Here is a 227,478-nt window from a genome sequence, read left to right on the forward strand (position 1 = left end):
GCTCGCCGGCGTCGGCGAGGGCCTTGTTGACCGCGCTGAACGGCTTGGTGCCGAAGAACTTCTTGGCGCTCAGCGGGCTCGGGTGCGCCGACTCGATCACGGTGTGCTGGACCCCGGTGATCAGCCGGGCCTTCTTGCGCGCGTAGGCGCCCCACAGCACGAACACCACCCGGTCGGACTTGTCGTTCAGCGCCCGGATCGCGGCGTCGGTGAAGTCCTCCCAGCCCTTGTTCGCGTGCGACCCGGCGTCGCCGGCGCGGACCGTCAGCACCGCGTTCAGCAGCAGCACGCCCTGGTCGGCCCACGGGGTGAGGTCGCCGCTCGGGTTGACCGGCGTCTCCAGGTCGGCCGCCATCTCCTTGTAGATGTTGCGCAGCGACGGCGGGATGCGCACGCCCTCGCGCACGCTGAAGCTCAGCCCGTGCGCCTGCCCCGGCCCGTGGTAGGGGTCCTGGCCGAGGATCAGCACCCGGGCCTTGTCGTACGGGCAGTGCCGGAAGGCGTTGAACAGATCCTCCTGCGGCGGGTACACCGTCTGCTCCGCGTACTCCCGGGCGACGAAGTCGCCGAGAGCGGCGGTGGCGGACGGGTCGAGAAGAGGTTCGAGCCGTTCCCGCCAGTCGGCGGGGAGCAGCTCCATCAGGTCGAGGGCCATGCGGGAAACCCTAGTCAATGGCACTGACACGCCAGGCCCGAATCACCGGTCCGAAAAGGTCCCGACCCTAAGATGACGTCATATGCCCGACTCCCCCCGGTGGCGGCGCGGCGTCGCGTCCGCCGTGCTCGTCCTGCTCGGCCTCGGCGCGTCCGCGCAGGGCTGCGGCGGCTCCCCCGCGCCCGTGACGCTGACCGTGCTGGCCGCCTCGTCGCTGACCGAGGCGATGGGCGAGCTCGGCGCCGCCTACGGCCGGTCCCATCCGCGGGTGCGGGTGCGCGCCGAGTTCGGCGGCTCGCAGGAGATGGCGGACCGGCTCGCCGACCGGCAGCGCGCCGACGTGCTGGTGACCGCCGACGACGCGGCCATGGACAAGGCCGCCGACTACCTGACCGGGCGCCGCCGGGTCGTCGCGCACAACTCGCTGACGATCGCGGTGCAGCCCGGCAACCCGCAGCGGATCCGGGGCCTGGCGAGCCTGGCCCGCCCCGGCCTGCGGATCGCGGTCGGCGCGGCGGCCGTCCCGGTCGGCCGCTACACCCGGCAGGTCTTCGCCAAGGCGGGGCTCGGGGTGCACTGGTCGTCGGAGGAGATCAGCGCCCGCGCGGTGCTGGACCGGGTCCGCGCGGGCGAGGCCGACGCCGGCCTGGTCTACATCACCGACCTGCGCTCGGCGGGCGCGGCGGCGGCCAGCGTCGCGATCCCGGCCGAGCAGAACGTCACCGCGACCTATCCGGCGTCGGTGGTGAAGGACACCGCGCACGAGGACGAGGCCAAGGCGTTCGTGGCGTGGCTGGCCTCCCCCGAGGCGGCCCGGCTGTTCAACCGGTGCGGGTTCGCCACGCCGGTCGCACCGCAGCGGTGAGCCCTCAGGCCAGACGGGGCAGGCCGATCGGGTTGGGGAAGGGCAGGTCGCCGGAGTCGGCGACGGCCTGCGCCAGCGGCTTCAGCGCCGCGTACAGGCCCGCGGGGTCGTCCAGGACCCGGTAGGGCGGGGCGGCCAGGCGGTCGGTGCGCTCCTCGATCTCGTCGCGCAGGGCGCGTCCCTGCTCGGTGGCCTCGCCTTCGGCGTCCAGCAGGCCGCGCTCGACGAGGGCGTCCTTGGCCGCGTCCCACTCCTCGCCGGACCAGCCACGGCTCTCCTGCAGCCACTGCGCGGGCGTGCCCTTGACCGCGGCGGCGAGCAGGTTGGCCTGCGGGCCGTCCAGCCCCTCGGCGGTCAGGACGGCGACGTGCCCGTCGCCCCGGTGCTCGCGCAGGGACGTGGTCGCCTGCCAGAGCGCGGCGACCGGGTCGGCGGGCGCCGCCACCTCCCGGTTGGCGGCGAACAGCGGCCGGCCGGTCGCGTCGGCGGCCTCCACCACCCGCGCCAGCTGCGGCGTCGCCCGCTCGGCCACCTGCTCGGCGGCATCCGTCATCCGGCGCAGCGCCATCGCGGCGCCCTCGGCGCGGGCCTCCAGGATGGACTCGGGGGCGGCGAACGCCCACGCGTCCGGGATCGCGCGCCGGACCCGGCCGGGGTGGAAGCCGTGGAACGTCGCGGTGATCACGCCGGGCGCCACCGCGCCCATCGGGGCGCCGCGGCTGCCGAAGTAGCCCATCCAGTACCCGCGCAGGCCGACGGCCTTGTTGGCGGCGATCGACTCGGGCGAGAAGTAGGTGACGACGTGGATCGGCTCGATCGCCGTCCACAGGGTCCGGGCATAGGAAGCGTCCATGCCCGCATCCTCTCAGGCGACCGGCCTACAGGGCCGAGGGGAGTTGTCCCTTTTCGACCATCGCCAGGGCATCGGTGTGGGTCTGCAGGGCCTCCAGGACGGCCGGGTGCGGGAACGCGTGCACCGTCGGGTAGTCGACCTCCCCCGCCGCCGGGTCGGGCACGTAGGCCAGCCGGTCCTCGTCGGCCGAGAAGTGCACGTCGATGCCGGGCTTGTTGCCGCGCGGGTCGAGCCGGACCCAGCGGTCATCGATCAGGGCCGCGACCAGGCCGTGCACGAAGAAGCCGTCGCCCGAGCGGAGCCGCTGGTAGCACAGGCCCGCCTGGACGCCGCCCGCGCGCAGCAGGGCGGTGTAGGCGTGGGACTTGGCGTAGCAGAAGCCCGTCTTCTGCTCCAGGACGTCCGAGGCCCGCCAGGTGACGCGGCGGTCGCACACGTCCATGCAGTGCCCCACCTCGTCGCGGACGTACTCGAAGGCCGCGCGGGCGTAGGCGACGTCGTCGCCCTCGCGCAGCGCGGCGGCGACCGACTGGACGAGCGGGTGCTCGACGTCGATCGCCTCGTCGGCGGCGAGGTAGTCCCAGGGCTCGGCGTCGAACTCCAGCACGAGCCGCGGCGCGCTCACAGGCCGAGCAGCGACTCGATGCCGACCGTGAGCCGGTCGGGCAGATCGGCGACCTTGCGGACGCCGAGCAGCACGCCCGGCATGAACGACTCGCGGTTCATCGAGTCGTGCCGGAGCGTGAAGATCTCGCCGTGCCCGCCGAGGATGACCTCCTGGTGCGCGATCGCGCCCGCCATCCGGATCGCGTGCACCCGCACGCCCCCGACGTCGGTGCCGCGGGCGCCGTCCAGCTCGGTGGTGGTCGCGTCCGGGGACGGCCCGGTGCCCGCCTCGGCGCGGGCGGCCGCGATCAGCTCGGCGGTGCGGTAGGCGGTGCCGCTCGGCGCGTCCAGCTTGTTCGGGTGGTGGGTCTCCACCACCTCGACCGAGTCGAAGAACGGCGCGGCCTTCTGCGCGAAGTGCATCATCAGCACCGCGCCGACGCCGAAGTTCGGCGCGATCAGCACGTTGCCGCCGGGGTTCGCCGCCTGCCAGCCGCGCACGGTGTCCAGCCGGGCCGGGTCGAAGCCGCTGGTGCCGACGACGGCGTGCAGGCCGTGCTCGACGCACCAGCGCAGGTTGTCCATGACCACGCCGGGGTTGGTGAAGTCGACCACGGCCTCGGCGCCGGTCAGCGCCGCCAGGTCGTCGCCCTGGTCGACGGCCGCGACCAGCTCCATGTCCGCGGCGCCCTCGACGGCCCGGCACACCTCGGCGCCCATCCGGCCCCGCGCGCCCAGCACCCCGACTTTGATCACGTTCTCCTCCAGGTTCGGCTCGCGGACGAGCCTATCGCGGGGGTGATCGCCGCCCGTGCCTCAGTCCTCGTCGCCGACGAACAGGTTGAGCAGCCAGCTCACCACCCCGATGATGATCGCGCCCCAGAAGGCCGGCCAGAACCACTCCACGTGGAACGGCAGGTTCATCTTGTCCGCCAGCCAGCTGGTCAGCATCAGCAGCGCGGCGTTGACGACCAGGGCGAACAGGCCGAGGGTCAGCACGTAGAACGCGCACCCGAAGACCTTGATGATCGGTTTGAGCACCGCGTTGACGATGCCGAAGATGACCGCCACGGCGAGCAGGGTCAGCGCGCGCTTCCCCCAGCTGCCGGCGGTCACGGAGATGCCGTCGACGAGCGCGGTCGCCGCCCACAGGGCGACCGCGGAGATGACGACCCGGATGAGGATCTTCATGCCCGGCCTCTACCCGAGCCGTCACCTCGTGTAACGGATCAGGCGCCTAGAGCGAGAAGTCGCGGTCGCCGAACGGGCCGATGACCGTGAGCGCCTGCGGCTGCGTCAGCACGTCCTGCGCGACCGCCAGGACGTCGTCCAGGGTGACGGCCTCGATCCGGGCGAGCAGGTCGTCCACCGCCAGCAGCGACTCGTAGACGAGCTCGCTCTTGCCGATGCGGCTCATCCGCGAGCCGGTGTCCTCCAGGCCGAGCACCATGCCGCCGCGCAGCTGGCCCTTGCCGCGCTCCAGCTCCTCGGCGGTGAGGCCGTCCTCGGCGGCGCGGGCGATCTCCTCGCGGCAGATCTGCAGCACCTCGTCGGCCTTGCCGGGCTGGCAGCCCGCGTAGACGCCGAACGTGCCGGTGTCGGCGTACTGGGCGGTGTAGCTGTACACCGAGTACGCCAGGCCGCGCTTCTCCCGGATCTCCTGGAACAGCCGCGACGACATGCCCCCGCCGAGCGCGGCGTTCAGCACCCCGAGCGCGAAGCGGCGGTCGTCGGTGCGCGCCACGCCGAGGCCGCCGAGCACGATGTGCGCCTGCTCGGTGTCCTTGTCCAGCACCCGCACCGTCGGCGTGCCCGGCCAGGTCTCGCCGCCGAGCCGGGGCGCGGCGGGCCGGTCGTCGCCGGTCAGGTGCGCCGCGAACGCCTGCTGCGTCAGCCGGACGACCTCGTCGTGGTCGACGTTGCCGGCGGCCGACACCACCAGGTTCGGCGGCCGGTAGTGCTCGCGGTAGTAGCCGTGCACCCGGTCCCGGGTCAGCGCGTTGATCGACTCGATCGTGCCCAGGATCGGGCGGCCGATCGGGACGTCGCCGTACAGCGCGAGGGAGAACTCGTCGTGCACCAGGTCGCTCGGGTCGTCGTCGCGCATGTGGATCTCTTCGAGGATCACCCCGCGCTCGGCCTCGACGTCCTCGGGCAGGTTCAGCGAGTCGGCCACCATGTCCGACACCACGTCCACCGCGAGCGGCAGGTCCGAGTCCAGCACCCGCGCGTAGTAGCAGGTGTACTCCTTGGCGGTGAAGGCGTTCAGGTCGCCGCCGACCGCGTCCATCGCCGCCGAGATCTGCAGCGCGGTGCGCCGCTCGGTGCCCTTGAACAGCACGTGCTCCAGGTAGTGGCTGGCGCCCGCGTCGGCCGGCGACTCGTCGCGCGACCCGACGCCCGCCCAGATGCCGAACGCCGCCGAGCGCACCGTCGGCATCGTCTCGGTGATCACCCGGAGCCCGCCCGGCAGCACGGTGCGGCGGACGACGCCGGCGCCGTCGGTGCCGGGGTGGATGGTGTGCGTGGTACCGGGCTCCTGCGCCCGGGCGGGGAGGGTCACGGAGGACTCGCAATCACGGTCGGTGGAAGAGACGGGCCGGCCGGCCCGCCCGGGAAGGGCGGGCCGGCCGGTGTCGAACGCCAGTTTTGAAACTGCGGGGCGGCGGTCAGGAGTTGCGGCCGCTGTCCTCGCCGGGACGGCGGGTCCGGCGGCGGCGCGGCGCGCGCCGCTCCTCGCCGTCGCCCTCGGCGGCCGGGGCCTCGGCGGCGGCGGTGTCGTCGCCGCCGGCCTCGCCCTTGTCCGCCTTCTCCGCGGCCTCGCGGTCCACGACCTCGACCGGGACCAGCGACAGCTTGCCGCGCTGGTCGATCTCGGTGACCTCGACCTGGATCTTGGAGCCGACGCTGATGACGTCCTCGACGTTCTCGATCCGGGCGCCGCCGTGCAGCTTGCGGATCTGCGAGACGTGCAGCAGGCCGTCCTTGCCGGGCAGCAGCGACACGAACGCGCCGAACGTGGTCGTCTTGACCACGGTGCCGAGGTAGCGCTCGCCGATCTCGGGCATGTGCGGGTTGGCGATCGCGTTGATCGCCTGCCGCGCGGCCTCGGCGGACGTGCCGTCGGTGGCGCCGACGTAGATGGTGCCGTCGTCCTCGATGGTGATGTCGGCGCCGGTCTCGTCCTGGATCGAGTTGATCATCTTGCCCTTCGGGCCGATGACCTCGCCGATCTTGTCGACCGGGACCTTGATGGTGATGATCCGCGGCGCGAGCAGGCTCATCTCGGCCGGGGCCTCGATCGCCTCGCCCATCACGTCCAGGATCGCCAGCCGGGCGCCCTTGGCCTGCCGCAGCGCGGCGGCCAGCACCGAGGCGGGGATGCCGTCGAGCTTGGTGTCCAGCTGCAGCGCGGTGATGACGTCGCGGGTGCCGGCGACCTTGAAGTCCATGTCGCCGAACGCGTCCTCGGCGCCCAGGATGTCGGTCAGCGTGACGTACTCGCCGCCCTCGTGGATGAGGCCCATGGCGATGCCGGCCACCATCTGCTTCAGCGGCACGCCCGCGTCCAGCAGCGACATGGTGGACGCGCAGACCGAGCCCATCGAGGTGGAGCCGTTGGAGCCGAGCGCCTCCGACACCTGCCGGATCGCGTAGGGGAACTCCTCGCGGGTCGGCAGCACCGGGATCAGGGCGCGCTCGGCGAGCGCGCCGTGGCCGATCTCGCGGCGCTTCGGCGAACCGACGCGGCCGGTCTCACCGGTGGAGTAGGGCGGGAAGTTGTAGTTGTGCATGTAGCGCTTGGTGCGCTCGGGGTTCAGCGTGTCGATCATCTGCTCCATGCGGAGCATGTTCAGCGTGGTCACGCCGAGGATCTGGGTCTCGCCCCGCTCGAACAGCGCCGAGCCGTGCACCCGCGGCACCACGTGCGCCTCGGCGGTCAGCTGGCGGATGTCCTTCGGGCCGCGGCCGTCGATGCGCACGCCGTCGCGGATGACCCGCTCGCGGATGAGCTTCTTGGTGACGGCCTTGAAGGCGCCGGAGATCTCCTTCTCGCGGCCCTCGAAGTCGGCGCCGAGCTTGTCCAGCACGCCGGCCTTCAGCTCGTCCAGCCGGCCCTCGCGCTCCTGCTTGCCGGCGATGGTCAGCGCCTCGGCCAGCTCGGTGGAGACGGCGGCGGTGACGGCCTCCAGCACGTCGTCCTGGTAGTCCAGGAAGACCGGGTACTCGGCGGTCGGCTTGGCCGCGACGGCGGCCAGGTCCGACTGCGCCTTGCACAGGACCTTGATGAACGGCTTGGCCGCCTCCAGGCCCTCGGCGATGGTCTCCTCGGTCGGCGCGACCGCGCCCTCGGCGACCAGCCGCAGGGTGTCGCGGGTCGACTCGGCCTCGACCATCATGATCGCGACGTCGCCGTCGGCCAGCACCCGGCCGGCCACCACCATGTCGAAGGTGGCGCGCTCGAGCTCGGGGTGGGTCGGGAAGCCGATCCACTGGCCGTCGATCAGCGCCACGCGCACGCCGCCGATCGGGCCCGAGAAGGGCAGCCCGGCCAGCTGGGTGGACATCGAGGCGGCGTTGATGGCGACCACGTCGTACAGGTGGTCGGGGTGCAGCGCCATGATCGTCTCGACGACCTGGATCTCGTTGCGCAGGCCCTTGGTGAAGGACGGGCGCAGCGGGCGGTCGATCAGGCGGCAGGTGAGGATGGCGTCCTCGGAGGGACGGCCCTCGCGGCGGAAGAACGAGCCGGGGATGCGCCCGGCGGCGTACATCCGCTCCTCGACGTCCACGGTGAGGGGGAAGAAGTCCAGGTTGTCCTTGGGCTTCTTGGAGGCGGTGGTGGCCGACAGCACCATCGTCTCGTCGTCGAGGTAGGCGACGGCCGAGCCGGCCGCCTGGCGGGCCAGCCGGCCCGTCTCGAAGCGGATCGTCCGGGTGCCGAACGAGCCGTTGTCGATCACTGCTTCGGTGCTGTGCGCACCGTCGATGCGCGGGGCATCAGTCACGGGAACCTCCAGGTTCGGGTGTGTCCCCCGCGGCCGTTTCCCGTGGCTTTCTCGCAGTGCCGGTCTTCGATCGAAGCAGCCGGATCCGCCCGGATCCGGGAGCCACTACCGAGGACCGGCCGCACCAACGGTGTCCGCGGGGGTCGGTCGGGTTCTTCAGTTGACCGGCCGCGCGCGGTCAGGGGTGACCGGGGGCCGGAGAACGCAGCGGGGAGCGGCCCCGATGGGCCGCTCCCCCGCGTACTAGCGCCGCAGCCCGAGGCGCTCGATGAGCGCGCGGTAGCGGTTGATGTCCTTGTTGGACAGGTACTTCAGGAGCCGGCGACGACGGCCGACCAGCAGCAGCAGGCCGCGGCGGCTGTGGTGGTCGTGCTTGTGCTCCTTGAGGTGCTCGGTCAGATCGTTGATCCGCCGGGTCAGGAGCGCGACCTGGACCTCCGGCGAACCGGTGTCACCCTCAGTGGTCGCGTACTCAGCGATGATCTTGTTCTTGGTGGCGGTGTCGAGCGACACGTGGCTCCTTCAGCAGGGTCGTCACCCGCAGATCCCGGCCCGCAGGCTCTGGGTCCGCATGGTGCGTAGGCAAATACGGCGGGCCGCATGAGGGTGCAGCCTGCCAGACCGGGCGTTTGCCCGGCGACTATTCACCGTACCATGCCCGAAAGTCCCGCGGTCACGGAGCGGCACGCACCGTGATCATGGGGTGGGGGCGTCAGCCGAGCAGCTCGCGGGCCCGGGCCACGTCCCGGTGCATCTCCTCGATGAGCGCCTCGATCGAGTCGAACTTCAGCGTGTCGCGGATGCGGTCCGTGAAGTCGACCGCCATGTGCTCGCCGTACAGGTCCAGATCGTCACGGTCCAGCGCGTACGCCTCGACGGTCCGCTCCCCCGGACCCTCGAAGGTCGGGTTGGTGCCGATGGAGATCGCGGCGGGCCAGCTGAAGCCGGGGTAGCGGTCGGAGTCGCAGACCAGTCGGCCCGCGTACACCCCGTCGGCCGGGATCGCGGTGTGCGGCAGCGTCTCCAGGTTCGCGGTCGGGAAGCCGAGCGCGCGGCCGCGCTGGTGCCCGCGCACCACCACGCCCTCCACCCGGTGCGGGCGGCCGAGCGCCGTGGCGGCGTCCTCGACCGCGCCGGCGTCGAGCCGGCCGCGGATGTAGGTGGAGGAGATGGTGTCGCCGTCGGCGACCAGCGGCATGCCCTCGGCGGTGAAGTCGTACTTGCCGCCGAGCTCCTTCAGCAGCGCCACGTCGCCCTTGGCCTTGTGGCCGAACCGGAAGTCCTCGCCGACGATCACGTGCGCCGCGTGCAGCCGGTCGGCCAGCACCGAGCGGACGAACTCGTCCGGCGGCACCTTGGACAGCTCCAGCGTGAACGGCACCACCACGACGGCGTCGGTGCCGAGGCCCTCCAGCAGCTCGATGCGGCGGCGGGTGCTGGTCAGCAGCGGCGGGTGGGTGCCGGGGCGGACCACCTCGTCGGGATGCGGGTCGAAGGTGATGACGACCGAGCGCAGCCCACGTTCGGCCGCCTGGTCCGCGGCGGCGCGCACGATGCGCTGGTGGCCGCGGTGCACGCCGTCGAACACGCCGATGGTGACGACCGATCTGCCCCAGTCCGCGGGGACCTCTTCAAGGCCGTGCCAGCGCCGCACCATGCTCTCCCTGCGTCGGACCTTGCCGGTGTGTGTCGTCCTAGGGTGCCATGCGCGGCGATGTGCGCCGACCGAGGGGTCGGCCCGCGCGCGCCGCGCCCGGCCACCCGGAGTCTACTCGCCGGTAGCCCGCCGGCGGCGGACGCCCGGGAGCGGGCACCGCCCGGGCACCGGTAGCGTCGGGCCGATGACCGCACAGACCGAGGTCCGCACGGGGCGGGGCCGCCCGGGCGCCGGCCCCGGCCGCGCCCGGCCCCGGGGCGTGGCCGTCGCCCTGCTCGCCCTGCCGGTCGCGGCGCTGCTGGCCGGGCACCGGCTCGTGCCCGGCGAGGCGGGGACCCTGCTGGACACCGCGCTCCCCTGGCTCGGCCTGCCGCTGCTCCCGCTCGCCCTGATCGCCCTGGTGCGCCGCGCCTGGACGGGCCTCGGCGCCACGGCCGCGGCCGCCGCCGTCTGGGCCGCGCTGTTCGGCACCGCGTTCGTGCCGTCGGGGAGCGGCCCCTACGACCTGCGCGCGATGAGCCAGAACATGTACGCGGGCAACACCGAACCGGCGGCCACCACGGCGCGGCTGCTCGCCGACCGGCCCGACGTGCTCGCCCTGGAGGAGATGCGCCAGGGCGCCGCCACGCGGAAGCTGGACGCCGCCTACCCGCACCACGTGGTGAAGGGGACGGTCGGGCTGTGGAGCCGCTTCCCCGTCTCCGGCGCCCGGATCGTGGACCTGGACATCGGCTGGCCGCGCGCGCTCCGCGCCACCCTCACCACCCCGCGCGGGCCGCTCACCGTGTACGTGGCGCACCTCGGCTCGGCCCGCCCCGGCCAGACCCGCAAGCGCGACATCACGATGGACCACCTCGCCGCGGCCGTGCGCGCCGACCGGTCCGGGCGCGTCCTGCTGCTCGGCGACCTCAACACCGCGGCCACCGACCGCAAGCTCGGCGCGCTCGTGCCCGGCCTGCGCGAGGCGCAGCGGGCCGCCGGGACCGGCCTCGGGTTCACCTGGCCGGCCTCGTTCCCGGTGACGCGGCCCGACCACATCCTGTACCGGGGCCTGCGGCCGGTGCACGCCGCGGCCGTCCGCACGCCCGGCAGCGACCACCGGGCCGTACGCGCCGACTTCCGGTTCTGAGGGTCTCCGGGCCGGGTCAGGACACGAAGACCGCGAGCGGCTTGGCGACCTTGCCCTGCTCCTCCACCAGCGACAGCAGGGTCCCGTCGGGCGCGAACACCCCGATGGGGCCCGGCCCGAGGCCGGCCGCGGGCAGCCGCCCGCCGTGCATGACCTTGCGGGCGTCCTCCTCGGTCACGTCGCGGCGCGGGAACGCCGCCGCGACCGCGTCGCCGATCGGCAGGATCGCCATCTCCTCGGCGAGCTGCTCCAGCGTGCGCGCCATGGTGAGGTCGTAGGGGCCGACGCGGGTGCGGCGCAGGTACGTCAGGTGCCCGCCGCAGCCGAGATCGGCGCCGAGGTCGCGGGCGAGCGCGCGGATGTAGGTGCCCGACGAGCAGGCGATCGAGGCGTCCACGTCGACCAGGTCGCCGTGCCGGCGCACCGCGGTGACGGTGAACTCCGGCACCGTGACCGGGCGCTCCTTCAGCTCGACCTGCTCGCCCTTGCGGGCCGACTTGTAGGCCCGCTCCCCGTTCACCTTGATCGCGCTGACCTGCGGCGGCGTCTGCATGATCGGGCCGGTCAGCTTCGCGATCCCGGCGGCCAGCGCCTCGTCGGTCACCCCGGCGGCGGACGCGGACGCGGTGATCTCGCCCTCGGCGTCGTCGGTGTTGGTGGACTGCCCGAGCCGGATCGTGGCGTCGTACCCCTTCTCGGTCAGCGCCAGATGGCCGAGCAGCCGGGTCGCCTTCTCCACCCCGATCACCAGCACGCCGGTCGCCATCGGGTCGAGCGTGCCCGCGTGCCCGACGCGGCGCGTCCCGGCGAGGCGCCGCATCTTCGCCACCACGTCGTGGGACGTCCAGTCGGCGGGCTTGTCCACGATGACGAGTCCTGAGTTCACAGATCCTGCTCCGGGTGTCGGGTGTTCGGCTCGCGGCCGGCCTGCCGCAGCGCGGCGCGCAGCCGGTCGATGATGTCGTCCGGCTCGCCGCCGGTGGTGAACGCGGCGGCGCCGGCGTGCCCGCCGCCGCCGAGCCCGGCGCAGGCGCGGCCGACGTCCACCTCGCCCTTGGACCGGGTGGACACGTACCACTCGCCCTCGTCGGTCTCCTTCAGCACGACGGCGACCTCGGCCTCGTCGGTGCGGCGCAGCTGGTCGATGACGCCCTCCAGCTGGTCGTAGGGGACGTCGCGGGCGACCCGGTCGGCGCGGCCGATCGTCGTCCACACCAGGCCGTGGCCGCCCGCCGCGTCGCGCTCCAGCCGGGCCCGCGACAGCGCCCCGGCCAGCACCTGCAGGTAGCCGAACGGCGCGCGGTCCCACAGCTCGCGGCTGACCGCCTCGGGCCGCACCCCGACCTCCAGCAGCCGCCCCGCCAGGTCGTGCACCTGCGGGGTGGTGCAGGGGTACTTGAACGAGCCGGTGTCGCTGGCCAGCCCGGCGTACAGGCCCTGCGCAATGGTGCCGGTGAGCGGCACGCCGAGGCGGCGGATCAGCTCGTCCACCAGCACCGCCGTCGCCGCCGCCTGCCCGTCGACCAGGCGCACCGTGCCGAACTCGGCGCCGGACGCGTGGTGGTCCACCACGATCAGCGCGGCCGCCGCGGCGGCCGGCCCGGCCAGCGAGCCGAGCCGGTCCGGGCCCGCGCAGTCCAGCACGATCATCAGCCCCGGCGCGGCGGGCAGCCGGCCCGGCTCGACCAGCATCTCCTGGCCGGGCAGGAAGCGCAGGCTCGCCGGGACGGTGAACGGCTCGCCGAACGAGGCCAGGCAGCGCTTGCCGAGGCCGCGCAGGGCCTCGGCGAGCGCCAGCATCGAGCCGAGCGCGTCGCCGTCGGGGACGACGTGGCAGGCCAGGCAGACCTCGTCGGCCGCGCCGATCAGGCGCACCGCCCGGTCCCAGTCCAGGCCGGTCCAGCGCGCCTCCCCGCCGGCGGGGTCACCGGCGGGGACGGGGCCCGGGGCACGGCCGGCGCCGCGGGGCGGGGCGCCGGCCGGGTACCGCCCCGTCACGAGGACCGGGACCCGGCGGCGTCCTCGTCGTCGTCGCCGTCGTCGGCCGCGTCGTCGTCCTCGTCGTCGACGCGGTAGGGGTTGGCGTCCCCGGCGGGCGCGGCGCCCTGCGCCGCCTTGGCGACCGCGGCGTCCTGCGCGCGGGCCTTGGCGAGCAGGTCGTCGATGTGCGCCACGTTCTCCATCACCTCGTCCAGCACGAAGGTCAGCGAGGGGGTGTGCCGCACCCCGGTCTTACGCCCGACCTCCGAGCGGATCACGCCCTTGGCGCTCTCCAGCGCCGCGGCGCTCTCCACACGCTCGGCCTCCGACCCGTACACCGTGTAGTAGACGGTGGCGTCCCGCAGGTCGTTGGTGATGCGGGTGTCGGTCACGGTCACGAAGCCGAGCCTGGGGTCCTTGATCCGGCGCTCCAGCATCTCGGCGACGATCTGCTGGATGCGGTCGGCGAGCTTGCGAGCCCGGGCAGCGTCCACCATGACGCACTCCTTCTCTATCGTTCTCGCGAGGCGCTAGTCCTCGTCGTTGAAGAGCCGCTGCCGCGCGGACAGCAGCTCGATCTCCGGTCGACCGGCCACCAGCCGCTCGCACCGCTCCAGCACGTGGGTGCAGTTGGCGGCGGTCGCCGACACCACCGCCACGCCGATCTGCGCCCTGCGGTGCAGATCGTTGTCCCCGGTCTCGGCCACCGCGACCGCCGGGAAGTGCTTCTGCACCTCGGCGATGACGGGGCGGACCACGGCCCGCTTCTGCTTGAGCGAGTGCACGTCGCCCAGCAGCAGGTCCAGTGTCAGCGCGCCGACGAACAGGTCGATCACCTCGGTCTTCGTTTAGGGGTTGAACGGCCCCGGGGCGACAGGGTGTTCCCCCGGCGGGGGGGCCAAGGCGCGCGGGGCCTGCGACACGCCTTGGCGTTGGGGTGTTCCCCCGGGAACGGGACATGACGCCAGGTTAGAAGATCAACCTGGCGTCATGTCACTGCTTTACCGTGCGGCTACGCGCGTCAGGCGCGGGGCTTCTCCCGCATCTCGAAGCACTCCACGACATCGCCGATCTTGATGTCGTTGTAGCCGACGCCGATACCGCACTCGAAGCCCTCGCGGACCTCGGTCGCGTCGTCCTTGAAGCGGCGCAGCGACGACACCGTGAGGTTGTCGGCGATGACCACACCGTCGCGGACCAGGCGGGCCTTGGCGTTGCGCTGGATGATCCCGGAGGTGACCATCGAACCGGCGACGTTGCCGATCTTGGGCACCTTGAAGAGCTCCCGGACCTCGGCGGTGCCGAGCTGGGCCTCTTCGAACTCGGGCTTCAGCATGCCCTTGAGGGCCGCCTCGACCTCCTCGATCGCCTGGTAGATGACCGAGTAGTAGCGGATGTCGACGCCCTCGCGGTCGGCGACCGCCTGGGCGTTGCGCTCGGGCCGGACGTTGAAGCCGATGATGACCGCGCCCTCGGACGCCACCGCGAGGTTGACGTCGTTCTGCGTGATCGCACCGACACCGCGGCGGATGACCCGCAGGCTGACCTCGTCGCCCACGTCGATCTTGAGGAGCGAGTCCTCCAGCGCCTCCACCGAACCGGACACGTCGCCCTTGAGGATGAGCAGCAGCTCGTCCCGCTCGCCCCGCTCCAGGTCCTTGAACAGCTCTTCCAGCGAGCTGGACTTGCGGCTCTTGAGCAGGTCGGCGTTGCGCTTGCGCGCGGTCCGCTTGTCGGCGATCTGGCGGGCGATCCGGTCGTCCTCGACGACCAGGAAGTTGTCGCCGGCGCCGGGCACGGCCGTGAGGCCGAGCACCTGGACCGGACGCGACGGTCCCGCCTCCTCGACGAGGTTGCCGTTCTCGTCGTGCATCGCCCGGACGCGGCCGTGGGCCACGCCGCACACGATGGAGTCGCCGACCCGCAGCGTGCCGCGCTGCACCAGCACGGTCGCCACGGCGCCCCGGCCCTTGTCCAGGTGCGCCTCGATGGCGGAACCCTGGGCGGGCATGTCGGGGTTGGCCACCAGCTCCAGCTCGGCGTCGGCGGTCAGCACGATCGACTCCAGCAGGCCGTCGATGTTGATGCCCTGGCGGGCCGACACGTCGACGAACTGGGTGGTGCCACCGAACTCCTCGGCCACCAGGCCGTACTCGGTGAGCTGGGCGCGCACCCGCTGCGGGTCCGCCCCCTCCTTGTCGATCTTGTTGACCGCGACCACGATCGGCACGCCGGCCGCGGTCGCGTGGTCGATCGCCTCGGTCGTCTGCGGCTTGACGCCGTCGTCGGCCGCGACCACCAGCACCACCAGGTCGGTGGTGTCGGCGCCACGGGCACGCATGGCGGAGAACGCCTCGTGACCCGGGGTGTCGATGAAGGTGATCTTGCGGTCCTCGCCGTCGACGACGGTCTCGACCTGGTAGGCACCGATGTGCTGGGTGATGCCGCCGGCCTCGCCGGCCACCACGTTGGCGTTGCGGATGGCGTCCAGCAGCCGGGTCTTACCGTGGTCGACGTGACCCATGACGGTCACCACCGGCGGACGGGGCTGGAGGTTCTCCTCGTCGCCGTCGTCCTCGCCGTACTCGATGTCGAACTGCTCGAGCAGCGCGCGGTCCTCGTCCTCGGGGCTGACGACCTGGACGTCGAAGTCCAGCTCGGCGCCGAGGAGCTGCAGGTCGTCGGTGTCGACCGACTGCGTCGCGGTGACCATCTTGCCGAGGTGCATCATGATCGCGACGAGCGACGCCGGGTTGGCGCCGATCTTCTCGGCGAAGTCGGTCAGCGTGGCGCCCTGCGGCAGGCGGATCATCCTGCCGTTGCCGCGCGGGGCGCTGACGCCACCGGCGGCGGGAGCCTGCATGTTCTCGAACTCTTGACGACGCGCCCGCTTGGACTTGCGGGCACGCCCCGGACGACCGCCGGGACGGCCGAAGGCGCCCTGCGTGCCGCCACGGCCGCGCGGGCCGCCGCCACCGGGACGGGGGCCGAAGCCACCGCCGGGACGACCGCCGCCACCGCCGGGACCGCCGCCCGCGCGGGGGCCGCCGAAGCCGCCACCGCCGCCGGGACGACCGCCGCCACCGGGACGACCGCCACCGCCGCCGCCACCCGGACGGCCACCGCCGCCGCCGGGACGGCCGCCGGGGCCGCCGCCACGCGCGGGAGAGCTGGCCGGCCGCGAGGACGGCATGCTCATCGGGCTCGGACGGGGACCGCCGGCACCGCCGCCGCCACCGGGACGGGGCGGCATCGAGCCGCCGCCCGGACGCGGGCCGCCGGGACGCGGGCCACCGGGACCGGCGGGCGCGCCGGGACGCGGACCGCCCGGACGCTCGCCGCCACGGGGACGGTCGTCACGCGCGGGACGCTCGTCGCCCGGACGCGGGCCGGGACGCGGGCCCGGCTTGGGCGCCTGGCCCATGCCGGTGTTGGTCGAGCTGAACGGGTTGTTGCCCGGGCGCGGCGCGCCGGGACGACCGCCGCCACCGCCGCCGCCCTGACGGGGCGTCGGACGCGGGCCGGGCTTCGGCGCGCGCGGGCCCGGCTTCGGGCCTGCGGGCGCGCCGGGGCCGCCGGCGGCCGGGGCACTCGGCGCGCTCGGGGCACTCGGCGCGCGGGTCTGCGCGGCGGGCGCCGCCGGGGTCACCGGCTGGCTCGGCGCGGGCGGCACGGGGCCGGGACGCGGTCCCGGACGCGGGCCGGACGCGGGGGCCGGCTGGCTCGGCGCGGGCGCCACCGGAGCGGCGGGCGCGGCCGGAGCCGCGGGCTTGCTCGGCGCCGGCGGGCGCGGGCCGGGCTTCGGGCCCGGGCCGGCCGGACCGGGGCGGGCGCCCTCGGTGCCGGACGAGGCCGGAGCCGGACGCGGCCCCGGACGCGGGCCGGGGCCCGGCTTCTTCGATGCACCCGGCTTGGCGCCGGGCTTACCTGACGAACTGTTGAAGGCTTCTGTGAGCCGGCGGACGACCGGAGCCTCGATCGTCGAGGACGCCGACCGTACGAACTCGCCCATTTCGGTGAGCTTGGCCATGACGACCTTGCTCTCTACCCCGAACTCCTTGGCGAGCTCATATACGCGGACCTTGGCCACTGCACTCCCTACTCGGTCCGGGGGTGCGGCCACCGGACCGTCGTTAACTTGCCGTACTCATCGCGGCGTGCTCATCGAGCGCTCATAGCAATCTCGACCTGCTTCCGACTAGACGTCGCTACCGTTATGCATCCTGCTGCTGCGCGGCCTGTCCCGCAAGCCGGTCCCGAAGCGCACCGGAGTCGAGCGGTCCCGCCAGGCGAAAGGCCCGTGGGAACGCCCGGCGTCGCTCGGCGAGCTCGAGACATCCCAGGTCGGGGTGCACATGGGCCCCCCTTCCCGGCAGCCGCCCGCGGTCGTCGGGGACGATGACGCCCTCGACCACCACAAGGCGCAGCAGGTCGGACTTGGCCGTGCGGACCCGGCAACCCACACAAGTGCGCAGCGGGGCCACGAGGCCACGTGAATCGAGTCTACCGCGCCGAAGCGTCGGCGTGACCTGTCGCATGCTCTCCTGACGTTCTTGCTCGGGTTCGGGCGGCCTCGTACCGGTCAGGCGGGGGTGCCCTGACCCGTGTTCGGACGGGCCGCGTTCTGCTGACCGCGGTTCCGCTCGCCCGTGCCCGGCCGGCCCGTGCCCGGCTGACCCGTGCTCTCCTCGCCCTGCTGCTCGGTGTCGGCGCGGATGTCGATCCGCCAGCCGGTGAGCCGGGCGGCGAGCCGGGCGTTCTGCCCCTCCTTGCCGATGGCCAGGGAGAGCTGGTAGTCCGGCACGATCACCCGGGCGACGCGCGCGTCGGCGTCGACCACCTCGACCGCGGTGACCCGGGCCGGCGACAGCGCGTTGCCGACGAACTCGGCCGGGTCCTCGGAGAAGTCGACGATGTCGATCTTCTCGCCGTGCAACTCGGCCATCACGTTGCGCACCCGGCTGCCGAGCGGGCCGATGCAGGCGCCCTTGGCGTTCACGCCGGGCTTGCGCGAGCGCACCGCGATCTTGGTGCGGTGGCCGGCCTCGCGGGCGATCGCGGAGATCTCCACGGTGCCGTCGGCGATCTCGGGCACCTCCAGCGCGAACAGCTTGCGGACCAGGTTGGGGTGGGTGCGCGACAGCTGCACCGACGGGCCGCGGTGACCCTTGCGGACCTGCACCACGTAGGCGCGCAGCCGCTCGCCGTGCTCGTAGCGCTCGCCCGGCACCTGCTCCTGCGGCTGCAGGACGGCCTCGATCTTGCCGAGGTCGACCAGCACGTTCCGCGGGTCGTTGCCCTGCTGGATGATGCCGGAGACGATGTCGCCCTCGCGGCCGGCGTACTCGCCGAAGGTCAGCTCGTCCTCGGCGTCGCGCAGCTTCTGCAGGATGACCTGCTTGGCGGTGGTCGCGGCGATACGGCTGAACCCCTCGGGGGTGTCGTCGTATTCCCGGAGGGGGTTGCCCTCCTCGTCGGTCTCGGTCGCCAGCACCGTGACGTGGCCGCTCTTGCGGTCCAGCTCGACGCGCGCCCGGCCGGCCGCGCCCTCGGTCCGGTGGTAGGCGATCAGCAGTGCGTCTTCGATGGCCTTGATCGCAACCTCGAGCGAGATGTCCTTCTCGCTCTCCAGCGTGCGCAGGGCCGTCATGTCGATGTCCACGAGGCTCCCCCCTCTATTCCGGCTCGGCCGGAGAACGCGTTACGTCGGGCCGTCCGGCGGAGCCGCCGGCGCCGCCGGCCCCGGGGCCCGCGGGCCCGGCCGGCTCGTCCGCGTCGTCGTCGCTCACGTCGTCGTCCATGTCATCGGGCCGGCGGAACTCCACCTGCACCCGGCCGCGCAGCAGCTCGCCGGGCGCGAAACGGCGCCGGGCGGTGGTGGCGGCCTTGGCCGACCCCTTGCCCTTCGGCTTGGTGACGACGTCCAGCTCGACCCCTTCGTCGTCGGCCGCGAGGATGCGGCCCTCGACCTGCCCGCCTTCGGCCAGCTCGGCCACCACCAGGCGGCCGGCGGCGCGGCGCCAGTGCCGCGGTTCGGTGAGGGGGCGGTCCACGCCCGGCGAGGTCACTTCCAGCACGTACGGCGCCGTTCCCATCACCGCCGAGGCGTCCAGGAGCTCCGAGGCCGTCTGGCTGAGCTCGGCGACGTCGTCGAGGCTGACCCCGCCGTCGCCGTCCACCACGATCTTGACCAGGCGGCGGCGGCCGGCCGGCCGGACGTCGACCTCTTCCAGGTCGAAGCCGGCCGCGGCGACCGCGGGCTCCAGCAGCCGGGTCAGCTCGGCGAGCGCGTCGTCCCGGGTGGGCCGGGACGCGCCGCCGTCGCGGCCCCGCTGAGCGTGGCCACCGTCGGACTCGACGCTCATGGGACCTCCTCATGTTGTGCTGTGGCCATCGTGTGCCGGTTGGCCCTTCAAGACTATCGACAGCCGGACACCTCAGCGGTCTTTCGGACAGCTCACCGGCGTGCCGGGTATGGAATGCTTGGACGGGCCCGCCGCGCGGACCGCCGCCGGGGCGCTCACACCACCGTTCGGCGAGGAGAACACGCGTGCTTCAGGCCCGGACCGAGGTCCCGCGCCGGCCGGTGCTCGGCGCCGCGCTGCTCGGGGCGGGCGCGCTCGCCCTGCCGCTGCTCGGCGGCTGCCGGGCCGCGGCCGCCCGCCCGGCCGGGGACCGCGCCGAGCTGCGGGTGCTGGCCGGCGCGATCGCCGCCGAGCAGGACCTGATCGCGTTGTACGAGGCGGTGCGCGGCGCGCACGCGCCGCTGGCCCGGCGCCTGGATCCGGCGCTCGCGCACCATCGGGAGCATCTGGCGGTGCTGCGCCGCCACTACCTGCCCGGCACGGGCCATCGCGCGTACGAGGGCGGCGAGATCCCGCCGCCGCGCGGGCGGCCGGCCCCGGCGACGGCCGCGCAGGCGCTGGCCGCGCTCCGCCGGGCCGAGAGCGGCGCGGCGGCCGCGCGAGTGGCCGACGTCACCACGGCCGGGCCCGGGCTGGCCCAGCTGCTGGCGAGCATCGGCGCCTGCGAGGCCGGGCACGCCGCGGCGCTGGAGGGGGCGTCGTGAGTTCCCTGGCGGAGGCGCTGCAGGAGGCGCTGCAGGCCGAGCACGCGGCGGTGTACGGGTACGGGGTGCTCGGCGCCCGCCTGCGCGACCCGCTGCGCACGACGGCGCGGACGCTGTGGGACGCCCACCGGACGGCGCGGGACGAGCTGGCCGCCCGCGTCGGCGCGCTCGGGGCCCGTCCCGAGGCCGCCGCGCCCGCCTACCGGCTGCCGGTGCGGGTCGACTCGGCGCGCTCGGCCGCGCAGCTCGCCGCCGCGCTGGAGGACGCCCTCGTCACCGCGTACGCGGGCCTGGCGGGCGTGCCCGATCCCCGGACGCGGCAGGCGGCCGCGCAGAAGATGCAGCAGGCGATCGCGCGGGCGGTGGCCTGGCGCGGGCACGCGGGCGCGCCCGCCGCGGGCCCCGCCTTCCCCGGCCTGCCGGCCGCGGCGCTGGCCCCCCGGCCGCGGCCGGGCGAGTGACCCCTGGGAACTTTGTACGCTTTTGGGGCGTAATTTACGGGGTAGGGAACTGGATTCACTCGGGGGAGGAAACCAGCGATGACCGTCGATCAGAGCATGGGCCGGACCAGCCTGGACGAACTGCGCGCGGCCTACCAGGCCCGCCTCGACCAGATCGCCGCCGAGCGCGACGAGGCGCTGCGGCAGGCCCGGCGGGCCCGCGCGGAGGCCGTCACGGCACGCGCGGACCTGGCGACCATCAACACCAAGCTGCAGGAGCTGCTGAAGGTCGCCGGAATGCGCCCGGCCTGACGCACCGGCCCGGCGCGGGTCCCCCGCGCCGGGCCGGACGTCAGGACGCCGACCAGCGGTCGATGTGCGGCAGCAGCTCGCCCAGGTCCTCGATGACCGCGTCGGGGACCGCCGTCTCCCACGCCGGGACGCTGGCGTTCGGCACCAGCACCGCGCGCAGCCCGGCGGACTTGGCGCCGTGGATGTCGTCGTAGGGGCGGTCGCCGACGAACACGCAGGAGGCGGGGTCGTCCGCGCCGACGGCGTCCATCGCGGCGCGGAACGCCTCGGCGTGCGGCTTGGTCCAGGGGATCTCGCTGGAGTAGACGGCGCCGTCCAGCAGGTCCAGCACGCCGTCCCGGTCGAAGATCCGCTCATGCCACTCGCGGGGCCAGGTGGTGTTGGACAGCACGCCGACCTTGATGCCGCGCTCGCGCAGGCCGCGCAGCAGCGGCGGCGCGGCCGGGTCGATGATGGTGTGCGGGGTCCACGCCTCGTACCAGGCGGCCAGCAGGGTCTGCGACGCCTCCACCCCGGCGATCTCGAAGATCTCGTCCAGGGTGGCGCTGCGGTGCTCGCGGTGCGCCCGCCGCCACGTCTCCTCCTCGGCCGCGTGCAGCGCCCGCGCCGCCTGTTCCACCTTTTCTGATGGCAGGTGGGCGCTGCAGAGCGCCTGCCACATCTCGCCCAGTTCAACGTCGTGCCATGGGGTCAGCGTGCCGCCCCAGTCGAAGATCACCGCATTGATGGCCACGTCCGGATGGTAACCGCGGACGGCCCGGAGGCGATGTGCGGACGTGTGGCGGATCACTCCGGAGGGCGCGACCGGGGGCACTACGCTCGCTGCATATATTCCCGACCTGTTTACTAGGTTTAGGAGCCCGCATGCCCACCCCCCGGGCCCTCGCGACGGCGTTCGTCACGGGCGCCGCCACGTTCGGCCTCGCCCTGCCGGCCGCCGCCTCCCCCGTGCCCGACGGCCCCGGCCGCGGCCTCCTGCCCGCCTACATCGGCGCCCCGGCCGTCCCGCGCCCCCTGCCGGGCCGACCGGTGCCGGCCAACCCCCACCAGGGCCCGCCCGGCTGGTCCTCGATGCACGCCGACAGCTACGCCTCCGACACCTACCCCTTCAACGGCCCGCTCGGCCGCCGTCCCGAGGTGCGGTCCGAGGCCAAGGACGGCGGCCTGCCCGGCCTCTGCTCGACGGTCACCTTCGCCCGCCGGACCGGGCTGATCGTGGCGCAGTGCACCCGCGGCCAGGACTTCACGCTCCGGCTCATCGACCCGAAGACCCTGAAGGACCTGGCGGCGTTCCCGCTGCCGCCGCGCCCCTCGACCGTGCGGGCGGTGGTGACCGGCGACCTGGACAAGGTGCTCACCGACACCTCCGGCGGCGCCTACTACTACCTGGACCCGCAGGACCGCGCCATCGTCGCCGACTCGGCCTTCCACGTCCGCCGGTTCGCGCACGAGAAGGGCCCGGACGGCGCCTGGCGCTTCAAGGTCACCGACGACTGGGACCTCGGCGGCCGCCTCCCGCACGACTGCGCCACCTGGGCGGACCCGTGGCCGAAGGGCGAGTGCGACCCGATCACCGCGGTCGGCCCCGACTGGGGCGGGCGGATCTGGTGGATCACCCGCAACGGCCGGATCGGCACCATCGACCCGAGAACGGGGGGTGTGCGAGGCGTCCGGCTGAAGGGCGAGGGCATCCAGAACTCCTTCGCCACCGCCGAGGACGGCGTCTCGATCGTGTCCGACCACGCGCTGTACCGGATGCGGGCCGGCAAGGACGGCACGCCGCAGACCGTGTGGCGCCGGGCCTACGACCGGGGCACCGCCCGCAAACCCGGCCAGATCGACCAGGGCTCGGGCACCACGCCGACCTTCTTCGGCGACGGCTACGTGGCCATCACCGACAACGCCGACGACCGGATGCACGTGCTGGTGCTGCGGCGCGGCGACGGGCGCCCGGTCTGCAAGGTGCCGGTGTTCGGGCACGGGAAGAGCGCCAGCGACAACTCGCTGATCGGGTACGGCGACAGCCTGTTCGTGGAGAACAACTACGGCTACCGGAACTTCTTCGCGCTGCCGCCCGGCGGGTCGGTCGTGGGCGGCGTCAGCCGGGTGGACGTGACGGCCAAGGGCTGCCGGACCGCCTGGACGAGCAAGGAGCGCTCGCCGTCCACGGTCGCCAAGGCGTCGGTGACCGCCGGGCTGCTCTACCTCTACACCAAGGAGCCCCGCAAGGACCTCGTCGACGCCTGGTACCTGACCGCCGTCGACGCCCACAGCGGGCGCACCGTCTTCAAGGTGCTGACCGGTACCGGCAAGTGGTTCGACAACAACTGGGCCCCGATCACCCTCGGCCCGGACGGCACCGCCTACGTCGGCGTCGTGGGCGGGCTGGTCGCGGTGCGCGACCGCCCCTGACGCTCCCCGGGGGAGCCCGCGCGGTGTGACTGCCGTCACCCCGCGCTTTCCCTCGCTGAAAAAGGGAATGGTCAAGACCGGGCATTGGTTGCCCCATGCAAGCGAGCTTGCGAGGTGACCGGAACATGACCGAGGTGATCCAGGCACCCGCGCACATCCCGGCCCCGCCGGCGGAGCGGCCGCGCCGCTCCCGGCGGGGCCTGATCGTCCAGTGGGCGCTGCTGGCCGGCGTCATCGCGACGATCCCGCTGCTGCGCGACCAGCTCCCCGACCTCGGCACCGTCTGGACCGCCGCGCGCTCGGCCGACCCGACCTGGCTGCTGCTCGTGGTGCTCGCCGAGGCGGCCTCGATGGCCGCGTTCGCCCGGCTGCAGCGGCGGCTGCTGCGCGCCGGCGGGCTGCGCGTCTCGCGCCGCCGCGCGTTCGCGATCACCTACGCGGGCAACGCGCTGTCCACCTCACTGCCGGCCGGCCCGGCGGTGAGCGTGGTGTTCACCTTCCAGCAGTTCCGGCGCAGCGGCGCGACCGCCAGGCTCGCCACCGCCGTGATCATCGTCGGCGGGATCGTCACCAGCACCGCCTACACCGCGATCGGGCTGCTGGCGCTGCTGGCCGACCCCTACGCGCGCGGCCCCGCGCTGACCGCGCTGGCCGGCCCCGCCGTCGCCGCCGCCGTGCTGCTGCTCGCGCTGCGCCGGCCCGCCCTGCGCGCCCGGATCACCCGGCCGCTGCGCCGGCTCGCCCGCGCGATCACCGCGCACCCCAAGGTCGCGCCCTGGGCGCAGCGGCTGCGCGAGGGCATGGAGGTGCTGCGGCCGACCCGCCGCGACTGGGCGATGCTGGCGATCCTCGCCTCGCTGAACTGGCTGTTCGACATCCTCGCGCTGTTCGCGGCGGCGAGCGCGGTCGGCATCGACGTCGCGCCGACCGGGGTGACGCTCGCCTACTTCGCCGCCCAGGCCGCGGGCAGCCTGCTGCCGCTGCTGCCCGGCGGCATCGGCGCCATCGAGAGCAGCATGGCCGCCGGGCTGGTCGCCTTCGGCGCGACGCTCGCCCCGGCGGGCGCCGCCGTCGGCCTGTACCGGCTGTTCTCCTACTGGATGGTCGTCGCCGTCGGCTGGCTCGCCTGGCTCACGCTGCAGGAGGGCCCGCGCCTGTCCACCCGCACCCGCCGCTGGCTGACGGCGACCGGGCAGGGCGTGGTGGCCGGCTTCGGCTCGCTGGCGTTCCTCACGCCCTACAACGCCGTCCAGGCCCCCGCGCCCGCCGAGCCGCGCCACTCCTGACCCGCCCCACCCGCCGCACCGCGACTTGTTGCCGTCATCGGCTGCTGCTAATCTCCCAAGCGAGCGCTTGGTCATAATCGGCACAGCAGAGCACCACCGGAGGCTCGATGACGTCCCTACGGGTCAGCCTTGGCTATGAACTCGAGGTCCGCGGGCGGTCCCGCGACGTGGAACGGCGCGCGTTCGAGAACGTCATGGACCAGGTCGTGCTGGCCGACGAGCTCGGCTTCGACACCGCCTGGTTCGTCGAGCACCACTTCACCCGGGGCTTCTCCCACTCCTCGGCGCCCGACCTGGTGCTGGCCGGCATCTCGCAGCGCACGTCGCGCATCCACCTCGGCCTCGGCGTGGTGCTGCTGCCGTTCCAGTCGCCGATCCGCACCGCCGAGCGCGTCGCCACACTGGACGTGATCAGCGGCGGCCGGGTCGAGTTCGGCACCGGGCGCGGCGCGTCCCCGCTGGAGTACCAGGCGTTCCAGCGGCCCTTCGAGCAGTCGCGCAAGCTGTGGGAGGAGTCGCTGGAGGCCGTCCTGGCGATCTGGAACGCCGACGGGCAGCCGGTCAGCCGGTCCGGCGAGTTCTTCGAGATCCCCGACGTGTCGGTCTACCCGCGGCCGGTGCAGGAGCCGCACCCGCCGGTGTGGGTCGCCTCCACCTCGCTGGACGGCTACCTCGCCGCCGCCAAGCAGGGCTACAACCTGCTCGGCATGACGATGCTGAAGGGCCTGGACGAGGTCGCCGAGGACATCGCCCAGTACAAGCAGTGCCTGGCCGACAACGGGTTCGACCCCGACAGCAGGCGGATCGCGCTGATGATCCCCTGGCATGTCGCGCCGACCCAGCAGGAGGCCGTCGACACCGCCGCCGACGCGGTGCTGTGGTACCTGCGGCGGCAGATCAACCTGGTCGCGCCGCCCGACTACACCGACGCCCGGCACGCCACCCACCGCGTCCTCGGCCAGCAGGCCGTCGGGATGCCGCCGGAGGAGGCGATGGCGGTCCTGCGCGACCAGACCATGGTCGTCATCGACGACGTGGAGGGCTCGCGCAAGGCCGTCGAGCGCATCGCCGCCGCGGGCGCCACCGACCTCATCCTGCAGGCGCAGGTGGGCGGCCTGGCCCACGAGCACGTCTGCGAGTCGATGAAGCTGTTCATGCGGGAGGTCGCGCAGTGAGCTGGCCGACCCGCGCCGCCTACCCCGGCGGCCGTTCCGCCGCCGGGCTGCTGGCGGTCTCCCCCGAAGGCGAACTGGTCGCGCCGCTGGCCCCGGCGGCGCGCGAACTGACCGCCGAGACGCTGCGCGCCGCCGGGATCGGCGAGCGCGACCGCGTGGTGGTCGCGCTGAACGACGACGGCGAGCCCGCCGGGTCGCTGATCGCGCAGGCCGCCGCGGACGTCGCGCAGGCCGCCGCATCGGTCGGCCCGCGCGGCCGGATGCGGCTGCACACCGCGCTGGAGGCGGTCGGCGCCACCGCCCTCGTCACCACCCCGACCGGGGCGATGGACCTCCTCGCGCGGCTGCACCTGGAGTTCCTGCTCGACCCGCTGGACCTGGAGCTGCGGCACATCCTGCTCGTCGGCGAGATCGCCTCGTCGAACAGCGCCCGCCAGCTCGCCACCGAGTTCGAGGCGTCGGTGCGCGAGGTGTACGCCGACCCGTTCACCGGGGCGCTGCTCGCGCAGCGCGGCCCGTCCGACGCGGCGCTGACCCCGGCGCGCGAGGGCCTGCTCGGGCTCGCGCCCGTCGGCAAGGACGCGCTGCTGGAGGCGCCCTACGACGCGGGCCTGGCCGAACTGGTCGTCACCGCGCCCTGGCACGGCGAGCCGCTGCGCACCGGGCACGCGGTCCGGCTCGCGGGCGGCGAGACGGGCGTGCCCGCGCCCGCGCACACCGTCGGCGAGCACGTGCTGGTCCGGGGCCGCTGGGTGTCGGTGCCCAAGATCTCCGCCGCGCTGGCCCGGATCGACGGCGTGGCCCGCTGGGACCTGCGGATCAGGCGCGAGGGCACCCTGGACGCCGCCGCGCTGCACGTGTCGTTCAACCGCGGCACCCTCGTCAAGAACCCCATGTGGAAGGCGCGGATCGCGCAGGCGCTGTACGCGCTCACCCCGGTGGCGATCGAGGTGGTCGTCGAGCCCGAGGTCGCCGAGGAGCGCCGTCCCGGCACGGTGACCGACCAGCGCGGCCACCACCTCGGCCGCGACCGCGCCCAGCTGTCCTGACGGAGGCGACGCGATGGAGGTGCAGCCGGTCCCCGCATGGGGGACGATCCCGCGGATGCTGCGGGACCAGGCGTCCGGGCACCCGGACGTGGAGGTGGTCGTCGCCGGGCCGGTCCGGCTGACGCTCGCCGAGCTGGCGGCCCGGGCCGGGGAGGTGGCGCGGGCGCTGATCGCGCTCGGCGTCTCCCCCGGCGACCGGGTCGCGGTGTGGGGGCCGAACGACCCGGACTGGGTCGTCGCGGCCTACGGGATCTGGGACGCCGGCGCCGTCATCGCGCCGCTGTCCACCCGGTTCAAGGGGCTGGAGGCCGCCGGGCTGCTCCGCAAGACCGGCGCGAAGGTGCTGCTGGCCGCCGAGGGCTTCATGGGCGCCTCCTACCTGGAGATGATCGAGGACGCGGAGCTGCCCGATTTGCAGCACCGCGTCGTCCTCGGCGGCGGACCCGCCCCGTCCGGCGCGCTGGGCTGGGCGGACTTCCTGGCGGGCGGGGCGGCGGTCTCCGCCGGGGCGGCCGAGGAGCGCGCGCTCGGCGTCGGACGGGACGACCTCGCCTCGATCATGGCGACGTCCGGCACCACCGGCGCGCCGAAGGGCGTCATGCTGCACCACTCCCAGCTGCTGCGCGGCTACTGGGACTGGGCCGAGCTGGTCACGCTGCGCGAGGGCGACCGCTATCCGATCATCGCGCCGTTCTCGCACGGCTTCGGGATCAACGCGGGGCTGCTGGCGTGCGTGCTGCGCCGCGCCACGATGATGCCGGTCGCGCTGTTCCGGCCCGAGGAGCTGATGGACCTCATCGAGCGCGACCGGATCAGCGTCCTGGCGGGCGCGCCGCCGATGTTCTTCAAGATCCTGGACGAGCTCGAAGGACGGGACGTCTCCTCGCTGCGGGTGGCGATCTGCGGCGCCGCCGCGGTGCCGCCCGAGCTGATCCGCCGGCTGGTGGACCGGGTCGGCCTGGACCGGATGATCAACGCGTACGGGCTGATGGAGGGCACCGTGGTGTCGATGACCCGGGCCGGCGACCCGGTCGAGGTGATCGCCTCCTCCACCGGCCGCGCGGTGCCGGGGGTGTCGGTGCGGGTCGTCGGCGAGGACGGCAAGGACCTGCCGCCGGGCGAGCCGGGCGAGATCCTGGTCGGCGGGTACGGGGTGATGCGCGGCTACTGGCGCGACCCCGAGCGCACCGCCGAGGCCGTGGACCCCGGCGGCTGGCTGCACACCGGCGACATCGGCACGCTCGACGACGCCGGGAACCTGGCCATCGTGGACCGCAAGAAGGAGATGTTCATCGTCTCGGGGTTCAACGCCTACCCGGCCGAGATCGAGGGGCTGCTGCTGCGCTGCCCGCTGGTCGGCCAGGTCGCGGTGATCGGCGTCCCCGACGCCGAGGTGGGCGAGGTCGGCCGGGCCTACGTGGTGCCGCCGCCGGGAACCGCCGTGGACGCCGAGGGGATCATCGCCTGGGCCCGCGCGAACATGTCCAACTACAAGGTGCCGCGCCGGGTGGTCGCGCTGGACGCGCTGCCGGTGAACGCCAACGGGAAGATCGACAAGCCGGCCCTGCACGCCCTGGCGGCGGAGGAGGGCTGATCAGCGGCGGGGGCGCCACTGCACGACGGTGGCGCCCTCGTCATCATCCGCGAAGACCGCCTCGACGGGCAGCCCTTCGCGCAGCTCGGCGGCGTCGCCGTCCACCAGGTTCCCGTACATCAGCAGGTCGTCGCCGTCGTCCAGGCGCACCAGCAGCACCGGGAAGGGCACCAGCTCCGCCATCGGCCGCGCGAACACCTGGTGGTTGACGATCCAGCTGTAGACGCGCCCGGTCCCGCGGGCGGGCACCCAGGTGTACTCCAGCGAGCGGCAGCGGTTGCAGACCGCCCGCGCCGGGAAGCGCGGCGTCCCGCAGCCCTCGCACCTCTGCACGGTCAGCTCGTGCCGCCGCACCGCCTCCCACCAGGGCGCGGAGTCGCGGTCTTCTTCGGGCTTGATGCTCATCGGCGAAGCCTCCTTGGCACGGCCGGGGGGCGTGGGGGGTCGTCCCCCCTCGGAAGACACGATCATCGGTCGCTCCGCAGGACGAGGGCCGAGGTGCCGGCGAGGACGTAGCCGGGCTGGGCGGTGGACAGCGCGACCTCGGCGCCGGGCACCTGCCGGTCCCCCGCCGTGCCGCGCAGCTGGGACACGGCCTCGGCGACGTGGTTGATGCCGTGCACGTACCCCTCCGACAGGAAGCCGCCGTGGGTGTTGACCGGCAGCGCGCCGTCCAGGGCGGTGGCGCCGGACTCCACGAACGGGCCGCCCTCCCCCTTGGCGCAGAAGCCGTAGTCCTCCAGCTGCACCAGCACCGAGTAGGTGAAGCAGTCGTACAGCTCGGCGACGTCGATGTCCTCCGGCCCGACGCCCGCCATGGCGTACAGGCGCGGCGCGATCCGGGCCGCCTCGGTGACGGTGAAGTCGGTGCCGGACGGGCCGCTCCCCGCGCCGGAGAAGAAGCTGTCGCCGCCGCCCCAGGCAGCCCCCGACACCAGCACGGGCGTGTGCCTCAGGTCGCGCGCGCGCTCGCGGGAGGTGACGACGACCGCGCACGCCCCGTCGGTCTCCAGGCAGCAGTCCAGTAGCCGCAGCGGCTCGGCTATCCAGCGGGACGCCAGGTAGTCGTCCAGGGTGATGGGGTCGCGCTTGAGCGCGCGCGCGTTCTTGACGGCGTTGGCGCGCTGGGTCACCGCGATGCGCCCGAGCTGCTCGTGCGTCGTGCCGTAGGCGTTCATGTGCGCGCGCGCGAACATGGCGAACTGCTGCGGCGGCGCGAAGTAGCCGTAGGGCGCCTGGTACTGCATGTCGAAGACGGGCGCCGGCGCGCGGCCGGTGCCGCCCATCCGGAACTCCGAGCGGGCGTTGATGGCGCGGTAGCAGACGACGGTCTCGGCGACGCCGGACGCGACCGCCATGGCCGCCTGCGCGATCACCGAGTGCGAGACGCTGCCGCCGCCGAACTGGTCCAGGTACCAGCGCACCTCGGGGACGCCGAGCGCGGGCGCGACCACCCAGGGCGGGGTGGAGTCGCCGACCCGGTGGGTGGCCAGGGCGTCCACGTCGTCCACGGTGAGGCCGGCGTCGTCCAGCGCGGCCAGGATCGCGCGCGCCGCGAGGGTGAGCGTGGAGACCCCCGAGTCCTTGCTGAAGCCGGTGTAGCCGACGCCGGCGATGGCCGTCCGGTCGCGGAACCCGCGCACGCACCCTCCCCTGTCCACAGCGAACGCTACCGAAGCAAGCGCTTGGCCAAGAGCTTATCCGCCTCCGGACCGACCCGCTACCGGGACTTTGGACTGAAATAGGGCGATCCGCGCCACATCCGGCAATAACCGGGCGACCGGCGGGTTTAGATGACAGGCAGGGGCGCACGACCCGAACGCGGCTTGACACCCGGTTCGGGGCCGCCCTATCGTCCAAGCAAGCGCTTGGCTAAGAGAAGGGATCGGGTCCATGGCCGACGGTGCCACCGCAGCAGCAGCCGCCATCGCGGGCGACCCGGCGGACCGACCCTCGGGCGGGCACGTGAGAACAGGACGCCGCATGTACCGATCGCCGAACGGCCCGGCCGCGGCCCCCGAGGCCGACGCCCGGGTGACCGACATCGACGGCGCCCGCTTCCGCTCGGTGCTCGGCCGCTTCGCGACCGGCGTGGTCGCGATCACCGGCATCGACGCCGCCACCGGCCGCCCGACCGGGCTGGCCGCCAACTCCTTCACCTCGGTCTCGCTGGAGCCGCCGCTGGTGGCGTTCTGCGTGGCGCACACCAGCAGCACCTGGCCGCTGCTGCGCGACGCCGGCCGCCTGTGCATCAACATCCTCAGCGAGCCCCAGCTGGCCGTCTGCAAGCAGCTGGCCATCAAGGGCGGCGACAAGTTCGCCGACATCTCCTGGTCGGGCTCGCCGGGCGGCAGCCCCGTCATCGAGGGCGCGCTCGCCTGGATCGAGGTCTCGGTCGAGCAGGAGCACGTCGCGGGCGACCACGTCATCGTGGTGGCGCGGGTGCACGACCTGGACAAGCACCACGAGGGCGAGCCGCTGCTGTTCTACAAGGGCGGCTACGGCCGCTTCGACGGCTAGCGCAGCGCGGTCTCGGCCGGGCCGCGCAGCCGCGCGAGCACCTGCACCGGGTCGGCCAGCACCTCGGCGAAGGCGTACTCGGCGGCGCCGACGAGGGTGACGTCGTCGCCGAGCTCGGCGGTGCGCAGCCGGACCCGCTCGCGGGGCGCGGCGAGCGCGCCGGTGGCGAGGACGCTGCGCACCTGCGCGGCCGACCCGAGGTAGATGTCGCGCAGCGTACCGCCGAACACCACCATGCCGGGGTTGAAGATGTTGACCAGGTTGGCCACCCCGAAACCGAGCCAGGTGCCGACCCGGTGCAGCGCGTCGCGGGCGACGATGTCGCCGCGGTCGGCGGCGTCGACGACGGCGCGCACCGCGTCGCGGCCGACCGGGCGGCCCGGCCCGTCGCGCTCGGCGTGCGCCAGCAGCGTCCGCTCCCCCACCTCGGTCTCCAGGCAGCCGCGCGACCCGCAGGCGCACGGGCGGCCGCCGGGGTTGACGACCATGTGGCCGATCTCGCCGCCGTAGCCCTCCTGGCCGCCGAGCAGCCGGCCGCCGACGATGATGCCGCCGCCGACGCCGACGTCGCCGTGCAGGTAGATCAGGTCGTCGCAGCCGACGCCCGCGCCGCGCTCGTGCTCGGCCAGCGCGCCGAGGTTGGCGTCGTTGCGGACCGCGACCGGGACGCCGAGGCCGAGCCGGCGGGCCAGCGCGTCGCCGAGCGAGAGCCCGTCCACGTCCAGGTTCGGCCCGAACATGATCATGTCGTCGGCGCGCCGGACGATGCCGGGGAAGGCCAGGGCCGCGCCGACGCACACCGCGTCGCGGCCGGCCTTGCGCACCAGCGCGCGGGCCGCGCCGGCCAGGGCGCCGACCAGGTCGCCGGTGTCGAGCTCGCCGCGCGGCCGCTCGGTCTCGCGGCGGTCCAGGACCGTGCCGCCGAGGCCGACGCGGGCGACCGCGAGCCGGTCCACCGCGACGTCGAAGGCGAGCACGTACACCCGGGTCGACTCGGGCTGCACCACCAGCGAGGGCCGCCCGGCGCGGCGGCCGGGGCGGCGCGGCAGCTCCTCGCGGACCAGGCCGGCCGCGGTGAGGTCGCTGGTCAGCGCCATGATGGTGCTGCGGTTCAGGCCGAGGGTCTCGGCGAGCGTGGCGCGCGAGGCCGGGCCGCGCAGGTGCACGAACCGCAGCAGCGTGCCGAGGTTGTGCCGGCGGATCTCCTCCTGCGACGGCCCGGCCTTCATGCGCGCAGCCCGAGGTCGCCGCTGCGGCCGGAGGTGATCAGCTCGACGACCTGGCGGTGGGTGACGTCGGCGGTGCGCACCTGGGCCGCCATCCGGCCGAGGTACAGGGCCGCGATCTGGTCCGAGACCGCGAACACGTCGTTCATGTTGTGCGAGATCAGCACGACGGCCAGGCCCTTGTCGGCCAGCCGCCGCACCAGCTCCAGCACCTGCTGGGTCTGCGCGACGCCGAGCGCGGCGGCGGGCTCGTCCAGCACCACCACCCGGCTGTCCCACAGCACCGCGCGGGCGATCGCGACGGTCTGCCGCTGCCCGCCCGACAGGTCGCTGACCCGGCGCCGCACCGAGCCCATCGTGCGCACCGACAGCGCGGCGAGCGTGCGGGCGGCCTGCTCCTCCATCGCGGCCTCGTCGAGCGCCAGGCCGTTGCTGCGCTCGCGGCCGAGGAACATGTTCTCGACGATGTCGAGGTTCTCGCAGAGCGCCAGGTCCTGGTGGACGACCTCGATGCCGAGCCCGGCGGCGTCGCGGGGGCTGCCGAGGCGCACCGGGGTGCCCTCGAAGCGGTACTCGCCGGCGTCGGGCTGGTGCACGCCGCCGATGCACTTCACCAGCGTGGTCTTGCCGGCGCCGTTGTCGCCGACCAGCGCGGTCACCTCGCCGGGGCGGGCGGTGAAGTCGACGTCGTGCAGGACCTGGACCGGGCCGAAGCTCTTGTCGATGCCACGCAGGTCCAACAGGGGGGTCACGGGGCTGACGTTAGCAGCCCGCGGCGGGTGCGCAGGCGCCGGAACCGGGGGGCCGCAGACGCGGCCCCCCGGCCCGGCGGGGCGGTTCACCTGCCCGTCGCCGACCGCCGGCGGCTGGCGATGGCGTCGATGCTGGCGGCGAGCAGCAGCACGCCGCCGGTGATCAGGTAGTTGGCGTAGGCCTTGGTGCCGAGCAGGCCGAGGCCGTTGTCGATGACGGCGATGACCAGGCCGCCCAGCACCGCGTCGCGGGCCCGGCCGCGCCCGCCGAACAGGCTGGTGCCGCCGATGACCGCGGCGCCGACGCCGAGCAGCAGCGTGTTGCCGCCGCCCGACTCGGTGGCGACCGAGTTCAGCCGGGACGCCGCCACCACGCCGCTGATCGCGGCGAGCGACGAGCCGATCATGAAGACCGACACCCGGATCCGGGTGACGTTGATGCCGGCCCGGCGGGCCGCCTCGGCGTTGCCGCCGACGGCGTACACGTGCCGGCCGTAGGCGGTGCGGCCGAGCAGGAAGGTGGCGGCGATGAGCAGCACCGCGACCAGCGGCACGCCCCACGGCACGCCCGCCAGGGTGATCAGCGGGCTCGGCGCCCGGTCCAGGCTGAGCAGGTAGGTGCCGACCAGCAGCACCAGCGCGACGACGGCGACGCGGGCGGCCACGATCTGGACCGGCTTGGCGGCCAGGCCGCGGGTGCGCTGGCGGCGCCAGCGCAGGAACTGGGACGCGCCGTACCCGGCGGCGCAGACCACCGCGGCCGTCCAGCCGAGCCAGATCGGCATGTTCTTGTTGGCCAGCGCGACGATCACGTTGTCGTGCACCGGGACGGTGCCGCCCTCGCCGATCAGCTTCAGCGTCACGCCCTGCAGGCCGAGGAACAGCGCGAGGGTCACCACGAAGGAGGGGATCCGCAGCACCGCGACCAGCCAGCCGATGCTGGTGCCGATGACCAGGCCGGTGCCGATCGCCACCAGCACCGCCACGTACCAGGGCTGGCCCGCGTCCACGATCAGCTTGGCCATCACCGCGCCGCACACGCCGCTGGTGACGCCGGCCGACAGGTCGATCTCGCCGAGCAGCAGCACGAACACCAGGCCCATGGCCAGGATCGTGTAGGGCAGCGCCTGGGTGAACAGGTTGGCGACGTTGCCGGTGCTGAGGAAGGTGTCCGGGCGCAGCGCCGCGAACAGCGCGATCAGCCCGGCCAGGCCGAGGATCGCCGGGATCGCGCCGAGGTCGCCGGCGCGGACGCGGGCCCAGTAGTCGGCGACCGAGGAGCGCACGTCGTGCTCGCGCCGGTCGCTGGCGAAGTCGGAGTCCGCCAGTTTCACGGCGGGCTGCTTTCCCTTGGGGATGTCGGTGGACATCGAGGCCCCCATCAGATGTTCTCGGCGGCGGTCGCCGGTGCCAGGCCGAGGTCGCCCGAGCGCCCGGCGGTGATGAGCTCCACGACCTGGCCGTGGGTGACGTCGGTGCGCCGCACCTGCGCGGCGACCCGGCCGAGGTACAGCGCGGTGATCTCGTCGGCGACCTCGAACACGTCGTTCATGTTGTGCGAGATGAGCACCACCGCGTGCCCGGTGTCGGCCAGACGGCGGACCAGGTCCAGGACCTGGCGGGTCTGCGCGACGCCGAGCGCGGCGGTCGGCTCGTCCAGGATGACGACCTTGGACTCCCACAGGGCCGCCTTGGCGATCGCGACGGTCTGCCGCTGCCCGCCCGACAGGCTGGCCACCTGCTGGCGCACCGACTTCACGGTGCGCACCGACAGCCGCGCGAGGGTCTCCCGCGCGGCCTCCTCCATGGAGTCCTCGTCCAGCACCAGGCCGCGGCGGCGCTCGCGGCCGAGGAACATGTTCTGCACGATGTCGAGATTGTCGGCCAGCGCGAGGTCCTGGTAAACCACCTCGATGCCGAGGGCCGCGGCGTCCCGGGGACTGCCGATCTGCACCTGGCGGCCGTCGAACTCGATCGTGCCCGAGTCGATCGGGTGGATGCCGGCGATGCACTTGATGAGGGTGGACTTGCCCGCGCCGTTGTCGCCGACGAGGGCGGTCACCTCCCCCAGGCGCAGGGTGAGGTCCACGTCGTGCAGGACGTGGACGGGGCCGAAGCTCTTGTTGAGCCCGGTCAGGCGCAGCACGGGTTCGCCGGTGCCTGCGGTGCCTGGATCTGCCACGGTGGTTTCCTTCCGGAGGGCCGCGCGGCCCGTGGCGGGTCCCCCAGCGGTGGGGACCCGCCACGAGGGGTCAGCGGTGGGACGTCACTTGATGCCGGCGGCGGAGCACTTGGCCGCGTAGGCGCCCTTGCACAGGTCGTCCTTCTTCACGAACCCGTCGTCCACGACCTGCTTGACGCCGTCCTTGAAGACCGGGATCGGGCTGAGCAGCACCGAGGGGACGTCGCGGTTGCCGGTGGCGTCCTTGGTGGTGCCGTTGGTCGCGCCCTTCTCGCCCTTCAGCAGGCCGACGGCGAGCTTGGCGGCGGCGTCGGCCTCCTGCTTGACCGGCTTGTAGACCGTCATGCACTGGGTGCCGTCGAGGATGTTCTGCAGGCCCTGCAGGCTGGCGTCCTGACCGGTGACCGGGACCTTGCCGGCGAGGGAGTTCTTCTTCAGGATCGACACCGCCGAGTTGCCGACGCCGTCGTTGGCGGCGAGCACGCCGTCGATCTTGCCGCCCTGCTGGGTCAGCATCTGCTCGAAGATGGTGGCGGCCTTCTGGTTGTCCCAGTCGGGCACGGCCTGCTCGGCGACCTTCTTGTAGGTGGAGACCTTGTCCAGCACGCTGTGCGCGCCCTGGGCGAACAGGGTCGCGTTGTTGTCGGTCGGCGCGCCGTTCAGGTAGACGATGTTGGCGGCCTTGTCGCCCAGGCACTTCTGCAGGCCCTTGCCGAGCTCCTCGCCGACCTTGGTGTTGTCGAAGGAGACGTAGTAGTCCGACACGCCGCCGAGGGTGAGGCGGTCGTAGTCGATGGTCTTGACGCCCTGCGCCTGCGCCTTGCGCTGCACGGCGGCGGCGGAGTTGGAGTCCAGGCCGTCCACGATCAGCACGGTGACGCCGCCGGTGATCATCTGGTCGGCGATGGTCTGGAAGCGCTGGGTCGAGCCCTCGGCGTTCTGGATGTCGTACTGCACACCCGCCGCCTTGAAGGACTGCTCCAGGTAGGGGCGGTCGAAGCTCTCGTAGCGGACCGAGGACTTGGTGTCGGGCAGGATCACGCCGACCTTGCCCTTGATCGCGCCGCCCGAGGCCGAGCCGCCCTTGTCCTTGCCGGAGTCGTCGCCGCCACAGGCGGTGAGCGACAGGGCGGCGGCGGCCGCCACGGCGGTGAGACCGAGGATCCCCTTGCGCATGGCCGGGTCCTTTCTGGGATGACGATCGCCGTGACCGGGGTCACACGTTCAACGGCGTGAATGTTGTGCCCCGCAACTTATGTCGCCTCCACCTCGGTCGCCAACCCCTCTGCCCCACCTATTTGTTGTTAGCCGTAACAATCCAGTAACACGCTCTTCACCTGCGGGAAGATCAAAAGTCATGGACCGGGCGGGCGACGGCCGCGCGGACGTGCCCGAACGCACGGCGGGCTCATATGTTCACGGCCTCAACATTCACCGGCGCGCGGGGCGGGAGATCGCCCGGCGCGGGGCGCGGCGGCGGGCGCGGGCGGGGCCGGGCCCGCCGTGATCATGCAGTCGGGGGCCGGGATGTCCGGTCCGGCTGCATGACCACGCCGCTCAGTGGACGGCGAGCACCCGCACGACCAGGTCGGCCGCGCCGGCGACGTCCGCCGCGGGCGCGACGCGCTCGGCCCACGACCACCAGTACCACCACCCGTCCGCGCCCTCCTCCGCGAGGATGTTCTCCGCGAGGGCGGACGCGTCCGGGTTCGTCACGTGCAGGCTGGGCGCCTGGCCGCGGGGCTGGGTGACGCGCACCCGCATGCCCCGCCGCGCCAGCTCGGCGCCGAGCTCCTCCAGATATTCGATCCGCGACTTCACCAGCGCGGCCGTTCCCGTATCGTCAGGCGTCATCCTTGTCGCTCCAGTGGATTCCGCGTGGCCCGACGAGGACACACCTTCCTCTGTCGCATCCCCGCGCGCAAGCACTTCGGGCAGGTCAGCGCGGCGCGGGCCGGGCGCCCGGCCGGACCGGGACGCCCGTCCGTGATCTCTGGGACGGCATCCGGGATATCTTGCACCCCAGACGTAGGAGCGGGACGGATGGGGACGTTGATGATCATGAACTCGGGAGCGACCCCGGAGTGGACCCGGCCCGACATGCCGCTGCCCGCCCGGCCCGCGCAGCCCGCCGCGCCCCCGCCCGCGACGCTGGCCATGCCCGCGCCGCTGCCCGAGCGCGAGCCCGAGCCCGCGCCCGCGCCGGTCTCGGGGAACTGGCACCGCTTCCACTACCCCGTCGCGGTCTTCCTGGTCGCCTTCGCGGTGACCGCGCTCGCCGTCACCGCCGCCCGCTGGTCCGGCCACCGGGCCGACATGGCCGGGTACGCCGGCGCGGGCCTGGCGCTGCCGGCGCTCGGCGCCGTCAAGGCCGTGCAGCTGCTGCTCCTGCTCACCGGCCTGTGCGCGCTGCTGAGCCGCCGCGACGTGTGGCTGCTGCCGACGCTGTTCGGCTGGCTGGCGGGCTTCGGCGTGTTCGCCGTGCTCGACGTCGTCAAGGGCAGGATGCTGCCGCTGGCCGAGCACGGCGTCTACGCGGCGGTGTTCGCGGCGCTGCTCGCGGTGTCCTACACGCTCAGCGTCAAGGCGCGGGTCGGCGGCCCGGCGGGCGGCCAGGGCGGGCAGGGCCCGCGCCCGTCCGGCCTCAGCCGCACGCAGGAGTTCGCGCTGTCGGCGGCGAACCGCTGGCAGCGCGCGCCCCAGGGCTGAGCGGCGGGCCGGGCGGGGACGCGGGTCAGGGCAGCACGACTATCTTGGCGTCGGCGTCGGGGCGGGACAGGTCGGCGAACGCGCCCGCGACGCCGTCCAGCCCGACCGTCCGGGTGATGATCGACCCGGCGTCGATGCGGCCCTCGGCGATGTCGTGCAGCGTCGCCCCGTATTCGGCCGGGTAGGCGCCGAAGCTGCCGCGCAGGGTGAGCTCCTTGCTGACCGCGACGCCCGGCTCGATCCGGTCGGCCTGCATGCACACGCCGACGACCATGACGGTCGCGCCCGCCGGCGCGCCCTCGATGACCTGGCCGAGGATGCCGGGCACGCCGACGCACTCGAAGATGACCGCGCCGCGCACCCCGACGCCGAGCACCTCGGCGGCGATCCGCTCGACGGTGCTGGCCGCGATGCCGAGGTCGGCCCACCGGTCGTAGGGGGAGGCGACGGCCGGGTCGATCAGCTCGTCCGCGCCGAGCCCCTCGGCGAGCGCGCGCCGCGCGGGCGAGAAGTCCACCGCCAGCACCGGCCCGTGCCCGCGCGCCTTCAGCGCCGCCACGACGCCGAGCCCGATCGGGCCGAGGCCGAGCACGACGGCGACGTCGCCGGGGTCGATCCCGCTGCGGTTCACCGCCCGGGTGGCCACCGAGAACGGCTCGGTGATCGCGGCGATCTTGGGGTCCAGCCCGTTCGGCACCGCCATCACCAGGCCCTCGTTCAAGATCATGTATTCGCCGTAGCCGCCGGGGAACATCGGCGCGTAGCCGATGATGCCGGCGCCCTGCGGGCCGATCCCGATCGGCGGGCCGCACACCGCGGTGCCGATCGGCAGGGTGCGCTGGGTGTTCGGGCCGTAGTCGACGATCTCGCCGCAGAACTCGTGGCCGAACACCAGCCCGTCGCGCGGGTCGTAGGGGGTGCCGCCCGAGCGCCGGGTGGTCTCCATGAAGGCGTCGGGGTCCGACAGCGCGTGCAGGTCCGAGCCGCAGATGCCGCAGGCCAGCGTGCGCACCAGGATCTGGCCGTCCAGCGGCACCGGGTCGGGCACCTCGGTCACGATCATCGTGGCGTCCTTGGTCAACGCGGCGCGCATGGGGGTCTCCAACCGTCAGGTGATGCTGCTCACCCGAACCGAACCACGTCGCGCGGCCGAATACCACCGTCCGATGGCGTCAACGCGCCGAAAAGATCAATTTCTACGGGCTTATTGTTAAATGTTGCCGTTGGTGAGTGTTTTCGCCGGTGCGAGTTTTGTGGATCATGAGAGCCCGGAATCTGGCGTGGTCACTGGTGCTGGCCACGTCGCTGACGGCTCCGGTGTCCCTGGCCACCGCCGCCGTCGCCGCACCGCCCGCCACCTGCGATCCGACGCAGACGACCCCCGTCTACCGGGGCAAGGTCCCCTCCCCGAAGCAGACCCTCGGCATCGAGCTCGGCGACCGGCAGGTCACCGCCGCCGAATCCGACAAGTACCTGGAGGCGGTCGCGGCCGCCAGCGAGCGCGTCGTCTCCGGCACGCTCGCCACGACCGCGCAGGGCCGCCCGCTCAAGTACGCCATCGCGGGCCGCCCCGGACTGCTCACCCGCGCCGGGCTGGCCAAGGTGCGCGGCGAGGCCGCGCTGCTGCGCGACCCGCGCACCCCCGCCAAGCTCGCCGAAGCCCTCGCCGCGAAGGGCGTGCCGATCCTGTGGGTCAGCGGGAACGTGCACGGCGACGAGCCGAGCGGCACCGACGCGGCGCTGAAGGTGCTGCGCGACCTCGGCGACCGGTCCGACTGCGCGGCGACGCGGATCCTGGACAACGCCCTGGTGGTGGTCCTGCCGACGCAGAACCCCGACGGCCGCGAGGCCGAGACCCGGCAGAACGCCTACGGGTTCGACATGAACCGCGACTGGTTCGCCCGCACCCAGCCCGAGACCGACGGCAAGCTGGCGATGCTGAACCAGTACCCGCCGGCGCTGTACATCGACGCGCACGAGATGGGCGGGACGTCGTACTTCTTCCCGCCGAACGCCGACCCGATCTACCACGAGACGCCCGAGCAGGCCGTCGGCTGGATCAACGACATCTACGGCGCCTCGATGGCGGCCGAGTTCAACCGGCAGGGCATCGACTTCTTCAACCGCGACACCTACGACCTGTTCTACCAGGGGTACGGCGACACGGTCCCGACCACCGCGTTCTTCGCGGCCGGGATGACCTACGAGAAGGGCGGCGACAGCCCCTACCCCGAGCGGGTCAAGGAGCAGTACCTCACCCAGTGGGTGTCGCTGTCGGCGGCCGCGTCCAACCGGCACAAGATCCTGACGCAGTGGCACCGGATGGCCGTGGACGCCTACGCGCAGGGCAAGGCCGGGAAGCTGGAGCCCAACCAGATCTACAACCCGCCGAACCAGATCGACCGGCAGGTCCCCGACCGCGCGGTGCGGCACTACTTCCTGCGCGACGAGCCCGCCAAGCGCGCCGAGGTCCGCGTCGTCGTGCGGCGGCTGCAGCGCATGGGCGTCAAGGTCGAGCGGCTGACCCGGCCGCTCGCCGTGCCCGACTACAAGGAGTACGGCCGCCCCGAGGGCAGGGCGACGCTGCCCGCCGGGACGTACTGGATCACCATGGCCCAGCAGCAGAAGCACTGGATCCAGGCCATGCTGAACGAGGACTCCTACACCCCGTTCCCCTACTTCTACGACGTGACGGCGTGGAGCATGCCGCTCCTGCAGAACGTGGCGGGCGGGTCGTCCGGCGCCGAGCTGCGGCCGCACGCGCAGCCGGTCCGGGCGCTGCCCGCGCCGCGCCCGGGGCACCACGGCAAGGCCCCCAAGATCGCCGTGCTGCAGTTGTCGGCGACCTCGTCGGCCGCGCGCCAGTCGACCGGCTGGCTGCGGCACCGCCTGGACCGCGAATGGAAGCTGCCGTTCACGCTGCTGTCCCCGGCGGACGTCGCGGCGGGCAGGCTCGCGGGCGCGCAGGTGCTACTCGCCCCGGACGGCCCGGCGGCGGGCGCCTACACCGCGCTCGGTGACGCCGGCCGCGCCGCGCTGCAGAAATGGGCCAACGACGGCGGCCGCTACGTCGGCTGGCAGGGCGGCACCGAGCTCGCGGCGCGGCTCGGCCTCACCACCACGACGCTGAGCGACCCGACGTCCGACGTGCCCGGCACGATGTTCCGCGTCAAGGTCGACGGCCGCAGCCCCCTCGCGCGGGGCGTCGGCCCGGCCGCGTGGCAGTTCTACTCCTACGACGTGGTCATGAGGCAGGCCGACCCGGCCAAGGTCGCGGTCGCCTATCCGGCGGCGGGCTCGCCGGACTGGTTCGTGTCCGGGTTCGAGCGCGGCTCGGCCGAGCTCGGCGGGACGGCGGCGGTCACCGACGAGGCCGTCGGCAAGGGCCGCACGGTGCTGTTCGGCGGCGAGCCGAACTTCCGGGCGTTCAGCGACGGCACCGCCAAGCTGCTGTACAACGCCGTCCTCGGCCCGGACCCGCAGGCGCGCGCGTCGGCGATGGCGGCGCCCGCGCCGGCGGCCGCCGCCGCCAGGCAGGCGGCGGCGCTGCCGCAGTTCGAGTCGCCGATCCGGGTGTCGGTGAAGGCCGCCGACGCCGCGAAGGCCGCCGCGGTGCTGCGATCGGTGGGCGCGAAGTTCGCCGAGCGCCGCACCGGCGACGTCGTCCACTACGTGGTCGACAACCCGGCGGGCCTGCCGGTGGACCACCACCCGTTCGCGGGCCGGCTGCCGTCGCTGATCCGCAAGGCCGGGATCACCCCCGTCGCGGTGGTCCTGCCCTAGTGCCGTCCCGTCGCCTGGATCGTCCTACCGGACGATCCAGGCGATGGCCGTCATCGTGCCCGGCGGCACCTCGGTGAAGCCGCCGTCGCGGACGGCGACCGTCGCCTTCGGCACGCAGTCCCGCCACGGGACGTCGCGGGTGAGGTGCACGCGCAGGCCGCCCGCGATCCACGCGTGGACGTCGGGCGCGGCGGCCTGGCGGAGCAGCAGCTGCGCCGCGTGCCCGCACTGCGCGGCGGCCTTGCCGGTGGTGATGGTGATGCCGGGGTTCAGCGCGATCGCCGCGTACGGCGGCTCCGGCGCGGGCTTCGGCTCGTCGTCGGCCAGCTCCAGCCCGGCGACCTGGAGCTTGGCGATCTGCGGCGGAACGTCCCCCACCGGTCCCGGCACGAACGCGCGGACCTGCGCGCCGTCGTGCTCGACCGTCACGCCCGGCAGTTCCTGCACCTCGGGCCAGCGCACACCCCGCGCACGGCGGGCGACCTTGCGGATGCGCCGCGCCTCCCACTCCGCGACGGCCCCGTGCCACTCCCCCTCGGGGTCGGCGGCGGCGCGCGGGTCGGTCAGCAGCCGCACCACCGCCGTCGCGGCGGCCTCGCAGACCGCGCCGTGACCGGGCGGATCGGCCTTCTCGGCCCGTACCACCAGTTGCATCGCCCAGGGCGGATCGTCGAGAGGGTCGTATTCGGGACGCACCCGAGGAGTATTCCATCCCCGATCGGCAGGCCCGCGCGCGACTTCCCTACGGTCGATCTGGGTACGGCAACTCTTATCGCACCCTCGGGCGTTGAAAGGTCGAACGCCGGAGGGTGCGAGGGACACGACGGGAGAGGTCGGGTCGGAGGTCGCCTGTGACCAGTGGTACCTGGAGCGATTCCATACCGGGGGTCGGCACGTTCTTCGTCGGCATCGACGTGGCGCCGGGGCGGTACCGGTGCGAGGAGGGCAGAGGCGGCTGGTGGGTCCGCTTCACCGGGCCCGGCGGCGGCGACCCGGTCGGCTCGTGGCCGCTGCCGGCCGGGCCCACCGAGGTCGAGATCTCCCCCGGCGACTTCGCGTTCGAGACCCACATCCGCTCGGTCTGGCAGCGCGTCGCGCCCGCCCGCGCGTCCGCCGGGGAGGCGTTCGAGCCGCGGCCGGTCGCCGACCCGGCGCTGAAGCCCGAACTGGACACCCTCGTCGCGCGCCGCCGCCCGCTGGTGTGGCTGGCGCCGCTCACCGTCCTCGGCATCGGGCTGGCCGGCTCGCCCGCGCTCGGCTCCCTCTGGCTGATCGGCCTGGCGATGATGGCGGTGATGGTCGCGCTCGGCACCCCGTCGATGTCGCTGGACCTGCAGCGCGCCCGCGAGCTGGACCGCCGCCGCGACCGCTACCTGATGCCCCAGGACCTGGACGGGCCGGGCCTGGAGCTGCTGGGCCGGGTGCAGCGGGCCATCGACGCCGTCCGCGACTCCGAGGTCAACCGCGAGGGCCTGCTCGACCACGTCGACAACGCCGTCACGCTGCCCCGCCAGGAGTGGGAGATCGCGCAGGTGCTCGCCCGCCAGTCCCGGCTGCGCGCCGAGCAGGAGGAGCCGGGCGAGGACGACCCGCCCGAGGTGCGGGCGGCGCTGCGGCCGCTCCTGGACAAGCTGGACCAGTCGGTGCGGGCGGTGACCCGCCGCGTCGAGGCGCTGGAACGTTACGCCGAGCGGGCCCGCGCGGCCGACGACGCGCTGCGCGCGCACCGCCGCCTGGAGGCCATCGCCGCGCGGGCGCACGAGTACGACGAGCTGCTCGCCGACACCGTCCGCGACGACCTGGCGGTGCCGGCGATCGAGCGGCTCACCGCGCAGGGCGACGAGCTGGTGCGCACGCTGCGGCACCGCCTCGCCGAGGCGGCCGAGGCGGGCGGCGAGCTGCCGCCCTAGAGCACGCCCGCGTAGGCGAGCGCGAACACCGCGCACGGCACCAGGAACGCCCAGCTCACCACGGTGATGCCGCGGACCACCTCGCCGGGCCCGCGGGCCCGGCCGAGCCGGCGGTGGTAGAGCACGACGAGCACCGGCGCGCTCGCCGCCTGCGCCCACCAGGTCCGCTGCGGGAACACCTGGCCGGTCGCGGCGAGGGCCGCCGCGAGCGCGCAGGCCGCCGTCCACGCGGCCAGCCCGGCGCGCAGGGCGCCGCGCGGGCCGAACCGCACCGCGACGGTGGTGTAGCCGCTCGCCACGTCGGCGCCGTGGTCGGCGACGGCGGTCGGGACGTAGAGCGCCACCGCGACCAGCACGCCGAGGACGGCCATGACCCACGGGAACCCGGCGAGCGGCCGCACGGCGGCCCAGCCCGCCATCGGCGCGAGCGCGCCGACCGCCACGGCGTTGGTGGCCACGTCCAGGCCGGGCCGGTCCTTCAGCCGGACCGGCGGGAGGCTGTAGAGCCAGCCGAGGATCAGGAATCCCGCGGTGACCAGTGCGAACGCCGGCCGGAGGGTCAGCGCGACCGCCATCGCGGCGGCGGCGGACAGGTGGGCGGCCACGAGCGCGGCGCGCACCGACAGCCGCCCGCCGGCGAGCGGGGCGCCCGCCTTGCGCGGATTGCGGCGGTCGCCGGCCACGTCGGCGGCGTCGTTGACGGCGAGCACCGCGAGCCAGCCGAGCGGCCCCCACACCGCCGCGCCCGCGAGGGCGGGCGCGGCGGGCACGGGCAGGAGCGACCGGGTGGCGAGCAGGTGCCCGACGTAGCAGGGGACGAGGGAGACCGGCCAGAGCGCGGGCCGGGCGACGCGCCACAGCTCCGCCGCCGTGCGCGGGACCGCGGCGGCGTGCATCGTCGGCCACCCCCGGGAGGGTCGGGGACCGGACCTCTATGAGACACCATTCTCATACGGGCGGCGGCGGGCGGGCGGGCGGCACGAGCGCGCCCGCGGCCTTGACGGTGCGCAGCACGGGCGCCGTCTCGATGGCGCCGATCTCGGCGAACGCCCCGAGCCGCCGGGTCAGGTACCGGTGCAGGGCGGCGGGGTCGGCGCACAGGGCGTTGGCGAGCAGGTTGGTCGGCCCGGTGGTGGCGCCGACGAACGCCAGCTCCTCGTGGCGCGCCAGCTCCGCCGCGACGCGGTCCAGGTGCGCCGGGGGCACCGACATCCACAGCAGCGCCTGGGCGCCGGCGCCGAACAGCTCGGGCCGGATCTCCACGTCGTAGAACAGCGCGCCGTCCGCCCGCAGGTCCGCCAGGCGGCGGGCGACGGTCGCCGGGGACCGGCCGGTCGCGGCGGCCAGGTCGGCGTGCGCCGCGCGGCCGTCCCGGGCGAGGGCGGCCAGCAGCGCGCGGTCGTCCTCGCCCGGCGGGCGGCCCGGCGCCCCGCCCGGATCCGGTTCCAGCAGCCGGCGCTGCCGCTCGTCCAGGACGGTCAGGCGCCCGCTCCACGCGGTGGGCCCGCCGAGGTAGGTGTGCAGCAGGTAGTGGGCGGACACCGCGACGACGCCCGCGGTGCGCGGGATGTCGTGCAGGAGCAGGGCGCGGCCGCCCGCCCCGCCCGCCGGGGTGTGCACGACCGTGAAGAGCTCGGTGCCGCCGGAGGTGAGCCGGATCCAGGCGGTGTCGTCCCGGCGCGCCAGCGCGCGGGCCAGGTCCGCGGCCGCGTGCGGGGCGACGGTGAGCCGGACCACCCACTGCGCCAGCCCCGCCCGCGCGGGGTCGGCGAGCCCGACCACGCGCAGCCCCGCCTCGGCGCGCAGCCGCCGGTAGCGGCGGGCGACCGTCTGGGTGGAGACGCCGAGGACCTCGCCGATCCGGGCGAAGGGCGCGCGGCCGTCGATGTGCAGCGCGTGGATCAGACCGCGGTCGACCTCGTCGAGGGTGAGCACATCTGCCATCAAAGCCGGTCTCGATGGAACAGATCAACCGATCCCGCGCCGTGGATGGAAGGACGGCCGGGCCCGGCGGCACGCTCGGCACATGCTCCTCGACACCGCTTCTCCCGCCCGCGTCCCCCACCGCCGGCGCCGGCTCGCGCTCGCCGCGCTGCTGGCCGCCGAGGCGATGAACCTGCTCGACTCCACGATCGTGCAGGTCGCCGCGCCGGTGATCCACGCCGGCCTCGGCGGGCCCGCCGCCGTCGTGCCGTGGTTCAGCGCCGCCTACACGCTGCCGTTCGCGGGACTGCTGATCACCGGCGGGCGACTCGGCGACATCGCGGGCCGCCGGCGCGTCTTCCGGCTCGGCGTCGCCGCGTTCCTGCTCGCCTCGCTCTGCTGCGCGCTGGCGCCGTCGGCCGGGCCGCTCATCGCCGCGCGGGCGGTGCAGGGCGCCGCCGCCGCGCTGATCATCCCGCAGACGTTCGGCCTGATCCGGGCCATGTTCCCGGACGGCCCACAGCTGGCGCGGGCGCTCGGCTGCATCGGCCCGGTGATGGGACTGTCGGCGGTCTGCGGGCCGGTGCTCGGCGGGGTGCTCACGCACGCCGACCTGCTCGGCTCGTCCTGGCGGTCGGCGTTCCTGGTCAACCTGCCGATCGCGGCCGCGGTCCTCGCGCTCGCCCCGCTGCTGGCCGAGGACCGGGCCGCGGCGCCGCCGCGCCTGGACCTGCCCGGCACCGCGCTCGTCGTCGCCGGCTCGGCCCTGGTCGCCTACCCGCTGATCGAGAGCGGCCGGTGGCTGCTGTTCGGGGCGGGCGCGCTCGTCCTCGCGCTGTTCGGGCTGCGGCAGCGCCGGACGGCCCGGCGCGGCGGCAGCCCCCTCATCGAGCCGAGCCTGCTGCGCGGCGCCGGCTTCCCGGCCGCGCTGGCCACCTCGGTGCTGTTCTTCGCGGTGACGACCGGCCTGCTGCCGGTCTTCGTGCTGCACCTCCAGCTCGGCGGCGCGCACGCCGACGTGCGGACCGCCGGGCTGACGCTGCTGCCGTGGTCGGGCGGCCTCGCGGTCGCGTCCCTGGTCGCCGGCGCCCGTCTGGTGCCCCGGTACGGCGCGCGCGTCATGTTCGCCGGGCTCGCGCTGCTCGGCGCGGGCGTCCTCGCCGCCATCGCGGTCTACGCCACCACCGCGGCGGACGCCTACCCGTGGCCGCTGCTCGGCGCGCTCGCGCTCGGCGGGTTCGGGCTCGGCCTGTTCACCGTGCCGTTCTTCACCCTCGCGCTCGGCCGGGTCCGCCCGCACGAGACCGGTTCGGCCGCCGGGCTGCTGAACGCCGCGCAGCAGTTCGGCGGCACCCTCGGCGTCGCGCTGCTCGGCGGGATGTTCCTGCGCCTCCTCGGCCCGGCGGGGGCCGCGGCGGCGGCCCGTTACGCCTGCTGGACCGCCGCCGGGCTGCTCGTCGCGACGGCCGTCACCGCCGCGCTGATGGCGCGCCCCTCCGCGCGGTAGCGGCTAGCCGAGCGCGCGGTGCGCGATCTCGCGGCGCAGGTGCACGGCCGACTTGCGGATCGGGCCGGGCGCGGCGCCGCGCAGCAGGACGTCCCCCATCAGCGCGGCCGTGCGGCGCAGGTCGTCGGGGCCGAAGCCGCGCCGGACGACCTCCTGGGTGCCGATGCGCAGCCCCCGGTCCGGCTCGCCGGGCGCCTGCCAGGGCAGCCCGATCGCGCTCAGGTAGATCCCCGCCGCGGCGAGCCGGTCCATCGCGGCCCGCCCGCCGCCGAGGGCGGCCGCGTCCACCGCCAGATGGTGGGACTCGGTGAAGCCGCGGCCGGCCCCGGCGAGGGTGAAGCCCTCGGCGGCCAGCGCGGCGGCGAGGGTGCGGGCGGCCGCCACGCAGCGGTCGGCGTAGCCGCCGCCGTCCGCCATGACCTCGGCCGCGGTGATCGCCAGCGGCGCCAGCCGGGACGCGTCGTAGTTGGCGGTGAGACCGGGGAAGACCGCGGTGGACAGCCGCTCGGCGAGCGCCGCGTCGTCGGTGGCGATCACCCCGCCGGGCGGGCCGCCGAACGACTTGTAGGTGGAGAAGGTCAGCACGTCCGCGCCCTCGGCGAGCGGCCGCTGGAACCGGCCCGCCGCGACCAGCCCGGCCATGTGCGAGGCGTCGTAGAGCAGCAGCGCCCCGGCGGCGTGCACCGCCGCGGCGATCGCCGCCACGTCGTGCGGGAACAGCAGCAGGCTCGCGCCGATCACCACCAGGCGGGGCCGCTCGCGCTCCAGGAACGGCCCGAGCGCGGCCAGGTCGACGTCGTGGGCGGCGGCGTCGTAGGGCAGGTCCACCACGCGCAGGCCCCGCACGCCGGGCGCGCCCACCGCGTGGTGGCTGGTGTGGCCCCCCGCGCGCTCGGGCAGCACCGCGATGGTGTCGCCGGGTTCGGTGAGCGCGGTGTAGACGGCCAGGTTCGCCATCGTCGCGCTGTGGCAGCGCACCTCGGCGAACCGGCAGCCGAGCATCCGGGCGACCAGCGTGGGCGCCAGCACCTCCAGCGTGTCCAGGTGGTCCAGGCCGGACTGGTACTTCTCGCCGGGCCAGCCCATGCTCGGCCGCCCGCCGACCACCGGGTCCACCACGGCGCGCGCGGCCGTGCTCATCACGTTGGTGCCCGCGTAGAGCACGATGCCCTCGGTGTCGAACTGCCGGGCGTGCGCGCGCAGTGCCCGCCGCACGGTTTCGGCCACGCCCTCAGGGGACAGGTTCTGGATCTCCGAAGCCACCAGCGCCATGCGGTCGCGGGCGGTCGGGGACGCCCACGGTGCCGTTTCGTCACTCATCGCCCCTCCTTCTCCTACTTTGCGCCTCGAACGTACGGAACCCGCCGCCCGCCGCGCCAGGGAAGAAGTTGCCAAGTCGGATGGCCTGCGGGAACGTGGAAACGGACGCTTGGTCCGGAGCACGGGCTGGCGCCGCCGCGCCGAATCGAGCAAGCGGTTGGGCGCACACGGCATAATGAGGGGGTGACGAGCACGAGCACGAATTCCGGACGCCCCAAAGCCAGCGCCACCGGTGAGGGCGCGCCGCGCCGTCGCGGCCGGGGCTCGACCGCGCTCGCGTCGGAGCGGCGCGAGCACCTGGTGAAGCTGGCGGCCGACCTGTTCGCCGAGAAGGGCTTCCAGGCCACCACGGTGCGCGACATCGCCAAGGAGGCCGGCATCCTGTCCGGCAGCCTCTACCACCACTTCGACTCCAAGGAGTCGATCGTGGACGAGATCCTCTCGGGCTTCTTCGAGGAGATCATGTCCGCCTACCGCGGCGTCATCGAGCGCGGCGAGGACCCGCGCGCCACGATCGCCGGCCTGGTCCGCATCGCGTTCGGCACGCTGGAGCCGCACCGCGCCGCGATCACGGTGATGCAGAACGACTGGAGCTACCTGCAGTCGATGCCGCGCTTCGGCTACCTCACCAAGTCCGAGGACGAGGTCGAGAAGATGTGGGTCGACACCATCAAGGCCGGCCAGGACGACGGCCTGTTCCGCGCCGACATCGACCCCAAGCTGACCTACCGGATGATCCGCGACACCGTCTGGGTCGCGGTGCGCTGGTTCAAGCCGGGTGGCCGGCTGAACGCCCAGGGACTGGCCGAGCACTACCTGAAGGTCATGTTCGACGGCATCAACACGCACTGACCTGGCGGCTCTCCCGCGACGGGGCCGCACCCTCCAGATCACCACATAGTGTCCTTCGTCACACTTCGCCCGATAGGGGTGACGTTTTGGGCCTCGGGGACGCTGTTACCGGAGAGGGATTTCGGGGGGAGGCGACATGATGGCCCAACCGGGCGCAGCGGACCGCGAGGAGGACCCGCCGGCGGCGGTCCAGGCGGCGACCGCCCAGGGGCTGCAGGAGCTGTTCCCCGGCGTGCGCGTCTGGTACGGCAAGGCCACCCGTTCCTGGTGGGCGCTCGTCCCGCTGAACGCCGGCCCGCGCCTCATCGAGGCGCCGACTCCGCAGCGCCTCCGCGACTCCATCATGAGCGCCCGCACCCACGGCTGAGCGGCTCGCGGCGCCGGGCGGCTCAGCCGCCGTTCGCGCGACGGGTCGCGAAGTACTCCCTGATCTGACGTTCGTCCAGGTCGCGGTAGGAACGCACGGAGTGGGTGACCAGCCTTCCCTCGGCCACGAGCTGCTCGGGCGCGGCGGGCAGCCCGCGCCAGCGCAGCGCCATCGGGTCGCCGGGACCGCTGAAGTCGCCGATGCGGTATCCCGCCGCCAACGTCAGCAGGCCGAAGAGATGGTCCTCGCCGGCGCGGCTGGCGGCCAGGTCCGGCAGGTCCAGCCGGCCGCGCCGGTACAGCGCGTGCAGAAGGTCCGCGCGATAGATGCAGGCGGCGCCGAGCGCATGCTCGCCGGGCGTGTAGCCGGCCGTGCGCGCCTCGGCCATCACCGCGCGCAGGGTGCGGCGCATCCGCGGCCGGGTCAGTCCCCGCCATCCGCATTCGCGGCGCAGCACCCGGGCCGCGTAGCTCCAGTCCCGGCCGCCGCCGTCCGGGCCGACCCGGTACGAGCCGAGCATGCCGACCGCGGGGTCGGCGGCGAACCGCTCGCCGGCCGCCCGCTCGATGCCGGGCCCGAGCAGCAGCGCATCGGCGTCCAGCCGCAACAGCATGTCGAACTCGGCGCGCTCGACCGCGTGCCGGAGCGCCGCGGCCAGCTTGAGCCACAGGCCGCCGTAGGTGCCCTTCGGGGCGGGCGGCGGGTCCATCACGCGGACGGGCGCGCCGAGCCCGCGCAGGCGCGCCATCTCAGGCCGCCGGCCGCGGGTGTCGTCGATGACCAGGACGAGGACCGGGTCCTCGAGATAGGTCAGCACGCTGGCCACGGTGTCGACCGCGTCGTCCGCGGGACCGGCGGGGACGACGACCGCCATCCGGCGTCGCTGCGTCACCGCGCGGTCTCATAGCGTCGAGTGGTCACGGCGGCAGAGACTATCAGTCACTTTCCCGGCAAAAGCCTCTGAACGCAGCAGATGCGCCATTGAGCAGCACGCATCACATAAACCACATATGATCTTTTACCGCTGGGACAGGATTCCCGGCCGTACCCGCCGTTGATCATTGTGTCGCGCCGCCCTAAGGACCCCCATGCCACAGACCGTCCGGCCGCCCGCGTCAGCGCGGCGCCGCAACTGGATCGCCGCCGCCTCGGTCGGCGGCATCGTCGTCACGACGACGGCGCTCGGCGCCTTCGCGCTGGGCGATGAGGCGCCCGAGCCGGCGCGCAGCACGGGCAGCGCGCAGGAGGCCGCCGCGGCGCAGGCCAAGATCACCTTGCCGAAGGTGAAGTGGAAGCGGAGCTGGTCCGACGAGTTCAACGGGCGCGGCAAGCCGTCCAAGGCGTGGACGCCCGTCCTCGGCAACGGCACCAACGGCTGGTCCCACAAGGCGCTGCACTACTACCAGGCCGGCAACTCCTACCAGGACGGCCGGGGGAACCTGGTCATCACCGCGGCCAAAACGAGCTCGTCGGCCAAGCTGAACTGCTGGTACGGCCGGTGCCGCTACGTCTCGGGGCGGGTCCAGACCAAGGGGAAGTTCCACCAGACGTACGGGCGCTTCGCCGTCCGGGCGAAGCTGCCCACCGGCAAGGGCATCTGGCCGGCCTTCTGGATGCAGCGCGAGGGCGGGGCCTACGGAGAGATCGACGTCGTGGAGACGGTCGGCAGCAAGCCGCGCCTCGTCCAGGGCTTCGCGCACGCCCAGCGCCGGGTGGGCGGCGGCGGTGTCACCCTCGCCAAGCCACTGTCGGCCGGCTACCACGTGTACGGCGTCGACTGGACGCCGCACCGCGTCGTGTGGTGGGTCGACGGCCGTCCCTACGCGCAGATGAAGGCGTACCGGAACTGGCCGTTCAACAAGCCGTTCTATCTCATTCTCAACATCCAGGTCGGCGGCACCTGGCCGGGTTCTCCCGACAAGACGACCCGTTTCCCGGCCCGCATGCAGATCGACTGGGTGCGCACTTACCGCGGCTAGCCCACGCACCCGTTTTAGCAATTAGTGATGCATCTCACTTTCGCCTTCAGGGTGGGGCCGGGCTCGTAGACGCCTGGCCCCATCTGCCGGTTTACCGGGCTCCGCCATGCTTGACCAATTTTTCACTATGCGGCGGGGCCGCGCGCCGGAAGCCGTCGCGGCCCGCCGCGCCCGCGCGTCTGACCGACCTCCGTCATTGGAGAAAGGTCGCAATTCATGATAGAAATCCCACTCCTCCCATAACGGATACGTCGGCTTATTGCGCTCCCGCACGTTCTGCGCCGACTCACCTCAGGACGGGATCGGGGCATGACCTCTTCCTTCTTCGGCGCGCAACCACCGCCGGCTCCACCGGCTCCGGCCGACGATCCGGGATCGTCCGGCCGGCCCTCCGGGCGCCGCCGGTCGTACTTCCTCCTGCTGATCGCGGTCGTGCTGATCGGCGGCCTGGCGCAGACCCCTCCCGGGCAGGCGGCGCTCCGTGCCGCCGGCGTCGCCGGCGGCCCCGGCCCCTACAGCGAACTCGCCTTCCCCGCGCCGGAGCAGCTGCCACGGGAGCTGGTCAGCGGCGCCGAGGGCGCCTCCGTCGCCTTCTCCATCCGCAACGTCACCGGCGCCACGCACACCTACCGCTGGACGGTCTCGCTGGACTCGGCGGGCCGCAGCCGGCCGGTGGCGCAGGGGACGACACCGCTGGTCGACCGCGCCACCACCGTCGTCACGCCGAAGGTCACCGTCGCGTGCGCGCCGGGACCGGTGTCGGTGACGGTCCGCCTGGACGGCGGCCAGCGCATCGCCTACCGGGCCGACTGCGTCCCGGTGACGACCGGGAGGCTCGGATGACGCGCCGCCCGATCGTCGCCCTTGTCACCGACGCGATCCACCCCTACAGCTTCGGCGGCCGTGAGATCCGCTACCACGAGCTGTCCCGGCTGCTCGCCCTGCAGGCCGACGTGCACATGTACACGATGCGCTGGTGGGACGGCCCCCGGGTGATGCGCGACGGGCCGGTCACGCTGCACGGCATCACCCCCCGTCTGAGGCTCTACCGGGGCCGCCGGCGCTCCTTCCGGCAGGCGACCCTCTTCGCGCTGGCCTGCCTGGTGCTGCTGGTCCGCCCCTTCGACGTGCTCAAGGTGGACCACATCCCGCAGTTCCAGCTCTTCACCCTGCGGCTGGTGGCCATGGTGCGGCGCAAGCCGCTGATCGCCACCTGGCACGAGGTGTGGGGCCCGAAGTACTGGCAGGACTACCTCGGCTGGGGCGGCCGGCTGGCCTGGTGGGTCGAGCTGTGGTCGATGCGCATGCCCCACCAGATCATCGCCGCGTCGCCGCAGACCGCCGAGCGGCTGACCCGGCACCTGGGCGACCGGACCCCCATCATGGTCGCGCCCAACGGCATCGACCTGCAGGCGGTCCGCAACGCCGTGCCCGACCCCGACACCACCGACCTGGTGGTGGTGACCCGGCTGATGGTGCACAAGCGGCTGGACATGCTGCTGGACGCCGTCGCCCTGCTGCACGCCGAAGGCCGCCCGGTGACCTGCCGCGTCATCGGCACCGGGCCGGAGGAGGAGGAACTGCACGCGCAGGCCGGCCGGCTGGGCATCGCGCACGCCGTCGACTTCCGGCACGACGTGCGCGAGCAGAAGGACGTCTACTCCCTCATCAAGGCGGGCCGCGTCTTCGCGTTCCCCTCCGAGCGCGAGGGGTTCGGCATCGCGGTGCTGGAGGCGCTGGCCTGTGGCGTCCCGGTGGTGACCACCTCGGCGCCCGACAACCTGGCCCAGCACCTGGTGGTGCGCTCCCAGCGCGGCCTGGTCAGCGAGCACACCCCCGCCGCGCTGGCCCTGGCGATCGGCACCGCGCTCGCCGCGCAGGACGCCCTGGACGGCGAGGACCCCTGGCTCGGCGACCCGTGGATCGGCGACTACAGCTGGGACGCCATCGCCTCCCGCATCTCCCGGCGGTTCTGGGCATGAGGATCTTGTTCGTGAGCCCCTATCCGCCGGCCCGGGACGGGATCGGGACCTACACCGAGACGCTGGGCGGCGCCCTGCGCGCGGCCGGGCACGAGGTGGCGGTCGTGGCGGCCCGCGCCGAGCCGGGCGCGCCGCCGGAGGTGCTCGGCGCCCTCGGGCCGGGCGGCGCCGGCCCGGCCCTGCGCGCGGCCGTGGCCGAGTTCAAGCCCGACGTGGTGCACGCCCAGTTCGCGGTGCCGGCCTTCGGCACGCGGACGCCCGCGCTGGCCCGCTGGCTCGGCGAGCTGGCGCGCGCCCCGGTCCCGGTCGTCACCACCCTGCACGAGGCGTCCCGCGACACCGCGCTGCTGCGCGGTCCCGGCCGGGCGCTCTACCGGCGCATCGCCGCGCACAGCGACCGGCTGGTGGTGCACACCAGGGGGGCGCTGGAGACGGTGACCGGGCCGCTCGGCGTGCCGGCCGGGCGCGTCCAGGTGATCCCCCACTTCAGCACCCCGCCGCCCGCCGCGGCCACGACCGCCGCCGAGCTGCGCGACCGGTTCGGCCTGGGCGCCGACCGGCTGCTGCTCGCCTTCGGTTTCGTGCACGTGGACAAGGGCCTGGACGATCTGGTGCGGGCGCTGTCGGTGCTGCGCCGCGACGACCCGGCGGTGCCGGCCGGCCTGCGGGTCGTAGTGGCCGGGACGGTGCGCCCGCGCAGCGGGCCGTTCAAGTACTTCGAGCTGCGCGACCGCGCGCATCTGGCCCGGGTGCGGCGGCTGGCGGCGCGCGGTGGCGTGGCGGACCGGCTGGCCTTCACCGGTTTCGTGCCGGACGGCGACATCGCCGCCTGGTTCGAGGCCGCCGAGGCCGTCGTGCTCCCGTACCGCAAGGCCGAGCAGAGCGGGGTGGCCAACCTCGCGCGGGCCTACGGGGTACCGGTGATCGCGACCACGGCGGGCGGGCTGGCCGAGCTCTTCGCGGGTTCGCCGTGGACGGCGCCGCCCCGATCGCCCGCCGAGCTGGCCGCCGTGATCAGGCGCTTCTTGGCTAAAAAGGGCGATATTTCAGCCTATTCTTGGTCAGTCGACGATCAGGGGACGGGACTCGACGAGGTCGCCGCCGCCACCGCGGACGTGTACCGGGCCGTCCACCGGCACGACCAGGAGAGGACGCCGGATGACCATTAGCCTCACCGTCGTCGTCTGCTCGCTGAACGGCTCCGGCCGGATCGGCCGCCCGCTGGAGGCGCTGGAGCGCCAGACCGCGCGGGCCGCGCTGGAGATCCTCGTCGTGGACGACGGCTCCACCGACGGCACCGGCGACGTGGCCCGGGCGCGTGGGCTGCGGGTCGTCGCCCATCCGCACAACAAGGGCCTGTCGGCCGCCCGCAACACCGGGATGCAGCATGCCTCGGCTCCCGTGGTCGCCTTCATCGACGACGACTGCGAACCCGCGCCGCGCTGGGCCGAACTGCTCCTGACCGGGTACGCCGGCGACGTGACCGGCGTCGGCGGACCGGTCGTCCCCATCACCGGCACCGGATTCATGTCGCGTTACGTGGAACGCAACAACCGGCACGAGCCGCTGGAGCTCGAGCTCACCACGAGCCAGGCACTGCCCTACCGCCTCTACCTGTACCTGCGCCGCCAGTGGACGACCCCGCCGCCGAAGCCCCGGCGCGACGTCTACTCCTTCACCGGCGGCAACATGTCGTTCCGCCGGGACGCGCTGCTGGAGGTCGGCGGGTTCGACGAGCGGTTCCGGTTCGGCTCCGAAGAGGAGGACCTGTCCCGGCGCCTGCGCCGTGCCGGCCGGACCCGGCTGGTGTTCGAGCCGGAGGCGTGGCTGTCGCACCGTTTCGAACCGACCCTCCGCAACGTGCTGCGCCGCAACATCGCCTACGGGAAGGGCAACGCCCTGCAGTACCGCAAGTGGCCCGGAGTGCGTCCGACGCTGTTCCCCTGGCCGGTGCTCACCGCCCTGCTCTTGGCGGCCTCGCCGTGGTTCTGGCCGTCGGCCGTTGCCGCGCTGCTGCTGCCGCAGGTGCTCTACCCGCGGGGCCTGAAGAACGTCTTCCGGCACGGCACCGTGGAGGCGCTGATCGATCCCTACCTGCAGCTCCTGCAGGAAACCTGCGAGAACGTGGGTTTCGTGCGCGGCGCCCTGGTCTTCCGCGGCATCGTCCCCGAACCGGCGCCCGCCGCGGTCGCGACGGCCCGGCAGAGCGACGGGGAGCCGGAGCCGACCGCGTGATCAACGTCCGCCCTTCGCTGGACGGCGCGCACCCCGGCGGGACGGGCCCGCCCGCGGCGCGGCACACCCCGGGCACCATCGAATGGCTGATCTTCCGGCGCGTGGTGTACTACGGCGCCGCCCTCGTCCTGATGACGGTGCTGTCGCTGCTGCGCGACCTCGTGGTGGCGCAGCTGGCGCTCGTCCCGCTGCTGCTGACGGTGCCCGGCCTGCTGCTGCTGAACGCGCTGCGCGTGCCCGGCACGGCGGTGGCCCTGTTCCCGCTGTACGTGCCGGCCTGCTCGCTGGTCGTGCTGATGGGATCGGGGCTGGCCGTCGATCTCATCGGCGGACAGCTCGGAGTGGAACACCCCCTGTACCCGGCGCCGATGCTCATCGGCCTGCAGGCGGTCTGCCTGATCCTCCTGCTGGCGGGGACGACGGCCCCGCTCAGCACCGCGATCCCCCGGCCGGCGCTGCCCTCGGCGCGCTGGCTGGCGCTGGCGATGCTCCTGCCGCTGCTGGCGGCGGCCGGCGCACTGCGGCTGAACCACGGCCACGGCCCGGTGCTGGCCGTGGCGGTGCTGGCCGCCTGCGGCGTGGTGGTCGCCTGGGCGGCGCTGGCCGCGGGGCGGCTGGACGTCACGCGCATCTCCCTGCTGCTGTTCGCGGTGTCGCTGGCGATGATGTGGGCCTACTCGCTGCGCAGCGACCTGGTGTACGGCTTCGACATCTCCACCGAGTACGCGGTCGCGACCCAGACCGTCCGGGCCGGGGTGTGGCAGATGCACCCCCATCCGGACGCCTACGGCGCGATGCTGAGCATCACCGTGCTGCCCGCGCAGCTGCACGCGCTGACCGGCATCGACATCGCGATGATCTTCAAACTGGCGTATCCGGCCACGTTCGCGATGTTCGTCGTGGGGATCTTCAACATCGCCGGGCGCTTCCTGCCGCCCCGCTGGGCCACGCTCACCGCCGCCTACGTCCTGGTGCAGGGGGGCGTCTCCCAGCAGCTTCCGGCGCTGGCCCGGCAGGAGATCGCGCTGCTGTTCTTCCTGGCGCTGTGCGCGGCCCTGCTGGAGATCAGCATGCCCCGGGTCCCGCGGCTGGTCCTGGTGGCCCTGTTCGGCCCGGCGCTGGTGGTGGCGCACTACTCTTCGGCCTACTTCGCGCTGATGATGCTGTTCGGGGCCGTCGTCATCCAGATCCTGCTCGGCCTGCTGCGCCGCACCGCCGCGATCCGCTGGACGGTCGCGATGGCGCTGGCCACCGGCGTGGCGAGCGCCGCGCTCTGGTACGGGCCGATCACCCAGTCGGCGTCCAACCTGGGCCAGCTGCGCACCGCGCTCAGCTCCGACGGCCTGCAACTGCTGCCGCACGACAAGGGCAAGGGGATCATCGCCGCGTACCTGTCCGGCGGCGAAGGCGCGACGATCTCCGCCGCCGAGTACGACAAGCAGGTCCGCGAGCTGTACGCCGGCCGCAAGTACGTCTCCCCGCCGCCGGGCGCCACCGACCCCCGCAACGCGCTGCGCGACCGGTCGCTGCCCAAGGAGGAGTCGCTGCTGCCGCCGGTCAGCGCGCTGCTCGACCTGGCGGTCCTGGTGTTCGCCCAGCTCGGCAACCTGCTGGCGCTGGTCGCGGCGACGCTGATGGCCTTCCAGCGCCGCTCCCCCGGGCTGACCCGCCAGGTCGGGCTGCTCGCGCTGCCCGCGCTCGGGGCGCTGGTGCTGTTCCGGCTGTCGGGCACCCTCGCCATCACCTACAACCAGGGCCGCGCGCAGATCCAGGCGCTCACCCTCGTCTCGGTCGCGCTGTTCTGGATGCTGCACCAGGTCGCGCCCCGGCTCGGCCGGGCCGCGCGCACGGTGCCGGCTCCCCGCCTGGACCTGCTGGTCTGGGGGGCCGTCGCCACGGCCGTACTGACGATCTTCCTGAAGACCAGCGGGCTGTCCACGCTCGCCCTCGGCGGCACCCCGGGCACCCAGCTCGCGGCGCGCGGAGAGGACTACGAGCGCTTCTACGAGCACGACGCCGAACTCGCCGCCGCCCACTGGCTCGGCCTGCGGATCGCGGGCACCGACGACATGGTCTACTCCGACCGCTACGGCCAGATCCGGCTGTACACCCAGATCGGCGCCGGCCGGCCGGGCATGATGACCGACCTCGCGCCCGCCGCCCTGAACCGGGAGGCGTGGATCTACGCGACCCGGGTCAACGTCGTGCAGGGCCGGGCCCGCTCCTCGGTGAACGGCTCCCTGGCCACCTATGCCTTCCCCGCCGCCTTCATCAGGGACAACTACGACCTGGTGTACACGAACGGAGCCTCCGAGGTGTACCACCGATGATCTCGATCGTCGTCATCAGCAAGGACGAGCCGGAGCTGGCCGCGACGCTCACCGGCGCCGCGGCGTCGGCGGCGGCCACCGGCGAGCCGTACGAGCTGGTCGTGGTGGACGCCTCCGACGGCCGCCTCGACCGCATCGCCGCCGCCCATCCGGCGGTGCGCTGGCTGCGCTTCGACCGCCCGGCGGGGGTGCGGGTGTCCATCCCGCACCAGCGCAACGCGGGGGTCCGGGCGGCGCGCGGCGACGTCATCGTGTTCACCGACGCCGGCTGCCGTCCGCTGGACGGCTGGCTGCGGGAGCTGCTGGAACCGCTGCGCAAGGACGGCGAGCGGATCGTGGCCGGGGTCGCGGTCGGGCCGGCCGGCCACGACGGCCTGTACGACCAGGGGGCGCTGCGCGCGGCCGCCTACCTGGACGAGTGCCCCACCATCAACCTGGCCTTCCGGCGTGAGGTCTTCGACGCCGTCGGCGGGTTCGACGAGTCCTTCGAGTACGGCTCGGACGTGGACTTCGCCTGGCGGGTCATCGCGGCGGGGCACCGCATCCGCAGCGCGCCGAAGGCCGTGGTCACCCATGACTGGGGCGACCGGCGGCGGCAGGCACGCCGTTCCTACGCCTACGGCAAGGCCCGCGCCCGCCTGTACCTCAAGCACCGCGACCGGCTGCCCCGGCTGCCGCGCACCGAGCCGATGGTGGTGGCCTACCCGCTGTACCTGCTGGGCCTGCCGGTCGCGCTCGCGGCGACGGCCGTCGCGTGGCCGTGGTCCGCGGCGGCGTTCCCCGCCTATCTGGCGCTGCTGGCGGTCCCGGCCTGGCGCAACCGGCGCAACGGTGCGCTCCGGGTGATCGTGGACCATCTGGTCTACGGCGCCGGCGTGCTCGCCGAGGTGGCCGGCCGGATCCGCCGATGAAGATCATCGCCATTCCCCGGGACGGCAACCCCTACCAGGAGCTGCTCTACGGGGAGCTGCGCAGGCGCGGGGCGCGGATCCGGTACGCCGGTGAACTCACGCCGTCGCACACCCTGAACCTGCTGCTGCTCCCGCTGGAGCTGCTGGCCTGGCGGCTGGCCGGGGCGCGCCTGGTGCACCTGCACTGGGTGTTCAAGTTCGGGCTGCCCGGCGGCGGCCCCGGCCGCCGGGCCGCGCAGCTGTGGTTCCGGATCGTGCTCGGCGTGCTCCGGCCGCTCGGGCTGCGGCTGGTGTGGACGGCGCACAACGTCCTGCCGCACTCGCGGGTGTTCGCCGACGACGCGGCGGCGCGGCGGCGCCTGGTGCGGGCCAGCGACCTGGTGATCGTGCACGCCCTGTCCGCGCTGGACGGGCTGGCCGCGCTCGGCGCGCATCCCCGCCGGGCCGAGGTCGTCCCGCATGGCCCCTTCCCCGCGCCGGAACTGCCGGCCCCGGCGGGCCGCGGCCGGTTCCTGTTCCTCGGCATGATCGCGGAGTACAAGGGGGTGGAGGACCTGCTGGCCGCCTTCGCGGCGCTGCCGGCCGGCCACGAGGCGACCCTCACCGTCGCGGGCTCCTGCCCCGACCCGGCGCTCGCGGCCCGGCTGAAGGAGCTGGCCGCGCCCGTCGCCGACCGGGTGACGCTGCGGCTGGAGCGGATCCCCGACGCGGAGCTGGCCGGCCTGTACGCGGACGCCGACGTGGTGGTCCTGCCGTTCCGGCAGATCACCACCAGCGGCAGCGCGCTGCTGGCCCTCGCACACGGGCGGCCGCTGCTCGTGCCCGACCTGCCGGGGCTGGCCGAGCTGCCGGAGGCGGCCGTGCGGCGCTACGACGGCGGCGTCCCCGCCCTCACCCGGGCGCTGGCCGAGCTGGCCGAGGCGGATACCGCGCGGCTGGAGGCGATGTCGCGGGCGGCGCTGGACCACGTGCGCGATCACGGCTGGGACCGGATCGGCGAGCAGACCCTGCGCCTTTTCGGGGAGGTGACCGCGCGGACGGCGCCCGCCGCGGGCCTCCTGCCCGCGCCGCTGCGGTCATGGCTGCAGCGGATCTCCAAGGACGCGCTCTACCGGGGCTCGCTGCTGCTGCTGGCCAACACGATGTCCCTGGCGGGACTCGGTTTCGTGTTCTGGGCGCTGGCCGCGCACAGCTACCCCCCGGCCGCCGTCGGCTGGCTGGCCGGCGTCACGGCCGGGGTGAACCTGCTGGCCACGGTCGCCTCCCTCGGCCTCGCCAACACCGTCATCCGGCATCTGCCGAAGGCGCAGGACCCGCGCTCCCTGGTCCGCGCGACGGTGGGGGCGGTCGCGGTGGTCGGCGGCTCCCTGGCGCTGGCGTGCCTGCTGCTCCTGACGCCCCTGCTGCCCGGCGGCGGCCCGGATCTCGGCGGCGATCTGCGCTCGGTGCTGCTGGTCATCCTGCTGGTGGTCAGCACCTCGGCGGGCGGCACCCTGGACGCCGGGCTCATCGCGCTGCGGGCCACCGGCGCGCTGTTCGCCAAGAACCTGGTGGGCGGTGTCATCAAGGTGGGGGCGCTGCTGGCGCTGATCCCGTTCGGGCTGCCGGGGCTGATCGTCGCCTACGGCAGCGGCGCCGTCCTCGCCGCCGCACTGGGCGGGGCGGCCCTGCTCCGGCGGCTGCCCCGCGTGCCCGGCGGGCCGGGCCCGGTCACGGTGCTGCGGCGGCACCTGTCGTTCTCCGGCGGCAGCTATCTCGGCACCGTCCTCGGCATCCTGCCCAGCACCGTCGTCCCCCTGCAGGTCCTGACGATCAGCGGCAGCCGGCAGACCGCGTGGTTCGCGGTCGCCTTCCAGATCGCCGGATTCCTCAACTTCATCCCGTCCACCGCGGCGCAGGTGACCTTCGCCGAGGCGCAGCGCGGGGCGCTGCGGCGGCAGTTGCTCAAGGCGGTCAAGGCGGTCTACGTGCTGCTGCTGCCGGCCGTGCTGGCCGCGGTCGTCGCGGCGCCGTACCTGCTGCGCATGTTCGGCGCCGAGTACGCGCGGTCGGCCACCGGCTGCCTGCGGCTGCTGGCCCTGGCCGCGCTCCTGACCGGCGGCACCTACCTGGTCGACGCGGCGCTGATCGCCCGGGACCGCACCGGGGCCTACATCTTCATGAACGGGGTGAACGCCGCCCTCGTGGTGACCTGCTGCGGCCTGCTGCTCCCGCACGGGCTGAACGCCGGGGCGCTCGGCTGGGTGATCGCGCAGGCGCTGTCGCTGCTGATCGGCCTCGTGGTGATCGCCACCAGCTTCGGCATGCGGCGCCGGCCGCCCGCCGATCAGGCGGCGGTGAGGACGGCGGCGCTGCCGTAGCCGCCGCCGAACCCGGTGCACAGGGCCACGCCCGCGCCCGGAACCTGGTTGGTGCCGGTCCCGCGCAATTGCCGGACGGCCTCGGCCACGTTGTTGAGGCCGTGCACGTACCCCTCCGACAGCAGCCCGCCGTGCGGGTTGACCGGCATCCGCCCGTTCCAGGCCATCTCCTGCGCGCGCAGGAAGACGCCGAGGTCGGCGCGCGGCACCAGGCCGAAGTCCTCCAACTGCCGCGGCACCAGCCAGCTGTAGGCGTCGTAGAGCAGGGCCACGTCGATGTCGGCCGGTCTCATCCCGGCGGCCTCGTAGAGCGGGCCCGCCACGTACGCCGAGAAGATCCGGGTGACGTCGCCGGCGCGGTCCATCGCGGACGCGCCCGGCCCGCCGCCGCGCACGACCGCGTGGATGCGCGGCGCGTCCGGCGCGCGGTCGGCGCGGGTGACGACGAGTGCGCAGGCCCCGTCGGTCTCCTGGCAGCAGTCCAGGCGGCGGAGCGGCGAGGCCACCATGGGGCTGTCCAGGTAGCCGGGCAGGTCGAGCCGTTCGCGCCGGAGCGCCCGGGGGTTGCGCAGGGCGTGCGAGCGGGACTGCCCGACGACGGCGTAGGTGTGCCGCTCGGTCAGGCCGGTGTCGTGCAGGTAGCGCTGCCCGGCGAGGGCGAACTGGTGCACCGGCCCCGCCATCCCGTACGGGTGGGTGAACTGCTCCTCGGTGCCCTCCCCCAGCTTCAGGCCGAGGGCGTTCATCCGCTTGCCGGAGCGGCCGTTCAGCGCCCGGTAGACGAGCACGTTCTCGGCGAGGCCCGCGTCCACGAGCATCGCGGCGTCGGCGAGGATCGAGGCGCTCTGCGTCCCGCCGCCGTAGATCTCGTTGTGCCAGCCGATCTCGGACAGCCCCAGCTCGCGCGCCAGGTACAGCACCGGCGCCGAGTCGTTCAGGTGGTAGGACAGGACCGCGTCGGGGCGTTCGATCCCGGCGTCGGCGAGGGCCGCCCGCGACGCCTCGGCGGCGAGGCTCAGCTCGCTGCGGCCCGACGCGCGCGACAGCGCGGTCATCCCGACCCCCGCGACCGCCGCCCTGCCCGAGAAACCCTGCCGGCCCACGCGCCCCCCTCGTCCGGTGCCGCCCGCCGGTGATGGGGCGCGATCCATCCCCGGCGGACGGCGTCTGGCCGGGCCGGGGGATCACCCGGCCGCGCAGCCGACGCTAACGCGAACCACCTCTATACACAAGCGCTTGCTCGGTATCAGTCGGCCAGCCTGATCAGGCGGCGCTCGGCGGCGACCGTCACCGCGGCGGTGCGGGTCTCCACGCCCAGCTTGGCGAACACGTGCACCAGGTGGGTCTTCACCGTCGCCTCGCTGATGAACAGCTCCTTCGCGATCGCCCGGTTCGACAGGCCGCGGGCCACCAGCTCCAGGATCTCGATCTCGCGCGGGCTGAGCGCCGGGGCGGGGTCGCGCACCCGGTTCAGCAGCCGGGTCGCCACCTCGGGCGACAGGGCGGTCTCGCCGCGCGCGGCCGTCCGCACGCCCCGGAACAGCTCCTCGGGCGGGCCGGCCTTCAGCAGGTACCCGGCCGCGCCGACGGCGACGGCGCGGGCGATGTCGGCGTCGGAGTCGTAGGTGGTCAGCACCAGCACGCGCGGCGGGTCGGGCAGGGCGAGGATGCGCCGGGTCGCCTCGACGCCGTCCATGCCGGGGCCGAGCCGCAGGTCCATCAGGACCAGGTCGGGCCGCAGCAGGCCCGCCTGCCGGACGGCCGCGGCGCCGTCGGCCGCCTCGCCGACCACCTCGATGCCCGGCTCGGCGCCGAGCAGCGCGCACAGCCCGGCGCGCACCACCGGGTGGTCGTCGGCGATCAGCACGCCGATGGGGTTCATGGGCCGCTCCTTGGGATCGTGGCCGCGACGACGGTGCCCTCGCCGGGCGCGCTCTCCACCACCAGCCTCCCGCCGGCCTCGGCGAGCCGGTCGCGCATGGCGCGCAGCCCGTAGCCGCGGCCGGCGCCGGGGCGCGGCGCGGCCGGGTCGAAGCCCGCGCCGTCGTCGGCGATGTCGAGCGTCACCGCGTCGTCCAGGTAGGACAGCGTGAGCACGACGCGGGCCGCGCCCGCGTGCTCGCGGGCGTTGGCGAGGGCGCCCTGCGCGACGCGCAGCAGCGCCTCCTCGGCGCGGGCGCCGGTCGGGTACTCGGCGCCGTCCACCCGCAGGTCCGCGCCGGCCCCTTCGGCGACGGCGCGCAGCGCCGCGGGCAGCGACCCGGCGGCCAGCCCCGGCGGGGCGAGGGCGCGCACGAACCGGCGCGCCTCCTCCAGGTTCTCCGCGGCGGTCCCGGCCGCCCGCCGGACGTGCCCGCGCGCCGCAGCCGGGTCGCTTCCCCACTCGCGGTCGGCGGCCTGCAGCAGCATGCCCATGCTGGTCAGCCCCTGCGCGAGGGTGTCGTGGATCTCCCGGGCGAGCCGCTCGCGCTCGGCCAGCACCCCGGCCTCGTGCTGCGCGGCGGCGAGCCCGTCCATCAGCCGCCGCAGCTCCAGGAAGATCACGGTGGTCATGCCGGCGACCGCGACCGGCGCGAGCACCAGGCTCGGGTCGATCCGGTCGGCCAGCCGCAGCTGCGCGACGACGTAGGTCGCGGTCAGCACGGTCACCAGCGCGATCGCGGCGCGGGTGCCGAGCAGCCGGAGGGCGATGAAGAACAGCGGGATCGCGCACCAGCCGAAGCTCGGCGCCATCAGCACCAGCGCGGCCCAGCAGGCGGTGACGGCCGCCAGCCACGCCGGGCGCCACCGGCCGAGCACGTCCCAGGCGACGATCCCCGCCGCGTAGCCGACGGCGAGGACGCCGCTCAGCACCAGCGGGACGGCGCTCTCGCGGCCGATCCCGTGCCGGACGACGAACCGCGACGCCGACGCGGCGAGCAGCAGGAAGAAACCCGCGTGCATCGCCTGGTAGATCCGCTGCTCGGCCGCCGTCATGCCCGTCCCTCCCCCTGGAATCACGCTACTTCAGCCTGGAGAAGGGGCCGGCCGGGGGCATCAACCGATCGGTTGATAGCAGGATCGTCCACCGCCCCGATGGCGGGCGGGCCTGGCGCGGCGAGGCTGGAACACGTCGAACCGACCCCTGACGAAGGACACACCATGACCCGCATCAAGACCATCGCCACCATGACCGCCGGCCTCGCCATCGTCGGCGGCGCCGTCGGCGTCTCGGCCGCCCAGGCCGCCGCGCCCGCCGCCGCCAAGGCCGCCCCCGGCCCGGCCGTCCAGCAGGTCCGGGTGCTCAGCGCCGACGCCGCCCTGCAGATCGCGACGGCCGGCCAGCAGGAGGCCGCCAAGCAGCACCAGCGGGTCGCGATCGCGATCGTGGACCGCTCCGGCGACCTGCGCATGGTGATCAAGGGCGACGGCGCGGGCCCGCAGACCGTCGAGTCGGCCAAGCGCAAGGCGTTCACCGCCGTCTCGTTCGGCCAGCCGACGTCCAAGCTGGCCGGGAACGCCACCGGCACCGGCCCGACCGTCAAGGACATCCCGGGCACGCTGTTCCTGGCCGGCGGCGTCCCGGTCGCCTCGGGCGGCTCCCCGATCGCCGGCATCGGCGTCGGCGGCGCGCCGCAGGGCTCGATCGACGAGGCCATCGCGCAGGCGGCCCTGAAGGCCGTCGCCGGCCGGCTCGGCTAGAGCTCGTACTGGATGGCGGCCCGCCGCGCCAGGAACGGCCTGATGTACTCGCCGACCACGGCGCGGTGGGCCGGGTGGTCCCGGTAGGTCTCGTAGGCGGCCTGGTCGGCGAACTCGCCGACGATCACGAAGTCGGCGTTGCCCTCGTCGATGCCGGCGTCGCCGCCGACGCTGTAGGACCGGATCTCGGGGATCAGGCCGGGCAGCTCGGCGAGCCGCGCCGCGGCCTCCTCCTGCTGGGACGTGGTCGTCCCCTCGGCCCACTCGATCAACACCACATGCCGGAAGCCGCTCATGACCCCAGCGTATCGGCCGCCTCGGCGGCGGCCAGCGCGCCCAGTTCCCAGCAGGCCGCCAGGTCGGCGCGGCCCGGCTCGCCGGTCACCACGACCGGCGGCCGGACGGCCCGCCACCGCAGCCCGGTGGTGATCGACTCCAGGGCGCGCAGGGCGCCGGTGGCGTCGTTGTTGCCGTGCAGGTAGGCCCCGAACGGCCGGCGGACGGTCGTTTCGAGGCAGGGGTAGTAGATCTGGTCGAAGAAGTGCTTGAGCGCGCCGGACAGGTAGCCGAGGTTCACCGGCGTGCCGAGCAGGTAGCCGTCGGCCTCCAGCACCTCGACCGGGGAGGCGGTGAGCGCCGGGCGGCACACCACCTCGACGCCCTGGACCTCGTCGGTGCCGGCGCCCGACCGCACGGCCTCGAACATGGCCTGTAGCGAGGGCGATGGGGTGTGGTGGACCAGCAGCAAGCGCCTCATCACCCGTAGGCTACAGGGGTGGCCGGATCCGGCCGGATCTTCGGCCGGGGGCGCCGCGGCGTCGTCGCATGGAGGAGTTCTGGCCGGCGGACCGACGCGCCGGCGACCGGATACGGCCGGGGTTAACGTGCTAAATGGGGAATTCGTTCCACAAGATCATGGTTGCCGCTCAGCGGAGGTGCTCTTCGTGGACGCAGCGAAACAGCACGGATCGGTCTGGCCCTTCACCTTCGTGACCGCGGCCGTGGCCTCACTGCTCGCGGTGCCGGCGCTCGGGGACGCGCCGGGCTGGCTGCGCGGCCTCGCGGAGCTGGTCACCGGCAGCCCGCTCGCCCCCGCGCACGCCGTCATGCTCGGCCTCGCCCTGGCGTTCGTGGCGCGCGGCGCCCGGCTGCGCCGCCGGGCCGCCTGGTACGGGCTGGTGGTCCTGGTCGTGATGGGCCTGCTCGCGGTCGCGGCGGGCGACGACGCGCTGTGGCGGCTGCCGCTGCTGGCGGCGGCGCTGCTGGCCCTGTGGATCCGCCGCGCCGCCTTCGACGTGCGCCCGCATCCCGAGCGGATCCGCACCGCGATCCGTACCGGCGCCGTCCTGGTGCTCTCCACCGCCGTGCTGTCGGTGCTGGTCGGCGGCATGTCGATCGAGTCGGTCGGCCCCGGCGTGGCGAGCGGCCTGAGCGGCGGGGGCGGCTCGATCGAGGGCGCGGCGTGGCTGCCGGGGGTCCTCGGGGTGATCGGCGTCGTCGGCCTGCTGGTGCTGGTGGTGACGCTGCTGGCGTCCGATCCCCCGCCGCCGCCGGGTGACGAGAACGAGCGGCGCCGGGTGGCCCGCCTGGTCGCGCACCCCGGTTCGGACACCCTCGCCCCGTTCGCGCTGCGCCGCGACAAGTCGTACGTGTTCAGCCCGGACGGGCGCGCCGCGATCGGCTACCGGGTGCTGTTCGGCATCGCGGCGGCGGGCGGCGACCCGGTCGGCGACCCCGGGTCCCACGCGGCCGCGATCAACGCGTTCCTGGAGCGCTGCCGCCGCGCGGGCTGGCGGCCCGCCGTGCTCGGCGCGAGCGCCGGGCTGCTGCCGGCCTGGGGCGGGCTCCGCTCGATCGGGTTCGGCGACGAGGTCGTGGTACGGCCCGGGGAGTTCTCACTGTCGGGACGGCAGATGCGCAACGTCCGCCAGGCGGTGCGGCGCACCTACAACGCGGGCGTCACCTCCGAGATCGTCGCCGAGCGGGACCTGACCGACGACCTGCGCGAGCGGCTGCTGGCGGTGGCCGCGAGCTCGCTCGGCGGCGCGGCCGAGCGCGGCTTCTCGATGAACCTGGACGAGCTGCTCACCGGCTACCACCCCGGCACGATCGTCGCGATCGCCTACGGCGCCGACGGCGCGCCGATCGCCTTCCAGCGGTACGTGATCGCCGGCGAGGGCGTCAGCCTGGACGCGATGCGCCGCTCCCCCGACGGCCCGAACGGCGTCAACGAGCGGCTGATCGTGGAGGTCGTGGAGTACGCGGCCGAGCACGGGCACGGCGTGGTGTCGCTGAACTTCGCCGCGTTCCGCGAGCTGCTGGACTCCGACGAGCGCGGCGTCCTGGAGAAGACCGGCTACCAGGCGCTGCACCTGCTGGACCCGTGGATCGCGGTGGAGTCGCTGTACCTGTTCGACAAGAAGTTCCGGCCCGGCTACCGGCCGCGCAGCGTGGTGTTCCGCTCCTGGGCCGACATCGTCCGGCTGGCGGCGGCGCTGCTCACGCTGGAGTTCGGCCGGACCCGGCCGCCGCACGCCGCCGGCGACCCGGTGGCCGAGCCCGCGGGGCATCTGGAACGCCCCTGATCCCGCCTTTCGCGAAGCGCCCCGATCCGCCGGACGGGGCGCTTCGCCGTACCCGGGCTGTTAGGCTTCCCAAGCGAGCGCTTGGTACGTAATGATGGGTCAGGCGTTGCGACACGGCGCGCACCCCGCCGGGCCCGCTTGGAGAAGGAGCCGTACACGTGGCTGACCGCCCGATGAAGTTCTCGACCTTCCACCTGTTCCACCAGTTCGCGGGCCAGACCGCGCGGGAGGTGTACGACTACCAGATCGAGATCGCCGAGCTGCTGGAGGAGCTCGGCTTCGACGGGGTGTGGATCGCCGAGCACCACTTCCGCGACTACGGGGTCGTCCCGAACATCTTCACGCTGCTGGCGAACCTGGCCGCGCGCACCGAGCGGCTGCGGCTCGGCACCGGCATCGTGGTGCTGCCGCTGCACAACCCGATCCACGTGGCCGAGGAGGCCGCGATGGTCGACCTGCTGTCGGACGGGCGGCTGGAGGTCGGCATCGGCCGCGGCTACCAGAGCGTGGAGTTCGAGAACTTCGGCCTGGACCTGGCCGAGGCGCGGGACCGGTTCAACGAGTGCCTGGACATGATCATCGGTCTGTGGACCCAGGACTCCTTCGAGTACAAGGGCCGCTTCCACGAGACCCGGCACCCGCTCACGCTGATGCCGAAACCGGTGCAGCGCCCGCACCCGCCGCTGCACGTGGCCGCGGTCAGCCCCGAGACCGTCGAGCTGTACGCCAGGCGGGGGCTGCCGATCCTGGCCGACCCGGCCGCCCCGTTCAAGAAGATCGCCAAGGCGGCCGAGACCTGGCACGCCACCGCCGCCGCGCACGGCGTCGACACCACCGGCGTGGAGCTGGTCGCCAGCCGCTCGGTGTACGTCGCGCCGACGGTGGAGCAGGCCCGCGCGGACCAGGCCCGGTTCGAGGCCGGCTTCGACCGCTCGCGGATCTTCAACGTGCAGAGCGCGCCGATCGACCCGAGCACCGGCAAGGCCGCCAAGGGCTTCGAGTACTACCAGGACCGCTACCTCAAGGGCGGCTCGGTCGACAACGAGTTCCGCTGGAACCAGCTGGAGGTCATCGGCGACCCCGAGCGCGTGATCGAGCAGATCAGGGCGATCCAGGAGATGGGCTACGGCAACCTCATGTGCGACTTCGGCTCCACCCGGCCGATGCCCCTCGAGGACATGAAGAAGGTCCTGCGGTTCTTCGCCGCGGAGGTCATGCCGGCCTTCCGGTGACCCCACCCCCACACCTGCCAGGAGGCGCGATGTCCGTACACCGGCTCACTCTCGGGGACGTGCTCGGCGAGCACCGGCGCGGCCGCCCGCTCGGCACCGCCGTCGTGGACGGCGACGTCCGGCTGACCTACCCGGAGCTGGACGCCCGGGTGAACCGCCTGGCGGCCGCCCTCGCCGCCGACGGCGTCGGGCCGGGCGAGCGGGTGCTCTGGCTCGGGCAGAACTCGTTCCGGGTGCTGGAGCTGCTGCTCGCCGCCGCCCGCCTCGGCGCGGTCTGCTGCCCGGCCAACTGGCGGCAGAGCGCCGACGAGCTCGCCCACGTCCTCACCGACCTGACGCCGAAGGTCGTGGTGTGGGAGGAGTCGGAGGCGGTCGAGAAAGCACGCGGCCAGGTGTCCCTGGACGCCCGCTGGGTGCGGTCGGGCGAGGAGTACGAGGCGTACCTGCCCGCCGAGGCCGATGAGCCGGCCGCCGAGGTCGGCGACGACGCGCCCGTCCTCGCGCTCTACACCGCGGCGTTCGACGGGCGCCCGAACGCGGCGCTGCTCAGCCACTCGGCGCTGATCGCGCACAGCATGGCGCTGCTGCACATCCGGCAGATGGAGGACGGCTTCGCCTTCCTGGCCTGCGGGCCGCTGTTCCACGTCGGCACGATGATGTTCACGCTCGCCACCTTCCAGCTCGGCGGCAAGATCGTGTTCACCCCGGCGTACGAGCCGGCCGAGGTGTGCCGGCTGATCGACGCCGAGAAGTGCACCCAGGCGTTCCTGTTCGGCCCGATGATCGACGGCCTGGTGGAGGCGAACAAGGACGGGTCCTACGACCTGTCGTCGCTGCGCTTCGTCTCGCACTCCCCCGAGTGGGACGCGATGATCACCGTGGACGACAGCCCGTGGTGCGCGTCCAAGATGGGCGGCTACGGGCAGACCGAGGTCGGCGGCATGCTGACCTTCCTCGGCCTCGGCATGGGCGGCGCGGGCTACGCGGGCCGCCCCTCCCCCCTCGTGCACGTGCGCATCCTGGACGCCGACGGCGCCGAGGTCGCGCCAGGCGAGGTCGGCGAGATCTGCGCGCGCGGCCACAGCGTCTTCTCCGGGTACTGGAACCGGCCCGAGCTGAACGCGGCCAAGTCCGCCGGGGGCTGGCACCACACCGGCGACCTCGGCCGCCGCGAGGCCGACGGCACGCTCACCTTCATCGGCCCGAAGCTGCGCATGATCAAGTCGGCGAACGAGAACATCTACCCGGCCGAGGTCGAGCGGGCGCTGAAGACGCACCCGGCCGTCGCCGACGCCGCCGTCATCGGCGTCCCCGACGAGCGGTTCGGCCAGTCCCCGAAGGCGGTCGTGGTCCTGAAGGACGGGACGACGGCGACCGCCGAGGAGATCATCGAGCACGTCCGCGCGGAGATCGCCTCCTACAAGAAGCCGCGCGAGGTGGAGTTCACCGACGCCATCCCCAAGCGCGGCTACACCCCCGACTACGACGCCCTCGACGAGCGCTTCGGCGGCGGCGCCTACCCCGGTTCCTGACGCGCGGAAGGGGGCGGGGCGGCCCGCCCCCTTCCGGCTACAGCACCGCGACGGGGGTGACGGGGCTGGCGGTGCCGCCCTCGATGCGCAGCGGCGCGACGACGAACAGGAAGTCGGTCCGCCCGCTTTCGGCGAGTTCCTCCAGCCAGAGCATCTCGACCAGGTGGATGCCGTGCCGCCACAGCAGGATCATGTGCAGGTCGTCGGCGAGGCCCTCGTCGGCGAGCTGGCGGTCGTTGAGGCCGCCGATCGCGGCGTTGTCGCTCGCCACCACGCACACGTCGCGCTCGGCGAGCCAGCGGCCGGCGTCGGCCGACAGGCCCGGCTGGCCGGCCCAGTAGGCGTCCGGGCCGTCCTGCCAGGCGAGCGGCCAGCCGGTGCGGACGACGGCGACGTCGCCGGGCCGCACCTGCACTCCGCAGCCCTCCAGGTCGGCGGGCCCGATCCGGTCGGTGGCGGCCAGGTGCGGGACGCCGCGCAGCCTGGGGATGTCGAACAGCACCCCGCGCGCGACGACCGGCCCCGCCTTGTCGATGCCGCAGCGGCCCGCGCCATAGGAGCGGACGCGGTCGGCGGGATGGCCGTTGTACAGCTCGTCGCCGGACCACATGTGGCAGAGCGCGTCCATGTGGGTGGTGGTGCCGTGCGGCGTCACCACCAGGGCGTCGTCGGCCATCTTCAGGCCCGCGCCGATCGCCCGCGTCCCGGCCGCGTAGTCGCCGCCGTCCACCGACATGAAGTGCTGCGGCAGCGGGCGCCCGCGCAGGTGCGGGACGGTCGTCGGGGCGGGCGAGGACGTGGCGCCCCGGATCGGCAGCGACAGGCCGAGGACGCGGCCCTCGCGCACGCACCCGGCGGCGGCGAGCACCGTCTCGGGGGTGAGCAGGTTGAGGGCGCCGCGTTCGTCGCCGGCACCCCAGCGTCCCCAGTTGTTCGATTCGTCGAGCATGATTCGGTTTGTACCCTTCAGTGGAGAGGATCCCGCCCATGAGTACCGTCCAGGGACACTGCGACCCCGCGTTCACGGCCGTCAGGGACGTCTTCGAGCAGAACTTCGCCGAGGGCCGCGAGGTGGGCGCCGCCGTCGCCGTCTACGCCGGGGACCGCAAGGTCGTGGACCTGTGGGGCGGCGTCGCCGACCGCCGCACCGGCCGCGAGTGGGCCGCGGGCACCCCCTGCTTCGGGTTCTCCTGCACCAAGGCGGTCACCGCGACCGCCGCGCTGCTGCTCGCCGAGCGCGGCGTCTACGAGGTCGACGGCCCGGTCACCGACTGGTGGCCCGAGTACGGGCAGAACGGCAAGGAGGGCACGACGGCGGCGCACCTGCTGTCGCACCAGTCCGGCCTGCCGGCGTTCGCGCGGCCGGTGACCGCCGAGGAGGCCGCCGACACCGCCGCCCGCGCGGACGAGCTCGCCGCGCAGGCCCCCGAGTGGGAGCCCGGCACCGCGCACGGCTACCAGGCGCTGACCTACGGCTGGCTCGCCGGGGAGATCGTCCGCCGGAACACGGGACTGCCGGTCGGCGAGTTCGTCAAGCGCGAGTTCACCGGCGACCTGGACCTGTGGATCGGCGCGCCGGACGAGGTGATCGAGCGCGCCGCCAAGCTCACCGCCGGCCGGAAGGCCGAGGGCGGCGGCGACGCGCCCCGCGCGGTGCCCGACGACAACGTCCTGGAGCGCCTGGCGAACGCCTACCTCGACCCGCAGAGCCCGCTGAACCGGGCGGTGAACAACCCGCACCCGGGCAAGGGCGGCTACAACAACCCGGTGGTGCTGCGGGCCGGCTGGCCGTCCGCCGGGATGATGACGACGGCGTCCGCGTTCGGCGCGTTCTACCGGGACCTGATCGCGGGCCGCATCCTGCGCCCCGAGACTTTGCAGGCGGGCATCGCGACGCGGGTGAGCGGCCCGGACCGCACGATGCTGATCGACACCGCCTTCGGCCTCGGCTACATGCGCCCGTCGATGACGTTCTTCACCCCGAAGGCGGCCCGGGAGACGGCGTTCGGGCACACCGGCGCGGGCGGCTCGATCGGTCTCGGCGACGCCGAGGCGGGCCTGGCGGTCGCCTACCTGCCGAACCGGATGGGCGACCAGCTCTCGGGCGACCTGCGCGCCTACCGGCTGACCGAGGCGGCGTACGCGTCCCTGTGATCTCCCCGTGTTCGGCTTCACTGCATCGTGATGCCGCCGCTGACCGAGACCGTCTGCCCGGTGATGTACCCGGCGCGGTCGGTGCAGAGGAAGGCGACGAGCCCGGCGATGTCGTCCGGGCGGCCGATGCGGCGCAGCGGGATCTGTTTGGCGAGCTTGTCCAGCAGTCCCGGATGCCGCTCGGCGACCGCCCGGACCATCGGGGTGTCGGTCGGCCCGGGGCACACCACGTTGCTGGTGACGCCGCCCCGGGCGGCCTCGCGGGCGAGGGTCTTGGCGAGGCCGAACAGCCCCGCCTTGGTGGCGGCGTAAGCGCCCTCGCCGCCCGACCCGGCGCGCGCGCCGTCGGAGGAGACGAAGACCAGCCGGCCCCAGCCGCGTTCGGTCATGCCGGGCAGCAGGCCCCTGGTGAGCTGCATCGGCGCGCGCAGGTTGACCTTCCACATCAGGTCCCAGTGCGCCGGGTCGCTCTCGGTGAACGGCTCGACGATGCTGACGCCCGCGTTGTGCACGAGCACGTCCACCGGCCCGACCTCGGCGACGAACCGGTCGATGTCGCCGGGATCGGTGAGGTCGACCCGGTAGGCGGCGTCGCCCGCCTCCTTGGCGGCGTCCAGGTCGAGGTCGGCGACGACGACGCGGGCGCCGAGCGCGGCCAGGTCGGCGCAGATCGCGCGGCCGATGCCGCCCGCGCCGCCGGTGACGACGGCGGTGCGGCCCGCCAGGCTCGTTCCGTCCACGGTCATGACCTCCAGGCTTCGGCGAGGGCGGTGCTCGTCGTGCGGGCGGCGAGCAGGCCGATGGTGTTGGCCATCACGGCGTCGCCGTACTCGGCGGGCGTCCCGGCGACGGCGTCGGTGAGCACCACGGCCCGGTAGCCGAGGTTCACCGCCTCCAGGCAGAGGCCCGGGATGCCGAGGTTCAGCGACAGGCCCACCGCGACGACGGTGCGGACGCCGAGCGAGCGCAGCGTCTGGTCCAGGGACGTCCCGGTGAACGGCGAGAACCCGTGGTAGCGGCGGGACTCCAGGTCGGAGGGGTCCGACAGTTCGGGCAGCACCTCCACCGCCCCGGTCCCCTCCAGCATGTGCCCGGGGTCCTTCAGCAGGACCTTGATGAACGCGCAGTTGCCGGTGTGCGAGCCGGCGCGGTCGGCGCGGAACGCGGCCGTGCACTGCACGACCGGCACCCCGGCGGCGCGGGCGGCGTCCGCCGCGCGGGCCGCGTTCGCCACCACGCCGCGCTCGGCGCAGGTCTGCACCAGGTCGGGGAATCTGGCGAGATCGCCCGCCACGCCCCGCTGCATCTCCATGACCAGCAGCGCGGTGTGCCCGGGGGCCGCCAGCTCGGCGAGATCGATAGCCACCCGCCCACAGTATCGACCTAGCGATTGCTTGGGTAGTTGTACCGGTAGCGTCCCGGTGCATGGAGGTACCCGATCTGCACCCGTGGCCGGCCACGCCCGCCGAGGCCGCGGCGATCCAGGACGAACTGCGCCCGCTGCTCGACCTGGCCGGCCCCGGCCCGCAGGACCCGGGCACCGTCGCCGGGCTGGACGTCTCCTACGCGGGCGACGGCGCCGGCACCGGCGCCCGGCTCGCCGCGGCCGTCGTGGTGCTGGACGCCCGCACGCTGGACGTCGTCGAGGAGTCGGTCGTCACCGGCACCACCGCGTTCCCCTACGTGCCGGGCCTGTTCGCGTTCCGCGAGCTGCCCGCGCTCGTCGAGGCGCTGCGCGCGCTGACCGTCACGCCCGACCTGCTGGTCTGCGACGGCTACGGCGTCGCGCACCCGCGCCGCTTCGGCCTGGCCTGCCACCTCGGCGTCCTCACCGGGCTGCCGACGTTCGGGGTGGGCAAGACCGCGTTCGTCGGCTCCTGCGAGCCGCCCGGCGACCGGCGCGGCGACACGAGCCCGCTCGTCCACGACGGCGAGACGGTCGGCCGCGCGCTGCGCACGCGGGACGGCGTGAAGCCGGTGTTCGTCTCGGCCGGGCACCGGATCGACCTGGACACCGCCTGCCGGCACACCCTCGCGCTCGCCCCGGCGTACCGGCTGCCCGAGACGACGCGCCGCGCCGACCGGCTCTCGCGGGACGCGCTCGCCCGCCCGTAGGGACCCTTGTCCGCCAACCAAGCGTGCGCTAGGTTGGCTCGCGATGGACCACCCGCGCCCCGTCCCCGTGCCGAACCCGCTGACCGCGCCCTACTGGGCCGCCTGCGGGCGCGGTGAACTGGCACTCCAGCGGTGCGGCGACTGCGGGCGGTTCGTGCACTTCCCCGCCCCTGCCTGCCCTTTCTGTGGTTCTGCCGAGCTGCCATACGAAAGGGTCGGCGGGGACGGGGTGGTCCACACCTTCAGCGTCGTGCACCGCGCGTTCCTGCCCGGGTTCACGCCCCCCTACGTCGTCGCCTGGGTCGACCTGCCCGAGGGCGCGCGCGTGTTCGGGGACGTGACCGGCTGCCCGCCCGAGCAGGTGCGGATCGGCATGCCGGTCCGGGTGCACTTCACCGAACTCGACGGCTTCGGCCCGCTGCCCCACTGGAGGCCCGCACCATGACGCGAATCGGCAACGTCCTCTACGGCGCCAAGGACGTGGGCGAGGCCGTCCGCTTCTACCGCGACGCCCTCGGCCTCACCGTCAAGTTCGAGGACGGCGACCGGTTCGCCGCGCTGGACGGCGGCGGCACCACCCTCGCCATCGCCGGGCCCGCCGAGGACGTCACCGGCGGCGTCCCCGCCGCGTCGTTCAAGGTCGACGACGTCGCCGCCATGATCGGCCCGCTCACCGCGGCGGGCGCCGAGGTCGTGCGCGCTCCCGAGGAAGGCCCGCACGAGGTCCGCGCCGTCCTGCGCGACCCGGCGGGGAACGTCTTTGTGTTGTACTCCGGTAAATAAGGAGCCCGTGGTGGCGCGAGAGAACTCCCCCTTCAGCAACTACGCCTACGCCATCCTCACCGCGAACGCGCTGCGCACCCCCGGCAAGGTGGCGCTGACCTACTGCGGCGACCAGAGCTTCACCTACGACGAACTGAACCGGAAGGTCAACCGGGTCGCGCACGCGCTGCTGGCGGCCGGGGTCGCGCCCGGCGCCCGGGTCGCGTCGCTGATGAACGAGACGCTGCACGTCGCCGAGGTCTACCTCGCCCAGATGAAGATCGGCTCGACGGTCGCCGCGCTCAACCCCTACTGGCCGGCCGACACGCTGCGCCAGGTGGTCGAGCAGTCCCGCTGCACCGCGTTCGTCTACGACGCGACGGTGGAGAAGCTGGTCGAGGAGATCCGCCCGGCGCTGCCGGAGGTCGAGCTGTGGCTGCGCGTCGGCGGCGCCGCCCCGGACACCGTCGACCTGGACGCGCTCGCCGCGGACGCGAGCGAGGACGAGCCGCCGCTCGGCGGGTTCGGCGACGACCTGCTCGCGCTGTACTACACCTCCGGCACGACCGGCCTGCCGAAGGCCGTCATGCACACCCACGCCAGCTCGCTCGCGGTCGCGCAGATCTGGCTGGACGTCGACCGCGACCAGGACTCGGTGATGGGCACCGGCGCGATCATCTGGGGCATCGGCTTCCCCGCCCTGGTCGGCCCGGCCTTCTACGCCGGGATGACGCTGGTGCTGGAGCAGGACTGGGGCCCGGCCAACTTCCTGACGGTCGTCCCGCGCGAGAAGGTCACCCACGTCAGCCTGATCCCGAGCTTCTTCGCCGCGCTGCTCGGCTCCGACGACCACGAGAACGCCGACCTGTCGTCGCTGAAGGTGATCGTGCTCGGCGGCGAGCCGCTGCTGCCCGGTCTGCGCGAGCGCATCATGAAGCGGCTGCCCGGCGCGGCGATCTACAGCTACTACGGGCAGACCGAGGCGCCCTACACCTGCTTCGGCCGCCAGGACGACGGCAGCCAGGAGATCTCCTCGGTCGGCCGGGCCCGGATGTCGTGCGCGGTGCGGATCACCGACCCGGACGGCGCGCGGGTCGTCGGCGAGGTCGGCGAGATCAACCTGACCGGCCCGAACGTGATGGCCGGCTACGACGGGCTGCCGGACAAGACCGCCGACGTGCTGCGCGACGGGTGGTACGTCGGCGGCGACCTCGGCCGGATGGACGCGGACGGCTTCCTGTACGTGCTCGGCCGCCGCGAGGACGCCATCCTCAAGGGCGGCCAGTGGACGCAGCCGGTCCAGGTCGAGGAGGCCGCGATCGAGGTCGAGGGCGTGGCGGAGGCGGGCGCGGTCGGCGTCCCCGCGCACCCCGAGGGCCAGGACGCGGTGGAGCAGAGGATCCTGCTCGCGGTCGTCGCCCGGTCCGGCGCGGACCTGGACCCCGAGCGGGTCAGGGCCGCGCTCGCGGCCCGGCTGCCCGGCCACCAGGTGCCCGACGCGGTCGTCGTCGCGGACGCGCTGCCGCACACCGAGGACGCCTCCGGCGGCCCCGGCAAGCTGCTGCGGCGCGGCATCCGCGACCGGTACGCCGACCGCGTCTGAGCGGGGAGCCGATGAACGCGATTCCCGAACACGAGGCCAAGGCGTGGATCGGCGGCTTCGGCGTCGCCGTGCCGCGCGGCGCGACCGCCCGCACGCCCGCCGAACTCGAGGCCGCCGCCGGCGGGCTGACCCCGCCGCTGGTGGTCAAGGCGTACGGGCCGGGGCTCGTCCACAAGAGCGACGCGGGGGCGGTGCGCCTGAACGTCGGCTCACCGGGCGCGGCCGCCGCCGAGATGCTGGGCGCCCTCGCCGCGCAGGGCATCGAGCCGGCCGGGTTCCTGGTGGAGGAGCAGGCCGAGCCGGGCGTGGAGATGATCGTCGGCGCGGTCCGCGACCCGGTGTTCGGGCCGGTGCTGCTCGCCGGGCTCGGCGGCGTGTGGACCGAGGCGCTGCACGACACCGCGCTGCGGCTGCTGCCGGTCACCGAGGCCGACGCCCGCGCCATGCTGGACGAGCTGCGCGGCAAGGCGCTGCTGGACGGCTTGCGCGGGCGGCCTCCCGTCGACAAGGACGCCCTGGTCAAGCTGCTCCTCGCGGTCGGCTCGGCGGTGGAGTCCCTCGGCGAGGGGTTCGGCGAGTTCGAGCTGAACCCGGTGATCTGCGGGCCGTCCGGGGTGATCGCGGTGGACGCCCGCCGCATCGACGCGGACGCCCCCGCCGCTGTTTCCGCGGCCCCGCCCGCGACGGACTTCGGTCCGCTGTTCGCGCCGCGCGGCGTCGCGGTCGTCGGCGCGTCCGCCAAGAAGCCGAACTTCGGCAACATGTTCCTCGGCTTCTACAAGGCGGCGGGCTTCGCCGGGCGGCTCGTCGCAGTGCACCCCACCGCGGCCGAGATCGACGGCGTCCCCTGCGTGCCCTCGCTCGCCGAGGCCGGCGTCGACTACGCGCTCGTCGCGGTGCCCGCGGCGCAGTGCCCGGACGTGGTCCGGCAGGCACGCGGCGTCCCGTTCGTCCAGGTGATGAGCGGCGGCTTCCGCGAGATGGGGAACCCCGATCTGGAAGAGGAGCTGCTCGCCGCCGCCGCCGAGGCGGGCGTGCGGCTGCTCGGCCCCAACTGCATGGGCGTCTACTCCCCCGCCGGCGGCCAGACGTTCATCGGCGGCGCCCCGGGCCGGCCCGGCCGGATCTCGGTGGTCTCGCAGAGCGGCGGCCTGGCCGGCGAGGTGATCAAGGTCGGTGAGCGGCGCGGCCTGGCGTTCGCCAAGGTCGCCACGGTCGGCAACAGCGCCGACGTGACGCCCGCCGAGCTGCTGCGGTACCTCGCCGGCGACCCCGGCACCAGCGCGATCGGCCTCTACCTGGAGGATCCGCGCGACGGGCGCGGCCTGTTCGAGGCGCTGCGGGAGACCGCCAAGCCCGTCGTCGCGCTCGTCGGCGGGCGCAGCGGGCAGGGCCGCAAGGCGGCGGCCTCGCACACCGGCGGCATGGTCGGCGACGCCCGGATCTGGCCCGCGCTCGCCGCGCAGACCGGCGTCGCGCTCGTGCGCGGCCAGGACGACCTCATCGGCGTGCTGGACCTGTTCGACCTGCACGGCGCCCGTCCCGCCCCCGGCACCCCGGAGGTGCTGGTCATCGGCCCGTCCGGCGGCGCCAGCGTGCTCGCCGCCGACGTGTTCGACGGCGCCGGCCTCGCGCTCGCGCCGCTGCCGGACGCCGCCCGCGACGCGCTGCGCGGCCTCGGGCTCGGCGCGGGCAGCTCGCTGGCCAACCCGCTGGAGATCCCGGTCGGGCCGCGCGGCAATCCCGACCTCGTCCGGCACGCGGTGACGGCGATCCTCGCCGAACGCCCCTTCCCGGACGTCATCGCGCACGTCAACGTGCAGAGCTTCTTCACCTTCGGCGACAGCGCCGAGCCGCTGCTGGCCTACGCCCGCAGCGTCGGCGCGCTGCAGGCGGAACTGCCCGGCACTCGGATCACCCTCGTGGTCCGCAACGCCGAGTGCGCGCCGCCGGGGGTGGAGGACGCCGTCCGGGCCGTGGCCCGCGAGGCCGGCGTGCCGGTCTACCGGGGCATGGAGGCCGCCGCGGTCGCGGTGGCGGCGGGCAAACGGCACGCATCGCACATCTCAGGGAGCGTTGATGGGACAGCTTGACGGCAAAGTGGCGCTGATCACCGGCGGCGCGCGGGGCATGGGCAAGGCGCACGTGCGGCGGTTCGTGGCCGAGGGCGCCAAGGTCGTCTTCGGCGACGTGCTGGAGGAGGAGGGCGGCAAGCTCGCCGCCGACCTCGGGGACGACGTCCGGTTCGTCCGGATGGACGTCACCGACCCCGCCGACTGGCAGCGCGCCGTGGACACCGCCGTGGAGGCGTTCGGCGCGCTGCACGTCCTGGTCAACAACGCCGGGATCATCCGGCACAAGACCATCGAGGAGATGACGCTGGACGAGTGCCGCCGGGTCATCGAGGTGAACCTGATCGGCCAGTGGCTCGGCGTGAAGACCGTCACCCCCGCCCTGCGCGCGGCGGGCGGGGGCTCGATCGTCAACGTGTCGTCCACCGAGGGGTTCATCGGCGCGTCCGGCCTCGCCGCCTACAGCGCCAGCAAGTTCGGCGTGCGGGGGCTGACCAAGGCCGCCGCGCGCGAGCTCGGCCCCTACGGCATCCGGGTCAACTCGATCCACCCGGGCGGCGTGCTGACCTCGATGTCGCTGCAGGAGGACGTCGTGGCGGCCACCGCCGACAGCGCCGACGCGTTCATGAAGGCGCTGCCCCTCGGCCGGATGGGCAAGACCCGCGAGGTGACGGGCCTGGTCGCGTTCCTGGCCTCGGACGACTCCAGCTACTGCACCGGCAGCGAGGTCCTGGTCGACGGCGGCATGCTCACCGGCGCCGGTTACTGAGGCGGCCGCCGCCCGGTCCAGCCCTCGGCCTTCTCCAGCTGCGCGGCCAGCGAGATCAGCGTGGCCTCGTCGGAGTCGTGGCCGAGCAGCTGGGCGCCGATCGGCAGGCCCGACTCGCTGAACCCGGCGGGCACGTTGACGCCGGGCCAGCCGAGGACGTTCCACGTCCACGCGTAGGGGCAGGCGGCGGCGGAGCCGGACTGGGTCCTCTGGTAGCCGGCGCCGTCGAACGCGCCCACCTTCAGCGGGAGCCGCGCGGTCGTCGGCGTCAGCACCACGTCGGCGACCTGGAAGATCCGGCCGACCCGGTGCCGCAGGTAGGGGTCCATCCGCCGGGCGAGCGGCAGCAGGCGCCTGCCGACGGTCCGCCCGATCTTCGCCTCGACCGCGGTCCGCGCCTCGGGCCGCGGGTTCGGCATCGCGTCCAGCCGCTCGGCCGCGCCCGCCGTGCCGCGCGGGACGAGCCCGAGACCGACCAGGCCGTAGTCGGGGTCGGCGGGGAAGACCTTGTGGCCGAGGCTCGTCAGCCGCCGCGCCAGCCGCTCCACCGCGCGCCGGATCTCGGGGTCGAGCCTCCCGCTCACCCCGAACGCGGTCTTGTAGGAGACCGCGACGCGCAGCCGGCCGGGCTCGGTGCGGGCGGCCTCCACGAACGGCGTGGCGGGCGGGTCCAGCTGGTAGGCGTCCTCGGGATGGCTACCGCTCAGCACGTCCAGCAGAAGCGCGGCGTCCTCGACGCTGCGCGCGAGCGGCCCCCACACCGTGATCCCGTGGAACGGGTCGGTGATCGGGTAGCCGGAGACGCGGCCGCGCTGCGGCTTGATGCCGACCAGGCCCGTCCAGGCGGCGGGGATGCGGATGGAGCCCGCGCCGTCCGAGCCGACGGCCGCCGCGACCATCCCGGCGGCGACCGCCGCCGCCGACCCGCCGCTCGACCCGCCCGGGGTGTGGTCGGGGTTCCACGGGTTGCGCGCGATCCCGAACCCGGGCGACTCGCTGAACGGCCAGAGCCCCACCTCGCACGTGGTGGTCTTGCCCACGATCACCGCGCCCGCCGCCCGCAGCCGGCGCACCTGCTCGGCGTCGGCGGCCGCGGGCTCGTGGTCGCCCGGCACCGCGAACGGGGTGGTCTCGCCGGCGATGTCGGTGTCGTCCTTGATGGCCACCGGGACGCCGAGCAGCGGCAGCCGCTCGCCCGCCGCCAGCCGCCGGTCGGCCTCCTGCGCCTCGGCGCGCGCGGCGTCGGCGCGCACCACGCGGAACGCGCCGAGCGACTCCCGCTCGGCGATGCGGGCCAGCGACCGCTCCACCAGCTCCTTCGACGTGAGCTCGCCCGCGGCCAGCGCGCGCGCCTGCTCCACCAAGCCCAGTTCGTCCACCATGCCCGCCTCATCCCGTATCGTTCGTTCGAACGAACGATAACCACTCGGCGTGATCTAGGGAAGACTGCCCTTCGTGACACCCCGCGACCGCATCCTGCAGGCCGCCCTGCGCCTGATCGGCGAGCAGGGGCTCGGCGCCGTGACCAACCGCGCGGTGGCCCGGGCCGCCGGCGTCTCGCTCGGCTCGCTGACCTACCACTTCCCGAGCCAGACCGACCTGCTGCGCGAGGCGCTGCAGACCTTCGTCGACGCCGAGATCGACCGGATCACCGCCCGCGTCGCCCGGCTGGCCGAGGCCGGCATCGACCCGGCGCAGGCCGCCGACGAGGTCGAGAAGGCCATCGTCGAGTTCGCCTACGGCCCCGAGCAGATCGCCAACCTGGAACTGCACCTGCACGCCGCCCGCGACCCGGGCGTCCGCGACGCCTCGGTCCGCTCGGTCGCCGCCTACGACCGCCTCGCCACCTCCATCCTCACCGCCATGGAGATCCCCGACCCCGAGCGGCACGCCCCGGCCGTCGTCGCGATGCTCTACGGCCTGGCCGTGCGGCGCCTGGCCACCGGTGACACCTCCGCCACCGGCACCGCCGACGCCTTCCGCCTCCTCCTGCACGGCGCCGTCGAGCGCCCCTGACGCGAAACGACGACCGGCCCGCACGGCTCCAGAGCGGGGTTGCGGAGCCGTACGGGCCGGTCGTCGGTCTCATGGGAACCTCATCGACCTTCGCTCAACTCTCCAGCCGGTTACCTCCGCCGTCGTGTCCAAGTGCTGACACCGAAAACGTTAGGGCCGCCCCGCCCTGCCGGGAATCCCTTTAACCCTCGCTTATGGAACGGCTGAGGAAGAGTTATTCCTTCCCCGCTCCACCTGTGGTGACGCGGGAGGCCCCGACCCCAGGCCGGGCGCGCCTCCAACGGGATGCCCGGTCGAAAACAAAATAGGCAACGAAAAGGAGGCCGCCGATCCTTGGCGGCCTCCTCGTTTTCATCCTGCCCTTGATTCAGCGGGCCGGGCGTGTCAGAAACGCACCAGGCGCGACTGGTGGACGAACTTGTAGCGGAGCCGGTGCCGCACCTTGCCGAACAACTGGTTCCAGCCGTGGCTCCCGTGGCACCTGGCGTACACGACCTTGCCGCGATGCAGATGGCCGACGACCCGCCCGCCGGGCCAGCGGTAGACCCGGGCGCCGTGGCGGCCCCGCACCTTGTAGCGGCAGATCCGGCCGGCCTCGGTCGCACCGGCCGCGGCGGTCGTCGTGGCCGCGGAGGCCGTGGCGGTCCGGGCGGCGGACGCCTCGGCCGGGCCGCCCAGCAGGGCGAAGCCGCTCACGGCCAGCCCCGAGACGGAAAGGGCGACCCCGGTGCGAACACTCGTACGCATGCTTTCTCCTTCAAAAGACCGCGCAATGCTCTGCGCAACGCCGGGAGATCTTCTACGACTCCCGCTTTTCCGAATTTCCCAGCGCCTCGGCAGTAAATTCCCCCCGAACGGCAAATGGGGCGTAGATCCTTACGCTTCGGTGATCGACGGGGAAAGGTTTCTGCGGCCGGCCGAAGAGGGGACAAGGGAGGGCTCTTCCGTGCCGGCATCGTCGCATGCCCTGTTTGTGTGCATATAGGAGGGTTTGTGCGACCCTGGAGGGAGGCGATGCGGACGACGACGGTGCCGGCACCACCGCCGCACCGGAGGAGGCGACATGGCGCTGACCATCCCGCCCCCGCTGACGGTCATACCGCCGGGCGAGGGGCGCACGGGCGATCTCGGCTCGATCGGCGTGGAGTTCAAGCTGTGGGGGCACGACACCGGCGGCGCGGTGGCCGTGGTCGAGCACCCGTTCCCGGTCGGGGCGCTGGTGCCGCCGCACCTGCACACCCGCGAGGACGAGTACTCCGTCGTCACCGAGGGGGAGATCGGCTTCCGCTCCGGCGACCGGGAGGTCGTCCTCGGCGCCGGCGGGTACATCACCAAGCCGCGCGGCGAGCTGCACACCATGTGGAACGCCGGCGACCGGCCGGCCCGGATGATCGAGATCATCAGCCCGGCCGGCTTCGAGGAGTTCTTCCGCGAGGTGGCCGACCTGCTGGCCGCCGGGGAGCCGCCCCCGCCGGAGGTGCTGCCCGCCCTCGCCGAGCGTTACGGGCTCCGGCTCGGCCGGCCGGACTGGCTGCCCGGCCTCATCGAGCGGTACGGGCTGACGCCGCCCCCGGGGAGCTGACGGGCCCTTATGATCATGCTGCGATGAGCCTGGAGCTGACCGAGATCCCTGCGGGGAAAATTGTCCTGCGTGGCGAGACCGTCCGGGTCGACGCCTTTCTGCTGGCGCCGCATCCGGTGACCCGCGAGTTGTACGAGGCCGTCGCGGGCGAGGCGCCCGGCGCACCGGCCGGGCCGCGGACGCCGGTGACCGACGTCTCCTGGAAGGACGCCGTCCGGTTCTGCAACCTGCTCTCGCAGGCGGCGGGGCTCACCCCCTGTTACACGTTGGGCGACGATCCCGACGCACTGGATGTGGCCTGCGATGGGGATGCCGACGGCTACCGGCTGCCGACCGAGGCCGAGTGGGAGCACGCCTGCCGGGCCGGGGACGACGGCGTCCGCTACGGGGAGCTCGCCGAGATCGCCTGGTACCGCGGGAACTCCGGCGGCGCGGTGCAGCCCGTCGCGACCCGGGAGCCGAACGCGTGGGGCCTCCACGACATGATCGGCAACGTGTGGGAGTGGTGCTGGGACCTGTACGACCCCCGCGTCTACGGCCCCTACCGGGTGTTCCGGGGCGGCGGCGCGCACGACCGCTCCTGGGGGTGCCAGGCGTCGGCCCGCCGCAAGAGCCACCCGGCCTTCCACATCGACGACCTCGGCTTCCGGCCGGCCCGCGGGGTTTCACCCCCGCCCGGGAATGGGATGTGATCGGCTAGGACATCACGGAAGGCGGTCGGCTTGTCGGTCAGGTTGCTGTACGGATGCATGGGCCTCGGCGGGACCTGGGACACCGAGCCCTACGGGGCGGCCGACGTCGCGCGGGCCGAGGCGGCGGTCGAGGCGGCGCTGGACAGCGGGATCACCGTGTTCGACCACGCCGACATCTACCGGCACGGCAAGGCCGAGGCCGTCTTCGGCGAGGTCCTGTCCCGGGCGCGGGGGCTGCGCGAGCGCATCGTGCTGCAGACCAAGTGCGGCATCCGCCTGGCCGACGGCGACCGTCCCGGCACCTACGACCTGCGGGGCGCGAGCATCCTGCGCCGTGTCCAGGAGAGCCTGGACCGGCTCGGCACCGACGTGATCGACGTGCTGCTGCTGCACCGGCCCGACCCGCTCGCCGACCCCGAGGACATCGCCGGGGCCCTCACCTCGCTGTACCGGCAGGGCCTGGTGCGGCGGTTCGGCGTCTCGAACATGAGCGCCGAGCAGATCGCGCACCTGCAGGAGCGGCTGTCCCTCCCGCTCACGGTCGACCAGCTGGAGATGAGCCTGCACCGGCGGGGCTGGGTCGAGGCCGGCGTCCTGGTGAACACCCCCGAGGCGGCGGCGACCGGCTTCCCGCTCGGGACGGTCGAGTACTGCCAGGCCAACGGGATCACCCTGCAGGCCTGGGGCGCGCTGGCCCAGGGCCGGTTCACCGGCCGCCAGGAGACCCAGGCCGAGCACGCCACCGCCCGGCTCGTCGCGGCCCTGGCCGCGCAGAAGGACACCACGCCCGAGACGATCGTGCTGTGGTGGCTGCAGCGCCACCCGGCCCGGATCGCCCCCATCGTCGGCAGCACCCGCCCCGAGCTCATCCGCGCCTGCCGCGACGCCGTCCGCCGCGAGCCCGACCTGTCCCACCAGGAGTGGTACGACCTGTGGATCACCGCCCGCGGCGCCCCGCTCCCCTGAGGCCTCTCATGAACCGGATCCAGGACGACTGGGCGCGCGTCGCCGCGTGGCTGAGCAGCAACGCTCCCCTGTCGTATGCGCGCCTTCGTCCCGGTGCCGACCCCGGCCGCATCGGTAGGTTGGAGGAGCATCTGGGAGGGCCGCTGCATCCCGATCACCGGGCGCTTCTGGAAGTCTGCGACGGCACCGTCGAGGAATGGCACGCCGAGGAATACCTGGAGGAAAACGACCCTGGGTTGATCCTGGCCGGGCTGCATCTGCTGTCGGTCGACGGCGTCCGCGCCGTCCGCGGGTCCGGCGGTCTCGGTGCGGAATGGTGGCGGGGCTGGGTGCCGGTCGCCGTCAACGACTACTCCGCCAAGCCCGAAAGCGGCCTGGCCGCCGACCCCGGCGGCATGCTCGACGATTTCGCCCTGTACGACGGCACCGCGCCCGGTACGGTGCCGCCGCCGCAGGGCCGGACCCTGGCCGGACATATAGCCGCTCTCGCCGAAGCGCTCGAGTCCGGGACAGGGCCGCTGACCAAAGAGTGGGTCGTCCCCGGAGTGGCGATGGACCGGCTGATGTGGGGGCACCCCGCTATGGACACGATCCAGGTCACCGGCGAGGAAGGCCCCAGGACGGTGCCGTGGCGGCCGGTGCGGCGGTGAGGTCAGAGGAGCAGGTCGTCGTCGGGGTCGTCCAGGAAGTCGGCCAGGCGGGTGCGGTCGTTGACGCCCAGTTTGGCGAAGATGTGCTCGATGTGCGCGTCCACCGTGCGTTTGGCTATGCCGAGCCGCATGGCGACGGCGCGGTTGGTGAGGCCGCTCGCGACGAGGCGGGCGACCTCCTGTTCGCGGCGGGTGAGGGTCTCGGGGTGGGCGGTGCGGTCGCCGCAGATGTCGCCGAGGGTGACGGCGGCGGCCGCTGCGGCCTCCCGGGCGAATTCCGTTTCGCCGAGGGCGGCGCGGGCCGCTTCGAGGGCCGGGCCGCGTAGATCGAGGCCGCAGGGGTCGCCGAGGTCGCGCCACAGCGGTTCGGTGACGGTCAGCAGCCGCACCGCGTCCGCCGGTTCGCCGAGGGCGAGGGCGCACGCGGCGAGCAGGTCGGCGCTCAACACGATGCCGAGCCGGTCGCCGAGGCGGCGCTTGGCGGCCAGGCACGCGCGGGCGTCCTCGGCCGCGCCGTCGGCGTCGCCCCAGGTGTAGCGGGCGAAGCCGCGCATCCAGACCGCGTACGACCCCAGCCACTCGTCGCCGTGTTCGGCGCACAGCCGGCGGCACTCCTCGGCGTGCTCGTAACCGGTGTCGGGGTCGCCGGTGAGGGTCCGGGCCGCCGACAGCTGGAGGAGGCAGAGCAGGCCGAGGGCCTCGTCCTGGCCCTGGTGCAGTTTGACGGCCTTCTCAAGGTGCGGGAGCGCGCCGGCCGGGTCGTCGGTGAAGAAGCGGATCTGCCCGGCGGCTTGATGGGCGTGGGCCAGGACGACGTCGTCCGGCAGGCGTTCGGCCATTTCCCACAGCTCTGTCTCCTGCGCGCGCGCTATGGCCGGCTCATTCTGTAGCAGCGCCAGTAGGCAGCGGGTGCCTAGCGCGCGCGCTCGTGCCAGTGACGGTTCGCCGCCCGGCGGCAGTACGCGGTTCAGCCAGTGCAGGCCCTCGCGCAGCAGTCCCTGCGATGTCCAGTGCATCCACAGTGAGGCGGCCATGTCGAGCGCGGTGTCCGGGTCGGTGTCCACGGCGTACTCCAGTGCGGCGCGCAGGTCGTCGTGCGCGTCCACCAGGCCGGTGGCCAGGCCGCGGAACCAGGCCAGGTGGCGTGGCCGCAGGTCCTCGGTGAGCAGTTCGGCGCCGTAGTCGCGCAGGGTGCCCAGCATCCGGTAGCGGACGCCGCCCTCCCCCTGCTCGGCCAGCACGACGGACTTGTCGACCAGGCGGGCGAGGGTGTCGAACACCTCCAGGCCCTCCCCGCACACCGCCTCGGCGGCGGCGAGGTCGAACGATCCGGCGAACACCGACAGCCGCGCCCACAGCAGCCGCTCGTCCGGCCCGCACAGGCGGTGGCTCCACGCGACGGCCGCCCGCATCGTCTCGTGCCGGCCGCCCCGGTCGCGCGGCAGGCCGAGCAGCGCGAACCGGTCGTCCAGGCCCGCCAGGAGGTTCTCCAGCGACATCGTGCGCAGCCGCACCGCGGCCAGCTCGATCGCCAGCGGGACGCCGTCCAGCCGCCGCACCAGGCGGGCGGCGAGGCGGCGCCCGGCGTCGTCCATGGCGAAGCCGGGCCGGGCGGCGGCGGCACGGTCGGCGAACAGCGCCAGCGCGTCGGGCCCGGCCTCCGATCCGGACACCGGCAGCGGGCCGACCGGCAGGACGTGCTCGCCGGGCATGTTCAGCGGCTCGCGGCTGGTGACGACCACGCGCAGCGCGGGCGCGGCGCGCAGCAGCGTCCCGGTGAGCTCGGCGCACGCGTCCAGCAGGTGCTCGGCGTTGTCCAGCACCAGCAGCGGGCCGCGCGACGCCAGGTGCGCGGTGAGCGCCGCCGCGTCGCCGCCGGGCAGCCGCAGCGCGGCGGCGACGGCGTGCGGCAGCAGCGCGGGGTCGTGCAGCGCCGCCAGCTCCACCAGCCACGCCCCGTCGGGCTCGGTGAGCTCGGCGGCGAGGCGCAGCGCGAGCCGGGTCTTGCCGACGCCGCCCGGCCCGGTCAGCGTGAGCAGCCGGCCGCGGCCGAGGATGCGGCGCGCCTCGGCCAGCTCGGCGCGGCGGCCGACGAACCGGCTGATCTCGGCGGGCAGGTTGCCGCGGGGGGCCGCGGGACGGGGGGTCACCCGGCAGTCATACCCGAGAATCACGGCGGCGGACCAGCCTGCGTGAACGCCGCCGTGTCGGCGGCAGGTACCGGGTACGGAACCACATCTGGATCTGCGCGCCGCCGAGCACCGACCGGTGGATGCGCAGGTACCCGCCGGTGGCCTCGGCGGCGCGGCGGGCGATGTCCAGGCCGAGGCCGGTGGAGCCGCCGCCGCTGCGGCCGCGCTGCAGCGCCGCGTCCGGGTCGTCGATGCCGGGCCCGCCGTCGGCGACGAGGATGCCGGTCACGCCCTGCCCCTGGTGCAGGGTGACGGCGAAGCCGGTGCCCTCGGCGGTGTGCCGGAACACGTTGCCGAGCAGCGCGTCGACGGCGGCGGCGAGCTCGCCGGCGGGCAGCGGCAGCGGCGCGGGGCGGCCGGCGCCGATGAGCTCGCAGGAGCGGCCCTCGTCCTCGGCCAGCACCCTCCAGAACCCGACCCGCTCGCGCAGCACCTTGGCGGCGTCGCAGCCGCCGCGCCCGGCCGGCTTGCGGACGGCCCGGATGATCTGGTCGATCTCGCGTTCCAGCCGGTCCACCGCCGCGCGGGTCTGCTCGGCCTCGGGGCCCTCGCCGAGCGCCTCGGCGTTCAGCCGCAGCGCGGCGAGCGGGGTGCGCAGCCGGTGCGACAGGTCGGCGGCCATCTCCCGCTCGGCCGCGAGGAGCTGCACGACGTGGTCGGCCATCGCGTTGAACGCCAGGCCCGCCTCGATCAGCTCGGGCGGCCCGTCGGGTTCCAGCCGGACGCCGAGGTCGCCGTCGCCGAACGCCGCCGAGGCGGCGGCGAGCCGGCGGGTGGAGCGGATCATCCGGGCGCCGAGCCGGTCGGCGACCGCGACCGACCCGGCCACCAGGGCGGCGGCGACGGCCGTCATCACCAGCCACGCCTTCCACACCCCGTGCGTCAGCTCCGCGCCGGGCAGGCCGACCTCCACCACCGCGGTCCGGCCCGCGTCCAGCGCGACCGGCTGGAGCAGCGCGTACCCGCCGGCGACGGGGACGGTGAGGGACCGGCCGCGCCGCACCGCCTCGGTGAGCCGTCCCGGTCCGGCGCGGGACGCCTCCCCGGCGACCGTCGAGCCGTCCGGCAGGTGCACCGCCATCCGGTGCGCGGCGCCCGCCGGGGTGCCGGCGACGGCGCGTTCCAGCGTGGCCGGGTCCTCGGTGACCGCCAGCAGCGGGCCGAGCGCGCTCGCCTGCCGCTCGGCGGCGGTGAGCGCGCGGTCGCGGGCGATCTCGCGGACGGTGAGGCCGAGCGGGATGAGGAAGGCGAGCGCGACCATCGAGGTGACGGCCAGCGACACCAGCACGAAGGTGCGCCGCACGTCCGCGCCTCAGGTCCGGGGCTCGGCGCGCGGGTCGGCCAGCCGCACCCCCACCCCGCGCACGGTGTGCAGGTAGCGGGGGGACGCGGCGGTCTCGCCGAGCTTGCGGCGCAGCCACGACAGGTGCACGTCGATGGTCTGGTCGTCGCCGTAGGCCTGCCGCCACACCTCGGCCAGCAGCTCGCGGCGCGCCACCACCCGCCCCGGCCGCGCGGCCAGGTAGGCCAGCAGGTCGAACTCGCGGCGGGTGAGCTCCAGCGCGGCGCCGTCGAGCGCGGCCTCGCGCCGGTCCAGGTCGATGTGCAGGCCGCCGACGCGCAGCTCGGCGGCGGGCCCCGAGCGGGCGGCGCGGCGCAGTACCGCCGCCATCCGGGCGCTCAGGTGCTCGGCCGAGAACGGCTTGACCAGGTAGTCGTCGGCGCCGGCGTTGAGCAGCCGGACGATCTCGGGCTCGTCGTCGCGGGCGGTGGCGATGATGACCGGCACGTCGGACACCCCGCGCAGCATCTTCAGCACCGCGCCGCCGTCCAGGTCGGGCAGCCCGAGGTCGAGGATCACCACGTCGGGGGCGGCCTGGGCGACCTCGCGCAGCGCGTCCATCGCGGTGCCGACGCTGCGGACCACGTGGGAGCGGGCGGTCAGCCCGCGGATGAGGGCGGTGCGCAGGTGCGCGTCGTCCTCCACCACCAGAACACTCGCCATGAGCGCACCGTATGCCACCTTGTGCCGACGCGTCGCGTGATGTCGCGTGTTGCTCTGGCGCCGCTCACCCGAGCCGGTGCTCGGCGGCGAACGCGGCGAGCCGGCCGGCGGCCTCGCGGGTGCGCCGCCACGGCCGGACGATCAGCCGGTGCACGCCGAGCGCCTCCCATTCGGCGACCTCGTCCGGGCCGGTCAGCCCGTAGGCGTGCACCGTGATCTCGAACGGGTCGTCCGCGCGGCCCGCCTCCTCGCGGTACTCCTGGAGCCGCTTCAGCTGCGGGCGGACGCCGTCCAGGGTCTGCGGCATGCTGATCCAGCCGTCGCAGAGGGTCGCGGCGCGGCGGAGCGCGGCCTTGGACTCGCCGCCCGCGACGATCGGCAGGCGCGGCTGCACGGGCTTCGGCTCGAACGCGACCTCGGGGAAGTCGAAGAAGTCGCCGTGGTGCTCGACGGCCGGTTCGCTCCACAGGCGCCGGGTGACCGCGATGGCCTCGTCCAGGCGCCGTCCCCGGGTGGCGAAGTCGACGCCGGCGGCCAGCCACTCCCCCTCGTACCAGCCCGCGCCGACGCCGGCGATGGCGCGGCCGCCGGAGATCTGGTCGAGGGTGGCGAACGCGCGCGCCGCGATGAAGGGGTGCCGCAGCCCGTACAGGTAGACGGCGGTGCCGAGGCGGACCCGTTCGGTGACGGCGGCGAGCGCGCACAGGTAGGCGGGCGCGTCGAACAGCGGCGTCGCGGGCTTGATGCCGGGTTCGTCGGTGCCGGGGTATCTGGCGGTGGACAGGTCGGTCGCGAAGACCAGGTGCTCGGGCAGCCACACCGAGTCGAAGCCGAGCCGGTCGGCCTGGACCGCCAGGTCGCGCCAGACGCCGGGATGGACGAGCCCGAGCGGCACACCGAACCTCATGCGGTCCTCCCCTCGGCGGCGTCGCGCCGCACGGCCTCGGGACCGCGTCCGGCCGGGTCGCCGTGGCCGCCGCCTCCCGAGGTCTCCACGATGAGCGCCTCGCCGGCGGCGAGGGGCTGGCGGGTGGCCTTGGTGCCGAGCGGCTCGCGGGTGCCGTCGGCGCGTTCGCGGTAGTAGCCGCCGGGACGTCCCGGTTCGCCGCCCGCCGCGCCGGGCGGGGGCCGCAGCAGGCGGTCGCCGCGGGTGTCGACGCGGGCGTCCTCCAGCATCCGGATCACGGTGCGGGTGCCGCGCCCGCCGCGGTGCCGGCCGGCGCCGCCCGAGCCGGGGACGAGCTCGACCCGCTCGACGCGGACCGGCAATCGCGCCTCGATCGGCTCGGCCTGCGGGACGATGTTGCGGCCGCCGCCGAACAGCGCGCCGGTCGCGTCGGCGCCGTCGTGGTCGGCGCGGGCGCCCGCGCCGCCGAGGTCGAACGACATGTGCAGCCAGGGCCGGGTGACGCCGCTGATGCTGAACGCCTGCAGGATGCCCGACGCCGCCGGTCCGCTGCCCGCCTCGGAGAGCGCGGCGAAGATCGCCTCTTCGGCCGCCGCGACCGCGCCGAACCGGCCGCCGCCGGGGAAGGGGCGGGTGCAGTGCACCAGGCTGCCGAGCGGCATCGTCACCTTCACCGGCGCGAAGCAGCCCTCGTTCATCGGCAGCGCCGGGTCGACGAAGCAGCGGATCGCGTACATGACGCCGCCGTGCGTCTGGGAGAAGCCGGAGTTGACCGGCAGCGGGACCTGCTCGTCGGTGCCGGTGAAGTCGACCTCGACGCCGCCGCGCCCGTCGGCGGTGACCGCGACCTGGATCCGGTGGCCGTCGTCGAGCCGGTACTCGCCGTGCGTGGTGCCCGCCGGAAGCGCGGCGAGGCCTTCGCGCATGCGGCGCTCGGTGTGGGCGAGGTAGTCCGCGACGCCGCGGGCGAGGCCGTCCGGGGTGTGCGTCTCGATGATCTCTTCGAGGCGGCGGGCGGCGACGTTGGCGCCGGCGATCAGCGCGCGCAGGTCGCCGACGAGCTTGTCCGGGGTGCGGCTGTTGGCGGCGAGGACGCGGACGAGGTCATCGACCAGGCCGTCCGCCGTCGCGATGCGGACCGGCGGGAGCTGCAGCCCCTCCAGGTAGACGTCGGTGGCGTCGGAGGCCATGCCGCCCGCCGACAGCCCGGACAGATCGGCGACGTGGATGAGGGTGCCGGTGAAGTACGCCGGGGCGCCGTCCACGAACACGGGCCGGAACACCAGCAGGTCGTTGGCGTGGATGCCGCCCTGGTAGACGTCGTTGAGGACGAACACGTCGCCGGGCGCCATCGTCTCGGCCGGGTGCGCCTTCAGCACGTACGGCAGGGCGCTGCGCAGGCTGGCGCACTGGATCAGCGCGGTGGACAGCGAGTGCGCGACGAGCCGCCCGCGCGCGTCCAGGATCGCGGCGGCGGCGTCGGCGCCCTCGACGATGAAGGTCGAGTAGGCCGAGCGGACGACCACGATGCTCGCCTCTTCGGCGGCGACGCAGAGGGCGTTGCGCAGGATCTCGGCGGTCAGGTCGTCGGTCATGGGCCCGCCTCCAGCAGGATCGCGCCGCCGTCGTCCACGGTGCCGCGCCAGCCGGGCGGGACCAGCAGCGACGACTGGGGTTCGGTGATGACGCAGGGCCCGGTGATCTCACCGGTCAGCCCGGCGCGGGTGAGGACGGGCACTTCGCGGAACGCGCCGTCCAGCCAGATCGGGCGCGTGCCCGGTGCGGCCCGCGGTCCGGGGGCGGGCGCCGGAAGGTCGCGGGCCCCGGCGGGCAGCACGGCGCGGACGCGCGCGGTGGTCACCTCGGCCGGGTCGCGCAGGTCGATCCCGTAGGACTCGTGGTAGCGCTTGTAGAACTCCTCGGCGGCGCGCTGCACCGTCCCCGGGGTGATCGGGCCGGGCGGGAGGTCGACGGTGAACGCGTGCGCCTGCCCGGCGAAGCGCATCCCGACCGAGCGGGTCACCGCCGCGCCGCCGCCGCCGGCCGCCAGGTCGGCGAGCGCGGCGCGCTCCAGCCCGGCGAAGGCCTCCGCCAGCGCGCCGAGCAGGCCCGCGCCGGCCGAGCAGGAGGTGAGCGCCCCGACCGGGGCGAGGAAGGTGCGGGCCCGCTCGATGGCGAGGTCGGCGTGCAGCAGCCCGAGCGCGGACCCGACGCCGGCCAGGGCGGGGACCAGCACCCGGCCGATGCCGAACCGCTCGGCGAGGCGGGCCGCGTGCGTCGGCGCGGCGCCGCCGAGCGCGACCAGGGTGTGGCCGCGCGGGTCGATGCCGCGCCGCACCGTCACCACATGCACGGCCGCGCCCATCTGCGCGTTGGCGATGTCGTGGATCGCGGCGGCGGCCTCGGTGACGCCGACGCCGAGCGGCCCGGCGACGTGCTCGGCGATCGCGGCGCGGGCCAGGTCGGCCGAGAGCGCGAAGCCGCCGAAGCCGTCGAGGTAGCCGAGGACGAGGTTCGCGTCGGTGACGGTCGGCAGCGTCCCGCCGCGCCCGTAGCAGGCGGGCCCGGGGTCGGCGCCCGCCGAGCGCGGCCCGACGCGCAGCGTCCCGGCGTCCGCCCAGGCGATCGAGCCGCCGCCGGAGCCGACCTCGGCCAGGTCGATCGCGGGCACCTTGATCGGCACGCCGGTGCCGGGGCGGCGCCCGCCGAAGCTGCCCTTGCCGCCCACCTGGAACTCGTGCGTGATGCCGGGACGGCCGCCGCGCACCAGCCCGGCCTTGGCGGTGGTGCCGCCCATGTCGAAGGAGACCAGGTCGGCCAGGCCGCGGCGGGCGCCGAGCCGGGCGGCCGCGACGACGCCCGCCGCCGGGCCCGACTCGATCGTGTAGACGGCGCGGGACGCGGCGAGCGCGGCGGGCAGCACGCCCCCGGCCGACTCCATCACGTGCACCGGCGCGTCGATGCCGAGGGCGCGCAGCCGCCCGCCGAGCCGGTCCAGGTAGGACGCCATGACCGGACCGACATAGGCCGACATCAGGGTGGTGGTGGCCCGCTCGTACTCCCCGATCTCGGGCCAGACCGCCGAGGAGGCCACGACCGGCGTCCCGGCGGGCAGCCGGGCCGCGACGATCTCGGCGAGGCGCTCCTCGTGCGCGGGGTTGGCGTAGGAGTGCAGCAGGCAGATCGCGACGGCCGCCACACCCTCCCGCGCGATCCGCTCGGCCACCTCCTGCGCGGCCTCCTCGTCCAGGGGATGCAGCACCTCGCCGGCGGCGGTGATCCGTTCGGGCACGGTGAAGGTCCGGGAGAGCGGGACGGGCGGCTCGGGCTGCACGTACGCCAGGTCGTAGCGGTCCTCCTCCACCCGCGCCTGGCGGCCGAGCGCGAGCATCGACCCGAAGCCCTCGGTGGTGACGAACGCGACCGGCACCCCCGTCCGCTCCAGGATCACGTTGGTGGCGAGGGTGGTGGCGTGCACGAACCGCCCGACGTCGCCGGGCGCGACGCCCGCGTCCCCGAGGACCTGCTCGACCCCGTGCAGCAGGCCCTCGGCCGGATCGCCGGGAGTGGTGAGGGTCTTGGCGACGTGCACCCGGCCGTCGCCGCCGATGAGGACGACGTCGGTGAAGGTGCCGCCGACGTCGCTGGCGAGGGTGACGCTCATGGCAGCCGCGCGGTCGCGGGGCTCTCCAGCAGGGCGGCGCGCAGCCGGGCGCGGTGCAGGCCGTCGTCGCCCCAGGCCGGGCGGAGCGCCCAGACGCGGTTCAGCCACAGCCGCAGGTCGAGCTCGTCGGTGTAGCCGATCGCGCCGTGCACCTGCAGCGCGGTGCGGGCCGCGCGGTGCGCGGCGCGGGAGGCGGCGAGCTTGGCGGCCGACACGTCGCGGGCCGCACCCGGCGCGTCGTGCGCGAGCGCGTAGGCGGCGCGGTAGACGAGCGGCGCGGCGAACTCCAGCGCGACCGCCACGTCGGCGAGCTGGTGCTTGACCGCCTGGAACGAGCCGATGACCTTGCCGAACTGGCGGCGCTGCCCGGCGTACCCGACGGCCTCCTCCTGCAGCCGGCGGCCGAGGCCGAGCAGCTGCGCGGCGGTGGCGAGCGCGGCGTGGTCGAGCGCGGGCGACGTCCAGTCGCCGGGCGCGGCCGTCAGCGGCCGGGTGGCGTCGACGGACGGGTGCGGGGTGAGGTCCAGCTCACCGTGCGGTGCGACCAGTGCGCCGACCACGTGCAGGTCGGCCAGGTCGGCGTCGGGCAGGTACGGGCTCGCGACCGAGACGACCAGCGTCCCGGCGGCGATCTCGGCGAGCCGCGCGGCCGGGACCAGCAGCGGCGCGGCGACGGCCGTCTCCACCAGCGGGCCCGGCACCGCGCACCGGCCGGTCTCCTCGAACGCCAGCACGGTGTCCAGCGGGGTGAGGCCGAGGCCGCCGTACTGCTCGGGGACGTGCGCGCCGAGCAGCCCGACCTCGGCGAGCGCCCGCCAGCCGGGGCCGGGCCGGGGGCCCGAGCGCACCGCCTCGGGCGGGCAGGTCTTCTCCAGCACCTCGCGGACGGCCCCGGCGAGCGCGCGCTGGTCTTCGGTGAACGAGAACCTCATCGTGGCAGCCCCAGGACGCGTTCGGCGATGATGTTGCGCTGGATCTCATTGGTGCCGGCGTAGATGGGGCCGGCGAGCGCGAACAGGAAGCCGTCCAGCCAGCGGCCGGCGAGCGGCGCGTCCGGGCCGAGCAGGTCCAGCGCCAGCTCGTGCATCCGCAGGTCCAGCTCGGACCAGAACACCTTCATCAGGCTGGAGGCCGCGCCGAGCTCCGCCCCCTCGGCGAGGCGCGCGGCGGCCTGGAAGGTGTGCAGCCGGTAGGCCTCGCTGTCGGACCACGCCTGGACGGCGGCGTCGCGCAGGGCCTGGTCGGCGCTGTCGCGGGCGAGCTCCAGCAGCCGGTCGGCGGTGGCCATGAAGCGGCCGGGGCTGCGCAGCGTCAGGCCGCGCTCGGAGCTGGTGGTGGCCATCGCGACCTTCCAGCCCTGCCCGATCCCGCCGAGGACGCCGTCCGCGGGGACGAACACGTCGTCGAAGAAGATCTCGGCGAATCCGGCCTCGCCGTCCAGCTGCGCGATCGGCCGGACGGTCACCCCGTCGCTGTCCAGCGGCAGCATGAAGTAGGTGAGGCCGCGGTGCCGCTCGGATCCGGGATCGCTGCGGAACAGCCCGAAGCACCAGTCGGCGTGGACCGCGCGCGAGCTCCAGGTCTTCTGGCCGTTCAGCCGCCAGCCGTCGCCGTCGGGGGCGGCGGTCGCGCGCAGCGCGGCCAGGTCGCTGCCGGCCTCCGGCTCGGACCAGGCCTGCGCCCAGACGTCGTCGGCGCGGACCATGCGCGGCAGGTGCCGCCGCTTCTGCTCCTCGGTGCCGTAGGCGAGCAGCGTCGGGGCCAGGAGGAAGATCCCGTTCTGGGTGACCCGGCCCGGCGCGCCGGCCGCCCAGTACTCCTCCTCGAAGATCAGCCAGTCGATGAGATCGGCGCCGCGCCCGCCGTACTCCCGCGGCCAGGAGACCGCCGCCAGCCCGGCCCCGGCGAGCGTGCGCTCCCACTCCCGGTGCCGGGCGAAGCCCGCGGCGGTGTCCATCGAGGGCAGCGGGTCCGCGGGCACGTGCTCGGCGAGCCATGCCCGGACCTCGGCGCGGAACGCGCGCTGCCGTGGGGTGAAGGTGAGATCCACACGACCTCCGCAGAGAACCAACCTAGCGACCGCTTGGTACGCTAGCGCCCATGATGCTCCAGGGCAAGGTCGCCGTCATCACCGGCGCCGGTCCCGGCCTCGGCCGGACCCTCGCGGTGCTGGCGGCGCGCGAGGGCGCGGACGTGGTCGTCGCCGCGCGCGGCAAGGACGGCCTCGACGCGATCGCGGACGCGGTGCGGCGCGAAGGACGCGAGGCGCTCGCCGTGCCGACGGACGTGGCCGTCCCCGATCAGGTGCGCCGGCTGGCCGCCGCGACGATCGACCGGTTCGGCCGGGTCGACGTCCTGGTGAACGCGGCCTTCCCCGGCACCCACCGCAAGAACGTGCTGGACATGGACGACGCCTACCTGGAGCAGTGGCGCGCGGCCGTCGAGACCGCCGCCTACGGGACGCTGCTCGCCTGCCGCCACTTCGCCCCGCACATGGTGGCCGCCGGCGCGGGCTCGATCGTCAACATCACCTCGATGTCCAGCCGCACCGGATACGCCGGGCGCTCGGACTACGCCGCCGGGAAGGCCGCCGTCCACCTGCTGTCGCACTGCCTGGCGGGCGAGCTCGGGCCGGCGGGCGTCCGGGTGAACTGCGTGGCGCCGGGCTGGATCGCCGGCGACGTCCTGGACGACTGGATGCGCGCCCGCGCCGAGGCCGAGGGCGCCACCTTCGAAGAGGTCCGGACCCGCGACGTGGCGGCCATGGCGCTGCGCCGCATCGCGACCGAGGAGGACGTCGCCCGCGCGGTCCTCTTCCTCGCCTCCGACCAGGCCAGGGCCACGACCGGCGCGACCATCGACGTCAACGGCGGCCAGCTGTTCACCTGAGTTCGAAACCGGGCGTGCGCGGGTAGTCACCCTCTGCCGGGACGCGGGGGCGGCTCACGAGAGGTTCCCGCATGCCCCTGGACGAACGGCGGCGGGCCGCGCTGGCGAGCGTGGTCGGCACGTCGATCGAGTGGTACGACTTCTTCCTCTACAACACCGCCGCGGCCGTCGTCTTCAAGGACGTCTTCTTCCCCGGCGCCGGGCGGTACGCCGGCACCCTGTCGGCGCTCGGCACCTACGCGGCCGGGTTCGCGGCCCGCCCGGTCGGCGCGGTCATCTTCGGGCACTGGGGCGACCGGCTCGGCCGCAAGGCCACGCTCATCGTCACCCTGGTGCTGATGGGCGTGTCCAGCGCGCTGATCGGGGTGCTGCCGGGCACTCGGACGATCGGCGTGGCGGCGCCGGTGCTGCTCGTCGTGCTGCGCCTCGTGCAGGGCGTCGCGGTCGGCGGCGAATGGAGCGGCTCGGTGCTGCTGTCCATGGAGTGGGGCGACCGGCGGCGCGCCGGGCTGATGGCGAGCCTGCCCCAGATCGGCGTGCCGATCGGGCTGATCCTCGGCACCGGCGCGATGACCGCGCTCGCCCTCACCGCGCACGACGCGTTCACCGCGTGGGCCTGGCGGCTGCCGTTCCTGTTCAGCCTGGTGCTCGTCGGCATCGGGCTGTGGGTCCGGCTGCGGGTCGCCGAGACGCCGCAGTTCGCCGAGGTGGTGCGGCGCGGCGAGGTGGCGCGGGCGCCGGTGCTGGAGGTCCTCCGGCGCTACCCCGGGCGGATCGTGCTGTGCGCGCTGCTGCGCTGCTCGGAGCAGATGCCGTTCTACATCTTCACCTCGTTCGCGCTCGTCTACCTGGAGGACTCGCTCGGCGTCGCGCTCGGCGCGGTGACGGCGGCGGCCGCGGTGGAGCTGGTCGCGGTCCCCTACTTCGGGCATCTCGGCGACCGGCTCGGGCGGCGCCGCGTCTACGCGACGGGCTCGGTGCTGCTGGCGCTGGCCGCGTTCCCCTACTTCGCCCTGCTCGGCAGCGGGGTGCCGCAGGTCGTGTTCGCGACGGCGATCGTCGCGCAGCTCACCCACTCGGTGCAGTGCGGGCCGATGCCCGCGATCATCGCCGAGGTCTTCCCGGCCCGGCTGCGCTACGCCGGGTCGGGCGTCGGGTTCCAGCTCACCTCGCTCATCGCGGGCGGGCCGGCGCCCCTGCTGGCGACCTGGCTGCTGCACGACTACGGCGCATGGGCGATCTCGGCGATGATGGTCGCCGCCGCCGCGATCAGCCTCACCGCCCTCGCGCTGCTGCCGGGCCTCAGCCCTGTGGCATCACGAACATCGCGGTGGCCTGTACCGTGGCCTTCCCGTCCGGGCCCGTGATGGCGGCGTCCACGTAGGTCTTGCGGCCGTCCACCCGGGACACCTTCGCCTCGGCCGTCAGCGGGACGCCGTGCGGCGTCGGCCGCCGGTAGCGCAGCTCCAGCGTCGCGGTCATGCCGGGCGTGCCGTTGACGGCGGCGGCCGCGCCGAGCAGCTGGTCCAGGATCAGCGCCGAGACGCCGCCGTGCACGAACGACGGCGGCCCCTCGTAGACGTCGCTCAAGGTGAACTCGGCGCGGACGCCGCCGCCGTCCGGCACGATCTCCAGCAGCACCGGCGGCGCGATCGGGTTCAGCTCGCCGCTGACGGGGTTGGCGAGATGGCGGAGCCTCCCGTCGGCGCCGAGCGCGGCGACCGGCGGGTGCTCCCGGCGGGCCGCGGTGAGCCGCGCGGTGAGCGCCGCGATCTCGGCGGCGACCGCGTCCGCCTCGGCCGGGTCGACGTCCGTGTGCACGACGGCCTCGGTCAGCTCGCGCACCCGGGCGGCCAGCCCGGTGAGCGCCGCCACCTGCGCCTCGTCGGGCGCGTGCCGCTCCCGCGCGGCGAAGTCCCGCCGCATGACCGCCTCGGCCCCGCTCATCCCGCCTCCAGGTTTCTAGCCGAACTGGATTCTAGAACGTGTTCTCCCGGTAGGGGCGCCCTTCCCGGTCACGGGATCGGGGCCGCCGGCCAGGCGACGGTCTCCAGCTCGCCGAGATCGGCCAGCGTCACCCGGTCCTCCTCGGCGAGGACACGGATGACCTCGGCGGCCTCGTCGAGCGTGACGTGGCGGCCGTACGAGCACTCGGCCTCCTGGTCCAGGGTCTCCATCCAGAACCGCGCCGGGCCGCTCTCCCAGGCGCCCTGGACGACCGCGCCGGAACGGCTTTCGCAGACGATGAAGTTGCCGTCCGCGGGAACCAGGTCGTAGAGCAGGCCGCGGCAGGTCTCGAAGTCCATGGGGAGGTCTTCGTCCGGGGTGTTCCTGGTCCGGTCGTAGTGCCGCACGCGCAGAGGCGCGCCCTCCGCCTCCGCGGCGGGAAGACGACGCCGCCAGGTGAGCGGGACGTGGATGCGCTTGTTCACATTGCCGTACCACTTGGCCGCCAGTCCCCGCCGGTGCAGGGCCACGATCACCTGCTCGGCGATTGCGACGACGTCCCCGTCCTCCTGGAAGGTGCCGAAGGCCAGGTACACGCCGTGCCCCTCGATCGCGCCGTCCACGTCCTGGCCGTGGCAGAAGACGAACCCGCGCGGCTCCTCCCCCGCGGGCCGCTCGGCGCCGATCTCGGTGAAGCCGCAGGTCTGGCAGCAGGTGAAGTCCGCGCGGGCCACGATGCCGGCCGCGTCCAGGTCGCGGAACGCCGCGAGGAGCCGCTCGGCGTCCAGCATCCCCGTCCAGCCGCGCTGCTCGACGCGATAGGACGCGAGCCCGGCGGCGGCCACCTCGCGGACGAGGTTCTCGGACAGCTCCTCGTCATCGAAGTACTCGACCGCCTCCTCGACGATCTGGTCGATGTCGGACTCACCACGGGCGAGCGCGCTGCGGACGTTCTCCTCGAGCTGCTCGCGCAGCTCTGCTTCCTCTTCGGTCACGCTGGGATTATCGCCATCCGCGGTGACATTCCGGGGCCGTATCGGGCACTCAGCCGAGGTAGGCCGCGCGGACGGCGGGGTCGGCGCGGACGGCGGCGGGCGGCCCGTCGGCGATGACGCGGCCGAGGTCCAGCACGACGATGCGCTCGCAGGCGGCCATGACGAAGCCGACGTCGTGCTCGACCAGCAGCACGGTGGCGTCCAGCCCGGCGACGACCGACGCGAACCGTTCGGCCTGCGCCGCGTCCAGCCCGGAGGTCGGCTCGTCCAGCAGCAGCACGGCCGGGTCGTCGGCGATGGCGCGGGCCAGCTCGACCATGCGCCGCTGCCCGATCGGCAGGTCGGCGGCGTAGGAGTCGCGCAGGCCGCCGATCCCGCAGCGGTCCAGGGCCTCGGCGGCGCGGTCGCGGCGCGCGTGCTCCAGGCGGCGGCGCCCGCGCCAGCCGACGAGGTCGGCGGCGAGGCCGCCCCCGCCGCCGCGCCACTCCATCGCGGCGAGCACGTTGTCGAGCACGGTGAGCCGCCCGAACACCTGCGGGCGCTGGAAGGTGCGGCGCACGCCGAGCCGCGCGCGCCGCACCGCGCCGGCCGCCGTCACGTCCTCGCCGCGCAGCCGGACGGTCCCGGAGGTGGGGCGGCGCAGCCCGGTGACGACGTCGAACAGGGTGGTCTTGCCGGCGCCGTTCGGGCCGATCACCCCGCAGGTCTGCCCCTCCGGCACGGCGAAGCCGACGCCCGCCAGCGCGTGCACGCCGCCGAACCGCACCTGGACGTCCGCGACCTCGATCACCGGTCCCCCGATCTGTCGTTCGCGGGGGGATGTCCCCCCGCGCCCCCCGTGGCAAGAGGGCGGCTTCGCCGGTCGGCGCCTTTGTCCGCCAGTCCGAGATAAGCCGAGGTCAGCGTGTCCTGGTCGACCTCGGCGCGGGCGCCGGACCAGGTGATGCGGCCGAGGCTCATGAACGCGACGGTGTCGGCGAGGGCGAGCACCTCGCTCGCCTTCTCCTCCACCACCAGCAGCGCGACGCCGCGGTCGCGCAGCTCGCCGAACAGCTCGAAGACCTGCGCGACGACGCGCGGCGCGAGGCCGAGCGACGGCTCGTCGGCGATCAGCACCCGCGGCGGCCGCACCAGGGCCGGGGCGAGCGCGAGGATCTGCTGCTCGCCGCCCGACAGCGCCCCGGCGGCGACGGCGCGGCGTTCGGCGAGGCGCGGCAGCCGCCGGTAGACCTGCGCGCGGTCGGCGGCGGACGGCAGCCAGAGCGTGAGGTTCTCCTCGACGGTGAGGGCGGGGAACACCCCGCGTCCCTCGGGCGCGAGATAGAGGCCGTCGCGGGCGCGGCGGTGCGGGGGCAGGGCGGTGACGTCGGCGCCGTCCAGCAGGACGCGCCCGGCGGCGGGCCGCAGCACGCCGGCGGCGACGGCGCAGGCGGTGGACTTGCCCGCCCCGTTGGCGCCGAGCAGCGCGACGACCGTGCCCGCCGGGACGGCGAGGTCCACGCCGCGCAGCACGGTGGCGTCGCCGTAGCCCGCGACCACGCCTTCGAGGCGCAGCACGCCCTCGCCCGCCTCGGCGGCGGGGGCGATCGGCTCGGGCCGGGCGCGGCGGCGCCGGTGCTGAAGGTGGTGGCGCAGCCCGGCGAACTGGGCGAGGACGCCGTCGGGGTGGCGGGCCAGCACCATGCCGCCGAGCCCGAACAGGATCATCCCGACGTACTGGGAGTCGGTGACGTAGCCGAGGACCTCGGGGAACAGCGCCATGACCAGGCCGCCGAGCACCGCGCCGCCGATCCGCCGCACGCCCTGCAGCACCACCACGGCGAGCCACACGAAGCCGGTGAGGGCGGGCAGGTCGGTCGCGGTGATCTGGCCGTTGAAGGTCGCGTACAGCACGCCGCCGAGCCCGGCGATGCCGGACGCCAGCGCGAACAGGGTGATCTTGGCGCGGGTGGCGGAGATGCCGGCCGCCTGCGCGGCGGCGGGCGCGGAGCGCACGGCGAGCACGGCGCGGCCGGAGGCGGAGCGTTCCAGGTTGCGCACCAGCAGCGCGACGAGCCCGATGAGCGCGAGCAGCAGCACGATCCGCACCCGCGCGTCGGTGGTGTCGGCGAACCCGAGCGAGAACGCGGGCAGTTTCCAGCCGACCGTCCCGTTGGAGAACGCGTCGATCTGGAACAGCACCTGGTCGGCCAGCAGCGCGAGCGCGAGGGTGGCGAGGGCGAGGACGCGCCCGCCGAGGCGCAGCGCGGGCAGCGCGACGAGCACCCCGGCGGCGACGGCGGCGAGCACGCCGATGAGCAGCGCGAGCGGGAACGGCAGGCCCTTGCTGAAGGCGAGGCCCGCCGCGAGCGCGGCGAGGGCGGCGAAGGTGGCCTGCGCCAGGTTGACCATTCCGCCGAGGCCGGTGACCACGACGAACGAGCAGAAGACCAGGGCGAGGACCAGGCCCTGCGCGACGAGGCCGGCCCAGTAGTCGTCCGGGCCGCGGGTGCACGTCCACGCCAGCAGCGCGGCGAGCGCCACGCCCCAGGGCAGCGCGCGCCGCCAGCGGGGCAGGCCGGCCAGGTGGTCGGGCGGCGGCGCGTCCTCGGCGATGGACCCGGCGGCGCGGCCCCGCGCCCGGCCGAGGACGAGCAGCCCGCCGAACAGCAGGATCGCCGGGACGGCGGTGCGGAACCCGGTGACCTTCTCGGCGAAGTCGGCGTATCCGGCGACCAGGTTCTGCACGACGCCGAGCGCGAGCCCGGCGGCGAAGCTGACCGGGATGGAGCGCAGCCGCCCGAAGACGGCGGCGGTCGCCGAGGCGAACAGCAGCACGGTGAACGCGTTGGCGTCCAGGCCGAGCGCGGGCACGGCGAGGACGCCGGCGAGCCCGGCGAGCGCGGCGCTCAGCATCCACGCCTGCGCCGAGGCCGCGTCCGCGTCGACGCCGCGCAGGCACGCCAGGTCGCGGCCGTCAACGGTGGCGCGCATCCGCAGCCCGAGCGGGGTGTGCCGCAGCAGCGCCCACAGGGCGGCGGCGGCGAGCACCGCCAGCACGAACGTGGTGACCTGGTCGGAGTCCAGGGTGACGCCGGACAGCGGGTGCCAGGTGTGCACCGGGCGGGGGCCGAGGCCGCGCGCCGCCGCGCCCTCGGTGACCTTCGGCAGGTCCGCGCCGAACGTCTCCACCAGCACGTCCACCGTCCACAGGCCGAGCGCGGGCAGCGCGATCGTCAGCCCGATGGTGGCGACGATCTGCGCCGTCTCGCCGGACCGCGCGAGGCCGCGGAACATCAGCCGGTGCAGCGCGTAGCCGAGCAGCGGCGCGAGCACCCCGGCCGCGACGGGTCCGGCGAGCCACACCGGCCAGCCGGCGCCGGCGGTCAGCTCGAAGAACACCAGCGCGACCAGGAACCCGATGGCGCCGTGCGCGAAGTTGAACACACCGGTCGCCGAGTAGGACAGCGTGAGCCCGGCGGCCAGCAGCGCGAAGATCGCGCCGGTGACCAGGCCGCTCAGGACGTAGCCGAGGAGCTCCACGGGCTCAGAGGGTGGTGTTGTCGAAGCACTTGAGGTGCTGGGCGACGGTGAACCCGCCGTTCTGCAGCCGCACCAGCGCGCCGCAGCCGTTGGAGGCGGTCTTGGCGGCGGGGTAGCTGATCCGGCCGAAGCCCTTGTTCTCGTAGCTGAAGGCGTCGGCCGCCTTCAGGAAGGAGTCGCGGGTGAGGTCCTTGCCGGTCTTCTCCAGCATCTTCAGGAACACGTCGGCCGACCAGTAGCCGGTCGCGGCGTGCTGGTCCAGGGACGCGCCGACCTTCTGCAGGTCGGTCTTCATCTGGGCGATCTCCGGCAGATCGGACTCGTACGGCTCGAACTGCGGCGCGGCGTAGACGCCGTCCAGGGCCTTGCGGGCCTGCGGGTCGGCGACGGCCTTCGGGTCGTAGGACGTCGCGTCGGTGATGAGGCCCGTGAACCCGGCCTGCTTCAGCGCGGCGTAGAGGCCGGAGTTGAACTTGCCGCCCGCCATCACCGACACCAGCACGTCGGGGGCCTTCCCGCCCGCGCTCTTCATGATCTTGTTGACGTAGGGGGACCAGTCCTGCGGCGGGGCCTGCGCGGGCAGCGCGGCCGAGGTGCCGGCGAGGGTGAACCCGGCGGCGGTGAACGACCTGCCGATCGTGGTGAGGCCGTACTTGCTGGCGGTCGAGTCGGTCGCCTGGATCCAGGCCGTCTTCCCCTTGCCGCCGCCGAGCTGCGCGGCGACCTGGTTGCCCCACCAGGTCTGCGTCTGCTGGCCGGGCTTCGGCGCGAGGCAGCCGTTGAAGCCGAACGCGGTCGCCTTGCCGCACCAGAACGGCCCGGTCGCCCAGCCGAACCAGGGCACCTTCTGCTGCTCCAGGAACTCCGCGCCGCCGAACTGCGGCGCGCTGACCGGCAGCAGCGCGAACACCTTCTCCTTCTGCACCAGCTTGCGGGCGGCGGCCGCGCCCTTGTCGGGGGACATGCCGTCGTCCTCGGCGCCGACGAAGTCGATCCTGCGGCCGTGCACGCCGCCCTCGGCGTTGGCGCGGGCGAACCGGGCCTTGGCGCCGAGCTCGGCGCCGCCGGTGGAGTAGCCGGTCGGGCTGGTCACGGTGAGCACCCCGCCGACCTTGATCGAGGAGGCGGTGACCCCGGCCGAGCCGCCGCCCGCCGCCCCCTTGCCGGTGGCGCAGGACGCCGCCAGGGCGGCCGTGAGGCCGAGGGCGAGGACGCGGAAGGGGGTGGACGTCGTCATGCCGCCTCCAGGCGATACAAACCTAGCGCTCGTTTGGGCTGGAGCGTAGGTTCGGTGGCGCGGGACTGTCAACGGCCTGATCTGGCGACTCTCCCCCTCGACCAAGCAAGTGCTTGCTGTTAGCGTGATCCCGTTCCGGACGCGTGCACCACGGAGGGCTGACGACGTGACGACCACGACGATGCGGGCGGCGCTGCTGCGGGAGTTCGGCGCTCCCCTGCAGGTCACCGAGGTGGCGGTCGCCGCCCCGGCGGCCGGCGAGGTGCTGGTGCGGATCGCCGCCTCCGGCGTGTGCGGCTCGGACCTGAAGGCCATCGACGGCAAGAGCCCCGTCGTGACGCACCTGCCGTGCGTCCTCGGCCACGAGAGCGCCGGCGTGGTCGAGGCGGTCGGCCCCGGGGTGGCCTCGGTGAAGCCGGGCGACCACGTCGTCATCGCGATGAACGGGCCGTGCGGGCGCTGCCGCAACTGCGTGCGCGGCCGGGTGCACCTGTGCAGCGGCAAGGCCCGGATGACCGCGATCATGGGCCTGATGGCCGACGGCTCGACCCGGCTGTCGGCCGGCGGCGAGGTCGTCCGCCCCTACATCGGCATCGGCTCGTTCGCCGAGAAGACCGTCGTGAACGAGGCGATGTGCGTCAAGGTCGGCCCGGACGCGCCGCTGGACCTGCTCGCGCTCACCGCCTGCGGCGTCGTCACCGGCGTCGGCGCGGTGCTGAACACCGCCCGGGTCGAGCCGGGCGCGAGCGTGCTGGTCGTCGGCTGCGGCGGCGTCGGGCTGAACGTGATCCAGGGCGCGGTGCTGGCCGGCGCCACCACGATCATCGCCGCCGACGTCAACGAGGCCAAGCTGGAGCTCGCCGAGCGGTTCGGCGCCACGCACACCGTGCTCGCCGACGACCTGCCGAAGCAGGTCGGCGCGATCGTGCGCGGCGGCGCCGACTACGCCTTCGACGTCACCGGCGTCCCCGAGGTGCTGACCAAGGCGTTCGCGGCGACGCAGCCGGGCGGCACGACGGTCATGGTCGGCAGCCCCGCCGCCGGCCAGGACCTGCAGATCCCGCCGGGGCAGCTGTTCGGGTCGCGGCGCCTCATGGGCACCCAGGGCGGCGACGCCAACCCCGCGCGCGACCTGCCGCTGCTGGCCGACCTGTACCGGCGCGGCCGGCTGGACCTGGCCGGGCTGGTCAGCGAGCGCGTCCCGCTGGACCAGATCAACGAGGCCGTCGCGCACGTGCGCTCCGGCGCGGTCGCCCGCTCGGTCGTCATCTTCGGCTGAGCGTCCCGGCGACCGCCCACGTCCTGCCGTTCTCGCGGCCGAAGTAGCTGAACCCCATCCGGCCGGCCGCCTGCCGGGACAGCAGGATGGTCCCGGAGTCGACGCACCGGTCGGCCCTGACGGTGATCTCCTCGTGCAACGTCAGGGCCTCCGGGCCCTGTTTGACCAGCGTCGCCACGCCCGAGCAGCGCTGCTTGGCGTAGCTGACCCGGCCGCGCGCCTCCCCGGCGGGCAGGACGAGCGACACCGTCAGCTTCGTGCCGTTGCTCTGCTCCAACGTCCCCTTCCACTTCCCCGCGAACTTCTCGGGGAAGCGCAGCGGCGCCGGGGAGTGCACCGCTGGCCGGGGCTTGGGAGGCGCGGCGTCGTCCTGGTCCATCAGGACGACGCCCGCCGCGGCGGCGACCACGGCGATCGTTCCCGCCGCCGCCACGGCCACGCGCTTCCCGCGCCGCCGCCGCGCGGGCGGAGCCGGCGCCGGCGCGACGAGCGCGGGCGGCGCCTCCTCGCCGAGCAGGGCGCGCAGCACCTCGGCGGCCTTCGGACGCCGCGCCGGGTCCTTGTCCAGGCAGCGCGCCACCAGCGCGCCGAGCGCACCGGTCAACCCGCCGAGATCGGGTTCGCCGTCGCGGATGCGCAGCAGCACCGCGTGCAGCGCGTCGCTGCCGAACGGCGGCCGCCCGCAGGCGGCGAAGACCACGGTCGAGCCCCAGGCGAACACGTCGGCGGGCGGTCCCGCGCGCTCCCCCGCCACCTGCTCGGGCGCCATGTAGGCGGGCGTGCCGATCATCCCGTCGGCGGTGATGGTGGCGCCGTCCAGCGCGCGGGCGATGCCGAAGTCGATGACCCGGGGGCCGTCCGGCCCGAGCAGCACGTTGTGCGGTTTGAAGTCGCGGTGCACGATGCCCGCCTGGTGGATGGCCGCGAGCGCGGTGGCGGTGCCGACCGCGAGCCGCTCCAGCGCGCCGCCGCTGCGCGGCCCCTCGGCGCGCACGACCTGGCTGAGCGACGGCCCGTCCACGAACTCGCTGACGATGAACGGCTGGGCACCGTCGACGTCGGCGTCCAGGACGGCCGCCGTGCAGAACCGCGCGACGCGCTTGGCGGCGTCCAGCTCCCGCAGGAACCGCGCCCGCGCCTCCGAGCCCGGCTCCAGGCCGGTGCGCAGCAGCTTGACCGCCACCGGGCCGCCACCCGGTGCTTCGGCCCGGTACACCACGCCCTGGCCGCCCTCGCCGAGCCGGCCGGTCAGCCGGTAGGACCCGAGCCGGACCGGATCGTCCGGGCGCAGCGCTTCACCGACCGACATGTCCGCCCCCGCCCGCCTCACCCTGGATCGTGAAGAATGCTAGCGGCGGGTGAGCGGGCCGATCACCGCCCAGGTGCGGCCCTTGGACGTCGCGGAGTAGTTGAAGGTGACGGCGCCCGCCCCCGCCGGGGTCAGCGTGATCAGCCCGACCGGCACGCAGCGGCCGGTGGTGATGTTCTCGCGCACCGTCAGTGCCCCGGCGGCGTCGTTGATCAGGGTCAGCGTCCCCGTGCAGCCGAACGTCGGATAGGTGACCGCGCCCTGCCGCGCCCCGGCGGGCAGGGTCAGGTCGACGGGGAAGACCTTCCCGTCGTTCTGCTTGACCTGCCCGCCCCACCGGCCCGCGTAGGCCGCCGAGAAGCCCGGCGGCGCGGCGGGGTCCGACGTGGCCTCGGACGGCGTCGAAGCCGGGGGCGCGGAGGCCGGCGCCGGCGAGGACGCGGGCGGGGACGACGGTGGGGCCGCGGCCGCCTTGGGCTCGTCCTTCGCCTGCGACCCCTTCAGCGCGAGCACCGCCACCACGACGGCCGCCGCGACCGCGATCACGGCGGCCGACACCGCGACGACGGTGCCGGTGTTGCGCCGCGCCGGTTCCCGCCGCGCCGGCTCGGCGGGCGGGTACGCGTGCTGCCGCACCGTCGGCTGCGCGAACGGCGGGGCGGTCGGGGGCTGCTCGGCGACGGCCGCGCCGGCCAGCAGCGTGGCGGGCGGCAGGGTGCCGTCCCCCTGCGGCGCCTGCTCGCCGAGCAGGGCGCGCAGCACCTCGGACGCGGCCGGGCGCCGCGCAGGGTCCTTGTCCAGGCAGCGCGCGGCGAGGTCGCGCAGGGGCCCGGCCAGCCCGCCGAGCTCGGGCGTGCCGTGCAGGATGCGGCCGATCACCGCGGGCATGTTGTCGTCGCCGAACGGCGGCCGCCCGCAGGAGGCGAACACCATCGTGCCCGCCCAGGCGAACACGTCGGCGGGCGGCCCCGCGCGCTCCCCCGACAGCTGCTCGGGCGCCATGTAGGCGGGCGTGCCGACGACGCCGCTGGCGGTGAGCGTCACCCCGTCCAGGGCGCGGGCGATGCCGAAGTCGATGACGCGGGGGCCGTCGGAGCCCAGCAGCACGTTGTGCGGCTTGAGGTCGCGGTGCACCACCCCGGCCTGGTGGATGGTGACGAGCGCGGTGGCGGTGCCGACCGCGAGCCGCTCCAGCGCGCCGCCGCCGCGCGGGCCCTGGTCGCGGACGACCGCCTGCAGTGACGGCCCGTCCACGTACTCGCTGACGATGTAGGGCCGGTCGCCCGCCACGTCGGCGTCCAGCACCGCCGCCGTGCAGAACCGCGCGACCCGCTTGGCGGTCTCCAGCTCGCGCAGGAACCGCGCCCGCGCGTCCCGGTCGTCGCCGAACCCGCTGCGCAGCAGCTTGACCGCGACGGTCTCCCCGGCCGGGCCGCGGGCGGCGTAGACGATGCCCTGCCCGCCCGCGCCGAGCCTGCCGAGCAGAGTGTAGGAACCGATCCGCTCGGGATCGTCCGGGTGCAACGCCTCGCCTGCGGCCATCGGCCCTCCAGCCCGGTACGCGGTAGATTCCTGCGAGATCTTCCACAGGCTCGAGGAGCACGATAGTGACGAACTGGGTCCCGCCGACACAAGATGGCGATGATCGGCCTCCTCCCTACGACCAGCCCTACGGGCAGGCCCCCGGCTACGGGCCGCCGCCCGGTTATGGGCCGCCGCCCGGGTACGGCCCGCCGCCCGGATACGGGCCCTTCGGCGAGCAGGGGCCCGAGGGGCAGCCGCCGCCGCGGCAGGGAAGCGACGAGATCACCTGGGCCCTGTTCGCCTACCTCGGCACGCTGCTGGTCGGCTTCCTGGCGCCCCTGGTCATCTACTTCGTGAAGAAGAACGAGTCGCCGTTCACGCGCTTCCACGCCGCGCAGTCGCTGAACTACCAGATCACGCTGTTCATCCAGATGTTCGTGCCGCTCATCGTGCTGGTCCCGATCGCCATCGCCATCGACAACCCCGTGCCCATACTGCTGGTCGTGCCGGTCTTCCTCTTCCACATGGTCGTCCAGTACGTGGTCCTCATCATGGGCGCGGTGAAGTCGGGCAAGGGGCTCTACTACCGGTTCCCGGCCTTCATGTGCTTCCGGATGGTCCGCTGAGCCGGCACAGGCCGCGCCGTCACAGGAAGGCGCGCGCGTACCCGTCCAGGACGGGCAGCACCTCATCGCGGGTCCCCGGCGGGACGCGCAGCACGACCTCCTCGATGCCGAGCGAGGCGTAGTAGTCCAGCTTGCGCGCGGTGGGCAGCGTCCCGAACGGGACGACCGGCACCATGGCGCGCCCGGCCGCCGCGCAGGCGGCGCGCAGCGCGGGCAGCGCCTCGCGGATGCCGGCGCCGCCGATCGGGATCCAGCCGTCGCCGTACTCGGCGATGTGCGCGAACAGGGTCGGCCCGGCCGCGCCGCCGACCAGCACCGGAATGCGCGCGGTCGGCTTCGGCCAGGACCAGCACGCCGCGAAGTCCACGAACTCGCCCTTGAACGAGGCCTGCTCGGCCGTCCACAGCTCGCGCATGGCGAGCACGTGCTCGCGCGTCATCGCGCGCCGCCGCTTCCAGGGCACGCCGTGGTCGGCGGCCTCCTCCACGTTCCAGCCGTAGCCGACGCCGAGCCTGAACCGGCCGGGGGCGAGCCGCTCCAGCGTCGCGACGGCCTTGGCGGTGACGATCGGGTCGCGCTGCGCGGGCAGGCACACGCCGGTGCCGAGGACGATCCGCCCGGTCACCGCCGCCGCCGCGGCGAGCGCGACCAGCGGGTCGGGCATCCGCCCGTACTCCTCCGGCAGGGTGTCCACCCCGGTCGGCGGCGGGGTCTCGCGGGAGACCGGGATATGGGTGTGCTCGGGCACGTACAGCGAGGCGAAGCCGCGCGCCTCGGCCTCCCGCGCCAGGTCATGGGCCTGGACGGTCCGGTCGGTCATGAACATCGTGATTCCCAGCCGCATCCCGGTGGCTCCTCTCGACGGGCGACACGCGTCACACCCTAATGAGTTAACCAAGCGATTGCTCGGTCCTGCTCATTTGATGTAGCGTGCGCTTGTTCGGCAAGCCCGGCGGGGAGGAGGCCCATGGCGTTCGCAGACCTTGCACAGGTGCGTCTGTTCTATACCGACGACGCCCCCGCGAGCCCCGCCGGCGACCCCCTGCTGCTCGTGCACGGCTACGGCGCCGACTCCGCCGACTGGTCGTTCCACATCCCCGACCTGGCGTCCCGGCGCCGCGTCATCGCCCCCGACCTGCGCGGCCACGGCTACTCCTCGGCCCCCGAGACCGGCTACCGCCCCCAGGACATGGCCGATGACCTCGTCCGGCTGCTGGACCGCCTCGGCGTCGAGCGGGTCGTGGCGTTCGGCCACTCGCTCGGCGCGCTGGTGGTGAGCGCGCTCGCCGTCGAGCACCCCGGCCGGGTGCGGGCCCTGGTCTGCGTCGACCCCGGCTACGGGCAGCCCGTCGAGGTCGCCGCGCTGTTCCCGGCGATGTACGAGGGCCTGCGGACCGACCCCTACGCCACCGCGCTCGCCAACGACGCCTGGTGCTACACCCCGGCCTCCCCCGCGTGGCTGCGCGAGTGGCACCGCCGCAAGATCCTCGGAACCGCGCCCCAGGCGCTCGCCCAGGCGTTCCCGGGCATGTACGAGGGCGAGGGCCAGTTCGGCGTCCGCCCCGCCTCCGAGGCCTACCTGGCCCGCCGCGACCGCCCCGTGCTGTCGTGCTGGTCGGCCGCCCAGGCCGGCTCCGCCGCCTGGGAGAACGGCCTGTTCAAACATCCCGCCTCTCAGGCCGAGGTCTGGCCGGGCGGCGGGCACCGGCTGCACGCAGAGCGGCCGGCCGAGTTCCTGCTCGTCGTCAACGCATGGCTGGGCGAAATCGACAAGGAGATGTCCGCGTGAAGTTTTCCATCTTCCTCAACCCGCAGATCCCCGGGTCAGGCTGGGCGGCCGAGGAGAACGCCAAGGCCAAGCGGCCGATCGGGCGGGACGTCGAGTCGTACCAGAAGCTGCTGCACGAGGTCCGCGAGATCGCGGTGCACGCCGACCAGGTCGGCTTCGACGCGCTGATGATGACCGAGCACCACTTCCACTCCGAGGGCTTCGAGTTCTCGGTGAACCCGCTGATGTTCCTCACCGACCTGGCCGCCCGCACCGAGCGCATCCTGCTCGCCCCGCTCGGCCTGGTGCTGCCCGCCTGGGACCCGATCCGCGCCGCCGAGGACGTGGCGCTGCTGGACCACTTCTGCAAGGGCCGGCTCCGCCTCGGCGTCGCGCGCGGCTACCAGAACCGGTGGATGAACGTGCTCGGCCAGCGCTGGCACGCGGCGGCGGCCCGCTCGGACGGCTCCAAGTCCGACGACCGCAACTTCGACGTCTTCGGCGAAGTACTGAAGATCATGAAGATGGCGTGGGAGCAGGACTCGCTGCGCTACAAGAGCGAGGTGCTGGACTACGAGATCCCGGCGCCGTTCAGCGGCATCGAGGGCTGGCCCGCGCAGGAGTGGACCAAGACCTTCGGCGCCCCGGGCGAGATCGACGACGACGGCGTCATCCAGTCGATCTCGGTGTGCCCCAAGCCGTACCAGAACCCCCACCCCGAGCTGTGGCAGCCGTTCACGGTGTCGGACCGGTCGGTCATCCGGGCCGCGCAGGAGGGCATCCTGCCGTGGATGTTCACCCCCAACCCCGACGACCACGCCGCCAAGGCCAAGCTCTACCAGGACGAGTGCGCCAAGCTCGGCCTGGACTACAAGCTCGGCGAGCACACCGGCATCCTGAAGATCGTCGGGATGGCGGACACCCGCGAGGAGGCCATCGCCACCTACGGCAAGGGCATGCAGAAGGACTTCGCGTCGTTCTTCGGCCCGTTCGGCTACCTGGAGGTCCTGCGCAAGAAGGAGGACGACAGCCACAAGCCGATCTCGCCGGAGAAGGGCGACTTCAAGCGGATGAACGAGGTCGAGATGGCGCTGCTCGGCACCCCCGACGACGTCAAGCGCGGCATCCAGCGGATGCTGGACCGGATGCCCGACCTGGAGTGGTTCGGCCTGTTCATGCAGGGCCAGCAGGGCGTGCTGCCGCTGGACACCGTCAAGCGGAACCTGGAGATGTTCGCCACCAAGGTCATCCCCGAGTTCCAGGACTGAGGGGCGCGGCGTGCGGTTCTGGCTCGGCGCGGCGTTCGTGGACGCCGGCGAGTTCCTCGGGCTCGCCCGGGCGGCCGACCGGCTCGGCTACGACACGGTCGCGATCTCCGACCACATCTTCTACACCGACTACGACGCGCCCTACCCCTACAGCGACACCGGCGCGCCGCCGTACCGGCCCGACACCCACTGGCCGGACGTGTGGGTGACGATCGGCGCGATGGCGGCGGTCACCGAGCGGGTGCGGTTCGCGCCGAACGTGTACATCGCGCCCGCCCGCGACCTGTTCACCGTCGCCAAGTCGGTGTCGACGGCGGCCGCCCTGTCGGGCGACCGGGTGACCCTCGGCGTCGGCGTCGGCTGGTGCAAGGACGAGTTCCTGCAGACCGGCCAGGACTTCCACACCCGCGGCAAGCGCCTGGACGAGATGATCCCGGCGCTCCGCGAGCTGTGGAAGGGCGGCATGGTCGAGCACCACGGCGTCCACTACGACTACGGGCCGCTCAGCATCGCGCCCGTCCCGGAGAAGCCGGTGCCGGTCTACATCGGCGGCGACAGCGACGCGGCGCTCCGCCGCGCCGCGCGGATCGGCGACGGCTGGATCGGCAACCGCATCTACTCCGAGGAGCAGCTCGGCGCGCTGCTGGAACGCCTCGCCGGGTTCCTGGCCGAGCAGGGCCGGACCCTGGACGACCTGGACGTCGTCGCCCCGATCGGGGCGATGCCGAGCGCCGACCTGTACAAGAGGTGGGCCGACCGGGGCGTCACCGCGACGATGGCCGCGCCGTGGTGGCTGGCGTCCCCCGAGGACAAGGCCAGGCACGGCACCGGCCTGGAGCTGAAGGTCCGCACGATGGAGCGGTTCGCCGCCGAGGTCATCGCGCGGATGTGAGCCGGGCGACGGCCCGGATCGGCGCGCCGTCGCCGGCGAGGCGGATCGGGAACAGCGACACCTCGATCCGCGCGCCGGCGGCCTGCGCCTCCAGCAGCCGGTCGAGGCCGGTCAGGTTCTCGGCGATGACGGCGTGCGCGGCGCACAGCACCCGGTGCGCGGCGAGCGAGAACGAGTGGTCGCCGGGCGGCGGCGTGCGGTCCACGCTCGGCGCGTCGATGCCGACCGTGCGGACCCCCGCCGCCACGATCGCCTCGGCCGTCTCCGGCGACGGGTAGGGGTGCGCCAGGTACTCCTCGGTCCCCCAGTGCGCCGCCCAGCCGGTGGCGATCAGCAGCACCACGCCCGGCCGCAGCCCGGGCGGCAGCAGCCGGGGCCCGATCAGCGCGCGCGGGGGCAGGCCGCGCACGTCCATGACGACGGCGGGCCCGGTGAACTGCTCGAGCGGCATCTCCTCCAGGCCCGGCAGCGCGTCGTCGATGTGGAAGGGCGCGTCCACGTGCGTGCCCGACTGCGAGCCGAGGTGCAGGCGCTGCAGGTTCACGCCGTCGGCCGCCGTCGTCAGCGCCGGGGCGATCCTCACCTGCGGGTCGCCGGGGTAGACGGGCATGCCGGTGCCGAGCGGGATCGTCAGATCGACCAGTTCCATGGATCCATCATCGCGTCCGATAGCGTGATCCGCGTGTTGCCCCATGTGACCGCGATTCGCTATGTGACGCCCTTGCGCGAGGGCGGTTCGCTGCCGGGTGTCGTCGAAGCCGACGACCTCGGCACCTACGTGATGAAGTTCCACGGCGCCGGGCAGGGCCGCAAGGCCCTGATCGCCGAGGTGATCGCGGGTGAGCTGGCGCGCCGGCTCGGGCTGCGGGTGCCCGCGCAGGTCGTGCTGGACCTGGACCCGGTGATCGGCCGGCACGAGCCCGACCCCGACGTGCAGGACCTGCTGAAGGCCAGCACCGGCTGGAACCTCGGGGTCGACTTCCTGCCCGGCTCGCTCGGCTTCGACCCGCTCGGCTGGCGGCCCGACGCCGGCTTCGCCTCGCGGGTGCTGTGGTTCGACGCGTTCATCGGCAACGTCGACCGCAGCTGGCGCAATCCCAACATGCTGGTGTGGCACGGCGACGTGTGGCTGATCGACCACGGCGCCAGCCTGATCTTCCACCACGCCTGGGCCAACGCCGCCCGGCTGTTCGCCGGCCCCTACGACGTCGACGACCACGTGCTCACCCCGTTCGCGACGGAGCTGGCCGCGGCCGAGACCGAGCTGCTGCCGCAGCTCACCGAGGGGCTGCTGCGCGAGGTCACCGGCCTGGTCCCCGACCGCTGGCTGGAGGGCGAGCCCGGCTTCGGCACGCCGCAGGACGTCCGCGACGCCTACGTGGACATCCTGCTGGAGCGCGCCGGCCAGCCCCGCGACTGGCTGCCGGAGCTGCGGGTCAGCGACCACCGCCCCGACACCGTCTCCCGGCGCGGCCAGAACCGCCCCGACTGGCTCGGAGGCCCGGCGTGAGCACGCAGAACGTGGGCGGGCGGGGCGAGCGGACCGTCTTCGAGTACGCCGCGCTGCGCGTCGTGCCGCGGCTGGAGCGCGGCGAGGCCATGAACGTCGGCGTCGTGGTCTACTGCCGCGCCCTGGACTACCTCGCCTGCCGCACCCACCTGGACGAGGCGCGGCTGCGCGCGCTGGACGCCGCGCTCGACCTGGCGGGCGTGCGGACCGCGCTCACCGGCGTGGACGCGATCTGCTGCGGCGGCGAGCGGGCCGGCCAGGCCGCGGCCGAACCGCCCGGCGCCCGGTTCCGCTGGCTGACCGCGCCGCGCAGCACCATCGTGCAGCCCGGCCCGGTGCACGCGGGCCTCACCGCCGACCCGGCCGCCGAGCTGGACCGGCTGCTGGACCTGCTGGTGCGCTAGTCCCACTCCCAGCGGATGCCGTGGTACCCCGCGGCCATGCCGAACTCGATGAAGTGCACGCTGTGGTAGCTGGACATGCGCAGGTCCGCCGCGTCCTTCAGCGCGGTCTGCGCGTCCGGCCGCCACGTCCGGTAGCAGCGGGCGGGCAGCGCCGCCGGGTGGAACCGCACTTCGAGCAGGTACTCGTGCTGCGGGGTGTGGAAGCCGCGGCCCTCCTCGGTCACCGGGGGGCCGGTCTGGTCGAAGCCGAACCCGTACTCCAGCAGGTAGGTCTCGCCGCGGCCGAGGGCCCGGTCGAACAGCAGCTCGGCCGCGATGAGGCCGCTCGCCTCGTCCACCCGGACCCGGCCGAACCGGCAGCCGCGCGCCGACCGCGACGACGGCAGGACCCGGTGCGGGTGGTGGTACACCGCGATCCAGCGGTCCACGCCGCGCTGCTGCGCCTGGAACACCGCGCGGGTGCGCACCTCGCTCAGCTCCCGGCGGGCGCCGACGACGAGCTGGTCGTGCAGGGTCAGGCCGGTCAGCAGCCGCTCGCCGCGGTCGCCGATCTCGTCCAGCAGGTCGCGCACGCCCGGCTCGGGGCACAGCTCCTCGACCGGCCGCCACGGCCCGGCGGCGCGCTCGGCCGACGGCCGCAGCAGCGTCAGCAGCGAGTGCCGGGGCAGCTCCAGGATGACCTCCAGGCCGCGCACCGCGCGCAGCGAGTCGGCGCGCTCGGGCCGGGTCCGGCCGCGCTGCCAGTAGCTGAGGGTGGACAGGGAGACGGCGATGCCCTGCTCCTCCAGGCGCCGCCGCAGGGATTCCAGGCTGAGGCCGCGGGCCTGGATCGCCGCCTGCAGGGCGGCGTCGAAGGGCCCGTGCCGCAGCGTCTGGGAGAGGTCTTCCTCAGTGTCGCTCTGCACCGCGATCGGCCTCCGGATCAGGTCCGGCCGGCCCCCGTGTACGGCCCTGACAACATCACTTGCAGCTTCCGCGCACACTGTAAGACGCGGTGACCGCAAAGCCAACCCCCTACCTGGGCGGCCGCCCGCCTAGTCCCACTCCCACTCGACCCCGACCACGCCGCGCCGGACGTCGCCGAGCGCCAGGTGCGCGCTGCCGGAGGTGCCGATCCACAGCTCCCGCCCGACCCCGCCGTACCGGCCGTAGCAGCGGGCGGGCAGCGTCTGCGGGTCGAACCGGACGACGGTGAGGTAGTCGCGGACCGGCCGGGGGAAGCGCCGCAGGTACCGGTGCGCGGGCGGCGCGCCCGGCGCGAACGCGATCCCGTACTCCACCACGACGGTGTCGCCGACCGCGGGCACCCGGTCGAAGACCAGCTCGAAGCCGAGCAGCCCGCCGACGGTGCGCACCCGGCCCGCCCGGCAGTAGCGCAGCCAGCCGATCTCGGCGCCGTCCTCGGCGGCGGGGTGCACGCACACGACGCGGTCCACGTCGTCGCCGGTGGCGCGCAGCACCTCGCGGACCGTCAGCCCGGCGGGGCGCCGGTCCGGGCCGAGCCGGAACACGTCGTGCACGCTGAGGCGCTCCAGCTGGTGGTCGCCGGAGCGGTCCAGCTGCGCGACGACGCCCGCGTAGGCGGCCGGATCGGGCCACAGCTCGGCGGCGCCGGGGCCCGGGTCGTCCAGCAGCCCGGTGAACGTGCCCGGGGGCACCTGCAGGATCTCCTCCAGCGCCGTCACGACCACGCGGGAGCGCGGGCGGCTGCGGCCGCGCTGCCAGTAGCTCAGCGTCGCCACGCTGACGGTGAGGCCGCGCTGCCCGAGCCGGTGCCGGACGCGCTCCAGCGTCAGGCCGCTCGACTGGACGGCGTCACGCAGCGCACCGGCGAAGTCCACGGCCGGATGGTACCGAGCCCCAGGGCCCGCAAACCGTCACCAACATCTCATTAATCCAGAACCGGCCCAGATCCGCCCACTACTGGCCATTCACCACAGTGCCGCCGCGACACCACGGGCCGGCACCACGGGCGGCACCACGGGCCGGCACCACGGGCGGCACGGCCACGGCTCGGAACGGCCCGGCTCAGAACAGCACGGACATGAACGTGCCGGTCTCGGCGAAGCCGACCCGGCGGTAGACCGCGCGGGCCCGGGTGTTGTAGTCGTTGACGTACAGCGACACCCGCGGCGCGATCGACCGGAGCGACTCGCGGACCACCGCCGCCATCCCGGCCGCCGCCAGGCCCTGCCCGCGCAGGTCGGGCGGCACCCACACGCCCTGCACCTGGCACGCCTGCGGGGTGACCGCGCCGATCTCGGCCTTGAACATCACCCGGCCGTCCTCGATCCGGGCGAACGCGCGGCCCAGCCGGATCAGCTCGGCGACCCGGGCCCGGTACAGCACACCGCCGTCGCCGCCGTTCGGCGACACCCCGACCTCCTCGGTGAACATCGCCACGCAGGCCGGGTAGACCACCTCGAAGTCGGCCATCTCCACCCGGCGGACGCCCGGGTCGGCCGGCACCGGCGGGTCCGCCGACGTCGCCATCACCGGCTGCGCGGCGCGCACGGCGCGCGGCGGGCCCCAGTAGGGCGCGAGGAACTCCCACAGCTCGCGGGTGGCCTCCAGCGGCCCGACGATCGACGAGCAGCGCCGGCCCTGCGCCTGCGCGCGCTCGCCGAACGCGCGGACCGCCTCGGGGCCGGCCCCGACCGGGATCAGGTTGGCGCCGGCGTAGCAGAGCGCGCTCAGCCGCCCGTCGCGCGGGTAGCCCCACATCTGCGCGCCGAGGCGGCGCGGGTCGAGCCCGGCGGCGTGCACGCGCGAGGCGACGAAGACGTTGGCGACCGGGTCGGCGTCCAGGATGGACAGCGCCTCGTCCCGGTGGCGGTCGTCCAGGACCCGCACCGGCAGCGACCCGAGCATCCGCATCGTCAACGGCTCCGCAACGGGGTCAGGGGCCGCGCGGGCCACAACGCTGTCACCACGGTGTCCAGCCTATGACGTTCACGCCCCCGATGCGCTCACCGGCTCCCGTACCGGCCGGTCACCGGCACGCGCGCCCGGGTCCGCGAGGCGCTTGGCGGGCGGCGGCGGCCCGGCCTGGCAGGTCGCGTCCGGGCCGGGCCGGTCCGCCGGGAGCCGGCCCTGGCCGAAGTAGGCGGCCACGGTTCGGTCGACGCAGGCGTCCCCGCCCAGGGTGACGCCGTGGTTCCCGCCGCCCGCCTGGACCAGCAGCCGCGAGGAGGGGAACCGGCGGTGCATCTCCACCCCGCCGGAGTAGGGCGTGGCGGCGTCCCGCGTCGCCTGGACCAGCAGCAGGCCGGGCAGGCCGGGGCGGCCCTGCACCCGCGGCGGCGGGCCGCCGGGCACCGACCAGAACGCGCACGGCGCGTTGTACCAGGCGTTGCTCCAGGTCTCGAAACGGTAGCCCCGGCGGTAGAGCAGGGTGTTGTCGGCGTGCCAGGTCTTCCAGTCGCGGGGCCAGGCGGCGTCTCGGCACTGCACCGCCTCGTAGACGGCGTAGTTGTTCTGGTCGAGCCACCCGGGAGGCTGCCAGGCCTTGGCCAGCCCGCGCCCGTCGTTCGTGCGGACGTAGGCCGACAGGGCGCGGGCGTGCGCGGCCCAGGAGTAGTCGCCGTAGCCGTCGGCGAGGAAGACGTCGTCCAGCTCGGTCGCCCCGATGCGCCCGTTCACCGGCTTGGCGGCGAGCCGCCCGCGCGCCCTGGCGTAGGCGGCGGCGACGGCCTTGCCGCTCTTCCCGAGCCGGTAGACCTTGTGGTGCTTGGCGATCCAGCCGAAGTAGACGCGGATGCGCTTCTCGAACGCCACGTTCTGGTCAAGGTTGTCGTCGTACCAGACGCCGCTCGGCCGGACGACGCTGTCCAGCACCATCCGCCGGACCCGGCCGGGGTACATGGTGGCGTAGACCGCGCCGAGGTAGGTGCCGTAGGAGTACCCAAAGAAGTTGATCTTGCGCTGACCGAGCGCGGCGCGGATCGCGTCCATGTCGCGCGCCCAGTCGGCCGTGCCCATGTGCGGCAGCAGGCGGGGGTACCGGCGGCCGCAGTCGGCCGCGTAGCGCTGGGCGCGGCGCACCCAGGCGGCCTCGGCGGCGGGCGAGCGCGGCACGGTGTCGGCGCGCGGGCGGCCGGGGTTCTGGTAGCCCTCGTCGCAGACGATCGCGGGCCGGCTGGCGCCGACGCCGCGCGGGTCGAACCCGATCCAGTCGTAGCCCGCCGCGACCGCGCGGGGCAGCCCGGCGGTGAAGGCGCGCGGCAGGTCGCGGCCGTGCGCGCCGGGCCCGCCGCGGTTGAGCAGCACCGCGCCCTGGAACCGCGCGGCGGTGTGCCGGGCCCGGGAGAGCGCGAGGGTGATCTTCTCGCCGTGCGGGCGGGCGTGGTCGAGCGGCACCGCCAGGGTGCCGCACTCCAGCCCCTTCAGCGCCCCCTTCTCCACGGGGTCGTCGGCGGGGCAGGGCTTCCAGGCGATCCCGGGCTGGTCGGCGGAGGCCGGCACGGGGCCGAGGAGGTACCCGAGGGTGACGGCGGCGACCGCGCTCGCCAGGGCGCTCTTTCCTGCAGCGTTCAGCACACTGAAGTTTGTACCGGCGGCGGCGCGGACGTCCGCGTAGCCGCGAGTTCCGCGATTCCCGGCGAAACGGGAATCGCGGAACCCGTACTGCTCCGAAACGCGAAGTACGGCCCGCCGGCTACAGGCGGACTATAGATCGCGGACTACGAGCCGCTGACTACGGGCGGCCGACCTGGATGTCCTTGCCCGACGGCGCCGCGGCGGCCTTCATGGCGTAGGGGTCCGGGTCGTTCAGCCGCGGCAGCGCCTTGCAGGACGCGTCGGCGACGCGGCCGGGCTTGCGCGCCCACAGCTTGCCGCCGTCGAGGTAGGCGGCGACCTTGTCGTCCAGGCAGGTGTTGCCGTTCAGCGTGTTGGCGTGGGTCTTGCCGCCGATCTCGGCGAGCAGGCGCGCCGACGGGAACAGCGAGCGCATCTGCGGGCCGCCCGACCACGGCGTGGCGGCGTCCAGCGTGCCCTGCACCAGCAGGATGGGCGGCAGGTTCTTGCCCTTGCCGGAGATGGCGAGCGGGCGCCCGGCCTTGGCGTGCCAGTAGTGGATCGGGGCGTTGAACCAGACGTTGCCCCAGGTGTTGAAGCGGATGCCGTCGCGGTACTGGCGGGCGGCGTCGCGGTGCCAGGTCTTCCACTTGGCGGGCCACGGGGCGTCCACGGCCTGCACCGCGTTGTAGACGGCGAAGCCGTTGTCGCCGCCGCCCTCGCTCACCTCGTCCACCAGCGGCTTGGCGTCGCCCTTGGTGGCCCAGGCCGACAGCGCCTGCGCGAAGGGGATGTAGTAGCCGGTGTTGTACCCGGCGTTGAGGATGATGTCGGTCAGCTCGGCCGGGCCGACCTTCCCGCCGATCGGCTTCTTGCGGGCCTGCGCGAGGATCTTGTAGTAGCGCGCCTCCACCGCCTTGCCGGTCGTGCCGAGGTGGTAGAGCTTGTCGTACTTGGCGACCCAGGCGAACCAGAGCTTGATGTTGCGCTCGAACGCGACGTTCTGGTTGAGCTGCCCCTGGTACCAGACCTCGCGGGTGTCGACGTTGCCGTCCAGCACCATCCGCTTCACGCGCTTGGGGAACATCGAGGCGTAGGCGGAACCGAGGTAGGTGCCGTAGGAGAAGCCGTAGTAGCTGATCTGCGGGGCGCCGAGCGCGGCGCGGATCGCGTCCACGTCACGCGCGACGTTCTCGGTCCGCATGTGCGGCAGCAGCCAGCCGAACTTCTTCGCGCACGCGTCGGCGTAGGCCTTGGACTTGGCCAGCCAGCGCTTCTCGTCCTTGGCGGTGCGCGGCACGTAGTCGGGCCGGACCGGGTCGGAGTACTTGGGGACGCAGGTCAGCGCGGGCTTGCTGGACTCCACGCCGCGCGGGTCGAACCCGATGACGTCGTACTTGGCGGCGACCTTCTCCGGCAGCCACGAGGACAGGCCGCCCGACAGGTAGAGGCCGGCGCCGCCCGGGCCGCCGGGGTTGGCGAGCAGGACGCCCCGGTAGTGCGCCCGGTCGGTGGCCTTCACCCGCGACACCGCGACCGAGATCTTGCGGCCGGTCGGGTGCCGGTAGTCCAGCGGGACCTGCACCTGCGCGCACTCGGCGTTCTTCAGGTAGCCGGCGCCGGAGACGTCGGTCGGGCACTTGCCCCACGCGATGCCGGAGGCCGCCACCGGGCTCGCGGTGGCGGCGGTGCCGCCCGTGAGGGCGACGACGGAGCCGCCGACGCCGACCGCGGCGGCCGCGGTGAGGAGAACGATCCGCTTCACAGAATCTCCCGTTCTGGGATCGAGACAGAGGGGGCGAGGATGCGCGATCGTGATGCGATCCTCGGAACTTCGTGATCTGGCCGTCCGTACCGCGACGGCCCCCGCCTCCGGGAGAGACGGGGGCCGCGCGCGATGGAGCCGGTGCTACTTCTTGATGACGTCGAGCAGGTCGACGCCGCCGGCGGTGCGCACGCTCTTGGCCTGGGCGCCCGCGGGCGGGACCGGGTCGCCGAGCTGCGGCACGTGCACGGTGTCCTTCTTCGGCCGCGTCCCGTTCAGGAAGTAGGCGTCGAAGTAGGCGTCCACGGCGGCCGAGCCGCGGTGCACGATGCAGTGCGTGCGGTCACCGTCCTGGACGACCAGGCGCGAGCCGCGCAGGCGCTTGTGCAGCTCCAGCGCGCCCGCGTACGGGGTGGCCGCGTCCGCGGTCGACTGGAACATCAGGATGTTCTTCGGCAGGTGCTTGGTGTGGCCGACGTTGACCGGCTTGCCGGCCTTGGCGGGCCAGTACAGGCACGGCGCGTTGAACCACACGTTGCCCCAGGTGAGGAACGGGTGCTTGCGGTCGATGCGCTTGTTGTCGCGCTCCCACTTGGACCAGCGCTGCGGCCACTGCACGTCGGTGCACTGCACCGCGCTGTAGACGGCCCAGCTGTTGTCGTCCGAGCCGCCGGCGGTCTGCGCGCCGAAGGTGCCCGCGAAGGTCTCCGCGTCGCCCTTCTTGTAGGCGGCCAGGCCGGTCGCGTAGCCGTGCCAGAGACCGACGTTGCGGCGGTAGGCCGCGTTCTGGATGGTGTCGGTCAGCTCGTCCGGCCCGACGGCCAGGGAGGTGCCGTCGACGGTGGCGTAGACGGCCTTCTTGGCCAGCGTGGCGCGCAGCTTGTAGAAGAAGCTCCGCACCTCGCGCTGGGTCTTGCCGAGGTGGTAGATGCCGTCGTAGCGCGCGATCCACCCGAAGTAGTAGTCCATGTTCTTGTCGAACTGGACGTCCTGGTTCAGGTTGGCGTCGTACCACACGTCCTTCGGCCCGACGTTGCCGTCCAGCGCCATGCGCCCCACGTGCTTGGGGAACAGGGTGGCGTAGACCGAGCCGAGGTAGGTGCCGTAGGAGGCGCCGTAGTAGTCGAGCTTCTTGTTGCCGAGCGCCCGGCGGATCGACTCCAGGTCCTTGGCGGAGTCGGTGGTCTTGATGTGCTTGAGCAGCCCGATCTTGTCGGCCTTGCGGCACGCGTCCGCGTAGGCCTTCGAGCGCTTCAGCCAGATGGCGACCGACTTCTTGTCGCCGCGGCCGTAGTCGGGACGCGGCGCGTTGCTCTGCTGCGGGTCGCAGCTGAGCGCCGGCTTGCTGAAGCCCACACCGCGCGGGTCGAACCCGATGACGTTGTAGGCGGCCTTCATGGCGGCCGAGTTCTGGGCGAACACGCGCGCGCCGAAGGGCGCGCCGCTGCCGCCGGGACCACCGGGGTTGACGACCAGGTCGCCCTTGGCCGGCCCGGAGCCGGTGTGCTGCAGCCGGGTCAGCTGCAGGGTGATCTTCTTGCCCCACGGCTTGCTGTAGTCCAGCGGGACCTGGAGCTCGGCGCAGCGGATGGCCTCGGAGACCTTCACGTCACTGAGGGCGTCGTAGGCCTTGACGCTGGCGACGATCGGCGCGGCGCACTGGTGCCACGTGAGCCCGGGGGCGGGGTTGGCGCCCGGGGACTCGGCGGACGCGGCCGAGCCGACCGCGCCGAGGCCGGTGAGCCCGAGGCCGGTCGTCGCGGCGACGATGACGAGTTTCTTCACGAACCACTCCTCCTGTGCGGCCCCCTGGGAGGCGGGAGCCACATAACGGGAGGAGTGTTCCTATTCGGGCATACGGGGCGGCAGTGGTTGACCGTAAAAGTTGCTCGATCGTGACGAATCGGATGAATATTCGTAAGCTATCGACGGTTCCGGACAACAAAAAAGCCCCTGGGGACTCACCCAGGGGCCTTGCGCGGGAGACTCAGCTCACGGTGACCTCGGCGCCGGGGCCGCTCACCGAGCCGTCCTCGCCGACCTGCACGCCCATCTCCTCGGCGATGCGCATCGCCTCCTCGATGAGGGTCTCCACGATCTGCGACTCCGGCACGGTCTTGATGACCTCGCCCTTGACGAAGATCTGGCCCTTGCCGTTGCCCGAGGCGACGCCGAGGTCGGCCTCGCGGGCCTCGCCCGGGCCGTTGACGACGCAGCCCATCACCGCGACGCGCAGCGGCACCGGGAAGTCCTTCAGGCCGGCGGTGACCTGCTCGGCCAGGGTGTACACGTCCACCTGGGCGCGGCCGCAGGACGGGCACGACACGATCTCCAGGCCGCGCTCCTTCAGGCCGAGCGACTCCAGGATCTGGGTGCCGACCTTGACCTCCTCCACCGGCGGCGCCGACAGCGAGACCCGGATGGTGTCGCCGATGCCCTGCGACAGCAGCGCGCCGAACGCGACGGCCGACTTGATGGTGCCCTGGAAGGCGGGCCCGGCCTCGGTGACGCCCAGGTGCAGCGGGTAGTCGCAGGCGGCCGCGAGCTGCCGGTAGGCCTCGATCATCACGACCGGGTCGTTGTGCTTGACCGAGATCTTGATGTCGCGGAAGCCGTGCTCCTCGAACAGCGAGCACTCCCACAGCGCCGACTCCACCAGCGCCTCGGGGGTGGCCCGGCCGTACTTCTCCAGCAGCCGCTTGTCCAGCGACCCGGCGTTGACGCCGATCCGGATCGGCACGCCCGCGTCCTTGGCGGCCCGCGCGATCTCGCCGACCTTGTCGTCGAACTTCTTGATGTTGCCCGGGTTGACGCGCACCGCGGCGCAGCCGGCGTCGATCGCGGCGAACACGTACTTGGGCTGGAAGTGGATGTCGGCGATCACCGGGATCGGGGACTTGCGCGCGATCGCCGGCAGCGCGTCGGCGTCGTCCTGCGACGGGCAGGCGACGCGCACGATCTGGCAGCCGGACGCGGTCAGCTCCGCGATCTGCTGCAGCGTGGCGTTGACGTCGGAGGTCAGCGTGGTGGTCATCGACTGCACCGAGACCGGGGCGTCACCGCCCACCGGAACGTTCCCGACCATGATCTGGCGGGACTTGCGCCGGGGCGTCGCCAGCCGTGGCGCGCCCTGCCCGGCCGCCCCCTGACCGCCTTCGCCGCGGACCATCGGAATACCCAGTGAAACGCTCATCCCTCTCCCTCTATCGCCCCTACAACCCTAAGCGCCTCAAGGGAATGACATGGCGCCTACCGGCCGATAAATCGGTGACGCTCCGCTCACCTTGCGTGACGGCAATGGGGCTAGGGTGATATGCGCAACGGATTGAGGATGTCGGCGAGGATCAGCAGCACCCCGTAGCCCACCAGCAGCACCACGACCAGATAGGTGATCGGGAGCAGGCGCGTCATGTCCACCGGCCCCGGGTCGGGCCGTCCGCGCAGCCGCGCGAGGCGCGCCCGCGCGCGCTCGTAGCCCACCACCGCCAGGTGGCCGCCGTCCAGCGGCAGCAGCGGCAGCACGTTGAGCGCCCCCAGGAAGATGTTCACCGAGACGACCAGTGACAGATACAGGGCGGCCTTGTCCCGCCACGTCCCGGCCGAGGAGAAGATCTGCCCCGACATCTCGGTCGCGCCGACCACGCTGCCGACCTGGCCGCCGGGGCTCGCGGCCCGGTCCGGCGAGAACAGCCGGGGCAGCGCGCCCGGCAGGTCCACCACGACCTTCCCGATGCCGGCCACGGTCAGGCCGACGCCGCGCGCGGCGAACCAGCCCGCGCGGACGGGCCCGGCCCGCTCGTACCCGGCCCCGGTGATCTTGGCGGACACGCCGAGGAACGGCGCGCCGTCCACCCGCGCGGGCGTCACCCGAAGGGTCTCCCGGCGCCCGGCGCGCTCCACCACGACCGGGACCGGCCGCCCGGCCGGGCCGTCCTCGATCGCCTTGCGCAACTGCTTCCAGTCCCCCACCGCGACGCCGCCGTACTCCACGACGCGGTCCCCGGCGCGCAGCCCCGCGGCGGCGGCCGGGGACGGCGGCCGGTCCTTGCCGCAGCCGTCCTGCAGCCGCGCCGGCACGCAGGCCCCGACCTCGCCGACGGTGGTGGTCGCGGTGCCGGGATGGCGGATGCCGAGCGTCATCGCCATCGCCATGAGCAGCAGGAACGCGAAGACGAGGTTGACCACGACGCCCGCGGTGATCACCACGGCGCGGCGGCCGGCCGGCTGCCGGTAGAAGGCGCGGTCACGGTCGGCCGGGTCGATCTCCTCCAGCGGCGTGTACCCGACGATCTTCACGAAGCCGCCGAGCGGCAGCGCCTTCACCCCGTACTCGGTCTCGCCGCGCCGCCGCGACCACAGCGTCGGCCCGAAGCCGACGAAGTACTGGGTGGCCTTCATGCCGAACCGCTTGGCGGTCAGCAGGTGGCCGCCCTCGTGCAGCATCACCGACGCCAGCAGCGCGACGACGAAGGCCACCGCCCCGAGCAGAAAGGCCATGACGGCTCCCTGGAGATGTTCCAGGGAGGCCCCTGGACTAATTCGCGGTCGCGGCCTTGGCCCTGGTGCGCGCCCAGGCGTCGGCTGCGAGGACCTCCTCCAGCGTCGGCGTGGTCGTCGCGGACTCGGGCCGGGCCGCGTGCTCGTCCACTACCCGCGCGATCGTGTCGACTATCCCCGTGAAGGGGAGCCGGCCGGCCCGGAACGCCTCGACGCACTCCTCGTTGGCCGCGTTGTAGACGGCGGGGAAGGTGCCGCCGGCCGTGCCCACCCGGCGGGCGAGGGCGACGGCCGGGAACGCCTCGTCGTCCAGCGGGAACAGCTCCCAGGTGTGCGCGCGGGTCCAGTCGAGGCCGGGTGCGGCGTCCGGGACGCGGTCCGGCCAGCCGAGGCCGAGCGCGATCGGCAGCCGCATGTCGGGCGGGCTGGTCTGCGCCAGGGTGGAGCCGTCGGCGAACTCCACCATCGAGTGGATCACCGACTGCGGGTGCACCATCACCTCGATGCGGTCCATCGGCACGTCGAACAGCAGGTGCGCCTCGATGACCTCCAGCCCCTTGTTGACCAGGGTGGCCGAGTTGATCGTGACGACCGGGCCCATGTCCCAGGTCGGGTGGTCCAGCGCCTGCTCGGGCGTGACCCCGGCCAGCTCGGCGCGGGTGCGGCCGCGGAACGGGCCGCCGCTGGCGGTCAGCACCAGCCGCCGCACCTCCGCGGCGGCGCCGCCGCGCAGGCACTGGGCGAGCGCGGAGTGCTCGGAGTCGACCGGCACGATCTGCCCGGGCCGGGCCCGCTCCTTCACCAGCGGGCCGCCGACGATCAGCGACTCCTTGTTGGCGAGGGCGAGGGTGCGCCCGGCGTCCAGGGCGGCGAGGGTGGAGGCGAGGCCGAGCGCGCCGGTGACGCCGTTCAGCACGACGTCGCAGGGCCAGGCGGCGGCCTCGGCGACCGCGTCCGGGCCCGCCACGATCTTGGGGATGGCGTAGTCGCCGGCGGCGTAGCCGCGCCGCTTGGCCTCGGCGTAGAAGGCCAGCTGCAGGTCCTGGGCGGCGGACGCGCGGGCCACCGCGACGATCTCGGGCCGGAACTCCAGGGCCTGCTCGGCCAGCAGGTCGACCCGGCCGCCGCCGGCGGCCAGGCCGGTGACCCGGAACCGGCCGGGGTTGCGGCGGATCACGTCGAGCGCCTGGGTGCCGATGGAGCCCGTCGAGCCGAGGACGACCACGTCGCGGGGGGTGCTTGAAGGAGACGTCACGCGTCCATTGTCGGCCATCGGGGCGGCGCGGTCCGCACCTGGGCCGACGCTCGGAAAGCGAAAAGATTTCGCCCCCTTTGTTCTTTCTGCCACTAGGCGCGCACTACAGGGTGAAAGTACCGTCCGCTCATGAAACGCTCCCCCCAGCCCGGCCGGGCGGCCCTCGTCCTGCTCGGCGGCACCGCACTGGCCGTCTCGCTCGCCGCCCCGGCCCACGCGGCCGCCGGGCCGCCGTCCCCCGGTGCGCGCGCACAGGCCACGACCGACGCCCTGCGGCAGAGCGTGCTGCGCTTCTGGACGCCCGCCCGGATGCGCTCGGCCGTCCCGATGGAACGGATCTTCAAGCCGCGCCACGTGTCCCGCGCGACCGTCCAGCGGGGCGTGGCGGCCTCGGTCGCCCCCACCACGGCGGCCTCCCTGTTCTCGCTGCCGAACGGCGGCAGCGCCTGGACCGGCGGCGGCGCCGTCACCCGCACCGCCGGACGGGTCTTCTTCACCTACCAGGGGCGCACCGCCTCCTGCTCGGGCGACGCGGTGACCAGCGGGAACAAGAGCACCGTCATCACCGCCGGGCACTGCGTGAAGCTCGACGGCGCCTGGCACACCAACTGGGTGTTCGTGCCGGGTTACAACAACGGCAACCGCCCCTACGGCACCTGGACCGCCGCACGGACGCTGTCCACCCCGCAGTGGACGGCCACCGAGGACATGAACTACGACGTCGGCGCCGCCGTCGTCAACCAGCTGAACGGGCAGCGGCTCACCGACGTCGTCGGCGGCCAGGGCATCGCGTTCAACCAGGCGCGCGGGCAGAAGCTGTACACCTTCGGCTACCCCGCCGCCGCGCCCTACGACGGCTCCAAGCTGATCTACTGCAGCGACCGCACCTTCAACGACTTCCTGGGGACCACCGACATCGGGCTGCGCTGCAACATGACCGGCGGCTCCAGCGGCGGCCCCTGGTACCTGAACTTCAACGAGACGACCGGGCTCGGCACGCAGAACTCGGTGAACAGCTTCAAGTACGGCCTGCCGTTCCTGTCGGACTACATGTTCGGCCCGTACTTCGGCACCGACGCGCAGAACCTGTACAACCAGGCCCAGTCTTCGTAGCGGACCCGGGCGGCCGGCCGGTGCCCGCGCACCGGCCGGCCGTGCGCGCCCGGTCAGAGCAGCCGGGGCAGGGTCAGCACCAGCCGGGCACCCGGCTCGCCGTCGGCGACCCGCAGCTCGCCGCCGTGCCGGTCCACGATCTCCCGGGCGACGGGCAGGCCGAGGCCGCTGCCGCCCGCGTCCCGGCTGCGCGCCGCGTCCAGCCGGGTGAACCGCTCGAACACCCGCTCCCGGTCGGCCGGCGCGATGCCCGGCCCGTCGTCGCGGACCTCCAGCACTGCCAGGGCGCCCTCCGCGCGGACCGTCACCTCCACCCGGGACGCCGCGTGCCGGTCGGCGTTGGCCAGCAGGCTCGCCAGCGCGCGGGCGAGCCGCCGCCGGTCCGCCACCACCCGCACCCCCGCCTGGATCTTGGCGGTGACCGGGATCCGCGGGGACCGTGCGGCCAGGCCCTCCTCCACCAGCTCCCCGAGGTCCAGCCGGACGCGGGCCGGCTCCTGCCCCGCGTCCAGCCGGGCGAGGTCGAGCAGGTCCTCCACGATGCGCTGCAGCCGCTCCACGTCGCGCAGGGCCGCGCTCAGGGTGTCGTGCGTCTCGGCGGCGTCGCCCGGCTCGGCCAGCGCCAGCTCGATCCGGGTGCGCAGCCCGGTGAGCGGGGTGCGCAGCTCGTGCGAGGCGTCGGCGGCCATGTCGCGCTGCCGCGCCATCGACCGCTCCAGCCGGTCCCGGGTGCCGCTCAGCGTGCGGGCCAGCCAGAGGCCCGACGCGGCCGACGCGGCCGCCGCCAGCAGCACCCCCGCCGCGCCGGCGCGGGACCGGACGTCCAGCAGGTGCAGCGCCACGGCGATCACCATCACGGCGAGCGGGAGCAGAACGCCGACCGCGCCCACCGACGCGGTCGTCGCCCGCGCACGCACGGAGCGGGGCAGCCGCATGTCTCTTTTGTACGCACTCGGCCGCCAACGTCCGGCAAAGCGGGGACCACCGCTTCCCGATCTCCCGGGACAGGGACGGCGGACCACCCTTTGCCACTCCTTTCACACAGGGTAGCTATGACATCACCCATTGCGACCTATAAAGAAATCACGTGACCGCGACTCCAGCACGAGGGGATGGGCGATGAGCCGGACGAGCGAGCTGAGGTTCGACCCCAGCGCGCTGAACGCCGCGCAGCGCCACGGCGACGCCTGCGTCGTCTGCCACAAGAGGTGGCCGCGCCCGCGCGTTCGGGTCGGCGTCGTGCCCGACGGCACAGGGGTGTTCGCGTGCGCCGATTGCGCACCCGCCCTGCCGGCACCTCGCCGGGCCGCACGGCCCGGGGAGCCGCACACGGCCGCCCGCGGACCGGACGTCGAGCCGGCCCGGACGGCAGCGCCGGACACCCGGTAGCAGGGGCCGGCGCCGGAGAGATCTCTCCTGGAAGAGGGTGACCCGGGCTTTCGGGGGGATGCCCGGGACCACCCGAAGTGAGGTGTGCCCGACTGGGGGCGGTCGGGCACACCGGAGAGACGGCTCCGCCCGAAGGGCCTCGTCTCACACGACAGCGACCAGGAGTTCCCGTGCCCGGACCGCCGGGATCCTCACCGCGCGAGCTTGGTGGCCTTGATCCAGGCCCGCGTCCACTCGGTGTAGTCGGTGCAGTTGCGCTTGCCGCCGCCCGTCCCCGTCCCGCACTCCTTGGCCGGCGCGTGCACGAAGACCACCTTGTCCAGGTAGGCGCGGTCGCCGATGCGGTAGGCGCCGCAGAACGCCGGCCGGCCGGTGTCGCGCGCGCACACCTGCGGGTCGGCGGGCGCCGCCCCGTTCCACTCGGCCGCCTGCTGCTGCACCTCGGGCGAGATGGTCCAGCGCAGCCACTGGTACATGCAGTTGGGGTGCTCGGCGCGGGAGCCGATCATCCAGGCGTTCATCCAGCCGGTCACGCCCTCGTCGGGGACGGCGCTCTGCACCGGCCGGCCGGCCCGGCCGAGCACGTCGGCCTGGTAGGGCGTGGCCCCGCCGAGCACGGCGCCGGACCCGGCGAACGCGCCGACGCCCTCGGCCGGCTGCTTCCAGTACCGCTGGACGTGCGGGCGCTGCCGCTCCAGGACCTTGGCGACGGCGTCCAGCTGCCGGGGCGTGAGCGAGAACGGGTCGGTGATCCGCAGCTTGCGGTCCTTGGCCTTGAGGTAGAGCGCGGCGTCGGCGATCACGAGCGGGCTGTCGCGCACGACCAGCCTGCCGGAGTAGCGGGCGGCCTGCGCCGGGTCGAACAGCGCCGCCCAGCTGTGCGGGGCCGGCTGCACCGCGCCGGTGTCGTACATGAGCAGGTCGGTGCCCCACAGGTACGGGACGCCGTAGAACTCGTCCGCGCGCTTCAGCAGGTTGCGCAGGCGCGGTTCGAGCCTCTTGTAGCCGTCCACCAGGCCGGGGTTGACCGGCGCGACCTGGCCGCCCGTGATCAGCCGGGCGGCGATCTCCGGCGGCGCCGAGACGCCGTCGTAGCGGCGCGACCGGTCGCTCATCAGGGCGGCCGCCTCGCCCGCGTCGCGGGGCGTGCGCCAGTTGACCTTGCAGCCGGTGCGCTCCTCGAACGGGGTGATCCAGTCGATCCGCGGGTCGCTGCCGCCGTTCTCGACGTGACCGGGCAGCGCCACCAGGTTCAGCGCGCCCTCGCCGGAGCCGACGGTGGTGGCGGCCTTGGCCGCGGTGCCGGCCGGCTCGTCCCCGCCGGAGCAGGCGCCGAGCGCCAGCACCGTCCCGATCGCCGTGCCCACCGCCAAGGCCCGCAACCGCATGTCGCTCCCGATCTCCGTGTCCGCCGGACCGCCCCCGAGGCGCGCCGCTCGTCGGCGCAGCGTAGCGCCTCCGCTGCGGTGGGGCGGCGGCAGGCCCGCCGGGGAAACGGCCGCGGCGTCCTGACCGCGGTGCCCGCGCACCGGTTCGGACGATTCATTCGGCGGTCCGCCGTGATTTCGCCGACGGGTCGGCGCACACGGCCCGGGGATTACCGGTGAAAGGAACGCCGCCGCCGGCCGGGCGGTCCTTTAGCGGCTATTTCAGCCGGCCTTTTCCCGCGTTTCATTCCGCGGATGAGAAACCGCCGCGACCCGGGGGGCAGTGGGTGCTGAAGTCCGCGCCATACACGGAGGTTGCTGGAGAGGGATATGGCGCGGGCTGCTGCCCTTCCCGGGGCCGCGGCGGCCACCGGAGTGCGTGGCGAGGTTGGGGAACAGCGGATTCACCTTGCAGTGCTGCCTGGCCACGCGATCACCGGTGCCCGGCGGAACGGCGGCGGTGTGACGCCCTCGAGACGGAGGAGATTCGAGGGACGCCGCGCGTCCGGCCGGGGGTCGCGGGGCGGCCGGTGGCCGCCCGGGTTCATCGTCTCTGCGGCTGTTGCGTGCTGGACCACCTCGATCATCGCGATGAGCCGCTGCGGGGTCGCGGCCTCGACGAAGCCGCCGATGTCGCGCTCGCGCGGCGGCAGTGCCCACCAGTGCCCGGTGAACGGCCCGAACCAGATGGTCCAGCCGCGGTAGCGCCGGCCGAGCGCCTCGACCTCTGCGGCGTGGTCGTCAGCAGTCATAGCGCGGCACTCCCGCCCCGGGAACCGGTCTCCGATTGCGTTTCGGAGATCTTGACCTTTTGCAATTCGTCTCAATTAATTGAGACAGTCAGATTGTGTCGCCCGCCACAGAGCCAGTCAACACTTGTAGCTATTATTTGTCGAAGGGTATAAGACGAAAATTGACGACGGAAACATGCGGACGGCAGAAAGTCCCGGACGGCCGGGAGCAGCGTGTTCTCACGGGGGGCGACGGGGGCTCACGCGCCGTTCACCGGGCCGCCACCTGGCCGGCCTAGGGTGATCATTCCTGTGATTGAGGCATTTAGAGCTTTCTGGGCGAAACGACCCTTGCGCCACATGCGTCCCGTGCGCGACTTCGGCCGCTTGCGGCACGTCCCGTTCCTGGTGGCCCTCGCGGGCGCCCTGGCGGTGCGCTGGACGGCGGTCCGCGGCTACCCCGGGGTGCTGTGGTTCACCGGCGACTCCTACTTCTACATCGGCCGCGCCGTCGCGCTCGCGCCGTCGCTCTCCAAGAGCTCCGGCTATCCGCTCCTGCTGCACCTGCTGGAGCCCTGGCACAGCCTGACCCTGGTGGCGGTGCTCCAGCACCTGATGGGCGCGGCGGTCGGGGTGATGACCTACGCGCTGCTGTGCCGGGCGCGGCTGCCGGCCTGGGCGGCGGCGCTGGTCTCCCTGCCGGTGCTCTACGACGCGTACCAGATCGAGCTGGAGCACCTGCTGATGGCGGAGGCGGTGTTCACCTTCCTCATCGCCGCCGGGGTGACCCTGCTGCTCTGGCGCCCGCTCGGCCGGGGCGAGGCCCCGCCGTGGTGGATCGCGCTCCCGGCGGGCCTGCTCATCGGCTACGCCGTGCTGGTCCGCTCGGCGGGCGCGCCGCTGGTCCCGGTGGTGTTCGCCTGCCTGCTGTTCCGCCGCCGGGGGTGGCGGCCCGCGCTGGCGTTCGGCGCCGCGGCGGCCGTGCCGATCGCGGCGTACGCGACCTGGTTCCACTCGGTCTACGGCGAGTACGGCCTGACCCGCAGCGACGGGCTGTTCCTGTGGGGCCGGGTCGCGCCCTTCGCCAACTGCGCGCGGATCCGGCCGCCCGCCCACGAGGAGGGCCTCTGCCTGGGGTCTGAGCTGCGGTACCGGAACTTCGCGCCCGGCCATCTGATCTGGAGGTCCGAGGCGCCGCCCCGGCAGCTGTTCGAGAACGTCCTCGACCCGCAGAGCAACGCGACCCTGCGCGACTTCGCGATCCGCGCGATCATCGCCCAGCCCGGCGACTACTGGAACACCATCATGGCCGACCTGGACAAGGCGTTCGGCACCGAGCGCCTCCCTCTCCCGACGGACGCCACCGAGAAGCTGTACCACTTCCCCGCCGAGCCGCACACGTTCCCCGGCGGCCGCGGCTGGGGCGCCCCCAGCAGCACCGTCCTGTCGGACGCGATGCGCTACGAGGACGGCTTCGAGGTCAGCCGGGTCGTGCCCCCCTACGCCGGCCGGATGATCGCCTACCAGCGCGACTGGTACCTGCCCGGCCCGTGGCTGCGGATCGTCTTCATCGTGGGCGCGGCGGGCGTGCTGCTGCGCCGCGGCCGCCGCCCCGAGGTGCTCCTCGTGTGGGCGGCGGGCGCGACGCTGCTGCTCTTCCCGATCGCCAGCGCGGACTTCGACTACCGCTACGTGGTGCCCGCGGTGCCGTTCGCGTGCCTGGCGGCCGGGCTGGCGTTCAGCCGGCGTCCCGCCCCCGCTCGGGAAGAGCGGGAGGACGGGGACGCCGGCCGCGGCATCAGCCGTTGGTCGGGAATCCCAGGTTCACTCCGCCGTGCGAAGGATCCAGCCAGCGCGCCGTGACGGCCTTGGTGCGGGTGTAGAAGTGCACGCCCTCCATGCCGTGGGCGTGGCTGTCGCCGAACAGCGAGTCCTTCCAGCCGCCGAAGGAGTAGTAGGCCATCGGCACCGGGATCGGCACGTTGATGCCGACCATGCCGACCTCCACCTCGTTCTGGAAGCGCCGGGCCGCGCCGCCGTCGTTGGTGAAGATCGCGGTGCCGTTGCCGTAGGGGTTGCCGGCCAGCAGCTCCATCGCCTCCTCGTAGGAGCCGACCCGCGCGATCGTCAGCACCGGGCCGAAGATCTCGTCGCGGTAGGCGTCCATCTCGGGGGTGACGTGGTCCAGCACGGTCGGGCCGAGCCAGAAGCCCTCTCCCCCGCCGCCGATGACCGGCGTCTCGCGGCCGTCGACGGCGAGCGTCGCGCCCTGCGCCACGCCGCTGTCGAGGTAGGAGGCGACCTTGTCGCGGTGCGCGCGGGTGACCAGCGGCCCCATCTCGGACTCGGGGTCGTCCCCCGGCCCGATCCTCAGGCCCGCGACCCGCTCCTTGATCTTGGCGAGCAGCTCGTCGCCGACCGGGTCGACCGCCACCACGACCGAGATCGCCATGCAGCGCTCGCCCGCCGAGCCGAAGCCCGCCGACACCGCCGCGTCCGCGGCCAGGTCCAGGTCGGCGTCGGGCAGCACCACCATGTGGTTCTTGGCGCCGCCGAGCGCCTGCACCCGCTTGCCGTTCGCCGCCGCCGTCTCGTAGATGTAGCGGGCGATCGGGGTGGAGCCGACGAAGCTGACGGCGCGCACGTCGCGGTGGTGCAGCAGCCCGTCCACCGCGGCCTTGTCGCCGTGCACGACGTTGAACACCCCGTCGGGCAGCCCCGCCTCGGCCCACAGCTCGGCGATCCGCACCGACGCCGAGGGGTCCTTCTCCGACGGCTTCAGCACGAAGGTGTTGCCGCAGGCGATCGCCACCGGGAACATCCACATCGGCACCATGGCCGGGAAGTTGAACGGGGTGATCCCGGCGACCACGCCGAGCGGCTGCAGGATGGAGTAGGCGTCCACCCGGGTGGAGACGTTCTCCGAGAAGCCGCCCTTCAGCAGGTGCGGGATGCCGCAGGCGAACTCCACGACCTCCAGGCCGCGGGCGACCTCGCCGGCCGCGTCGGAGACGACCTTGCCGTGCTCGGCCGAGATCAGCCGGGCCAGCTCGTCGCGGTGCTCGTGCACCAGCTCGCGGAACCTGAACAGCACCTTGGTGCGCTGCGACAGCGAGGCGTCCCGCCAGGCGGGGAACGCGGCCTTGGCGGCGGCGACGGCGGCGTCGACCTCATCGGCGCCGGCGAAGTCCACCTTGCCCGACACCTGCCCGGTGGCCGGATCGTAGATGTCGCCCTGCCGCGCGGCGGTGCCGTCGAACGGCTTGCCGCCGATCCAGTGGGTGACGTGCTTGCTGATGTTGTCGGTCACGACGTGTACGCCTCGTTCACGGTTTCCAGGGAGTCGGTCAGGATCGCCAGGCCCTCGGCGGCCTCGGCGTCGGTCAGGGTCAGCGGCGGCGCCATCCGCACCACGTTGCCGTACAGGCCGCCCTTGCCGACCAGCAGGCCCCGCTCCTTGCAGGCCTCCATCAGCGCGGCGGCGAGCGGCGGGTGCGGCTTGCCGCTGGCCGGGTCGGCGAGCTCGACGGCGAACATCAGCCCGCGGCCGCGCACCTCCTTGACGATCGCCAGCCGCTCCGCCGCCGCGCGCAGCCCGCTGATGATCGTCTCACCCTGCTTGGCGGCGTTGGCCTGCAGGTCGTGGTCCAGGACGTAGTCCAGGGTGGCGTTCGCGGCGGCCATCGAGACCGGGTTGCCGCCGAAGGTGGCGAGGCCGACCGCGTGCAGCCCGTCCATCAGCTCGCCGCGCGCGACGACGCCGCCGACCGCGAAGCCGTTCCCCAGGCCCTTGGCGAAGGTCATGATGTCGGGGGTGACGCCGTGCGCCCCGATCCCGAAGAAGCTCGCGCCGGTGCGGCCCCAGCCGGTCTGCACCTCGTCGGAGATGAACAGGATGCCGTGCTCGTCCAGCACCTCCTTGTAGGCGGCGAACAGCCCGTCGGGGGCGGCGGTAAAGCCGCCGACGCCCTGGATCGGCTCGGCGATCAGCGCCGCCACGTCGCCGCTGGTCGCCGTGGCCAGCACGTGCTTGAGGTCGGCCACGCAGACGTCGATGTACTCGTCGTCGCCCAGCCCGGCGAACTGCGGCAGCTGCCGGTCGGCGCCGTGCAGGAAGTGGGTGTTCAGCGGCGAGTACGACAGGTTGCTCCAGGCGCGGTTGCCGGTCACGCCGATCGTGCCGAACGAGCGGCCGTGGTAGCTCTGCCGCATCGCCAGCACCTGGTCGCTGCGGCGGGCGTAGGCGGCGAGCAGCAGCGCCGTCTCGTTGGCCTCGGTGCCGGAGTTGGTGAAGAAGACCTTGGCGTCCGGGATGCCCGACAGCCGGGCGATCTTCTCGGCGAGCTCGACCTGGCCGCGCAGCAGGTAGGCGGTGGAGGTGTGCACGACGCCGGTGGCGAGCTGGCGCTCCACCGCCTCGCGCACCTCGGGCACGTCGTACCCGATCATGTTGGTGAGGATGCCGATGAAGAAGTCCAGGTAGCTGCGGCCCTCGGCGTCGGTCACGCGGTTGCCCTTGCCGCCGACGATCTCGATGGGTTCGCTGTAGTTGAGCGCCATCCAGGACGGCATGACCGCCTGGTGGCGCCGGAGCAGGTTCGCGTGTTCCGACATGCCCACAGTCTTTCCAGCACGCCCCGTGCTCCACCACCCGCCAGAGTGTCACGACAGCGTCCCCGTCCCTGACAGCATGTCCGGATATCCTGCGGGAAATGCTTCCCACAGTCACCGACGTCCTCCGGCTCGACGCCGTCCGCCGCGGCCAGCCGCGGGTCGTCGCGGGCGCCGACCGCCTGGACAACCGGGTGCGCTGGGTGCACGTCGCCGAGGTCACCGACATCGCGCACCTGCTGCACGGCGGTGAGCTGGTGCTCACCACCGGCATCGCGCTGCCCGACGAGCCGGCCCGCCTGCGCGCCTACATCGGCGAGCTCAGCGAGGTCGGGGTGAGCGGCCTGATGGTGGAGCTCGGCCGCCGCTACGCCGCGGTGCTGCCGCCCGCGCTGATCGCCGCCGCCGAGGACCACGGCCTGCCGGTGGTGGTGCTCGCGCACGAGCCGGCGTTCGTCGACATCACCGAATCGGTGCACGCGCGCATCGTGCAGGAGCAGTACGCCGAGCTGCGCGCCTCCGAGCAGCTGCACGAGATCTTCACCCAGCTGTCGGTGGAGGGCGCCTCCACCGACGAGGTCGTCCGGCAGGTCGCCGCGCTCGGCGGCCACCCGGTCGTGCTGGAGAACCTGGCGCACCAGGTGCTCGCCGCCGACGCGGGCGGCGGCGACCCGGCCGAGCTGCTGTCGGCGTGGGAGACCCGCTCGCGCGCGGTGCGGCCCGCGCAGCGCACCGGCTACGACGCGTCCTCGGGCTGGCTGGTCACCACGGTCGGCGCGCGCGGCGAGGACTGGGGCCGGCTGATCATCACGCTCGGCTCGCCGCCGTCGCCCCGCGAGACCGTGCTGATCGAGCGGGCCGCGACCACCCTCGCCCTCGGCCGGCTGCTGGACCGGCACGCCGAGAGCGCCGAGCGGCAGGCGCACGGCACGATCATCGCGCGCATCCTCGCGCACTCCTACTCCGACCCGCAGGAGGCCGCCGCCCGGGCGCGCGCGCTCGGCGTCCCGCTGTCGGGCCGCCGGCTGCTCGGGGTGGTCCTGCGCCCGCGCGGCGCGGCCCCCTCCCCGGTGGCCGAGCTGTCGGAGTCGGCCGCCGCCGCGTGCAAGGAGGCCCGCCTCCCCGCGCTCGTCGGCATGCTGGACGAGGGCACCGGCAGCGCCCGCGTCGGCGTGCTGGCCTCGCTGCCCGCCCGCGCCGACGTCGAGACCGCCCTCACCGACGTCGCCACCCGCGTCCGCAAGCTGTCGGGCGGCGACTGCGTGATGGCGATCGGCTCGGTCGTCGACTCCATCCGCGACGTGCGGCGCTCCTTCCAGGAGGCCGAGCAGGTCGCCGACGTCGCCTGCCGCGGCACCGGCGGCCGGCTGTTCTACCGGCTGCCCGACCTGCGGCTGCGCGGCCTGCTGCACCTGATGCGCGACGACGCCCGGCTGCAGACGTTCGTCGAGCGCGAGCTCGGCCCGCTGCTGGAGTACGACGCCCAGCGCGGCAGCGACCTCACCCGCATCCTGGAGCTCTACCTGGAGGCCGGCCGCAACAAGGCCGTCGCGGCGCAGCAGGCCCACCTGTCGCGGCCGGCGTTCTACGAGCGGCTGCGCCGCATCGAGCGGGTGCTGGACGCCGACCTGGACGACGTGGAGTCGTGCGCGTCCCTGCACGTGGCGCTGCTCGCGCTCAGCTCGGTCCGCTGGGAGCGGCCCTAGCGCGCGTCAGCCGAGCTCGCGGACGGCGCGGGCGGCCGCGTCGATCGCGGCGTCGGCGTAGGCGCGGTTCTCCGAGTCGGAGTTGGCGATGGTGACCCGCCCGTAGGGCCGGCGTCCGATCACCGACGGCAGCGGCCCGTCCGGCCAGAAGTCGGCCCACGGCCGGCCGTACTCCAGCGCGTAGCCGTGGCCCCAGCGGTTGATGGTGACGGCCTGGATGTCGCGGGCCGGGTCGAAGCCGCCCGCCGCGAGCAGCCGGGTCAGCTGGTCGCGCAGCGTCAGCTCGTAGCGGGCGAACGGGCGCGCGAACAGCTCGCGGCGGCCCGGGCCGATGCCGCCGCGCGGATTGTCGTACTCCGGCGAGACCGCCATCCGGATCATGTGCACCAGGATCGGCTGGTCGGGGTCCTTGGAGAACTCGTAGCCGCCCATGCTGACGGGGTAGTCCAGCTCGGCCACGCACCAGTCGCCGCTGGTGAACCGGGTGTGGTAGATCTTCAGCGCCTGCCAGGCCCGCCAGTTGCGCAGCTGCACCATGGCGTACACGATCGGCAGCTTGGTGCCGTAGAACAGGCCCTGCTTCTGGTCGCCCGGCAGGTCCTGCATCAGGTACGGGATCATGGTGTTGTAGCAGGCCATGACCACGCCGCCCGCGGTGCACTGGTAGACCTTGCCGTCCCTGACGAAGTCGACGTTCACCGTCTTGGCGCCCGGGTTCCCGCCCTGGTGCTCCACGCGCACGCACGGCGCGTTCAGCCGGAGCCGCACGTCGTTGCCGGCCACGTCCAGCCTGGAGTAGTCGATCCGGGCGAGCGGCTCCTCCTCCATCGTGCGCGGCGCGCCGGTGCCGGGGATCAGCTGCCCGATCAGCAGCTTGCAGATGCCGTTGTTGCCGTCGGGGAAGTGGTAGATGTAGGGGTCGTCGGCGTCCCACTGGAGCTGGATCGTCGGCCCGCAGTAGCGGTAGGGCTTGGAGCGGTCCAGCTTGAGCCCCTCGAAGCCGGGGTACTCCGACGCCCAGGCGTCGATGGCGCCGAAGGCGTTCGCCCCGAACCCCCACTCGTCGCTGGTGTAGGTCTGCAGGTAGTCGAGCACCTCCCCGGGCATCTTGGCCACGTCGCGCAGGTACTGGCGGTAGGTCAGCCCGACGAGCCGCTCCTTCTTCTGCGGTTCGCTCAGCCCGGCCAGGTAGTCCTTGGGCTTGTCCTGCAGCTCCAGGTAGGCGGCGAGCGCCGCGGGCGACAGCGGGGCGCCGCGCAGCGTCTCGGCGGTCTGGGTGTCGCCCTTCATGACGGCCAGGTGGTCGCGGCCGAACAGGTCCCGGGTGAAGAACTCCGAGTCGTTGAGCTTCCAGCGGTCGTTGAACTTCTGGTCGTAGTACCGGTCGAACCTCTTCACGTCGATGCCGAGGTCGGTCAGCAGCCTGCGGGCCTCCGGGCTCCACACGGTGGGGTCCTCGATCGACTGCGAGCCGCCGTACCCGATGATCAGCTTGCCGCCGGGGCTGAACTCGTTGCGCCGCGCGTGGCCGCCGAAGTCGTCGTGGTTGTCCAGGATGAGGATCTTGGCGCCGGGATGGGCCTGCCGGTAGAAGTGGGCGGCGCTCAGCCCGCTGATGCCCGCGCCGACGACGACCAGGTCGTAGTGCTCGCCGCTGGAGGTGATCGGTTTGCCGCCCGACCAGAAGATGCCGTCGCGCAGCTCGTGCGGGATGCGCATGGCGGGGTTGGTCGAGCCCCGCAGCGCCTGCATCGCGGGCGGGTAGGCGCGGTTGCCGGCGCCCGCGTACTTCCAGCCGTCGGGCGGGTCGACGACGCTGTTGTGGATGCCGCCCCACGAGCCCGCCGAGCAGCCCCCGAGGGCGCCGCCGACGACGGCGGCGCCGACCGCGACGCCCATGCCGTCCAGGAAGTCCCGGCGGCTGATCCTGCGGTCCATGCCCAGCTCCGCGGCGGAGTGGACAGGCTCGTACGTGTCGTCCCCCGACATCGATCCCCCGATCAACGGCCCGCTCGTAGAACTTCCACGGACCGGGTGATCGAAAACAACGGGCGCCGCAGCCGACCGCTTCGACGGTTATGTCCGCGCCAAGAGGGCGTTCCGCGCGGGCCGCACTAGAGCGGGACCAGGATGGGCAGGACACTGACCGTGACAGCACCCGATTCCCACAGGCCGCGGACCTTCGGTGTCGAGGAGGAGCTGCTGCTGGTCGATCCGGTGAGCGGGACCCCGCAGGCGGTGTCGGGGGCGGTGATCCAGTACGCGCGCGAGCACGGCGACGGCCTGCCCGGCAGCGGCCGCAAGCCGATGGAGACCGAGCTGCAGCGCGAGCAGCTGGAGACCGGCACCCGCCCGACCACCTCCCTGGACGACCTGGCGGACCAGGTGCGCGGGACGCGGCTGGCCGCCGCCCGCGCCGCCGGGGGCGTCGGCGCCGCGATCGCCGCGCTGGCCACCTCGCCGATGGCGGTGCGGCCCTCGCTCACCCCCTCGGCGCGCTACCGGCTGATGGCGGCCGCCTACGGCCGGACCGCCGACGAGCAGCTCACCTGCGGCTGCCACGTGCACGTGCACGTCTCCTCGCCCGACGAGGGCGTCGCGGTGCTGGACCGGATCCGGCCGTGGCTGCCGCCGCTGCTCGCGCTCAGCGGCAACTCCCCCTACTGGCAGGGCATCGACACCGGCTACGACAGCTGGCGGCACGAGGCGTGGGGCCGCTGGCCCTCCAGCGGGCCGACCGAGCCGTTCGGGTCGGCCAAGGCCTACCGGGCCGCGGTGGCGGCGCTGCTGCGCACCGGCGCGCTGCTGGACGAGGGGATGATCTACTTCGACGCCCGGCTGTCGCGCAACTACCCGACGGTGGAGATCCGGGTCTCCGACGTGTGCCTGAACGCGGGCGACACCGTCCTGATGGCCGCGCTGGTGCGGGCGCTGGTGGACTCGGCCGCGCTGGACTGGCGGGAGGGCCGCCCGCCCGACCCGGTCCGCGCCGACCTGCTCCGCCTGGCCATGTGGCGGGCGGCCCGCTCGGGCCTGCGCGACGAGCTGGTGCACCCGGTGACGCACGAGGCCGCCCCGGCCCGCCGGGTGGTGGACGCCCTGTTCGCGCACCTGTCGCCGGCGCTGGAGCGCAACGGCGACCGGGAGACCGCCGGGCGCCTGCTGGAGGCGCTGCTGGAGCGGGGCAACGGGGCGGGCCTGCAGCGCGCCGCGCACCACCGCTCGCGGGACGTGCGGGGCGTCGTCGCCGAGGCGATCGACCGGACCGTCGGGTCCTGATCAGGCCCGGCCGCGGCCGAGCAGCCGCAGCAGGCCGGGGTCGGTGGCGAACAGCCGGTCGAGCTCGGCGGCGCCGACCCGCTCGGCCAGGATCTGCAGGGCGATGTCCTGGCGGACGTACTCGGCCGCCATCAGCGCGACGGCCGGGTCGGCGGTGTAGACGCCCCACGCCGAGCCGTCGGTGCCGAAGCCGCCGACGACGGCCTCGCGGCGGTCGCCGACGACCACGATCAGCCGGTACCCCAGGTCCTGCAGCACGGCCTCGGGCGCCGAGTAGCGGTGCTCGTGGACGCTGCCGGGCAGGTCGCCGCCGGGCGCCTCCGCGACCTTGCCGAACGACATGACCGACACCTCCGCGCCGCGGCCGGCCGCCTCGCGCACCCGCGCGTCCAGGCGCCGCAGCTCCTGCGGCCAGATCGACAGGAACAGGTCCCGGCGGGCGCCCGCGATCACGTCCTCGGCGCGGGCCAGCATCGCCTCGCCGTCCTTGAGGTTGTGGATGAGGTGGCCCTCGGGGGCGGCCACCACCGCCGGCAGCGCGGTCTGCAGCACCGCCACCGAGCCGTCGAACTCGCGGCGCATCCGGTCCAGCAGCGCGGCGGGCGGCAGCGGCAGGTAGTCGGTCGCGTCGGCGGCGCCCCGCACCTCGTAGGCGGCGCCGCGCGCGACCAGCTTGCCGAGCGTCTCGTAGACGGTGCTGCGCGGCACGCCCGAGCGCTTGGCGACCTCGTACCCGTTGACCGGCCGGCCCGCCGCGACCAGCGCCACGTACGCCTTGGCCTCGTATCCGGACATGCCGAGGCGCTGCAGGTGCTCCAGGATGTCGGGCATGCTCACCGGCGTCATGCTACGCGGCGGGGGCGCTCAGGGGTCGCGCACCGCCAGGCCGCCGATCAGCCGCAGCCCCATCCCGCGCAGCCGCACGTCGCCGTCGCCCGCCCGCCACAGGTCCACGTCCGTCAGACCCGGCTCGATCAGCTCCAGGTCGCCGAACAGGCCGGTGATCTCCGCCTCGGACCGGCAGTACAGCGGGACCCGGGCGCGGGCGTAGACCTCCTCGACCGCGTCGACGGTGGCGGCGTCGGCGGCGGTGCCGGTGGCGTGCGAGATCAGCAGCTGGCCGCCGGGCGCGATCGCCTCGCGCAGCCGCGCGACGGCCGTGGCCGCCACCTGCCCGGGCAGGAAGTGCAGCATCGAGCCGAGCACGAACAGCGTCGGCCGCCGCAGGTCGATGAGCCGGCCGACCTCGGCGAGCAGCTCACCGGTCCGCACGAGGTCGGCCTCCAGCACCTCCACGTCGCCGCCCGGGGTGAGCGCGCGGTAGTGCACCGCGACGACCGGATCGCTGTCGATCATCACCACCCGCGCGTCGCGGGCGGCGTCGCGGGCCACGTCCAGGGTGCTCGGGTAGGTGGGCAGGCCGCCGCCGATGTCGACGATCTGCCGGATGCCGGCGGCGAGCGCGTACCGGACGCCGCGCGCGATCATCCACCGGTTGGCCTTGGCCATCCGGGCCGCCTGCGGGAACAGCGCGAGGATCTCCCCGGCCGCCTGCCGGTCGGCCTGGTAGTTGTCCTTGCCGCCGAGGAAGCAGTCGTAGATGCGGGCGTCGCTGGGCGTCTCCAGATCCAGCGCGGTCGGGGGCGCTCCGGTGCGCTCGCTCATGGTCACCGTCCTTCGCACCGTTCCATCGCACCCTTCCAGCGGACCGGCAGCGCGCGCGGTCGCCTGATCATCGTCTCAGGTGTCCAGTCCAACTCACCAGGGGGCACCGCCAGTTCCAGGTCCGGCAGCCGGCGGGTGAGCGCGGCCAGCGCGACCTGCAGCTCCTGGCGCGCCAGCGCCGCGCCGAGGCACACGTGCGGGCCGAGGCCGAAGGCCAGGTGCCGGTTCGGGGTGCGGGTGAGGTCCAGCCGTTCCGGATCGGGGAACTCCGCCGGATCGCGGCCGGCGTGGTCCAGGGCGGGGATCACGACGTCGCCCGCGGCGACGGCCGTGCCGCCGAGGTCCACCGGGCAGGCGGCGCGGCGCGGCTGCGCGGCCGCGTACACGCTGTTCGGCAGGAACCGCAGCAGCTCCTCCACCGCCGACGGCACGTGCTCGGGGTGCTCGTGCAGGAACCGGTACAGCGTCCCGCCGTCCGGGTGCCGCTCGGTCAGCAGCGTGTACACGAACGTGGCGAGCGCCCCCGCGGTGGTCTCCCAGCCGGCCACGATCAGCGCGACGGCGAGCAGCGCCGCCGGCAGGTCGTCGATCCCGGCCTCCCGCGCCCGCACCGCGATCAGCGAGACCAGGTCGTCGCCGGGGTCGGCGCGCCGCTCGGCCAGCAGCGCCGCCATGTACCCGACGATGGCGGTCGTGGCGGCCTGCGCGGCCGCTCCGCCGCCGCCCGGCGACAGCAGCCCGTCACCCCAGTAGCGCAGCCGGTCGCGGTCCTTCTCGGGGACGTCCATGAGGTCGCCGATGACGGTGAGCGGCAGCGGCAGGGCGAGCGCGGCGACCAGGTCGACGGGGCCGCCGTGCGCGGCGATCCCGTCGACCAGCCTGTCGGCGACCCGCCGCACCCGCGGGCGCAGCGGCTCGACCGCGGCGGGGGTGAAGCGGTCCGAGACCAGGCGGCGGACACCGCGGTGCTCGGGCCCGTCCAGCACCAGGACCAGGCCCTGCAGCGCCGGGAACGGGGCGATGGCGTCGGCGTCGCCGCGGCGGAAGGCCGCCTCGTCGCGGAACACCTCCTGGCAGGCCCGGTGGCCGGTGACGAACCAGGCGTCCTGCCCGCCGGGGAGCCGGACGGGCGACACCGGCCCGTGCCGGCTCAGCGCCGTCCCCTCTGCGGACAGGCCCAGAGGGTGCGTCGAGGGTCGGAAGGGGAAGCCGGGAATACGGTCCTGAGGTGCCACGTCACTGCCTTCACATGACTGGCCCCTCCGCTGCGGATGCCAGTCATTCACGAGCAAAGGACCTCCGTCAAGCGGTTCCGCGCACCGGTTTGCGGGCGACCAGGCTGAACTGCGGGAACGGTCCCGGCTCCGCGGTCGGCGGCGCCTTGCCGGCGTACACGCGGGTCTCCACGATGCCCGGTTCGAGCAGTTCGAAGCCCGGCGGCACCACCCGCCGCAGCTCGGCCAGGCCGCGCAGCGCGAGCTGCACGGCGAGGTCGGCGTGGATCCGGCCGAGCTGCCGCGCCACCAGCTCGGTCATGCCGTCGGCCGTCGCCGACGTCACCGCGATGTGCGAGCCCGGCGCGAGCAGCTCCCCGAGCTCGGCGAACATGCCCGGCGCGTCCTCCCACAGCGGCGTGATGTTCAGCTGGTGCCGGTCCAGCACCGCTACCGGCTCGGACCAGTCGATCAGCGGAACGCGGTGCGGCGCGTCCAGCAGCGTGCGCAGCGTGCCCTCGGCGAACTCCACCTCCGGCAGCTCCTCCACCAGTCCCTTGGCGTACGCCACCAGCGCGCCGTCGTAGTTGAGGTAGACGGTGCGCACCGCCACGCCCGGCCGGGGCAGCGCGGCCACCTCGTGGACGGCGAACCGGGCCGGGGCCGGCGCGCCGAGCTCCACGAACTGCCGCACGCCGCGCAGCACCAGCTCCCGCACCACGTGGGCGCAGAACAGCTCGTTCTCCTCCTGCAGCGTCATCACCGGCTCCGACAGCGCCGCCAGGTACTCCACCGCGGCCCGGTCGCGGGCGGTGTGGTAGTCGCGGGCGATCCGGTAGCCGCCCTGCCCGAGCTGGGTGATGTACATGGCCATCCGCGCCATGGACAGCCGCCGCACGTCGCCGCCGCTCTCGACCACGGCCCGGTCGGCGGGCGGCAGCTCCGGCGGGCGCGCGTCCAGCGCCGGGTCGGCGGCGCGGATCTGCGCGGCCAGGTCCTGCAGGTCGCGGGAGGGCTGCGCGCCGAACGTGCGCTGGAACTCGGCGCGGCGCCGCTCGTACCAGTCCAGCGCCTCCTGGGAGCGCCGGCACCGGTGCAGCGCCAGCATCAGCAGTTCCAGCAGGTGCTCGCGCTCGGGCCAGGCGCGGACGAGGTCGGGCAGCACCTCGGCGACCTTGGCGTGCCGGCCGACCCGCAGCCGCACCTCGGCGTACTGCTCGGCGGCGCGCAGCCACTCGGCCTGCAGCCGCGTGCACAGCTCGTGCATCGCCTCGGTGCCGGCCTCGGGCAGGCCCGTCCAGTCGCCGAACGCGCGGTCGTACAGCTCCACCGCCGCGTACGGGTCGTCGGCCGACAGCTGCGCCGCGCGCGCCATGTGCACGCGCCAGCTGCGCAGGTCGCAGAAGTCGGCCTGGTCGAGCCGCAGCCCGTAGCCGAGCGGGCCGAGGACGATCCGGTCGCCGCCGAGCCGCCGGCGCAGCTCCGACATCATCTTCACCGGCCGCTTGGGGTCCTTCGGCTCGCGGCCCGGCGGATAGAGCAGCTCGCGCAGCCGCCGCACCGGCACATGGTCGAGCGCCAGCAGCGCGAACAACCCGGCCCCCATGTGCGGCTGGAGCGGGATCGGTCCCCCGTCGTCGCCGCTGACATGGACGCCGTCCAGCACGATGACGCTGATGCCCGCACTCATGAACGCCTCAACTCCAGCGGTCGACTGCCTTTGCGCCCCCGTGGGGAGCACGCTAACGAATCTTGCAGGAGCCCTGACCGCCGGGGCTCCCCACGGTCAGCCCCGCTGTCCGGATGCGGCCACCGCCACCTGCCCCGACCCGTCGGCGCGGTCCGGGCGCGGACCGCGTGCGGAACGGCCGCGGACCCCCCTCGCCTAGGCTGATCATGCGAGGCCCGCGGGGGAGACCGTGCTGATCGACCTCTCCGCTGCGACCCGCGGTCCGCGCAGGTCCCCGCATGCTCGGAGCGCTAATCTTCGGAGAGTGAACCTTGGACTGAGCGGCCGCCGCGCCGCGGTGGCGGCGGCGAGCAGCGGCCTCGGCCTCGCCGCCGCGCGGGCCCTGGCCGCCGAGGGCGCCCGGGTCGCGATCTGCGGCCGCGACCGGGAGCGGCTCGGCGCGGCCGTGCGCTCGCTCGGCGACGGCGCCCGGGGGGTCATCGCCGACGTCGGCACGCCCGAGGGCGCCACCGCGTTCGTGCGCGAGGCGCAGGACGCGCTCGGCGGCGTGGACGTCCTGGTCACCAACGCCGGCGGCCCGCCGCCCGGCGGGTTCGCCACCACCCCGCTGGACGCCTACCACGCCGCGCTCGACCTCAACCTGATGTCGACGGTGGCCATGTGCCGGGCCGCCGTCCCGGCGATGCAGGAGCGCGGCTGGGGCCGGGTCGTGGCGATCACCTCGATCACCGTGCGCCAGCCCATCCCGACCATGATCTTGTCCAACACCGCGCGGGCGGGCGCGACCGGCTTCCTGAAGACGCTCGCGCTGGAGGTCGCCAAGGACGGGGTGACCGTCAACTCGCTGCTGCCGGGCTTCCACGCCACCGAGCGGCTGCGCACGCTGCGCGGCGGCGACTGGGACAAGGTCGCGGGCGAGATCCCGGCCGGCCGGGTGGGCGACCCGGCGGACTTCGGGTCGTTCGTCGCCTTCCTCTGCTCCGAGCAGGCGCGCTTCGTCACCGGCAGCGCGATCCCGGTGGACGGCGGGGAGTACGCCGGGCTGCTCTGAGGCTTTTTGTCGGCCGGGCACAGAACGGCGCCCGCCCGTTGTGACCATTTTCACAAAAGTCCCTCACCAGCGCGCTCGTAAGCGGGCACTGACCCCTGCGTCAACCGCTTGGTCGGCCCCGGCCTACCATTCCCGCCATGGCCTCACCTGTCGAGTGGACCCCGCCGCCGGCGCACCTGATCCGCGCCGCCGACCTCGCGCTGCAGCCCTGGCGCGCGTGGACCTCGCCGGTCTTCCACGGGCTGGAGCACCTGCCCGAGCGGGGCCCGGCGCTGCTGGTCGGCAACCACACCTTGTACGGCGTGGTGGACGCGCCGCTGATCTTCTTCGAGATCCACCGGCGGCGCGGCGTGTGGGTGCGCTCGCTCGCCGACCACCTGCACTGGATGGTGCCGGGCTGGCGCCGGATCATGGACATGGGCGGGTCGGTCGACGGCACCCGCGACAACTGCCGGGCGCTGCTGCGCGCCGGCGAGATGGTGGTGGTCTTCCCCGGCGGCGCCCGTGAGGCCGCGCGCGGCCGGGACGCGCGCTACCAGCTGCAGTGGGAGGGCCGGCTCGGCTTCGCCCGGATGGCCGTGGAGGCGGGCTGCCCGATCGTGCCGTTCGGCAGCGTCGGGGTGGAGGAGATGTTCACCACCGTCCTGGACGCCGACAGCAGGCTGCTGACGCCGGCGCGCGCGCTCGGCCGGGCGCTGCTCGGCGAGCGCGGCCGGGGGCGCGACGACTTCGTGCCGCCGCTCTCGCGCGGCATCGGCCTCTCCCCGGTGCCCCGCCCCGAGCGCCTCTACTACGGCTTCGGCGAGCCCATCGACACCACGCCCTGGCAGGGCCGGCAGGACGACGAGATCGCCGTCACGCAGGTGCGGGACCTGGCCCGCAAGGCCGTGCAGGAGATCATCGACGGGCTGCGCGCCGAGCAGGCCGCGGACCCGGGCCGCACCCCGCTGCGGCGGCTGGCCCGCACCGCCCGGCGCCTGCCCCGTCTGGCGCCGGGCGGCCTCGGCCGCTAGCTAGCGGGTCACGCGGCGACGGCGCGCCGCTGGAAGGGCAGGTAGCGCTCGGCCCGGCGGGGCCGGGCGGGCAGGCCGGTCGACTCGACGGCCAGGATCCGGTCGAAGCGGAAGGCCCGGACGGCCCGCCGCATCCGGCACCAGCCGACCAGGTACCAGTGGTCGCGGTGCACCAGGCAGGTGACCGGCTCGACCTCGCGGATGGTGACGTTGGCGGCGGCGTCGCCGTAGCAGAGCCGCACCACGCGGTGCTCGGTGATGGCGGCGGCGACCACGCGGGCGCGGTCGGCGGTGGCGGCGTCCAGCGGGGCGGTGAGGGTGGCCAGGGTGGCGGCGACCACGTCGTCGTGGACCTCGATGTCGAGCAGGGTGTGCAGGGCCCGGCGCGCGGTGGCGGCCTGCGGCCCCGCGCCGAGGTGGGCCAGCGAGAGCGCCAGCGCGGCGATCTCGGCGGCGGAGAGCGCGATGTCGTTCGGGTGCGTCGCAACGTTCGCCATGGTTCGATAATACGTTCGAGCACTGACATTTTGCAGTGCTCAGGGGCCCCCTTGAGAAGCCGTGTGCACATACGGGAAACTGATCTCTCGAACATGGGGCTGTCCGGGGAAGTCGGGGGCTGACAGATGGGGCGACGGCGGGTGTGCCGTTGAGTTACGCCGGTGCCGGGCGCCCGCCCATGGCCCGTGACGAGGTCGATGCCGCGCTGCGTTATCTGCGCGACGAGAAGGAGCGCATCAGCGCGACCCTGCTCGACCTGGAGGACCACCAGGGCTACCGGCTGCTGAGCGGCGCGTCCCTGACCGGCGAGACCGCCCGGCTCCAGACCGAGGTGCGCACCCGGACGCTGGCCCTGTGGGACCTGTTCGACCGCTACAGCGGCACCCTCGGCGCGGCCGAGGAGCTGCGCGCGCGCCACAACCGTCCCGGACAGCCCGTCCTCGCCGAGCTGACCCGCCTGCTGACGGGCCCCTCGGTCGAGCTGCCCGCCAAGGAGGTGCCGCTGGAGCAGCGCACCCTGCTGGCGGCGCCGGCCGAGACGCGGCTGACGCTCAAGGACGCCGTGGCGCGGATGACCGCCCTGTTCGAGGAGTCGGCCCGGATGGTCGCGGGCGTCGACGCGGTCTGGAGCGCGCTGCTCACCGCGCTGGAGGAGGCCGAGGCCGACCGGCGCGCGGTGGCCGGGCTGGCCGCCGGGCTCGGCGAGAGCGACCCCGGGCTCGCCCGCCTCGGCGCGGAGCTGGACGCGGCCGGCGCGGTCGTCCGCACCGACCCGCTGTCGCTGTCGCACGGCGGCCGGCCCGACACCACCCGGCTCGTCGCCGCCCGCACCGCGCTCGCCGGGCTGCGCGGGCGGCTGGAGGAGGCCGTCCGGCTGCGCGACGGGTTCGCCGCGCGGTGCCAGGAGGTGCAGGATCTGATCGGCCGGGTCCGCGAGGCCGAGCGCCGCGCCTACCGGGCCCGCGACGAGGTCCTGGTCAAGATCGCCGCGCCGGTGCTGCCGGACATCCCGATCCTCGCGCGCGCGCTCGACGAGCGCCTGGCGGGCCTGCGGCAGCTGCCCGGCAGGCGGAGCTGGCAGGACCTGGCCGCGCTCGCCGCCGACCTGGAGCGGGCCGCGGGCGACGCGCTGGCGCGCACCGAGGAGGCCGCCGCCCTCATCACCGGCCTGCTGGACCGCCGCGAGGAGCTGCGCGGCCGGCTGGAGGCCTACCGGGTGAAGGCGGCCCGGCTCGGCCACGCCGAGGACGCCGAGCTCGCCGAACTCTACGACCGGGCCCGCGGGCTGCTCTGGACGTCCCCCTGCGACCTGCGCAAGGCGACCATGACGCTGTCGGGCTACCAGCAGGCCATCTCATCGCGGGCGAAGGGAACGGAACGATGAACGACTGCACCCAGCCCGACTGCGCCGGAACCGTCGAGGACGGCTACTGCGTCGTATGCGGTATGCCCCCCACGCCAGGTCCGGCCCCCACACCGGCCTCCGCCGCGGCCCCCGCCTCCGCACCGGCGCCCGCCGTGCCGGCCGGGTGCGCGCAGCCCGGCTGCTCCGGCGCCGTCGAGGACGGCTACTGCAACGTGTGCGGTGCCCCCGGCCCCACCCCGACCACCCTCAGCCGGGCGGCATCGGCGCGGGCGGGCACGACCGGCAGCACCCGGACGGGCAGCACCCGCACCGGCAGCGTCCGCACCGGCTCGTCGCGCACCACCTCGGGCCGCCGCGGCATGCTCGGCGCCGGGCTGGTGGAGGTGCCGCGCGTCCCCTACCGCGACCCCTCCAGCGCCGTCCTGCGCAACCCCGAGGTCGCCGAGCGCAAGCGCTACTGCAGCAACTGCGGCGAGCCCGTCGGCCGGACCCGGGGCGACCGGCAGGGCCGCCCCGAGGGCTTCTGCCCCAAGTGCCGCACCCGGTTCTCGTTCACGCCGAAGCTCTCCCCCGGCGACCTGATCGCCGGCCAGTACGAGGTGCTCGGCTGCATCGCGCACGGCGGCCTCGGCTGGATCTACCTGGCCCGGGACAAGAACGTCAACGACCGGTGGGTGGTGCTGAAGGGCCTGCTGGACACCGGCGACGCCGACGCGATGGCCGCCGCCATCGCCGAGCGCGCCTTCCTGTCCGAGGTCGAGCATCCCAACATCGTCAAGATCTACAACTTCGTGCAGCACGCCGGCGACGACTACATCGTGATGGAGTACGTCGGCGGCCAGTCGCTGAAGGACATCCTCACCGAGCGCCGCACCGCGGGCGCCGACGCGCTGCCGCTCGACCAGGCGATCGCCTACGGCCTGGAGGTGCTGCAGGCGTTCGGCTACCTGCACGCGCAGGGCCTGGTCTACTGCGACTTCAAGCCCGACAACGTCATCCAGTCCGAGGAGCAGCTGCGGCTGATCGACCTCGGCGGCGTGCGCCGGCTGGACGACCAGGACGGCCCGATCTACGGCACGATCGGCTACCAGGCCCCCGAGATCGCCGACCTGGGCCCCTCGGTCACCTCCGACCTGTACACCGTCGGCCGCGCCCTCGCCGTGCTGAGCTTCCCGTTCAAGGGCTACACCGACAAGTACGCGACGAAGCTCCCCCCGCGCGAGGAAGTCCCGCTGCTGCAGCGGCACGAGTCGTTCGACCGGTTCCTGCGCCGCGCCACCCACGACGAGCCGGCCGAGCGGTTCCAGGACGCCGCCGAGATGGCCGAGCAGCTCACCGGCGTGCTGCGCGAGGTGCTGTCCAGCAAGGACGGGCGGCCGCGCCCGGCCTCCTCCGGGCTGTTCGGGCCCGAGCGGTTCGCGCCCGGCACCGCCACCGCCACCCCCGGCGACGCCCGCAGCGCGCTCCCGCCGGTCCCCCCGGCCGAGGCGGCGAACTCGCTGCCCGTCCCGGTGACCGACGGCACCGACCCGGCCGCCGCCTTCCTGACCGGGCTCGCCTCGCTGGAGCCGATGCAGGTCGCCGCCGCCGTCGCCGCCGCGCCGGAGCAGACGCACGAGGTGCGGCTGACGCTCGCGCGGGTCAGCGTCGAGCTCGGCGAGATCGCGATGGCGTGGAAGCTGCTGGACGAGCTGGCGGACGAGCGGCCGGACGACTGGCGCATCGAGTGGTACCGCGCGCTCGCCCTGCTGGCGGACGGCCGCCTGGCCGAGGCCGAGCCGCGCTTCGACCGGCTCTACGGGCTGGTGCCCGGCGAGATCGCGCCCAAGCTCGCGCTCGCGTACTGCCGCGAGGAGCGCGCGCGCACCGACGCCGCCCGGCTCTACCAGACGATCTGGCGCACCGACCAGAACTACATCAACGCCGCGTTCGGCCTCGCCCGCACCCACCTGGCGGCCGGGGACCGGGCGGCGGCGGTCGAGGTGCTGGACTCGGTCCCGCGCACCTCCATCCGCCGCGTCCCGGCGCAGGCCGCCGCGGTGGCGACCGCCGTGCGCGGGCGCCCGCCCGCCGAGCTGACGGCCGCCGACCTGGTCGGCGCCGGCGACCGGCTGGCCGCGCTGGACCTGGACCGCCAGCGCCGCGACCGGCTCGCCGCCGAGGTGCTGGAGGCCGCGCTGGCGTGGGTGCGGCTCGGGCGCGGCGACGGCGGCCAGGGCGGCTCGCTGCTCGGCGTCCCGCTCGCCGAGACGCCGCTCCGCCGCCGCCTGGAGGAGACCTACCGGGGGCTGGCCCGCCTCTCCCACGACCGTGAGGACCGGCGCGAGCTCATCGACGCCGCCAACGCCGTCCGCCCGAGGACGCTGCTGTGACGGAGGACCCGAGCGTGGTCAAGACGGCGGAGCTGTCCTGCCCGGTGTGCGACGAGGTCGTGTACCCCGGTGAGGACTTCTGCGAGGCGTGCGGGCACCGGCTGGACGAGGTCGCGCCGGCGCCCCCCGCGGCGCCGGTGGTGCGGGAGGCCGGCGGCTGCACCGGCTGCGGCGCGCAGGCGATCGACGGCGACGGCTACTGCGAGCGGTGCGGCCTGCGCCAGCCCGCCGACCGCGACCACATCGAGATCGAGCTGCCCGGCCCCGGCGGCGTGCTCGCCGCCGGCGCCAGCGACCGGGGCCGCCGCTACAGCCGCAACGAGGACTCCTTCGCCATCGCCGCGCACTCGGGCGGCGTGGCCGTGGTGGTCTGCGACGGCGTCGGCTCCTCCCCCGACCCCGACGAGGCGTCGCTCGCCGCCGCGCACACCGGCGTCACCGAGCTGGTCACGCTGCTGGAGGCGGGCGCCGACCCGGCCGCGGCCACCCGCGACGCGGCGCTGCGGGCCGCCGAGGCCGTCGCGGCGCTGGCGCCCTCGCCCGACGCCGCGCCCTCGTGCACCTACGTGTCGGCGGTGACCGGCCCGTCGACGGTGACGGTCGGCTGGGTCGGCGACAGCCGCGCCTACTGGCTGTCGGCGGTGCCCGAGGCCGAGGTCGACACCGCTGAGGTCGACACGGGCGAGTTCGACGTCGAGGAGGCCGACACCGCGGAGCAGAACACCGCGGACCAGGGCACCGCCGAGGTGACCGCGCTCGGCGCGTCCCGGCAGCTCACCGACGACGACTCCTGGGCCGCGATCATGGTCGCCCGCGGCGCGCTCACCGAGGCCGAGGCCGAGGCGCACCCGAACGCGCACGTCATCACCGCCTGGCTCGGCGCCGACGCCGACGAGGTCCGGCCGAACGTGCGCACCTTCTCGGTGCCGGGCCCCGGCGCCGTCCTGGTGTGCAGCGACGGCCTGTGGAACTACCTGCCGCGCGCCGAGCAGCTCGCCGCCGCCGCGGGCGACGCGGCGGCCGATCCGCTCGGCACCGTCCGGGGCCTGGTCCGCCACGCCCTGGAGGCCGGCGGCCGCGACAACATCACGGTGACCGTCATCCCGGTCGCCGCACGGGGAAACGGAGCATGAGCATGAGCGACCAGCCGCAGTTCGCCATCACGATCGACCAGCACAAGTACCTCCCCGAGGGCGGCCGCGAGGTGCACGCGATCGTCTCGGTGGAGTCGAGCGGCGGGGGCGCCGCCGCCACGCAGCAGCCCGCCGCCGAGGTCATCATCATCGACACCTCCGGCTCGATGTCCTACCCCGAGACCAAGCTGCACGCCGCGATCGCGGCCGCGCAGGCGGCCATCGACGCGCTGCGCGACGGGGTGTACTTCGCGGTCGTGTCGGGCTCCAACACCGCCTCCATGGTGTTCCCGCAGCAGGCCCAGCTGGTGCAGGCCGACGCCGCCACCCGCCACCACGCCAAGCAGGCCGTCGGCCGGCTGCGCGCGAGCGGCGGCACCGCCATCGGCTCCTGGCTGCGGCTGGCCGACCAGCTGTTCGACCCGTTCCAGCACGGCATCCGGCACGCGATCCTGCTCACCGACGGCAAGAACCAGCACGAGACCGACGCCGAGCTCGACGCGGTGCTGTACCGCTGCGCCGACCGGTTCGTGTGCGACTGCCGCGGCATCGGCACCGACTGGGAGGTCGCCGAGCTGCGCAAGGTCGCCAACGCGCTGCTCGGCGGCGTCGGCCTGGTCGCCGACCCCAAGGACCTGGTCGCCGACTTCCGCGCGATGACCGAGGCCGCGATGGGCAAGGCCGTCGCCGACGTGGCGCTGCGGGTGTGGACGCCGCAGACCGCCAAGGTGCGCTTCGTCAAGCAGGTGCTGCCGACGGTGCAGGACCTCACCGGCCGCCGCGTCGACTCGGCCCCGCAGGCCGGCGACTACCCGCTCGGCGCGTGGGGCGCCGAGAGCCGCGACTACCACGTGTGCATCGAGGTGCCGCCCGGCGACGTGGGCAAGGAGCTGCGGGCCGGCTGGATCAAGCTGGTGGTGCCCGGCCCGCCCGGCCAGGAGGCGCAGGTGCTGGCCACCGGCAACGTGCTGGTCAGCTGGACCGACGACGTGGCGCTGTCCACCAAGATCAACGCGCGGGTGGCGCACTACACCGGGCAGGCCGAGCTGACCGACGTCATCCAGCAGGGCCTGCAGGCCCGCAAGGACGGCGACCTGGACACCGCGACCGCGCGCCTCGGCCGCGCGGTGCAGCTGGCCGAGGAGGCCGGCAATGACGCGATCACCGCGCTGCTGCGCAAGGTCGTGGACGTCGAGGACGCCGCGACCGGCACCGTCCGGCTGAAGCGCAACGTCGACAAGGCCGACGAGATGTCACTGGACACCCAGTCCACCAAGACCGTGCGCACCCGCAAGGGCGAGGGCTGACATGGCGATCTGCCCGGCCGGGCACTCCTCCGGCTCCGACGACTACTGCGACGTCTGCGGCGAGCAGATCGGCGCGGCCGGCGCGGCGGCGCCCGCGGCGCCGCCGGCGGCGACCGCGACCCTGTCCGCGCCCGCGGCGAGCGCCCTCTGCCCCGACTGCGGGACGCCCGGCACCGACCGGTTCTGCGAGGACTGCGGCTACGACTTCGCCACCGGCGGCGGCAAGCCCACCCCGCCGCCGGTGCCCGCTCCCCCGGTGCCCGCGCCGCCCGTGCCCGCTCCCCCGGTCCCGGCGCCGCCCGTGCCCGCCCCGCCGGTGCCCGCCCCGCCCGTGCCGCTCCCGCCCGTGCCGGCGCCGCCCCTGTCGTTCCCGGCGCAGGCGACCTGGACGGCGGTGGTCGGCGCCGACCGCGCCTACTACGACTCACTCGTCGAGGCCGAGGGGCCCGACGCCGCCGCCATCGTGTTCCCGCCCTACTGCCCCGAGCGGCGCATCCCGCTGGCGGGGCCGCAGGTCCGCATCGGGCGGCGCGGTTCCTCGGGCGCGCACCCGCCCGAGATCGACCTGCGCGAACCCCCCGAGGACCCGGGCGTCTCGCACACCCACGCGGTCCTGCTCGCGCGCCCGGACGGCGGCTGGTCGCTGGTCGACCCCGGTTCGCGCAACCGCACCTGCCTGAACGGCTCCCTGGACCCCATCCCGCTCAACGTGGAGGTGCCCGTCGGCGACGGCGACCGCATCCACGTGGGCGCCTGGACCACGATCCGGCTGCTCCGAAACGAGGCGTCATGACCGCCGTCCAGCAGGCCCCGGCGGCGGCTCCCGCCGTCGCCGGGCCGCCGCCCCGGCGCCGCCCGCGCCTGCTCCCGCGCACCGCGACGGGCCGGATCCGCGCGCTCACCGCCGCGGTGATCGTCGCGCTCGCCGCGACGATCACCGCGACCTGGCTCGCGGTCGGCGACGCCCGCGACGGCGTCCGCGTCATCGGGCACGACGCCGGCCCGCAGGTGGTGGCGACCGGCGACCTGTACTTCCAGCTCACCGACATGGACGCGCAGCTGGCCAACGCGCTGCTGCTCGGCCGGTCGCAGAACCTCGGCACCGGCCGCGACCAGGCGCTCGCCCGCTACGACGACAACCGCGCCAAGGCCGGCGCGGCGCTGCTGCAGGCCGCCAAGCTCGCCGACGAGCCGAGCGAGGAGGCCACGGCCCGCGACCTGCTGAAGGGCCTCGGCCGCTACGAGCGGCTCGCCGGGCAGGCGCTGCTGGCCGACCAGGAGAGCGACCACACGGCGGGCCCGCCGTCCGAGCGGGTCACCGGGCTGTACCGGCAGGCCACCGACATGATGAAGCTGGACCTGCTGCCGAAGGCCTACAACCTCACCCTGGACAACGGCACGCTCGTGCGCCACACCTACGAGGACGAGCGGACCTCGGTGAAGTACGGCATCGGCTGGGTCCTCGGCACCGGGCTGCTGCTGGTCGCCCTGCTGGCCGCCCTGCAGCTGTTCCTCGCCGTCCGGTTCCGGCGGCTGCTGAACCCCGCGCTCGCCGCGGCGACGCTCGCCGCGCTCGTCCTCACCGGCGCGGGCGCGGTGATGCTCGGCGGCCAGCTGGACCACCTGCGCGCCGCCAAGGAGGACGGGTTCGACTCGATCCTCGCGCTGTCGCGGGCGCGCGCCATCGGCAACAGCGCCAACGCCGACCAGACCCGCTACCTCCTCGACCCCAAGCGCGCCGACACCTACGAGCAGGTCTTCCTCAGCAAGTCGCAGTCGGTGCTGTACGTCAAGGCCGGCAACCTCGCCGACTACAACGCCGCGCTGCAGAAGCAGACCGACCCGAAGGCGTTCCTCGGCTTCCTCGGCGACGAGGCGAACCGGCCCGCCCTGCCGGGGCGCGACGCGGCGATGGCGAAGGTACTGGCGGACTACCGCCGGTTCCAGCAGGACGACCGCGCCGTCCGCACCCTCGCCGCGAGCGGCCGGCTCGGGGCGGCGATCAGCACCCGGCTCGGCCAGGGCGACAACGCCGCGGCCCGCGACTTCGCCGCCTACGACGCCTCGCTGGTCAAGCTGATCCAGATCCACCGCACGGCGTTCGACGACGCCGTCGCCGCCGGCGACGACGGGACGGCCGGCTGGCGCCTGGTGCTCCCGGCGGCCGCCCTGGTCATCGCCGTGCTGGTGCTGGCCGGGGTCCGGCCCCGCCTGGCGGAGTACCGATGAGGGGGCGGGCGATGCGCACACGCCGGATCGCGGCGGCCGTGGCGGCCGTCCTCACCGCGGGGACCGGCGCGGCCGGCTGCGGCGTCGCCGGCGCCGACACGGTCGCCGGCAAGAAGGGCCTGGTCATCGGGGTCAACGCGGACCAGCCGGGCCTCGGCCTGCGGACCGGCGGCTCCTACAGCGGGTTCGACGTCGAGGTCGCCCGCGAGATCGCCCGGCGGATCGGCGCCAAGTCCGGCACGCCCTCGTTCCGGCCGGTCACCTCCGCCACCCGCGAGAGCATGCTGGAGAGCGGCGACGTCGACATGGTCGTGGCGAGCTACTCCATCACGCCCGAGCGCAAGACCAAGGTCACCTTCGCCGGGCCGTACTACGTGGCGCACCAGGACGTCCTCGTCCGCGCGTCCGACGCCTCGGTCAAGGACGTGCGGGACCTGAAGGGCAAGCGCCTCTGCCAGGTGCCCGGGTCGGTGTCGTTCCCGCGCGTCACCGCCGAGCGGGGCGTGGCGGCGCTGCCGGTGGCCGCGGCCGGCTACACCGGGTGCCTGGACATGCTGTCCTCCGGCGCGCTGGACGCGGTCTCCACCGACGACCTGATCCTGGCCGGCCTCGCCGCGCAGGCGGCCAGGTCGGGCGGGGCCAGGCTGCGGATCGTCAACGCGCCGATCTCCGACGAGCCCTACGGCGTCGGGCTGCGCCGCGGCGACGTGACCGGCTGCGAGGCGGTCAACAAGGCGATCACCACGATGTACCAGGACGGCACCGCCGCACGGCTGCTGAAGACCTGGTTCGGGCCGGTCGGCCTCAACGTCACCACCACGGTCCCCCAGTTCGAGGGCTGCGACTGACGCCCAGGCGGCGTATTTGCGGACCGGCCGGTCACTGAGATCAGTCGGTTACGTAAGTGCCGGTCGGCGCTCAAGATCGTAAGTTATGGTCGCGATCAATATCTTTTCCGGAAATGCCGGTAGGGACCGAGGAGCGCCATGACAACCGTCGTCCTGGTGGTGATGTGCGTCGCCGTCGGGGCGCTCGAGCTGTACGCGGCCAAGCAGAGCAAGGACCAGCAGCGCGCGTTCGTGCGCCGGGTCGACGAGCTGAACGACCAGGTCACCAAGCAGAACAACGTGCTGGTCACGGTCGGCGAGCAGCTCACCGCCGAGCTGTCGAAGGTCAAGCGCGAGGTGCTGCCCGCGCTGGACTCGCGGCTGCGCGCGAGCACCGGGCAGGTGGAGGAGCTGGCGGGCGTGGTGCACCGCGCCGACGAGTTCGTCCGCGCGCAGTCGGCCCGGCTGCACGAGCTGGAGCAGCAGCGCATCACCCTGGCCGCGCTGCGCCGCAAGCTCGGCGAGGTCGAGACCTCGGTGCGCTCGGTCGCCGCGGCGGGCTCGGGCGAGGTGGAGGGCAAGGTCGAGACCGCGCTGGAGCGGCTCGCCGAGCTGGAGCGCGGCGGCACCGAGATCCTGGAGCTGCAGCGCACCCTCACCCGCACCTTGGAGGACGTCGAGGACGTCGTCACCGAGCTGCTGCGCTACACCGAGGGCGAGCTGGACGGCGCGGTCGCCACCGCCCTCACCGGCCGCGACGACGGCGCCGCGGTCACCGCGACCGGGCGGCTGTGGACCCGCGACGAGCAGCTGGCCGGCATCCTGGCCGAGGTGTACGAGCGGTCGGTGCGGGCGAGCCGGCTGACCGTGCGCTTCCGCACCGCCGAGGGGACCGACGGGCAGGGCGAGCGCCGCCGCTACTTCCTCGGCGGCTACCGCACCGAGGACCTGGCCGGGTCGTTCACCGCGCTGCTGATCTCCACCGGCGCGGACCTGCCGCGCAACGGCCACCGCGGCGGCCTGGCCCGCGACCCCGGCGGCCTGCCCGCCGGCGTCGCCGCCACCGGGGTCCCCGAGGACGAGGCGGCGCTGAAGGCGCTGCTGCGCACCCTGTACGAGAGCACCGGCTCGGTCGCCCAGATCGGGCCGCTGCTGGCCGTGCGCACCCGCGACGAGCTGCTGTGCGCCGTGCTCACCCCCGACCAGTCACTGGAGCTGGAGAGCGACGAGGTGTTCTGGGACCCCGCCGACGCCTCGCTGCGGCTGCGCCGGCTGCCCTCGCATCAGCTGTGGGACCTGACCGCCTGGGGCGCGACGCCGTAGGCGTGCACGGCCCGCTCGTGCGGCTCGCCGAGCCGCACCAGCACCGGGCAGGTGGCGCGGCCGGTCGCCGGGTCGGTCTCGGCGCACAGGCCGACCCCGCCGGCCCGGTCCAGGAACACCACGGTGCGCACCGCCCGCGCCGCGCGCACGGCGTAGGGCACCGACTCGGCGTCGGCGGTGTCGAACAGCTCCTCGAAGATGAGCCGCCGCGCGAACCGCACCAGCGCGGCGGCGTCCACCACCCGGCTGCCGATCGCCGCCGCCGGGCCCGCGATCACGATGCCGAAGCTCGGGTCCTCCCGCCCCCGCACGTAGATCTCCCGGTCCGGTTCCAGGCCGGCCCGGCGCGCGGGCAGGTGCAGCCCGAACCCCGCGCCGTCCAGGAAGGCATGGGGCCCGGCCCAAGAAGGCCTGGGGTCCGGCGGCACCCGCAGCGCCCCGGCGGGCGGCGTCCAGCCCGGCAGGTACACCCCGAGGCCGCGCAGCAGCAGCCGCCAGACGGCGCGCCCCGTCACGTCGGGGACGAACTCCCCCCGGCTCCCGCGTGCTCCGTCCATGCCGACATCTTCAGCCGCCGATCTTGCGCGCACAAGGGCGGGGAGCCGATCGGTACCGCGCGGCCGCTGCCACGGCGGCGTCCGGTCGGCTACGGTTGAGGTCGCCGGATCATGACAAGGGTGCCAGCGTGAATATTCAGGACATGATGGTCTACCGCGACACCGGGGCGCGGACCGTCGACCGGTACCTGATGTCCTATGAGGGACGCGTCATCGCCGTGCGCAAGCATCCGGCGGTGCTCATCCTGCCCGTCGCCGTCGCGGTCGCCGGCCTGGTCGTCTGCGGCGTCGTCGCCGCGGTCGCGGGCACCGCGCTGGTGTGGTGGCTGTGGCTGGCCGCCCTCGGCTTCCTGGTGTGGCGGGTGGTGTCCTGGTCGATCGAGTTCTTCCTGGTCACCGAGCACCGGGTGATGCTGATCAACGGCGTGTTCAACCGGAACGTGGCGATGATGCCGCTGGCCAAGGTCACCGACATCGCGCTGGAGCGCTCGGTGCTCGGCCGGATGCTCGGCTACGGCGAGTTCGTGCTGGAGTCGGGCGGGCAGACGCAGGCCCTGCGCAACGTCCCCTTCATGCCCTACCCCGAGCAGCTCTACCTGGAGGTCTCCTCGGTGATCTTCGGTGCCGAGGACGAGTCGCCGGACTGACCGATGAGTCCGGCGCCGCCGGGAGGTCCCCTCCGTCATGACGACTTTCACCAAGGCCGGGCTGGAGCGCCTGCGCGAGCGCATGGCCGCGCACGCCGCGTCGGGCGCGGCGCCCGGCATCGTGACGCTCCTGGCGGGCGGCGACGGCGAGGTCCACCTCGACGCCTTCGGCGGCGCCCGCCCCGACAGCCTCTTCCGGATCAGCTCGATGACCAAGCCGGTCACCGCCGTCGCCGCGCTGCTGCTGGCCGAGGAGTGCCGGCTGCACCTCGACGACCCGGTGTCTCGCTGGCTGCCCGAGCTGGCGAATCTGCGGGTCCTGCGGGCCCCGGACGCCGAGGTCGACGACACCGTCCCCGCCCGGCGGCCCATCACCGTCCGCGACGCCCTGGACTTCCGCCTCGGCGCCGGGATGATCCTGACAGCGGAGGCGTTCGGCTACCCGGTCTTCCTGGCGGCGCAAAAGCTCGGCATCGCCGGCTACGGGCCGCCCTCACCGGCCCTCCCGCACACCCGCGACGAGTGGCTGGCCCGCTTCGCCACCCTGCCCCTGGTCGCCCAGCCGGGTGAGCGGTGGCTGTACAACATCGGCTCGCACGTCGTCGGCGCCCTCATCGAACGCGTCACCGGCCAGACGCTTGAGGAGTTCTACCGGGAACGCGTCTTCGAGCCGCTCGGCATGCACGACACCTTCTTCACCGTCCCCGCCGGCAAGGCCGGGCGCCTCCTGGACGCCCACGTCGCCGGCGAGGACGGCTCCGTCACGCTGTACGAGGCCGCGGCCGACAGCGCGTGGCTGCGCCCGCCCGCGTTCGCCGACGCCGCCGCCGGCCTGGTCTCGACCGCCGGCGACTACCTCGCCTTCGCCCGCATGCTCCTGCGCCAGGGCGAGCCGCTGCTGTCCCGCCGCACCGTCCAGACGATGACGGCGGGACAGCTCACCCCGGCCCAGAGCGAGCAGGCGTTCGGCGGCGCCTCGACGTGGGGCCTCGGCGTCGCGATCGCCACCCGCCGCAGCGACCTGTGGAACACACCGGGCCGCTACGGCTGGGACGGCGGCCTGGGCACGTCCTGGTGGAACGACCCCGCCGAGGGCGTGATCGGCATCCTGCTGACCCAGCGCCTGCAGTTCCCGACCGAAAATCCCGTCTACCTGGACTTCTGGACGTCGGCCGCCACGGCGCCGGCCCGCTGAATCACGAGTCGAACCCGAGGCCGAGCCGGTCCAGGGCGCGCAGCCACAGCCCGCGCCGCCCCTGGTTGCGGTCGGCGCGCGCGATCTCGCGCCGGGTCAGCTCGATCGCGCCGAACCGCAGCGGCTCGGGCGGGAACGGGATCGGCTTGGACCGCACCATCTTCAGCCGTGTCCGCTCCTCGTCGGCGCCCGCGACGCCGAGCCGGTCCAGCATCACGTCGGCGCCGAACCGGGTGGCGCCGACGCCGAGGCCGGTATAGCCGGCGGCGTAGGCCAGCCGGTCGTCGTAGGCCGTCCCGTAGAACGCGCAGAACCGGCTGCAGGTGTCGATGACGCCGCCCCAGGCGTGGCTGAACCGCACCCCCTCCAGCTGCGGGAACGTGGCGAAGAAGTGCTCGGCCAGCGTCGCGAACGTGGCCGGGCGCCGCTCCAGCTCGCTGCGCATCGCGTTCCCGTAGTGGTAGATGGCGTCGTAGCCGCCCCACAGGATCCGGTCGTCGGCCGTCAGCCGGTAGTAGTGGAACTGGTTGGCGGCGTCGCCGAGCCCCTGCCGGTGCCGCCACCCGATCGCGTCGCGCTGCGCGGGCGTCAGCGGTTCGGTGACGAGCGCGTAGTCGTACACCGGCACCAGGAAGTGCTTCAGCCGCTTCAGCAGCGGCGGGAACGCCCCGGTGCCGAGCGCGACCTTGCGGGCCGTCACCGCCCCGTAGGCGCCGGTCAGCCGCAGCCGCCGGTCCGGCAGGCTCTCCAGCCCGGTGACGCGGGTGTTCTCGAAGATCCGCACGCCGAGGGAGCGGCAGGCGTCCGCCAGTCCCCAGGCGAGCCGGGCCGGGTTCACCATCGCGACGCCGTCGCGGTCCCACAGCGCGCCGAGGTAGGTGGGCGAGTCCACCTCGGCGCGGACCTGGCCGGCGTCCAGCACGGCCAGGTCGGTCCCGAGCCGGCCGGCGAGCTCGGCCTCCTCCTTCAGGCCGGCGACCTGCCACTCCTCGGTGGCCAGGTGCAGTTCCCCGGTCCGTTCCCACTCGGCGTCGATGCCGTACCTGGCCAGCGTCTCGCCGATGCCCTCCAGGTTGGCGCGGCCGAGCCGCTCCAGCACCGGCATCTCCTCGGGCCAGCGCTCCATTCCGTTGCCGATGCCGTGGGTCAGGCTGGCGGCGCAGAAACCGCCGTTCCGGCCGGACGCGGCGCCGCCGATCCGGTCGGCCTCCAGCACCACCACGTCCAGGGACGGGTCGCGCTCCTTGGCGCGCAGCGCCGTCCACAGCCCGGTGTAGCCGCCGCCGACGACCACCAGGTCGCAGCGGATCGTCTCGGCCAGGGCCGCTCCGGCCTCGGGCCGCCCAGGGTCCGACAGCCAGTAGGAGGACGGCTCGGCTTCGGCGAGTGCGTGCAGGGCGTTCACATTTCCAGCTCCCTCAGGGGGCTCTCGTAGGGTTTCCTTACAGGGGGTATGCCCAGGTCAGCGGGCCCGGGCGCGGCGGCGCGTCAGCACGACGTTGCCGACCGCCAGCAGCACGCCGGCCGCGAAGATCAGCGTGCCCATCACGTTGACCTGCGGCGGGGTGCCGGTGCGGGTGGAGGCCCACACCCACAGCGGGAACGTCTGGGTCGCCCCGCTGGTGAAGTTGGTGATGACGAAGTCGTCCACCGACAGGGCGAAGGCCAGCAGCGCCCCCGACGTCACGCCCGGCATGACCATCGGCAGCGTGACCAGCCGGAAGGTGGTCCACGGCCCGGCGCCCAGGTCCTGGGCGGCCTCCTCGATGGAGGCGTCCAGGCCGACCGCGCGGGCCCGCACCGTGATCGCCACGAACGAGACCGAGAACATCACGTGCGCGGCGAGGATGGTCAGGTAGCCGCGCGGGGTCTCGGTCGCCACGAACATCGACAGCAGCGACGCGCCCATGACCAGCTCGGGGCAGGAGATCGCCGCGAACATCACCACGTTGGCCAGGCCCTGCCCGCGGAAGCGGTGCCGGCCGAGCGCGAGGCCGGCCAGCGTGCCGAGCACGGTGGCCAGCAGCGTGGTGAGCAGCGCGATCGTCAGCGAGTTGACCAGCGCGGTCGTCAGGTCCTTCTTGTCGAACAGGTGGGCGTACCAGTGGAGGGTGAAGCCCTCCCACTGGAAGTTCTGCTTGCTGTGGGTGTCGTTGAAACCGAACAGCATCATCACGCCGATCGGCAGCAGCAGCCACGCCACCAGCACGACGGTGTAGATCTTCAGCCCGCGTCCCTTGATGGGACGGTGGCGGTGCCGCCGCTTGCGGGGCGCGCTGTTCGGCGCGGTCAGTGTGGTCGTCATCGGCCTGCCGCCTCCAGTACGTCCTTGGTGCCGAGCGCGCGGGCGTAGGCGAAGATGCCGAGCAGCAGCAGCGCCATCAGCGTGAACGACAGGGCCGAGGCCGTGGCGTACTCGCTGTTGGTGAAGTACTCGGTCTGGATCACGTTGCCGATCATGGTGTTGCCGGGGCCGCCGAGCACCGAGGCGTTCACATAGTCGGATGTCACCGGCACGAACGTCATGATGACGCCGGCGAACACCCCCGGCAGCGACAGCGGCAGCACCACCCGCCGGAAGGCCTCGAACCGGCCGGCGTACAGGTCGTAGGCCGCCTCGATGACCCGGTGGTCGACGCGTTCCAGCGCCACGTAGATCGGCAGCACCATGAAGGGCAGGAAGTTGTAGGTCAGCCCGGACACCACGGCGAAGCCGCTGTCCAGGATGTGGAAGCCCTCCGGCAGCAGCCCCCAGCTCTTCAGCGGCCCGAGCACCGGGCCCTGGTCGGTCAGCACCAGCTTCCAGGCGATCGTGCGCAGCACGAACGACACGAAGAACGGCAGCAGCAGCATGAACAGCCACGTCGACTTGTGCCGGCCGCCGCGGAAGGCGATCCAGTACGCCGCCGGGTAGGCCAGCGCGATGCACGCGGCCGTGGCGAGCAGCCCGTACCACAGGGACCGCACGACCTTGTCGCCGTAGACGTCCAGGCCGTCGGCGTAGTTCTGCCAGTGCCAGGTCATCGTGAAGCCGTCGATGAGGTTGCCGGTCATCAGCGACACCGAGGCCATGAAGACCAGCGGGACCGCGAAGAAGACCGCCAGCCACAGCCCGCCCGGCAGGATCAGCAGGTAGGGCGCGAGCACGCCTTTGACTCGACGCATGGGTCAGCTCCCCTGCACGATCGGGGTGAAGATCTTCTGGTACTGCGTCTCCTCGGCCTGGCTGAGCACGCGGTAGGTGCGCAGCCGGGCCATGTCGGCGTCGCTCGGGTAGACCAGCGGGCTGACCGCCAGCCGCTCCAGGTCCGCCTTGTCGTCCCCGGACGCCTTCTGCGCGTCGGCCGTGACGTACTGCCTGGTCGCCGGCACCGGGGTGATGTAGTTGATGAACTCGGTGAGCGTGGCGTTGTGCCGCGGGTCGTACAGCCAGTCCATCAGGGTGAGCGCGTCGACCGGGTTGGCCGCCGTCTTGGGGATCATCATCAGGTCCGTCCACAGGCTGCCGCCCTCGCGCGGCACGACGAACTTCACGTCGTCGTTGGCCAGCGAGTACACATCGCCCGACCAGGCCATCGTCAGCCAGGTGTCGCCCTTGGCGACGGCGTCGATGTAGCCCTGGTCGTAGTACTTGCGCACGATGCCGCGGTCGCGCTGCTCGCGCAGCTTGCGGGCCGCGTTCTCCCAGTCCTTCGGGGTGGACTTCTCCGGGTCCGCGCCGACCGCGAACATCCCGAAGTTCCCGAGCTCCTGGGAGTCGCTCATCATCCCGACCTTGCCCTTGTACTTCGGGTCGAAGAGCTGGGCGATGCTGGTGATCTCCTCCTTGACGTACTTGGTGTTGTAGGCGATCCCGGTCGCCCCCGACACGTACGGGATGGTGAAGGCGTTGCCCGGGTCGTAGGCGGGGCTGCGGAACTTGGGGCCCGCCCACTTCTGGAAGTTCTTCAGCCGGCCGTGGTCCAGCGGCGCCAGGTAACCGAGCTCGATCATCTTGGTGGTCTGGATGCCGTTGGTGACGACCATGAGGTCGAAGCCGATCGACTGGCCCGCCGCGAGCGGCGCCTGGACCTTGCCGAACCAGTCCGACGCCTCCTGGATGACCTCCTTGTAGGTCACCTGCACGCCGGTGTCGCGGGTGAACTCCTTGATGGTCTGGCGGTCGTCCTGCATGTAGCCGGGCCAGTTGGCCCAGTTGATGCTCCCCTTGCCCGCCTTGCCCTTCCAGAACGCGTCGATCTGCGCCTGGGTGATCTTGCCGCGGCCGCCCTGGCCGGGGATCGAGCAGGCGCCGGCCGCGAGCACGGCGGCCGCGGCGCCGAACAGCCGGAGGGCGTCGCGGCGGGTGGTCATCCCGCGGGCGAGGGCCGGATCGGTGCGCGGGATCATGCGGCACCGATCGCGTAGGAGTGCCGCGGCTCCCACGACAGCCAGACCTGGTCGCCGCGCACCGCGACGTCCTCGGCGCTGGTGGCGTTCTGGGTGAAGACCGTGACGTCGTCGCCCGCCGCCGTCGTGACGATGTAGCTGGTCGAGGTGCCGAGGTAGACGACCTCGCTGACGGTCGCGCGCACCATCGAGCCCCGCTCGGGCCGGGCGGTACAGATCTCGATCTTCTCGGGCCGCACGGTGAGCTCGACCCGGTCGCCCGCGGCCAGGGCCGCGCCGTCGCCGGCCGGCACCACGACGCGGCCGCCGCCGTACTCCACCACGGCCTCGCCCGCGGCGATCTCGGCGACCTCGCCGGAGATCAGGTTGGAGGTGCCGATGAAGCCGGCCACGAACCGCGACGCCGGCCGCTCGTAGATCCCGCGCGGGCTGCCGAGCTGCTCGATGCGGCCGTCGTTCATCACCGCGATCCGGTCCGACATCGTCAGCGCCTCGCTCTGGTCGTGCGTGACGTAGACGAAGGTGATGCCGACCTCGCGCTGGATGCGCTTCAGCTCGACCTGCATGGCCTGGCGCAGCTTGAGGTCCAGCGCGCCGAGCGGCTCGTCGAGCAGCAGCGCGCGGGGCCGGTTGACCAGGGCGCGCGCGAGCGCGACGCGCTGCTGCTGGCCGCCCGACAGCTCGCTCGGGCGGCGCTTCTCCCGGCCCGTCAGGTCGACGATCTCCAGCATCTCGCCGACGCGGGCGGCGATCTCGGCCTTGGCGACCTTCCGGCGGCGCAGCCCGAACGCCACGTTCTCGAAGACGCTCATGTGCGGGAACAGCGCGTACGACTGGAACACCATGTTCACGTCGCGCTTGTTCGCCGGGACGCCGGTGACGTCGTCGCCGTGCAGGAAGACGGCACCGGCGGTGGGCTCCTCGAAGCCCGCGATCATCCGCATGGTGGTCGTCTTGCCGCAGCCGGACGGCCCGAGCAGGGAGAAGAACTCTCCCTCGTGGATCGCCAGGTCCACGCCCCGGACCGCCATGACGGTCTCACCGTAGGCCTGGTAGGACTTCTGCACACCGGTGAGCTCGATGGCGGCGACCTCGTCGTCGCGCCAGCCGGGGTCGTCGCGCACGGGCGCGGGACTGGTCTCGGTCATGACTGGTGTTCCTTCGCGGGGTTCGGCGGCTCAGGAGCCGATGTAGTGCATGACGTGCTTGATCCGCGTGTAGTCCTCGACTCCGTACATCGACATGTCCTTGCCGTAGCCGGAGTGCTTGAAGCCGCCGTGCGGCATCTCGGACACGAACGGGATGTGGGTGTTGACCCAGACCGCGCCGAAGTCCAGCGCCTTGGTCATCCGCATCGCGCGGCCGTGGTTCTGGGTCCAGACGCTGGCCGACAGACCGTACTTGACGCCGTTGGCCCAGGTGAGCGCCTGCTGCTCGTCGGAGAACCGCTGGACGGTGATGACCGGCCCGAAGATCTCGTTCTGGACCATCTCGTCGTCCTGGCGCAGCCCGCTGACGACGGTCGGCGCGAAGAAGTAGCCGCGCTCCCCGACGCGCCGGCCGCCGGCCAGCACCTCGGCGTGGCCGGGCGTGCGGTCCAGGAAGCCCTGCACCCGCTCCAGCTGGGCCTGGCTGTTGACGGGGCCGAAGTCGGCGTCCTCGTCGCTCGGCGGGCCGGTGACGGTGCCCTTGGCGGCCTCGGCCAGCGCGGCGGTGAAGTCGTCCGCGAGCCGCTCGGCGACCAGCACCCGCGTCGCGGCGGTGCAGTCCTGGCCGGCGTTGAAGTAGCCGGCCCCGGCGATGCCCGCGGCGGCGGCCTCGATGTCGGCGTCGTCGAAGACGATCACCGGCGCCTTGCCGCCGAGCTCCAGGTGCACCCGCTTGAGGTCGCGGGCGGCGCTCGCGGCCACCTCCATCCCGGCGCGCACGCTGCCGGTGATCGACACCATCTGCGGGATCGGGTGCTCCACCAGCGCGCGGCCGGTGTCGCGGTCGCCGCACACCACGTTGAACACGCCGGGCGGGAAGAACTCCGCGGCGATCTCGGCGAGCAGCAGGGTGCTGGCGGGCGTGGTGTCGGACGGCTTGAGGACGACGGTGTTGCCGGCCGCCAGCGCCGGGCCGAACTTCCACACCGCCATCATCATCGGGTAGTTCCACGGCGTCACCTGGGCGCAGACCCCGATGGGCTCGCGCCGGATCGTGGAGGTGTGGTCGGCCATGTACTCGCCGCTGGCCTTGCCCTCCAGGATCCGCGCGGCGCCCGCGAAGAACCGCAGGTTGTCCACCATCGGCGGGATCTCCTCCTCCAGCGTGAGCCGGAGGGGCTTGCCGGTGTCGCGGGACTCGGCCGCGACGAGGTCGTCCGCGCGCGCCTCGACGGCGTCGGCGAACTTCAGCAGCGCCAGGCTGCGGTCCTTGGGGGTGGCGTCGCGCCAGGCCGGGAAGGCCTCGTCCGCCGCGCGGAACGCGGCGTCGACGTCCTCGGCGCCCGAGATCGGGGCCTCGCCGTACACCTCACCGGTGCTCGGGTCCACCACCTCCAGGCTCCGCCCGTCCTTGGCGTCGGTGTACTCGCCGCCGATAAAGTTGCGCAGCCTGATCCTGGTCACCGTCGATCCTTCCCATCGCGTCACTTGGGCCCGACTTTGACAGAGGATAAGAGCAAAAACAAGGGATTCCGTTGTTACGATCATTGTTAACAACTGATTCCCTTGACCTCACCCCCCGCAGCCAGACGCCGCAGCTAGGAGACCCCGCGATGACCGAACGCCGGCCGGTGCAGCTCGACGAGATCGCCAAGCAGATCATCGAGCAGCTCCAGCAGGACGGCCGCCGCTCCTACGCCGCCATCGGCAAGGCCGTCGGCCTGTCGGAGGCCGCCGTCCGCCAGCGGGTGCAGAAGCTGCTGGACACCGGCGTCATGCAGATCGTCGGCGTCACCGACCCGATGCTGCTCGGCTTCTCCCGGCAGATGATGATCGGCCTGAAGTGCGAGGGCGACCTGGAGCGGATCGCCGACGAGCTGGCCGGCATCGAGGCGGTCGACTACGTCGTCATCACCGCCGGCTCGTTCGACATCCTGGTGGAGCTGGTCTGCGAGTCCGACGAGCAGCTGCTGGAGCTGCTCGGCCGCATCCGCGCCGTCGCCGGCGTCACCTCCACCGAGAGCTTCGTCTACCTCAAGCTGCGCAAGCAGACCTACTCCTGGGGCACCCGCTAGAGACGGGCGGCCCCGGGCGTTCTCCCCCGCAATGGGGATGCCCGGGCCCGGCCCGCGGGCGTACTTTGAGTTGTCGCCAGGAAGGAGACCGGCATGCCAGAGTCGGTCCGTCAGGACCTTCCCGCCCCCCGCCCCCAGATCGCCCTCGACACCACACAGGAGCAGGAGCTGGTGCTCCGCAAGGCCGCCGAGCTCGTCGGCTGGTCGCTCCCACAGTACGTCCTGTGCGCGGCCCTCGACCGGGCCGAGCGCGACCTGTACGAGCACGCCGCCCATGAGGAGCAGGCCCCGGCCGCCGCGGCCGAGCCGTTCCTCGCCGTCATCTCCGCCCTCGGCTAGCCGAGCCCCGCCCGCAGCCGTTCGGCGTAGGCGGCCGCCTCGGCGTCCGAGTCGTACTTGTGCCGTGGCCAGAAGAAGCCCCGCAGCCCGTCCTTCGGGTTGCGGGGCACCACGTGCACGTGCAGGTGCGGCACGCTCTGGCTGATCCGGTTGTTCAGCGCCACGAAGCTCCCCGCGGCGCCGAGCGCCGACTCCATCGCGGCCGCCAGCCGCCGCGCGTGCCCGAACAGCGGGCCCACCTGCCCGGCGGGCAGGTCGGGCAGCGTCTCATGGTGCTCGCGCGGCACCAGCAGGGTGTGCCCCTTGAACAGCGGCCGGGTGTCCAGAAAGGCCACCGCGTCCGGCTCGTCGAGCACCAGGAAGGCCGGCCGCTCCCCCTTGACGATCTCGCAGAAGACACACACCATGCGTGGCATTCTCCCCTAACGACCCGCTTACCCGCCGCCCCCTAGGCTGCGTCGCCTATGCACCTGGACGACGTCGCCTTCCGCTACCGCCGGCGGGGCCCCTGGATCCTGCGGGACGTCACCCTGGACCTGCCGCCGGGCCGGGTCACCGAGGTGACCGGCCGCAACGGCGCGGGCAAGTCGACGCTCCTCGCCCTGCTCTCGGGCCTGCGCCGCCCCACCGGAGGCAGGATCACCGGCCGCCCCCGCCGCGTCGGCTACGCCCCGGAGCGCTTCCCGGCCGCCCAGCCGTTCACCGTCCGCGGCTACCTCGCCCACATGTCCGCCATGCTGAAGGCGCCGCCCGGCGCCATGGACACCTGGGCGGAACGGCTGCACTTCGCCCACCTCATGGACACCCACCTGCCCGACCTGTCCAAGGGCAGCGCCCAGAAGGTCGGCCTCACCCAGGCCCTGCTCGCCGACCCGGGCCTGCTGATCCTCGACGAGCCCTTCGCCGGCCTGGACGCCACCACCCGCGCCATCCTGCCCGGCCTGCTCTGCGACCTGGCCGCCGCGGGCACCACCGTCCTGGTCAGCGACCACCAGCGCTGCCTGGAGCAGTTGCCCGGCCTGGACCACGTCCACGTCGCGGACGGCACCGCCACCCGGACCGTCCCGGCCGCCGAGTGGACCGTCCTGGAGGTCGGTGTCCGGGCCGCCGAGGCCACCGCCCTGGAGACCAGGCTCCGCGCCGAGGGCCACCGCGTCCACCGGAGGCAGCCATGATCGCGCTGACCCGATTCCAGATCGCCGGCTACGTCCGCTCCCTGCGCGCCCTCTACCCCCTGATCGCCACCGCGGCGCTCACCCTCCTGGTCTTCCTCCAGCGCCCTCAGGACACCGAACTGGCCTTCGGCTCCCTAGGCGACGTCATGGCCTTCATGGTGCCGATCTGGGCCTGGACGTCCCGGGCGCTCCTGGACACCCAGCCCGACACCCAGCGCGCTCTGACGGCGCTGGCCGTCCCCCGCCACCCCCTCGCCGGCCTGCTGGCCGCCTACACGGCCAACCTCGCCCTCGCCCTGGTCGCCGTGCCGATCCCCCTCCTGCACGCCGTGACCACCGGCGTGGCCCCCGCCTCCCTGCCGGCCCTCCTGGCGCTGCTGCTCCTGTCCTGCGCAGCGGCCACCGTCCTCGGCGCCTGGACCAGCCGCGCGATCATCCCCCGCCCCGCCACCGCGTCCGTCGCCCTCCTCGGCGCCCTGACCGGGGCCCTGCTGCTCGGCCTGACCCCGGCGTCCTGGCTCGCACCGCCGATCCTGGACTGGGTCTCGGCGGCCCGCCACGGCCCGTCCGCCTTCGCCGGCGCCTTCCCCGCGCTGGCCCTGCACCTGGCCCTCTGGACCGCCGTGGCCGCGGCCGGCTACCTCTCCCTGGCCCACCGCCGCCCCTGACCCGGCACGGCCGCCGCGGGACCGCCCTGATCACGTGCCCTGGCGAGCAGGTCCAGGCCGGGCGCCGCCGCCGTCGCAGAGCCCCAAGCCGCCGCCCCGTCGTCGGCTTCACCGGCGACGAGACGATCGGCCGCGACATCCAGACCCGCGCGGCGTGGGATGTGCCGCCCGGCTCCCCCTGAGCCGTCACAGCGTCACCCGCCGGGGAACAGGGCCCCGCCCTGAAAGCCCGGCCCCCTCCCCGAGGGGCTTTCGAAGCCGGCCGCCATGAAGCCGAGGCGGGGCGGACGCCACTCCGCCGTCCAGGGCCGCTGCCCGCCCATGTCCCGGAGCCTCCGCAGGAACGTGAGCACGCCCGCCGTCCCGACGCCCCACTGGGCGGCGGCACCGGCCAGCGAGTGATCGGGGAAGACCGGGCGGTCCGGCTCCCCGCCGCACCGGGCGAGCATCAACGCCAGCACCCGGCGGGCCCCCGCCAGGTACTCCTCCGACCGGGTGGCCAGCGCGAGGTCGATGAGCAGCTCACCGACACCGGCCATGCCGCAGCACTGGCTCAGCACCGCCATGGACGGCGCGATCCGCAGAGCCGCCCGCCCGCAGGCACCGGCCGGTTCCAGGTAACGGTCGTCATCGAGCCATGCCCACGCCGCCAGCAGCGACGTGCCGATCCCGGCGAGCCCCTGGCACCACGAACCGGCCATCGGCCGCGCGGCAGGGGTCCCGGCGGCGGCGATCAGCGAGGGGACCTCGGCCGCCAGCCTCGCGTAGCGGCGCTCGGCGTCGGCCGGGGACGTCCCGCCGGCACGGGCGTGGGCGAGCAGGAAGTAGGCGACCCCGGCAAGCCCGTGCGCCATCCCGTACTCGGCGTGCACGCCCGACCCAGGCGGGGCCGCCGGCAGCTCGCCGGCGGTCCGCCGCACCCGGCCCTGGACGATCCGGGCAGCGCATTCCGCCGCCCGCTCAAGATGTCGGGGGTCATCGAGCAGCCTGGCGAGGATCAGATGCCCGACGCCGGTACCCGCCACCCCCTGCGCGTGATCGTCCTTCGCCTCAGCGGCAGGACGCGGAAGAGCGGGCTCCCCGCCCATCGCAGCGCCCAACCGCCCCTGCATGGGCCCCGCAGCCGGAACCGGAAGCAACGGCCGCCGGAAGTCCCGCAGCCGCGAACCGAGAACCTCGCCTCCCCACCGAACGTCCATCCCGCCGAAGAGGCGGCTTCCCGGCGAAGGCACCTCCTCGCGCGGAACTCGCCCGGCCGTCCGTGCGCTCAAAGCACTCCCAGCACCGCCCGCGTAGCTGACGCCACCCGCAGAAACGAAGCCGCTCACTTCGCCGGTACCGGCCTCGACCGAGCAGCCGCCGCCCACGTAACCGAAACCGCCCGTCAGGCCGGGACCATCGGCGCGGAGGACACCCCGCACATGGTCAGGCGCATCCGCTCGGCCATCGACATCCGCATGGAGAAGCCCATCGAGCCGAGCGGACGGCCCGCTTCCACTGCGCCTTGGGTCGCCCCGGAAGTCGCACTCGGCATGGAACCTGTAGTCGGCGGGGAGCGGGGCGCCGACCCGGAACCGGCCGTCCGCGGCGGCGAGAAAGATCAACGCTCCCGCACCGCCGAAGAGCAACCCGTGCCCAAGAGGGGCCTGCTCCATCTCCGCCCGGGTGCGCGAAGCCATTTCTCCGACGAGTTCGCGCACCTCCGGGCGTGCGGCGTGATGGAGCAGCTCCATGCCGATGCCGGCCGTGCCGATGTGGGCGTTGGTCGGCAGCGGTCTCCCCGGCGCCGCCCCCATGAGTTCGCGCGCCTGGTGGAGGACCTGGCCGAGGACATGGTCGACCAGGCCGTCCAGATCACCGATGTCCGGCAACGGGGGCGGAGCGCCGACGGCATCGCGCCTGCACCGCCGAAGATCCGAGACCGCCGCGACGCGCTGCCGCGGATCTGCGCTCAGCAGGCGCGGGATGGCCCCGGCCGTGATCTCGTCCCTGAGGCCGAACGCCCCCAGGGCTATCAACGTGGCCGCGGCGTTGCGCTCCCCGTCGTCGTGCATGCGGACCGGGTCCAGTCCGGTGGCCGCGTAGAAGAGCGTGGCTCCCAGGGCGTAGTAGTCGTCTTCAGGTTCGGCGGGGCGGTCGCGGCGCTGCCCGGGCGGCGAGTAGCCCGGTGACCAGCCGAAGCGCTGGGTCCCCTCGAAGCGGCTGATGTCGAAGTCCACCAGCCGGCAGCGCCCGTGCTCGTCCAGCGTGATGTTCTTCGGGGCGAGGTCGCGATACACCACACCGTGGGCATGCAGCGTGTCGAGCAAGGCGACCAGCCGGCGCGCGAGGTCCGCCAGGCTCCGCTCCGGGCCGGCGCCGTAGCGGCCGTGGTCGACGACGTCCTGACGCAGATCGCGGTCGCCGGCGCTGGTGACCACGAGGAACTCGTCCTCGCCATGGCGGAAGTGGTCCACGAAGCGGGGGAACCCGTCGGCCCCCGCCAGCGCGTGCAGGATGCGGCGCTCGTTGCGCAGGTTGGCCCGCACATCGGTTCCATCCGCGATCTCACCGATGTAGGCGCGCGCCTGCTTGATCACCACCTCATGCCCGGTCCGCATGTCCACCGCCCGGTAGACGCTGCCACGTGCGGCGGATGCGATGCCCGCGGTCAGCCGGTACCGCCCGCCCAGCACCGGCGAGGCTTCCGACCCCTGATGCCAGCCCACCCCGGGACGCCCCTGAGGCCGATGAGAACTCCCCGTACCTCCGACTGCTCCCCGCTCGCCGGCGGGCAGCCGACCACCCGGAGATCGCCGCCCGCCCGCAGACAACCGCTCGCTTCCCGGCGCTCCACGCCCCAAAGGCCACTGGCCGCCCTGCCCAGGAGCCCCCTCCTGCTCCCCCTCAACTGGCGGGTCACCGAAGAACTGCCGCTCACCCCTGGCCTGCCAAGCGCCGGAAAGCCGCTGCTCCCCCAATGACCGCCGCTTGCCGCCGTCCTGTCCACCGCCCGGGAGCCGCCCACCACTCCAAGTCCCCGCTTCCCCCGAAGGCCGCACTTCGTTCAGCGCCTGCTCATCGGTCGCAGATCGCGCACTACCCGAAGGCGGCGCATCATTCGGAGGCCGTGTGTCTTGGGGAGGTGGTGCCGCCCTCGGAAGCTGCGCGCCGTTCGGGGGCGGCTCATCGCCTGGAGGTCGCGCATTGTCCGGGGGGCTTCTGTCGGCGGGTGGCCGGTGGTCGTCGGCGGTTCGGTGGGGGGTGGGGGCTTGCCGGGGGGCCGGGCTGCTCCTTTTCAGCGGGGGCGGCTCGCCGGCAGGAGGTTGTTCCTTTCTGGTTCGTGCCAGGTGCGGGGGGCGGTCGTCGTGGGGGCGGGATGGTGGGGGGTGCCCCTTCGGGAAGGGGCGGTGGTCGTTGTCCGGGGTCCGCGGATGGACGGTGGGTGGGCGCTGATCGGCGGGGTGGGCCTCGGTGTGGGGTGGGAAGGGGTCTTCGGCCCAGTCCGGGCAGCGGAAGGTGGGGCCGGCGGCGCCGGGGAAGAGTTCGCCGGACGGGCCGATGACGACCAGTTCGAAATCGCCGTTCCCGGTCATCCGGTAGCGGGGGCGGAACGGGCCGTAGCGGTAGTAGACGGGGGCGTCGGGTGAGATCCGGCGGTCGCTGCGGATGATCGGGGCGGCGAGGCCGTGCAGGGCCGCCACCAGGGCGTGGCCCACCGCGGCCACCGAGTCCTGGGCGGGGTAGACGGTGATGGCCTTGCCGGCCGAGCCGGTCGTGTTGGACGGCGAATTGAACTCGCGCAGGATGCCGGCGTCGCCGACGACCTTGAAGTTGGGGGCGAGGCTCAGCAGGACCGGCAGCGCGCGGTCCAGGGTGGCGCCCAAGGTGGCCGGGCGGGCTGCGACATGGAGCTTCCAGCCCTGCTCGGGGATCGGGGTGCGGCGGTCCTGAACGTCGATCCAGACCTCGCCGCGGCGCAGCCTCAGCCCGCGTGCCGAGAGTTCGCCCAGCCGTTCCAGGATGTCCACTGGGGCCACCGGCGTTCTCCTCCTTCCCGGTCGTGCGGGGAGGGGCGCGGGACCCGCGGCCCTCCCCGGGCGTGGCTCAGCCGTCGCAGCGCAGGGTCGCGCCGGTGACGCAGGTCTGGTTGAAGGTGTTGCCGTCGCACTTGATCGTGAAGCCGGAGACGCAGGTGCTGACGCACGCCTGCTCGCCGTGCTGCGCAGCGGGCGACGTCGCCTCGAAGAAGACCCGGTCGATCTCCGTCATGTCCTTGGTGCCCGCGTCGCGCGGTTCGAACGTGATGGCGCTCATGAGATCCTCCGTGCTCGGGAAGGGCCGGGGTTCTCAGTGAAGTGGAGGGGCCTGCAGTTTTTCTGTAGTCGCCACTGGCTCTATTGCGACCTGGTTCAGGCGATATTCGGGTGGCTTGTCCTCAAAGTCGGTGCGTTCGCGGGCGTAAAGGCGCAGGAGTTCATGGCAGCGGTAGCGGGGCCGGCCGGACTCGTCCACCTGGATCTCGAGCAGCTGCGCCTCGGCGAGCCGTTCCGCCAGTTCCTCGGCGGTGCTTTCGGGGACGTTCAGGTGCGCGGCCAAAGCACTCACCCGGAAGGGTCGAACGCCCAGCCGCCCGATCCCGCGCAATGCCTTCCGCTCCCCCGGGGACAGGCATCGATAACTCGACTCGAGGCTCGCTCTCACGGCCAGATCACCGACGGCCAGTTCGTCTAGGCGCCTGTCCTCGTCGCTCAGGCGCCGCACCATCATGGCGAGCGACCGGCCCGGGTGGACGCCCAGCCTCGCTCCGACCGCGCGCAGGGCCAACGGCAGCCCGCCGCACAGCTCCACGATCCGGGCCGCGCTCTCCGGATCGGCCTCCGCCCGGCTTCCCCCCGCGGTCTCCGCGAGCAGCCTGGCGCCGCTCCGGGCGTCCAGCGGCCCGATCGTGAACCGGCCGGCGCCTTCCAGCCCGGCGAGCAGGCGTCTGCTCGTGACCAGCACGGCGCACCCGGAATGCCCGGGCAGCAGGGATCGCACCTGCCGCTCCCCGGCGGCGTCGTCGAGCACCAGCAGCATCCGGCGATCGGCCAGCACGCTGCGGAACAACGCCGTTCCGGCCTCCAGGTCGTCGGGAACGGCATCGCCGGCGATGCCCAGAGTTCCCAGCAGCCTGCGCAGGACACCGGACGGGTCTGCCGGTGCGCCCGGTCGAGAGCCGTGCAGGTCCACAAAAAGCTGGCCGTCCGGGAAGTCGGCCCGCACGGAGTGCCCGGCCGTGACCGCCAGGGCGGTCTTGCCGCAGCCCGGCATCCCGACCACGACGCACACCCTCGCAGCCTCCCGGCCCAACAGCGCCCGGCGTAGGGCGGCGGTCTCCCGCTCCCGTCCGACGAAGTCGCTCACGGCAGGAGGGAGCTCGGCCGGCGCAGCGCGCCGGCCGGTGAGCCGCACGGGTTCAGGCGGGCCGTCCGGTGAGCGCACCGGCCCGCCGGCGAGGATCTCCGCTTGCAGGCGCTGCAGTTCCACGCCCGGGTCCAGCCCCAGTTCCTCGTTGAGGACACGGCGCCCCTCGCGGTAGACCTCCAGGGCCTCCGCCTGCCGCCCCGCGCGGTACAGGGCCGTCATCAGCTGCCCGCGTGGCCGTTCGCGCAGCGGTTGCCGGGCCACCAGGCCGACGAGCTCAGGGACGAGGTCCGCTCCCCGCCCCATCCGCAGCTCGATCGAGATCCGTTCCTCCTGCACGGCCGAGCGCATCTCCTCCAGGCGCGTCGCCTCGGCCCGCAGGAACGACTCGCCCACTCCCCCGAACGCCGGCCCCCGCCAGAGAAGCAGCGCCTCTCTCATCGCCTCCACGGCCCCGGCCAGGTCCTGCCGCTCGGCGGCCGCCCGTCCCTCGGCTGCGAGCGCGGCGAAGCGATGGACGTCGACCTCCTGCGGTCCGACCTCCATGACGTAGCCGGGCGAGCGCGTGAGCAGCCGCTCGGGGGCGCCGAGGGCCCGGCGTACCGCGCAGACGTAGGTGTGCACCAGCGCCGGGGCGGTCGCCGGTGGCCGCTCGCCCCACAGCGCGTCGACGAGGCGGTGAACGGAGACCACCCGGCCGGGGTCGAGCAGGCAGGAGACGAGCAGCGCCTGGTGCTTGGCCGCGGTCAACGGCACCGCGCGGGCGCCGTCGGCCACCTCGACCCTGCCGAGCAAGCGAAACTCCACACCGCCCCCATCTCAGGACCCGCGTACACGACGAGACGACGCGCGCCCCTCTATTTGACGTCACCCGCGCAGTGCGGGAGCGGCGAATGGACGGACTCACGGCAGCAGAGTCATGTTGCCTGCAAGGTGAGCCATCCCTGTTCGACCGGGTCACCCTCCCGGCCGCAGAAGTAGAGCCGGCCCGGGTCGCCCCAGAACCAGTCGAGGCGCTGATCAGAATCCAGCTGTATCAGCAGATTCCAGCTATTTTCCGCCGATCCCCGGCCGTCATTCGGCACTGGTCCGGCCTCCGCACCGGACAGGGACACGCGGTTCAGGCCGATGGCGCCCTGCACAAGGACCGGCCAGCCGCCCAATTGGTGCATCGGCGCACCGCCAGGCCATACGTGCTGAACCCAGGCCGCGTGAAGTTGCTCGTACACCGCCAGAAAGCCGCTGTAGGCGTTTTCCAGCGTCTGCAGGACCGGATCCCGCGGGGACGGCATCGACAGGAAGGGCTCAGCCCCCAGAGGGCATTCCGGGAAGGCCACGGAGCCCGCAGGCGGGTCGGCCTCGCTCAGGTCCCCGATGAACAGCCGCCAGCCGTCTCGCTGGGCGGGGTCGTCCCCCCAGGGGCGCGGGGTGGCGGTCGCGTAGTAGAACGCGGCCACCCCTTTGTGCGGCAGCCTGGGTATCGCCGTCATCTCGGACAGCGCGGCGAAGTCGACCGAACCGAGGAAGTCCAGCGGGCGCCCTTCCCATTCGGGCCACGGCTCGTCCACCGGAAGCATCGGCCGGCCGCCGAGCCTGACCCCCGCCGCCCCGTCCGCGCCGAGCCGCAGGGCGGGCCGGGCCAGGGGCAGCAGCTCTTCCGCCGCCTCGGCGGAGAGGAAGACGCCGAACAGGGAACGCAGCCGCTGGCGCTGCACCTCGAAGTGTTCCATGTCACTTAGCGTTCCCTGCCGGGGTGGATCGCGTCACCACCCCGCGGGATCTGTGGATAACTTCAGCCGTGTTCGAGGGCCCCGGCGAGCTGCTCCAAAAAGCGGTCGACCTCCCGCTCGTCATAGCCCGGGCCGAAACGCACCTTCTCGAAGACGCATTCGCGGACGTCGCCCGCCGACACCGGCGGCCGGACGCCGCGCAGCCCGTCGATCACCCGGTCGAGGAAGACGTCGACGTCCCGCACCCCGTATCCCGGGCGCAGGCCCGAACCGGAGAAGCGGGCGTTCTGGATCCAGGTGATCAGCCAGCCGGGGTGCACCCGGGGCTGCCCGGCCCGCTCCGCCGACGAGGCCACCGCCCGCAGCTCACGGATGCTCTCCAGGAGCAGCTCGTCCACCGTGCGGTGCTCGTAACCGCGCAGCACGATGTCGAACCGCGTCGCGCGCACCTCGTTGGCGTCCATCGCCGGGCCGCCGTTCAGGGCCTGCGAGATCCGCTCCAGCAAGGCGTCCACCTGCGCACGGTCATAACCTCGCAACGCCACCGGAAGGCGCGTTCTCGTCTTCGCGGACATCCCGCTCCTAGTCCTTTGTGGCCGCGGCCAGCTGGCCGCAGGCGCCGTCGATCTCCCTCCCCCGGGTGTCGCGAACCGTTACCGGCACTCCGTGCGCCTCCAGGCGCCGTACGAATTCGCGCTCGTCCTGTGGCCGCGAGGCGGTCCACTTCGATCCGGGCGTCGGGTTCAACGGGATCAGATTGACGTGTACGAGGTGCCCGCGCAAGAGGCGGCCGAGAAGATCGGCGCGCCACGCCTGGTCGTTGACGTCCTTGATCAGTGCGTACTCGATCGACACCCGGCGGCCGCTGCGGTCGGCGTACGCCCAGGCGGCGTCCAGGACCTCGCCCACCTTCCAGCGGTTGTTGATCGGCACCAGCTCGTCGCGCAGCTCGTCGTCGGGGGCGTGCAGCGACAGCGCCAGCCGGACCGACATGCCCTCGGCGGCCAGCTTCTCGATCGCCGGGACCAGCCCGACGGTGGAGACGGTGACCGAGCGCTGCGAGATGCCGAGGCCGGCCGGCGCCGGGTCGGTGATCCGGCGGACGGCGCCGATCACCGCCTTGTAGTTGGCCAGCGGCTCGCCCATGCCCATGAAGACGATGTTGGAGACCCGGCCCGGCCCGCCGGGGACACGGCCCCGGGCCAGGGTGCGGGCCCCGGCCGCGACCTGCTCGACGATCTCGGCGGTGGACAGGTTGCGGGTCAGCCCGGCCTGGCCGGTGGCGCAGAACGGGCAGTTCATGCCGCAGCCGGCCTGCGAGGACACGCACATCGTGGCGCGGTCGGGGTAGCGCATCAGCACCGACTCGAACAGCACGCCGTCGAAGGCCTTCCACACCGTCTTCAGCGTGGTGCCGCCGTCGCAGGCCAGCTCGCGCACCGGGGTCAGCAGCGAGGGCAGCAGCTCCGCGGCCAGGCGGTCCCGGACGCCGGCCGGCAGGTCGGTCATCTGCGCCGGGTCGTCGGCGAGCCGGGTGAAGTAGTGCCGGGAGAGCTGGTCCGCCCGGAACGGCTTCTCACCGAGCGCGGCGACGGCCTCCCGGCGCTCGGCCGTGGTCAGGTCGGCGAGGTGCCGCGGCGGCTTGGCCCGGCGCGGGGCCGCGAAGACCAGCTTGGCGGGGGTCTTCTTGACGGTGCCCTCGGCGGCCGTTTCGGCGGCGGCGGCCGGCTCGGCGGCGGCGGTGGGCTCGGTGGTGGCAGACATGGTCCTTCCAGTGTCGCAAACACCTGCGGGTGCCTGAGCCGTGCGCGCCGCGGCCCTGGCCGCACGCCCTGGCGGGGACGGACCCCGACCGCCTGCGGATGACCTTGCCCGGACACTAAGGTCTCGATCATGTCGGTACTGCGCAAGGGTCCTGCCACGCCCGGGGAGACGACCACGACGGTCGTGCGAGCCGAGACCAGCCCCTACGGGAGCCGCCGGCTCACCCTGGAGAGCGACGGCGTGGTCACCGCCGCCTATCTGCGAAAGAAGCGGGACGTCGTGGTCGGCGCCGTCTGGGTGGCCAACCACCGGGCCGCCCCGGACGGGCCCGACCGGGCGCGGCTGAACGCCGGGCTGGCGCCGCTCATGCCCGCCTCGCACGTGCGGGACCCGGACGGGCGCGGCCCGCTGGATCCCGCCGAGCTGGAGATCGTCTGGTTCGAGGAGGGCGACGGGGTCGCGGTGCTGGAGTCGGGCGAGCCGCTGCTGGTGCTGCCCGGCTGGTCCGACGTGGGCCGCGGCATCCCCGGCTACAGCCGCGACGCGACCGCGCAGAGCCCGTTCGCCTTCCCCCTCGACGACGAGCTCGCGGAGTTCCTCCCCCGCATCGAACGCGCGCGGGAGCACTGGAAGGCCTGCGCCGCCGACGGTTCCTGGGCCGGGTTCCAGCAGTCGATCCTCGGGCACCTGCTGCAGCGGCTCGGCCCCGGCGGCCACTACTGGCACGACGTCGGCAGCCAGCTCACCGGCGGACGCGCCGCCGCCCCCACCGTCGGCGTGTCCGAACGGCCGGCCCGCGGCGACCGCGACTACACGGTGCTCAGCACCGTCGGCATGAGCCGGCAGCGGATGCCCACCGTCGAACTGTACGAGGACGACGTGGCCCCGCACTCCCGGATCGAACTGGCGGTGGCCACCTCGCTGCCCACCCGCCGCGCGGGCAGCATCTTCCCGTGGCTGGCGCAGTACCCGTGGCGGTCGGTGACGTGGTTCGCGCCCGGCGACGTGGTCAAGTGGTACCACGAGCCCCGGACGTTCCCGCTCGGCGGCGACGACGCCTCCTGGGGCGGCGTGCTGCTGCTGGAGGAGCCGAGCCGCCTGGCGGGCCCGGTCCCGCCCGGGCTGCGGGGCCTGACGCTGGACGGCGATCCGGTGCGCTGGCTGTGGCTCGTGCCCATCACCGCCGAGGAGCACCGCTACGCCAAGAGCGAGGGCTCCGACGCGCTCGTCCGGAGGCTCGCCCAGCAGGGCCGCTCCTGGATCGTGTCCTGAAAACGGCCTGAAAAGCAGAACGGCCGTGTGAGCACCGATGTGCCCCGCACGGCCGTTCCCGTGAGAACCGTCAGGCCGGGACGAAGAGCTCCAGCATCAGCCAGACGACCGGCGCCGTGGCGATGAGCGAGTCCAGCCGGTCCATGACGCCGCCGTGCTCGGGCAGCAGCGTGCCCATGTCCTTGATGCCGAGATCCCGCTTGATCACCGACTCGATGAGGTCGCCGACGGTCGCGGTGAACACCGCGGCCAGGCCGATCAGCACGCCCTGCCAGGCCGCGCCGCCCGGCAGCAGCCACCACATCAGCAGGCCGCCGACCACCATGCAGGTGATCGCCGAGCCGGTGACGCCCTCCCAGGTCTTCTTGGGGCTGATGTTGGGCGCCATCAGGTGCCGGCCGAGGAACGAGCCGGCGAAGTAGCCGCCGATGTCGCTGGCGACCGTCACCGCGATGAAGATCACGGTGCGGTGGTCGCCGTCGTCCGGCCGCATCAGCAGGGCGACGATGCCGCCCATGAGCACCAGGTAGCCGGCGACGAACACCCCGGCGGTCGCGTCGCGCACGTAGCCGTCGGCGCCGTCGGTCATCCGCAGCACCATCACCGCCAGCACCGTCAGCGCGGTGACGGCGACCAGCCCGAGGGGGCCCCAGATGTAGCCGCAGACGGGCGCGGCGACCATGCCGACGGCCAGCGGCGCGAACGGCACCGCGATGCCGCGCACCTTGAACGCCTCGGTCAGCTCGCGCATGCCGAGGAACAGGAAGACGACCATCACGCCAAGGAAGATCTCCTTGACGGTGTAGAGGGAGGTCAGCACGATGGCGCCGAGGGTGGCCCCGACGCCGACGGCGATGGGCAGGTTGCGTCCCGCCCGCTTCTTGGTGGCCGGCGCGTCCCCGCCCGGGGTGCCGTCCGGCTCACCCGGGGAGCCCGGGGGCTCCCCGGCTTCGTCGAGTTCCATCAGACCTCGAGCAGCTCGGCCTTCTTGTGCTCGAGCAGCTCGTCGATCTGCGCCACGTACTTGTGCGTGGCGTCGTCGAGCTCCTTCTCCGCACGCCGGACGTCGTCCTCGCCGGCCTCGCCGTCCTTGGCGAGCTTGTCGAGGGTGTCCTTGGCCCGCCGCCGCACGTTCCGGATGGAGATCTTGGCGTCCTCGGCCTTGGTGCCGGCGACCTTGACGAACTCCCGGCGGCGCTCCTCGGACAGGTCGGGGAAGACCACCCGGATCACGTTGCCGTCGTTGGTGGGGTTGACGCCGAGGTCGCTGTCACGGATGGCCCTCTCGACCGCGGACATCGACGACTTGTCGAAGACCTGGACGATGACCATCCGCGGCTCGGGCAGCGTGAAGGAGGCCAGCTGGTTGATCGGCGTCGGCGTGCCGTAGTACTCCGCGACGATCTTGTTGAACATCGCGGGAGAGACACGCCCGGTGCGGATCGCCTGGAAGTCCTCCTTGGCGACCGCGACCGCCTTCTCCATCTTCTCCTCTGCCTCGAGGAGGGTCTCGTCGATCACTACGACTCCCGCTTCACCTTGGTCGGCCCTGGTCGGCGCCGGCCGGACGGACGATCAGCTGTCGGCCGGGTTGACCAGCGTGCCGATCTTCTCACCCCGGACGGCCCGGACGATGTTGCCCTGGCCCATGAGGTCGAAGACCACGATGGGCAGCGCGTTGTCCATGCAGAGACTGATGGCCGTGGCGTCCATGACCTTCAGTCCCCGCTGTAGAACCTCACCGTAATCCAAACGGTCGAACTTGACCGCGTCCGAATGCTTTCGGGGATCGGCGTCGTACACGCCGTCCACCTGGGTGGCCTTCAGCACCGCTTCGGCACCGATCTCCAGCGCGCGCTGGGCGGCGGTGGTGTCGGTGGAGAAGAACGGCTGGCCGAGGCCGGCCCCGAAGATGACCACGCGGCCCTTCTCCAGGTGCCGGATGGCGCGCCGCGGGATGTAGGGCTCGGCGACCTGGCTCATGGTGATGGCCGTCTGGACACGGGTGTCCAGGCCGAGTTTCTCCAGGAAGTCCTGCAGCGCCAGGCAGTTGATCACGGTGCCGATCATGCCCATGTAGTCGCCGCGGCCGCGGTCCATGCCGCGCTCGGCGAGCTGCGCGCCGCGGAACATGTTCCCGCCGCCGCACACCACCGCGACCTGGACGCCGTCCTTGACGGCCTCGTTGATGGCCTCGGCCACGTGCTGGACGACCTCGGGGTCGATGCCGAGCGGGTCCCCGCCGGCGAACGCCTCGCCCGAGAGCTTCAGCAGCACCCGCTTCCAGCCGGCCCGCGGCGCGTTCCGGGCGGACGACGAGGCCGCCGCCGTGTCAGTGGTGGTCTTCTCCGGCACGTCGGCGGCCTCCTCGTTACTTCGCGGAATCTTCGGGTCCTGTCTGTTCAGGATGCCCTTACGCCTGGCCGACCTTGAAGCGGGCGAAGCGCACGACCTTCACGCCGGCCTCGTCGAGGACCTTGGCGATGGTCTTCTTGTTGTCCTTGACGAACGTCTGCTCCAGCAGGACGAAGTCGCGGAAGTAGGCGTTGACCCGGCCCTCGACGATCTTGGGGATGGCCTGCTCGGGCTTGCCCTCGTCGCGGGTGAGCTGCTCGGCCAGAGCGCGCTCCTTGTCGATCGCCTCGGCGGGGATCTCGTCGCGGGTGAGGTACTTGGGGGACATCGCCGCGATCTGCTGCGCGACGTCCTTGGCGACCTCGGCGTTCTCCTTGTCCAGCTCGACCAGCACGCCGGTGGTCGGCGGCAGGGACGGGTCGGACTTGTGCAGGTAGCTGGTCACGTAGGCGCCCTGGAAGTGGGCGAAGCGACCGATCTCCAGCTTCTCGCCGATCTTGGCGCTGGCCTCCTGGATCAGCGCCTCGACGGACTTGCCGGGCTCGATCTCGGCGGCGAGCACCGCGGCGGTGTCGGCCGCGCCGCTCTTGGCGGCGAACTCCACGATGCGGTTCGCCAGCTCGATGAACTCGGCGTTCTTGGCCACGAAGTCGGTCTCGCACTTGACCTCGAGGAGCGCGCCGTCGCCGGAGCCCTCGAAGTGCTCGGCGACCAGGCCGTTGGCGGCGGTGCGCTCGGCGCGCTTGCCGACGTCCTTGGCGCCCTTGAGACGCAGGATCTCTACGGCCTTGTCGAAGTCGCCCTCGGCCTCGGTCAGGGCGTTCTTGCAGGCCATCATGCCGGAGCCGGTCAGCTCGCGGAGCCGCTTGACGTCGGCGGCGGTGAAGTCAGCCATCGCTCTTTCGTCTCTGTGGTGGTGGAAAGACGGGACACGGACCGGGTCCCCGGGGCGGCGCCCCGGGGACCACACGTCGCTAGGCCTGCTCGGCGGACGCGTCGGCCTGGACCTCGGCCTGCGCCGGGGTCTGGTCCTCGGCGGGGGTCTCGGCGACGACCTCGGCCTCGGCGGCGACCTCGGCCTCGGCGGCGACCTCGGCCTCGGCGACCGGGGCCTCGGTCTCGGCGGCGGGGGCCTCGGCGGCGGGGGCCTGCTCCTTGTTCTCCAGCAGGTCGCGCTCCCACTCGGCCAGCGGCTCGGCGACGGCGCCGCCCTCGGCCGGCTTCTCGTCGCCGCCGGACGCGGCGCCGGCGCGGGCGATGAGCCCGTCGGCGACGGCGTCGGCGACCACGCGGGTCAGCAGGCTGACGCTGCGGATCGCGTCGTCGTTACCCGGGATCGGGTAGTCGACCTCGTCGGGATCGCAGTTGGTGTCCAGGATCGCCACGACCGGGATGCCGAGCTTCTTGGCCTCGTTGACCGCGATGTGCTCCTTCTTGGTGTCCACGATCCAGACGGCGCTGGGCACCTTGGCCATGTCGCGGATACCGCCGAGGGTGCGCTCGAGCTTGTCCTTCTCGCGGCGCAGGCCGAGCAGCTCCTTCTTGGTCATGCCGGAGCCGGCCACGTCCTCGTAGTCGATCTCTTCCAGCTCCTTGAGCCGGGTGAGCCGCTTGTGGACGGTGGAGAAGTTGGTGAGCATGCCGCCCAGCCAGCGCTGGTTGACGTAGGGCATGCCGACCCGGGTGGCCTGCTCGGCGATGGCCTCCTGGGCCTGCTTCTTGGTGCCGACGAACAGGATCGTGCCCCCGTGGGCGACCGTGGCGCGAACGAACTCGAACGCCCGGTCGATGTAGGACAGCGACTGCTGCAGGTCGATGATGTAGATGCCGTTGCGCTCGGTGAAGATGAAGCGCTTCATCTTCGGGTTCCACCGGCGGGTCTGGTGGCCGAAGTGAACGCCGCTCTCGAGGAGCTGGCGCATGGTGACGACGGGTGCCATAGCCCGTGTTCTCCTGTCCGGCCCGCTTGCACGGGCCACGTCTCGGTTGTCTGCCCGCGCCCTGACACAGACCCCGCCGCCACGTGTGTGACGGACCGAGAGGTTGTGCCCCACCCTGTGAGGAAACGGGTGGCGAGCGAGCGCGTGAATTCGGCCGCCCGGGTAACCCCCCGTGCGACCGTTTCCCGATTCTATGGGATGAGCGGCGCACACGTGGAATCAACAGCGCGGAGCGGCGCCGCCGGACAGGTTATCCACAGGTGCGGGAAGCTCTGGATCCGCCCTCGCGCCCCCGGCAGGCTTGCGGTCATGAGCCCGTTCACCCTGCTCCTGGTCTGCATGCTCGCCGGATCACCCGGCCCCGCCCAGTGGCGCTGGCCCGTGGGGCCGCCCGCGCCGGCGGTCGTCCGCGGCTTCGTGCCGCCCGCGCTTCCCTGGGGGCCGGGCCATCGCGGCGTCGATCTCGCCGCCCGGCCCGGCGGGCCCGTCTACGCGGCGGGGGCCGGCCGGGTCTCCTACGCGGGGCGGCTGGCCGGGCGCGGGGTCGTCGCGATCACGCACGGGACGCTGCGCACGACGTACCTGCCGGTCAGGGCGTCCGTCCGGGCAGGCCGCGTGGTGGCCACCGGCGCCCGCATCGGCGTCGTCGAGGCGGCGCCGATGCACTGCCAGGTCCCGTGCCTGCACTGGGGGCTGCGGAACGACACCGCCTACCTCGACCCGCTCAGCCTCGTCCGTCCGCGGGTCCGCCTCCTTCCGCTCTGGCCTGCACCCGACCCCCAAGGGCCTGGCGACGGGGCCACGGCCGGCGCGGAGCACGGCCATGCGGTCCCTCCGGCGGCTCGGCGGCATGATCGGCCACCACGGATGGGGCTGCGGTATGCCACGTCGGCGGGCGGCGGCGCCCTGACCGGCATGACGCTGACGCTCCTGCTCGCCTTCTTCTGGAGGCAGGGCCGGGTCCGCAAACAGGTGCGGCGAAGGCCGCCGCCGGGGGTGATCGATCTGGCGCGCGAACGCCGGCTCCGCCGCGCCCGCTGACGACCGGACGACGGCATGCCCATGCCCTGGGCGCCGCTTAGTCGGCCGCCCTCGGGTGGGCTTGGCGGTGGACCTGCTTGAGACGTTCCGCGGAGACGTGGGTGTAGAGCTGGGTCGTCTGCAGGGAGGCGTGGCCGAGGATCTCCTGGACGCTCCGCAGGTCGGCGCCGCCTTCCAGCAGGTGGGTGGCGGCGCTGTGGCGCAGCCCGTGCGGGGCCAGGTCCGGGACGTCGCCCACCTCGGCGATGCGGTCGTGCACGATCCGCCTGGCGCTGGTCGGATGCAGGCGGCCGCCCCGCGTTCCGAGGAAGAGCGCCGGGCCGCTGTCCTCGGTGGCCAGCGCGGGCCGGCCCGCGCGCAGCCAGTCCTGGACGGCGCGGGCGGCGGGCTCGCCCATCGGGACGGTCCGCTCCTTGCCGCCCTTGCCGAGGACACGGGCGGTACGGCGCACGGTGTCCAGGTCGTCGACGTCCAGGCCGCACAGCTCGCTCACCCGGATGCCGGTGCCGTACAGCAGTTCCAGCACGGCCAGGTCCCGCAGGCCGGCCGGCCCGGTGGCGTCCACGGTGTCCAGGAGGCGGCCGGCCTGTTCCTGGGTGATCACGGTGGGCAGGTCGCGGCCTCGTTTCGGCGTGCCGAGGAGCACACCCGGGTCGTCCGGGATCAGGCCGCGCCGGTGCAGGTGGCCGGTGAAGGCACGGACGGCGGCGGTCCTGCGTGCCAGCGTGGCGCGAGAACGCCCGAGGGCGTGCTGCCGGGCCAGCCAGGCGCGCAGCACGGCGACGTCGAGCTCCTGCGGCCCGGTCAGCCCGATCGTGGCGCAGTAGCCGGAAAGGTCCTGCAGGTCTCCGAGATAGGCGCGCAGGGTGTGCGGCGACAGACCGCGCTCGGCGCCCAGATGCCGCGCGAACTCGGCGAGCGCCTCACCCAACGGCGACGCGGCCTCATCGGACGTCTCATCCACCGACACCGATCCTCCTCGACCGCCTAACGCACCAATTCCGCTCCCTGACATCCTCGCCTAGCCCAGCAGGAGCCTCCACGAACCCCCCAGCCGACGCAAGCCGGACTGTTTCCCCCAGCAATGCCTTTCCAGGCGTCTCCTGTAGTGGCACCGGAACCTCCAAGAACACCCCACCAGAGCACTCCCGAACGCCCTACCCGGCAATGCCCCTTCGGCCGTCTCATGTAGCGACGCGCGATACTCGACGGACGCTCCAGCCTGAACAATCTGGCCACCTCGCTCGGCAACGCCTCTTCGAACGCCACGCATAGCGGCACCGCAGCTCCCACAGACGCTCCCCGCCAGAGCAACCTTGGTCGTCTCACTCAGCAATGCCGCTCCGGACACTTCGCACCGTGGCACTGAGACTCGACACACGCTCCCGCCAGAACAGCCCTCATCGCATCACTCAGCAACACCACTCAACCGCCCTGCGCAGCGGCACCGCAGCCCCCACAGACGCTCCCGCCAAAGCGACCCTGGCCGCCTCACTCAGCAATGCCGCTCCAGACACTTCGCACCGTGGCACTGAGACTCGACACACGCTCCCGCCAGAACAGCCCTCATCGCATCACTCAGCAACACCACTCAACCGCCCCGCGCAGCGGCACCGCAGCCCCCACAGACGCTCCCGCCAAAGCGACCCTGGCCGCCTCACTCAGCAATGCCGCTCCGAACAGCAGGATCCGAGCCCCTGCCGAAGCGGCCTGGGCGCCTTACATGGCAACGCCGAAGCATTTGGGATGCCTGAGGTGGCGAAGTCGCGTCCTCATCCGCCAACTCTCGCCGCAGCGCGAGGGCCTCTTCGGGCGCTTCGCGCTGGGCGCCGTGTCGGCGGTGGTCACGTCGCCGCGCTGGAGGACCGGCTTCACGCAGCAAGCACAGTGCGGAACTCCGGGACCCAGTCGAGTTGTCACGCAGAGTTATCCACAGAACACAGTTCGTCTATCGCGGCGGCGCGGGGACCGGCACCGTCGAAGGCCGGAGGTGAGGCCCATGAACAACCACACCCATGCCGGTCATGACCTGGGGGCGCGCGGCGAGGAGGCCGCGGCCGGCTACCTGGCGGGGCTCGGCTGGCGGCTGATCGAACGCAACTGGCGGTGCCGGGAGGGCGAGCTCGACATCATCGCCCACGACGGCCGGCAGTACGTGGTCTGCGAGGTGAAGACCCGCCGGTCCGTGCGGTTCGGGGACCCGGTGGAGGCGGTCGGGGACGGCAAGGCCGCCCGGCTGAGACGGCTGGCCCTGCGGTGGGCGGCGTCCCACGGCGTGCGGGGCGCCGACGTCCGGATCGACGTGCTCGGCCTGGTCGCCGAGGGGGACGGGTTCGTGCTCGACCACCTGCGGGAGGTGTGCTGAATGACGCTCGCCAAGACCCGCTCGGTGTCCCTGGTCGGAGTCGACGGCTTCGTGGTCGACGTGGAGGCCGCCATCACCAGCGGGGTCCCCGGGCTGCACCTGGTCGGCCTGCCCGACACCGCGCTGAGCGAGGCCCGCGACCGGGTGCGGGCCGCCATCTTCAACTCCGGCGAGGACTGGCCCAACAGGCACGTCACCGTGTCGCTCTTCCCGGCGAGCCTGCCGAAGAAGGGGTCCACGTTCGACGTCGCCATAGCCGTGGCGCTGCTCGCGGCGGCCGAGGTGGTGCCGCCGCGGTCGTGCGCGGGCCTGGTGCTGATCGGCGAACTCGGGCTGGACGGCCGGGTCAGGGCCATCCCGGGGGTGCTGCCCGCCGTGCTCGCCGCCGCGAACGCCGGCTGCCGCAGGGTCGTCGTCCCCCGCGCGAACGCCGCCGAGGCCGGCCTCGTCCCGGATGTGGAGGTACTGGCGGCCGGCACGCTGCGGGGGCTGCTGGCCGTCCTCCGCGACGAGGCGCCGCCCATTGAGGACGAGGAACCCGATCCGCCGCCGCCGCGGTCGGCCGCCGGGCTCAGCCTGCGCAGCCCGGACCGCCGGACCGGCATGGACCTGGCCGACGTCCGCGGGCAGGCGGAGGCCCGCCGGGCTTTGGAGATCAGCGCGGCGGGCGGCCACCATCTCTTCTTCAGCGGGCCGCCGGGCTGCGGGAAGACCATGCTCGCCGAACGGCTGCCGACGCTGCTGCCGCCGCTGGAGGCGGACGCGGCGCTGGAGGTGACCGCGATCCACTCGGTCGCCGGGACGCTGCCGCCGGACCAGCCGCTGATCACCCGGTCCCCGTTCTACGCGCCGCACCACACCGCGACCAGGGCCGCCATGGTCGGCGGCGGTTCGGGCCGCGTCCTGCAACCGGGCGCGGTCTCCCTGGCCCATCGCGGGACGCTCTTTCTCGACGAGGCGCCCGAGTTCATGAGCGGCACGCTCGACGCCCTCCGCCAGCCGCTGGAGGAGGGCGAGGTCCGCATCTCCCGGGCGGAGGGGACCGCCTGCTTCCCCGCCCGCTTCACCCTCGTCCTCGCCGCGAACCCCTGCCCGTGCGCGGCGGCCAAGCAGGTGGACTGCTCGTGCGCCCCGGCGATCAGGCGCAAGTACCTGACCCGGATCTCGGGCCCGCTGCTCGACCGCATCGACCTGAAGCTGGAGCTCACCCCGGCCAGCCGGGCCGAACTGCGGTACGACCTGGAGTTCGCCGAGGCCAGCCGCGTCGTCGCCGAACGGGTCCTGACGGCCAGGGAACGCACGCTGAAACGCCTGGACGACACGCCCTGGCGGTCCAACTCCGAGATCCCCGGCCCCGAGCTGCGGCGCCGCTTCACCCCGCCGCCCGAGGCGATGCGCGCGGCCGACGACGCGCTGCAGCGCGGCTCGCTCAGCGCACGCGGCCTGGACCGGGTGCTGCGCGTCGCCTGGACGATCGCCGACCTGGCGGGCCACGACCAGCCGGACGAGGACGACGTCGGCGGCGCCCTCGCCCTGTGGACCGGGAGGCGATCATGAACGACCGCACCGCGCGCGCCGCCCTCACCGCCGTCGCCGAGCCCGGGGAGGCCCTGCTCAACCGGATCATCGACCGGGCCGGCCCGGCGGGCGCGCTGGAGGCGATCCGCGCCGCCAGGCCGCCCGAGGACGTCATCACCACCGAGCACGACGTCCCCCGGGCCGTCGCGCGGCTCCAGCAGTGGCGGATCCGCCTTCAGGCCGTCGACCCGGGCCAGGACCTGGCCGTGGCCGGGAACCTCGGGCTGCGCCTGGCCTGCCCGGGCGACCCCGAGTGGCCCACCACCCTGGACGACCTCGGTGACGAGCGGCCCTACGCCCTGTGGCTGCGCGGCCCGGAGGACCTGCGGTACAACTGCCTGCGCTCGGTGGCGATCGTCGGGGCCCGCGCCGCGTCCCCCTACGGCCTGCGCGTGGCCGCCGACCTGGGCGCGGAGCTGGCGGAGCAGGGCTGGACCGTCATCTCCGGCGGCGCCCTCGGCATCGACGCCGCCGCCCACCGCGGCGCTCTCGCCGCCGACGGCCCGACGGTGGCGGTCTTCGCCAACGGCGTGGACGTCCCCTATCCGGCGGGCAACGACGGGCTGTTCGCCGAGATGGCCCGGTGTGCCCTGCTGGTCAGCGAGTCGCCACCGGGCACCCCGCCGCGCCGCTCGCGCTTCCTCGTCCGCAACCGCGTGATCGCGGCCCTGTCCCGGGGCACGGTCGTGGTCGAGGCGGCCTGGCGCAGCGGAGCGCTGAGCACCGCCACCTGGGCCCGCAAGCTGGGCCGCGACGTCATGGCGGTGCCCGGCCCGGTCGGCGCCCACACCTCGGCGGGCTGCCACCGGCTCCTGCGGGAGCATCCGCCCGCGCTCCTGGTCACCCGCTCGGAGGAGGTGATCGAGGCGGTCGGCCGCATCGGCGCCGACCTGGCCCCTGAACCGCACAACCCCGTCCTCCCCCGCGACCGCCTGGACCCCGTCACCCGGACCGTCCTGGAGACGATGCCGGCCCGCGGCCCGGCCGGTCCCGCCCAGCTCGCCGCCAAGGCCGGCCTGGACCTGGCCACCGTCAACGGCAAGCTCGGCCTGCTGGCCGCGGCGGGCTTCGTCGAACGCACCACCGGAGGCTGGCGCCTCACCCCGGCCGCGAAAGCACGCCAATGACCCCCGCGAAAAGGCGCCCGAGCCCGGCGCATCCAGGCGCAGAGCGAAGAAGCAAGCCGGGCCCCGCGAACCGCCCCACCGGCCACAAGCCATGAGCGAATCCGTTGACGGCTCGGGCGCAGAGCCCCAGCCAAACCGAAAGGAGGACGGCAAGTTGCAGCAAGGCCGCGCAGGTATCACCAGCAATCTCACGAAAGCAGGCCAGACCAGGCGCAACGCTCCGCACGGCAGGAGGAAATGACGGCGAGCCAAGCACAAACGGCTACGGACCGACAGACGAGCCAAGGCCACGCACAGCGCGCCGTGCGGACCCACGCGCCGGCATGGGAGGCGCGGCTGGGTGTCCAAAGTGCAGAGGACGCAGGCGAGCTCGGCACGGCTGCGAACAGGCTCAGGAACCCGCGAGATGCGCGCGGGCCGGACGCAGCGCAGTTCGTAGAGCGGCACACCGGGTGCCGGGAGCCGCGGCGGAGGGTCCACGACGCGAAGCGGACAGGCGAGCCGCGCACAGCGCGGCTGCGGGCGAGCCCAGGAACGTGCCGAGACAGGCGGCCGGGTACAGCGCGGCCATAAGCGGCACACCGGTCATGGGAGCCGCGATCAAAGCGCGGAGGGGCGGGCAGGCTGCACGCAGCGCGGCTGCGGGTGAGCTCAAGGAGGCGCTGAGACGGGCGGCCAAGCACAGCGCTGCGCATGGACCCACGCGCCGAGCATGGAAGACGCGACTGAGGAGGCGAAGCGCGAAAGGACAGGCAGGCTGCGCCTAGTACGGCTGCGGGCAGGGGCGTGCCGAGACAGACGGCCGGACGCAGCACGGCCATGAGCAGCACGCCGGGCGCGGAAGGCGCGGCCGAGGGTCCGAGATGCGAAGCGGACAGGCGCCCAGCGCACAGACGCGCAGCGCGGCTGCGGGCGAGCCCAGGAACGTGCTGGGACAGGTGGCCAGGTACAGCGCGGCATGAGCGGCACACCGGGCATGGGAGCCGCGGCCGAGGCGCAGAGCGGATGGGCAAGCTGCGCGTAGTACGACTGCGGGTAAGCCCAGGGACATGCTGAGACGGGCGGCCAAGCACAGCGCGACGCATGGACTCACGCGCCGAGCATGGGGAGGCACGACTGAGGGTTCGAGGCGCGGAGCGGATGGGCGAGCTGCGCGCAGTACGGCTGTGGGCGAGCCCGGGGACATGCTGAGACGGGCGGCCAAGCACAGCGCGACGCATGGACTCACGCGCCGAGCATGGGGAGGCACGACTGAGGGTTCGAGGCGCGGAGCGGATGGGCGAGCTGCGCGTAGTACGACTGCGGGTGAGCCCAGGGACATGCTGAGACGGGCGGCCAAGCACAGCGCGACGCATGCCACGCGCCGGGCATGGGGGCTTGGCTGAGGGTTCTAGACGTGGAGAGGGGCAAGTGTGCTGCGCTCAGCGCGGCTGCGGGCAGGGGCAGGGGTGTGCCGAGACGGGTGGCCAGGCGCAGCGTGACGTGGGGACCCATGCGCCGGGCTGGGGAGGTTGAGCTGAGGGTTTGAGGCACGGAGGGGCAGGCAGGCTGCGGGTGGGTCGGAGATGTGCTGAGACGGTGGCCGGACGCAGCGTGGGCATGGGTGGCGCGTTGGGTGCCGGGAGGCTCGGCTGGGGGTTCTGGAGGCGGGATAGCGCGAGGGCTGGGGGCTCGGGTTACTCTTCGGAGGGGAGTTCGAAGTCGCTCTTGGCCAGTTCCTCGACGTTGACGTCCTTGAAGGTGACCACGCGGACGTTCTTGACGAAACGTGCTGGGCGGTACATGTCCCAGACCCAGGCGTCCTGCATGGTGACCTCGAAGAAGACCTCGCCGTTGTCGACGCTGCGGACCTGCAGGTCGACCGAGTTGGTCAGGTAGAACCTGCGCTCGGTCTCGACCACGTAGGTGAACAGGCCGACGACGTCGCGGTACTCGCGATAGAGCTGCAGCTCCATCTCGGTCTCGTAGTTCTCGAGGTCTTCAGCGGACACCTCTAGCCTCCCTCGCACCCGACAAGCGCATCTCACCAGGCATTCTGCCGCCGAACCGGGTCTCCGGCCCGCAAGCTTCATGATCCTCTGTCGGCGAGTCCGTCCTTCGGTCCTCCCCCTGCAGGCTAGTGGAGTCCCGCGGGCGGGCAGCGCACCGTGACGGCCGCCACCCCGTCGGGCCGCCGTCGTGCGGGCAGGCGGCCTTCTTTCGTGAGGCGCGCCATTGAAGGTCGGTTTTTCTGCGGAGCGGCATGAACGGTGGAAAGGATCGGGGTCCTTACGGTCGTCGGGTGATAGCCGTTCCAGTGGGTGTGCGGGCGCCCCTGGAAAGCACTTTGGACTCTACTTCCGGCGCGGTCTCTTCGCTATTGTCGGCGGCATGACGACAGACGCCCATCTTGCTCTCATGAAATTGCTCGATTCTTCGGGAAAGCCCTACCGGACCATTGCGCACGCCGCCGCGGGCGTGACGGAGACGGCCAGCAGGCTGCGCGGCCACCGATTAGAGGACGCCGCCAAGAGCATCATCGTGCGAGCCGGCATCACCAGGAAGGCCGGGCGGTACCTGCTCACCGTCGTGTCCGGCGACCGGCAGGTCGACCTGGAGCGGGTGAGGGAGCTGACGAACGCGCGGGACGTGGGCTTCGCCCGCAAGGACATCGCCGAGGGCCTGGCCGGCAGCGTGAGCGGATCGTTCGTGCCGTTCTCGCTCCACCCCGATCTGGAGCTGATCGTCGACCGGGGGCTGCTGGAGCGCGAGGAGATCTACTTCAACGCCGCCCGGCTCGACCGGTCGGTGGCGCTGGCCAGCGCCGACTATCTGGCGATCGCCCGCCCGCTGGTCGCCGACATCGCCTGCCGGCCGAAGAACTCCACCAGTGCGGAGTTCACCTCGTCCGGGCGTTCCAGATTCCCGTAGTGGCCACATCCCTGCAATTCCAGGAATTCACTTCCCGGGATGCTGTCGGCCACTTCCCGGCACAATTCGGGGCGGACGATCCTGTCGTCCGCGAAGGCGATGACCAGGGTGGGGCAGCGAATGGCGCCGTAGGCGCCCAGCCGGTTGTCGATGGCCTCCAGGCCGAGCTGTCCGCGGACCGAGGACAGGTCGACGGAGGACAGCTCGAAGATGTCCAGCCAGTCGCGCAGGCTGTTCTCATCGCGGAGGGTCCGCGGCGACAGGCTGTGCATGGCGTGCAGGTAGGCGGCGTACTTGGCGGGCAGCCGGATCCCGCTGTCGCACAGTTCGATCTCGGCCGCCGACATCGCCGCGGCCAGCGCGTCGGTCCGGCCCCGGGTGGCCATCAGGACGGCGCCGGTGACCAGTTCGGGCCGGTCCAGCAGCAGCTCCTGGACGATCATGGCGCCGAGCGAGAACCCGACGACGCCGCACGGCCCCGCCCCGAGCCAGGAGATCAGCGCCGCGACGTCCGCGGCGAGGTCGGTGAGCGTGAACGGCCCCGGCCCCGCGTCGGTGGGCGCGATGCCCCGGTTGTCCAGGGTGACGACGCGGTGCCCGGCCGCCACCAGCGCGGGCACCTGGTGGGTGCGCCAGATCCGGCCCGGCGCCCCGGTGCCGGTGACGAGGACGACCGTGCTGTCGCCCCTGCCGTGGACGTCGTAGCCGAGACTGATTCCGTTGACCCTGGCGAGCGGCACGGCGCTATCCCTCGAATTCGGCGGTCAGCTCGTCCAGCTCGTGCTGGGCGAGGGCGAGCAGCGGGAAGTCCGACGGGGTGTGGCCGCCGGAGTCGGGGGTCGCGGCGTGCGCGGCCAGGCCCGCGAGCATCGCCGCCCAGGCCCCGGCGAGCTCCCGGACGGCCGGTTCGGGGAACAGCTCCCGCGGCCAGGACAGGGCGAGGGTCATCCGCGGGCCGCCGGCGCCGTCCTCGACGACCGCGTCGGCCTCCAGCGCGTGCGCGACCGGGGTCGCGGGATCGACCTGGCTGTCGAGCGCGCCGGGGCCGGCCGGCCGCCAGTCGCCCTCGGCCTGCTCGGTGGCGAACCGGCCGAGGTAGTTGAACCCGATCGGCGGCGCCGGCAGCGCCGCCAGCCCCGGTCCGGTCCCGGGGTGCAGGTAGCGCAGCAGGCCGAAGCCGAGGCCGTCGCCGGGCAGGGCCCGCAGCTGCTCCTTCACCGTCTTGACCAGCTGCCCGGCGGCCGCGCCGCCCGCCCGCGCCTCGGCGGGGTCGATCCCGGCGGCGTCCAGCCGGACCGGGTGGACCGAGGTGAACCAGCCGACCGTCCCGGCCAGGTCGAGCTCCTCGGCGAACGGCTCGCGGCCGTGGTGCTCGACGTCGACGAGCACGGGCCCGTCGCCGAACCGCTCGGCGACGGCCGCCGCGAGCCCGGCCAGCAGGACCTCGTCGACGCCGGCGTGGAACGCCGCGGGCACGGCGGTCAGCAGCGCCTCGGTGACGTCCCCGGCCAGCGGCACCTCCACCCGGCGGACGGCGGCGGCGGTGTCGCGGGCCGGGTCCAGCGGCCGGGCCCCGAGCGTCAGGGCGCCGGGGGCCAGCACCGCCCGCCAGGCGGCGGCCTCGCCGGTCCTCGCCGCGGCCTCGGCGGCGGCGAGCAGCGCCCAGCGCCGGAAGGAGGAGCCGGCCGGCGCGGACGGCGACCGCAGCTCCGCCATCAGGATCCGCCAGGACACCCCGTCGACGACCAGATGGTGCACGACCAGCACCAGCCGCCCGGACGCCGCGGGCCCCCGGTCCAGCCAGACGGCCCGGACCATGGCGCCCGCCTCCGGGTCGAGCGCGGCCGCCTCCGCGCGGGCCGTCCGCGCGGCCAGCGCCGCCAGCTCCGCGTCGGTCAGGCCCGCGGCGTCGACCCGCGCGGGCCGGGGCCGGGGGCCGCCGGCCGGGATCTCCAGCCGCCAGGTGGACGGCTCCTCCCCGGGCCTGACCAGGCGCGCGCCGAGCACCGGGTGGTGTTCGCCGAGCGCGGCGAGCAGTTCGGCGAGCCGCTCCCGCGTCAGCCCGGCGGGCGCGCGCAGGACCGCCGACTGGGCGAACCCGCGCAGCAGGCCGGGGCCCGTGCGTTCGGCGACCCACCGCATGACGGGGGTGAGCGGGACGGGCCCGGCGGGCTCGTCCGCGCCGGCGGCCGGGACGGTCTCGGGCACCGCGACCCGCGCGAGCCCGGCCGGGGTGCGCTGCTCGAAGACCTGCCGCGGCGTGATCCGCAGCCCGTCGCCCCGGGCCCGGGCGACCAGCTGCATCGACATGATCGAGTCGCCGCCGAGGTCGAAGAAGCCGTCGTCGGCGCCGACCGCGTCCAGCCGCAGGATCTCCGCGAACAGCCCGCAGAGCAGGGCCTCGGCGCGGGTGCGGGGCTGCCTGCCGGTGACCAGGCCGGCGAAGTCGGGGGCGGGCAGCGCGGCCCGGTCCAGTTTCCCGTTGACGGTGAGCGGCAGCCGCGGCAGCTCGACGACGGCGGCGGGCACCATGTGGTCGGGGAGCAGGCCGGCGGCGTGGTCGCGCAGCTCGCCGGGGCCGAGGGGCCCGGCGGGGACGGTGTAGGCGATCAGCCGGTCGTCGACGGGGACCACCGCGACCTGGGCGACCGCGGGGTGGGCGGCCAGGGCGGCCTCGATCTCGCCCGGCTCGATCCGGAACCCGCGGATCTTCACCTGGGCGTCGGCCCGGCCGCCGTGGACCAGGCGGCCGTCGCGCGTCCAGCGGGCCAGGTCCCCGCTGCGGTACATCCGGCCCTCGCCGAACGGGCAGGCCACGAACCGCGACGCGGTCAGCCCCGGCCGCCGCAGGTAGCCGCGGGCCAGGCCGGCGCCCGCGACGTACACCTCGCCCACGACGCCGGGCGGGACCGGCCGCAGGAAGCGGTCGAGCACGTAGACGCGGGTGTTGTCCAGCGGCCCGCCCACGACGCTGCCGGGCGCGGCGGCGGCCGACGCCCGGTCCAGCGACAGGTGGGTGACGTGGACGGTGGTCTCGGTGATGCCGTACATGTTGACCAGGACCGGCGCGTCGTCGGGGTGCCGGTCGTACCAGCCGGGCAGCCTGCCCGGTTCGAGGGCCTCGCCGCCGAACACCACGTACCGCAGGGATCCGCCGACGGGGGTGTCGCGGTCGGCCTCGGCGAGCTGGTGGAAGGCCGAGGGGGTCTGGCTGAGGACGGTGACGCCGGTGCGGGCGAGCAGCGCCGCGAAGTCGGGCGCCGAGCGGCTGACCTCGTGCGGGACGACGACGAGCCGGCCGCCGAGCAGGAGCGCGCCCCAGATCTCCCAGACCGAGAAGTCGAACGAGGCCGAGTGGAACAGGCTCCACACGTCGCCGGGGCCGAGGCCGAAGCGCCGCCCCGCCGTCTCGATCAGCGACACGACGTTGCGCTGCGGGACGACGACGCCCTTCGGCCGGCCGGTGGAGCCGGAGGTGTAGATGACGTAGGCGGGGTGGGCGGGGAGCAGCGGCCGGACCCGTTCGGCGTCGGTGAGGGGGCCGGCGGGGCCGGTGAGGACGGGGAGTTCGGTGAGGACGGCGGCGGGTCCGGCGTCCTCGATCATCGAGTCGATGCGGGCGGCCGGGTAGCCGGGGTCGATCGGCAGGTATCCGGCGCCGGCCTTGACCACGCCGAGCAGCGCCACGACCAGGTCGAGCGAGCGCGGCAGCACGACGGCGACGAGGTCTTCCGGGCCGATGCCCCGGCCGGCGAGATGGCGGGCGAGCCGGTTGGCGGCGGCGTCGAGCTCGGCGTAGGTGAGCCGTTCGTCCGCGAACTCGACGGCCGGCGCCGCGGGCTGCCCGGCGGCCCTGGCCTCGAACGCCGCGGCGAGGGTGCCGGCCGGGACCGGGGCGTCGGTGGCGTTCCACGTCTCGACCACGGTCCGGTGCTCGCCCGGGCGGAGCACGGTGAAGTCGCGCACGTGCCGTCCGGGGTCGGCCGCGGCCTGCGCCAGGACGCCGGTGAGGCGGGCGGCGAGGTCCTCGGCGGTCTCCCGGTCGAACAGGTCGGCGGCGTACTCGAGGGTTCCGTCGAGGCCTCCGGGGGTCTCGGCGATGGCGAGCGACAGGTCGAACTTGGCGGTCGGGGTGTCGCCGCCGAGCCGTTCGACGGTGAGTCCCGGCAGGTCCCAGGCGGTTTCCTGGTGGGTGTTCTGGAAGGTCAGCATGACCTGGAACAGAGGGTGGCGGGCCAGGGAGCGCTCGGGGTGCAGTTCCTCCACCAGTCGCTCGAAGGGGACGTCCTGGTGGGCGTAGGCGGCCAGATCCGTCTCACGAACCCGGGCCAGCAACTCCGCGAAGGTCGGGTCGCCACTCACGTCAGTGCGGAGCACGAGGGTGTTGACGAAGAAGCCGATGAGGTCGTCCAGCGCGGGCTCCGCGCGGCCCGCGACCGCGGTGCCGAGCGGGATGTCCTCGCCTGCGCCCAGTCGCGACAGCAAGAGCGCCACCCCGGCCTGGACCACCATGAACAGGGTGGTCTTCTCACGGCGGGCCAGCTCCGCCAGCCGGGCGTGGATGTCCGCGTCCAGCCGGAAGGGGACCGAGCCGCCCCGGTAGGTCGCCACGGCGGGGCGCGGCCGGTCCGCGGGGAGCGCCAGTTCGGCGGGCGCCCCGGCGAGGGCGTCGCGCCAGTGGGCGAGCTGTTCGCTGAGCAGGCTGCCGGGGTCGTCCTCCGCGCCGAGCAAGTCCCGCTGCCAGGCCGCGAAACCCGCGTAGCCGACCGGTAGCGGCGCCCAGTCGGGAGCGCGGCCCGCGCGCCGGGCGGCGTAGGCCGCCGAAAGGTCGCGGGCGAGCACGCCCATCGACCAGCCGTCGGCGGCGATGTGGTGCACCACCAGCGACAGGACGTGCTCGTCCTCGGCCAGGACGAACAGCCGGGCGCGCAGCGGCGGTTCCGCGGTCACATCGAAGGGGTGGGCGGCCTCGGCGGCGAGCAGGCCGTCCAGCCCGGATCGCGGGGCCGTGACGACGGGCAGTTCCGGCGGCCGTGGCGACAGCCGCCGCCGGGGGATCCCGTCGGTGTCGGGGAACACGGTGCGCAGGGTCTCGTGCCGGTCGGCGACGTCAGCGAGGGCCTCGCGGAGCGCGCCGAGATCCAGCCCGCCGGTGAGGCGCAGCGCCACCGGCATGTTGTAGACGGACGCCGCCCCGCCCAGCCGGTTGAGGAACCACATCCGGGTCTGCCCGGACGACAGCGGCGCGTCCGGCACGTCGCCGGCCGGCAGCGGGGGACGCGGCCGGCCGCCCGCGGCGGCGCGGCGGGCCACCCCGGCCGGGGTGGGGGCGAGGAACATCTCCCGGATGCTCACTTCGAGGCCGAGCGTCTCCCTGATCCGGGCGATCAGCCGCATCGCCAGCAGCGAGTCGCCGCCGAGGTCGAAGAACCCGTCGTCGGGCCCGACCAGGTCGAGTCCGAGCAGGTCGGCGAACAGCGCGCACAGCACCTCCTCCAGCGGGGAGGCGGGGGCGCGGCCCCCGGCGGCCGCGGCGAAGTCGGGGGCGGGCAGCGCGGCCCGGTCGACCTTGCCGTTGCCGGTGAGGGGCAGTGCGGCCAGGACGACGACGGCGGCGGGGACCAGCGGGCCCGGCAGCCGGTCGGCGGCGTATCCGCGCAGATCGGTGAGGTCGCCCCGTCCGTTCGGCACGGCGTAGGCGACGAGCATCCCCTCCCGGGCGACGACGGTGATCCGGCCGACACTGGGATGAGTGGCCAGGACGGCCTCGACCTCGGCCGGCTCGACCCGATGGCCCCGGATCTTCACCTGGCCGTCGGCCCGGCCGGCGAACACCAGCTCACCGTCGGGGGTCCACCGCGCCAGGTCGCCGGTCCGGTACATCCGGCCCTCGCCGAACGGGCAGGCCACGAACCGCTCTGCCGTCAGGCCCGGCCGCCCCAGATAGCCGCGCGCCAACCCCGAGCCCGCCACATACAACTCACCCACCACACCCGGCGGCACCGCCCGCAACGCCCCATCCAGGACATACACCCGCGTGTTGTCCAGCGGGCGGCCGATCGGCAGCACGGTGTCGCCGGGCCGCGCGGTGTAGGACGTCGCGCACATCGTGATCTCGGTCGGCCCGTACAGCTGCCGCACCGACACCCCCGGGCAGGCCTCCAGCACACGGGCGACGGCGGCGGCGCTCACCGCGTCACCGCCGGTCAGCACCTGGCCGACCTGGGCGAAGCACTCCGGGGACTCCTCGGCCAGCACCGCGAACAGTCCCGCCGTCACATGGACGGCCGTCAGGTCGTTCCCGGCGATGACGCCCGCGTCCACAGACCCCTCGGGCGCGACGACCACGGTTCCGCCTGACAGCAGCGGGACCCACAGCTCCCAGGTGGAGGCATCGAACGCGTGCGGCGCATGGAACAGCACCCGCCCCGTCCCCCGCCACGAACGATCGGCCGCCAGCGCCACCACACCCGCGTGGGTGATCGCCACACCCTTCGGCTCACCCGTCGACCCCGAGGTGTACATCACATACGCCAGGTCGTCGGGCCGCACGAGCGGCCGTGCCGCTGCGGCGTCGCCCGGCGTCCGGTTCCGGTCGAGCCAGTCCCGGTCGAGCACGAGATCGACGCCGGCCAGGACCTGCCCGGACCGGGCGGCCGGCCACTCCAGGTCCACCGGGACATAGGCGGCGCCCGCTTTGAGAATGCCGAGGAAGGCCGCGATCAGCTCGGCCGAACGGGTCAGGGACACGCCGACCCGTCCGCCCGCGACCGCTCCGAGGGCCGCCGCGATCCGGTCGGAGACCCGATCCAGCTCCGCGTAGGTCAGGGAACCAGTGGCGCCGGTGACCGCAGGGGCGTCCGGCGTCCGCGCCGCCTGCGCGGCGAAGGCCGCGACGATCGTGCCGTGGGCCGGCGGGGAGTGCGTGGCGTTCCACGACTCCACGATCAGGGCGTGTTCGGCGGGGGCGAGGACGGGCAGAGCACTCAGGGCGGTGGCCGGATCCGCGGTGACCGCGTCCAGAATCCGGGGCAGCGCCTCGGCCAGGCGGCGGGCGGTCGGCTCGTCGAACAGTTCCGTCGCGTAGTCCAGGACGCCGGTGATCCCGGCGTCCTCGCCGTGGAGTTCGGACAGGTCGAAGGACAGGTCGAACTTGGCGGCGGCGTCCCGGACGGGGGCGCGCCGGGTGGTCAGCCCCGGCAGATCCCAGCGCGGCGGCGGGCCGCTCTGGAAGTTGAGCATGACCTGGAAGAGCGGATGGCGGGCCAGGGAGCGGACCGGGTTGAGCTCCTCGACGAGCCGCTCGAAGGGGACGTCCTGGTGGGTGAAGGCGGCCAGGTCGGTGTCGCGGACGCGGCGCAGCAGGGTGCGGAAGGCCGGGTCGCCGCCCACGTCGGTGCGGAGCACGAGGGTGTTGACGAAGAAGCCGATGAGGTCGTCCAGCGCGGGCTCCGCGCGGCCCGCGACGGCGGTGCCGAGCGGGATGTCCTCGCCCGCGCCCAGCCGGGACAGCAGGGCGGCGACGGCCGCCTGGACGACCATGAACGGGGTGACGCGTTCGGCCTTGGCGAGCGCGGCGATCCCGGCGTGGGTGGCGGCGGGGATCCGGACCGGCACCGAGCCCGAGGTGAACGCCGCCGAGACGGGGCGCGGCCGGTCGTAGGGCAGGGCGAGCTCGTCCGGCAGCCCGGCCAGGGCCCGCCGCCAGTGCGCCAGGCGTTCCTCGCCGCCGGGGGCGGCCGCCTGCCACAGGGTGTGGTCGGCGTACTGGACGGGCAGCGGCGCCCAATCGGGGGCGCGGCCCGCGCGCCGGGCGGCGTAGGCGGCCGACAGATCGCGGGCGAGCACGCCCATCGACCAGCCGTCGGCGGCGATGTGGTGCACCACCAGCAGCAGGACGTGCTCGTCCTCGGCCAGCGCGAACAGCCGGGCGCGCAGCGGGGTCTCGGTGCTCACGTCGAACCGGCGGGCCACCTCGGCGGCGATCAGTCCCGGCAGCGCGGCCTCGTCGGCGCCGGTCACCGGCAGGGCGGGCCGGGCGGAGCCGAGGATCCGCTGGCAGGGCGCTCCCCCGGTGTCGGGGAAGACCGTGCGCAGGGTCTCGTGCCGGTCGGTGACGTCGCCGAGCGCCTCCCGGAGGGCGTCGCGGTCGAGCGCTCCCGACAGCCGGAGCTCCAGCGGCACGTTGTAGAGGGCGTCGCCCTCTTCGAGGCGGTTGAGGAACCACATCCGGGACTGGCCCGACGACAGCGGCACCGGGTCCGGCCGGTCGGCGGCCGTCAGCGGCGGGCGCCGTTCGGCGTCCTCGCCGCCCGCCTCGACCAGCCGCGCTACACCGGCCGGGGTCGGCCGGGCCATCAGGCCCGCGATGGTGAGGTCGGTGTGCAGCAGCCGCTGGATCCGGGCGATCAGCCGCATCGCCAGCAGCGAGTCGCCGCCGAGGTCGAAGAACCCGTCGTCGGCGCCGACGGTGTCGCGCCGCAGGACCTCGGCGAACAGGGCGCAGAGCATCTCTTCCAGGGCGGTGCGCGGAGCGCGGGAGGTCGCGGCGAAGTCGGGGGCGGGCAGCGCGGCCCGGTCGACCTTGCCGTTGCCGGTGAGGGGCAGCTCGGGCAGGACGACGACGGCGGCGGGGACCAGGTGCTCGGGCAGCCGGTCGGCGGCGAAGCCGCGGAGTTCCGTGGCGTCCACGGTCGCGGGGGCGGCGTAGGCGACGAGCCGCTTGTGGCCCGGCCGGTCCTCCCGGGCGACGACGGTGATCCGGCCGACACCGGGATGGGCGGCCAGGACGGCCTCGACCTCGGCCGGCTCGACCCGGTGCCCCCGGATCTTCACCTGATCGTCGCTGCGCCCCGCGAACACCAGCTCACCCGCCGACGTCCACCGCGCCAGGTCACCGGTCCGGTACATCCGGCCCTCACCGAACGGGCAGGCCACGAACCGCTCCGCCGTCAGGCCCGGCCGCCCCAGATACCCACGCGCCAACCCCGAGCCCGCCACATACAACTCACCCACCACACCCGGCGGCACCGGCCGCAACGCGCCATCCAGGACATACACCCGGTTGTTGTCCAGCGGACGGCCGATCGGCAGGACCGGCGGGACGTCCCGGCCCGGCTCGCTGAGGTGCGCGGTGGCGCACATCGTGATCTCGGTCGGCCCGTACAGCTGCCGCACCGGGATCCCCCGGGCGGCCACCTTCGCGACGGCCGCGGCGCTGACCTTGTCGCCGCCGGTCAGCACCTCGCCCAGCCCGGCGAAGCACTCCGGGGCCTCCTCGGCCAGCGCCGCGAACAGCCCGGCCGTCACGTGCACGGCCGTCAGCCGGTGCGCGGTGACCGCCTCCGACAGCTCCCGCGCCCCGACGCGCCCTTCGGCGGCGACCACGACGACGCCGCCGGTCAGCAGCGGGACCCACAGCTCCCAGGTGGAGGCGTCGAACGCGTGCGGGGCGTGGAACAGCACCCGCTCCACCGCGGTCCAGGCGCGGTCGGCCGCCAGCGCCGCCACCGCGGCGTGGGTGACGGCGACCCCCTTGGGCCTGCCCGTCGACCCCGAGGTGTACATCACGTACGCCAGGTCGTCCGGGCGGACGGGCACCGGCGACGCCGCCGTGGCGGACCGGCCAGGGTCCCAGCCGGCGTCGACGACCAGGTCCGTGCCGTCCAGGACCTCGCCGATCCGGGCCGCGGGCCACTCCGGGTCGGCCGGGACGTAGGCGGCGCCCGTCTTCAGGACGGCCAGCAGCATGACGGCCAGCCGGGTGGAGCGCGGCAGCACGACGCCGACCAGCGCGCCGGGGCGGGCGCCCGCGGCGGCGAGCGCGGCGGCCTCGCGGTCGGCGGCGGCGTCCAGTTCGGCGTAGGTCAGCGAGGGCGCGGAGCCGTCGCCGGCGACCAGGGCCGGGGCGCCGGGCGCGGCGGCGACGCGGGCGGCGAAGGCCTCCAGCACGGTCCGGTGCCGGAGGGGCCGGGCGGTCGCGTTCCAGCCGTCGAGGATCTCGGCCCGCTCGCCGCCGGTCAGGACGGGCAGGGCGCTGACCGCGCGGTGCGGGTCGGCCGCGACCGCGCCGAGCAGCAGCGTGAGCCGTTCGGCGAGCAGGACGGCGGTCCTGGTGTCGAACCGGTCGGCGGAGTACCGCAGGACGCCCTCGATGCCGGCGGGGGCGCCCCGGCCGGCGCGGCGCTCCTCCAGGCTGAAGGACAGGTCGAACTCGACCGCGTCGCCGCCGGCCGCGAGCGGCTCCACCGTGAGCCCCGCCAGCTCCCAGCCGATCTCGCGGGGGACGTTCTGGAAGGCCAGCAGCACCTGGAGGGCGACGCCGAGCCGCTCGAACGGGACGTCCTGGTGGGCGTAGGCGGCCAGGTCCGCCTCGCGCACCCGCGCCAGCAGGCCGGCGAAGTCCGGGGCGCCCGACAGGTCGGTGCGCAGCACGAGCGTGTTGACGAAGAAGCCGGCGACGTCGTCCAGCGCCGCGTCGTCACGGCCCGCGACCGCGACCCCGACCGGGATGTCGTCGCCGGCGCCGAGCCGGGACAGCAGGGCGGCGACGGCCGCCTGGACGACCATGAACAAGGTGGTGCCGGCGGCTCCGGCCAGCTCGGCCAGGCGGGCGTGGACGTCCGCCCCGATCCGCACCGGCACCTCGCCGCCCGTCCTGGAGGGGACGGCCGGGCGGGGCCGGTCGGCGGGCAGCGCCAGCTCGGCCGGGAGCCCGGCCAGCGCGTCCCGCCAGTGCGCCAGCCTGTCGTCCTGACCGGGCAGCCCGCGCTGCCAGAGGGCGAAATCGGCGTACTGGACGGGCAGCGGGGCCCAGCCGGGGGCGTGGCCGGCCCGCCGGGCGGCGTAGGCGGTGCCGAGGTCGCGGGCGAGGATCCCGGTCGTCCAGGCGTCCGTCGCGATGTGGTGGACGACCAGCAGCAGGACGTGCTCCTGCGGGCGGACGGCGAACAGCGTGGCGCGCAGGGGCGGTTCGTGCCGGAGGTCGAACCCGCGGGCGGCCTCCGCCGCGACGTGCCCCTCCACCTCGGCCGCGTCCGCCGCCACGGTGCGCAGGACGGGCCCGGCGTCCGGCAGGATCCGCTGGTGGGGGACGCCTTCGGTGTCCGGATAGACCGTGCGCAGGATCTCGTGCCGCGAGACGAGGTCGGCGAGCGCCGCCTCCAGTGCCCCGGTGTCGAGCGGCCCGGCCAGCCGCAGGGCGACCGGCACGTTGTAGACGGCGTCGCCCTCGTGCAGCCGGTTGAGGAACCACATCCGCGCCTGGCCGGACGACAGCGGCAGCGGGTCGGGCCGCGCGGCCGGCCGCAGCGGCGGCGCCTGCCACCGCGCGTCCCGGCCGCCCGCGTCGACGACGGCGGCCAGCCGTTCGGGCGTCGGCGCGTCGAGCAGGTCGCGGAAGGCCAGGCCCGCCCCCAGCTCGTCCCGGAGGCGGGCGACCAGCCGCGCCCCCAGCAGCGAGTCGCCGCCGAGGTCGAAGAACGAGTCGTCGGCTCCGACCCGTGCCAGCCGCAGCGTCCCGGCGAACCGCTCGCACAGCAGCCGTTCGGTGGCGGTGCGCGGCTCGCGGCCCGCGGCCAGGGCGCCGAGGTCCGGCGCGGGCAGCGCCGCCCGGTCGAGCTTGCCGTTCGGTGTCAGCGGCAGCTCCGCCAGCTCGACGACCACGGCGGGCACCATGTACTCCGGCAGCCGCCCCGCCAGATGGGTGCGCAGCCGCCCGCTCTCGATGCGGCCGGTCCCGGCGGGCACGGCGTAGGCGACGAGGCGCTGATGGCCGGCGGTGTCCTCGCGGGCCATGACGGCGGCGGCGGCCACCGAGGGGTGGGCGGTCAGCACGGCCTCGATCTCGCCGAGCTCGACCCGGAAGCCGCGGATCTTCACCTGGTGGTCGACCCGGCCCAGGTACTCCAGGTCGCCGGCGGGGGTCCAGCGGGCCAGGTCGCCGGTCCGGTACATGCGCTCGCTCGTCCCGCCCAGCGGGCAGGCGACGAAGCGTTCCGCGGTCAGGGAGGAGCGGTTGGCGTAGCCGCGGGCCAGGCCGGCGCCCGCGATGTAGAGCTCGCCCGCCACCCCGGGGTCCACGGGGCGCAGCCGGGCGTCGAGCACGTACATGCGGGTGTTCCAGATCGGCTTGCCGATCGGCACCGAGCTGCCTGCGAAGCCGGGCGGGCACTCCCAGGAGGTGACGTCGACGGAGGCTTCGGTGGGGCCGTAGAGGTTGTGCAGTGGCACGCCCGGCAGCCGCTCGTGGAAGCGGTTCACCAGATCGGCGGGTAACGCCTCGCCACTGCAGATCACCCGGCGCAGCCCAGTGCAGTCGGCGGAGGTGGGCTCCTCCAGGAACAGCGCGAGCATCGACGGGACGAAGTGGACCGTCGTGATGTTCTCGGCGACGATCGTCGCCGCCAGGTAGGCGGGGTCACGGTGCCCGCCGGGCTTGGCCAACACCAACCGCGCCCCGGTGATGAGCGGCCAGAAGAACTCCCACACCGACACGTCGAACCCCGACGGGGTCTTCTGCAACACCGTGTCACCAGGACCCAGCCCATAGGCGTCCTGCATCCACAACAGCCGGTTCACGATGCCGCGATGCGGCACCATGACGCCCTTCGGCACACCCGTCGACCCCGAGGTGTAGATCATGTACGCGGGGTGGTCGCCGGTCAGCGGGACCGGCGACGGCCTGGGGGGCGGTGCCTCCCCGGGCGCGTCCAGGTCGATGCGGGGGGCCGGGTGCCCGCGCAGCAGCGGCTCGGTCGCGCCGGTGCAGAGCACCGCGGCGGGCGCGGCGTCGGCCAGCGTGAACGCGATCCTGGCCGCGGGATGGTCGGGGTCGACCGGCAGGTAGGCCGCGCCGGCCTTGAGGACGGCCAGCAGCGCGACGACCAGTTCGGCCGAGCGCGGCACCGCGACGGCGACGACCCGTTCGGGGCCGGCGCCGAGGGCGGTGAGCCGGGCGGCCAGTCCCCCGGCCCGCTCCTCCAGCTCGGCGTAGGTCAGCCCGCGGTCCCCGAAGACCACGGCGGTCGCGCCGGGGTCGGCCGCCGCCCGGGCCGCGATCAGCCCCGGCAGTGTTCCGTCCGCCACCGCGACCGCGGTGTCGTTCCACTTCTCCTGGCCGAGCATGCCCCGTGCCTTCCGTCCGTCGTCGCCGGCCGACCCCTCATTCCGCGGTCTCGTACTCCTTCATCTCCGCGATGAGGCTCTTGGGGCGCATGTCGGTCCAGTGCGTCTCGATGTAGTCGAGGCAGGACTTGCGGGAGTCCTCCCCGTGCACGACGGTCCAGCCGGCGGGGACCTCGGCGAAGACCGGCCACAGTGAATGCTGGCCCTCGTCGTTGACCAGGACGAAATAGGAGGCGTCTTCGTCCTCGAACGGGTTGGTCATGGTCATGGCCACGCCTTTCTCGTCGTCCGTCTGCTCATTTCCCGGGATAAATGGCTGATCCCGGGAGCAAGGTAACGGAAGCCGCGAACGGCGGGCAAGCACCGGCAATACGTCCAACTGCGGGGGGACTCAGTTGGACATTAGGGCCGGGGAAGAATATGAAGATCGGGAATAATGACTAAATCCGGTATCCCGCCTGGGCGACGGTCTCGATGACCGGCGGGTCCCCCAGTTTCGCGCGGAGCCTGCTGACGGTCATCTTGATGGCGTTGGTGAACGGGTCGGCCATCTCGTCCCAGACCCGCTCCAGCAGCTCCTCGGCGGAGACCACCGCGCCTTGGGCCTCCAGCAGCGCCTCCAGCACCGCCAGCTCCTTCGGGCTGAGCGGCAGCCGCCGCCCCGCGCGCAGGGCGACCCGCCGGGCCGGATCGAGCTCCAGGTCCCCGTGGGTGAGCAGCGGCGGCACCGCGGGCCTGGCCCGGCGGCCGAGCGCGCGGATCCGGGCGACCAGCTCGGCGAACTCGAAGGGCTTGGCGAGGTAGTCGTCGGCGCCGAGGCCGAGGCCGCCGACCCTGTCCTCCAGGGTGCCGGCGGCGGTCAGCATCAGGATGCGGCTGTCGGTCTCGCCGTCGACGACCGCCCGGCACACGTCGTCGCCGTGCATGCCGGGCAGGTCCCGGTCGAGGACGATGACGTCGTAGCGGTGCACGCCGATGTGCTCCAGCGCGTCGAGGCCGTCCAGCGAGACGTCCACCGCCATGCCCTCGCGGCGCAGCCCCGCCGAGACGGTCTCGGCCAGCTTCGCGTGATCCTCTACCAGCAGCACCCTCATGCCGCACAGCTTGCCACCGGTGCCATAACACCGCCGTAACCCGGGACGTTACCTCCGTGGTACCCGCCCTCTCCTAGGTTCGTCCCCAGGACGCGGACCGGCGACCGGGAGGTGGGGATGTCAGCGCGGCTCCGACCGGTGGGACTCGATGAAGGAGGCCAGCCGGTCCACCCCCTCCTCGATCTCGGTGTGGGTCAGGTAGCTGACCGCCAGGCGCAGCGTGTCCTCCCCGCCGCCCTCGGGGTAGAAGTACGACATCGGCGTCCAGATGACGCCGAAGTCCTGGGCGGAGCGGGCGAGGGCGTCGTTGTCGGCGGGGAAGGGCGTCCGCAGCGTCAGGAAGAAGCCGCCGGACGGCCGGTTCCACTCGACGCCGAGTTCGGCCCGGCGCTCGGGCGGCAGCCGCTCCTCCAGGCACTCCAGGGTGTGGCGCAGGGCGTCGCCGTAGTGGGCGGCGGTGTCGCGGTTGAGCTCGGCCAGCCGCCCGCCGGCCGCCAGGAGCGCGCCCGCGACGGCCGCCTGGCCGAGCGGCGAGGTGTTCACCGTGACCATGCTCTTGATCTTGGCCAGCTCGGCGGCGAGCAGGCCGGTGGAGCCGTCGGGGTTGAGGACCACCTGGTCGGCGACCGCGAAGCCGGTCCGCGCGCCGGGGAAGACCGTCTTGGCGAAGGAGCCGAGGTGCACCACCCGGCGGTCGCGGTCGAGCGACTTCAACGTGGGCGTCCGCTCCCCCGGGCTGACCAGCCGGTACGGGCTGTCCTCCAGGATCAGCAGCTCGTGCCGGGCGGCCAGGGCGAGCAGGTCCAGCCGGGTCTGCAGCGACAGCGAGACGCCCGAGGGGTTGGCGTGGTCGGGGATCACGTACACCGCCTTCGGCCTGCGGCCGCGCGCCCGCTCGGCGTGGATCGCGGCCTCCAGGTCGGCGCAGTCCAGGCCGCCGGCGCGCTCCCGTACCGGGGTGATCTCCACCTCCAGCAGCCGCGCCGCGCCGGCGATCCCCACGTAGCAGGGGCTGGACACGAAGAACGCGTCGCCGGGGCCGCTGATCAGGGCGCGCAGCGTCAGCAGCATCGCCTCCTGGGCGCCGACGGTCACCACGATCGACTCCGGCGGGACGTCGATGTCCTCGTCGGCGCGCAGCGAGCCGGCGATGATCTCGCGGATGATCCCGGCCGACGGGCCGTACTGGAACAGCGCGTCCCGGACCCGGGCGGGCGGGTCGCCCCGCTCGGCGAGGTGGTCCAGGTAGCGGCGGATGTGGGTGAAGACCTGCTCGGTCTCGAAGAACCCGTCGTAGGGGCGGCCGGGCGCGAACGAGATCGCCTTCGGGTGGCGGTGGGTGATCTCGTTGAGGAAGTTCATGGTGTCCAGCAGCGGGTCGGACAGGCTGGCGTGCAGCAGTTCGCGCCGCATCCCGCCCACCCCGGGCAGGTGCGGCTGGAAGGCGACCCGGTCCCCCGGCCGCGCGGGCGCCGCCTCCGGTCCGGGCGCCACCAGCCCGGAGTCGCGGTCGGGCAGCCGCGCGAGGCCCGCGAGGGTCATCGCGTCGGTCAGCTCGTCGAGCAGCAGCCGCAGGACCCCGGTGACGCCCTCCTCGCCCGCGGCGGCCAGGCCGTGCAGGACGGGGCGGCCGACCAGGACGGCGTCGGCGCCGAGCGCCCGCGCCGCCAGGACGTCGCGGCCCCGGCGGACGCCGCCGTCCAGCAGGACCGGGATCCGGGACGCCACCGCGGCGGCGATCTCCGGCAGCACCTCCAGGGTGGCGGGGGCCCCGTCGAGCTGGCGGCCGCCGTGGTTGGACACCACGATCCCCTCGACGCCCGCGTCCACCGCGCGGGCGGCGTCGCGGCCGGTGAGCACGCCCTTCAGCAGCAGCGGCAGCGGGCTGACCGACCGGATCCAGTCGATCACCGACCAGTCGAGCGCCGGGGCGAACTCGGCGCGGGCGTGGGCGCCGGGCGAGGCGTACCCGCCGGCCTCCTCGCCGTCGCCGACGAGGTTGGCCGGGACCAGGCCCGGGGGCAGCCGGAAGTCGTTGCGCAGGTCGCGCAGCCGCCGGCCGAGGTGCGGGGCGTCGACGGTGAGGACGAGGGCCTCCAGGCCGGCCCGCTCGGCGCGTTCGATCAGGCCGCGGGTCGCCTCGCGGTCGCGCAGGCAGTAGACCTGGAGCCAGAGCGGGCCGCCGGCCGCGTCCGCGATCTCCTCCAGGGCCCGCCCGGCGAACGTGCTGACGATCATCGGCAGCCGGCCCGCCGCGGAGACGCCCCTGGCCGTGGCGACCTCCCCCGACGGGTGGGCCATGGTCTGGTAGGCCAGCGGGGCGATCCCGATCGGGGCGTCGAGGGTCCGGCCGAACAGCCGCAGGGAGGGGTCCGCGCCGCCCACGCCGCGCAGCACCGAGGGGCGCAGCCGGATCCGGTCGAACGCCGCCAGGTTGGCCGCCAGGGTGCTCTCCTCCCCCGCGCCGCCCTCGAAGAAGTCCCACACGCCCGGATCGAGGACCTCGCGAGCGCGCCTCGCATAATCGGCGAGATTCAATTCCATGCTGTCCTCCGGGCGATTATCGAGGCGTCCTCTCCGGCCATGCTCGCATGGTGCCGCGCCGTCCATCAAGGCCGGTCCGCACCCACCGTCGAGCTGGAGGAAACCGGTATTTCGACATAGGGTGGGGGTGCGCCGGCCTCCATGGCCAAAACAGCAGGGCCGGTTCCTTGAAATGGACTCGGCATCACCTCGAATCCGACCAGAGGTACCATTCCCGCTTCTGATGGCAACCATTTCATCGGGAGTGAATTCATGGCGCCACCATTGCCCGCGCATGAGTTACTGGTCTTCCTGCTCCAGGTCGGGGTGCTGCTCTGCCTGGCCCATCTGCTCGGCCGGATCGCCGCCCGGTTCGGGCTGCCCGCGATCGTCGGCGAACTGCTCGCCGGGGTCCTGCTCGGGCCCTCGCTGTTCGGCTGGCTCGCCCCGGGCGCCGCCGGCTGGCTCCTCCCCCACCGGCCCGAGCAGGCGCACCTGCTCGACGCCCTCGGCCAGATCGGGGTCCTGCTGCTGGTCGGCCTGACCGGCATGGAGATGGACCTGGCGCTGCTGCGCCGCCGCAAGGGCACCGCCCTCAAGGTGAGCCTGGCCGGGATCGTCGTGCCGCTGCTGCCCGGGATCGCGCTCGCCTATCCGCTGGTGGCGATGCTGCACGTGCGCACCCCCGACACCGACGTGTTCGCGCTCTTCCTCGGCGTGGCTATGTGCGTCAGCGCGATCCCGGTCATCGCCAAGACCCTCCTGGACATGAACCTGATCCACCGCGACGTCGGGCAGCTGACCCTCGCCTCGGGCATGGTCGACGACGCCTTCGGCTGGTTCATGCTCTCGGTGGTCTCGGCGATGGCCGTGGGCGGGATGACCGCCGGCAAGGCCGGCACCGCGCTGCTCCACCTGCTGCTGGTCGTCGTGGCCGCCGTGGCCGCGGGGCGGCCCCTGGCCGGCCTGCTGCTGCGGCGCGCCGGCGGCTCGGACGCCGCGCACGTCACCATCACGGTCATCCTGCTCCTGCTGTCGGCGGCCGCGACCCAGGCCCTGGGGCTGGAGGCGGTCTTCGGCGCGTTCGTGGGCGGGATGGTCATCGGGACGCGGCCCGGCTTCGACCGGTCGCGCCTGGCCGGGCTGCGGTCGCTGGTGCTGGCCTTCCTGGCCCCGGTGTTCTTCGCGACGGCCGGGCTCCGGATCGACCTGCGGGCGCTGTCGCACCCCGCCGTCCTCGGCGCGGCGCTGCTCGTGCTCACCACCGCCGTCGCGGGCAAGTTCGCCGGCGCCTACCTCGGCGGCCGGCTGAGCCGGCTCACCCGCTGGGAGTCGCTGGCGCTCGGCGCGGGCATGAACGCCCGCGGGGTGATCGAGGTGATCGTGGCGATGGTCGGGCTGCGGCTGGGGATCCTCGACGCGGCCAGCTACACGATCATCGTGCTGGTCGCCGTCGTCACCTCGCTGATGGCGCCGCCCGTGCTGCGCCTGACCATGGGCCGCGTCGAGCACACCGCGGCCGAGCGGCTACGCCTCACCGACCGGAACGGCCCAGCCGCGGGCGCGCAGCTCCCCGGCAAGGTGACCGGCTGACCCCTGCTCCACCGTCAGCTCCACCATCCCGACCGGCCGGCCCGGTGCGAACGCGACCGCCTCGACGCCGATCCCGGTGACGCAGACGGCGTGCAGCAGCAGCGCGAGCTCGCCCGGCCGGTCGGGCACCAGGACGGGGACGGACCCGCGCCGCCCCGTCCGCTCCCCGCCGGGGATCCGCGCGTAGCCCTCGACCCCGCGCACCAGCAGGTCGTGCACCGGCTCCCCGGGGCCCGTGCCGCGCAGCGCCCGCGCGGTCCGGCGCAGGTCGCCCGCGACCTGGTCCAGGGCCTCGGCGATGGGCCCGGCGTTGGACCACACGATCGACGACCACAGCTCGGGCGCCCCCGCCGCGATCCTGGTGACGTCCCTGGCCCCCTGCCCGGCCAGCGCCATCACCGGCTCGGGCGCCTCGGCGAACCGGGCGGCGAGCGCGGAGGCGACCAGGTGCGGGGTGTGGGACGTCAGCGCCACCGCGCGGTCGTGCTCGTGCCCCGACATCACCACGGGGACCGCGCCGCAGGCCAGGGCCAGCGCCTCGGCCGCCTCGACCGCCGCGGGGGCGGACTCCGGGGTCGGGCACAGCACCCAGCGCCGGCCCGCGAACAGCCCCGGCCTGGCCGCCAGCGGCCCCGAGCGTTCGCGGCCGCCGAGCGGATGGCCGCCGACGAACGCCGTCATGTCGCAGCCGAGGGCGGCGGCCTCCGCGATCGGCGCGGCCTTCACGCTGGCCGCGTCGGTGCAGTAGCGGGCGGCGCCGAGCTTCTGCACGTCCCGCAGCGCCGCGGGAACGGCCCCGGGCGGCACGGCCAGCACGGCCAGGTCGGCCCGTTCGGCGCCGGACGGCTCGACGGCGCGCCCCGCGCCCCGCTCGGCGGCCAGCCGGGCCACCGCGGGGTCGCGGTCGGCGAGCAGCACCTCCAGCCCCCGTTCGCGCAGCGCCAGCGCGATCGAGGTGCCGATCAGCCCGGTCCCGACGATCAGGACGCTCCGCAGGCCCATCACTCCGCCAGCGCCAGATCGGGACGCAGCGCCGCCGCCCCCCGCAGGTACACGTGGCTGACCGAGCCGCGCGGGCGGTCGAGGTCGGCGTGGGCGAGCATCCGCACGATCCGGGGCGGCGCGCCGGGCACGGCGATCTCGGTCGCGCACATCATCGGCACCCGCGTCCAGCCGGCCCGGCGCGCGCCCAGCGCGGGGAAGGCCTCGGTCAGGTCGGGGGTGGCCGTGAAGATCACGCTGATCAGGTCGTCGGCGGTCAGGTCGTTGCGGACCATCAGCTCCGTGACGAGCTGACCGGTCGCCTCCAGGATCAGGTCCCGGGTGTTCAGCTCGATCTGGGTGGCACCGCGGATCGCGTGCAGGGTCATGATGCTCCTTCGCAGCAAGGGGGCCGGCCGTGGCCGGGGATGGAAAAGCCCGCCCCCGCCCTGGGGAGGCGGCGGGCGGGCGGGAAGAGCGGTCAGGCCTGGCCCGGCACCAGCCACAGCATGCCGTCGTCGGAGGTGATCAGGCCGCCCTCGAACATGGGCACGTCCTCGCCCAGGTCCTCGCCGAGCAGCGCCCGGCCCTGGACCTGCGCCCCCTCCTGCATGGCCTGCTTCACCACCGAGGAGCGGAACAGCGGGACCATGCTCTGCTCCTCGTCGGCGACCAGCTCGTCGATCGCGTCGGCGAACTCCGCGGAGCGCTTCTTGAAGCGCAGCGCGGCGGACTCGGCGTCGGCGAGCTGGAACTCCGCCGAGGAGACGCCGGCGACCAGCTCCACGAACGACTCCAGCTCGGAGTGCTGGTTCTGGGTGACCTTCTTGGCCGACCAGAAGTAGGAGTTCTCGTCGACGTGCATGTCGTAGAACGACATGAGGAACTCGTAGAACACGCCGTACTCGCGCCGGTAGCGCGCCTCGAACTCGTTGAACGCCGGCGCCTCCTCGACCAGCCCGGCCAGGATGCTGTTGATGGAGCGGGCCGCGAGCAGCGCGCTGTAGGTCGCCAGGTGCACGCCCGAGGAGAACACCGGGTCGACGAAGCAGGCGGCGTCGCCGATGAGCACGAAGCCGGGCCGCCAGAACGTCGTCTGGTGGTAGGAGTAGTCCTTGCGGACGCGCAGCTGGCCGTAGTCGCCCTCGGTGACCCGGGTGGCGTCCGACAGGAAGTCCTTGATGATCGGGCACTCGTCGATGAGGGACCGCAGGGCCTCCTCGGGGTCGCCCTGGATCCGCGCGGCCATCTCCTTGCGGACGACGGCCCCGACGCTGGTCAGCGTGGGGCTGAGCGGGATGTACCAGAACCAGCCGCTCGGGAACGCCGCCGACAGGATGTTGCCGGAGGTGGGCTCGGGCAGCCGCTTGCCGTTCTCGAAGTAGCCGAACAGGGCGAGGCTGCGGAAGAAGTCGGAGTACTCGCGGGTCCCGCCGACCTTCTTGTAGATGCGGCTGCCGTTGCCGGAGGCGTCGACGACGAACTTGGCGTAGACCTCCTTCTGGGCGCCGTCGGCGTCGGTGTAGGCGACGCCGGTGACCCGGCCGCCCTCCTCGACGACGTCGTTGACGGTCACCTGCTGGCGGACCTCGACGCCCTTGCGGACCGCGTTGTCCAGCAGGATCTTGTCGAACTTGGAGCGTTCGACCTGGAAGGCCGTCGAGGTCGCGCTCGCCATGGTCGGCGAGACCGAGAACGAGAACGTCCACGGCTCGGGGTTGGCGCCCCACAGCAGGGTGCCGCCGTGCTTGAGGGTGAAGCCGGCCTCGGCCAGCTCGTCGGTGACGCCCGTCATCCGGCAGACGCCGTGGACGGTGGAGGGGAGCAGCGACTCACCGATCTGGTAGCGGGGGAAGGTCTCCTTCTCCAGGACCAGGACGCGGTGGCCCTGCATGGCGACGAGCGTCGACAGCGTCGATCCGCCGGGGCCGCCCCCGACGACCACGACATCGAATTCCTCGCGGTTCCCAGCACTCATTCGGCTACCTTCCTCTGCTTCGGATCGGTTCCTGCACCGCGGTGGCCGCGGTACGTCCCATCAGCGCCGCCAGCCCGGTGATCTGGCCGGCCAGCTCGGCCAGGTCCGCGCCGACCAGGGCCTGGTCGCCGTCGCACAGGGCGATGGCCGGGTCGGGGTGGACATCGATGATCAGCCCGTCGGCGCCCGCGGCGACGGCCGCCCTGGACAGCGGCAGGACCAGGTCGCGCCGGCCGCCCGAGTGCGACGGGTCGACGATGACCGGCAGGTGCGACAGCCGCTGGGCGATCGGCACCGCGCTCACGTCGAGGGTGTTGCGGGTGGCCTTCTCGAAGGTGCGGATGCCGCGCTCGCACAGCACGATGTCGAGGTTGCCGCGCTGGGCGATGTACTCGGCCGCCATCAGCCATTCCTCGATGGTGGAGCTCATCCCGCGCTTCAGCAGGACCGGCCTGGACGCCGAGCCGACCGCCTGCAGCAGCGCGAAGTTCTGCATGTTGCGGGTGCCGACCTGGAGCATGTCGGCGTAGGAGGCGACGAGCTCGACCGAGGCGGGGTCGACGACCTCGGTGACGACGGGCATGCCGGTCTCGTCGCGGACGTCGGCCAGGATCTTCAACCCGGTCTCGCCGAGGCCCTGGAAGGCGTACGGCGACGTGCGGGGCTTGAACGCGCCGCCGCGCAGCAGCGTCGCGCCGGCCGCCCGGGCCATCCGGGCCGCCGCCAGGGTCTGCGCGGGGGTCTCGACCGCGCACGGGCCCGCGATGACGGTGAGCGAGCCGGGGCCGATCGGCACGCCGCCGACCTCGATCACCGAGCGCTCGGGGTGGTTCTCCCGGCTGACGAGCTTGAACGGCACCGAGATCCGCACGACGTCGGAGACGCCGCGCCGGCCGCGCAGGCTGAGCATGCCGAGCGCGCCGGCGTCGCCGACGAGCCCGACGATCGTCCGGGACACGCCCCGGCTCACGAACGCCTCGGCGCCGACCGATCTGACCAGTTCCACGACCTCCGCGACGTCCGCCTGCGTGGCGTCCGCGGACATGACCACGACCATGGGGTCCCCCTCTTCCTAGGCCCGGCCGACCTGGTCCGTGGGGTGGCGTTCGATCGCCTCGTAGAGCGCCTTGATGTTGTTGCTGCCGAAGGTGCGGGCGCCGCGCCGCTCGATGAGCTCGTAGAACAGCGTGCCGCGGTCGTGCCGGGACGCGGCGAAGATCTGCAGCATGACGCCGCGCTGGTCGCGGTCGGCGAGGATGTTGAGCTCGCGCAGCTCCTCCAGCGGGACGCCGACGTCGCCGAGCCGGCCGGGCAGCTGGGAGTAGTAGGCGGCGGGGGTGTCCAGGAAGCGGACGCCCTGCCGCTCGCACTCGCGGACGGCGCGGGTGATGGAGTCGGCCAGGAAGGCGACGTGCTGGACGCCGGCGCCGTCGTGGGCGGCCAGGAACCGGTCGATCTGGCCGGGCTCCCTGGTGGTGTCGGGTTCGATGACGGTGAGGGTCACCGCCCGCGAGGGGCTCTGCACCACCTTGGAGATCATCGACTGCCCGCCGACGATGATGACCTCCTCGAAGGTCTGCTCGAAGCCGAAGACCTCCCGGTGCCGCCGGACGGTCTCGGCGAGCCGGCCGGCCGGGACGCAGACCGCGAAGTGGTCGATGGCGCGCAGGGCCCCGACGAAGGCGGGGCCGTTGCCGAACTCCTCGATGATCCCGGGGGCGAAGGGCCCGGCGGGGTCGGTCCGGGAGGTGAAGCGGTACTCCACGTCGCCGAAGCCGCCCACCGAGGCGAAGGCGACCCCGCCCGCCCGGTGCTCGGCCGGGGCGACCGGCTCGGCGCCGCGCTCGACGGCGGTGGCGAAGGAGTCCTCGGCGTCGTCGACGGCGAGGCCGAGGACGGCGACCCCGTCGCCGTGCCGGCGGACGTACTGGGCCGCGCGGTGGGCGGGGTCCAGCGCCGCCGTCAGCAGCAGGGTGATGTCGTGCTGCCGCAGCAGCAGCGACTCGCAGCCGGCCAGGCCGGTGTCGGGGCCGCCCCGGCCGGTGACGGCGAATCCGTAGGAGTCGCACAGATGCCCCGCGGCGCTTTTGAGATCGTCGACGAATAATTCGACGTGGTCGATCGCGTGAATCTCCACTTGCTCCACCTCTGTCGGGGCGCACTCCGGGTGCGCCCGGCTCTGGCCCAACCTATTTCGGAACGGCGCTCCATCCGACACGTCCAACCGTTCATTCCCGGCACTTGGACATATCGCCGATGAATTCGGCTGCCCGCTTCCAGCGGAACGCACGCCCTTTTCTCAGGTGGCGCCGGCGGCGTTGCGTTCGAACCGCGACGCCAGTTCCGTCCACAGCTCGGCGCAGTCGCGGGCGAGCTGGGCGACGATCCAGGTGCAGTGCGGCGGAACACTTTCCACGATCTTGTTCCAGTCCTCGGTGCGGATCGTGTGCATGTTCAGCAGCCGCAAAAGATCGCGGCCGCTCTCGTTGAAGCGCAGCGCGGGATCGGCCTTGAGCTTCTCCACCGCGGCGGCCGGCTGCGGGACGGGCCGGGTCGCGGTGGCCACCCCGCCGGCGTCCGTCCGGCCCGCCGCGGTGGTCGCGGCGGGCGTGGCGGGCGCGGCCAGGCCGGCGGCCCGGTCGCGCTGCCCGCCCTGGCGCGCGGCGAGCGCCCGGCCGCGCGGCAGCGGGTCCTCGCCCCGGCGCAGCCGGTTCCTGACGTCCCTGGCGGTCTCGGGCGAGATGCCGGCGGCGCGGGCGATCTCGCGCAGCGACAGGCTGGGGTCCTCGGTGATCAGCTCGTAGGCGCGCTCGCGCCCCCGGGTGCCGTCCAGCGAGCGCACCTTGCCGTCCCGGCCGACCCGCTCGCGGGCGGCGTCGACGCTGATCGTGCGGCGGATCTCGCCGACGGTCCGCGCCGAGATGCCCGCCACCTGGGCGATCATCCGGTCCGACCACTGCGCGTGGGAGCCGATGATGCGTTCCGCGGCGCGCTTGCGGTCGGCCAGCGACAGCGGGAGCCCGTGGGCGATGTTGGCGCGGACGGCGAGGACGAACGCGTCCTCCTCGGGGCCCTCGAAGAACCGGACGGCGATCTTCTCGTGGCCGAGCAGCAGCGCCGCGCGCAGGCGGTGCATGCCGTCGATGACCCGCATGGTGGGCCGGTGGACGGTGATCGGCGGCAGCTCGGCCTGGGCGGCGGCGAGCATCTCCACGTGTTCCAGGCTTTCGCCCGACATGCGCGGTGATCCCCCGGTGGACAGCGTTCTGATATCCACTTCCACGACCGGCAGCAGGCCGTTCTGATCGGGTGCAGACTTCAAGGCCTCACTCCTCGCAATCTGAACTTTCGACTGAAAACACTGGCGCAGCGCTTAAATGCAAGTGAACGTCCCCGCCGATCGCTCTGCGCTTTCCCCGTGTGCGCCGCCCATGTCGCATCCGCGACGGCATACGCACCACTCTCAACTCAGCCGATGTTAATAGGCCTTCTGGTACCCTTCCCGGTCACGTCCGCTTGTGGCCAGCGCGGAGCATTTTCGATCATTCAATACACGGATTGCGCTCGCACCGCCCTGTTATCTGCACCACACCCTGTCATTCAATTGACAAATCCAATTCGAACCGAATTCGACCTGGCCCCCGCCACCGGGAATCGGGCTGCCGGCGGCGCCCGGGGCCCTCAGATCAGCGGCCGGACCAGCGGGGCTCGCGCTTTTCGGCGAAGGCCCGCGGGCCCTCCGCCGCGTCCGCGCTGCCACGGCGCACCTCCTCCCGGGGATAGCGGGCGGTGAAGGCGGCCGGAAGCGGCATGTCCAGGGAGGCCATCGCGGCCTCCTTGACGGCGCGGACCGCGAGCGGCGCCGCCCGGACCAGGTCCGCGGTCCAGGAGCCGACCGCCTCGTCGAGCCCGGCCGCCGGCACGACCTCGTTGACCAGGCCGAGGCCGAGCGCCTGCGCGGCGCTCATCCTGCGGCCGGTCAGCAGGTACCCCATGGCCGCCTTGAGGGGCGCCTGCCGGGGCAGCCGGAACACCCCGCCGGCGCCCGGCACGAGCCCGAGCATCACCTCGGGCAGCCCGAAGACCGACCGGTCGGAGGCGACGATGAGGTCGCACGCCAGCGCCAGCTCGAAGCCGCCGCCCAGCGCGTAGCCGTCCACCCGGGCCAGCACCGGCTTGGTGAGGGTGAACCGGTCGGTCAGCCGCGGCCAGCCCGGCCTGCCCCGGCTGCCGAAGGTCGTGCCGGGGTCGCCCGCGGCGTCGAGGGCGGCCCGCTCCTTGAGGTCCTGCCCGACGCTGAACGCCCGGTCGCCGGCCCCGGTGAGGACCGCGACCCTGATCTCGTCGTCCGCCTCGACGTCGTCCCAGACCGCCGCCAGCTCCCGGTGCGTCCGCAGGTCCAGGGCGTTGAGCACCTCGGGCCGGTCCAGCACGATCCGGGCCACGTGGTCCTTCTTGTCGTACCTGACCCGGTTCACCGGGCGCCTCCCGCGAACCGGCCGCTCTTGGCGACGACGTCCGCCCCGTACAGGCGCAGCGCCTGCTGGAGGGCGAACTCGGCCAGGTACCGGCGGAAGGCCTCCGGCGGCTCCTCCGCCAGGTTCAGCATCCGCCGGTTGGCGACGACCGCCTCCCCGTCCGCGGTGAACCGGTCCAGCGCCCGCTCGATCGCGGCGTCCAGCAGCTCGGGCGGGACGACCTCGTCGACGAGCGTCCGGGCCTCGGGCTCGGCCGCCCACACCCGGCGCCCGCCCAGGATCACCTGGCGGGACAGGCGCGGCCCGGCGAACCGGGCGAGCCGCAGGTTCCCCGCGCCCGGCACGATCCCCTCGGCGGCGGCCGGGAGGCTGAGATAGGAGTCGGCCGCGGCGAGCACGTGGTCGAACACCAGCAGCACCTGCGTCCCGCCGCCGATCGCGAAGGTGTCGACCGCCGCGACCCAGGGTTTCTCGGTGCGGGGGGAGTGCCAGCAGGCGTCGGTCCGCACCCCGCGGTAGATCTTGCTGAGGTAGCCGAGCTCGCGGCGCAGCAGGAAGCCGACCAGCGAGATCTCCCCCGCGTGCAGGCTCTTGAGGTTGATGCCGGCGCTGAACACCCGGCGGCCGCGGTAGCGGGGGTGGCTCATCGGGCCGCCGCGCAGCAGCCCGGCCCGCACCGACGGGTCGAGCAGGGCCAGGTCGACCGCGGTCTCCATGTCGTCGACCTGGCGTTCGTCCTCGGCGTTCAGGCAGTCGTCGCGGCACAGGGTGAGGCGGGCGACGCCGTCCCGGCGCTCCAGGTGGACCGACTCCGAGGCGAACACCCCGCTCCGCTGGAACTCCGGGAGCAGGGCCAGCGCCCGCGGGGTGGGGTGCAGCATCGCGTCGAGCAGGTGCGGGCCCGCGACGTCGGAGCGCAGCACGGCCCGCAGGAAGATCCCCTGGTCGATCTCCCTGCCCTCCTTGGCGCCCTGGGCCCTGCCCCGCTCCCCGGCCAGGAGGGCGGCGCCGGGGACGAGCCAGGGGAACCGCTCGCCCGCCGCCTCCACCAGGGCGTCCAGCCGCAGGCGAGTGGCGCGCCCGTCCGTCAGCCGGTCGTAGACCTCCTCGACATGGGCGTCCAGGAACCGCACGCGCAGCGCCCTGACCCCGTCGAAGGCGGCGGCGGCCTCGGCCCGCTGGCCGGGCGAGCGGTCGCCGGGCTCCGGCAGGGCCGCCAGGACCTCCTCGACGGCCGCCGCGGCGGCGGCCAGGCCGGCGGCCGCCGGCTCGAACCCGGTCATGTGGCGGCCCCCCGGCGCAGCGCCCGGTCGCAGGCGGCCAGGTGCGGCCCGAGGGCGTCCTCGAAGCTCATGGTGACCGCGTCCGACAGCAGCCGCCGCAGGATCCAGGGCTCCCCCGCCGGGACGCTCCCGGCCAGGGCCGCCACGGCCCGCGCCGGGTCGTCGCGCACCTCGTCGACCAGCCCGAGGCGCAGCGCCTCACCGGCCGTGAGCGGCATGCCGAACAGGACCGCGCGGCGCGCCGCCGCCGGGCCCGACTGCTGGGCGATCCGGTGGACGGCCATGCCCGGCCAGACCGAGCCGTCCGGCCCGGTGAACAGCAGGCGCGCGGACGGCGCGGCGATCCGCAGATCGGTGGCGAACAGCGCGTCGAGCGCCGTCCCGCCGATGTCGCCCGCGACGGTGGCGACCGTCGGCCGCTCCAGCCGCTCCAGCCTCCGCAGCGCCCGCTCCCACTTGCCGACGAGGCCGACGGCGAGGCCGGCCGGGCGCGGCGCGCGGGGCGCCCCGTGGAGCCGGACGACCACCAGCCCCGGCCCGGGGCCGTCCTCGGCCCGGTCGCACAGGGTGGTGACCTCCGCGACGGCCTCGGCCGTCAGCGGCCCCGTCCCGTCGATGGTCAGCTCGATCCGGCTCACCGCGGGCCTGCCCGCCACGGGCCCTCCTGCCGCGGGCCTTCCCACCGCGGACCTTCCGACCACGGGCCCGCTCACCACTGGACCAGCGCCGTCTCGATGGTGGAGCCCGGCCCCATGGTCATCAGCACGCCGTACTCCCCCGCTCGGGTGACGCCCTCCCTGAGCAGCCGCTCGTAGGAGAACAGGAACGAACCGCTCGAGACGTTGCCGTGATCGCGCAGGACCCCGACGGTGTGCCGCACCTCATGGCGGCTCAGCCCGAGGTTGACCGACACCGAGTCGATGACCTTCTTGCCGCCCGAGTGCACCAGCCAGTGCCCGATCCGGCTGCGGCGCAGCCCGGTGCCGGCCAGCAGCCGGTCCACCACCAGCTCGGCGTGCGCCCCCACGACGTAGGGGATCTGCGGGTCGAGGTAGAAGCTGAACCGGCCCTGGTCGCGGTCCCAGTCGTAGCGCATCGCCTCCATCGCGTCGGTGATCACGTAGGAGGCGAACTTCAGGACGCGGGGGCCCGGCGCGGCGGGGTCGCCCGCGACCAGCGCCAGGGCGGCGGCGCCGTCGCCGAACAGGCTGTTCACCACGGCCGTCCGCATCGTGGTGTCGAGGGCGTAGGCGGCGGAGCACGCCTCGGCGCACAGCACCACGGCCAGCTCGCCGGGATGCGCGGCCGACCAGCCGGAGACGACGTTGAGCGCGTTCAGCCCGGCGTTGCAGCCCATGCCGACGATGTCGCTGCGCGAGCAGTGCGGGTCCAGGCCGAGCTCGCGGATGATCAGGGCGCTCAGCCCGGGGGTGAGGAAGCCGGTCGAGGTGACGCAGCACAGGTGGGCGACGTCGGACACGCCGGCGCCCGCGTTCTTCAGGCAGGCCTCCAGCGCCTCGGCCCCCATCCGGACGGCGAGCCGCTTGTGCTTGTCGAGCAGGTCGCCCTGCGGTTCGGACTCGCGCCCGCCGGCCGGCCCCGGCGGCGGCAGGGTCAGGTGGCGGCGGTCGATGGCGCTGTTGCGGAAGAGCGACCCGATCTTGGGGTCGTCGATCCCCAGCAGCTCCAGCAGCTCGTCCTGGGTGTAGGAGTCGGGGCCGAGGGCCGTGCCGACCCCGGCGATCGCGGTGATGGTCATCTGAAGGTCCACCCCCACATCCGGGTCTTGCTCCGGATGAGGATCTTCACGTTGTCGCGGGACACCTCTGTCACCTCTCCTGTTCGTCGAGCCGGGCCGAGACCAGCCGTGCGATCTCGGCGATGGCCGCCGGCTCCACCAGTTCGCGGTGGGTGCGGCGGAGTTCGTGGACGGCGATCTCCCCGGTGGCGTAGGGGCGCCAGGCGGCGGGCGCGTCCGGTGCGGGCAGCGCCGGCGGCCGGTCCAGCAGCGCGACCACCAGCAGCACGTCGCCGTCGTAGACCGCCGGGGTGTGCCGCGCGCCGGCCTTGGTGGTGTTGCGCAGCGTGGACCGCAGGCCGAGCAGGACCTCGCCGTCGGCGTCCGGCCGCGCGCCGCGGACCAGGCCGACGACCTCCTCGATCATGGTGTCGAGCCGCCGGTCGGTGGTGTCGCGGGTGCGGGGCGCCGCCGCGGCGCCGGCGCCGGGCGCGGCGAACGCCGGGTAGCCGTCGAGGATCGCCAGCAGCCCGACCTGCTCGCCCTGCTCCCTGATGTGGGTGGCCAGCGCGTGCGCGATGACGCCGCCGAGCGACCAGCCGAGCAGGTGGTAGGGGCCGTGCGGCTGGACGGCCCGCATCTTGGCGAAGTAGTCGGCGGCCATCTCCCCGACGCTGCGCGGCAGCGGTTCGGGACGGGCCAGGCCGCGCGCCTGGAGCCCGTAGACGGGCCGGTCCGCCAGGTGCTCGGCGAGTCCGGTGTAGCGCCAGGCGATGCCCTCGACCGGGTGGACGCAGAACAGCGGCGGCCGGCCGCCCCCGGTCCTGATCGGCAGCAGCACCTCGAAGTCGTCGCGTCCCGCGGGGGCGTCCAGTGCGGTGGCGAGGGCGGCCGGGGTCGGGGCGGCGAACAGCGCCCTGACGTTCAGCCCGGCGCCGGTCTCGGCGCGGATCCGCGCCGCCAGCCGCATCGCCAGCAGGGAGTCGCCGCCGAGGTCGAAGAACCCGTCGTCGGCGCCGACCCGTTCGAGTCCGAGCACCTCGGCGAACAGCCCGCACAGCAGCTCCTCGCGGGGGGTGCGCGGGTCGCGGCCGGTGCTCAGGGCGTCGAAGTCGGGCGCGGGCAGGGCGGCGCGGTCGAGCTTGCCGTTGCCGGTCAGCGGCAGCTCCGGCAGCAGCACGACGACGGCGGGCACCATGTGGTCGGGCAGCCGCTCGGCGGCGTGGGCGCGCAGCGCCGCCGGGTCGCAGCCGGCGCGCGGCACCGCGTAGGCGACCAGGGTCCGCCGGCCCGGCCGGTCCTCGCGCACCGCCACCGCGGCCCCGGCGACGGCCGGGTGCGCGGTCAAGACGGCCTCGATCTCGCCCGGCTCGATCCGGAAGCCCCGGATCTTGACCTGGTCGTCGGCGCGCCCGGCGAACACCAGCCCGCCGCCGGCGGTCCAGCGGGCCAGGTCGCCGGTGCGGTACATCCGCTCGCCCGGCGCGCCGAAGGGGCAGGCGACGAACCGCCCGGCGGTCAGCGCGGCGCGGTTCAGGTAGCCGCGGGCCAGCCCGGCGCCCGCCACGTACAGCTCGCCGACCACGCCGGGCGGGACGGGCCGCAGCGCGGAGTCCAGCACGTAGGTCCTGGTGTTCGGCAGCGGACCGCCGATGACGCTGCCGGTCCCCGCCGCCGCGGCCGCCTGGTCGAGCCGGAGGTGGGTGACGTGCACGGTCGTCTCGGTGATCCCGTACATGTTGACCAGGACGGGCGCGTCGTCGGGGTGCGCGGCGTACCAGGGGCGCAGCCGCGCCGGTTCGAGGGCCTCGCCGCCGAAGAAGACGTACCGCAGCGCGTAGTCGCGGCCCGGCCGCTCCTGGTCGGCGCCCATCAGCTGGTGGAAGGCCGACGGCGTCTGGCTGAGGACGGTCGTCCCGGTGCGGGCGAGCAGGTCGGCGAACTCGCCGGGGGAGCGGCTGACGTGGTGCGGGACGACGACGAGCCGGCCGCCGAGCAGGAGCGCGCCCCAGATCTCCCAGACCGAGAAGTCGAAGGCGCAGGAGTGGAACAGGGTCCAGACGTCCTCGCGGCCGAGGTCGTAGGCGGCAGCGGCCGTCTCCAGCAGCGCGACCACGTTGCGGTGCGGGATCAGCACGCCCTTGGGGGTGCCGGTGGAGCCCGAGGTGTAGATGACGTAGGCGGGGTCGCCGGGCGCGGGGCCGGTGGCCGGCGGGGTCGGCGGCTGCGCGGCCAGGGCCGTGGCGGTCTCGTGGTCGTCCAGCAGGATCCGGCCCGCCGGGTCGCCGGGGAGCCCGGCGGCGGCCGTGCTGACGACGACCGCCGGTGCGGCGTCGGCCAGCAGGTACTCCACGCGGGCCGCCGGGTATCCGGGGTCGACCGGCAGGTAGGCGGCGCCGGTCTTCAGGACGGCCAGCAGCGCCACGACCAGCTCGGTCGAGCGCGGCAGCGCCACCGCGACGGTCCGGCCCGGGCGCGCGCCGTGCCCGGCCAGGGTCCGGGCGAGCCGGTTGGCGGCGGCGTCGAGCTCGGCGTAGGTGGTCACCGCGCCCTCGTGCTCTACCGCGACGTCGCCGGGGTGGGCGGCGGCGCGGTCGGCGAACAGGTCGGTCATGGTCCGGTCGGCGACGGGGACCGCGGTGTCGTTCCAGGTCCGGATGGCCTTTTCGTGTTCGCCGGGCAGCAGGACCGGGGCGTGGGAGGCCCGCAGGCCGGGGTCGCCGGCGACGGCGTCGAGCAGCAGGACGAGGCGTTCGGCGAGGGCCAGGGCGGTCTCCCGGTCGAACAGGTCGGCGGCGTAGTCGAGGACGCCGCCGAGTCCTGCGGGGGCCCCGTCCTCGAAACGCTCCCCGAGCGTGAACGACAGGTCGAACTTCGCCGTCGCGCCGCCGCCCGCGCGGGCCCTGCCGACGGTGAGTCCCGGCAGGTCCCAGGCGGTTTCCTGGTGGGTGTTCTGGAAGGTCAGCATGACCTGGAACAGAGGGTGGCGGGCCAGGGAGCGCTCGGGGTGCAGTTCCTCCACCAGGCGTTCGAAGGGGATGTCCTGGTGTGCGTAGGCGGCCAGATCCGTCTCACGAACCCGGGCCAACAGCTCGGTGAAGGTCGGATCGCCCGACAGGTCGGTGCGCAGGACGAGGGTGTTGACGAAGAAACCGACCAGGTCGTCCAGCGCCGCATCACCCCGGCCCGCGACGGGCGTGCCGAGCGGGATGTCCTCGCCTGCGCCCAGTCGGGACAGCAAGAGCGCCACCCCGGCCTGGACCACCATGAACAAGGTGGTCTTCTCACGGCGGGCCAGCTCCGCCAGCCGGACGTGGGTGTCCGCGGCGATCCTGACCGGCACGGTGCCGCCCCGGTGGGAGGCGACGGGCGGCCGCGGGCGGTCGGCGGGCAGCGCCAGCTCGGCGGGCAGCCCCTCCAGCGCCTTCCGCCAGTGGGCGAGCTGCTCGCCGATCAGGCTGTCGGGGTCGTCCTCGTTGCCGAGCACGGCGCGCTGCCACAGCGTGTAGTCGGCGTACTGGACCGGCAGCGGCGCCCAACCAGGAGCGCGGCCCTCGCACCGCGCCGTGTAGGCCGCCGACAGGTCACGGGTCAAAACCCCCATCGACCAGCCATCGGCCGCGATGTGATGCACCACCAGCGACAAGACATGCTCGTCCTCGGCCAGGGCGAACAACCGGACACGCAGCGGCGGCTCGGCGGCCAGGTCGAACGGATGCGACGCCTCCGCCGACAGCAGCCGGGGCAGGGTCTCCTCG

Annotated in this window: 192 protein-coding genes and 1 pseudogene (2 of these 193 cut by a window edge); 77 read left to right on the top strand and 116 right to left on the bottom strand. The window is 73.9% G+C overall.

From position 1 onward, the window contains the following. Nucleotides 1-655, bottom strand: partial view of a uracil-DNA glycosylase gene (locus tag ACRB68_RS04355; RefSeq protein WP_153530925.1) — the 5' portion only. It extends 32 nt beyond the left edge of the window; only the first 655 of its 687 coding nucleotides appear in the window; the start codon lies at nucleotides 653-655; its stop codon lies off the left edge, out of view. An 82-nt stretch (nucleotides 656-737) separates the two neighbouring features. Here ACRB68_RS04355 and modA point away from each other — a divergent pair, with 82 nt between their 5' ends. Beyond that, nucleotides 738-1,520 (top strand): molybdate ABC transporter substrate-binding protein, encoded by a 783-nt coding sequence (gene modA, locus ACRB68_RS04360; protein WP_153530926.1) that lies wholly within the window; start codon nucleotides 738-740, stop codon nucleotides 1,518-1,520. A gap of 4 nt (nucleotides 1,521-1,524) precedes the next feature. Here the strand turns inward: modA and ACRB68_RS04365 are convergent, their stop codons facing one another. From ACRB68_RS04365 to ACRB68_RS04400, 8 genes are all read right to left on the bottom strand, one after another. Beyond that, nucleotides 1,525-2,373, bottom strand: coding sequence for an SCO6745 family protein (locus ACRB68_RS04365; RefSeq protein WP_153530927.1), 849 nt, complete (start codon nucleotides 2,371-2,373; stop codon nucleotides 1,525-1,527). Nucleotides 2,374-2,398: 25 nt separating this feature from the next. Continuing rightward, complete coding sequence (locus tag ACRB68_RS04370) at nucleotides 2,399-2,998, bottom strand: transglutaminase-like domain-containing protein (protein ID WP_328593738.1); 600 nt, start codon at nucleotides 2,996-2,998, stop codon at nucleotides 2,399-2,401. Next, nucleotides 2,995-3,735 (bottom strand): 4-hydroxy-tetrahydrodipicolinate reductase, encoded by a 741-nt coding sequence (dapB, locus tag ACRB68_RS04375; RefSeq protein ID WP_328593739.1) that lies wholly within the window; start codon nucleotides 3,733-3,735, stop codon nucleotides 2,995-2,997. The genes ACRB68_RS04370 and dapB overlap by 4 nt, the downstream gene beginning before the upstream one ends. 60 nt (nucleotides 3,736-3,795) lie before the next feature. After that, the gene (locus ACRB68_RS04380) at nucleotides 3,796-4,170 is read right to left on the bottom strand and encodes a phage holin family protein (RefSeq protein WP_153530928.1); all 375 of its coding nucleotides are present in this window, start codon (nucleotides 4,168-4,170) and stop codon (nucleotides 3,796-3,798) included. Between the two features lie 46 nt (nucleotides 4,171-4,216). After that, complete coding sequence (locus ACRB68_RS04385; protein WP_328593740.1) at nucleotides 4,217-5,542, bottom strand: M16 family metallopeptidase; 1,326 nt, start codon at nucleotides 5,540-5,542, stop codon at nucleotides 4,217-4,219. A 106-nt stretch (nucleotides 5,543-5,648) separates the two neighbouring features. Beyond that, complete coding sequence (locus tag ACRB68_RS04390; protein ID WP_328594070.1) at nucleotides 5,649-7,970, bottom strand: polyribonucleotide nucleotidyltransferase; 2,322 nt, start codon at nucleotides 7,968-7,970, stop codon at nucleotides 5,649-5,651. A 261-nt stretch (nucleotides 7,971-8,231) separates the two neighbouring features. Continuing rightward, nucleotides 8,232-8,501, bottom strand: coding sequence for a 30S ribosomal protein S15 (gene rpsO / locus ACRB68_RS04395; protein ID WP_161101743.1), 270 nt, complete (start codon nucleotides 8,499-8,501; stop codon nucleotides 8,232-8,234). 199 nt (nucleotides 8,502-8,700) lie between these two features. Further along, nucleotides 8,701-9,645, bottom strand: a complete 945-nt coding sequence (locus tag ACRB68_RS04400) for a bifunctional riboflavin kinase/FAD synthetase (protein WP_153530931.1) — start codon at nucleotides 9,643-9,645, stop codon at nucleotides 8,701-8,703. Nucleotides 9,646-9,829: 184 nt separating this feature from the next. Between ACRB68_RS04400 and ACRB68_RS04405 the strand changes: the two genes are divergently transcribed. Next, nucleotides 9,830-10,774 (top strand): endonuclease/exonuclease/phosphatase family protein, encoded by a 945-nt coding sequence (locus ACRB68_RS04405; RefSeq protein ID WP_153530932.1) that lies wholly within the window; start codon nucleotides 9,830-9,832, stop codon nucleotides 10,772-10,774. A 16-nt stretch (nucleotides 10,775-10,790) separates the two neighbouring features. Here the strand turns inward: ACRB68_RS04405 and truB are convergent, their stop codons facing one another. The 8 genes and pseudogenes from truB to rimP form a co-directional block, all read right to left on the bottom strand. Further along, nucleotides 10,791-11,660, bottom strand: coding sequence for a tRNA pseudouridine(55) synthase TruB (gene truB, locus ACRB68_RS04410; RefSeq protein ID WP_194293282.1), 870 nt, complete (start codon nucleotides 11,658-11,660; stop codon nucleotides 10,791-10,793). Beyond that, a complete protein-coding gene (locus ACRB68_RS04415; RefSeq protein ID WP_328593741.1) occupies nucleotides 11,657-12,772 on the bottom strand; it encodes a DHH family phosphoesterase in 1,116 nt (371 codons plus the stop codon). The genes truB and ACRB68_RS04415 overlap by 4 nt, the downstream gene beginning before the upstream one ends. Next, nucleotides 12,769-13,251 (bottom strand): 30S ribosome-binding factor RbfA, encoded by a 483-nt coding sequence (gene rbfA, locus ACRB68_RS04420; protein WP_153530933.1) that lies wholly within the window; start codon nucleotides 13,249-13,251, stop codon nucleotides 12,769-12,771. The genes ACRB68_RS04415 and rbfA overlap by 4 nt, the downstream gene beginning before the upstream one ends. Nucleotides 13,252-13,284: 33 nt before the next feature. Then, nucleotides 13,285-13,581, bottom strand: a complete 297-nt coding sequence (locus tag ACRB68_RS04425; RefSeq protein WP_153532277.1) for a DUF503 domain-containing protein — start codon at nucleotides 13,579-13,581, stop codon at nucleotides 13,285-13,287. A 194-nt stretch (nucleotides 13,582-13,775) separates the two neighbouring features. Further along, nucleotides 13,776-16,844, bottom strand: a complete 3,069-nt coding sequence (gene infB / locus ACRB68_RS04430; protein WP_328593742.1) for a translation initiation factor IF-2 — start codon at nucleotides 16,842-16,844, stop codon at nucleotides 13,776-13,778. A 124-nt stretch (nucleotides 16,845-16,968) separates the two neighbouring features. Then, entirely contained in the window at nucleotides 16,969-17,292 is a 324-nt protein-coding gene (locus tag ACRB68_RS04435) for a YlxR family protein (RefSeq protein ID WP_153530934.1), read from the bottom strand. Between the two features lie 44 nt (nucleotides 17,293-17,336). Continuing rightward, the gene (gene nusA, locus ACRB68_RS04440) at nucleotides 17,337-18,416 is read right to left on the bottom strand and encodes a transcription termination factor NusA (RefSeq protein ID WP_328593743.1); all 1,080 of its coding nucleotides are present in this window, start codon (nucleotides 18,414-18,416) and stop codon (nucleotides 17,337-17,339) included. Between the two features lie 118 nt (nucleotides 18,417-18,534). Next, a pseudogene (gene rimP, locus ACRB68_RS04445) lies at nucleotides 18,535-19,119 on the bottom strand (ribosome maturation factor RimP); the annotation flags it as partial. A gap of 185 nt (nucleotides 19,120-19,304) precedes the next feature. On the opposite strand from rimP, the gene ACRB68_RS04450 reads away from it, so the two are divergent. The 3 genes from ACRB68_RS04450 to ACRB68_RS04460 all read left to right on the top strand — a co-directional run bounded on the left by ACRB68_RS04450 (nucleotide 19,305) and on the right by ACRB68_RS04460 (nucleotide 20,575). Beyond that, nucleotides 19,305-19,823 (top strand): hypothetical protein, encoded by a 519-nt coding sequence (locus ACRB68_RS04450; RefSeq protein ID WP_153530936.1) that lies wholly within the window; start codon nucleotides 19,305-19,307, stop codon nucleotides 19,821-19,823. Further along, entirely contained in the window at nucleotides 19,820-20,284 is a 465-nt protein-coding gene (locus ACRB68_RS04455) for a DUF4439 domain-containing protein (RefSeq protein WP_328593744.1), read from the top strand. The genes ACRB68_RS04450 and ACRB68_RS04455 overlap by 4 nt, the downstream gene beginning before the upstream one ends. Nucleotides 20,285-20,362: 78 nt before the next feature. Further along, nucleotides 20,363-20,575: a hypothetical protein gene (locus ACRB68_RS04460; protein ID WP_153530937.1), complete on the top strand. Its 213-nt coding sequence runs from the start codon at nucleotides 20,363-20,365 to the stop codon at nucleotides 20,573-20,575. 40 nt (nucleotides 20,576-20,615) lie between these two features. Here the strand turns inward: ACRB68_RS04460 and ACRB68_RS04465 are convergent, their stop codons facing one another. Continuing rightward, nucleotides 20,616-21,308, bottom strand: a complete 693-nt coding sequence (locus tag ACRB68_RS04465; protein WP_328593745.1) for an HAD family hydrolase — start codon at nucleotides 21,306-21,308, stop codon at nucleotides 20,616-20,618. A 131-nt stretch (nucleotides 21,309-21,439) separates the two neighbouring features. On the opposite strand from ACRB68_RS04465, the gene ACRB68_RS04470 reads away from it, so the two are divergent. From ACRB68_RS04470 to ACRB68_RS04490, 5 genes are all read left to right on the top strand, one after another. Then, nucleotides 21,440-22,987 carry a hypothetical protein gene (locus ACRB68_RS04470; RefSeq protein WP_153530938.1) on the top strand — a complete coding sequence of 516 codons (1,548 nt, stop codon included), beginning with the start codon at nucleotides 21,440-21,442 and terminating at the stop codon, nucleotides 22,985-22,987. Nucleotides 22,988-23,112: 125 nt separating this feature from the next. Next, on the top strand, nucleotides 23,113-24,273 hold the full coding sequence (locus ACRB68_RS04475; protein ID WP_153530939.1) for a lysylphosphatidylglycerol synthase transmembrane domain-containing protein: 1,161 nt from the start codon (nucleotides 23,113-23,115) through the stop codon (nucleotides 24,271-24,273). Nucleotides 24,274-24,380: 107 nt separating this feature from the next. After that, on the top strand, nucleotides 24,381-25,448 hold the full coding sequence (locus ACRB68_RS04480; RefSeq protein WP_153530940.1) for an LLM class flavin-dependent oxidoreductase: 1,068 nt from the start codon (nucleotides 24,381-24,383) through the stop codon (nucleotides 25,446-25,448). Continuing rightward, on the top strand, nucleotides 25,445-26,497 hold the full coding sequence (locus ACRB68_RS04485; RefSeq protein WP_328593746.1) for a phenylacetate--CoA ligase family protein: 1,053 nt from the start codon (nucleotides 25,445-25,447) through the stop codon (nucleotides 26,495-26,497). The genes ACRB68_RS04480 and ACRB68_RS04485 overlap by 4 nt, the downstream gene beginning before the upstream one ends. A gap of 13 nt (nucleotides 26,498-26,510) precedes the next feature. Beyond that, nucleotides 26,511-28,091, top strand: a complete 1,581-nt coding sequence (locus ACRB68_RS04490) for an AMP-binding protein (protein ID WP_153530941.1) — start codon at nucleotides 26,511-26,513, stop codon at nucleotides 28,089-28,091. Here the strand turns inward: ACRB68_RS04490 and ACRB68_RS04495 are convergent, their stop codons facing one another. Then, nucleotides 28,092-28,496 carry a Zn-ribbon domain-containing OB-fold protein gene (locus ACRB68_RS04495; protein WP_153530942.1) on the bottom strand — a complete coding sequence of 135 codons (405 nt, stop codon included), beginning with the start codon at nucleotides 28,494-28,496 and terminating at the stop codon, nucleotides 28,092-28,094. A 62-nt stretch (nucleotides 28,497-28,558) separates the two neighbouring features. Then, a complete protein-coding gene (locus ACRB68_RS04500) occupies nucleotides 28,559-29,734 on the bottom strand; it encodes a thiolase C-terminal domain-containing protein (protein ID WP_328593747.1) in 1,176 nt (391 codons plus the stop codon). 340 nt (nucleotides 29,735-30,074) lie between these two features. Between ACRB68_RS04500 and ACRB68_RS04505 the strand changes: the two genes are divergently transcribed. Continuing rightward, nucleotides 30,075-30,611 (top strand): flavin reductase family protein, encoded by a 537-nt coding sequence (locus tag ACRB68_RS04505; protein WP_153530943.1) that lies wholly within the window; start codon nucleotides 30,075-30,077, stop codon nucleotides 30,609-30,611. Here ACRB68_RS04505 and ACRB68_RS04510 read toward each other — a convergent pair. From ACRB68_RS04510 to ACRB68_RS04535, 6 genes are all read right to left on the bottom strand, one after another. Further along, complete coding sequence (locus ACRB68_RS04510) at nucleotides 30,608-31,840, bottom strand: ROK family protein (RefSeq protein WP_153530944.1); 1,233 nt, start codon at nucleotides 31,838-31,840, stop codon at nucleotides 30,608-30,610. The genes ACRB68_RS04505 and ACRB68_RS04510 overlap by 4 nt on opposite strands. After that, a complete protein-coding gene (locus tag ACRB68_RS04515; RefSeq protein WP_328593748.1) occupies nucleotides 31,837-32,589 on the bottom strand; it encodes an ATP-binding cassette domain-containing protein in 753 nt (250 codons plus the stop codon). Before ACRB68_RS04515 ends, ACRB68_RS04510 begins: the two co-directional genes overlap by 4 nt. 86 nt (nucleotides 32,590-32,675) lie before the next feature. Next, nucleotides 32,676-33,959: a sugar ABC transporter permease gene (locus ACRB68_RS04520; RefSeq protein WP_153530945.1), complete on the bottom strand. Its 1,284-nt coding sequence runs from the start codon at nucleotides 33,957-33,959 to the stop codon at nucleotides 32,676-32,678. Between the two features lie 11 nt (nucleotides 33,960-33,970). Beyond that, complete coding sequence (locus ACRB68_RS04525; RefSeq protein WP_328593749.1) at nucleotides 33,971-34,771, bottom strand: ATP-binding cassette domain-containing protein; 801 nt, start codon at nucleotides 34,769-34,771, stop codon at nucleotides 33,971-33,973. A gap of 84 nt (nucleotides 34,772-34,855) precedes the next feature. Then, entirely contained in the window at nucleotides 34,856-35,947 is a 1,092-nt protein-coding gene (locus tag ACRB68_RS04530) for a sugar ABC transporter substrate-binding protein (protein WP_153530946.1), read from the bottom strand. 381 nt (nucleotides 35,948-36,328) lie between these two features. Beyond that, nucleotides 36,329-36,625 (bottom strand): hypothetical protein, encoded by a 297-nt coding sequence (locus tag ACRB68_RS04535; protein WP_153530947.1) that lies wholly within the window; start codon nucleotides 36,623-36,625, stop codon nucleotides 36,329-36,331. 207 nt (nucleotides 36,626-36,832) lie between these two features. On the opposite strand from ACRB68_RS04535, the gene ACRB68_RS04540 reads away from it, so the two are divergent. Next, on the top strand, nucleotides 36,833-37,480 hold the full coding sequence (locus ACRB68_RS04540) for a hypothetical protein (RefSeq protein WP_153530948.1): 648 nt from the start codon (nucleotides 36,833-36,835) through the stop codon (nucleotides 37,478-37,480). A gap of 25 nt (nucleotides 37,481-37,505) precedes the next feature. Here ACRB68_RS04540 and ACRB68_RS04545 read toward each other — a convergent pair whose 3' ends face one another. After that, nucleotides 37,506-38,573 carry a zinc-binding dehydrogenase gene (locus tag ACRB68_RS04545; RefSeq protein WP_153530949.1) on the bottom strand — a complete coding sequence of 356 codons (1,068 nt, stop codon included), beginning with the start codon at nucleotides 38,571-38,573 and terminating at the stop codon, nucleotides 37,506-37,508. A 167-nt stretch (nucleotides 38,574-38,740) separates the two neighbouring features. On the opposite strand from ACRB68_RS04545, the gene ACRB68_RS04550 reads away from it, so the two are divergent. Beyond that, the gene (locus ACRB68_RS04550; protein ID WP_153530950.1) at nucleotides 38,741-41,263 is read left to right on the top strand and encodes a M14 family zinc carboxypeptidase; all 2,523 of its coding nucleotides are present in this window, start codon (nucleotides 38,741-38,743) and stop codon (nucleotides 41,261-41,263) included. Nucleotides 41,264-41,287: 24 nt separating this feature from the next. Here the strand turns inward: ACRB68_RS04550 and ACRB68_RS04555 are convergent, their stop codons facing one another. Then, complete coding sequence (locus ACRB68_RS04555; protein WP_328593750.1) at nucleotides 41,288-41,959, bottom strand: hypothetical protein; 672 nt, start codon at nucleotides 41,957-41,959, stop codon at nucleotides 41,288-41,290. A gap of 155 nt (nucleotides 41,960-42,114) precedes the next feature. On the opposite strand from ACRB68_RS04555, the gene ACRB68_RS04560 reads away from it, so the two are divergent. Further along, entirely contained in the window at nucleotides 42,115-43,173 is a 1,059-nt protein-coding gene (locus tag ACRB68_RS04560; RefSeq protein WP_194293184.1) for a hypothetical protein, read from the top strand. On the opposite strand, the gene ACRB68_RS04565 is transcribed toward ACRB68_RS04560, so the two are convergent. Together ACRB68_RS04565 and ACRB68_RS04570 are read right to left on the bottom strand one after the other, a co-directional pair. Beyond that, the gene (locus tag ACRB68_RS04565; RefSeq protein ID WP_153530951.1) at nucleotides 43,170-44,069 is read right to left on the bottom strand and encodes a UbiA prenyltransferase family protein; all 900 of its coding nucleotides are present in this window, start codon (nucleotides 44,067-44,069) and stop codon (nucleotides 43,170-43,172) included. The two genes, ACRB68_RS04560 and ACRB68_RS04565, sit on opposite strands and share 4 nt — an antisense overlap. 52 nt (nucleotides 44,070-44,121) lie before the next feature. After that, entirely contained in the window at nucleotides 44,122-45,117 is a 996-nt protein-coding gene (locus ACRB68_RS04570; RefSeq protein ID WP_153530952.1) for an Lrp/AsnC family transcriptional regulator, read from the bottom strand. Between the two features lie 82 nt (nucleotides 45,118-45,199). On the opposite strand from ACRB68_RS04570, the gene ACRB68_RS04575 reads away from it, so the two are divergent. Next, nucleotides 45,200-46,603: an MFS transporter gene (locus ACRB68_RS04575; protein ID WP_153530953.1), complete on the top strand. Its 1,404-nt coding sequence runs from the start codon at nucleotides 45,200-45,202 to the stop codon at nucleotides 46,601-46,603. 3 nt (nucleotides 46,604-46,606) lie between these two features. On the opposite strand, the gene ACRB68_RS04580 is transcribed toward ACRB68_RS04575, so the two are convergent. Further along, complete coding sequence (locus ACRB68_RS04580; RefSeq protein WP_153530954.1) at nucleotides 46,607-47,923, bottom strand: beta-eliminating lyase-related protein; 1,317 nt, start codon at nucleotides 47,921-47,923, stop codon at nucleotides 46,607-46,609. A gap of 183 nt (nucleotides 47,924-48,106) precedes the next feature. Between ACRB68_RS04580 and ACRB68_RS04585 the strand changes: the two genes are divergently transcribed. Together ACRB68_RS04585 and ACRB68_RS04590 are read left to right on the top strand one after the other, a co-directional pair. Beyond that, on the top strand, nucleotides 48,107-48,775 hold the full coding sequence (locus ACRB68_RS04585; RefSeq protein ID WP_328593751.1) for a TetR/AcrR family transcriptional regulator: 669 nt from the start codon (nucleotides 48,107-48,109) through the stop codon (nucleotides 48,773-48,775). 136 nt (nucleotides 48,776-48,911) lie between these two features. Further along, nucleotides 48,912-49,142: a hypothetical protein gene (locus ACRB68_RS04590; RefSeq protein WP_153530955.1), complete on the top strand. Its 231-nt coding sequence runs from the start codon at nucleotides 48,912-48,914 to the stop codon at nucleotides 49,140-49,142. A 22-nt stretch (nucleotides 49,143-49,164) separates the two neighbouring features. Here the strand turns inward: ACRB68_RS04590 and ACRB68_RS04595 are convergent, their stop codons facing one another. Continuing rightward, a complete protein-coding gene (locus ACRB68_RS04595; protein ID WP_153530956.1) occupies nucleotides 49,165-50,034 on the bottom strand; it encodes a hypothetical protein in 870 nt (289 codons plus the stop codon). A gap of 196 nt (nucleotides 50,035-50,230) precedes the next feature. Here ACRB68_RS04595 and ACRB68_RS04600 point away from each other — a divergent pair, with 196 nt between their 5' ends. The 8 genes from ACRB68_RS04600 (at nucleotide 50,231) to ACRB68_RS04635 (ending at nucleotide 60,939) form a co-directional block, all read left to right on the top strand. Further along, the gene (locus ACRB68_RS04600) at nucleotides 50,231-51,121 is read left to right on the top strand and encodes a glycoside hydrolase family 16 protein (protein ID WP_153530957.1); all 891 of its coding nucleotides are present in this window, start codon (nucleotides 50,231-50,233) and stop codon (nucleotides 51,119-51,121) included. 309 nt (nucleotides 51,122-51,430) lie between these two features. Next, on the top strand, nucleotides 51,431-51,964 hold the full coding sequence (locus ACRB68_RS04605) for a hypothetical protein (protein WP_153530958.1): 534 nt from the start codon (nucleotides 51,431-51,433) through the stop codon (nucleotides 51,962-51,964). Further along, nucleotides 51,961-53,103, top strand: a complete 1,143-nt coding sequence (locus tag ACRB68_RS04610) for a glycosyltransferase family 4 protein (RefSeq protein WP_153530959.1) — start codon at nucleotides 51,961-51,963, stop codon at nucleotides 53,101-53,103. The genes ACRB68_RS04605 and ACRB68_RS04610 overlap by 4 nt, the downstream gene beginning before the upstream one ends. Nucleotides 53,104-53,114: 11 nt before the next feature. Continuing rightward, the gene (locus ACRB68_RS04615; protein ID WP_194293185.1) at nucleotides 53,115-54,272 is read left to right on the top strand and encodes a glycosyltransferase; all 1,158 of its coding nucleotides are present in this window, start codon (nucleotides 53,115-53,117) and stop codon (nucleotides 54,270-54,272) included. Next, nucleotides 54,262-55,338, top strand: a complete 1,077-nt coding sequence (locus ACRB68_RS04620; protein ID WP_153530961.1) for a glycosyltransferase family 2 protein — start codon at nucleotides 54,262-54,264, stop codon at nucleotides 55,336-55,338. The genes ACRB68_RS04615 and ACRB68_RS04620 overlap by 11 nt, the downstream gene beginning before the upstream one ends. Further along, nucleotides 55,335-57,668, top strand: a complete 2,334-nt coding sequence (locus ACRB68_RS04625; protein ID WP_153530962.1) for a hypothetical protein — start codon at nucleotides 55,335-55,337, stop codon at nucleotides 57,666-57,668. The genes ACRB68_RS04620 and ACRB68_RS04625 overlap by 4 nt, the downstream gene beginning before the upstream one ends. Then, nucleotides 57,665-58,579 (top strand): glycosyltransferase, encoded by a 915-nt coding sequence (locus tag ACRB68_RS04630; protein WP_153530963.1) that lies wholly within the window; start codon nucleotides 57,665-57,667, stop codon nucleotides 58,577-58,579. The genes ACRB68_RS04625 and ACRB68_RS04630 overlap by 4 nt, the downstream gene beginning before the upstream one ends. Continuing rightward, nucleotides 58,576-60,939, top strand: coding sequence for a glycosyltransferase (locus tag ACRB68_RS04635; protein WP_153530964.1), 2,364 nt, complete (start codon nucleotides 58,576-58,578; stop codon nucleotides 60,937-60,939). The genes ACRB68_RS04630 and ACRB68_RS04635 overlap by 4 nt, the downstream gene beginning before the upstream one ends. Here the strand turns inward: ACRB68_RS04635 and ACRB68_RS04640 are convergent. From ACRB68_RS04640 to ACRB68_RS04650, 3 genes are all read right to left on the bottom strand, one after another. Further along, on the bottom strand, nucleotides 60,906-62,042 hold the full coding sequence (locus ACRB68_RS04640) for a thiolase C-terminal domain-containing protein (RefSeq protein WP_328593752.1): 1,137 nt from the start codon (nucleotides 62,040-62,042) through the stop codon (nucleotides 60,906-60,908). The genes ACRB68_RS04635 and ACRB68_RS04640 overlap by 34 nt on opposite strands. Before the next feature lie 143 nt (nucleotides 62,043-62,185). After that, a complete protein-coding gene (locus ACRB68_RS04645) occupies nucleotides 62,186-62,821 on the bottom strand; it encodes a response regulator (RefSeq protein ID WP_153530966.1) in 636 nt (211 codons plus the stop codon). Further along, complete coding sequence (locus ACRB68_RS04650) at nucleotides 62,818-63,915, bottom strand: sensor histidine kinase (RefSeq protein ID WP_153530967.1); 1,098 nt, start codon at nucleotides 63,913-63,915, stop codon at nucleotides 62,818-62,820. Before ACRB68_RS04650 ends, ACRB68_RS04645 begins: the two co-directional genes overlap by 4 nt. 165 nt (nucleotides 63,916-64,080) lie before the next feature. Between ACRB68_RS04650 and ACRB68_RS04655 the strand changes: the two genes are divergently transcribed. Next, nucleotides 64,081-64,620, top strand: a complete 540-nt coding sequence (locus tag ACRB68_RS04655) for a GlcG/HbpS family heme-binding protein (RefSeq protein ID WP_153530968.1) — start codon at nucleotides 64,081-64,083, stop codon at nucleotides 64,618-64,620. Here ACRB68_RS04655 and ACRB68_RS04660 read toward each other — a convergent pair. Together ACRB68_RS04660 and ACRB68_RS04665 are read right to left on the bottom strand one after the other, a co-directional pair. Further along, a complete protein-coding gene (locus tag ACRB68_RS04660) occupies nucleotides 64,617-64,916 on the bottom strand; it encodes a Dabb family protein (RefSeq protein WP_153530969.1) in 300 nt (99 codons plus the stop codon). The genes ACRB68_RS04655 and ACRB68_RS04660 overlap by 4 nt on opposite strands. Then, complete coding sequence (locus ACRB68_RS04665; RefSeq protein WP_153530970.1) at nucleotides 64,913-65,377, bottom strand: flavodoxin family protein; 465 nt, start codon at nucleotides 65,375-65,377, stop codon at nucleotides 64,913-64,915. Before ACRB68_RS04665 ends, ACRB68_RS04660 begins: the two co-directional genes overlap by 4 nt. Nucleotides 65,378-65,564: 187 nt before the next feature. Between ACRB68_RS04665 and ACRB68_RS04670 the strand changes: the two genes are divergently transcribed. The 3 genes from ACRB68_RS04670 to ACRB68_RS04680 all read left to right on the top strand — a co-directional run bounded on the left by ACRB68_RS04670 (nucleotide 65,565) and on the right by ACRB68_RS04680 (nucleotide 69,969). Then, the gene (locus ACRB68_RS04670; RefSeq protein WP_153530971.1) at nucleotides 65,565-67,205 is read left to right on the top strand and encodes a bifunctional lysylphosphatidylglycerol flippase/synthetase MprF; all 1,641 of its coding nucleotides are present in this window, start codon (nucleotides 65,565-65,567) and stop codon (nucleotides 67,203-67,205) included. A 173-nt stretch (nucleotides 67,206-67,378) separates the two neighbouring features. Continuing rightward, complete coding sequence (locus tag ACRB68_RS04675; RefSeq protein ID WP_153532285.1) at nucleotides 67,379-68,437, top strand: LLM class flavin-dependent oxidoreductase; 1,059 nt, start codon at nucleotides 67,379-67,381, stop codon at nucleotides 68,435-68,437. A gap of 29 nt (nucleotides 68,438-68,466) precedes the next feature. Then, nucleotides 68,467-69,969: an AMP-binding protein gene (locus ACRB68_RS04680; protein WP_153530972.1), complete on the top strand. Its 1,503-nt coding sequence runs from the start codon at nucleotides 68,467-68,469 to the stop codon at nucleotides 69,967-69,969. 37 nt (nucleotides 69,970-70,006) lie between these two features. On the opposite strand, the gene ACRB68_RS04685 is transcribed toward ACRB68_RS04680, so the two are convergent. Next, on the bottom strand, nucleotides 70,007-70,918 hold the full coding sequence (locus ACRB68_RS04685) for a cyclase family protein (protein ID WP_153530973.1): 912 nt from the start codon (nucleotides 70,916-70,918) through the stop codon (nucleotides 70,007-70,009). A gap of 38 nt (nucleotides 70,919-70,956) precedes the next feature. On the opposite strand from ACRB68_RS04685, the gene ACRB68_RS04690 reads away from it, so the two are divergent. Further along, nucleotides 70,957-72,123: a serine hydrolase domain-containing protein gene (locus ACRB68_RS04690; protein ID WP_153530974.1), complete on the top strand. Its 1,167-nt coding sequence runs from the start codon at nucleotides 70,957-70,959 to the stop codon at nucleotides 72,121-72,123. A 17-nt stretch (nucleotides 72,124-72,140) separates the two neighbouring features. Here ACRB68_RS04690 and ACRB68_RS04695 read toward each other — a convergent pair whose 3' ends face one another. Together ACRB68_RS04695 and ACRB68_RS04700 are read right to left on the bottom strand one after the other, a co-directional pair. Beyond that, entirely contained in the window at nucleotides 72,141-72,869 is a 729-nt protein-coding gene (locus ACRB68_RS04695) for an SDR family NAD(P)-dependent oxidoreductase (protein ID WP_153530975.1), read from the bottom strand. Beyond that, on the bottom strand, nucleotides 72,866-73,489 hold the full coding sequence (locus tag ACRB68_RS04700; RefSeq protein ID WP_328593753.1) for an isochorismatase family protein: 624 nt from the start codon (nucleotides 73,487-73,489) through the stop codon (nucleotides 72,866-72,868). Before ACRB68_RS04700 ends, ACRB68_RS04695 begins: the two co-directional genes overlap by 4 nt. A 59-nt stretch (nucleotides 73,490-73,548) precedes the next feature. Between ACRB68_RS04700 and ACRB68_RS04705 the strand changes: the two genes are divergently transcribed. Genes ACRB68_RS04705 through ACRB68_RS04730 form a run of 6 tightly spaced genes read left to right on the top strand, consistent with a single transcriptional unit; the run spans nucleotide 73,549 to nucleotide 79,444 of the window. Further along, nucleotides 73,549-74,238 carry an endonuclease V gene (locus tag ACRB68_RS04705; protein ID WP_153530976.1) on the top strand — a complete coding sequence of 230 codons (690 nt, stop codon included), beginning with the start codon at nucleotides 73,549-73,551 and terminating at the stop codon, nucleotides 74,236-74,238. Between the two features lie 43 nt (nucleotides 74,239-74,281). After that, nucleotides 74,282-74,683: a Zn-ribbon domain-containing OB-fold protein gene (locus ACRB68_RS04710; protein ID WP_153530977.1), complete on the top strand. Its 402-nt coding sequence runs from the start codon at nucleotides 74,282-74,284 to the stop codon at nucleotides 74,681-74,683. Further along, nucleotides 74,680-75,021 (top strand): VOC family protein, encoded by a 342-nt coding sequence (locus tag ACRB68_RS04715; RefSeq protein WP_153530978.1) that lies wholly within the window; start codon nucleotides 74,680-74,682, stop codon nucleotides 75,019-75,021. The genes ACRB68_RS04710 and ACRB68_RS04715 overlap by 4 nt, the downstream gene beginning before the upstream one ends. 10 nt (nucleotides 75,022-75,031) lie before the next feature. Next, nucleotides 75,032-76,603, top strand: a complete 1,572-nt coding sequence (locus tag ACRB68_RS04720) for a class I adenylate-forming enzyme family protein (RefSeq protein ID WP_328593754.1) — start codon at nucleotides 75,032-75,034, stop codon at nucleotides 76,601-76,603. A gap of 11 nt (nucleotides 76,604-76,614) precedes the next feature. Then, on the top strand, nucleotides 76,615-78,696 hold the full coding sequence (locus tag ACRB68_RS04725; RefSeq protein ID WP_153530980.1) for an acetate--CoA ligase family protein: 2,082 nt from the start codon (nucleotides 76,615-76,617) through the stop codon (nucleotides 78,694-78,696). Continuing rightward, nucleotides 78,683-79,444 carry a glucose 1-dehydrogenase gene (locus ACRB68_RS04730; protein ID WP_153530981.1) on the top strand — a complete coding sequence of 254 codons (762 nt, stop codon included), beginning with the start codon at nucleotides 78,683-78,685 and terminating at the stop codon, nucleotides 79,442-79,444. The genes ACRB68_RS04725 and ACRB68_RS04730 overlap by 14 nt, the downstream gene beginning before the upstream one ends. Here ACRB68_RS04730 and ACRB68_RS04735 read toward each other — a convergent pair. Then, complete coding sequence (locus tag ACRB68_RS04735) at nucleotides 79,438-80,826, bottom strand: amidase (RefSeq protein ID WP_153530982.1); 1,389 nt, start codon at nucleotides 80,824-80,826, stop codon at nucleotides 79,438-79,440. The genes ACRB68_RS04730 and ACRB68_RS04735 overlap by 7 nt on opposite strands. A 73-nt stretch (nucleotides 80,827-80,899) precedes the next feature. Here ACRB68_RS04735 and ACRB68_RS04740 point away from each other — a divergent pair, with 73 nt between their 5' ends. After that, nucleotides 80,900-81,460, top strand: coding sequence for a TetR/AcrR family transcriptional regulator (locus ACRB68_RS04740; protein ID WP_328593755.1), 561 nt, complete (start codon nucleotides 80,900-80,902; stop codon nucleotides 81,458-81,460). Between the two features lie 384 nt (nucleotides 81,461-81,844). On the opposite strand, the gene ACRB68_RS04745 is transcribed toward ACRB68_RS04740, so the two are convergent. Continuing rightward, nucleotides 81,845-82,207 carry a hypothetical protein gene (locus tag ACRB68_RS04745; RefSeq protein ID WP_153530984.1) on the bottom strand — a complete coding sequence of 121 codons (363 nt, stop codon included), beginning with the start codon at nucleotides 82,205-82,207 and terminating at the stop codon, nucleotides 81,845-81,847. A gap of 316 nt (nucleotides 82,208-82,523) precedes the next feature. Here ACRB68_RS04745 and ACRB68_RS04750 point away from each other — a divergent pair, with 316 nt between their 5' ends. Genes ACRB68_RS04750 through ACRB68_RS04765 form a run of 4 tightly spaced genes read left to right on the top strand, consistent with a single transcriptional unit; the run spans nucleotide 82,524 to nucleotide 85,350 of the window. Beyond that, the gene (locus ACRB68_RS04750) at nucleotides 82,524-83,042 is read left to right on the top strand and encodes a cupin domain-containing protein (protein ID WP_153530985.1); all 519 of its coding nucleotides are present in this window, start codon (nucleotides 82,524-82,526) and stop codon (nucleotides 83,040-83,042) included. 23 nt (nucleotides 83,043-83,065) lie between these two features. Further along, a complete protein-coding gene (locus ACRB68_RS04755) occupies nucleotides 83,066-83,734 on the top strand; it encodes a formylglycine-generating enzyme family protein (RefSeq protein ID WP_194293186.1) in 669 nt (222 codons plus the stop codon). A gap of 30 nt (nucleotides 83,735-83,764) precedes the next feature. Continuing rightward, nucleotides 83,765-84,700 (top strand): aldo/keto reductase, encoded by a 936-nt coding sequence (locus ACRB68_RS04760; RefSeq protein WP_235958733.1) that lies wholly within the window; start codon nucleotides 83,765-83,767, stop codon nucleotides 84,698-84,700. 8 nt (nucleotides 84,701-84,708) lie between these two features. After that, on the top strand, nucleotides 84,709-85,350 hold the full coding sequence (locus ACRB68_RS04765; RefSeq protein ID WP_153530986.1) for an SMI1/KNR4 family protein: 642 nt from the start codon (nucleotides 84,709-84,711) through the stop codon (nucleotides 85,348-85,350). Between the two features lie 2 nt (nucleotides 85,351-85,352). Here the strand turns inward: ACRB68_RS04765 and ACRB68_RS04770 are convergent, their stop codons facing one another. The 8 genes from ACRB68_RS04770 to ACRB68_RS04805 form a co-directional block, all read right to left on the bottom strand. After that, entirely contained in the window at nucleotides 85,353-87,500 is a 2,148-nt protein-coding gene (locus ACRB68_RS04770) for an ATP-binding protein (RefSeq protein ID WP_328593756.1), read from the bottom strand. 7 nt (nucleotides 87,501-87,507) lie between these two features. Further along, entirely contained in the window at nucleotides 87,508-88,845 is a 1,338-nt protein-coding gene (locus ACRB68_RS04775; protein ID WP_328593757.1) for a sensor histidine kinase, read from the bottom strand. 9 nt (nucleotides 88,846-88,854) lie between these two features. Continuing rightward, nucleotides 88,855-89,547, bottom strand: coding sequence for a response regulator transcription factor (locus tag ACRB68_RS04780; RefSeq protein ID WP_153530987.1), 693 nt, complete (start codon nucleotides 89,545-89,547; stop codon nucleotides 88,855-88,857). A gap of 64 nt (nucleotides 89,548-89,611) precedes the next feature. Then, nucleotides 89,612-90,454 (bottom strand): TIGR03619 family F420-dependent LLM class oxidoreductase, encoded by an 843-nt coding sequence (locus tag ACRB68_RS04785; protein WP_153530988.1) that lies wholly within the window; start codon nucleotides 90,452-90,454, stop codon nucleotides 89,612-89,614. After that, entirely contained in the window at nucleotides 90,451-92,049 is a 1,599-nt protein-coding gene (locus ACRB68_RS04790; protein ID WP_153530989.1) for a hydantoinase B/oxoprolinase family protein, read from the bottom strand. Before ACRB68_RS04790 ends, ACRB68_RS04785 begins: the two co-directional genes overlap by 4 nt. Further along, on the bottom strand, nucleotides 92,046-94,118 hold the full coding sequence (locus ACRB68_RS04795; RefSeq protein WP_153530990.1) for a hydantoinase/oxoprolinase family protein: 2,073 nt from the start codon (nucleotides 94,116-94,118) through the stop codon (nucleotides 92,046-92,048). The genes ACRB68_RS04790 and ACRB68_RS04795 overlap by 4 nt, the downstream gene beginning before the upstream one ends. Further along, the gene (locus tag ACRB68_RS04800; protein WP_153530991.1) at nucleotides 94,115-95,050 is read right to left on the bottom strand and encodes an acyl-CoA dehydrogenase family protein; all 936 of its coding nucleotides are present in this window, start codon (nucleotides 95,048-95,050) and stop codon (nucleotides 94,115-94,117) included. Before ACRB68_RS04800 ends, ACRB68_RS04795 begins: the two co-directional genes overlap by 4 nt. Beyond that, nucleotides 95,047-96,168 (bottom strand): acyl-CoA dehydrogenase family protein, encoded by a 1,122-nt coding sequence (locus ACRB68_RS04805; RefSeq protein ID WP_328593758.1) that lies wholly within the window; start codon nucleotides 96,166-96,168, stop codon nucleotides 95,047-95,049. Before ACRB68_RS04805 ends, ACRB68_RS04800 begins: the two co-directional genes overlap by 4 nt. 50 nt (nucleotides 96,169-96,218) lie before the next feature. Here ACRB68_RS04805 and ACRB68_RS04810 point away from each other — a divergent pair, with 50 nt between their 5' ends. Next, a complete protein-coding gene (locus ACRB68_RS04810; RefSeq protein WP_153530993.1) occupies nucleotides 96,219-97,007 on the top strand; it encodes an SDR family oxidoreductase in 789 nt (262 codons plus the stop codon). A gap of 71 nt (nucleotides 97,008-97,078) precedes the next feature. Then, nucleotides 97,079-98,374, top strand: coding sequence for an MFS transporter (locus tag ACRB68_RS04815; RefSeq protein WP_153530994.1), 1,296 nt, complete (start codon nucleotides 97,079-97,081; stop codon nucleotides 98,372-98,374). On the opposite strand, the gene ACRB68_RS04820 is transcribed toward ACRB68_RS04815, so the two are convergent. From ACRB68_RS04820 to ACRB68_RS04840, 5 genes are all read right to left on the bottom strand, one after another. Further along, nucleotides 98,310-98,954 carry a PaaI family thioesterase gene (locus ACRB68_RS04820; protein WP_153530995.1) on the bottom strand — a complete coding sequence of 215 codons (645 nt, stop codon included), beginning with the start codon at nucleotides 98,952-98,954 and terminating at the stop codon, nucleotides 98,310-98,312. The two genes, ACRB68_RS04815 and ACRB68_RS04820, sit on opposite strands and share 65 nt — an antisense overlap. A 68-nt stretch (nucleotides 98,955-99,022) precedes the next feature. Beyond that, nucleotides 99,023-99,949, bottom strand: a complete 927-nt coding sequence (locus tag ACRB68_RS04825) for a DUF6891 domain-containing protein (RefSeq protein WP_153530996.1) — start codon at nucleotides 99,947-99,949, stop codon at nucleotides 99,023-99,025. Nucleotides 99,950-99,998: 49 nt separating this feature from the next. Then, complete coding sequence (locus ACRB68_RS40445; RefSeq protein ID WP_328593759.1) at nucleotides 99,999-100,739, bottom strand: ABC transporter ATP-binding protein; 741 nt, start codon at nucleotides 100,737-100,739, stop codon at nucleotides 99,999-100,001. After that, nucleotides 100,736-103,471 carry an ABC transporter permease subunit gene (locus tag ACRB68_RS04835; RefSeq protein ID WP_328593760.1) on the bottom strand — a complete coding sequence of 912 codons (2,736 nt, stop codon included), beginning with the start codon at nucleotides 103,469-103,471 and terminating at the stop codon, nucleotides 100,736-100,738. Before ACRB68_RS04835 ends, ACRB68_RS40445 begins: the two co-directional genes overlap by 4 nt. A 4-nt stretch (nucleotides 103,472-103,475) precedes the next feature. Continuing rightward, nucleotides 103,476-104,708: an ABC transporter substrate-binding protein gene (locus ACRB68_RS04840; protein ID WP_153530997.1), complete on the bottom strand. Its 1,233-nt coding sequence runs from the start codon at nucleotides 104,706-104,708 to the stop codon at nucleotides 103,476-103,478. Between the two features lie 181 nt (nucleotides 104,709-104,889). Between ACRB68_RS04840 and ACRB68_RS04845 the strand changes: the two genes are divergently transcribed. Further along, on the top strand, nucleotides 104,890-105,987 hold the full coding sequence (locus ACRB68_RS04845; RefSeq protein ID WP_153532293.1) for a zinc-binding dehydrogenase: 1,098 nt from the start codon (nucleotides 104,890-104,892) through the stop codon (nucleotides 105,985-105,987). On the opposite strand, the gene ACRB68_RS04850 is transcribed toward ACRB68_RS04845, so the two are convergent. Together ACRB68_RS04850 and ACRB68_RS04855 are read right to left on the bottom strand one after the other, a co-directional pair. After that, nucleotides 105,974-107,296: a serine/threonine-protein kinase gene (locus tag ACRB68_RS04850; RefSeq protein WP_153530998.1), complete on the bottom strand. Its 1,323-nt coding sequence runs from the start codon at nucleotides 107,294-107,296 to the stop codon at nucleotides 105,974-105,976. The two genes, ACRB68_RS04845 and ACRB68_RS04850, sit on opposite strands and share 14 nt — an antisense overlap. Before the next feature lie 39 nt (nucleotides 107,297-107,335). Further along, on the bottom strand, nucleotides 107,336-108,838 hold the full coding sequence (locus tag ACRB68_RS04855; protein WP_153530999.1) for a serine/threonine-protein kinase: 1,503 nt from the start codon (nucleotides 108,836-108,838) through the stop codon (nucleotides 107,336-107,338). Nucleotides 108,839-108,903: 65 nt separating this feature from the next. Between ACRB68_RS04855 and ACRB68_RS42365 the strand changes: the two genes are divergently transcribed. Further along, entirely contained in the window at nucleotides 108,904-109,446 is a 543-nt protein-coding gene (locus ACRB68_RS42365) for a DUF4870 domain-containing protein (protein WP_328593761.1), read from the top strand. A 19-nt stretch (nucleotides 109,447-109,465) separates the two neighbouring features. Here the strand turns inward: ACRB68_RS42365 and ACRB68_RS04865 are convergent, their stop codons facing one another. After that, complete coding sequence (locus ACRB68_RS04865) at nucleotides 109,466-110,290, bottom strand: TIGR03619 family F420-dependent LLM class oxidoreductase (protein WP_153531000.1); 825 nt, start codon at nucleotides 110,288-110,290, stop codon at nucleotides 109,466-109,468. 147 nt (nucleotides 110,291-110,437) lie between these two features. Here ACRB68_RS04865 and ACRB68_RS04870 point away from each other — a divergent pair, with 147 nt between their 5' ends. From ACRB68_RS04870 to ACRB68_RS04880, 3 genes are read left to right on the top strand one after another with little or no spacing between them, the layout of a single operon-like run. Beyond that, a complete protein-coding gene (locus ACRB68_RS04870; RefSeq protein WP_328593762.1) occupies nucleotides 110,438-111,235 on the top strand; it encodes an alpha/beta fold hydrolase in 798 nt (265 codons plus the stop codon). After that, nucleotides 111,232-112,482: an LLM class flavin-dependent oxidoreductase gene (locus ACRB68_RS04875; RefSeq protein ID WP_328593763.1), complete on the top strand. Its 1,251-nt coding sequence runs from the start codon at nucleotides 111,232-111,234 to the stop codon at nucleotides 112,480-112,482. Before ACRB68_RS04870 ends, ACRB68_RS04875 begins: the two co-directional genes overlap by 4 nt. 10 nt (nucleotides 112,483-112,492) lie before the next feature. Further along, on the top strand, nucleotides 112,493-113,374 hold the full coding sequence (locus ACRB68_RS04880; protein ID WP_328593764.1) for a TIGR03619 family F420-dependent LLM class oxidoreductase: 882 nt from the start codon (nucleotides 112,493-112,495) through the stop codon (nucleotides 113,372-113,374). Here the strand turns inward: ACRB68_RS04880 and ACRB68_RS04885 are convergent. After that, nucleotides 113,358-114,023 carry a cyclase family protein gene (locus ACRB68_RS04885; RefSeq protein WP_153531003.1) on the bottom strand — a complete coding sequence of 222 codons (666 nt, stop codon included), beginning with the start codon at nucleotides 114,021-114,023 and terminating at the stop codon, nucleotides 113,358-113,360. The genes ACRB68_RS04880 and ACRB68_RS04885 overlap by 17 nt on opposite strands. Nucleotides 114,024-114,056: 33 nt before the next feature. On the opposite strand from ACRB68_RS04885, the gene ACRB68_RS04890 reads away from it, so the two are divergent. Continuing rightward, nucleotides 114,057-114,884, top strand: a complete 828-nt coding sequence (locus tag ACRB68_RS04890; RefSeq protein WP_328593765.1) for a HipA family kinase — start codon at nucleotides 114,057-114,059, stop codon at nucleotides 114,882-114,884. Beyond that, nucleotides 114,881-115,288 (top strand): DUF3037 domain-containing protein, encoded by a 408-nt coding sequence (locus tag ACRB68_RS04895; RefSeq protein WP_328593766.1) that lies wholly within the window; start codon nucleotides 114,881-114,883, stop codon nucleotides 115,286-115,288. The genes ACRB68_RS04890 and ACRB68_RS04895 overlap by 4 nt, the downstream gene beginning before the upstream one ends. Here the strand turns inward: ACRB68_RS04895 and ACRB68_RS04900 are convergent. The 9 genes from ACRB68_RS04900 to dxr all read right to left on the bottom strand — a co-directional run bounded on the left by ACRB68_RS04900 (nucleotide 115,285) and on the right by dxr (nucleotide 127,341). After that, nucleotides 115,285-116,193, bottom strand: a complete 909-nt coding sequence (locus tag ACRB68_RS04900) for a hypothetical protein (RefSeq protein WP_153531004.1) — start codon at nucleotides 116,191-116,193, stop codon at nucleotides 115,285-115,287. The two genes, ACRB68_RS04895 and ACRB68_RS04900, sit on opposite strands and share 4 nt — an antisense overlap. A 129-nt stretch (nucleotides 116,194-116,322) precedes the next feature. Beyond that, nucleotides 116,323-117,129: a helix-turn-helix domain-containing protein gene (locus ACRB68_RS04905; protein WP_153531005.1), complete on the bottom strand. Its 807-nt coding sequence runs from the start codon at nucleotides 117,127-117,129 to the stop codon at nucleotides 116,323-116,325. Nucleotides 117,130-117,316: 187 nt separating this feature from the next. Next, nucleotides 117,317-118,159, bottom strand: coding sequence for a GNAT family N-acetyltransferase (locus ACRB68_RS04910; protein WP_153532296.1), 843 nt, complete (start codon nucleotides 118,157-118,159; stop codon nucleotides 117,317-117,319). Nucleotides 118,160-118,240: 81 nt separating this feature from the next. Further along, nucleotides 118,241-119,827, bottom strand: a complete 1,587-nt coding sequence (locus ACRB68_RS04915; RefSeq protein WP_328593767.1) for an alpha/beta hydrolase — start codon at nucleotides 119,825-119,827, stop codon at nucleotides 118,241-118,243. A 157-nt stretch (nucleotides 119,828-119,984) separates the two neighbouring features. Continuing rightward, nucleotides 119,985-121,571, bottom strand: coding sequence for an alpha/beta fold hydrolase (locus ACRB68_RS04920; RefSeq protein ID WP_328593768.1), 1,587 nt, complete (start codon nucleotides 121,569-121,571; stop codon nucleotides 119,985-119,987). Nucleotides 121,572-121,715: 144 nt separating this feature from the next. After that, the gene (locus ACRB68_RS04925) at nucleotides 121,716-123,356 is read right to left on the bottom strand and encodes an alpha/beta hydrolase (protein ID WP_153531006.1); all 1,641 of its coding nucleotides are present in this window, start codon (nucleotides 123,354-123,356) and stop codon (nucleotides 121,716-121,718) included. Nucleotides 123,357-123,558: 202 nt separating this feature from the next. Further along, the gene (ispG, locus tag ACRB68_RS04930) at nucleotides 123,559-124,764 is read right to left on the bottom strand and encodes a flavodoxin-dependent (E)-4-hydroxy-3-methylbut-2-enyl-diphosphate synthase (protein ID WP_268890260.1); all 1,206 of its coding nucleotides are present in this window, start codon (nucleotides 124,762-124,764) and stop codon (nucleotides 123,559-123,561) included. A gap of 110 nt (nucleotides 124,765-124,874) precedes the next feature. Next, nucleotides 124,875-126,068, bottom strand: coding sequence for a M50 family metallopeptidase (locus ACRB68_RS04935; protein WP_153531007.1), 1,194 nt, complete (start codon nucleotides 126,066-126,068; stop codon nucleotides 124,875-124,877). A gap of 37 nt (nucleotides 126,069-126,105) precedes the next feature. Beyond that, on the bottom strand, nucleotides 126,106-127,341 hold the full coding sequence (dxr, locus tag ACRB68_RS04940; RefSeq protein WP_153531008.1) for a 1-deoxy-D-xylulose-5-phosphate reductoisomerase: 1,236 nt from the start codon (nucleotides 127,339-127,341) through the stop codon (nucleotides 126,106-126,108). A 111-nt stretch (nucleotides 127,342-127,452) separates the two neighbouring features. Between dxr and ACRB68_RS04945 the strand changes: the two genes are divergently transcribed. Beyond that, a complete protein-coding gene (locus ACRB68_RS04945) occupies nucleotides 127,453-128,436 on the top strand; it encodes a trypsin-like serine peptidase (protein ID WP_153531009.1) in 984 nt (327 codons plus the stop codon). A gap of 53 nt (nucleotides 128,437-128,489) precedes the next feature. Here ACRB68_RS04945 and ACRB68_RS04950 read toward each other — a convergent pair whose 3' ends face one another. From ACRB68_RS04950 to ACRB68_RS04960, 3 genes are all read right to left on the bottom strand, one after another. Further along, nucleotides 128,490-129,371, bottom strand: coding sequence for a sensor histidine kinase (locus ACRB68_RS04950; protein ID WP_153531010.1), 882 nt, complete (start codon nucleotides 129,369-129,371; stop codon nucleotides 128,490-128,492). A 645-nt stretch (nucleotides 129,372-130,016) separates the two neighbouring features. Continuing rightward, nucleotides 130,017-131,213, bottom strand: a complete 1,197-nt coding sequence (locus tag ACRB68_RS04955) for an extracellular solute-binding protein (RefSeq protein ID WP_153531011.1) — start codon at nucleotides 131,211-131,213, stop codon at nucleotides 130,017-130,019. A 443-nt stretch (nucleotides 131,214-131,656) separates the two neighbouring features. Further along, a complete protein-coding gene (locus ACRB68_RS04960; RefSeq protein WP_153531012.1) occupies nucleotides 131,657-132,004 on the bottom strand; it encodes a hypothetical protein in 348 nt (115 codons plus the stop codon). Between the two features lie 339 nt (nucleotides 132,005-132,343). Between ACRB68_RS04960 and ACRB68_RS04965 the strand changes: the two genes are divergently transcribed. Further along, complete coding sequence (locus ACRB68_RS04965) at nucleotides 132,344-133,846, top strand: phospholipid carrier-dependent glycosyltransferase (protein ID WP_153531013.1); 1,503 nt, start codon at nucleotides 132,344-132,346, stop codon at nucleotides 133,844-133,846. Here ACRB68_RS04965 and ACRB68_RS04970 read toward each other — a convergent pair. Both ACRB68_RS04970 and ACRB68_RS04975 read right to left on the bottom strand, forming a co-directional pair. Further along, nucleotides 133,782-135,281: a CoA-acylating methylmalonate-semialdehyde dehydrogenase gene (locus ACRB68_RS04970; protein ID WP_328594072.1), complete on the bottom strand. Its 1,500-nt coding sequence runs from the start codon at nucleotides 135,279-135,281 to the stop codon at nucleotides 133,782-133,784. The genes ACRB68_RS04965 and ACRB68_RS04970 overlap by 65 nt on opposite strands. Nucleotides 135,282-135,289: 8 nt before the next feature. Continuing rightward, the gene (locus ACRB68_RS04975) at nucleotides 135,290-136,597 is read right to left on the bottom strand and encodes an aspartate aminotransferase family protein (RefSeq protein WP_153531014.1); all 1,308 of its coding nucleotides are present in this window, start codon (nucleotides 136,595-136,597) and stop codon (nucleotides 135,290-135,292) included. A gap of 98 nt (nucleotides 136,598-136,695) precedes the next feature. On the opposite strand from ACRB68_RS04975, the gene ACRB68_RS04980 reads away from it, so the two are divergent. Further along, entirely contained in the window at nucleotides 136,696-138,300 is a 1,605-nt protein-coding gene (locus ACRB68_RS04980) for a PucR family transcriptional regulator (RefSeq protein ID WP_153531015.1), read from the top strand. A 6-nt stretch (nucleotides 138,301-138,306) separates the two neighbouring features. On the opposite strand, the gene ACRB68_RS04985 is transcribed toward ACRB68_RS04980, so the two are convergent. Continuing rightward, the gene (locus ACRB68_RS04985; RefSeq protein WP_153531016.1) at nucleotides 138,307-140,238 is read right to left on the bottom strand and encodes an NAD(P)/FAD-dependent oxidoreductase; all 1,932 of its coding nucleotides are present in this window, start codon (nucleotides 140,236-140,238) and stop codon (nucleotides 138,307-138,309) included. Between the two features lie 210 nt (nucleotides 140,239-140,448). On the opposite strand from ACRB68_RS04985, the gene ACRB68_RS04990 reads away from it, so the two are divergent. Next, entirely contained in the window at nucleotides 140,449-141,579 is a 1,131-nt protein-coding gene (locus tag ACRB68_RS04990; protein WP_328593770.1) for a carboxylate-amine ligase, read from the top strand. Here the strand turns inward: ACRB68_RS04990 and ACRB68_RS04995 are convergent, their stop codons facing one another. The 4 genes from ACRB68_RS04995 to ACRB68_RS05010 form a co-directional block, all read right to left on the bottom strand. Beyond that, nucleotides 141,580-142,410, bottom strand: a complete 831-nt coding sequence (locus tag ACRB68_RS04995; protein ID WP_235959020.1) for a TrmB family transcriptional regulator — start codon at nucleotides 142,408-142,410, stop codon at nucleotides 141,580-141,582. A 33-nt stretch (nucleotides 142,411-142,443) separates the two neighbouring features. Further along, a complete protein-coding gene (locus tag ACRB68_RS05000; protein WP_153531019.1) occupies nucleotides 142,444-143,244 on the bottom strand; it encodes an SAM-dependent methyltransferase in 801 nt (266 codons plus the stop codon). 2 nt (nucleotides 143,245-143,246) lie between these two features. Then, nucleotides 143,247-144,479, bottom strand: a complete 1,233-nt coding sequence (locus tag ACRB68_RS42370) for a cytochrome P450 (RefSeq protein ID WP_153531020.1) — start codon at nucleotides 144,477-144,479, stop codon at nucleotides 143,247-143,249. A 67-nt stretch (nucleotides 144,480-144,546) separates the two neighbouring features. Beyond that, nucleotides 144,547-146,148, bottom strand: coding sequence for an SAM-dependent methyltransferase (locus ACRB68_RS05010; RefSeq protein WP_153531021.1), 1,602 nt, complete (start codon nucleotides 146,146-146,148; stop codon nucleotides 144,547-144,549). A gap of 304 nt (nucleotides 146,149-146,452) precedes the next feature. Here ACRB68_RS05010 and ACRB68_RS05015 point away from each other — a divergent pair, with 304 nt between their 5' ends. Beyond that, a complete protein-coding gene (locus tag ACRB68_RS05015; RefSeq protein WP_328593771.1) occupies nucleotides 146,453-147,199 on the top strand; it encodes an SDR family oxidoreductase in 747 nt (248 codons plus the stop codon). A gap of 137 nt (nucleotides 147,200-147,336) precedes the next feature. Beyond that, nucleotides 147,337-148,212: a lysophospholipid acyltransferase family protein gene (locus ACRB68_RS05020; RefSeq protein ID WP_153531022.1), complete on the top strand. Its 876-nt coding sequence runs from the start codon at nucleotides 147,337-147,339 to the stop codon at nucleotides 148,210-148,212. 8 nt (nucleotides 148,213-148,220) lie between these two features. Here the strand turns inward: ACRB68_RS05020 and ACRB68_RS05025 are convergent, their stop codons facing one another. Beyond that, the gene (locus tag ACRB68_RS05025) at nucleotides 148,221-148,709 is read right to left on the bottom strand and encodes a helix-turn-helix transcriptional regulator (RefSeq protein ID WP_153531023.1); all 489 of its coding nucleotides are present in this window, start codon (nucleotides 148,707-148,709) and stop codon (nucleotides 148,221-148,223) included. Nucleotides 148,710-148,888: 179 nt separating this feature from the next. On the opposite strand from ACRB68_RS05025, the gene ACRB68_RS05030 reads away from it, so the two are divergent. The 8 genes from ACRB68_RS05030 (at nucleotide 148,889) to ACRB68_RS05065 (ending at nucleotide 159,267) form a co-directional block, all read left to right on the top strand. After that, nucleotides 148,889-150,094 (top strand): coiled-coil domain-containing protein, encoded by a 1,206-nt coding sequence (locus tag ACRB68_RS05030; protein ID WP_235958737.1) that lies wholly within the window; start codon nucleotides 148,889-148,891, stop codon nucleotides 150,092-150,094. Further along, nucleotides 150,091-152,448, top strand: a complete 2,358-nt coding sequence (locus ACRB68_RS05035) for a serine/threonine-protein kinase (protein ID WP_153531024.1) — start codon at nucleotides 150,091-150,093, stop codon at nucleotides 152,446-152,448. The genes ACRB68_RS05030 and ACRB68_RS05035 overlap by 4 nt, the downstream gene beginning before the upstream one ends. Continuing rightward, nucleotides 152,445-153,581: a PP2C family serine/threonine-protein phosphatase gene (locus ACRB68_RS05040; protein ID WP_328593772.1), complete on the top strand. Its 1,137-nt coding sequence runs from the start codon at nucleotides 152,445-152,447 to the stop codon at nucleotides 153,579-153,581. Before ACRB68_RS05035 ends, ACRB68_RS05040 begins: the two co-directional genes overlap by 4 nt. A gap of 2 nt (nucleotides 153,582-153,583) precedes the next feature. Beyond that, nucleotides 153,584-154,888 (top strand): vWA domain-containing protein, encoded by a 1,305-nt coding sequence (locus ACRB68_RS05045; protein WP_153531025.1) that lies wholly within the window; start codon nucleotides 153,584-153,586, stop codon nucleotides 154,886-154,888. Nucleotide 154,889: 1 nt separating this feature from the next. Beyond that, nucleotides 154,890-155,681 carry an FHA domain-containing protein gene (locus tag ACRB68_RS05050; RefSeq protein ID WP_153531026.1) on the top strand — a complete coding sequence of 264 codons (792 nt, stop codon included), beginning with the start codon at nucleotides 154,890-154,892 and terminating at the stop codon, nucleotides 155,679-155,681. Further along, nucleotides 155,678-157,117 carry a hypothetical protein gene (locus tag ACRB68_RS05055; protein WP_235958739.1) on the top strand — a complete coding sequence of 480 codons (1,440 nt, stop codon included), beginning with the start codon at nucleotides 155,678-155,680 and terminating at the stop codon, nucleotides 157,115-157,117. Before ACRB68_RS05050 ends, ACRB68_RS05055 begins: the two co-directional genes overlap by 4 nt. A gap of 11 nt (nucleotides 157,118-157,128) precedes the next feature. Beyond that, nucleotides 157,129-157,965, top strand: a complete 837-nt coding sequence (locus tag ACRB68_RS05060) for a glutamate ABC transporter substrate-binding protein (protein WP_235958741.1) — start codon at nucleotides 157,129-157,131, stop codon at nucleotides 157,963-157,965. A 138-nt stretch (nucleotides 157,966-158,103) separates the two neighbouring features. Beyond that, on the top strand, nucleotides 158,104-159,267 hold the full coding sequence (locus ACRB68_RS05065; RefSeq protein ID WP_153531028.1) for a coiled-coil domain-containing protein: 1,164 nt from the start codon (nucleotides 158,104-158,106) through the stop codon (nucleotides 159,265-159,267). On the opposite strand, the gene ACRB68_RS05070 is transcribed toward ACRB68_RS05065, so the two are convergent. Beyond that, a complete protein-coding gene (locus ACRB68_RS05070) occupies nucleotides 159,228-159,824 on the bottom strand; it encodes a hypothetical protein (RefSeq protein WP_153531029.1) in 597 nt (198 codons plus the stop codon). The two genes, ACRB68_RS05065 and ACRB68_RS05070, sit on opposite strands and share 40 nt — an antisense overlap. A gap of 128 nt (nucleotides 159,825-159,952) precedes the next feature. On the opposite strand from ACRB68_RS05070, the gene ACRB68_RS05075 reads away from it, so the two are divergent. Continuing rightward, nucleotides 159,953-160,471 carry a PH domain-containing protein gene (locus ACRB68_RS05075; protein ID WP_328593773.1) on the top strand — a complete coding sequence of 173 codons (519 nt, stop codon included), beginning with the start codon at nucleotides 159,953-159,955 and terminating at the stop codon, nucleotides 160,469-160,471. A gap of 37 nt (nucleotides 160,472-160,508) precedes the next feature. Further along, nucleotides 160,509-161,666 carry a serine hydrolase domain-containing protein gene (locus tag ACRB68_RS05080; RefSeq protein WP_207709569.1) on the top strand — a complete coding sequence of 386 codons (1,158 nt, stop codon included), beginning with the start codon at nucleotides 160,509-160,511 and terminating at the stop codon, nucleotides 161,664-161,666. Between the two features lies 1 nt (nucleotide 161,667). Here the strand turns inward: ACRB68_RS05080 and ACRB68_RS05085 are convergent, their stop codons facing one another. Genes ACRB68_RS05085 through ACRB68_RS05110 form a run of 6 tightly spaced genes read right to left on the bottom strand, consistent with a single transcriptional unit; the run spans nucleotide 161,668 to nucleotide 168,667 of the window. After that, nucleotides 161,668-163,071 (bottom strand): NAD(P)/FAD-dependent oxidoreductase, encoded by a 1,404-nt coding sequence (locus ACRB68_RS05085; protein WP_328593774.1) that lies wholly within the window; start codon nucleotides 163,069-163,071, stop codon nucleotides 161,668-161,670. 57 nt (nucleotides 163,072-163,128) lie between these two features. Further along, a complete protein-coding gene (locus ACRB68_RS05090) occupies nucleotides 163,129-163,971 on the bottom strand; it encodes an ABC transporter permease (protein ID WP_153531030.1) in 843 nt (280 codons plus the stop codon). Beyond that, nucleotides 163,968-164,831, bottom strand: a complete 864-nt coding sequence (locus tag ACRB68_RS05095; RefSeq protein WP_153531031.1) for an ABC transporter permease — start codon at nucleotides 164,829-164,831, stop codon at nucleotides 163,968-163,970. Before ACRB68_RS05095 ends, ACRB68_RS05090 begins: the two co-directional genes overlap by 4 nt. A gap of 3 nt (nucleotides 164,832-164,834) precedes the next feature. Next, nucleotides 164,835-166,055, bottom strand: a complete 1,221-nt coding sequence (locus tag ACRB68_RS05100; RefSeq protein ID WP_153531032.1) for an ABC transporter substrate-binding protein — start codon at nucleotides 166,053-166,055, stop codon at nucleotides 164,835-164,837. After that, nucleotides 166,052-167,203, bottom strand: a complete 1,152-nt coding sequence (locus ACRB68_RS05105; RefSeq protein ID WP_153531033.1) for an ABC transporter ATP-binding protein — start codon at nucleotides 167,201-167,203, stop codon at nucleotides 166,052-166,054. The genes ACRB68_RS05100 and ACRB68_RS05105 overlap by 4 nt, the downstream gene beginning before the upstream one ends. A gap of 30 nt (nucleotides 167,204-167,233) precedes the next feature. Further along, a complete protein-coding gene (locus ACRB68_RS05110) occupies nucleotides 167,234-168,667 on the bottom strand; it encodes a gamma-aminobutyraldehyde dehydrogenase (protein ID WP_328593775.1) in 1,434 nt (477 codons plus the stop codon). Nucleotides 168,668-168,816: 149 nt separating this feature from the next. Here ACRB68_RS05110 and ACRB68_RS05115 point away from each other — a divergent pair, with 149 nt between their 5' ends. After that, nucleotides 168,817-169,278 carry an Lrp/AsnC family transcriptional regulator gene (locus ACRB68_RS05115; RefSeq protein ID WP_153531035.1) on the top strand — a complete coding sequence of 154 codons (462 nt, stop codon included), beginning with the start codon at nucleotides 168,817-168,819 and terminating at the stop codon, nucleotides 169,276-169,278. Between the two features lie 93 nt (nucleotides 169,279-169,371). Continuing rightward, complete coding sequence (locus ACRB68_RS05120; protein ID WP_153531036.1) at nucleotides 169,372-169,617, top strand: type II toxin -antitoxin system TacA 1-like antitoxin; 246 nt, start codon at nucleotides 169,372-169,374, stop codon at nucleotides 169,615-169,617. Here ACRB68_RS05120 and ACRB68_RS05125 read toward each other — a convergent pair. Beyond that, nucleotides 169,614-170,024, bottom strand: a complete 411-nt coding sequence (locus ACRB68_RS05125; protein WP_328593776.1) for an HIT family protein — start codon at nucleotides 170,022-170,024, stop codon at nucleotides 169,614-169,616. The genes ACRB68_RS05120 and ACRB68_RS05125 overlap by 4 nt on opposite strands. 57 nt (nucleotides 170,025-170,081) lie before the next feature. Here ACRB68_RS05125 and ACRB68_RS05130 point away from each other — a divergent pair, with 57 nt between their 5' ends. Beyond that, on the top strand, nucleotides 170,082-170,792 hold the full coding sequence (locus ACRB68_RS05130; protein WP_153531038.1) for an ATP-binding cassette domain-containing protein: 711 nt from the start codon (nucleotides 170,082-170,084) through the stop codon (nucleotides 170,790-170,792). After that, entirely contained in the window at nucleotides 170,789-171,460 is a 672-nt protein-coding gene (locus ACRB68_RS05135) for a hypothetical protein (protein WP_153531039.1), read from the top strand. Before ACRB68_RS05130 ends, ACRB68_RS05135 begins: the two co-directional genes overlap by 4 nt. A gap of 194 nt (nucleotides 171,461-171,654) precedes the next feature. On the opposite strand, the gene ACRB68_RS05140 is transcribed toward ACRB68_RS05135, so the two are convergent. The 6 genes from ACRB68_RS05140 to rlmN all read right to left on the bottom strand — a co-directional run bounded on the left by ACRB68_RS05140 (nucleotide 171,655) and on the right by rlmN (nucleotide 180,339). Beyond that, nucleotides 171,655-175,470: a class III lanthionine synthetase LanKC N-terminal domain-containing protein gene (locus tag ACRB68_RS05140; protein ID WP_153531040.1), complete on the bottom strand. Its 3,816-nt coding sequence runs from the start codon at nucleotides 175,468-175,470 to the stop codon at nucleotides 171,655-171,657. A 76-nt stretch (nucleotides 175,471-175,546) separates the two neighbouring features. Then, nucleotides 175,547-175,756: a cinnamycin family lantibiotic gene (locus ACRB68_RS40070; protein WP_194293188.1), complete on the bottom strand. Its 210-nt coding sequence runs from the start codon at nucleotides 175,754-175,756 to the stop codon at nucleotides 175,547-175,549. A gap of 33 nt (nucleotides 175,757-175,789) precedes the next feature. Further along, complete coding sequence (locus ACRB68_RS05150; protein ID WP_153531041.1) at nucleotides 175,790-177,640, bottom strand: AfsR/SARP family transcriptional regulator; 1,851 nt, start codon at nucleotides 177,638-177,640, stop codon at nucleotides 175,790-175,792. A 122-nt stretch (nucleotides 177,641-177,762) separates the two neighbouring features. Then, nucleotides 177,763-178,575 (bottom strand): DUF1963 domain-containing protein, encoded by an 813-nt coding sequence (locus ACRB68_RS05155; RefSeq protein WP_153531042.1) that lies wholly within the window; start codon nucleotides 178,573-178,575, stop codon nucleotides 177,763-177,765. 62 nt (nucleotides 178,576-178,637) lie between these two features. Further along, a complete protein-coding gene (locus ACRB68_RS05160) occupies nucleotides 178,638-179,150 on the bottom strand; it encodes a DivIVA domain-containing protein (RefSeq protein WP_153531043.1) in 513 nt (170 codons plus the stop codon). A 7-nt stretch (nucleotides 179,151-179,157) separates the two neighbouring features. Then, nucleotides 179,158-180,339: a 23S rRNA (adenine(2503)-C(2))-methyltransferase RlmN gene (rlmN, locus tag ACRB68_RS05165; RefSeq protein ID WP_153531044.1), complete on the bottom strand. Its 1,182-nt coding sequence runs from the start codon at nucleotides 180,337-180,339 to the stop codon at nucleotides 179,158-179,160. A gap of 129 nt (nucleotides 180,340-180,468) precedes the next feature. Here rlmN and ACRB68_RS05170 point away from each other — a divergent pair, with 129 nt between their 5' ends. Further along, complete coding sequence (locus tag ACRB68_RS05170) at nucleotides 180,469-181,611, top strand: suppressor of fused domain protein (RefSeq protein WP_153531045.1); 1,143 nt, start codon at nucleotides 180,469-180,471, stop codon at nucleotides 181,609-181,611. A 70-nt stretch (nucleotides 181,612-181,681) separates the two neighbouring features. On the opposite strand, the gene ACRB68_RS05175 is transcribed toward ACRB68_RS05170, so the two are convergent. The 5 genes from ACRB68_RS05175 to rpsB form a co-directional block, all read right to left on the bottom strand. Next, nucleotides 181,682-182,575, bottom strand: coding sequence for a phosphatidate cytidylyltransferase (locus ACRB68_RS05175; protein ID WP_153531046.1), 894 nt, complete (start codon nucleotides 182,573-182,575; stop codon nucleotides 181,682-181,684). Beyond that, nucleotides 182,575-183,132 carry a ribosome recycling factor gene (gene frr / locus ACRB68_RS05180; RefSeq protein ID WP_328593777.1) on the bottom strand — a complete coding sequence of 186 codons (558 nt, stop codon included), beginning with the start codon at nucleotides 183,130-183,132 and terminating at the stop codon, nucleotides 182,575-182,577. Before frr ends, ACRB68_RS05175 begins: the two co-directional genes overlap by 1 nt. Before the next feature lie 54 nt (nucleotides 183,133-183,186). Further along, nucleotides 183,187-183,966 carry a UMP kinase gene (gene pyrH, locus ACRB68_RS05185; protein WP_328593778.1) on the bottom strand — a complete coding sequence of 260 codons (780 nt, stop codon included), beginning with the start codon at nucleotides 183,964-183,966 and terminating at the stop codon, nucleotides 183,187-183,189. Between the two features lie 58 nt (nucleotides 183,967-184,024). Then, complete coding sequence (gene tsf / locus ACRB68_RS05190; RefSeq protein WP_153531048.1) at nucleotides 184,025-184,861, bottom strand: translation elongation factor Ts; 837 nt, start codon at nucleotides 184,859-184,861, stop codon at nucleotides 184,025-184,027. 79 nt (nucleotides 184,862-184,940) lie between these two features. Continuing rightward, a complete protein-coding gene (gene rpsB, locus ACRB68_RS05195; protein ID WP_153531049.1) occupies nucleotides 184,941-185,906 on the bottom strand; it encodes a 30S ribosomal protein S2 in 966 nt (321 codons plus the stop codon). Nucleotides 185,907-186,215: 309 nt separating this feature from the next. Between rpsB and ACRB68_RS05200 the strand changes: the two genes are divergently transcribed. Beyond that, complete coding sequence (locus tag ACRB68_RS05200) at nucleotides 186,216-186,947, top strand: murein hydrolase activator EnvC family protein (RefSeq protein WP_235958744.1); 732 nt, start codon at nucleotides 186,216-186,218, stop codon at nucleotides 186,945-186,947. Between the two features lie 37 nt (nucleotides 186,948-186,984). On the opposite strand, the gene ACRB68_RS05205 is transcribed toward ACRB68_RS05200, so the two are convergent. After that, nucleotides 186,985-187,917, bottom strand: coding sequence for a tyrosine recombinase XerC (locus ACRB68_RS05205; RefSeq protein WP_328593779.1), 933 nt, complete (start codon nucleotides 187,915-187,917; stop codon nucleotides 186,985-186,987). Between the two features lie 1,029 nt (nucleotides 187,918-188,946). Between ACRB68_RS05205 and ACRB68_RS05210 the strand changes: the two genes are divergently transcribed. From ACRB68_RS05210 to dprA, 3 genes are read left to right on the top strand one after another with little or no spacing between them, the layout of a single operon-like run. Then, nucleotides 188,947-189,312, top strand: a complete 366-nt coding sequence (locus ACRB68_RS05210) for a YraN family protein (RefSeq protein WP_153531052.1) — start codon at nucleotides 188,947-188,949, stop codon at nucleotides 189,310-189,312. After that, nucleotides 189,313-190,869 carry a YifB family Mg chelatase-like AAA ATPase gene (locus ACRB68_RS05215; protein WP_153531053.1) on the top strand — a complete coding sequence of 519 codons (1,557 nt, stop codon included), beginning with the start codon at nucleotides 189,313-189,315 and terminating at the stop codon, nucleotides 190,867-190,869. After that, on the top strand, nucleotides 190,866-192,017 hold the full coding sequence (dprA, locus tag ACRB68_RS05220; protein WP_153531054.1) for a DNA-processing protein DprA: 1,152 nt from the start codon (nucleotides 190,866-190,868) through the stop codon (nucleotides 192,015-192,017). Before ACRB68_RS05215 ends, dprA begins: the two co-directional genes overlap by 4 nt. 1,676 nt (nucleotides 192,018-193,693) lie before the next feature. Here the strand turns inward: dprA and ACRB68_RS05225 are convergent. Continuing rightward, nucleotides 193,694-194,008: a DUF2469 domain-containing protein gene (locus ACRB68_RS05225; RefSeq protein WP_328593780.1), complete on the bottom strand. Its 315-nt coding sequence runs from the start codon at nucleotides 194,006-194,008 to the stop codon at nucleotides 193,694-193,696. Between the two features lie 406 nt (nucleotides 194,009-194,414). Between ACRB68_RS05225 and ACRB68_RS05230 the strand changes: the two genes are divergently transcribed. Continuing rightward, nucleotides 194,415-194,927 (top strand): YbaK/EbsC family protein, encoded by a 513-nt coding sequence (locus ACRB68_RS05230; RefSeq protein WP_207709570.1) that lies wholly within the window; start codon nucleotides 194,415-194,417, stop codon nucleotides 194,925-194,927. On the opposite strand, the gene ACRB68_RS05235 is transcribed toward ACRB68_RS05230, so the two are convergent. From ACRB68_RS05235 to ACRB68_RS05255, 5 genes are all read right to left on the bottom strand, one after another. Next, nucleotides 194,825-195,667, bottom strand: a complete 843-nt coding sequence (locus ACRB68_RS05235; protein ID WP_328593781.1) for an alpha/beta fold hydrolase — start codon at nucleotides 195,665-195,667, stop codon at nucleotides 194,825-194,827. The genes ACRB68_RS05230 and ACRB68_RS05235 overlap by 103 nt on opposite strands. Nucleotides 195,668-195,671: 4 nt before the next feature. Beyond that, nucleotides 195,672-208,052 (bottom strand): non-ribosomal peptide synthetase, encoded by a 12,381-nt coding sequence (locus ACRB68_RS05240; RefSeq protein ID WP_153531056.1) that lies wholly within the window; start codon nucleotides 208,050-208,052, stop codon nucleotides 195,672-195,674. A gap of 37 nt (nucleotides 208,053-208,089) precedes the next feature. Beyond that, a complete protein-coding gene (locus ACRB68_RS05245; RefSeq protein WP_153532308.1) occupies nucleotides 208,090-208,314 on the bottom strand; it encodes an MbtH family protein in 225 nt (74 codons plus the stop codon). 178 nt (nucleotides 208,315-208,492) lie between these two features. Next, complete coding sequence (locus ACRB68_RS05250; RefSeq protein WP_153531057.1) at nucleotides 208,493-209,146, bottom strand: response regulator transcription factor; 654 nt, start codon at nucleotides 209,144-209,146, stop codon at nucleotides 208,493-208,495. A gap of 120 nt (nucleotides 209,147-209,266) precedes the next feature. Next, on the bottom strand, nucleotides 209,267-211,690 hold the full coding sequence (locus tag ACRB68_RS05255; protein WP_153531058.1) for an aminotransferase class I/II-fold pyridoxal phosphate-dependent enzyme: 2,424 nt from the start codon (nucleotides 211,688-211,690) through the stop codon (nucleotides 209,267-209,269). A 252-nt stretch (nucleotides 211,691-211,942) separates the two neighbouring features. Here ACRB68_RS05255 and ACRB68_RS05260 point away from each other — a divergent pair, with 252 nt between their 5' ends. Continuing rightward, nucleotides 211,943-213,262 carry a cation:proton antiporter gene (locus ACRB68_RS05260; RefSeq protein ID WP_153531059.1) on the top strand — a complete coding sequence of 440 codons (1,320 nt, stop codon included), beginning with the start codon at nucleotides 211,943-211,945 and terminating at the stop codon, nucleotides 213,260-213,262. Here ACRB68_RS05260 and ACRB68_RS05265 read toward each other — a convergent pair. The 11 genes from ACRB68_RS05265 to ACRB68_RS05315 all read right to left on the bottom strand — a co-directional run. Next, a complete protein-coding gene (locus ACRB68_RS05265) occupies nucleotides 213,197-214,264 on the bottom strand; it encodes a prephenate dehydrogenase (protein ID WP_153531060.1) in 1,068 nt (355 codons plus the stop codon). The genes ACRB68_RS05260 and ACRB68_RS05265 overlap by 66 nt on opposite strands. Next, the gene (gene aroH, locus ACRB68_RS05270) at nucleotides 214,264-214,632 is read right to left on the bottom strand and encodes a chorismate mutase (RefSeq protein WP_153531061.1); all 369 of its coding nucleotides are present in this window, start codon (nucleotides 214,630-214,632) and stop codon (nucleotides 214,264-214,266) included. Before aroH ends, ACRB68_RS05265 begins: the two co-directional genes overlap by 1 nt. A gap of 92 nt (nucleotides 214,633-214,724) precedes the next feature. Continuing rightward, nucleotides 214,725-216,221 (bottom strand): tryptophan 7-halogenase, encoded by a 1,497-nt coding sequence (locus ACRB68_RS05275; protein WP_153531062.1) that lies wholly within the window; start codon nucleotides 216,219-216,221, stop codon nucleotides 214,725-214,727. Between the two features lie 4 nt (nucleotides 216,222-216,225). After that, nucleotides 216,226-217,278, bottom strand: a complete 1,053-nt coding sequence (gene aroF / locus ACRB68_RS05280) for a 3-deoxy-7-phosphoheptulonate synthase (protein WP_153531063.1) — start codon at nucleotides 217,276-217,278, stop codon at nucleotides 216,226-216,228. Between the two features lie 15 nt (nucleotides 217,279-217,293). Then, nucleotides 217,294-218,358, bottom strand: a complete 1,065-nt coding sequence (gene hppD / locus ACRB68_RS05285; protein WP_328593782.1) for a 4-hydroxyphenylpyruvate dioxygenase — start codon at nucleotides 218,356-218,358, stop codon at nucleotides 217,294-217,296. A 162-nt stretch (nucleotides 218,359-218,520) separates the two neighbouring features. Further along, nucleotides 218,521-219,459 carry a ParB/RepB/Spo0J family partition protein gene (locus ACRB68_RS05290; RefSeq protein ID WP_153531065.1) on the bottom strand — a complete coding sequence of 313 codons (939 nt, stop codon included), beginning with the start codon at nucleotides 219,457-219,459 and terminating at the stop codon, nucleotides 218,521-218,523. A 448-nt stretch (nucleotides 219,460-219,907) separates the two neighbouring features. Next, the gene (gene dpgD, locus ACRB68_RS05295; protein WP_328593783.1) at nucleotides 219,908-220,699 is read right to left on the bottom strand and encodes an enoyl-CoA-hydratase DpgD; all 792 of its coding nucleotides are present in this window, start codon (nucleotides 220,697-220,699) and stop codon (nucleotides 219,908-219,910) included. Further along, complete coding sequence (gene dpgC, locus ACRB68_RS05300; protein ID WP_153531066.1) at nucleotides 220,696-221,982, bottom strand: (3,5-dihydroxyphenyl)acetyl-CoA 1,2-dioxygenase DpgC; 1,287 nt, start codon at nucleotides 221,980-221,982, stop codon at nucleotides 220,696-220,698. Before dpgC ends, dpgD begins: the two co-directional genes overlap by 4 nt. Further along, entirely contained in the window at nucleotides 221,979-222,638 is a 660-nt protein-coding gene (dpgB, locus tag ACRB68_RS05305) for an enoyl-CoA-hydratase DpgB (RefSeq protein WP_328593784.1), read from the bottom strand. The genes dpgC and dpgB overlap by 4 nt, the downstream gene beginning before the upstream one ends. Nucleotides 222,639-222,691: 53 nt before the next feature. Beyond that, nucleotides 222,692-223,741, bottom strand: coding sequence for a 3,5-dihydroxyphenylacetyl-CoA synthase DpgA (gene dpgA / locus ACRB68_RS05310; protein WP_153531067.1), 1,050 nt, complete (start codon nucleotides 223,739-223,741; stop codon nucleotides 222,692-222,694). 70 nt (nucleotides 223,742-223,811) lie between these two features. Beyond that, on the bottom strand, nucleotides 223,812-227,478 hold the 3' end of the coding sequence (locus ACRB68_RS05315) for a non-ribosomal peptide synthetase (protein ID WP_153531068.1). It continues 9,719 nt past the right edge of the window; the window shows 3,667 of its 13,386 coding nt (coding positions 9,720-13,386); the start codon falls outside the window, past its right edge — the gene reads right to left on this strand; it ends in the stop codon at nucleotides 223,812-223,814.

Source organism: Actinomadura macrotermitis (assembly GCF_009604375.1).
GTDB lineage: Bacteria > Actinomycetota > Actinomycetes > Streptosporangiales > Streptosporangiaceae > Spirillospora > Spirillospora macrotermitis.

Excerpts from the sequence above, each read along its gene's own strand:
- ACRB68_RS04980 (WP_153531015.1), top strand. The coding sequence starts at position 136,696 with ATGCTTCCCACAGTCACCGACGTCCTCCGGCTCGACGCCGTCCGCCGC.
- ACRB68_RS04635 (WP_153530964.1), top strand. The coding sequence starts at position 58,576 with ATGAAGATCATCGCCATTCCCCGGGACGGCAACCCCTACCAGGAGCTG.
- ACRB68_RS05255 (WP_153531058.1), bottom strand. The coding sequence starts at position 211,690 with ATGGAATTGAATCTCGCCGATTATGCGAGGCGCGCTCGCGAGGTCCTC.
- ACRB68_RS04365 (WP_153530927.1), bottom strand. The coding sequence starts at position 2,373 with ATGGACGCTTCCTATGCCCGGACCCTGTGGACGGCGATCGAGCCGATC.
- ACRB68_RS04570 (WP_153530952.1), bottom strand. The coding sequence starts at position 45,117 with ATGGCAGATGTGCTCACCCTCGACGAGGTCGACCGCGGTCTGATCCAC.
- ACRB68_RS04820 (WP_153530995.1), bottom strand. The coding sequence starts at position 98,954 with ATGAGCGGGGCCGAGGCGGTCATGCGGCGGGACTTCGCCGCGCGGGAG.
- ACRB68_RS05125 (WP_328593776.1), bottom strand. The coding sequence starts at position 170,024 with ATGGTGTGTGTCTTCTGCGAGATCGTCAAGGGGGAGCGGCCGGCCTTC.
- ACRB68_RS05135 (WP_153531039.1), top strand. The coding sequence starts at position 170,789 with ATGATCGCGCTGACCCGATTCCAGATCGCCGGCTACGTCCGCTCCCTG.
- ACRB68_RS04790 (WP_153530989.1), bottom strand. The coding sequence starts at position 92,049 with ATGACCGACGACCTGACCGCCGAGATCCTGCGCAACGCCCTCTGCGTC.
- ACRB68_RS05010 (WP_153531021.1), bottom strand. The coding sequence starts at position 146,148 with ATGAGTGCGGGCATCAGCGTCATCGTGCTGGACGGCGTCCATGTCAGC.
- rbfA (WP_153530933.1), bottom strand. The coding sequence starts at position 13,251 with ATGGTGGACGCTGCCCGGGCTCGCAAGCTCGCCGACCGCATCCAGCAG.
- ACRB68_RS05035 (WP_153531024.1), top strand. The coding sequence starts at position 150,091 with ATGAACGACTGCACCCAGCCCGACTGCGCCGGAACCGTCGAGGACGGC.
- ACRB68_RS04985 (WP_153531016.1), bottom strand. The coding sequence starts at position 140,238 with ATGGACCGCAGGATCAGCCGCCGGGACTTCCTGGACGGCATGGGCGTC.
- ACRB68_RS04840 (WP_153530997.1), bottom strand. The coding sequence starts at position 104,708 with ATGACGACGTCCACCCCCTTCCGCGTCCTCGCCCTCGGCCTCACGGCC.
- ACRB68_RS05240 (WP_153531056.1), bottom strand. The coding sequence starts at position 208,052 with ATGCTCGGCCAGGAGAAGTGGAACGACACCGCGGTCGCGGTGGCGGAC.
- tsf (WP_153531048.1), bottom strand. The coding sequence starts at position 184,861 with ATGGCTGACTTCACCGCCGCCGACGTCAAGCGGCTCCGCGAGCTGACC.
- ACRB68_RS04730 (WP_153530981.1), top strand. The coding sequence starts at position 78,683 with ATGGGACAGCTTGACGGCAAAGTGGCGCTGATCACCGGCGGCGCGCGG.
- ACRB68_RS05055 (WP_235958739.1), top strand. The coding sequence starts at position 155,678 with ATGACCGCCGTCCAGCAGGCCCCGGCGGCGGCTCCCGCCGTCGCCGGG.
- ispG (WP_268890260.1), bottom strand. The coding sequence starts at position 124,764 with ATGAGCGTTTCACTGGGTATTCCGATGGTCCGCGGCGAAGGCGGTCAG.
- ACRB68_RS04680 (WP_153530972.1), top strand. The coding sequence starts at position 68,467 with ATGTCCGTACACCGGCTCACTCTCGGGGACGTGCTCGGCGAGCACCGG.
- ACRB68_RS04945 (WP_153531009.1), top strand. The coding sequence starts at position 127,453 with ATGAAACGCTCCCCCCAGCCCGGCCGGGCGGCCCTCGTCCTGCTCGGC.
- ACRB68_RS04865 (WP_153531000.1), bottom strand. The coding sequence starts at position 110,290 with ATGCGGCTGGGAATCACGATGTTCATGACCGACCGGACCGTCCAGGCC.
- ACRB68_RS04725 (WP_153530980.1), top strand. The coding sequence starts at position 76,615 with ATGAACGCGATTCCCGAACACGAGGCCAAGGCGTGGATCGGCGGCTTC.
- ACRB68_RS04965 (WP_153531013.1), top strand. The coding sequence starts at position 132,344 with ATGCGTCCCGTGCGCGACTTCGGCCGCTTGCGGCACGTCCCGTTCCTG.
- ACRB68_RS05095 (WP_153531031.1), bottom strand. The coding sequence starts at position 164,831 with ATGCGTCGAGTCAAAGGCGTGCTCGCGCCCTACCTGCTGATCCTGCCG.
- ACRB68_RS04505 (WP_153530943.1), top strand. The coding sequence starts at position 30,075 with ATGTACCGATCGCCGAACGGCCCGGCCGCGGCCCCCGAGGCCGACGCC.
- ACRB68_RS40070 (WP_194293188.1), bottom strand. The coding sequence starts at position 175,756 with ATGAGCGCCATCACGTTCGAACCGCGCGACGCGGGCACCAAGGACATG.
- ACRB68_RS05020 (WP_153531022.1), top strand. The coding sequence starts at position 147,337 with ATGGCCTCACCTGTCGAGTGGACCCCGCCGCCGGCGCACCTGATCCGC.
- ACRB68_RS04995 (WP_235959020.1), bottom strand. The coding sequence starts at position 142,410 with ATGCCCGACATCCTGGAGCACCTGCAGCGCCTCGGCATGTCCGGATAC.
- ACRB68_RS05080 (WP_207709569.1), top strand. The coding sequence starts at position 160,509 with ATGACGACTTTCACCAAGGCCGGGCTGGAGCGCCTGCGCGAGCGCATG.
- ACRB68_RS05045 (WP_153531025.1), top strand. The coding sequence starts at position 153,584 with ATGAGCGACCAGCCGCAGTTCGCCATCACGATCGACCAGCACAAGTAC.
- ACRB68_RS04715 (WP_153530978.1), top strand. The coding sequence starts at position 74,680 with ATGACGCGAATCGGCAACGTCCTCTACGGCGCCAAGGACGTGGGCGAG.
- ACRB68_RS04405 (WP_153530932.1), top strand. The coding sequence starts at position 9,830 with ATGACCGCACAGACCGAGGTCCGCACGGGGCGGGGCCGCCCGGGCGCC.
- ACRB68_RS05025 (WP_153531023.1), bottom strand. The coding sequence starts at position 148,709 with ATGGCGAACGTTGCGACGCACCCGAACGACATCGCGCTCTCCGCCGCC.
- ACRB68_RS05115 (WP_153531035.1), top strand. The coding sequence starts at position 168,817 with ATGACCGAACGCCGGCCGGTGCAGCTCGACGAGATCGCCAAGCAGATC.
- ACRB68_RS04460 (WP_153530937.1), top strand. The coding sequence starts at position 20,363 with ATGACCGTCGATCAGAGCATGGGCCGGACCAGCCTGGACGAACTGCGC.
- rlmN (WP_153531044.1), bottom strand. The coding sequence starts at position 180,339 with ATGTCTGCCACCACCGAGCCCACCGCCGCCGCCGAGCCGGCCGCCGCC.
- ACRB68_RS04855 (WP_153530999.1), bottom strand. The coding sequence starts at position 108,838 with ATGGCCGCAGGCGAGGCGTTGCACCCGGACGATCCCGAGCGGATCGGT.
- ACRB68_RS04470 (WP_153530938.1), top strand. The coding sequence starts at position 21,440 with ATGCCCACCCCCCGGGCCCTCGCGACGGCGTTCGTCACGGGCGCCGCC.
- ACRB68_RS05100 (WP_153531032.1), bottom strand. The coding sequence starts at position 166,055 with ATGATCCCGCGCACCGATCCGGCCCTCGCCCGCGGGATGACCACCCGC.
- ACRB68_RS05230 (WP_207709570.1), top strand. The coding sequence starts at position 194,415 with ATGAAATTGCTCGATTCTTCGGGAAAGCCCTACCGGACCATTGCGCAC.
- dpgC (WP_153531066.1), bottom strand. The coding sequence starts at position 221,982 with ATGACCGGGTTCGAGCCGGCGGCCGCCGGCCTGGCCGCCGCCGCGGCG.
- ACRB68_RS04785 (WP_153530988.1), bottom strand. The coding sequence starts at position 90,454 with ATGAGGTTCGGTGTGCCGCTCGGGCTCGTCCATCCCGGCGTCTGGCGC.
- ACRB68_RS05290 (WP_153531065.1), bottom strand. The coding sequence starts at position 219,459 with ATGTCGGGCGAAAGCCTGGAACACGTGGAGATGCTCGCCGCCGCCCAG.
- ACRB68_RS05130 (WP_153531038.1), top strand. The coding sequence starts at position 170,082 with ATGCACCTGGACGACGTCGCCTTCCGCTACCGCCGGCGGGGCCCCTGG.
- ACRB68_RS05090 (WP_153531030.1), bottom strand. The coding sequence starts at position 163,971 with ATGACGACCACACTGACCGCGCCGAACAGCGCGCCCCGCAAGCGGCGG.
- ACRB68_RS05105 (WP_153531033.1), bottom strand. The coding sequence starts at position 167,203 with ATGACCGAGACCAGTCCCGCGCCCGTGCGCGACGACCCCGGCTGGCGC.
- ACRB68_RS05050 (WP_153531026.1), top strand. The coding sequence starts at position 154,890 with ATGGCGATCTGCCCGGCCGGGCACTCCTCCGGCTCCGACGACTACTGC.
- ACRB68_RS04490 (WP_153530941.1), top strand. The coding sequence starts at position 26,511 with ATGGAGGTGCAGCCGGTCCCCGCATGGGGGACGATCCCGCGGATGCTG.
- ACRB68_RS05265 (WP_153531060.1), bottom strand. The coding sequence starts at position 214,264 with ATGGGCCTGCGGAGCGTCCTGATCGTCGGGACCGGGCTGATCGGCACC.
- ACRB68_RS05155 (WP_153531042.1), bottom strand. The coding sequence starts at position 178,575 with ATGGAACACTTCGAGGTGCAGCGCCAGCGGCTGCGTTCCCTGTTCGGC.
- dprA (WP_153531054.1), top strand. The coding sequence starts at position 190,866 with ATGAACGACCGCACCGCGCGCGCCGCCCTCACCGCCGTCGCCGAGCCC.
- ACRB68_RS05245 (WP_153532308.1), bottom strand. The coding sequence starts at position 208,314 with ATGACCAACCCGTTCGAGGACGAAGACGCCTCCTATTTCGTCCTGGTC.
- ACRB68_RS04955 (WP_153531011.1), bottom strand. The coding sequence starts at position 131,213 with ATGCGGTTGCGGGCCTTGGCGGTGGGCACGGCGATCGGGACGGTGCTG.
- aroH (WP_153531061.1), bottom strand. The coding sequence starts at position 214,632 with ATGACCCTGCACGCGATCCGCGGTGCCACCCAGATCGAGCTGAACACC.
- dxr (WP_153531008.1), bottom strand. The coding sequence starts at position 127,341 with ATGGCCGACAATGGACGCGTGACGTCTCCTTCAAGCACCCCCCGCGAC.
- ACRB68_RS05070 (WP_153531029.1), bottom strand. The coding sequence starts at position 159,824 with ATGGACGGAGCACGCGGGAGCCGGGGGGAGTTCGTCCCCGACGTGACG.
- dpgA (WP_153531067.1), bottom strand. The coding sequence starts at position 223,741 with ATGACCATCACCGCGATCGCCGGGGTCGGCACGGCCCTCGGCCCCGAC.
- ACRB68_RS05260 (WP_153531059.1), top strand. The coding sequence starts at position 211,943 with ATGGCGCCACCATTGCCCGCGCATGAGTTACTGGTCTTCCTGCTCCAG.
- ACRB68_RS04520 (WP_153530945.1), bottom strand. The coding sequence starts at position 33,959 with ATGTCCACCGACATCCCCAAGGGAAAGCAGCCCGCCGTGAAACTGGCG.
- ACRB68_RS04665 (WP_153530970.1), bottom strand. The coding sequence starts at position 65,377 with ATGAGGCGCTTGCTGCTGGTCCACCACACCCCATCGCCCTCGCTACAG.
- ACRB68_RS05120 (WP_153531036.1), top strand. The coding sequence starts at position 169,372 with ATGCCAGAGTCGGTCCGTCAGGACCTTCCCGCCCCCCGCCCCCAGATC.
- ACRB68_RS04475 (WP_153530939.1), top strand. The coding sequence starts at position 23,113 with ATGACCGAGGTGATCCAGGCACCCGCGCACATCCCGGCCCCGCCGGCG.
- ACRB68_RS04950 (WP_153531010.1), bottom strand. The coding sequence starts at position 129,371 with ATGCGGCTGCCCCGCTCCGTGCGTGCGCGGGCGACGACCGCGTCGGTG.
- ACRB68_RS04575 (WP_153530953.1), top strand. The coding sequence starts at position 45,200 with ATGCTCCTCGACACCGCTTCTCCCGCCCGCGTCCCCCACCGCCGGCGC.
- ACRB68_RS04400 (WP_153530931.1), bottom strand. The coding sequence starts at position 9,645 with ATGGTGCGGCGCTGGCACGGCCTTGAAGAGGTCCCCGCGGACTGGGGC.
- ACRB68_RS04530 (WP_153530946.1), bottom strand. The coding sequence starts at position 35,947 with ATGCGCAAGGGGATCCTCGGTCTCACCGCCGTGGCGGCCGCCGCCGCC.
- ACRB68_RS04630 (WP_153530963.1), top strand. The coding sequence starts at position 57,665 with ATGATCTCGATCGTCGTCATCAGCAAGGACGAGCCGGAGCTGGCCGCG.
- ACRB68_RS04580 (WP_153530954.1), bottom strand. The coding sequence starts at position 47,923 with ATGAGTGACGAAACGGCACCGTGGGCGTCCCCGACCGCCCGCGACCGC.
- ACRB68_RS04975 (WP_153531014.1), bottom strand. The coding sequence starts at position 136,597 with ATGTCGGAACACGCGAACCTGCTCCGGCGCCACCAGGCGGTCATGCCG.
- ACRB68_RS05215 (WP_153531053.1), top strand. The coding sequence starts at position 189,313 with ATGACGCTCGCCAAGACCCGCTCGGTGTCCCTGGTCGGAGTCGACGGC.
- ACRB68_RS04750 (WP_153530985.1), top strand. The coding sequence starts at position 82,524 with ATGGCGCTGACCATCCCGCCCCCGCTGACGGTCATACCGCCGGGCGAG.
- rpsB (WP_153531049.1), bottom strand. The coding sequence starts at position 185,906 with ATGGCACCCGTCGTCACCATGCGCCAGCTCCTCGAGAGCGGCGTTCAC.
- ACRB68_RS04540 (WP_153530948.1), top strand. The coding sequence starts at position 36,833 with ATGAACTCGGGAGCGACCCCGGAGTGGACCCGGCCCGACATGCCGCTG.
- ACRB68_RS04685 (WP_153530973.1), bottom strand. The coding sequence starts at position 70,918 with ATGCTCGACGAATCGAACAACTGGGGACGCTGGGGTGCCGGCGACGAA.
- ACRB68_RS04690 (WP_153530974.1), top strand. The coding sequence starts at position 70,957 with ATGAGTACCGTCCAGGGACACTGCGACCCCGCGTTCACGGCCGTCAGG.
- ACRB68_RS04650 (WP_153530967.1), bottom strand. The coding sequence starts at position 63,915 with ATGACGGCGGCCGAGCAGCGGATCTACCAGGCGATGCACGCGGGTTTC.
- ACRB68_RS04780 (WP_153530987.1), bottom strand. The coding sequence starts at position 89,547 with ATGGCGAGTGTTCTGGTGGTGGAGGACGACGCGCACCTGCGCACCGCC.
- ACRB68_RS04735 (WP_153530982.1), bottom strand. The coding sequence starts at position 80,826 with ATGGTGGACGAACTGGGCTTGGTGGAGCAGGCGCGCGCGCTGGCCGCG.
- ACRB68_RS05175 (WP_153531046.1), bottom strand. The coding sequence starts at position 182,575 with ATGGAACTCGACGAAGCCGGGGAGCCCCCGGGCTCCCCGGGTGAGCCG.
- ACRB68_RS04675 (WP_153532285.1), top strand. The coding sequence starts at position 67,379 with ATGAAGTTCTCGACCTTCCACCTGTTCCACCAGTTCGCGGGCCAGACC.
- ACRB68_RS04935 (WP_153531007.1), bottom strand. The coding sequence starts at position 126,068 with ATGGCCTTTCTGCTCGGGGCGGTGGCCTTCGTCGTCGCGCTGCTGGCG.
- aroF (WP_153531063.1), bottom strand. The coding sequence starts at position 217,278 with ATGGTCGTGGTCATGTCCGCGGACGCCACGCAGGCGGACGTCGCGGAG.
- ACRB68_RS05160 (WP_153531043.1), bottom strand. The coding sequence starts at position 179,150 with ATGTCCGCGAAGACGAGAACGCGCCTTCCGGTGGCGTTGCGAGGTTAT.
- ACRB68_RS04545 (WP_153530949.1), bottom strand. The coding sequence starts at position 38,573 with ATGCGCGCCGCGTTGACCAAGGACGCCACGATGATCGTGACCGAGGTG.
- ACRB68_RS04620 (WP_153530961.1), top strand. The coding sequence starts at position 54,262 with ATGACCATTAGCCTCACCGTCGTCGTCTGCTCGCTGAACGGCTCCGGC.
- ACRB68_RS04765 (WP_153530986.1), top strand. The coding sequence starts at position 84,709 with ATGAACCGGATCCAGGACGACTGGGCGCGCGTCGCCGCGTGGCTGAGC.
- ACRB68_RS04655 (WP_153530968.1), top strand. The coding sequence starts at position 64,081 with ATGACCCGCATCAAGACCATCGCCACCATGACCGCCGGCCTCGCCATC.
- ACRB68_RS04960 (WP_153531012.1), bottom strand. The coding sequence starts at position 132,004 with ATGACTGCTGACGACCACGCCGCAGAGGTCGAGGCGCTCGGCCGGCGC.
- ACRB68_RS04380 (WP_153530928.1), bottom strand. The coding sequence starts at position 4,170 with ATGAAGATCCTCATCCGGGTCGTCATCTCCGCGGTCGCCCTGTGGGCG.
- ACRB68_RS04795 (WP_153530990.1), bottom strand. The coding sequence starts at position 94,118 with ATGAGCGTCACCCTCGCCAGCGACGTCGGCGGCACCTTCACCGACGTC.
- ACRB68_RS04705 (WP_153530976.1), top strand. The coding sequence starts at position 73,549 with ATGGAGGTACCCGATCTGCACCCGTGGCCGGCCACGCCCGCCGAGGCC.
- ACRB68_RS05170 (WP_153531045.1), top strand. The coding sequence starts at position 180,469 with ATGTCGGTACTGCGCAAGGGTCCTGCCACGCCCGGGGAGACGACCACG.
- ACRB68_RS04910 (WP_153532296.1), bottom strand. The coding sequence starts at position 118,159 with ATGCTCGGGTCGCTGCCGGTGCGGGTCCTGGACGACCGCCACCGGGAC.
- ACRB68_RS04710 (WP_153530977.1), top strand. The coding sequence starts at position 74,282 with ATGGACCACCCGCGCCCCGTCCCCGTGCCGAACCCGCTGACCGCGCCC.
- ACRB68_RS05200 (WP_235958744.1), top strand. The coding sequence starts at position 186,216 with ATGAGCCCGTTCACCCTGCTCCTGGTCTGCATGCTCGCCGGATCACCC.
- ACRB68_RS04800 (WP_153530991.1), bottom strand. The coding sequence starts at position 95,050 with ATGAGGTTCTCGTTCACCGAAGACCAGCGCGCGCTCGCCGGGGCCGTC.
- ACRB68_RS05210 (WP_153531052.1), top strand. The coding sequence starts at position 188,947 with ATGAACAACCACACCCATGCCGGTCATGACCTGGGGGCGCGCGGCGAG.
- ACRB68_RS04845 (WP_153532293.1), top strand. The coding sequence starts at position 104,890 with ATGCGGGCGGCGCTGCTGCGGGAGTTCGGCGCTCCCCTGCAGGTCACC.
- ACRB68_RS04815 (WP_153530994.1), top strand. The coding sequence starts at position 97,079 with ATGCCCCTGGACGAACGGCGGCGGGCCGCGCTGGCGAGCGTGGTCGGC.
- ACRB68_RS05275 (WP_153531062.1), bottom strand. The coding sequence starts at position 216,221 with ATGAGTGCTGGGAACCGCGAGGAATTCGATGTCGTGGTCGTCGGGGGC.
- ACRB68_RS04600 (WP_153530957.1), top strand. The coding sequence starts at position 50,231 with ATGCCACAGACCGTCCGGCCGCCCGCGTCAGCGCGGCGCCGCAACTGG.
- ACRB68_RS04610 (WP_153530959.1), top strand. The coding sequence starts at position 51,961 with ATGACGCGCCGCCCGATCGTCGCCCTTGTCACCGACGCGATCCACCCC.
- ACRB68_RS04480 (WP_153530940.1), top strand. The coding sequence starts at position 24,381 with ATGACGTCCCTACGGGTCAGCCTTGGCTATGAACTCGAGGTCCGCGGG.
- ACRB68_RS04510 (WP_153530944.1), bottom strand. The coding sequence starts at position 31,840 with ATGAAGGCCGGGCCGTCGCAGGAGGAGATCCGCCGGCACAACCTCGGC.
- ACRB68_RS04495 (WP_153530942.1), bottom strand. The coding sequence starts at position 28,496 with ATGAGCATCAAGCCCGAAGAAGACCGCGACTCCGCGCCCTGGTGGGAG.
- ACRB68_RS04755 (WP_194293186.1), top strand. The coding sequence starts at position 83,066 with ATGAGCCTGGAGCTGACCGAGATCCCTGCGGGGAAAATTGTCCTGCGT.
- ACRB68_RS04535 (WP_153530947.1), bottom strand. The coding sequence starts at position 36,625 with ATGACGCCTGACGATACGGGAACGGCCGCGCTGGTGAAGTCGCGGATC.
- ACRB68_RS05030 (WP_235958737.1), top strand. The coding sequence starts at position 148,889 with ATGGCCCGTGACGAGGTCGATGCCGCGCTGCGTTATCTGCGCGACGAG.
- modA (WP_153530926.1), top strand. The coding sequence starts at position 738 with ATGCCCGACTCCCCCCGGTGGCGGCGCGGCGTCGCGTCCGCCGTGCTC.
- ACRB68_RS04550 (WP_153530950.1), top strand. The coding sequence starts at position 38,741 with ATGAGAGCCCGGAATCTGGCGTGGTCACTGGTGCTGGCCACGTCGCTG.
- ACRB68_RS04810 (WP_153530993.1), top strand. The coding sequence starts at position 96,219 with ATGATGCTCCAGGGCAAGGTCGCCGTCATCACCGGCGCCGGTCCCGGC.
- ACRB68_RS04660 (WP_153530969.1), bottom strand. The coding sequence starts at position 64,916 with ATGAGCGGCTTCCGGCATGTGGTGTTGATCGAGTGGGCCGAGGGGACG.
- ACRB68_RS04850 (WP_153530998.1), bottom strand. The coding sequence starts at position 107,296 with ATGTCGGTCGGTGAAGCGCTGCGCCCGGACGATCCGGTCCGGCTCGGG.
- ACRB68_RS05250 (WP_153531057.1), bottom strand. The coding sequence starts at position 209,146 with ATGAGGGTGCTGCTGGTAGAGGATCACGCGAAGCTGGCCGAGACCGTC.
- ACRB68_RS05000 (WP_153531019.1), bottom strand. The coding sequence starts at position 143,244 with ATGAGCGAGCGCACCGGAGCGCCCCCGACCGCGCTGGATCTGGAGACG.
- ACRB68_RS04645 (WP_153530966.1), bottom strand. The coding sequence starts at position 62,821 with ATGAACCCCATCGGCGTGCTGATCGCCGACGACCACCCGGTGGTGCGC.
- ACRB68_RS04605 (WP_153530958.1), top strand. The coding sequence starts at position 51,431 with ATGACCTCTTCCTTCTTCGGCGCGCAACCACCGCCGGCTCCACCGGCT.
- ACRB68_RS04590 (WP_153530955.1), top strand. The coding sequence starts at position 48,912 with ATGATGGCCCAACCGGGCGCAGCGGACCGCGAGGAGGACCCGCCGGCG.
- ACRB68_RS04885 (WP_153531003.1), bottom strand. The coding sequence starts at position 114,023 with ATGGAACTGGTCGATCTGACGATCCCGCTCGGCACCGGCATGCCCGTC.
- ACRB68_RS04565 (WP_153530951.1), bottom strand. The coding sequence starts at position 44,069 with ATGCACGCCGCCGCGGTCCCGCGCACGGCGGCGGAGCTGTGGCGCGTC.
- ACRB68_RS04435 (WP_153530934.1), bottom strand. The coding sequence starts at position 17,292 with ATGCGACAGGTCACGCCGACGCTTCGGCGCGGTAGACTCGATTCACGT.
- ACRB68_RS05060 (WP_235958741.1), top strand. The coding sequence starts at position 157,129 with ATGCGCACACGCCGGATCGCGGCGGCCGTGGCGGCCGTCCTCACCGCG.
- ACRB68_RS05065 (WP_153531028.1), top strand. The coding sequence starts at position 158,104 with ATGACAACCGTCGTCCTGGTGGTGATGTGCGTCGCCGTCGGGGCGCTC.
- ACRB68_RS04695 (WP_153530975.1), bottom strand. The coding sequence starts at position 72,869 with ATGACCGTGGACGGAACGAGCCTGGCGGGCCGCACCGCCGTCGTCACC.
- ACRB68_RS04745 (WP_153530984.1), bottom strand. The coding sequence starts at position 82,207 with ATGCGTACGAGTGTTCGCACCGGGGTCGCCCTTTCCGTCTCGGGGCTG.